At 66.1% G+C, this 181888-nt stretch carries 144 protein-coding genes, 1 tRNA gene, 1 pseudogene and 2 riboswitches; of the genes and pseudogenes, 79 read left to right on the top strand and 67 right to left on the bottom strand.

The annotated features are described in order from the left end of the window. Positions 1-208 precede the first annotated feature (208 nt). From RUU78_RS19115 to RUU78_RS19105, 3 genes are all read left to right on the top strand, one after another. Positions 209-538 (top strand): PilZ domain-containing protein, encoded by a 330-nt coding sequence (locus RUU78_RS19115; RefSeq protein WP_313919170.1) that lies wholly within the window; start codon positions 209-211, stop codon positions 536-538. A gap of 56 nt (positions 539-594) precedes the next feature. Continuing rightward, on the top strand, positions 595-1029 hold the full coding sequence (locus RUU78_RS19110) for a DUF192 domain-containing protein (protein WP_313919169.1): 435 nt from the start codon (positions 595-597) through the stop codon (positions 1027-1029). Positions 1030-1332: 303 nt separating this feature from the next. After that, complete coding sequence (locus tag RUU78_RS19105) at positions 1333-2163, top strand: tetratricopeptide repeat protein (protein WP_313919167.1); 831 nt, start codon at positions 1333-1335, stop codon at positions 2161-2163. 141 nt (positions 2164-2304) lie between these two features. On the opposite strand, the gene RUU78_RS19100 is transcribed toward RUU78_RS19105, so the two are convergent. Next, the gene (locus RUU78_RS19100; RefSeq protein WP_313919166.1) at positions 2305-2505 is read right to left on the bottom strand and encodes a rubredoxin; all 201 of its coding nucleotides are present in this window, start codon (positions 2503-2505) and stop codon (positions 2305-2307) included. Positions 2506-2607: 102 nt separating this feature from the next. On the opposite strand from RUU78_RS19100, the gene thiE reads away from it, so the two are divergent. Both thiE and hemL read left to right on the top strand, forming a co-directional pair. Further along, on the top strand, positions 2608-3249 hold the full coding sequence (gene thiE / locus RUU78_RS19095) for a thiamine phosphate synthase (protein ID WP_313919165.1): 642 nt from the start codon (positions 2608-2610) through the stop codon (positions 3247-3249). After that, positions 3246-4532, top strand: a complete 1287-nt coding sequence (gene hemL, locus RUU78_RS19090) for a glutamate-1-semialdehyde 2,1-aminomutase (protein WP_313919164.1) — start codon at positions 3246-3248, stop codon at positions 4530-4532. Before thiE ends, hemL begins: the two co-directional genes overlap by 4 nt. Here the strand turns inward: hemL and RUU78_RS19085 are convergent. Beyond that, positions 4529-5803: an acetylornithine/succinylornithine family transaminase gene (locus RUU78_RS19085; RefSeq protein WP_313919163.1), complete on the bottom strand. Its 1275-nt coding sequence runs from the start codon at positions 5801-5803 to the stop codon at positions 4529-4531. The genes hemL and RUU78_RS19085 overlap by 4 nt on opposite strands. Positions 5804-5936: 133 nt before the next feature. On the opposite strand from RUU78_RS19085, the gene RUU78_RS19080 reads away from it, so the two are divergent. Beyond that, positions 5937-7058 (top strand): aminotransferase class I/II-fold pyridoxal phosphate-dependent enzyme, encoded by a 1122-nt coding sequence (locus RUU78_RS19080; RefSeq protein ID WP_313919162.1) that lies wholly within the window; start codon positions 5937-5939, stop codon positions 7056-7058. Between the two features lie 11 nt (positions 7059-7069). Here RUU78_RS19080 and RUU78_RS19075 read toward each other — a convergent pair whose 3' ends face one another. From RUU78_RS19075 to RUU78_RS19050, 6 genes are all read right to left on the bottom strand, one after another. Beyond that, positions 7070-7489: a VOC family protein gene (locus tag RUU78_RS19075; protein WP_313919160.1), complete on the bottom strand. Its 420-nt coding sequence runs from the start codon at positions 7487-7489 to the stop codon at positions 7070-7072. A gap of 44 nt (positions 7490-7533) precedes the next feature. Then, positions 7534-8355 carry an NAD(P)-dependent oxidoreductase gene (locus RUU78_RS19070; RefSeq protein WP_313919159.1) on the bottom strand — a complete coding sequence of 274 codons (822 nt, stop codon included), beginning with the start codon at positions 8353-8355 and terminating at the stop codon, positions 7534-7536. 80 nt (positions 8356-8435) lie between these two features. After that, on the bottom strand, positions 8436-9026 hold the full coding sequence (locus tag RUU78_RS19065) for an LON peptidase substrate-binding domain-containing protein (protein WP_313919158.1): 591 nt from the start codon (positions 9024-9026) through the stop codon (positions 8436-8438). A 69-nt stretch (positions 9027-9095) separates the two neighbouring features. Then, entirely contained in the window at positions 9096-10460 is a 1365-nt protein-coding gene (gene mpl / locus RUU78_RS19060) for a UDP-N-acetylmuramate:L-alanyl-gamma-D-glutamyl-meso-diaminopimelate ligase (RefSeq protein ID WP_313919156.1), read from the bottom strand. A gap of 3 nt (positions 10461-10463) precedes the next feature. Beyond that, positions 10464-11009, bottom strand: a complete 546-nt coding sequence (locus RUU78_RS19055) for a hypothetical protein (protein ID WP_313919155.1) — start codon at positions 11007-11009, stop codon at positions 10464-10466. Between the two features lie 82 nt (positions 11010-11091). Beyond that, positions 11092-11664 carry an adenylate kinase gene (locus RUU78_RS19050; RefSeq protein WP_313919153.1) on the bottom strand — a complete coding sequence of 191 codons (573 nt, stop codon included), beginning with the start codon at positions 11662-11664 and terminating at the stop codon, positions 11092-11094. Between the two features lie 206 nt (positions 11665-11870). On the opposite strand from RUU78_RS19050, the gene RUU78_RS19045 reads away from it, so the two are divergent. Beyond that, the gene (locus RUU78_RS19045) at positions 11871-13133 is read left to right on the top strand and encodes a 6-phosphofructokinase (RefSeq protein WP_313919152.1); all 1263 of its coding nucleotides are present in this window, start codon (positions 11871-11873) and stop codon (positions 13131-13133) included. Positions 13134-13185: 52 nt separating this feature from the next. Here the strand turns inward: RUU78_RS19045 and RUU78_RS19040 are convergent, their stop codons facing one another. Next, positions 13186-13533, bottom strand: a complete 348-nt coding sequence (locus RUU78_RS19040) for a DUF805 domain-containing protein (protein WP_313919150.1) — start codon at positions 13531-13533, stop codon at positions 13186-13188. A 447-nt stretch (positions 13534-13980) separates the two neighbouring features. On the opposite strand from RUU78_RS19040, the gene RUU78_RS19035 reads away from it, so the two are divergent. Both RUU78_RS19035 and ppa read left to right on the top strand, forming a co-directional pair. Next, entirely contained in the window at positions 13981-16011 is a 2031-nt protein-coding gene (locus RUU78_RS19035) for a sodium-translocating pyrophosphatase (protein WP_313919149.1), read from the top strand. Positions 16012-16220: 209 nt separating this feature from the next. Next, positions 16221-16760 (top strand): inorganic diphosphatase, encoded by a 540-nt coding sequence (gene ppa, locus RUU78_RS19030; protein ID WP_313919148.1) that lies wholly within the window; start codon positions 16221-16223, stop codon positions 16758-16760. A gap of 76 nt (positions 16761-16836) precedes the next feature. Here ppa and RUU78_RS19025 read toward each other — a convergent pair whose 3' ends face one another. Next, on the bottom strand, positions 16837-17859 hold the full coding sequence (locus RUU78_RS19025; RefSeq protein WP_313919146.1) for a DUF2333 family protein: 1023 nt from the start codon (positions 17857-17859) through the stop codon (positions 16837-16839). 137 nt (positions 17860-17996) lie between these two features. Between RUU78_RS19025 and RUU78_RS19020 the strand changes: the two genes are divergently transcribed. Further along, entirely contained in the window at positions 17997-19583 is a 1587-nt protein-coding gene (locus tag RUU78_RS19020; RefSeq protein WP_313919145.1) for a choice-of-anchor Q domain-containing protein, read from the top strand. A gap of 233 nt (positions 19584-19816) precedes the next feature. Here the strand turns inward: RUU78_RS19020 and thiC are convergent, their stop codons facing one another. Further along, on the bottom strand, positions 19817-21691 hold the full coding sequence (gene thiC / locus RUU78_RS19015; protein WP_313919144.1) for a phosphomethylpyrimidine synthase ThiC: 1875 nt from the start codon (positions 21689-21691) through the stop codon (positions 19817-19819). A gap of 53 nt (positions 21692-21744) precedes the next feature. Then, a riboswitch (TPP riboswitch) is annotated at positions 21745-21839 on the bottom strand. A 47-nt stretch (positions 21840-21886) separates the two neighbouring features. After that, positions 21887-22519: a TetR/AcrR family transcriptional regulator gene (locus RUU78_RS19010; protein ID WP_313919143.1), complete on the bottom strand. Its 633-nt coding sequence runs from the start codon at positions 22517-22519 to the stop codon at positions 21887-21889. 102 nt (positions 22520-22621) lie between these two features. Here RUU78_RS19010 and RUU78_RS19005 point away from each other — a divergent pair, with 102 nt between their 5' ends. The 5 genes from RUU78_RS19005 (at position 22622) to RUU78_RS18985 (ending at position 29676) form a co-directional block, all read left to right on the top strand. Beyond that, positions 22622-23752: an efflux RND transporter periplasmic adaptor subunit gene (locus RUU78_RS19005; protein WP_313919140.1), complete on the top strand. Its 1131-nt coding sequence runs from the start codon at positions 22622-22624 to the stop codon at positions 23750-23752. Positions 23753-23914: 162 nt separating this feature from the next. Beyond that, the gene (locus RUU78_RS19000; protein ID WP_313919139.1) at positions 23915-27100 is read left to right on the top strand and encodes an efflux RND transporter permease subunit; all 3186 of its coding nucleotides are present in this window, start codon (positions 23915-23917) and stop codon (positions 27098-27100) included. Positions 27101-27110: 10 nt separating this feature from the next. Then, positions 27111-27428, top strand: a complete 318-nt coding sequence (locus RUU78_RS18995) for a hypothetical protein (RefSeq protein ID WP_313919138.1) — start codon at positions 27111-27113, stop codon at positions 27426-27428. A gap of 130 nt (positions 27429-27558) precedes the next feature. Next, the gene (locus tag RUU78_RS18990; RefSeq protein ID WP_313919136.1) at positions 27559-28215 is read left to right on the top strand and encodes a protein-L-isoaspartate O-methyltransferase; all 657 of its coding nucleotides are present in this window, start codon (positions 27559-27561) and stop codon (positions 28213-28215) included. Between the two features lie 72 nt (positions 28216-28287). Further along, entirely contained in the window at positions 28288-29676 is a 1389-nt protein-coding gene (locus tag RUU78_RS18985; protein WP_313919135.1) for a TolC family outer membrane protein, read from the top strand. Between the two features lie 81 nt (positions 29677-29757). On the opposite strand, the gene waaA is transcribed toward RUU78_RS18985, so the two are convergent. Next, positions 29758-31140, bottom strand: a complete 1383-nt coding sequence (gene waaA, locus RUU78_RS18980) for a lipid IV(A) 3-deoxy-D-manno-octulosonic acid transferase (protein ID WP_313919133.1) — start codon at positions 31138-31140, stop codon at positions 29758-29760. A gap of 58 nt (positions 31141-31198) precedes the next feature. Next, positions 31199-31627 carry a VOC family protein gene (locus tag RUU78_RS18975; protein ID WP_313919132.1) on the bottom strand — a complete coding sequence of 143 codons (429 nt, stop codon included), beginning with the start codon at positions 31625-31627 and terminating at the stop codon, positions 31199-31201. Positions 31628-31777: 150 nt separating this feature from the next. Between RUU78_RS18975 and lpxL the strand changes: the two genes are divergently transcribed. The 3 genes from lpxL (at position 31778) to RUU78_RS18960 (ending at position 37131) form a co-directional block, all read left to right on the top strand. Next, positions 31778-32704: an LpxL/LpxP family Kdo(2)-lipid IV(A) lauroyl/palmitoleoyl acyltransferase gene (gene lpxL / locus RUU78_RS18970; protein WP_313919130.1), complete on the top strand. Its 927-nt coding sequence runs from the start codon at positions 31778-31780 to the stop codon at positions 32702-32704. 99 nt (positions 32705-32803) lie between these two features. After that, positions 32804-35749, top strand: a complete 2946-nt coding sequence (locus tag RUU78_RS18965) for a DUF2339 domain-containing protein (protein ID WP_313919129.1) — start codon at positions 32804-32806, stop codon at positions 35747-35749. Then, complete coding sequence (locus RUU78_RS18960; RefSeq protein WP_313919127.1) at positions 35746-37131, top strand: DUF3999 domain-containing protein; 1386 nt, start codon at positions 35746-35748, stop codon at positions 37129-37131. Before RUU78_RS18965 ends, RUU78_RS18960 begins: the two co-directional genes overlap by 4 nt. Before the next feature lie 4 nt (positions 37132-37135). Here RUU78_RS18960 and RUU78_RS18955 read toward each other — a convergent pair whose 3' ends face one another. The 4 genes from RUU78_RS18955 to RUU78_RS18940 all read right to left on the bottom strand — a co-directional run bounded on the left by RUU78_RS18955 (position 37136) and on the right by RUU78_RS18940 (position 40562). Then, on the bottom strand, positions 37136-37897 hold the full coding sequence (locus RUU78_RS18955) for a glycosyltransferase family 2 protein (RefSeq protein ID WP_313919125.1): 762 nt from the start codon (positions 37895-37897) through the stop codon (positions 37136-37138). Beyond that, positions 37890-39155 carry an O-antigen ligase family protein gene (locus tag RUU78_RS18950; RefSeq protein ID WP_313919124.1) on the bottom strand — a complete coding sequence of 422 codons (1266 nt, stop codon included), beginning with the start codon at positions 39153-39155 and terminating at the stop codon, positions 37890-37892. The genes RUU78_RS18955 and RUU78_RS18950 overlap by 8 nt, the downstream gene beginning before the upstream one ends. Before the next feature lie 41 nt (positions 39156-39196). Continuing rightward, on the bottom strand, positions 39197-40285 hold the full coding sequence (locus RUU78_RS18945) for a glycosyltransferase (RefSeq protein WP_313919123.1): 1089 nt from the start codon (positions 40283-40285) through the stop codon (positions 39197-39199). 67 nt (positions 40286-40352) lie between these two features. Further along, positions 40353-40562: a zinc-finger domain-containing protein gene (locus RUU78_RS18940; protein ID WP_313919121.1), complete on the bottom strand. Its 210-nt coding sequence runs from the start codon at positions 40560-40562 to the stop codon at positions 40353-40355. A 199-nt stretch (positions 40563-40761) separates the two neighbouring features. Between RUU78_RS18940 and RUU78_RS18935 the strand changes: the two genes are divergently transcribed. Then, positions 40762-41349, top strand: coding sequence for a Yip1 family protein (locus RUU78_RS18935; RefSeq protein WP_313919119.1), 588 nt, complete (start codon positions 40762-40764; stop codon positions 41347-41349). An 86-nt stretch (positions 41350-41435) separates the two neighbouring features. Here RUU78_RS18935 and RUU78_RS18930 read toward each other — a convergent pair whose 3' ends face one another. Next, entirely contained in the window at positions 41436-41750 is a 315-nt protein-coding gene (locus RUU78_RS18930) for a hypothetical protein (RefSeq protein WP_313919117.1), read from the bottom strand. 469 nt (positions 41751-42219) lie between these two features. On the opposite strand from RUU78_RS18930, the gene RUU78_RS18925 reads away from it, so the two are divergent. Next, entirely contained in the window at positions 42220-42906 is a 687-nt protein-coding gene (locus RUU78_RS18925; RefSeq protein WP_313919114.1) for an Hpt domain-containing protein, read from the top strand. Positions 42907-42967: 61 nt separating this feature from the next. Continuing rightward, positions 42968-43858: an NAD(P)-dependent oxidoreductase gene (locus RUU78_RS18920; RefSeq protein ID WP_313919113.1), complete on the top strand. Its 891-nt coding sequence runs from the start codon at positions 42968-42970 to the stop codon at positions 43856-43858. Between the two features lie 32 nt (positions 43859-43890). Here the strand turns inward: RUU78_RS18920 and RUU78_RS18915 are convergent, their stop codons facing one another. Together RUU78_RS18915 and RUU78_RS18910 are read right to left on the bottom strand one after the other, a co-directional pair. Further along, positions 43891-44649: a helix-turn-helix domain-containing protein gene (locus RUU78_RS18915; protein ID WP_313919112.1), complete on the bottom strand. Its 759-nt coding sequence runs from the start codon at positions 44647-44649 to the stop codon at positions 43891-43893. A 799-nt stretch (positions 44650-45448) separates the two neighbouring features. Continuing rightward, complete coding sequence (locus RUU78_RS18910) at positions 45449-46870, bottom strand: diguanylate cyclase (protein ID WP_313919111.1); 1422 nt, start codon at positions 46868-46870, stop codon at positions 45449-45451. 148 nt (positions 46871-47018) lie between these two features. Here RUU78_RS18910 and RUU78_RS18905 point away from each other — a divergent pair, with 148 nt between their 5' ends. The 10 genes from RUU78_RS18905 (at position 47019) to RUU78_RS18860 (ending at position 56806) form a co-directional block, all read left to right on the top strand. Continuing rightward, on the top strand, positions 47019-48545 hold the full coding sequence (locus RUU78_RS18905) for a nucleoside transporter C-terminal domain-containing protein (RefSeq protein WP_313919109.1): 1527 nt from the start codon (positions 47019-47021) through the stop codon (positions 48543-48545). Positions 48546-48549: 4 nt separating this feature from the next. Beyond that, positions 48550-48882: a hypothetical protein gene (locus tag RUU78_RS18900; RefSeq protein WP_313919108.1), complete on the top strand. Its 333-nt coding sequence runs from the start codon at positions 48550-48552 to the stop codon at positions 48880-48882. Between the two features lie 152 nt (positions 48883-49034). Continuing rightward, positions 49035-49994, top strand: a complete 960-nt coding sequence (locus RUU78_RS18895) for a ribokinase (RefSeq protein ID WP_313919107.1) — start codon at positions 49035-49037, stop codon at positions 49992-49994. 82 nt (positions 49995-50076) lie between these two features. Then, on the top strand, positions 50077-51072 hold the full coding sequence (dusB, locus tag RUU78_RS18890; RefSeq protein ID WP_313919105.1) for a tRNA dihydrouridine synthase DusB: 996 nt from the start codon (positions 50077-50079) through the stop codon (positions 51070-51072). A gap of 72 nt (positions 51073-51144) precedes the next feature. Next, entirely contained in the window at positions 51145-51786 is a 642-nt protein-coding gene (locus RUU78_RS18885) for a CDP-alcohol phosphatidyltransferase family protein (RefSeq protein WP_313919104.1), read from the top strand. After that, on the top strand, positions 51783-52412 hold the full coding sequence (locus RUU78_RS18880; protein WP_313919103.1) for a lysophospholipid acyltransferase family protein: 630 nt from the start codon (positions 51783-51785) through the stop codon (positions 52410-52412). The genes RUU78_RS18885 and RUU78_RS18880 overlap by 4 nt, the downstream gene beginning before the upstream one ends. Continuing rightward, on the top strand, positions 52409-53344 hold the full coding sequence (locus tag RUU78_RS18875) for a phosphatidate cytidylyltransferase (protein ID WP_313919102.1): 936 nt from the start codon (positions 52409-52411) through the stop codon (positions 53342-53344). The genes RUU78_RS18880 and RUU78_RS18875 overlap by 4 nt, the downstream gene beginning before the upstream one ends. 36 nt (positions 53345-53380) lie before the next feature. Continuing rightward, positions 53381-53980, top strand: coding sequence for a DUF4893 domain-containing protein (locus tag RUU78_RS18870; RefSeq protein WP_313919101.1), 600 nt, complete (start codon positions 53381-53383; stop codon positions 53978-53980). A gap of 34 nt (positions 53981-54014) precedes the next feature. After that, complete coding sequence (locus tag RUU78_RS18865; protein ID WP_313919099.1) at positions 54015-55187, top strand: AraC family transcriptional regulator; 1173 nt, start codon at positions 54015-54017, stop codon at positions 55185-55187. 134 nt (positions 55188-55321) lie between these two features. Next, positions 55322-56806 carry a S41 family peptidase gene (locus tag RUU78_RS18860; protein WP_313919097.1) on the top strand — a complete coding sequence of 495 codons (1485 nt, stop codon included), beginning with the start codon at positions 55322-55324 and terminating at the stop codon, positions 56804-56806. A 63-nt stretch (positions 56807-56869) separates the two neighbouring features. On the opposite strand, the gene RUU78_RS18855 is transcribed toward RUU78_RS18860, so the two are convergent. Next, the gene (locus tag RUU78_RS18855; RefSeq protein ID WP_313919096.1) at positions 56870-58603 is read right to left on the bottom strand and encodes a M4 family metallopeptidase; all 1734 of its coding nucleotides are present in this window, start codon (positions 58601-58603) and stop codon (positions 56870-56872) included. Between the two features lie 396 nt (positions 58604-58999). Here RUU78_RS18855 and metK point away from each other — a divergent pair, with 396 nt between their 5' ends. The 3 genes from metK (at position 59000) to RUU78_RS18840 (ending at position 67242) form a co-directional block, all read left to right on the top strand. Further along, positions 59000-60199 (top strand): methionine adenosyltransferase, encoded by a 1200-nt coding sequence (gene metK / locus RUU78_RS18850; protein ID WP_313919095.1) that lies wholly within the window; start codon positions 59000-59002, stop codon positions 60197-60199. Positions 60200-60635: 436 nt separating this feature from the next. Further along, complete coding sequence (locus tag RUU78_RS18845; RefSeq protein ID WP_313919094.1) at positions 60636-63866, top strand: hypothetical protein; 3231 nt, start codon at positions 60636-60638, stop codon at positions 63864-63866. A gap of 187 nt (positions 63867-64053) precedes the next feature. After that, entirely contained in the window at positions 64054-67242 is a 3189-nt protein-coding gene (locus RUU78_RS18840; protein WP_313919093.1) for a hypothetical protein, read from the top strand. Positions 67243-67347: 105 nt separating this feature from the next. Here the strand turns inward: RUU78_RS18840 and RUU78_RS18835 are convergent, their stop codons facing one another. The 6 genes from RUU78_RS18835 to RUU78_RS18810 all read right to left on the bottom strand — a co-directional run bounded on the left by RUU78_RS18835 (position 67348) and on the right by RUU78_RS18810 (position 77108). Next, the gene (locus tag RUU78_RS18835) at positions 67348-72417 is read right to left on the bottom strand and encodes a DNA repair ATPase (RefSeq protein ID WP_313919091.1); all 5070 of its coding nucleotides are present in this window, start codon (positions 72415-72417) and stop codon (positions 67348-67350) included. Between the two features lie 402 nt (positions 72418-72819). Further along, entirely contained in the window at positions 72820-74874 is a 2055-nt protein-coding gene (locus RUU78_RS18830) for a hypothetical protein (RefSeq protein ID WP_313919089.1), read from the bottom strand. Between the two features lie 150 nt (positions 74875-75024). Beyond that, positions 75025-75648: a hypothetical protein gene (locus tag RUU78_RS18825; protein WP_313919087.1), complete on the bottom strand. Its 624-nt coding sequence runs from the start codon at positions 75646-75648 to the stop codon at positions 75025-75027. Next, positions 75645-76001 (bottom strand): hypothetical protein, encoded by a 357-nt coding sequence (locus RUU78_RS18820; RefSeq protein ID WP_313919086.1) that lies wholly within the window; start codon positions 75999-76001, stop codon positions 75645-75647. Before RUU78_RS18820 ends, RUU78_RS18825 begins: the two co-directional genes overlap by 4 nt. After that, positions 75991-76674: a hypothetical protein gene (locus tag RUU78_RS18815; RefSeq protein WP_313919084.1), complete on the bottom strand. Its 684-nt coding sequence runs from the start codon at positions 76672-76674 to the stop codon at positions 75991-75993. The genes RUU78_RS18820 and RUU78_RS18815 overlap by 11 nt, the downstream gene beginning before the upstream one ends. 8 nt (positions 76675-76682) lie before the next feature. Then, positions 76683-77108 carry a DUF2170 family protein gene (locus RUU78_RS18810; protein WP_313919082.1) on the bottom strand — a complete coding sequence of 142 codons (426 nt, stop codon included), beginning with the start codon at positions 77106-77108 and terminating at the stop codon, positions 76683-76685. Between the two features lie 144 nt (positions 77109-77252). Here RUU78_RS18810 and RUU78_RS18805 point away from each other — a divergent pair, with 144 nt between their 5' ends. Together RUU78_RS18805 and RUU78_RS18800 are read left to right on the top strand one after the other, a co-directional pair. Beyond that, a complete protein-coding gene (locus tag RUU78_RS18805) occupies positions 77253-78227 on the top strand; it encodes a hypothetical protein (RefSeq protein ID WP_313919080.1) in 975 nt (324 codons plus the stop codon). Positions 78228-78395: 168 nt separating this feature from the next. Continuing rightward, complete coding sequence (locus RUU78_RS18800; RefSeq protein WP_313919078.1) at positions 78396-81305, top strand: hypothetical protein; 2910 nt, start codon at positions 78396-78398, stop codon at positions 81303-81305. A 344-nt stretch (positions 81306-81649) separates the two neighbouring features. Here the strand turns inward: RUU78_RS18800 and RUU78_RS18795 are convergent, their stop codons facing one another. From RUU78_RS18795 to RUU78_RS18785, 3 genes are all read right to left on the bottom strand, one after another. Beyond that, a complete protein-coding gene (locus tag RUU78_RS18795; RefSeq protein ID WP_313919076.1) occupies positions 81650-83176 on the bottom strand; it encodes a hypothetical protein in 1527 nt (508 codons plus the stop codon). 217 nt (positions 83177-83393) lie between these two features. Beyond that, the gene (locus RUU78_RS18790) at positions 83394-83669 is read right to left on the bottom strand and encodes a hypothetical protein (protein ID WP_313919074.1); all 276 of its coding nucleotides are present in this window, start codon (positions 83667-83669) and stop codon (positions 83394-83396) included. Between the two features lie 197 nt (positions 83670-83866). Beyond that, positions 83867-85408, bottom strand: coding sequence for a hypothetical protein (locus tag RUU78_RS18785; RefSeq protein WP_313919072.1), 1542 nt, complete (start codon positions 85406-85408; stop codon positions 83867-83869). A gap of 247 nt (positions 85409-85655) precedes the next feature. Between RUU78_RS18785 and RUU78_RS18780 the strand changes: the two genes are divergently transcribed. From RUU78_RS18780 to RUU78_RS18765, 4 genes are all read left to right on the top strand, one after another. After that, positions 85656-86408 carry a TonB family protein gene (locus RUU78_RS18780; RefSeq protein WP_313919070.1) on the top strand — a complete coding sequence of 251 codons (753 nt, stop codon included), beginning with the start codon at positions 85656-85658 and terminating at the stop codon, positions 86406-86408. Positions 86409-86487: 79 nt separating this feature from the next. Then, positions 86488-87021, top strand: coding sequence for a sigma-70 family RNA polymerase sigma factor (locus RUU78_RS18775; RefSeq protein WP_313919068.1), 534 nt, complete (start codon positions 86488-86490; stop codon positions 87019-87021). An 82-nt stretch (positions 87022-87103) separates the two neighbouring features. Next, positions 87104-88048 (top strand): FecR domain-containing protein, encoded by a 945-nt coding sequence (locus RUU78_RS18770; protein WP_313919066.1) that lies wholly within the window; start codon positions 87104-87106, stop codon positions 88046-88048. Continuing rightward, positions 88045-90369, top strand: coding sequence for a TonB-dependent receptor plug domain-containing protein (locus RUU78_RS18765; RefSeq protein ID WP_313919065.1), 2325 nt, complete (start codon positions 88045-88047; stop codon positions 90367-90369). Before RUU78_RS18770 ends, RUU78_RS18765 begins: the two co-directional genes overlap by 4 nt. A 25-nt stretch (positions 90370-90394) precedes the next feature. Here RUU78_RS18765 and RUU78_RS18760 read toward each other — a convergent pair whose 3' ends face one another. Together RUU78_RS18760 and RUU78_RS18755 are read right to left on the bottom strand one after the other, a co-directional pair. Beyond that, a complete protein-coding gene (locus tag RUU78_RS18760) occupies positions 90395-91924 on the bottom strand; it encodes a S41 family peptidase (RefSeq protein WP_313919064.1) in 1530 nt (509 codons plus the stop codon). A 144-nt stretch (positions 91925-92068) separates the two neighbouring features. Beyond that, positions 92069-95611, bottom strand: a complete 3543-nt coding sequence (locus tag RUU78_RS18755; RefSeq protein ID WP_313919063.1) for a S8 family serine peptidase — start codon at positions 95609-95611, stop codon at positions 92069-92071. 298 nt (positions 95612-95909) lie between these two features. Here RUU78_RS18755 and RUU78_RS18750 point away from each other — a divergent pair, with 298 nt between their 5' ends. The 3 genes and pseudogenes from RUU78_RS18750 (at position 95910) to RUU78_RS18740 (ending at position 99625) form a co-directional block, all read left to right on the top strand. Then, positions 95910-98117, top strand: coding sequence for a patatin-like phospholipase family protein (locus tag RUU78_RS18750; protein WP_313919062.1), 2208 nt, complete (start codon positions 95910-95912; stop codon positions 98115-98117). A gap of 20 nt (positions 98118-98137) precedes the next feature. Further along, positions 98138-98905: pseudogene (locus RUU78_RS18745) on the top strand (CoA transferase subunit A); the annotation flags it as partial. A gap of 90 nt (positions 98906-98995) precedes the next feature. Continuing rightward, the gene (locus tag RUU78_RS18740) at positions 98996-99625 is read left to right on the top strand and encodes a 3-oxoacid CoA-transferase subunit B (RefSeq protein ID WP_313919175.1); all 630 of its coding nucleotides are present in this window, start codon (positions 98996-98998) and stop codon (positions 99623-99625) included. A 133-nt stretch (positions 99626-99758) separates the two neighbouring features. On the opposite strand, the gene RUU78_RS18735 is transcribed toward RUU78_RS18740, so the two are convergent. Continuing rightward, complete coding sequence (locus RUU78_RS18735; protein WP_313919060.1) at positions 99759-100286, bottom strand: DUF1993 domain-containing protein; 528 nt, start codon at positions 100284-100286, stop codon at positions 99759-99761. A gap of 358 nt (positions 100287-100644) precedes the next feature. Between RUU78_RS18735 and RUU78_RS18730 the strand changes: the two genes are divergently transcribed. The 3 genes from RUU78_RS18730 to RUU78_RS18720 all read left to right on the top strand — a co-directional run bounded on the left by RUU78_RS18730 (position 100645) and on the right by RUU78_RS18720 (position 104695). Beyond that, a complete protein-coding gene (locus RUU78_RS18730) occupies positions 100645-102159 on the top strand; it encodes a hypothetical protein (RefSeq protein WP_313919058.1) in 1515 nt (504 codons plus the stop codon). Positions 102160-102284: 125 nt separating this feature from the next. After that, positions 102285-103805 carry a hypothetical protein gene (locus tag RUU78_RS18725; RefSeq protein WP_313919056.1) on the top strand — a complete coding sequence of 507 codons (1521 nt, stop codon included), beginning with the start codon at positions 102285-102287 and terminating at the stop codon, positions 103803-103805. A 179-nt stretch (positions 103806-103984) separates the two neighbouring features. Next, positions 103985-104695 carry a glutathione binding-like protein gene (locus tag RUU78_RS18720; protein WP_313919054.1) on the top strand — a complete coding sequence of 237 codons (711 nt, stop codon included), beginning with the start codon at positions 103985-103987 and terminating at the stop codon, positions 104693-104695. A gap of 254 nt (positions 104696-104949) precedes the next feature. Here the strand turns inward: RUU78_RS18720 and RUU78_RS18715 are convergent, their stop codons facing one another. Next, positions 104950-105621 carry a DUF2306 domain-containing protein gene (locus RUU78_RS18715; protein ID WP_313919052.1) on the bottom strand — a complete coding sequence of 224 codons (672 nt, stop codon included), beginning with the start codon at positions 105619-105621 and terminating at the stop codon, positions 104950-104952. Between RUU78_RS18715 and RUU78_RS18710 the strand changes: the two genes are divergently transcribed. The 4 genes from RUU78_RS18710 (at position 105620) to RUU78_RS18695 (ending at position 111038) form a co-directional block, all read left to right on the top strand. Beyond that, on the top strand, positions 105620-107026 hold the full coding sequence (locus tag RUU78_RS18710) for a histidine kinase (protein WP_313919174.1): 1407 nt from the start codon (positions 105620-105622) through the stop codon (positions 107024-107026). The two genes, RUU78_RS18715 and RUU78_RS18710, sit on opposite strands and share 2 nt — an antisense overlap. Then, entirely contained in the window at positions 107023-107871 is an 849-nt protein-coding gene (locus RUU78_RS18705) for a LytTR family DNA-binding domain-containing protein (protein ID WP_313919051.1), read from the top strand. The genes RUU78_RS18710 and RUU78_RS18705 overlap by 4 nt, the downstream gene beginning before the upstream one ends. A gap of 174 nt (positions 107872-108045) precedes the next feature. Beyond that, positions 108046-108564 carry a hypothetical protein gene (locus RUU78_RS18700; RefSeq protein WP_313919049.1) on the top strand — a complete coding sequence of 173 codons (519 nt, stop codon included), beginning with the start codon at positions 108046-108048 and terminating at the stop codon, positions 108562-108564. A 989-nt stretch (positions 108565-109553) separates the two neighbouring features. Then, the gene (locus RUU78_RS18695; RefSeq protein ID WP_313919047.1) at positions 109554-111038 is read left to right on the top strand and encodes an amidohydrolase family protein; all 1485 of its coding nucleotides are present in this window, start codon (positions 109554-109556) and stop codon (positions 111036-111038) included. Here the strand turns inward: RUU78_RS18695 and RUU78_RS18690 are convergent. Further along, the gene (locus tag RUU78_RS18690; RefSeq protein ID WP_313919045.1) at positions 110997-111707 is read right to left on the bottom strand and encodes a hypothetical protein; all 711 of its coding nucleotides are present in this window, start codon (positions 111705-111707) and stop codon (positions 110997-110999) included. The two genes, RUU78_RS18695 and RUU78_RS18690, sit on opposite strands and share 42 nt — an antisense overlap. Here RUU78_RS18690 and RUU78_RS18685 point away from each other — a divergent pair. The 4 genes from RUU78_RS18685 (at position 111687) to RUU78_RS18670 (ending at position 117961) form a co-directional block, all read left to right on the top strand. Then, on the top strand, positions 111687-114437 hold the full coding sequence (locus RUU78_RS18685; protein WP_313919043.1) for an AAA family ATPase: 2751 nt from the start codon (positions 111687-111689) through the stop codon (positions 114435-114437). The two genes, RUU78_RS18690 and RUU78_RS18685, sit on opposite strands and share 21 nt — an antisense overlap. A 464-nt stretch (positions 114438-114901) precedes the next feature. Further along, positions 114902-115231, top strand: a complete 330-nt coding sequence (locus RUU78_RS18680) for a hypothetical protein (protein ID WP_313919041.1) — start codon at positions 114902-114904, stop codon at positions 115229-115231. Between the two features lie 178 nt (positions 115232-115409). After that, positions 115410-115742: a hypothetical protein gene (locus RUU78_RS18675; protein WP_313919038.1), complete on the top strand. Its 333-nt coding sequence runs from the start codon at positions 115410-115412 to the stop codon at positions 115740-115742. Positions 115743-116392: 650 nt separating this feature from the next. Next, entirely contained in the window at positions 116393-117961 is a 1569-nt protein-coding gene (locus RUU78_RS18670; protein ID WP_313919036.1) for a hypothetical protein, read from the top strand. A gap of 366 nt (positions 117962-118327) precedes the next feature. On the opposite strand, the gene RUU78_RS18665 is transcribed toward RUU78_RS18670, so the two are convergent. After that, positions 118328-119164 carry a PIN domain-containing protein gene (locus RUU78_RS18665; protein ID WP_313919035.1) on the bottom strand — a complete coding sequence of 279 codons (837 nt, stop codon included), beginning with the start codon at positions 119162-119164 and terminating at the stop codon, positions 118328-118330. Between the two features lie 105 nt (positions 119165-119269). On the opposite strand from RUU78_RS18665, the gene RUU78_RS18660 reads away from it, so the two are divergent. Next, positions 119270-119788, top strand: a complete 519-nt coding sequence (locus RUU78_RS18660) for a hypothetical protein (protein ID WP_313919033.1) — start codon at positions 119270-119272, stop codon at positions 119786-119788. Positions 119789-119921: 133 nt separating this feature from the next. Here RUU78_RS18660 and RUU78_RS18655 read toward each other — a convergent pair whose 3' ends face one another. Continuing rightward, positions 119922-120677, bottom strand: coding sequence for a hypothetical protein (locus RUU78_RS18655; protein WP_313919031.1), 756 nt, complete (start codon positions 120675-120677; stop codon positions 119922-119924). A 492-nt stretch (positions 120678-121169) separates the two neighbouring features. Here RUU78_RS18655 and RUU78_RS18650 point away from each other — a divergent pair, with 492 nt between their 5' ends. Both RUU78_RS18650 and RUU78_RS18645 read left to right on the top strand, forming a co-directional pair. After that, positions 121170-121373 carry a hypothetical protein gene (locus tag RUU78_RS18650; protein ID WP_313919029.1) on the top strand — a complete coding sequence of 68 codons (204 nt, stop codon included), beginning with the start codon at positions 121170-121172 and terminating at the stop codon, positions 121371-121373. 16 nt (positions 121374-121389) lie between these two features. Beyond that, positions 121390-121749: a hypothetical protein gene (locus RUU78_RS18645; RefSeq protein ID WP_313919027.1), complete on the top strand. Its 360-nt coding sequence runs from the start codon at positions 121390-121392 to the stop codon at positions 121747-121749. Positions 121750-121924: 175 nt separating this feature from the next. On the opposite strand, the gene RUU78_RS18640 is transcribed toward RUU78_RS18645, so the two are convergent. Both RUU78_RS18640 and RUU78_RS18635 read right to left on the bottom strand, forming a co-directional pair. After that, entirely contained in the window at positions 121925-122620 is a 696-nt protein-coding gene (locus tag RUU78_RS18640; protein WP_313919025.1) for a hypothetical protein, read from the bottom strand. A gap of 181 nt (positions 122621-122801) precedes the next feature. Continuing rightward, on the bottom strand, positions 122802-124781 hold the full coding sequence (locus tag RUU78_RS18635) for a tetratricopeptide repeat protein (RefSeq protein WP_313919023.1): 1980 nt from the start codon (positions 124779-124781) through the stop codon (positions 122802-122804). A gap of 215 nt (positions 124782-124996) precedes the next feature. Beyond that, positions 124997-125093, top strand: a riboswitch (S-adenosyl-L-homocysteine riboswitch). Positions 125094-125108: 15 nt separating this feature from the next. Between RUU78_RS18635 and ahcY the strand changes: the two genes are divergently transcribed. The 4 genes from ahcY (at position 125109) to RUU78_RS18615 (ending at position 130117) form a co-directional block, all read left to right on the top strand. Continuing rightward, a complete protein-coding gene (gene ahcY, locus RUU78_RS18630) occupies positions 125109-126551 on the top strand; it encodes an adenosylhomocysteinase (RefSeq protein ID WP_313919021.1) in 1443 nt (480 codons plus the stop codon). 234 nt (positions 126552-126785) lie between these two features. Then, complete coding sequence (locus tag RUU78_RS18625; RefSeq protein WP_313919019.1) at positions 126786-128204, top strand: circularly permuted type 2 ATP-grasp protein; 1419 nt, start codon at positions 126786-126788, stop codon at positions 128202-128204. Continuing rightward, the gene (locus tag RUU78_RS18620; RefSeq protein WP_313919017.1) at positions 128204-129196 is read left to right on the top strand and encodes an alpha-E domain-containing protein; all 993 of its coding nucleotides are present in this window, start codon (positions 128204-128206) and stop codon (positions 129194-129196) included. Before RUU78_RS18625 ends, RUU78_RS18620 begins: the two co-directional genes overlap by 1 nt. Positions 129197-129382: 186 nt before the next feature. Further along, positions 129383-130117 carry a peptidase gene (locus RUU78_RS18615; protein ID WP_313919015.1) on the top strand — a complete coding sequence of 245 codons (735 nt, stop codon included), beginning with the start codon at positions 129383-129385 and terminating at the stop codon, positions 130115-130117. 10 nt (positions 130118-130127) lie between these two features. On the opposite strand, the gene RUU78_RS18610 is transcribed toward RUU78_RS18615, so the two are convergent. Further along, positions 130128-131258 carry a diguanylate cyclase gene (locus RUU78_RS18610; protein ID WP_313919013.1) on the bottom strand — a complete coding sequence of 377 codons (1131 nt, stop codon included), beginning with the start codon at positions 131256-131258 and terminating at the stop codon, positions 130128-130130. Positions 131259-131365: 107 nt separating this feature from the next. Between RUU78_RS18610 and RUU78_RS18605 the strand changes: the two genes are divergently transcribed. The 4 genes from RUU78_RS18605 (at position 131366) to RUU78_RS18590 (ending at position 136007) form a co-directional block, all read left to right on the top strand. Beyond that, positions 131366-132031, top strand: a complete 666-nt coding sequence (locus RUU78_RS18605; protein WP_313919011.1) for a phosphoribosylanthranilate isomerase — start codon at positions 131366-131368, stop codon at positions 132029-132031. Between the two features lie 109 nt (positions 132032-132140). Next, positions 132141-132995, top strand: a complete 855-nt coding sequence (metF, locus tag RUU78_RS18600; protein WP_313919009.1) for a methylenetetrahydrofolate reductase [NAD(P)H] — start codon at positions 132141-132143, stop codon at positions 132993-132995. Positions 132996-133211: 216 nt separating this feature from the next. Continuing rightward, positions 133212-134462 (top strand): M12 family metallo-peptidase, encoded by a 1251-nt coding sequence (locus tag RUU78_RS18595; RefSeq protein ID WP_313919008.1) that lies wholly within the window; start codon positions 133212-133214, stop codon positions 134460-134462. 297 nt (positions 134463-134759) lie between these two features. After that, positions 134760-136007 carry a M12 family metallo-peptidase gene (locus RUU78_RS18590; protein ID WP_313919006.1) on the top strand — a complete coding sequence of 416 codons (1248 nt, stop codon included), beginning with the start codon at positions 134760-134762 and terminating at the stop codon, positions 136005-136007. A gap of 105 nt (positions 136008-136112) precedes the next feature. Here RUU78_RS18590 and RUU78_RS18585 read toward each other — a convergent pair whose 3' ends face one another. Continuing rightward, positions 136113-136685, bottom strand: coding sequence for a hypothetical protein (locus RUU78_RS18585; protein ID WP_313919005.1), 573 nt, complete (start codon positions 136683-136685; stop codon positions 136113-136115). Between the two features lie 165 nt (positions 136686-136850). On the opposite strand from RUU78_RS18585, the gene RUU78_RS18580 reads away from it, so the two are divergent. Continuing rightward, entirely contained in the window at positions 136851-137138 is a 288-nt protein-coding gene (locus tag RUU78_RS18580) for a hypothetical protein (protein WP_313919003.1), read from the top strand. Between the two features lie 304 nt (positions 137139-137442). Here the strand turns inward: RUU78_RS18580 and RUU78_RS18575 are convergent, their stop codons facing one another. The 6 genes from RUU78_RS18575 to RUU78_RS18550 form a co-directional block, all read right to left on the bottom strand. Beyond that, positions 137443-137967, bottom strand: a complete 525-nt coding sequence (locus tag RUU78_RS18575) for a GNAT family N-acetyltransferase (RefSeq protein ID WP_313919001.1) — start codon at positions 137965-137967, stop codon at positions 137443-137445. Then, positions 137967-138491: a hypothetical protein gene (locus tag RUU78_RS18570; protein ID WP_313918999.1), complete on the bottom strand. Its 525-nt coding sequence runs from the start codon at positions 138489-138491 to the stop codon at positions 137967-137969. Before RUU78_RS18570 ends, RUU78_RS18575 begins: the two co-directional genes overlap by 1 nt. Before the next feature lie 119 nt (positions 138492-138610). Then, complete coding sequence (locus RUU78_RS18565; protein WP_313918997.1) at positions 138611-139135, bottom strand: tail fiber protein; 525 nt, start codon at positions 139133-139135, stop codon at positions 138611-138613. Positions 139136-139147: 12 nt separating this feature from the next. Continuing rightward, a complete protein-coding gene (locus RUU78_RS18560; protein ID WP_313918995.1) occupies positions 139148-139651 on the bottom strand; it encodes a tail fiber protein in 504 nt (167 codons plus the stop codon). Positions 139652-139661: 10 nt separating this feature from the next. Continuing rightward, positions 139662-140168, bottom strand: coding sequence for a tail fiber protein (locus tag RUU78_RS18555; protein WP_313918994.1), 507 nt, complete (start codon positions 140166-140168; stop codon positions 139662-139664). A gap of 113 nt (positions 140169-140281) precedes the next feature. Then, positions 140282-149020: an Ig-like domain-containing protein gene (locus RUU78_RS18550; protein ID WP_313918993.1), complete on the bottom strand. Its 8739-nt coding sequence runs from the start codon at positions 149018-149020 to the stop codon at positions 140282-140284. 317 nt (positions 149021-149337) lie between these two features. Between RUU78_RS18550 and RUU78_RS18545 the strand changes: the two genes are divergently transcribed. Continuing rightward, positions 149338-150261 (top strand): branched-chain amino acid transaminase, encoded by a 924-nt coding sequence (locus RUU78_RS18545; RefSeq protein ID WP_313918991.1) that lies wholly within the window; start codon positions 149338-149340, stop codon positions 150259-150261. Positions 150262-150434: 173 nt separating this feature from the next. Here the strand turns inward: RUU78_RS18545 and RUU78_RS18540 are convergent, their stop codons facing one another. The 6 genes from RUU78_RS18540 to rimK all read right to left on the bottom strand — a co-directional run bounded on the left by RUU78_RS18540 (position 150435) and on the right by rimK (position 156675). Beyond that, the gene (locus RUU78_RS18540; RefSeq protein WP_313918990.1) at positions 150435-151730 is read right to left on the bottom strand and encodes a HAMP domain-containing sensor histidine kinase; all 1296 of its coding nucleotides are present in this window, start codon (positions 151728-151730) and stop codon (positions 150435-150437) included. Positions 151731-151760: 30 nt separating this feature from the next. After that, positions 151761-152447 (bottom strand): response regulator transcription factor, encoded by a 687-nt coding sequence (locus RUU78_RS18535; RefSeq protein WP_313918989.1) that lies wholly within the window; start codon positions 152445-152447, stop codon positions 151761-151763. 373 nt (positions 152448-152820) lie between these two features. After that, positions 152821-154596 (bottom strand): M56 family metallopeptidase, encoded by a 1776-nt coding sequence (locus RUU78_RS18530; RefSeq protein WP_313918987.1) that lies wholly within the window; start codon positions 154594-154596, stop codon positions 152821-152823. Continuing rightward, a complete protein-coding gene (locus RUU78_RS18525; protein ID WP_313918985.1) occupies positions 154596-154994 on the bottom strand; it encodes a BlaI/MecI/CopY family transcriptional regulator in 399 nt (132 codons plus the stop codon). The genes RUU78_RS18530 and RUU78_RS18525 overlap by 1 nt, the downstream gene beginning before the upstream one ends. Before the next feature lie 109 nt (positions 154995-155103). Beyond that, on the bottom strand, positions 155104-155580 hold the full coding sequence (locus RUU78_RS18520) for a hypothetical protein (RefSeq protein WP_313918983.1): 477 nt from the start codon (positions 155578-155580) through the stop codon (positions 155104-155106). Positions 155581-155778: 198 nt separating this feature from the next. After that, positions 155779-156675: a 30S ribosomal protein S6--L-glutamate ligase gene (gene rimK, locus RUU78_RS18515; RefSeq protein WP_313918981.1), complete on the bottom strand. Its 897-nt coding sequence runs from the start codon at positions 156673-156675 to the stop codon at positions 155779-155781. A 528-nt stretch (positions 156676-157203) separates the two neighbouring features. Between rimK and RUU78_RS18510 the strand changes: the two genes are divergently transcribed. Further along, positions 157204-157965 carry a TerC family protein gene (locus RUU78_RS18510; RefSeq protein ID WP_313918980.1) on the top strand — a complete coding sequence of 254 codons (762 nt, stop codon included), beginning with the start codon at positions 157204-157206 and terminating at the stop codon, positions 157963-157965. Between the two features lie 49 nt (positions 157966-158014). Here the strand turns inward: RUU78_RS18510 and RUU78_RS18505 are convergent, their stop codons facing one another. Then, positions 158015-159436: a toll/interleukin-1 receptor domain-containing protein gene (locus RUU78_RS18505; RefSeq protein ID WP_313918978.1), complete on the bottom strand. Its 1422-nt coding sequence runs from the start codon at positions 159434-159436 to the stop codon at positions 158015-158017. 278 nt (positions 159437-159714) lie between these two features. Here RUU78_RS18505 and RUU78_RS18500 point away from each other — a divergent pair, with 278 nt between their 5' ends. After that, positions 159715-160215: a response regulator gene (locus tag RUU78_RS18500; protein WP_313918977.1), complete on the top strand. Its 501-nt coding sequence runs from the start codon at positions 159715-159717 to the stop codon at positions 160213-160215. A 61-nt stretch (positions 160216-160276) separates the two neighbouring features. Here the strand turns inward: RUU78_RS18500 and RUU78_RS18495 are convergent, their stop codons facing one another. Then, positions 160277-161386 (bottom strand): sensor histidine kinase, encoded by a 1110-nt coding sequence (locus tag RUU78_RS18495; RefSeq protein WP_313918975.1) that lies wholly within the window; start codon positions 161384-161386, stop codon positions 160277-160279. Between the two features lie 538 nt (positions 161387-161924). Between RUU78_RS18495 and RUU78_RS18490 the strand changes: the two genes are divergently transcribed. The 3 genes from RUU78_RS18490 to RUU78_RS18480 are packed head-to-tail and all read left to right on the top strand — an operon-like array spanning position 161925 to position 165531. Then, entirely contained in the window at positions 161925-162350 is a 426-nt protein-coding gene (locus tag RUU78_RS18490) for a hypothetical protein (protein ID WP_313918974.1), read from the top strand. After that, positions 162347-163867 (top strand): ATPase domain-containing protein, encoded by a 1521-nt coding sequence (locus RUU78_RS18485; RefSeq protein ID WP_313918973.1) that lies wholly within the window; start codon positions 162347-162349, stop codon positions 163865-163867. Before RUU78_RS18490 ends, RUU78_RS18485 begins: the two co-directional genes overlap by 4 nt. Then, positions 163864-165531, top strand: a complete 1668-nt coding sequence (locus RUU78_RS18480; protein ID WP_313918972.1) for a diguanylate cyclase — start codon at positions 163864-163866, stop codon at positions 165529-165531. The genes RUU78_RS18485 and RUU78_RS18480 overlap by 4 nt, the downstream gene beginning before the upstream one ends. 515 nt (positions 165532-166046) lie before the next feature. On the opposite strand, the gene RUU78_RS18475 is transcribed toward RUU78_RS18480, so the two are convergent. Continuing rightward, positions 166047-166120: transfer RNA gene (locus RUU78_RS18475), tRNA-Gly, on the bottom strand. A gap of 224 nt (positions 166121-166344) precedes the next feature. On the opposite strand from RUU78_RS18475, the gene RUU78_RS18470 reads away from it, so the two are divergent. The 6 genes from RUU78_RS18470 to RUU78_RS18445 all read left to right on the top strand — a co-directional run bounded on the left by RUU78_RS18470 (position 166345) and on the right by RUU78_RS18445 (position 174273). Next, positions 166345-168678, top strand: coding sequence for a DUF6600 domain-containing protein (locus RUU78_RS18470; RefSeq protein ID WP_313918971.1), 2334 nt, complete (start codon positions 166345-166347; stop codon positions 168676-168678). 95 nt (positions 168679-168773) lie between these two features. Next, positions 168774-168974: a sulfur carrier protein ThiS gene (gene thiS, locus RUU78_RS18465; protein WP_313918969.1), complete on the top strand. Its 201-nt coding sequence runs from the start codon at positions 168774-168776 to the stop codon at positions 168972-168974. Between the two features lie 291 nt (positions 168975-169265). Next, on the top strand, positions 169266-170642 hold the full coding sequence (locus RUU78_RS18460; RefSeq protein WP_313918967.1) for a hypothetical protein: 1377 nt from the start codon (positions 169266-169268) through the stop codon (positions 170640-170642). 99 nt (positions 170643-170741) lie between these two features. After that, entirely contained in the window at positions 170742-171533 is a 792-nt protein-coding gene (locus RUU78_RS18455) for a thiazole synthase (RefSeq protein WP_313918966.1), read from the top strand. Next, complete coding sequence (trmB, locus tag RUU78_RS18450) at positions 171533-172243, top strand: tRNA (guanosine(46)-N7)-methyltransferase TrmB (protein WP_313918965.1); 711 nt, start codon at positions 171533-171535, stop codon at positions 172241-172243. Before RUU78_RS18455 ends, trmB begins: the two co-directional genes overlap by 1 nt. 182 nt (positions 172244-172425) lie before the next feature. Then, on the top strand, positions 172426-174273 hold the full coding sequence (locus RUU78_RS18445) for an SLC13 family permease (protein ID WP_313918964.1): 1848 nt from the start codon (positions 172426-172428) through the stop codon (positions 174271-174273). Between the two features lie 78 nt (positions 174274-174351). Here RUU78_RS18445 and RUU78_RS18440 read toward each other — a convergent pair whose 3' ends face one another. Beyond that, positions 174352-174693 (bottom strand): Rieske (2Fe-2S) protein, encoded by a 342-nt coding sequence (locus RUU78_RS18440; protein WP_313918962.1) that lies wholly within the window; start codon positions 174691-174693, stop codon positions 174352-174354. 64 nt (positions 174694-174757) lie between these two features. On the opposite strand from RUU78_RS18440, the gene RUU78_RS18435 reads away from it, so the two are divergent. Beyond that, positions 174758-175048, top strand: coding sequence for a hypothetical protein (locus RUU78_RS18435; protein WP_313918961.1), 291 nt, complete (start codon positions 174758-174760; stop codon positions 175046-175048). Between the two features lie 10 nt (positions 175049-175058). Here RUU78_RS18435 and rimI read toward each other — a convergent pair whose 3' ends face one another. The 9 genes from rimI to RUU78_RS18390 all read right to left on the bottom strand — a co-directional run. After that, a complete protein-coding gene (rimI, locus tag RUU78_RS18430; RefSeq protein ID WP_313919172.1) occupies positions 175059-175508 on the bottom strand; it encodes a ribosomal protein S18-alanine N-acetyltransferase in 450 nt (149 codons plus the stop codon). 17 nt (positions 175509-175525) lie between these two features. Continuing rightward, complete coding sequence (locus RUU78_RS18425; protein ID WP_313918960.1) at positions 175526-176014, bottom strand: hypothetical protein; 489 nt, start codon at positions 176012-176014, stop codon at positions 175526-175528. Next, positions 176011-176619, bottom strand: coding sequence for an ABC-type transport auxiliary lipoprotein family protein (locus tag RUU78_RS18420; RefSeq protein WP_313918959.1), 609 nt, complete (start codon positions 176617-176619; stop codon positions 176011-176013). Before RUU78_RS18420 ends, RUU78_RS18425 begins: the two co-directional genes overlap by 4 nt. Continuing rightward, positions 176616-177542, bottom strand: a complete 927-nt coding sequence (locus tag RUU78_RS18415; RefSeq protein WP_313918958.1) for an MlaD family protein — start codon at positions 177540-177542, stop codon at positions 176616-176618. Before RUU78_RS18415 ends, RUU78_RS18420 begins: the two co-directional genes overlap by 4 nt. A 67-nt stretch (positions 177543-177609) precedes the next feature. After that, complete coding sequence (locus RUU78_RS18410) at positions 177610-178413, bottom strand: ATP-binding cassette domain-containing protein (protein ID WP_313918956.1); 804 nt, start codon at positions 178411-178413, stop codon at positions 177610-177612. Beyond that, positions 178410-179210: an ABC transporter permease gene (locus tag RUU78_RS18405; RefSeq protein ID WP_313918955.1), complete on the bottom strand. Its 801-nt coding sequence runs from the start codon at positions 179208-179210 to the stop codon at positions 178410-178412. Before RUU78_RS18405 ends, RUU78_RS18410 begins: the two co-directional genes overlap by 4 nt. After that, a complete protein-coding gene (locus RUU78_RS18400) occupies positions 179207-179542 on the bottom strand; it encodes an STAS domain-containing protein (protein WP_313918954.1) in 336 nt (111 codons plus the stop codon). The genes RUU78_RS18405 and RUU78_RS18400 overlap by 4 nt, the downstream gene beginning before the upstream one ends. Continuing rightward, entirely contained in the window at positions 179539-181233 is a 1695-nt protein-coding gene (locus tag RUU78_RS18395; protein ID WP_313918952.1) for a SpoIIE family protein phosphatase, read from the bottom strand. Before RUU78_RS18395 ends, RUU78_RS18400 begins: the two co-directional genes overlap by 4 nt. Next, a partial coding sequence (locus RUU78_RS18390; RefSeq protein ID WP_313918951.1) for a CDP-alcohol phosphatidyltransferase family protein occupies positions 181230-181888 on the bottom strand: 659 nt, incomplete at its 5' end. The genes RUU78_RS18390 and RUU78_RS18395, both read right to left, overlap by 4 nt.

Raw genomic sequence — 181888 nt, 5'->3', positions numbered from 1 at the left:
CCCGCACAACTCGCCCCCTCTCCTCAACGTCCGTCTCAGCGAAGGGGCGCGAATCATACTCAGCGAAATCCCGCTTGGGAAGGGGTTCGCGCACGAAATTTGGCGGAGTTGCGTGGGACGGCATTTAACGATAGGTCGGACCACGGCCACGAGGGCGGACAGAACCCTATGCTAGGATCCATGGACGCTTTTCGGCATGGTGGTTTACATGGGTGAACTGTACGACGAACGCCGCCAGGAACCGCGCTACGCCACTTCCGGCATCTACTACATGCAGTCAGCTGGACGTAGCACTCCCGGTCGAATTCTCGACCTGTCGGTGAACGGCGCGATGCTTGAGCAGGTCGAGGGACAGCCTCTGGTCGAGGGTAGCCGGGTCAATGTCGTGCTGAGCTTTTCTGGCCAGCCCGAGTTCGTGGCCGACGTGCTGGTCCAGCACATTGTCAGCGGGCACGTCGGCGTGGAGTTCTATGACATGTCGCCCGAGCACTTTTCGACCCTGGCCACACTGATTGATCAACATCAGCGTTCGCGCTAACAGCAGTAGCGCTTCCGCCTACCTCGCTCTGCAGAAACTGCAGTAAGGAATTCCTCATGTTTCGTCGCGCTACGCGGACGCTGGCCGCACTGAGTTTCGTCGCGTGTTCGAGCGCCAACGCACAGGCGATTTCCTACGTCACACTCAAGGGTAAGACGTTCTATGTGGAGCTCGCCGAAACCGACGAGCAGCACGCCAGCGGGCTGATGTTCCGGGAGCGCATGGCCGCCGACCGCGGCATGTTTTTCATTTTCCGGAACGAATACATGCAGGCGTTCTGGATGAAGAACACGCTGATCCCGCTCGACATGCTTTACTTCGACAAGAAGTTCCGTGTTGTGTCGGTGCAGAGCAACGTGCCGCCATGCACAGCTGACCCCTGCCCCTCCTACCCCAGCAGCGGTCCTGCCATGTACGTGCTTGAGCTCAACGGCGGCACCGCCGACAAGCTTGGTGTCAAGCCGGGCGATTCGCTCGAGTTCCACCGCTGACCCTCAGCCTGCGCCGACAGCTCCGGTGTTGGGCCGCCCATCGCGTGATGGCAGGGCAGGCCGACCTGGTACGGGATCAGCCTGAGCTGCTGGGCGTCGATTTCGTACAGGTCAGCGTCGGACAACGGCACGAACAATTTCATCGCATTTGGCCTACAGACGCTACATCCGGCTTGGATGCAGACGCATTAAAGGCACCTGCTATGCCTACAGACTGTCCACGAAATGGCATGATTCTGACGGCCGGACTAGCGCGAGCGCTCGCATCGGTTACCATCGGGTGCAAGCTGCTGGAGGCGCCGAATGACCGATCCTTGGCTAGGCCTGCAACACGCCGCCGACCACGAAATTTCTCTGCTGTCAGCTGCGTTACTGATCGCCAAGGACGAGTACCCAAAGCTTTCCTGCGCGGACTACGAACAGCGCATCCACGAATACGCGCAACACTTGAGCACCAATCTGCCCGGTGATGCGTCCGAGGCGCAGCGATTGAGCCGAGTCAACGATTTCCTGTTCGATGAGCTCGGCTTCGCGGGTGACGAACACAACTATTTCGATCCGCGCAATAGCTACCTGAACGATGTGCTGGATCGGCGACTGGGCAACCCGATCTCGCTCGCCATCGTTCAGATTACCCTGGCGCAGCGTCTCAACCTGCCGCTGGAGGGTATTTCATTCCCCGGACATTTCCTGGTCCGTATGCCGTTGGAAGACGGCATCGTTGTACTCGACCCGTTTCATCGTGGCCGCACCCTCGACCTCTCCGAGTTGCGACGGCGAGCTCGCAGCGAACTTTCGGCAAGGGATATCGACGACCAGCGACTGGCTAACTTGCTGGAACCCGCAAGTCATCGTGCCATCGTGACACGCATGCTGCGCAATCTGCGATTGGGCTATGTCGAGGAACAGGCATGGGACAAAGCGCTGCGGTGCACCGACCGGATCGTGACGCTGGATCCGTTCGATATCGCCGAATGCCGCGAGCGTGGCAGTCTGTACATGAAACTGGGTCACCATAGGGCCGCCCGGGAAGACTTCAAACGCTATCTCGCCCTCGCCCCACAGGCTGACGACGCAGAAACAGTCATGGCGCAACTGATAGCCAGTTCATCGCAGAGCGGGCGCGTCCACTGATCCATAGGGCGATGGAAGTTTGCCCGAGCATTCCGTGAGTCCATCGCTGACACGATAGACGTCACTTTTCTTAAGTTGAGCCAGCCCCGACACGCTCGTGGGTTATTTCCTGACAGCCAGCCAAGCCACGCCGATGACTCGTCAACCCACTTCGACCATTTCGAAGTCGGACTTGGTGACGCCGCAGTCCGGGCAGGTCCACGTTTCCGGCACATCCTCCCAGCGTGTTCCCGGCTCGATGCCGTCCTGAGGCCAGCCTTCGGCCTCGTTGTAGAGATAACCGCATACGACGCACATGAAAGTGCGGAACGGGGCGTCGGTCGCTGGCGAAGCTGCTGGCATGAGACAGACCTGAGAGAACGGGCGCGCATTGTCGCAGCGCAACGCGCCCGGCTTCAAATCGGCCAGAATTGCGGGACTTCTTCCTCCCTGGCTGCTTCCGTCATGCGTCATCCTCTGCTGCCTGCCGGCGGGCTCTACGCGATTACGGACGGCCCGCGTTCAGACCTCCTGGACGCCGCCGCAGCAGCACTGCGCGGCGGTGCTGCGCTGCTGCAATATCGCGACAAGACAAAGAATGTGGCGCGTCGACTCGCCGAGGCTCGCGCACTGGCCGCACTGTGCGATGAGGCAGGCGCACTGTTCGTCGTCAACGACGATGTGGAACTGGCCCTGACCTGCGGTGCGCGCGCCGTGCACCTGGGCGAAAGCGACGCCGACCTTGCGACCGCGAGGCGTCGCCTCGGTAATGAAGTGGTCATCGGTGTGTCCTGTTACGACTCCCTCGATCGGGCGCGCCGCCTTGCCGCCGCCGGAGCCGACTATCTGGCATTCGGTGCGTTCTTTTCTTCTCCGACCAAGCCGCAGGCGCGCCGCGCCGATCTCGATCTGTTGCGCGCCGGCACCGGGCTGGGCGTGCCGCTCGTGGCAATTGGCGGCATCAGACCCGACAATGCCGCGCCTCTGATCGAAGCCGGAGCCAACTATCTGGCCGTGATCAGTGAAGTCTTCGGCCAACCCGATATCGGCGCAGCGGCACGCCGCTTCGCCTCCCTGTTTCCCGCATCCCGGAATCCTCCCGCATGACCAGCAATCACGACCTGTTCGAACGCGCCCTCCTACGGATGCCCGGTGGCGTCAATTCCCCAGTGCGCGCGTTCAAGTCCGTCGGCGGTGAGCCGTTCTTTACCGCCCGGGCGGATGGCCCTTATCTCTGGGACGTGGAAGGCAAGCGTTATATCGACTATGTCGGCTCCTGGGGACCGATGATCGTCGGCCACAACCATCCCGTGGTGCGCGAGGCGGTGGCGCGTGCCATCCAGGATGGACTGTCTTTCGGCACGCCATGCACGGCCGAGGTAACCATGGCGGAGACACTCACTCGCCTGTTGCCGTCCGTCGAAATGGTGCGCATGGTGAATTCCGGCACCGAAGCAACCATGGCGGCAATACGCCTGGCCCGCGGCTATACCGGCCGCAACAAGATCGTGAAGTTCGAAGGCTGCTACCACGGCCATGGCGACGCGTTCCTGGTCAAGGCGGGCTCGGGCGCGCTGACCTTTGGCGTGCCGACATCGCCCGGCGTCCCCGCCGGCCTGGCCGATCTCACGCTGACTTTGCCGTACAACGACCTGGCCGCCGCCGAAGCGCTGTTCGCGCAGCAGGGCGAGGAAATCGCCGGCCTCATCATCGAGCCCGTCGCCGGCAACATGAACTGCATCCTGCCGTGTCCCGGTTACCTGCAGGCGCTGCGAGACCTGTGCACGCGCCATGGCACGCTGCTGATCTTTGATGAGGTGATGACCGGCTTCCGCGTTGCGCTCGGCGGCGCCCAGGCGCTCTACGGCATCAAGCCGGACCTGAGCACGTTCGGCAAGATCATCGGTGGCGGAATGCCGGTTGGCGCCTACGGCGGGCGCCGCGAGATCATGCAGCAGATCGCGCCCAGCGGTCCGGTCTATCAGGCCGGCACGCTGTCGGGCAATCCGGTGGCCATGGCGGCTGGTCTGGCCATGCTGGAACTGATCCAGACTCCGGGTTTCTACGCCGAGATTGACCGCAAGACGCGCCTGCTCACCGACGGCCTGAGCGCGATGGCGCTCGAATGCCGCGTGCCGATGACGACCAACCGGGTCTGCGGCATGTTTGGCCTGTTTTTTACCGACCAGACAGTCGAGACGTTCGCCCAGGCCACGGCCTGCGACACAGCGCTTTTCAACCGCTTCTTCCACGGCATGCTTCACCGGGGCGTGTACCTCGCGCCGTCGGCATTCGAGGCAGGTTTCCTGTCCAGCGCACACAACGACGACGTCATTGGCGAAACCCTGATCGCCGCTCGTGCTGCGTTGCGCGAAGCGCGCGGCGGCTAGGTTCGCACGAACGTCTGCAGCGCTGCTGCCAGGCGCTGGAGGCCGGTTTCGATCTCAGTGTCCGTAATGTTGAGCGCAGGCACGAAACGCAACACGTCCGGCCCCGCCTGCAGCAGCAACAGTCCCTGTGCGGCGGCGAGATCCAGAATTACGCCGGCCTTGCCACGCCACGGCTGGGCGAGCACCGCACCGAGCATCAGGCCGCGACCGCGCACCTGCTCGAACAGGGACAGGCGCTCAGTGATCTCACCCAGCCCGTGGCGCAATGCGGCCGACTGACGCGCTACATTGCCCAGCAGCTCCGGCGCCGCCAACCGGCGCAGCGCGACGCGCGCGACGGCCGCCGCCAGCGGATTGCCACCGAAGGTCGTTCCGTGTGCCCCGAACTGCCACACCTGGGCTGCGCGGGGACCGACGAGCATTGCGCCGATCGGAAAGCCGGCGCCCAGCGCCTTGGCAATGCACAAGAGGTCCGGCGCCACGCCCTCGTTCTGCCAGGCCCAGAGTTTGCCGGTGCGCCCCATACCGCACTGGATTTCGTCGTAGACCAGCAGCGCGCCGTGCCGGTCACACAACGCACGCAGTCCTCCAAGAAAGCCGTCCGCCGCCGGTACCACACCGCCTTCGCCCTGGATCGGCTCCACCATCACGGCCGCCACGTCGCCCGCCGCCATGGCCTCTTCGGCCGCGGCGAGGTCGTTGTAGGCGCAGTAGCGGAAACCACCCGGCAAGGGCTCGTAGCCCTGCTGGTACTTCGGTTGCGCCGTCGCGGTGACCGCGGCCAATGTGCGGCCGTGGAAGGAACCCTCGAAGGTCAGGATCACGCGCCGTTCGGGCGGGCGCCCCTCGGCCGTCGCCCATTTGCGCACGAGCTTGATGGCAGCTTCGTTCGCTTCGGTGCCGGAATTGCACAGGAATACCCGCTCGGCAAAACCCGAGGCCTGCACCAGCTCTTCGGCCAGGCGCAGCGGCGGCTCGCTGACGAAGACATTGCTGGTATGCCAAAGCCGACCGGCCTGCTGCTGCAACGCGGCCAGCAATTCCGGATCGGCGTGCCCCAGCGAATTCACCGCGATACCGGCGCTGAAATCGATGTAATCTCGTCCTTCGCTATCCCACACACGGGAACCGCTGCCGCGTTCCAGCACGATGCGGCGCGGCTGGTAGACCGGAACGTAATAGCGGTCAGCGCGCGCGAGCAACGCGGCGGAATCGGAGGAAGCGGGCGAAGAGCTCACGATGGCACAGGCGCGGACGGAGGGAACGCCCATTATGCGCGTGCAGGCCCGGCCGCTGGGTAGCGCATAAGTCCGGCCGTCGCCGCATCAGCAGTATCGACCCTGGCCTTTGTCTTTTCGCGCGCTGCTGCCCACACTGCCGTGATTGCCCAGCGGGAGAGTGCCCATGCGTTTCGAAACCCTGGCCGTCCACGCGGGCGGCGAACCTGATGCGGAAACCGGCGCGATCGCGCCGCCGATCCATATGGCCACTACATTCCGCCACGGCCCAGCCGGTGAACGCCAAGCCGGCTTTGAGTACGTGCGCGAAGGCAACCCGACCCAGGAAAGACTGGAAACAGCCCTGGCCGCGCTGGAACAGGGCGAGGCGGCGCTGGCTTTCGGCTCGGGCATGGCGGCGATGACGGCGCTGCTCGAATCGCTGCCGGCCGGGACGACGGTGCTCATTCCGACCGACTGCTACACCGGCCTGCGAGTGCTTGCCGAAGAATTCCTACCTCGCTGCGGTGTAAATGCGATCGCCACCGACATGGCCGACCTCGCGGCGGTCGACACCCGGTTACGCGCCGGCGCACATGCGGTCTGGCTGGAGACACCATCGAATCCGCAGCTGCAGTTGGCCGATATCGCCGCCATCGCGGCGCTCGCAAAGAACGCCGGTGCGGCGCTTTTCTGCGACAACACCTTCGCCACGCCAGCTCTGCAACGTCCGCTGAGCCTGGGCGCCGACGTGGTCATGCACTCCACCACCAAGTATTTCGGCGGCCATAGCGATGTCATGGGCGGCGCTCTGGTATTCGCACGCGGCGACACACTGTACGCTCGGGTCGCTCATCGCCGACACGTCACCGGCGGCGTGCTCGCACCGTTCAACGCGTGGATGACCTTGCGCGGACTGCGTTCATTGCCGGCGCGCATGAGCTGGCATTGCGCGAACGCGCGGCGGATCGCCGAGTTTCTCGCAGGTCATGCACGCGTCGTGGCAGTCAACTACCCCGGGCTTGCCGACCATGCCGGCCATGCGATCGCCCGCCGGCAGATGTCCGATTTCGGCGCGATGCTGAGCTTCCGTGTCGCTGGCGGCCGCGATGCCGCCCTGGCCGCCGCCGGGCGTTTGCAACTCATCCACAATGCAACAAGCCTCGGCGGCTGCGAGACCCTGATCGAGCATCGCGCGTCAGTCGAAGGGACGAATCCGGTTTCGCCGCAGGATCTGCTGCGTCTTTCGGTCGGACTCGAACACGCGGACGACCTGATCGCCGATCTCGACCAGGCCCTCACCGGGTAAAGCACAGATTTCTACCAGCTGCCGATATTTGGCATCGATGCCCAGGGTTCTTGCGGCGCCAGCGCGGCGCCGTTCTGCAGCAGCTCGATCGAGATATGGTCGGGCGAGCGCACGAAAGCCATCCGGCCGTCGCGCGGCGGTCGGTTGATCGTCACCCCATGCTGTTGCAGGCGTTCGCAGGCTGCATAGATGTCATCTACGCCAAACGCCAGATGACCGAAGTTGCGTGCGCCGCCGTAGTCCTCGTCGTCATAGTTGTAGGTCAGCTCCACCTCGGACTGCGGATTTTCTGGGGCACCGAGGTAGACCAGAGTGAAACGGCCTTGCGGATAGTCGTTGCGGCGCGTTTCGACCAGACCCAGCGCGTCGCGGAAGAAACGCACGCTGGCGTCGAGGTCGCGCACGCGCACCATCGCATGCAGGTATCGCATTGGCTTGCTCCAGGAGTGACAGGCTGTCAGGCGATGGGGCCGGATCAGTCGAGGAACAAGTCCGGCAGCAGTGTCTTGCCCGGTGCCACCGCGTAGTGGCCGAGATCCTTGACGCCGGCGCGCTTGAGCACTTCTTCATCGAGCAGGAACTGGCCGCTGAGCTGGCGCGCCGGCTGGGTGAAGATCCAGTGCGCCGCATCGGCCATGATCTCGGGTTTGCGGCAATTCTCCGGACGCGCCATGCCGCCGAGCATGGCCAGAGCCGCCGTGTCGATGACGGTGCGCGGCCACAGCGCATTGACCGCGATGCCATCCTTGGCGAGTTCCGCTGCGAGCCCGAACGCGGCCATGCTCATGCCGTACTTGGACATGGTGTACGCGGTGTGATGCTGGAACCATTTGCTCGCCAGGTTCAGCGGTGGAGCCAGCATGAGCACGTGCGGATTCAGCGATTTCTTGAGTTGCTGCAGGCAGGCCTGCGTGCACAGGTAACTGCCGCGCACATTGACCTGGTGCATCAGGTCGTAGCGCTTCATCGGCGTGCCGGAGATACCGGCGAGCCAGATCGCGCTCGCGTTGTTGACGAGGATATCGATGCCGCCGAAGCGCTCCACCGCCTTCGCCACGGCAGCCTGCACTTCAGCTTCCTCGCGCACATCGACCTTTAGCGGCAGTGCCTTGCCACCGGCGGCTTCGATTTCCTCGGCCGCCGAATAGATGGTGCCGGGCAGTTTGGGATTGGCCACGCTGGACTTAGCCGCGATCACGATATTCGCGCCATCGCGCGCCGCGCGCTTGGCAATGGCCAGGCCGATTCCGCGCGATGCGCCGGTGATGAACAGCGTGCGGCCTTTGAGATGGCTCATGGATTTTCCAGTCGCGTATCAGGGCGGGTCAGCATCCGCGACTCGCACGAATCGGGCAAGAGCCCGCCGCAACAGATCGTCTAGGCCGACTGGAATCGTGGAATGCAGCGCATCAGGCAATCCAGTCGCTGCAACGGATCGGTGAGCTGCAACCAGTGCTGTCGTTCGGCCGCCTCGACCGGCAGCAGTTCCGCCAAGCGGAAGCCGACCCAGCTTGCGTCGTCGAAGCGCTGCCGATCGGCACGCGCATGCTGGCCGCCAACCTGCTCGAGCAGACGCTCGAGAATGACCGCGAGCAAACCATATTCCGGCGGCAAGGTGATTTCCGGTTCGTCGGGCCACCAGCGCACGAGGCCATGAATCAGACCATTGTCGCGCACGCGTGTCGATGCGGCACGGAAGCGGCGGCTGCCTCGCGCACGGATACCGAGCAGGCCGTCAGATAGCGAATAGAAATCTTCGATGTGCGCCAGCGTGCCGACTGCCGCCGGAGTGGCCGGCTCGCCGGCTTCGCGTCCGGCCAGAATCAGGCAGACCCCGAAACCGCTGTCGTTACGGCTGCACTCGCGCACCAGATCGAGGTAGCGCGGCTCGAAGATGCGCAGCGACAGGTGGCCGCCGGGAAACAGCACGGCGTTGAGCGGAAACAGCGGGATATCGTCCTGATTCACGCGCGGAGTGTAGGTGCGTGTGTACCGCAAGGCGATAGACGGCCGGTATGCGTCGACACACTGACTACCTCAGGCATCGTCGTGCGCGAGCAACGCCGCGAAGCGGCGCGGCGCGTTCTCGAAACCGCCATTGGACATGAAGACCACATGGTCGCCGGCGCGAACCTGCGTGCGCAGCGCAGCCAGCAGCGCGTCGACGGTCGCCGCAGTCGCGCCGCGACCATGCAACGCATCGGTGACGCGCGCCGCATCCCACGGCAATTCGGCGCGCTGAAGCAATACGACGGCATCGGCATCCCGCAGCGACGGCGCGAGTTCTTGCGCATGCGCGCCCTGGCGCATGGAATTGGAGCGCGGCTCCAGCCCGACGAGGATGCGTCCGGTGCCGACGCGAGCGCGCAGCCCGGCCAGTGTGGTAGCAATCGCGGAGGGATGATGGGCGAAGTCGTCGTAGACGCTGATGCCTGCAGTGTCGGCGACGCGCTCCATACGGCGGCGCGCGCTGCGGAACGTCGCCAGGGCTGCGATCGCTGCGGTGATATCGACACCGGCTGCATCGGCTGCCGCCAGTGCGGCGAGCGCATTCATCACGTTGTGCCGGCCCATCAGATCCCAGCGCACTTCGCCACGATCGGTGCCTCCGGCCAGCACACGGAACGCCGAGCCATCGGCCGCGCTCAGACGCGCCTGCCAGTCGCCGCTGTCGAGGCCGAAGCGCGTGACGGGTGTCCAGCAGCCTTGAGCCAACACCTCGGCCAGATGCGCGTCTTCCGCATTGACGATGAGCCGGCCGCTGCCGGGCACGGTGCGGACCAAGTGATGGAACTGGCGCTGGATCGCAGCCACGTCCGGGAAAATGTCCGCGTGATCGAATTCGAGATTGTTGAGAATCGCTATGTGCGGACGGTAGTGGACGAACTTGGAACGCTTGTCGAAGAAGGCCGTATCGTATTCGTCGGCCTCGATCACAAATGCCGCGCCGCGGCCGAGCCGCGCCGACACATCGAAATTCTGCGGCACGCCGCCGACGAGAAAACCGGGCTCGCGGCCGCAGGCCTCGAGAATCCAGGCGAGCATGGCGGTGGTCGTCGTCTTGCCATGCGTGCCGGCGACCGCGAACACCTGGCGGCCACGCAATACTTGTTCGCCGAGCCACTGCGGGCCAGACACGTAGGTCAGGCCAGCATCAAGAAAATGCTCGACCGCGGCGTTGCCGCGCGACAGCGCGTTGCCGACGACGATCTGGTCTGGCGCCGGCTGCAGATGCGCCGCGCTGTACCCGGACTTGAGCACGATGCCGAGTTGCTCAAGCTGCGTGCTCATCGGCGGGTAGACGTTCTGGTCCGACCCTTCGACCGTGTGGCCGAGTTCCCGCGCCAACGCAGCAACGCCACCCATGAAGGTGCCGCAGATGCCCAGGATATGCAGATGCATGAATCAGCTTCCTTCGGATACGCCGAACAATGCGCCAAGCACGACCTGCGCAGCGAAAAACAAGCCGGTATTGATCAGCAACGCCGCCAGCAGGCGGATTTCGAGTGCGGCGCGCAGGATGTGCGCATCGACGATGATGCGCCAGACACCCAAGGCAAGCAGCAGTAGCGACGCGATGGCAGCGACGCCATTGACGTTGTCCGGCGTCGGCGCATTGCGGCTGAACGGTTCGAAGATCGGCAGCAACGGCAAGACCACGGCGGTGAACAGCACGTCCACGAGGAGGCTCGCGAACGCAGTCTGGACGAAGCGCGCCTGGTGCTGCAGGACGTTCAACAGCAGGTAGAGGAACCCGAGGTGCAGCAGCAGCCCGGACAGTACGCGCAGCAGCGTATCGGTTTGCTTGGGCATCAGAATGCTGCCCGCCCATAGCGAGATCAGCACGCAGACGACCGCAACGATCGCGAGCAGCAACGGGGAATAGGGCAAATCCTGCGGGCCGCGCCGCAGGAACAGGATGTCGCGAAGGATCACCAACAGTGCAGGCATTGCCTCGTCCGAATTTCGGCCCAGCGCGACACGTCCGCTGCAACCCATCGGGTCGCGGCGACGGCGTCACATGAAAAGCAGCTCAGGCCGCGCGCCGCGGCAGCGACGAGAGAATCCGCTGGTAGACGTCGCGCAGCTCGCCGACGCCGTCGAGCACGGTGAGCCGGCCTTGTTGCTCGTAGAAACCCGCTACGGGAGCCGTCTGTTCGGCGTAGACGCGGAGGCGTTCACGCACGGTATCCGGCGTATCGTCCTTGCGATTTTCAGCAGCCGCGCGACCGGCAAGGCGGTCGACGATCATTTCGCTCGGAACCACGAGCTGCAACGCCACGTCTACCGGCTGCTGCAGACGCTCGAGCAGATGTTGCAGTGCTTCGCACTGGGCCAGATTGCGCGGATAGCCGTCGAGGATGAACCCGGCACGCGCGTCGGGTTGGGCCAGCCGTTCCTCGAGCATGCCGAGCACGATGTCGTCGGAGACCAACTGACCCGAATCCATGACCGACTTGGCCTTGACGCCCAAGGCCGTTCCGGCCTTGACGGCGGCACGCAGCAGATCGCCGGTGGAAATGTGCGGAATGTTCAAATCCGCCTTTAACAGACCCGCCTGGGTGCCCTTGCCCGAACCGGGCGCCCCGAGTAGCACGATACGCATGGATGGATGATTCCTGGAGAGGCCGCGGCAGTCCGGGCCTAGGTTAGACTCTGGCGTGAACGCTAGCGGGCGCCACCCGGTTAGTCAAACAACCGGCGCCGCGTTGCTGCGCTGCGACGAAGCCGCGCCACGGGCACCCGGCCACCAGCACACCGCTCCGAATATCCCGCAACCAGGCCACTGCGGTGGCCATCAAGGAGTGCTTCATGCCCCAAGGCAAGCTGCTGTATGCCCAGTCCGGCGGCGTCACCGCCGTCATCAACGCCACCGCGGCCGCGGTGATCGAAACCGCGCGTGCCAACGGCGTGCCGGTGCTCGCAGGACGCAACGGCATCATCGGCGTGCTGCGTGAGGAACTCATCGACACCCGCAAGGAAAGTGCCGCGGCGATTGCGGCATTGCGCCACACCCCAGGCGGCGCGTTTGGTTCCTGCCGCTTCAAACTGAAGTCACTCGACCACAGCCGCGCCCAGTACGAACGCCTGATCGACGTGCTGCGCGCGCACGAAGTCCGCTATTTTCTCTACAACGGCGGCAACGACTCAGCCGACACCTCGCACAAAATCTCGCAGATCGCCGAGGCACTGGGCTATCCGCTGATCTGCATCGGCGTACCCAAGACCGTCGACAACGATCTTGCCGTAACCGACTGCTGCCCAGGATTCGGCTCCGTGGCGAAATACACGGCGTTGTCGATCCTCGAGGCCGGCTTCGACGTCGAGTCCATGGCCGAATCCTCGACCAAGGTCTTCATCATGGAAGTCATGGGCCGCCATGCGGGCTGGATCGCGGCCGCCGCCGGCCTGGCCGGCAGCAACGCCGACGAGCCGCCGCACCTGATCCTGTTTCCTGAAGTCACCTTTGACGAGGAAACCTTCCTGGCCAAGGTCAAGGCAACCGTCGAGCGGGTCGGCTACTGCACCGTTGTCGCCTCCGAAGGGCTGAAGAACGCCGCTGGCGAATTTCTTGCCGAAGCCGGCACGCGCGACGCGTTTGGCCACAGCCAGCTCGGCGGCCTGGCGCCAGTGCTGGCGCAACTGGTCAAGAGCAGGCTCGGTTACAAATACCATTGGGCACTGCCGGACTACTTGCAGCGTTCGGCGCGGCACATCGCCTCGCAGACTGACGTCGATCACGCCAGCGCGGTGGGCAGGGCCGCGGTCGAGCTGGCCCTCGCCGGCAAGAACGCCATGATGCCCGTGATCAAGCGCACGTCGGATTCGCCGTACCGCTGGAAGATCGAAGCTGCACCGCTGTCCAAGGTGGCCAACCACGAGAAGAAGCTGCCGAAGAACTACATCCGCAAGGATGGCTACGGCATTACCGAGGCCGCGCGGCGCTACCTGGAGCCGCTGATCCGCGGCGAAGCATATCCGCCCTACGCGAAGAACGGCTTGCCCAGATATGCGCGGCTCAAGAAAGTGCTGGTCGCCCGGAAGCTGCCGGAATACCAGATCATCGACAAATAGGGTCGAGACACTACGCGCAGCCGCCGGCAGGCCGGCTGCGCGAGCGCGCAGGTCAGGCCGTGGGATTGCCAAAGCGGTTCGGACCCGGCGTGCCAGGTATGAATCCGTTGAAGATCAGCGCGATCAGGCCGCCGACTGCCGGCACCAAGCCTATCAATATCCACCATGCCGATTTGTCAACATCGTGCCATCGCTTGGCCTGAACCGCGAGCGCGGGCCAGATGACGGCGAGGCCGGCGACGCCGAACAGAATGCTGCTCATGCTGCCGGCGGCTTCCGGATTGCTCATATCCGTGGTCATGAAGACGACGCCGGCAAGGATGCAGAACAACACGATCACCGCCACGGTGAATCCCCAATACGTGGCGCGGCCAATGCGACCGTCGAACGAAAACAGCAACTGCCCCCAATTCATGGCTGATCTCCATTGAGTAATACGCGCCGGACAGTCGTCTCGGCGGGCGAACCCGCTGCCGTAGCATCAGGCAGGCGGATCAACGCAATGAACGTGCCTCGAGGGCCACAACGAACACGCGCCTACGCAGATGCCGAGTCGCGGCGCTGCCCACTGCAGCGCAGTCATTGCTGCGCCTATTGCAGCGCAAAAAACACCGGCGCGATCCGTGGCTATACTCGCCGGGTAGGTCTGCTGTACTTCCGCTTGAGTGTGCCGTCAGGTTCGCCAGCCCCGGGGGAAAGGGTCGTCGAACGGGGTGAGTGCGTGTCCGGAAGCTGACTGCCCCTGCCTGCAGGGAACAGTTGCGGTAACTGCGCGTCCGGATCACCGATTCCACCCGCTGCCGGCCCATTCGGGTTCTTCGGTACATGGGTGTGATGGGAGGATTCGATGCTGCAACAGTACGGTTTGTGGATTGCCCTGGCGTGTGCGCTACTGGCCCTCGCCTATGGCGGCTGGTCGATCAGCTGGATCATGGCCAAGCCGGCCGGCAACGAACGCATGCAGGAAATCGCGGCGGCGATCCAGCAAGGGGCACGCGCTTATCTGAACCGGCAATACGCGACCATTGCCGTGGTCGGTGTCGTGCTGTTCGTGGTCGTGGGTTTTGCGCTGCATTGGTCCACGGCGATCGGCTTTGCGATTGGCGCGATCCTGTCCGGGCTTGCTGGCTATGTCGGCATGAACATCTCGGTGCGCGCGAACGTGCGCACCGCCGAAGCCGCGCGCAGCGGCATCAGCGCCGCGCTCGACGTCGCGTTCCGCGGCGGCGCAATTACCGGCATGCTCGTGGTGGGCCTCGGTCTGCTCGGCGTTGCGGGCTACTACGCCGTGCTCCTGCAGCTCGGCTATAGCGTCAACGACGCGCTGCACGCGCTGGTCGGATTTGCGTTCGGTTCCTCGCTGATCTCGATCTTCGCGCGCCTCGGTGGCGGCATCTTCACCAAGGGCGCAGATGTCGGCGCCGATCTGGTCGGCAAGGTTGAAGCCGGCATTCCGGAGGATGACCCGCGCAACCCGGCCGTCATTGCCGACAATGTTGGCGACAATGTCGGCGACTGTGCCGGCATGGCGGCGGATCTGTTCGAAACCTATGCAGTCACGGTCATCGCGACCATGCTGCTCGGCGGTGTCATGGCGGCGAAGATCGGCATCGACGCGGCGACTGCGGCGCTTTATCCGCTGGTGCTTGGCGGCGTGTCCATCATTGCGTCGATCATCGGCACATTCTTCGTGAAGACCAAGCCAGGCGCGAAGATCATGAACGCGCTTTACGCGGGCGTGATCGTATCCGGCGTCCTCGCAGCCATCGCGTTCTACCCGATCACTACGGCGTTCATGGCCACGGCTATCGTCGGTCCGATGAAGATCTACGGCTGCGCCCTGATCGGCCTGGCCCTGACGGCGGCCATGGTCGTCATCACCGAGTACTACACCGCGACCGAATACGGCCCGGTCCGGCATGTGGCAAAGGCCTCCACCACCGGTCATGCCACCAACATCATTGCCGGCATCGGCATCTCGATGAAGTCATGCGCATGGCCGGTACTCGCCGTCTGCGCCTCGATCTGGGGTTCGTTCCACCTCGGCGGGCTATACGGCATCGCGATCGCCGCGACCTCGATGCTGTCGATGACCGGGATGATCGTGGCGCTCGACGCCTACGGTCCGATCACCGACAACGCCGGCGGCATCGCCGAGATGGCCGAGCTGCCGCCGGAAGTGCGCGCGGTGACCGACCCGCTTGACGCCGTGGGCAACACCACCAAGGCCGTGACCAAGGGTTACGCGATCGGTTCGGCCGGCCTGGCCGCGCTCGTGCTGTTCGCCGACTACACGCATAACCTGGAAGCCGCCGGCAAGATTGCGACCTTCGACCTGTCCAACCACCTGGTCATCATCGGCCTGTTTCTGGGCGGACTGATTCCGTACCTGTTCGGCGCGATGGCGATGGAGGCGGTGGGCCGCTCGGCCAGTGCCGTGGTCGAGGAAGTTCGCCGCCAGTTCCGCGAAATCCCCGGCATCATGGAAGGCACGGCCAAGCCCGATTATTCGCGCGCAGTCGATATGCTGACCAAGGCGGCGATCAAGGAAATGATGTGGCCGTCGCTGCTGCCTGTCGGCGCACCGATCGCCGTCGCGTTCCTGCTAGGGCCGCAGGCGCTGGGCGGTCTTCTGATCGGCACCATCGTCACCGGACTGTTCGTGGCCATCTCGATGACCACCGGCGGCGGTGCCTGGGACAACGCGAAGAAGTACATCGAGGACGGCCACTACGGCGGCAAGGGCTCGGACGCACACAAGGCGGCGGTGACCGGCGATACCGTCGGCGATCCGTACAAGGACACTGCAGGTCCGGCGGTCAACCCGCTGATCAAGATCATCAATATCGTGGCTCTGCTGCTGGTGCCCCTGCTGTAACCATCCATGCGCCTCACCGGGGACTGTCCGGTGCGAGTCATCCGGAACGCCTGCCTCGTGCAGGCGTTCTTGTTTTCCGGACGACACACAGCCGCTACGGCGCGTGAGCTAAGGACCCTTCCGGGGCCTGCAATGGTGCGTCGCAGCAGGGTTTTGCCTTATCCTTCGCGCCCTTCTGCCCCGCCCGGGGCCTAATCCTGGAAACTGCAATGGGTCTGGATCGCGTCCCCACCGGCAAAGATGTGCCACATGAAATCAACGTCATCATCGAAATCCCCAAGGATGCGGAACCGGTGAAGTACGAGGTCGACAAGGCCAGCGGTGCGATCTTCGTCGATCGCGTGCTGTCGACCCCGATGCGCTATCCCTGCAACTACGGCTATGTGCCCAATACCCTGGGCGGCGACGGCGATCCACTCGACGCGCTGGTGATTCTGCCGCTGCCGCTGGTTCCGGGCGCGGTGATCCGATGCCGCCCGGTCGGCGTGCTGCGCATGACCGACGAAGCCGGCAGCGACGAGAAGCTGGTCGTGGTGCCGATTTCCAAGGTGTTCGCCGGCTATGCGCACATCGAGGACATCAAGCAGGTTTCGACGCATTGGCTCGAGCGCATCGGCCATTTCTTCGAGCACTACAAGGACCTGGAAAAGGGCAAGTGGGTCAAGGTCGACGGCTGGGACGGCGCGGACGGCGCCAAGAAGGACGTGCTCGACGGCATCGCGCGCTACGAGGCGGATCAGACGGGCTGAGGCTTCAGTCCGCTGTCCCGATGAAAAAAGCGGCCGATGGCCGCTTTTTTTCGTTTCCGCCCCCACGCGAGTCCGCTCAGCCGCGTTCGAGCAGCGATATCAGGTCGATGATGGCCGCGTTCGCGCGCGACACGTAGTTCGCCATCACCAGAGAATGGTTGGCGAAGAAACCGAACGGCGTGCCGTTGAGCACGACCGGGCTGCCCAGCCCTTTTTGCGCCTCTTCCAGCTCACGCACGACCTGCTGCAGGCTCACCTGGGCATTCTTGTCGCGCAGCACCGGTCCGAAATCGCGCTGCAGAGCGTGCAACTGCTGCAACAGCGCCCAGGTATAGCCGCGCGACTCGTAGAACACATTGTCGATCTGCAGCCACGGCGTCTGCACTACCCGCAAGCCTCCGCCCGGCGTCGACTGCTGCGCGTTGCGATCGCCGGCCAGATCCGTATCCAGGCGTGCCTGCCCGACGCTCGCCGACAACCGCTGCGAGAGCGAACCCAGGCGGCTTGACACCACACGCAGGTAGTTCACGAGATTGTCGGCGCGGGCATAGAACTGCGCGTCGTTCTGATCACCGTCGGCCAGACGTACCAGATAACTGTTCAGATACGACGCAGCCTTGCGGTATTGGCTTTCCGAACTGGGGAGCAGCCAGCGATCATTCGGACTGGACAGCAGCGGCTCGGCCTCCACCAGGTCCTTGTCCTCGGCGCTCTGCGTCTGCGAGCGACTGAAATCGCTGCGCAAAAAGCGGCTGAGGTCTCGACTGGCGCTGATCACGCCGAATTCCCAGTTGGGTACATTGTCCATGAACACGCCCGGCGGCAGCAGGTCGTTGCTCAGATAGCCACCGCGCTTGTCGAGCAGGGTTTCGATGCTGGCGATCAGGGTTGCGGTCGTGACACTGCCGACGACGACGGGCTGGCTGACCGCCTGCGCGCGGCGATCTGCCTCGCGCTGCACATCGAGCGAAGCAGGTTCGTAGCTCCACCACCACATCAGTCCGACCAAAAGCAGCGCCAGAACGAGCAGCAGCGTGCTTGCGGCGCCGATCCAGGGCAGCCGCTTGCGCGTGGCGATCAGGGGATCGGTCGGACTCATGGCAGGTTCCTTAGGTGCAATGGATGGAATTCTTGGGTGTACATCGCCGACGATCAAGTGCGACGACGGTACTGGAATCGCGACGGTTGGTCGTTATGATCCGCCGCCGGGGGGCCGGCTGGCTCAGAGGGGAACACATGTACACCATATCAAGTGGACGCCGCGCGAGCGTCCTGATCGCGTTCGCGCGTATTTTGTTCATTGGTGGCCTGACGCCCGCCGCGGCGGAAGCGGCCACGTTCACCGTATCCAACACCGGCGATACGGGCACTGGCAGCCTGCGCGATGCGGTCGATCAGGCCAACCGCAGTGCCGGCGCGGACACGATCACTTTTGGTGGCGGAGTCAGCGGCACAATCACCTTTTCCAGCGGCGCGATAGAGATCTTCGACGCGCTGACGATTATCGGGCCGGGTGCGCCACGCCTGAGTCTGAGTGGCAACAACACCTCGCGCATATTCCACGTCGCACCGACGACCCCGGGGGACGTCTTTGCGGTAAGCATCAGCGGACTCAGCCTGATCAATGCCAGCACGCCGGACGACGGTGGCGCGGTCTTTGTCGGTGACAGTGACCTGACCGTTTCGAACTGCGTGTTCCGGAACAACACGGCGCAACGTGGCGGCGGCCTTTATGCGTTTCCGGCCGCGTCGACGACGCTGACCCTGCGCAACACCCGCTTTGAGAACAACAACGCAAGTGCTGACGGCGGCGGCTTCGGCGCGCAGGACATCGATTCTGTGGTGGTCGAAAACGTCGCGGCTACCGGCAACATCGCCGCGAAGAACGGTGGCGGCGCCTTCATCCGTGCGGTCAGTCTGAACATCTCGTTGAGCGACTTCAGCAACAACACCAGCAGCACCGTCGCACCGGGCGTTGGCGGCATCTCTGGCGGAGGCGGCCTGCGCATCGACGGCTCCAAGGCGACTGCGACCGCAACGATCAGCGCGACGCGGCTCAACAGCAACACCAGCCAGAAGGGCCAGGGAGGCGCGCTGTGGATCAGCGCGCTACCGCCGGACGCGCTGCCGATCGTCGCCCAATCGACGCTGGAGCGCGTGCAAGTGAGCGGCAACACGGCCGATCTCGCCGGCGGAGGCATATTCGGCGGTCAAGTTAACGTTACGCTGCGGGACAGCAGCATAACCAGCAACAACGCCCAGCAGGCCGGCGGCGGCATCGCCTTCCAAAACGCGGGTGCGTTGACCCTCGCCAACCTGACCCTGGCCGGAAACGCCAGCGCGCTGGCCAATGGCGGCGGCATGTACAGCGCGGGTGCGACGGCCCTTTCCGTTGCGTCCAGCACTATCGCAGGCAACTCCGCCGTGAGCGGCGGCGGCATCGCGCGGGACGGTACCGGCGCAACGCTGCGCAACAGCATCGTCGCCAATAACAATGCGCCGGCGTCGCCTGACCTGAGCGGCGTATTCGCGCCGAATTACACATTGGTCAAAAATCCCGCGGGCGCGACGCTCGCGACCGGGAGCGGCAACCTCACCACCGGCACGGACCCGCTGCTCGGTGCGCTTGGAGTCAACGGCGGCCCAACGCTGAGCCTGCTTCCGGCCGTCGGCAGTCCGGTGCTCAACGCCGGCGACCCCGCGGGCGCCGGACTGCCCACCACCGATCAGCGCGGCCTGCCGCGCGTAAGCGGCGGTCGCGTCGAACTCGGCGCAGTCGAGCGTCAGTCGCCGGAAGACGTGATCTTCCGCAACGGGTTCTAGCGACTCCACCAGACAAATCGATAGCAACTCGCTTGGCCTGGCCGTGCAGGACACTGCTGCACACTTGGCCAACAGCGAGGGCAATTGGCCGCGCTGCGCAGCAGTGTCCTGCACGACCATGCCTTCGCGACCCTTCTACCGATTTGCTCGTTACAAGCCACTAGCGCTGCCCGACTTTGCACCCGGAAACGGGAGCCGAAGCTCCCGTTTTCTGCGCAGCGAGTACGCGGGCTTCAGGCTTCGCGGTACAGCTGAGCGCCGCCATCGCGGAATTCCTGAGCCTTGCTTTGCATGCCTTCCTCGATCGCGGTTGCTTCGCTGACGCCTTTTTCCGCGGCGTAATCGCGCACATCCTGCGTGATCTTCATCGAGCAGAAGTGAGGTCCGCACATCGAGCAGAAATGGGCCACCTTGTGCGCGTCCTTGGGCAGGGTTTCGTCATGGAACTCCTGCGCCTTTTCCGGATCGAGACCCAGGTTGAACTGGTCCTGCCAGCGGAATTCGAAACGCGCCTTGGACAACGCGTTGTCACGGGCCTGGGCGCCGGGATGGCCCTTGGCAAGGTCGGCTGCGTGGGCGGCGATCTTGTAGGCGATGATGCCGTCGCGCACGTCCTGCTTGTTCGGCAGGCCCAGATGTTCTTTGGGCGTGACATAGCACAGCATCGCGGTGCCGAACCAGCCGATCATCGCAGCACCGATCGCGCTCGTGATGTGGTCGTAGCCCGGCGCGATATCCGTGGTCAGCGGTCCGAGCGTGTAGAACGGCGCCTCGCTGCAGACGCGCAGCTGACGCTCCATGTTTTCCTTGATGAGCTGCATGGGCACATGGCCCGGCCCCTCGATCATGGTCTGCACGTCGTGCTTCCACGCGATATGGGTTAGCTCTCCCAAAGTATCGAGTTCGGCGAACTGCGCCGCGTCGTTGGCATCGGCGATGGAACCTGGACGCAGGCCGTCGCCGAGCGAGAACGCGACATCGTAGGCCTTCATGATTTCGCAGATTTCCTCGAAATGCGTATAGAGGAAATTTTCGCGGTGGTGGGCAAGGCACCACTTCGCGAGTATTGAACCGCCGCGGCTGACAATGCCGGTGACGCGCTTGGCGGTCAGCGGGATGTGGGCCAGACGCACGCCCGCATGGATCGTGAAATAGTCGACGCCCTGCTCCGCCTGCTCGATCAGCGTGTCGCGGAATATTGCCCAGGTCAGCTCTTCGGCCTTGCCGTCGACCTTTTCCAGCGCCTGATAGATCGGCACGGTGCCGATCGGCACCGGCGAATTGCGCAAGATCCATTCGCGGGTTTCATGGATATGCTTGCCGGTGGACAAGTCCATCACGGTATCGCCACCCCAGCGGATCGACCAGACCATTTTTTCGACTTCTTCGGCAATGGACGACGTCACCGCCGAGTTGCCGATGTTGGCGTTGATCTTGGTCAGGAAGTTGCGGCCGATGATCATCGGCTCGGACTCGGGATGGTTGATGTTGTTGGGAATGATCGCGCGGCCGCGCGCGACTTCGTCGCGGACGAACTCGGGCGTGATCCGACCAGGCAACGCAGCGCCGAAGCTCTCGCCCGCATGCTGCACACGCAGGTGCGCTTCAAGAGCCTCGATGCGCTGGTTTTCGCGCAGAGCGACGAACTCCATTTCCGGCGTAACGATGCCCTTGCGCGCATAGTGCATCTGCGTGACGTTGGCGCCAGCCCTGGCGCGCAGCGGGAGATGCAGGTTCGGAAAGCGCACGGCGTCGAGCTTGTGGTCGGACGCACGCTTGCGGCCGAACTCCGAGGTGAGGCCCGGCAGTTCCTCGACGTCGCCGCGCTCGGCGATCCAGCGCGCGCGAAGCGCGGGGAGACCTGCGCTCAGGTCGATCCGGTAATCCGGGTCGGTGTACGGTCCGGACGTGTCGTAGACCGTCACTGGTGCGTTCTTTTCGGCACCAAACATCAGCGGCGTGTCCGAGAGAACGACTTCGCGCAACGGCACGCGCAGATCTTGCCGACTGCCGGCGACATGGATCTTGCGCGAGCCCGGAATGGGGCGCGTCACATGGTCGGACAGTTCCTGGGTCTGGCGCACCAGGTCGGAAGGCAGGGCATTCATCGGCATCGTCCTCAAAGGTCGGGGGACGAAGCGGCGGCGCGCAACGCCACCAACGGCGCTGCAACGAAGCTTCCTACGCCGGCATGATCCGGGTCAGGTACGAAGGGACTCTCTCAGCCCGAACCTCTGGGCACCCCCGCTTCAGAACCGCATTCAAGCACGAAGCGGGGGCCGGCGGCGAGAGCAGCGTGGCGCTCAGGCGCTGCCGCGGCAAGGCGAGTAGGCGCGCACGAACATGTCCACGGTCGCGTTGATATGGTCTTCAATGGCCGTTTCGCAGAACGGTTCGGAGCAACCACACATCATGCGCGCGTGCAGCTCACCCTTCAGGAGACAGAAGAACTGCGAGGTCGCTCGCCATACGTCGGGAATTTCAAGCTTTCCGCCTTCCACCTCGGCCTGCAGGAACGCTTCGAACGCCGCCTGCAACTTTTTCGGACCCGCCTCCCAGAACAATTGTGCGAGCTTGGTGGGCTGCGCCTGCGAGGTCATCATGCGGTGCAACGAAATCGACTCTTCGCTCGTGATCAACGAGAAGAACGCGCGCGCGATCGTCAGCAGTTGACCACGGATGGGGCCCGTCAGATCGGCCAGGAACAGCGCGGGAGGCAGCTGTTCCTCGCACTTGGCCTCGATGACTGACTTGAAGAGCGTCTCCTTGTCATTGAAATGACTGTAGACAGTCAGCTTGGACACGCCAGCTTCCGCGGCGATGGCATCCATGCTGGTGCCGTCGAAGCCGTGGCGGGGGAAAAGACGTTTACCGGCTTCGAGAATCGCCGCGCGCTTTTCTAGGTCTTTCGGCCGCCCGGGAGCGGCCTGTTTCATCACTGATGACATGGCCAATGAATACTAGACAGTGCAGTTTAGTAAAGATACTATACCGGGCAGTTCAGGTAAACCCGTTTGTCTCTGTCGAGGATTGTAACAATGCGCGCCTCTGCTGCCCCCAGTCCGCTGAATCCGCTGCGCCGCCTGGGACTTGGCCTCCTGCTGATTCTTCCCGTGCTGTGGCTTTCTGGCTGTCGTACCCACGCCGAACCGCAGGAACCGATCCGCCCCGCCATCGTCGCACGTCCGCAGTCCGCTGCGGCCGAAGCCGGCAACTTATATAGTGGCGACATCAAGGCTCGCTACGAGAGCACTCTGGGCTTCCGCGTCGGCGGCAAGATACGCCAGCGCCGCGTCGATGTTGGCGCTCATGTGAAAGCTGGCGACCTCATCGCCGAACTCGACCCTCAAGACTTGCAGCTCCAAGCCGGCAGCGCGCGTGCGGCGCTCGCTGCGGCGGACGCCGATCTGGCTACAGCCAAGTCCGAACGCGCCCGCTACGAGGCGCTGCGCGGCAAGAACTTCGTCAGCGAAACCCAGTTCGATGCGGTCGACAACCGCCTGAAGGCGGCGGCAGCACGAGCGACGGAAGCCCGCGCAACGCTGAACGTCGCCCAGAATCAGGCCGGCTACAGCGAGCTTCGCGCCGATCACGACGGTGTGATCACGTCAATCGTCGTCGAAGCCGGCCAGGTCGTGGCTCCAGGCCAGACGATCGCCTCGCTGGCGCGCGATGGCGAGCGCGAAGTCGAGATCAGCGTGCCCGAGAGCCGCATCTCCGACTACCGCAAGGACCAGGCCGCCACAATCGAACTCTGGGCCGAATCCGGTATACACCTCGCCGGCACGCTGCGCGAGATCGCGCCGGAAGCCGACTCGACGACACGGACCTTCCGCGTCCGCGTCGCCCTCGGCGACAGTTCGGACAGGGCCAAACTCGGCCAGACTGCACGCGTATTCTTCAGTGGCACCGAAAGTAATGCCGCCCATCTGATCCCGCTCTCCGCACTGTATGAGAAGGATGGCAAACCAGCAGTGTGGCTGGTCGACGCCAAGACACGTCAGGTGCATCTCGCGTCGGTCACCGTCCGCGCCTATCGTGAACAGGGGGTCGTGCTGACTGACGGGGTGAACACCCAGGACTGGATCATCGCTGCCGGAGTGCACAAGTTGCGCGAAGGCCAGGCCATCCGTCCGGTCGATCACAGTAACAAGCCGCTCACCTTGTAAGCGCTGCGGCCTTGGCTTCCCCGCCCGATCGCTGCACCTGCCACCCTCCCCTTCCCCAGTGGCCGTGCAGCGATCCGGGCACCTCTTACCGAACGCTCCGGGATTGCATCCTTTGCACTCCTGTGCGACCGCCGTTAACCGCCATTCGCCACAAGAACAACAATGAACCAATTCAACTTGTCCGAGTGGGCGCTGAAGAACCAGTCCGTCGTGCGCTACTTCATCGTCGTGCTCGCGCTGGTGGGAATACTGTCGTACCGGTCGCTGGGGCAGTCGGAAGACCCGCCATTCACCTTCAAGGCCATGGTCATTCAAACGACCTGGCCCGGCGCGACCGCCGCCGAGATCAATGAGCAAGTCACCGAACGCATAGAAAAGAAGCTGCAGGAACTGCCGGACCTCGAATTCCTGCGCAGCTATGCGCGCCCCGGCGAATCTCAAATCATCGTCGTCGCCAAGGACTCGCTGGAATCTCGCCATGTGCCGGACCTGTGGTACCAGGTGCGCAAGAAGGTCGGCGATATCCGCCACACATTGCCGCCAGGCGCGCAGGGTCCCTTCTTCAACGATGAATTCGGCGACACCTTCGGCAACATCTATGCACTGACCGGCGACGGGTTCTCCTATGCGCTGCTCAAGGACTACGCCGAACGCCTCAAGCTCGCGATGCTGCGGGTGCCGAATGTGGCGAAAGTCAGTCTCATCGGCCTGCAGGACGAAAAGATCTACATCGAAGTCTCCAATGCGAAGCTCGCTACACTGGGCGTGAGCTTCGCCCAGGTGCAGGCCACGCTCGAGGCGCAGAACGCGATCACACCTGCCGGCAGCTTCGAAACCGCATCGGACCGCATCTACCTGCGCACCTCCGGCGCCTTCGATTCGGAAAAAGCCATCGGAGACATCGCCATTCGCGCCAACGGCCGCCTGTTCCGCCTGAGCGACGTGGCCGAGGTCAAGCGTGCCTATTCCGATCCGCCGCAGCCGCGCATGCGCTTCATGGGCAAGGACGGCATAGGCATTGCCGTGTCGATGAAAAAAGGCGGCGACATCATCGTGCTGGGCCGCGATCTCGACGCCGCGACCAAGCAACTCGAACTCGCACTGCCCACCGGCCTGGAACTCGCCCGTGTCGCCGACCAGCCGCATGCGGTGCAGCGCTCGGTAAACGAGTTCGTACGCACGCTGGCCGAGGCAGTGATCATCGTACTGCTCGTGAGCTTCTTCTCGCTGGGCTTCCGCACCGGTCTGGTCGTGGCGCTGTCGATCCCGTTGGTGCTCGCGATGACCTTCGCGGCGATGAGTTATTTCGGCATCGACCTCCACAAGATCTCGCTCGGTGCGCTGGTACTCGCGCTGGGCTTGCTCGTCGACGATGCCATCATTGCGGTCGAGATGATGGCGGTGAAGATGGAGCAGGGCTACGACCGGGTGAGCGCCGCCGCCTTCGCCTATACCTCGACCGCGTTTCCGATGCTGACCGGCACGCTGGTCACGGCCGCAGGCTTCCTGCCTATCGCCACAGCGCAGTCAGGCACCGGCGAGTACACCCGTTCCATTTTCCAGGTAGTCACCATCGCCCTGATCATCTCGTGGGTCGCGGCGGTCATCTTCATTCCTTACCTGGGCTACAAGCTCCTGCCCGACCTCGGCAAACCGGCCGCTCCGCCGCAACCCGGTTCCTTCGCCGCGCGCGCCGATTCTCTGCGGCGTCGCGCGATCAGCCTGCTGCCGCGCCGCCTGCGTGGCGCACTGGCCGGCGGGCCGGCACACGGGCACGACCACGATCCGTATGCCTCGTCGTTCTACCGTCGCTTCCGCGACGTGGTCGAGTGGTGTGTCTCACATCGCCGGCTCGTCATCGCGTTCACCCTGCTGCTGTTCGTCGCCTCGATCATCGGCTTCCGCTTCGTGCAGCAGCAGTTTTTCCCGGATTCGACCCGGCCCGAGCTGATGGTCGACATGAAGCTGACCGAAGGATCGTCGCTCGAGGCAACCGCGGCCCAGGTCAAGAAACTCGAGCAATGGCTTAGCCAGCGCGCGGAGCTGGAAAACTACGTCAGCTACGTCGGCACCGGCTCTCCGCGCTTCTACCTGCCGCTCGATCAGCAGCTGCCGCAGGCCAGCTTCGCCCAGTTCGTGCTGCTGACGAAAGGGCCGCAGGAACGCGAGCGCCTGCGCGCCGACCTGCTAAAGCTGTTCGAAGTGGACTTTCCCGAAGTACGCGGCCGAGTGCTGCGTCTGGAGAACGGCCCGCCGGTCGGCTATCCGATCCAGTTCCGCGTGTCGGGCGAGGACATCGGCCTGGTGCGCAAGCTCGCACGCGAAGTCGCCGACGAGGTGCGCAAGAATCCGCATATGCGCAATGTGAACCTGGACTGGGACGAACCGAGCAAGGTCATACGTCTCGATATCGACCAGGACCGCGCACGCGTACTCGGCGTCAGCTCGCAGGATTTGTCCAACTTTCTGCAAAGTTCCCTGTCTGGCGTACCGATCTCGATCTACCGCGAAAAGGACGAACTGATCCAGGTGATGCTGCGCGGCCCGGACGAGGAGCGCGCGAAACTGTCGCTGCTGGACAATCTCGCCGTACCGACCGCCTCGGGCAGGACCATACCGCTGAGCCAGATAGCACGCCTGCAATACTCGATCGAGGAAGGCATCATCTGGCGCCGCAACCGACTGCCGACCATCACCGTGCGCGGCGATACGGACGGTCTGATGCAGCCGCCGTCGATCACCGCCGCAATCGATCCGACGCTCGAAGCCGTCCGCGCCAAGCTTCCCGCAGGCTATCTGCTCGAGGTGGGAGGCACGGTCGAGGACTCGGGCAAGGGCCAGCGTTCGGTCAACGCCGGCGTGCCGCTGTTCCTGTTCGTGGTGCTGACCCTGCTGATGCTGCAACTCAAGAGCTTCAGCCGCACCGTGATGGTGTTCCTGACCGCCCCGCTGGGCCTGATCGGCGTGACCCTGTTCCTGCTCGTATTCAACGTGCCGTTCGGTTTCGTGGCCATGCTCGGCACGATCGCACTGTCCGGCATGATCATGCGCAATTCGGTGATCCTTATCGACCAGATCGAGCAGGACATCGCCAAGGGCCACGCGCCCTGGGATGCGATCATCGATGCGACCGTGCGTCGCTTCCGCCCCATCGTGCTCACCGCGCTTGCGGCCATCCTCGCGATGATCCCGCTGTCGCGCAGCGCATTTTTCGGACCGATGGCCGTTGCCATCATGGGTGGCCTGTTCGTTGCAACGGCGCTGACCCTGCTTTTTCTGCCTGCGCTGTATGCCGCGTGGTTCCGGATCAAACGTCCGGACGCGGGGCACGCACCGACCGGCGCATAGGACCAGGACCATGTCACCCATACCCGAACTGCAGTTGAGCCAAACGTTCAAACTCGCCCAACGCGCGTTTTCCGAAGTGCTGGACATGCGTCATTTCGACGCCAGCCTCGCCATGGCGGCGCGCGTACGCATTGCCGCGCTCGACAAACTTGACCTCTCGCGCCTGATTCGCTGGCTGGGCTGGCAGACCCATGCGCGCAACCCGCAGGCGCTCACGCGCATCGAACGCGTCGATCAACGGCTCGCTGCCAGCGTCCTGCACGCCCGTTCACGCCTCCCCGTGAACGGACGTCCGGCCCTGTCCGGAAGTCCGCGCCGGACAGCGTAAGGTGAGTAATGTCAGTTACTTGCGATGACTTCCGGCACTACGGAAGTCGGCTGGGAACAGCGATGCTGAATTTGCCGTAACGGGCGCCAGAGCCTATGCTTTCGCCCCTTTTCCCGTCGGAGTCGCCGCCGTGTCCCTGAATCTCGAAAGGGCTCGTTTCAACATGATCGAGCAGCAGGTGCGTCCCTGGGACGTGCTCGATGCGCGCGTGCTCGCGGTTCTGGGCCAGGTACAACGCGAACACTATGTCAGCGAGGCGCATCGTCAGCTCGCCTTCGCCGACCTGGAGCTGCCGCTGGCGCACGGCGAATTCATGATGAAGCCTGTCGTCGAAGGCCGCGTGCTGCAGGCGCTCGATGTGCAGCCCGGCGACAGCGTTCTCGAAATCGGCACGGGCTCGGGTTTCCTGACCGCTTGCCTCGCCCGCCTAGGCCGCGACGTGGTCAGCGTGGAACAACATGCAGACCTGGCCGCGACGGCGCGCGAGCGCCTGCAGCGCGACGGGATCACCAACGCAAAAGTGGAAGTTGCCGAAGCCGTGCGTGAATTCCAGCCCGGCCGCGAGTTCGATGCCATCGTTCTGACCGGTGCGGTCTGCACGCTGCCGGAGCGCTTCGCGGCCTGGCTCAGGCCCGGCGGACGCCTGTTCGCCGTCATCGGCGAATCACCGGCGCAACAGGCCATTGTGTTTACGCGCGACGGCACCCATTTGCGCGAAATCTCTTTGTTCGAAACCGACCTCGCCTATCTGACGAACGCCGCGCCGCCGAAGCGGTTCAGTCTCTGACAGTCCAGGCCGAGCGAGTTCGCCCCACTTTTGAGCCTTAAATCCAGGACGGCTCCCTTCCAGGAAGCGACAATGACCAAGCGAAACCCGTTCAAGCTGTTGCCCCTGTCACTGGCGCTCGCGCTGGTGCCGGCACTCGCATCGGCCGAAGATTTGATCCAGGTCTACGACCTCGCACGCCAGAACGACCCGGTACTGTCGGGTGCCGAAGCGCAGCGCCTTTCCACGGCCGAGGGTGTCGATCAGGCCACCTCGCAGCTGCTGCCGCAGATCGCCGCAGTGTTCGATTTCAACGACAGCAGCCGCGACCAGTACAGCGCCGGCATATCCGCCGACGCCGAAGGCAACCTCGGCCCACGAGTTTCGACGAGCAATAGCGACGGCCGCAGCACGACACTGAGCGGCACGCTGACCCAGTCCATCCTGGATTTCAGCAAGTGGACCGCGCGCAAGGCGGCGCAGGAACTCGCCCGTCGCGGTGATTCGCTGTATGTGCAGGCCGAGCAGGACCTGTCTATCCGCGTCGCCACAGCGTATTTCGCCGTGCTGACCGCGGAAGACTCGCTGGCCTTTTCCCAGGCCGAAGAAAAGGCACTGAGCCGCCAGCTCGACCAGGCGCAGCAGCGCTTCGAAGTGGGCCTCTCGGCGATCACCGACGTCAACGAAGCCAAGGCCCAGCACGACTCGGCCCGCGCCGCGACGATCAGCGCGCAGAACGCGCTCGACGACGCCCGCGAAGCTTTGCGCGAGATCACCGCGAAGGAGCCGGCGGAACTCGCGCGGCTGCGCGCGGATCTGCCGATGCAGGAACCCGTGCCGAACGACATGCAGGCCTGGGTCGACAAGGCCGTCGCTGAGAACCCGGGTCTGAAGGCGCAGGAATACGCGCTTGCCGCCGCCCGGGCCAACATCAACACCGCACGTTCCGGGCACCTGCCGACGCTGTCGGGCACCGTCAGCTATTCGCGCAACCCGAGTTGGGGCGATGGCGGCTCAAGCGAATTCCCAGGCACGTTTCACAACAACGGCAAGACGACGCAGCACGGTATCGGCCTGCGTCTCACCGTGCCGATCTTTACCGGCGGTTACACCCAATCGCGCGTGCGCCAGGCCGTCTACGACCGCGATGTCACGCAGGATGCGCTGGAGCAGCAGAAGCGCGCGCTCGTGCGCAACACGCGCCTGAACTTCCGCGCCGTCGTCGCCGGCATCAGCGAAGTCGAGGCGCGCAAGCAGGCGGTGGTCTCGGCTAGTAGCGCGCTCGAAGCGACGCAGGCGGGTTTCGAAGTCGGTACGCGCACCATCGTCGACGTGCTCCTGTCGCAGCGCCAGCTCTACCAGGCGCAGCGTGATCACTCGCAGGCACGCCACAGCTTCGTGCTGAACCAGCTACGTCTGCGCCAGTCGGCCGGCAGCATCGGCCCGAACGATCTCAAGGAAGTCAACGCGCTGCTCGAGTGATCCGGATTCCACGCCCGCGGATACGAAAAAAGCGGGCATTGCCCGCTTTTTTCTTGCCCGCCCGAGCTGCGCCGACCTTTTCTACGGCGCCGCCAGCACCGCTTCGATCGCAGCCATGTTGCGTGCGACGGCGCCGCGCTCTCGCTCGAATACCAGGCGCGCCTGCGCGCCCATGCGGCGGCGGCCGTCCTCGTCGGCGAGAAAACGCGCGATGGCCGCGCCCAACGCATCCGCATCGCTGATCTGAGCCGCACCGCCCTGTTGTACCAAGCTGGCCGTGATCGCCTCGAAGTTGAAGGTGTTCGGCCCTACCACGACCGGCACCGATAGCGCCGCGGGCTCCAGTACGTTATGTCCACCGATCGGCACCAGGCTGCCGCCGACGAACGCGATGTCGGAGGCGGCGTAATAGTGCAGAAGTTCACCCAGCGTATCGACGACGAAGCACTGGCTTGCACTGCCGGCGTGCCCGTCCTCGCTGCGCGTGCGCGTGGTGAAGCCAAGGCTGCGGCACGACAGTGCGACCGGCCGGAAGCGTTCCGGATGACGCGGCGCGATCAGCAGCAGTGCGTCGGGAAACCGCCGCAGCACCGCCGCATGCGCCTTCAGTACCGGCAGTTCCTCGCCTTCGTGCGTGCTTGCCGCTATCCAGACCGGGCGGTGCGGTCCCCACTGCCCACGCAGATCGCGTCCGACACGGGCAAGCTCGTCCGGCACGGCCATATCGAACTTGATATTGCCGAGCACCGACAGCCGCTGCGGGTCGGCACCGAGTTCGAGCAACCGCTGCGCATCCGCATCGGACTGCGCAGCCACATGCCGCGCCGAGCGGATGGCCAGGCGCGCCAGCGGCCGCACCGGCCCGTAGCCGCGCAGGCTCTTCTGGGACAGCCGTGCATTCGCCACCACGACAGGAATCCTGCGCCGCTCGCACTCGTGGAACAGGTTCGGCCAGATCTCGGTTTCCATGACCACGCCCAGTCTCGGGCGCACCCGTTCGAGAAAGCGCGCGACCGAGGCTGGCAGATCGTAGGGCAGATACACGTGGAAGACCCGATCGCCGAACAGTTTCTGCACCCGCTCCGAACCCGTCGGTGTAATCGTGGTGATGACGAACGGAAGGTCCGCGTGCCGCAGCATCAGCGCCTCGATCAGCGGCACGGCGGCGTTCACCTCGCCAACCGATACGGCGTGGATCCAGATGCTTTCCTTGAATCGCGGCGACGGAAAGAAGCCGAAGCGCTCGCGCCAGCGCCCCAGATAGCCGCGATAGTGCAGTCCGCGCCGCGCCAGCCGGAACAGGATCACGGGCGTCAGCAGGTACATCACGAGGGTGTAGAGAGAGCGCGGAAACACGACCTGGCTGACGGTTGGCGGCGGCGCAGTATAGCGGCCCCGCGCGAACGCCCACCGGTCGGTGCGCTGCGCTCCGCCGGCCCTGCCGCACCCATCGCCGGAACCCATGGCCTGATCCCCGCTGGGCGGTCGCCCTGTGCCGCAGCGGCAGCCGTGACGCGACACGCTATGGCGTTTGCCAGGGATCGTAGCTGCCGAACCACCACAGCTGTCCCTCCGGATCGCGGCAACCGTAGGCGCGACCGCCGTGCTCCGGACTGTGCAGTTCGTCGACGATCTCCGCGCCAGCGGCCTTGGCCCGCGCGTAATGGCCATCGGTGTCGGCCACGATGCAGTAACAGCTCTGCGTGACGCGGTTGCCGACATCGGCGGGTGCGGCGAAACGCGCGCCCCAGGCGTCGTCCCGTATCGAGCCCAGCATCAGCATGCCGTCGCCGAAACGCAGCTGCGCGTGGGCAATGCCGCCTTCGCCGTCCTCGTAGACGGCGTGTCTTTCGAAACCGAGTACACGGCACAGCCATTCGATCATGGCGGGCGCGTCGCGATAGCGCAGGCTTGGGACGATAGCGCTCGGGCGGGAAGTGGCTTCAGACATGACGGCGACTCCGGGATCGGCATGGGAGGACGGTAGCAAAGCACTGTTTCCGGTTCGGTCAAAGACAGCGTCGTCCTCCAGTGCGCGCAGGCTAGGCGCTCGCCGTGTCACGCAGTCATCCACTGCGGGCTTGCGGCTAAACTCTGGACGATGTCCGCCCCTTCACCAGCTACCGACACGCCGCCTTCGCTGTCCTCGCCCCGTTACTGGCTCTCGCGCATTGGTCTGGCGCTGGTGCGCGGTGTCGCACGTCTGCCACTGCCGTGGCTGCAGCGTCTGGCAGGTGTGCTGGGCTGGTTCGCCGGCGGCCTGCTCGTGACACGCCGGCATATCGCGGCGCGCAACCTGGCCCTGTGTTTTCCGCAACTCGACGAGCGACAGCGTGCCGATCTGCTCGCGGCCAACCTACGCGACAGCGGTCGCATGCTGGTCGAATTCGCCCTGGCCTGGTTCGGCAGCGAGGCGAAGATCGCCGAGATACCCTGCCGCGTGGATGGCCTGGAGCATCTCGAACGGGCCCGCGCCGAGGGCCGCGGCGTGCTGCTCGTCGGCGGACACTTTTCGCATCTGGAGTTGTGCGCGCGGCTCGTGTCGCGGCGCATCCGCATCAGCGGCATGTACCGCGTGATGGACGACGCGGTGTTCGAGCAGGCAGTCCTCACCGCACGGCTGCGCTACGCGCAGGCCATGTTCACCAAGGACGAACTGCGCGCGACGGTCAAATACCTCAAGCGCGGCGGCACGGTCTGGTATGCGCCCGACCAGGACATGCGCGGCAAGGAATCGGTGTTCGTGCCGTTCTTCGGCGTGCCCGCCTCCACGATCACGGCAACCCATCATCTCGCGCGCCTGTCCGGCGCGCAGGTGCTGCCGTTCTTCCACCGGCGCGAGGCCGACGGCGGCTACACGCTACGCCTGGAGGCGCCCCTCGCCAATTTCCCAAGCGACGACGTCGTCGCCGACACCGCGCGCGTGAACCAGGCCATCGAAGCCATGGTGCGCGAAGCGCCGGCGCAGTACCTCTGGCTACACAAGCGCTTCAAGACGCGCCCGCCCGGCGCCGAAACCATCTACTGATCCGGACGGTATCGGATCGCGATACCGGTGCACGAGAGCGCGACGCGGACCGCGCCGGCCGCTAGAGTGTGAACGTCGCGTTCACTTAGGGAAGTCGTCATGCCCTGGCTGTTAGGGTTGATTGGTCTGTTCGTCGGCACGTTTCTCGGCGGTACGCTGTTCTCGCATGGCATGGGCATCGGCGCCGTCTTCGGCACCCTGGCCGGGGTGCTGTTCGGACGCTTGAACGTACTGCAGGGCCGTGTCACGCAGTTGGAGCAGGAAGTCCACACGCTCGAACTCGCGCGTACCGCGCAGCAGCACTACGACGACACCCCGGCCGCCCAGCCCGAACCCGAGCCCCCGCCGCTGCCGCCGTTCCGGCCGGCCGCAACGCCCCGACGCGCCGCGCCGCCACCGGTACCTGCTCAGACTCCCGAGCCCTCCGCATCGATGGCATCAACATGTGCGCGCGCCCACACGCCGCAGGTGCAGGAACCCATGCAGCCGGTCACGCATCCGGCGCCGACCGACCTGCCCCCGCTGGACTTCAACCTGGATCTCAGCGACATGGCTACTCCTCCTCCGCCATCGCGCCCGCAGCGCGCGGTGTTCGACATCGGCGCCGCACCCGAACCGGTCCGGCCGCAGACGCAGGCGCCGCCGCGTCCGCGTGCCCAGCGCCCGGTCAGCGGCGCTACCGTGATTCCCGAGCGCGCGCCGCGCAATGACGAACCCGATCCGCTGCAGCGCGCGTTCGCTGCGATCAGACGCTGGTTCACCGAAGGCAACATCCCGGTAAAGATCGGCGTATTGATCCTGTTCCTCGGCGTCGGCGCGCTGATGAAATACGCCGCCGACCAGGGCTGGCTGACCGTGCCGATCGAACTGCGCATGGCCGGCATCGCCGCGGCCGCACTGGCCGGGCTCGTGTTCGGCTGGCGCAAGCGCGAAAGCCACCGCGCCTTCGCGCTATCGCTGCAGGGCGGCGCGATCGGCGTCCTGCTGCTGGTCGTGTACGGCAGCTTCAAGCTGCATGGCCTGATTCCGCCGGGCCTCGCGTTCCTGCTGCTCGTCGTCATCGTCGGCGCAGCCGGCATCATGGCCGTGGCGCAGGATGCGCTCGCGCTTGCGCTGCTCGCGATCGTGGGCGGCTTCCTCGCGCCGATCCTGACCTCCAGCGACAGCGGCAATCATGTGGCACTTTTCACCTACTACGCAGTGCTCAACGCGGCCATCTTCGGTATCGCCTGGGTCAAGCCGTGGCGCGCGCTGAACCTGCTCGGTTTCGTCTTCACCTTCGGCATCGGCACGGCCTGGGGTTTCCTCAAGTACCGCCCGGAGCTGTTCGCCTCGACCGAACCGTTCCTGATCCTGTTCTACGCGTTCTATCTCGTGATTCCCGTGTTGTATGCGCTACGCCAGCCGGAGGAACGCCGCGGTTTCGTCGACGGCAGCCTGGTCTTCGGCACGCCGCTGCTCGCCTTCCCGCTGCAGGCCGCGCTGCTCGATGGCGACACGCAGATGCTCGCGCTGTCGGCGCTGGTGCTCGCATTCGCGCACATGGGCGTGGCCTGGTTCGCGTTCCGCCGTCTCTCGATGACGCTGCTCGGGCAGTCGCATGCGCTGCTCGCGCTCGGCTTTGCCACACTTGCAGTGCCGCTGGCCCTGTCGGCCCGCGCCACGGCCTGCGCCTGGGCGGTCGAAGGCGCGGCGCTGATCTGGCTCGGCCTGCGCCAGCAGCGCCGCCTGCCGCGCGTGATCGGCTATCTGCTGCAGCTCGCAGCCGGGCTTTCTGTTTTGTATACCTTGGCAAATAATTCCTTCTCCGACACTCCGCCCGCGAACGCGGTGCTGAACGGTGATTTCCTCGCCATCCTGTTGATCAGCGCGGCCGGCTTCATCAGCACCTGGCTGCTGCGCCGCGCCAGCTCGACGAGCGCGATGGCGCCGCTGCTGCTGATCTGGGCGCTGGGCTGGTGGCTGGTGCTCGGTATCAACGAGATCAACCGCTTCGCGCCGCCCGACATGGTCGCAAACTGGCTGCTCGTATTCGTCGCCGTGACCACGCTGCTCGCGAGCGAGATCGCGCGCCGCCTGGAGTGGTCGGAGCTGCGCTGGCCGGCGCTGATCGCCATCTTCATCGCACCGCTGTTCATCCTGAGCACGGCAGCCGCCAACCCGGGCGGTCCGCTGTCCGGGCTGGGCCTCGCCGCGTGGCTGGCCTGGTTTGCCGCCAGCCTGCGCGCGCAGCGCAATCTGGATGTCAGCCTCGCGCCGGCCTTGCCGGCAGCCTATGCGGTGCATGTGTTCACCTGGGCCGGACTGCTTGCGGCGCAACTCGTGCATCTGTCACGCGAGAGCTGGCAACTCGGCACGATCTGGCAGGTGCTGCTCGGCCTCGCGCCGTTTGCGCTCGCTTTCGCCGGTACGCTGGGCCGCTGGCGCGCGCTGCGCCTACCGCTGAGCGACGATGCCGAAACGGCACGCCCGGCCCTGCTCGGGGTGCTGTCGCTGCTGCTCGGCGCGTGCTGGGTGATCGGGCTCGTCGCCGAAGGCAATCCGGCGCCGCTGGCGTACGTGCCCATCGCCAATCCGCTGGAACTCGCCCAGATCGGCTTCGTGCTGGCGTTGCTGTTCTGGTTCCGCCAGGCCGGCGGCGAAGGCAATGCCGTGCTCGACGTGCAGTTCCGCGCACAGGTGTTGGCGGTGATCGGATTTGCACTGATGACCAGCATCACGCTGCGTGCCGTGCATTTCCTCGGCCACGTGCCCTGGGACAGCGAGTCGATGATGCGTTCGGCACTGGCCCAGGCCTGCCTGTCAGTGGTCTGGTGCCTGGCCGGACTCGCCGCGATGCTGACCGGTGCGCGGCGGCTGTCACGACCGATCTGGATCGGCGGCGCGTGTCTGGTCGGTCTCGTGATCGTCAAGCTGATCCTGATCGACCGCACGCACCTGAAGGACCTGCACGCGATCCTCGGCGTCCTCGCCGTCGGCGGTCTGCTCATGGTCGTGGGCTATTTCGCACCGAACCCGCCCAAGCCGGTGGAGGCAGAACTGTGAAACGGGCGGCCGTCCTGATGCTGTGCACGCTCGCGGCAAACGCATTCGCGGCGCAGCGCAGCGACTACGCACAGGAATGGCCGTTGCGGCTTGCGCGCGAGGACGGCGGTGCGTTTCGCGTCGTGCTCAGCGAAGCGATGTACCGCGCGGCGCACGACCCGGGTCTCGCCGACATCGAGGTGTTCAACGCCGCTGGCGAGTCGCTGCCGGCGACCTTGCTCGGTCCGGAAGGCGCGAGCGCGCAGGAATGGCCGCGCCAGGACATCGCGGTGCCCTGGTTCACGCTGCCGCCGGATAATCCGAACGACACCGACGCCGACTGGAACCTGCGCGCCGAGCGCGACGACCGAGGCCGCGTCATGCGCGTCGATGCGACCGTGCAGGACGGCGGCGGCGCGCCGGTTTCGCGCGATCTGCTGCTGGATCTGAGCCAGATCAAGACGCCGCTGGCCGCGCTGCGGCTGGATTGGCGGACCGATATCGAACCATTCCAGAACACCGTCGTACTGTCGGGCAGCGACGATCTGCAGCACTGGAACCGCATTGCCGAGGGCGTGGTAGCGGACCTGCGCAATGGCGAGGAACGCCTGCGCCGCAACCGCGTCGAACTCAGCCGCGAACGCAGCTTCCGCTACCTGCGCATCGCCGCAGTCGCGCCGGCGACACTACCGGCCTTCAGCGCCGTGCATGCCGAAGCAGCACCGCCACCGCCCGAACCGGAATGGCGCTGGATCAGCATCGACGGGCAGGCACAGCGAGACGGTGAGCACGTCTTCTACCGCTACCGCGTGGACGCGCGCATACCGGCGCGGCAGCTCGACGTGCGTGCGAACGCCGGCAACAGCGTCGCAAGCTGGACCGTGCTCAGTCGCGACGATGCACAGCGGCCCTGGGTAACCCGCGCCGGCCCGTGGACCGGCTACCGCGTTGCCTCGGGCGACAGTGTGGAGAGTTCCACACCGCAACCATTGACTGCCAGCGTGCGCGACCGCGACTGGCGCGTCGACGCGGTGCCGCCGCCGAATGCGCCACCGGTGCTCGTGCTCGGCTACCGGCCCGAAGTGCTCGTGTTCCTGGCCCAGGGCGAAGGGCCGTATACCATCGCCGCCGGCAGCGCCAACGCGCGTCGGCGCGACGCCCCGATCGCCACCTTGCTCGACGCGCTGCGCCGCCGCCATGGCGCCGACTGGAAACCGTATCCGGCCCTGCCCGAAGCCGGCCGCTTACTCAGCGGCGACGCGGCACTCGTCGCCGCGCCGAAACCCGCGCAGCCGCAGGACTGGCGCAGTCTGCTGCTGTGGATCGTACTGGTTGCGGGCACCCTGCTCGTCGTCGCCATGGCGTTGCGACTGCTGGGAGCGCAGAAGAACGGATCGTCGTAATGCCCTACGGTTTGCGCGTCTGCCTGCGCTGCGCCTCGTAGACCTTCGCGTATTTCAGGAACACGTAGTACGCGGCGCTGACCGCGTTGATGAAGCCGGCCCAGCCGTCGAGAAACCAGCGCTTGCCGACGTACTGGCGCAGGAAAAACAGCCATGGGTACAGCACCAGCCTGGCGAACACGAAGCGCTGGCGCTGGCGGCGCTTGTGCTCGACGAGGCCCGATGAGTAGGCATTGATCTTGCCGACCTTGGTCGCGATGTCCGGCTCGCCGTAGTGCACGAATACCGCGCCACGCAAGGTCGACACCGGCTCCTTGGTTTCCGGTGCCGCGTGCACCGGCACCGCGTTCATGCGGGCGCGCTCGCGGTCGAACAGGCGCAGGTGCGTGTTCAGGCGCACGCCGGCGTGATTGAAGGTCCAGAATACTTGCTCGCGCCGCGGCAGGCGGAAGCCCGCGACCACCGGTGCCTGCAGCGCCGCTTCGATCACGGCACGCGCGCCGTCGGTCAGCGCTTCGTCGGCATCGAGCAGCAACACCCAGCGGTGCGCGGCCTTGTCGATCGCGCTCTGCTTCTGCGCCGCATAGCCCTTGAACGCTTCGTGGAACAGACGTGCGCCGTGCGCCGCCGCGATCGCCTGCGTCGCATCAGTGGAACCGGAATCCAGCACGACGACGTCGTCGGCCCAGTCGGCGCTCGCGAGGCAGCGCTCCAGCGTCACGGCGTTGTTGAGGGTTGTCACCACGAGGCTCAGACGCTCACGCATGGGCCGCCACCTCGTCCGTCTGCGCACTCGCCAGGGCCGCGCAGAACTGCGCGATCAGCCACCAGAACAGTAGTCCCCACCAGGCCGAATAGAACGCCAGATGGGTATTCAGCGGAAATGCCATCGCAACCAGCGCGAGTCCCGGCGCCGCGGCGGCGGCGCGCTGCGCTGACGCTGCGCACCACCAGGCGCGCAGCGCCGCGCCGATGCCGATGAACCAAAGCAGCAAGCCAAGCACGCCAGTTTCGCTGAGCACTTCCAGCACCCACTGATGTGCATGCGCCGCACCGCTGCCGTCGGCCTGTACAAAGCTGTCGCCCGATCCGGCGTACTGCGCGTAGGCATAGCGGAACCCGCGCACGCCGACACCGTTGACCGGATGCGCCTGGATCATCTCGACCGAGGTCTGCCAGATCTGCGCGCGACCGGCGAGCGCGAAGTCGACTTCGTTCGGCGAACCGTCCAGCGCCTGCAACGTGCGCTGCACGCGCGCGCCGAAAGCGTCGGAACTGCGAGCGGCAATGAACCCGGCCGCCGCCAGGACCAGTGCCAGCGCGCTCACCGCCGCGGCGAAACGCAGCGGCCGCCGGGTTTCGCGCCACAGCAGCGCGAGCGCAACGAGACCCAGCGCAAACCAGCTCGCGCGCGAGCCGGCCAGCAACACCGGCACCAGCACGAACACGAAGGCAACGACCAGTCCACGCTGCCCCCAACGCTCCCGAGCAACAAACAACAGGAACGGCGACAGCGTCGCCAGCACCGGACCGAGCTTGAGGTTGTCGCTACCGAAGACGCCGCTGAGCCGTTCGGCTTCCGGCGCGCCGGCCAGGCTCCACCCGGTCAGTGCCTGCACCCAGGCATCGAGCAGCCACAGCGTGAGGATCAGCGCGACGCTGCGCTGAAGCGCTGCATGCCGCTCCATCGTATGAGCGACCAGCAGCGCGTAGAGGCCCAACGGCAGCAGGCGCAGTGCGGCGAGCACGGTACCCCAGCTCTTGGAAAGATTGACCGCGTCGACCGCCGACAGCAAAGCGGCACCGGCGTAGCAGGCCCACAGCAGCGCGAACAGCTGCCAGCGTGCACGAGACGGCCACGCCTGTGGATCGCGCCAGAGCACCGCGATGCTGCCGGCCAGGCACAGAACAACCCCGAATTCCGCGCTGCGCCCGAGCGGCAACAGCAGCAGCAGCGCCCATAGCGGCAGCAGTGCAACGGGGAACAGGTGCGCGAGGCGGTCGCTAAGCGAGGAATTACTCATGCGGAGCCGGATGATAGCCCAGCCGTGCCGACAGCCCGTCGTCAGCTCATCGCGTAGGTCGAGTGGAGGCTGGCCGCGTCATCGTTCACGAGCGCGTTATATAGCGCCAGCGTCGCGCGCTGCATGTCGGCCAGCTGGTAGCGCCGCAGTGGAGGAATCGCCGGCGCGCGACGCAGCAGTTCCGCCGCGCGCTCGACCAAGCGGCCGAAGTCGTCGAACGGCACGCGTCCGGACGGATACAGCTCGGTCAGAAGTTCGCCGACGCCGCCGTGGGCGTAGCCGAGTACGGGCCGGCACAGGGACAGCGCCTCGATGACCGTGCGGCCGAACGCTTCGGGCTTGTTCGACAGCTGCAGTACGAGGGCGCTGGCCGCATACACGTCGCGCACGTCCGAGCGCGGCCGGGCGAACACCATGTCGTCGGCGACGCCGCGCTCCTCGGCCAGCCGCTGCAGCTCCGCCACATAGTTGCTGCGCCCGGCTTCGACGACGCCGAGCAACAGCAGCCGCGTGGCGATGCCGCGCGTCTTCAGCGCCGCGATCAGCTCGATCGCGTCCGCGTGCCCCTTGATGCGCGTGCCGCGACCCGGCAGGGTCAGCAACGGCGCGCCGCGCAGCCGCGGGTACTCGTCGAAGAATGTGCGCAGCCATTCGTCGTCGGGACGATGGCCGTAGGGAAACTCGTCGAGGTCGATGCCGCGCGGAATGACGACGATGCGCTCCGGATCGATCTCGTAGTGACTGATCAGGAAATCGCGCACGGTATGCGAGACAGCGATGACGCGCTCGCCGCGGGTCATGATCGCGCTGTAGCGGCCCGGCGTATTGAGGCCATGCACCGTCGTGACGAAGTGCATCGAGGCCGGCGCGTTCTTCAGCGCGAAATGCGCAAGCCAGGCCGGCAGCCGCGAACGCGCGTGCACGATGTCGGGCTTGAGTTCGTTGAACAGCCCGCGCAGACCGGAAATATGGCGCAGGCTCAGCAGCGATTTCGCGCCGATGGAGCGTTGTATATGTTCGCTGCCCGCGGCCAGCAGCTGCGGCACCAGCCGCCCACCGGCAGAGACGACGATCGAGCGGTGCCCGGCCGCGACCAGTGCGGCACCGACTTCGAGAGTCGACCGCTCCACTCCGCCCGTTTCCAGGGCAGGCACCAGTTGGACCACAGTGAGCCGGCGCCCCTGCACGAAAACCCGATCAGGCTTTCAGCACGTAATGCGCGCCGCAATAGGCACACACCGACTCGCCACCCTCGTCCTCGATCGGCAGATAGACCTTGGGATGCGAATTCCACAGGGTCATGCCGGGCATCGGACAGGACAACGGCAGGTCCGCCTGCGTCACTTCGTAACGGTTCTTGGCATTGGCAGGAAGGGTATTCGCCGCCGCAGGGTTGGTTCTGGCCATGAGGGTTCCGGAAAAACGCGAGAGCGCGCGAGTCTAGCAGTTCACATCCTGTGATCCGATGCACACTTTGTGCCGGAAATGACTCACAGCAGGCTTGCGACCACACCGTCGCATTCCGGTTCCCATACGCGGCTAGAATCGACCTGTTTGCGCCGGTGGCCGCGCCCTTGAGCCACCCTAGACTGGGGTTGGGAGATCCATGGATATCAATAAGCTCATCGAGCGTGTCAAGAACGTATTGCTTTCGCCCAAGACGGAATGGCCGGTCATCGCGCAGGAGCAGACCGACATCGTCAGGCTGTACACCGGCTACATCATGATTCTCGCGGCGATCCCCGCCGTGTTCGGCTTCCTCGGCAATGTCGTATTCAGCCCCCTCGGCATCGGCTTGAGCTTCGTGGTGATGATCCTGACCTATGCCTTCGCCCTCGGCATGGTATTCGTGGTGGCACTGATCATCGACGCGCTGGCGCCGACCTTCGGTGCACAGAAGAGCCAGATCCAGGCACTGAAGACGGTTGCCTATGCCAATACGGCCAGTTGGGTCGCTGGTATCTTCCTGATCATTCCGCTCGTGGGCTGGATCATCGCCCTGGCCGGCAGCATCTATTCGCTGGTGCAGCTGTACTTCGCGCTGCCGCATACGATGAAGGCGCCGTCCGAGAAGACCGGCGGCTATTTCGCCGTCGTGCTCGTGATCGCCATCGTGCTGTCGTGGATCATCGGCGCCATCGTCGCCGCGATCACGATCGGAGCTGCCGTAGGCACGGCCGGACTGCGCGGCTGAACACGCACTGCCCGGACCCGTTTCCGCTACGGCGGAACCGGGTCCGGATCAACGCTTACTGCTGCACAATTCTAGTTCTATCGTCCCTACCACCGGCCGGCCCGCGCTGGTCGGCTCGCCGGCCGACGCATCGTTACGACCGGCTTTTCGCTCACCGACTTGCTGCCGCTCAGGCGGCGCAGCAGGTCGGTCATGTTGACGCTGCAGAACCTGCCTTCACCACTGCCTTGGCGGGCGTGCGCACCGTCACCGTGGTCGGGCTTCAGTGCATCGAAGGCCCGGATCGAGCCGACCTGATAATCGCCAGGCTTGGCCGGCGCCGACTTTTCCGTCAGCTCCCGGTAGACCGGGTACAGCACTTCGAACGGCGCTTGCACCTGCAACACGCTCAGAACGAGCAACAGACACTGCTCGCACAGCGTCGCGTCGAAGCCGTGCTGCAGCGATTCGACGGACTCGCTCCGGCCGTCTGCGGCGTCTTCCAGCTACGCGCGTAACGGCGCCGCGCCCAACGCCACGCCGCGATTCGGGTGTGCCGCGAGTCGCGGCGCACGCGAAACGATATGGCCGGCGACCGTCTCCAGCCCCGCTCCGAGCTATGGCACGAGTGAACCCAGGACGGTTGCCATTGTGTTGAGCGCCGTTCCGTCGCGATGCCGGGATTGGATCATGTCGGTTGCTCGTCTGCGATTCCCGTGCCGCGGCGGCCGGGTCCGCCACGCGGCCGGGATGCGGCTCGCCGGTGCATTTTTCCGGCGGCGGCCCGCAACCGCGATGGCGCCGCAAGAATCCATACGCGTGGACAAGCGGCCGTGTGCGCCGGTAAAAAGAACCTTCGGCGAATCACGTTCCGTCGGGGAGGCGGACTTCATGATCTATCTGCTGTTTGTCGCCGTCGCGTTAGTCCTGATCAGCCTCGGCGTCTGGCTGGGCCAGCGCCAGTCGCGCCCGTCAGCGACGACGCGCGTCGGCGGCAGCATGGACGAGGTCGACGACGAACTGCGCGGCGTGTTCATCACGGAAGTGAAATCCGAGATCGGCAACCTGCGCCGCAACCTGATGCTGTGGAAGGCTGCCCCCGCCAATCTTGGCCGGCTGATGCCACTGCGCCGCTCCTTCCATACGCTCAAGGGCAGCAGCCGCATGGTCGGCGCGACGACGCTCGGCGACTTCAATGCGCGCTTCGAGCGCCTGCTCGACCGCGTGATCGACAAGTCGATGATGCCGGATGCAGCGGTCGTTGCCGTGGTGGAGCAGGCCGTCGGCGCGCTTCCCGAACTGCTCGCCCAGTTTGAAGGCCAGCGCGCGCCGCGCGTGGATATCGCCGCCATCATGAAAACTGCGGACCGTCTGATCAAGAGCGATCGCGCCATCGCACGACCGCCACGCCCGCCCGACACCGACCCACCGGTGGACGGCGCCGCCGCCGGTGCGGCTGCGCAGGCCGTACGAGCCATGCGCACGGCCGTCGCTCGCAGCGACAGCGGCTACCCACCGCCGCGCCAGGACCCGACGAGTTCCGGCAAGCTTGATCCCGACGAATCAACGCCGCGATGAAGTTCGCTGGATCGCGTCGGTACGCAGGCTTTGACGTCGCCAGCGCCGAGGCACCGGCGGCGTGAAAGTGCTCGTGACTGGCGCCGCAGGCCGCATAGGCCGCGCCGTATACGTGCGGCTCGCGCGTGAGCACGAGGTCACAGGCCTCGACCGCACGCCGGCGTCAACGGTCGACCTCGCCGGCGATCTCGGCGACCCATTCCTGCTGCGACGCGCGGTGCGCGATGTGGATGCTGTCGTTCATACAGCCGCATTGCACGCGCCGCACGTGGGCCTCAATACGGACGCCGAGTTCGAACGCGTCAATGTGCATTCGACGACTTTGCTGGCGCAGATCGCGGCAAACGCCGGCGTGCGCCGCTTTGTGTTCACGAGCACGACTGCGCTGTACGGTGCGGCGAGCCGGCAGGCGACGCGGGCGGTCTGGGTGGACGAGTCGCTCGCGCCGCAACCCACCACGATCTATCACCGCAGCAAGATCGCCGCCGAACACGCGCTGGCCGGACTCGCTCGCGAAGGCTTGTGCGTCACTGCCCTGCGCATGTCGCGCTGCTTTCCGGAACCGGCGCCGCTGATGGCTGCCTACCGACTGCATCGAGGCGTGGACGCGCGCGATGTGGCCGACGCGCATGCTCTGGCGCTGCGACGCGACACGCCGGGCCTGCAGCGCTACATTGTTTCCGGCGCACCGCCGTTCGAGGAAGACGATGTCGAAGAACTACTGCGCGACGCGCCCGCGGTGCTGAGGCGGCGCGCACCGGCGCTGGTTGCCGACTTCGCCGCACGCGGCTGGCCGCTGCCGCGTTCGATCGACCGCGTCTACGCGCCGTTTGCGGCCATGCAGTCGCTGGGATGGCAACCGCGCTACGGCTATTCCGAGGTATTGCAGATGCTCGATGCGGATTCGTCGGAGGTGCTGCCGCCGAAGACGGCAGCACCGGCATTGCGTTGAGCGACGGTGCGGCGCGAGGGCCGCACGACGTGTTATTCGGCTGCGGCGGCGGCCGCGATCTCGGCTTTGCTACGGCGCGGCCGGCGCGAACGCACCGGCTTTTCCGCCGCGGCCTTGCGCGGCTTGCGTCCGCGTGCCGGCTGCTCTGCCTCGACCTCGGCCACAACGCCACCTTCAAGTTGCGCGCGCACCGCTTTCTTGCCGAGTGAACGCAGCTGCGCGAGTTGAGTGAGCTGCGCCGCACGTGGCGTGGATTTCTTCTGTTCCCAGTTGTAGACGGACTGACCCGTTACGCCGAGCAGGCTGGCCAGTTCCGCCGCCGACAGACCCAGCCGCGTACGCAATGACTTCAGTCCCTTGGCGACGAATCGCGTCTGCTTCTCCGGCGCGGCTTCGGCCGACTCTGTCTTGGCCTTCGTACCGCGCTTGGCCAGCGCACCGAACTGCCGTTCCGACTCCTGCAGTTTGCGCTTGAGCGCGGCGATTTCCTTGCGATAGGCGGCCGAGGCCTTCCGCAACGGCTCCAATTGCTTGCGCATTTCTTGGCGGCCGACGCGGGAAATCTCGTCCTTGAAGGCAGTCGCGATATTTGGCTGGGCTGTCTCGCTTGGCAGGGGCGGATGTAAACAAGGAATAGTAAACGCCCGGGTGCGTGAATGTCTTGCATGGCGTGCCCGCTCGGGATTCGGATGCACGCCGGAGGGTCCGATGCTGCGAAAGCAGCCCATTGACTTTTGACTGACTTTTGCCTGGCGCCCCCACATTCGATGCGAGCGCGCCGGGCAATCCAAGGATTTCAGTCACTCGAAACGGAGAATAATGCGGCCATCGACTTTGGTCGAAGTGCGATATGGTTCCGCATTTTTTGCCATTCGCACGCAATGACACATTTGGGACCATCATTGCACGGCATATACGAAGCAGAGCAGAGGGAATAGAGAAGAGGACGGGAGAAACACCGATCGCCCCGCCCCAGCCTTTTCTTGCCTTCATTTGTCGCTGGATTAAAAGCCCGTGGAAGACGCCGTCGTATACGCTGTTCGACCGCGCCGAGCACGAAGACCTCGACGCCTGACGCCCGCAGATCAAGGCGAACAAACCGAGTGACAAGGAATGTGTCTCCCCGTGCAACAGCGTGTTCTGGTGCAGTTTCGGCTGCGAACGCAACGTGACCGCGACACTGCGCTACCGATGGCGAGCGAACAGCGCCTGGGCGTAGTCGCGATGGCGCCGCTCCGTCCTTTCGACGCTTGCATGGGGCCGATTCAAGCGATGCGCCGGATCAGTGCCTCTACCCCACGTGCGCTTGGGACAGAAGGCTGCGTTCGCACGCTCTGATCGACTGCTGAACATTGCCCGGGCGACGCCGTCGCTTTCGACATTGCGCGCCCCCCCGATACCTGCGACGCGACAGCTACCGCGACGCAGCCGTCTGTGTAACGCGTCAGCCCACGAATGAGGTCGCGATGCTGCGCGCGCGTCTCGCCTCGGTCGGCTTGTGCGCAGCAATCGCGCGCCAGCGCAGACAGCGAAGCGTCTCCGAATCGCGCTCACGGGCGGATTCGCTACGCAAGCACCGCTTCGCGCTGCTCACGACATCGTCGCAAACGCATTGCCGCTCGCCGCAACGACCGCGTTGCGCCCGGCATCCTTGGCGCGGTACAGCGCCTGATCGCAGCGCTTGAGGCAATCCTCGAGCGCCTCGCCAGCCTGGATCTCGGCCACGCCAAGGCTGACGGTCACCCGCAGGCCACGTATCGGCGTTGGCATGCGTTCGATGCGCGCACGCAATTCCTCGGCGCGACGGCAGGCCTCCATGAGGCCAGTGCCGGGCAGCAGCAGGAAGAATTCCTCGCCGCCCCAGCGCGCCGCGTGCCGGTTGTCGCCCTGGAGCTGCTCCAGTTCGTTGGCCGCAGCGGCGAGCACCTGGTCACCGACGCCATGGCCATGTGCATCGTTGATGCGCTTGAAATGGTCGATATCGGCAAGAACGACACTGAAGCCGCCCTGGCCACGCGAAGCCATGAGCGCCTGCACCAGCATTTCCAGCATGGCGCGCCGATTCAGCAGCCCAGTCAGTCCGTCGGTCAGCGCTGCCTCGGCCAGCAACGCCTCGACCTGCAGACGGTTCTCGATCTCGCTCTTGAGCTGGTGGGTGGCTTCTTCGATCGCGCGCGTGCGCTCCTCCACGCGATTCTCGAGCTGCGCATTGGCCTGCGTCAGCGCGGCCAGCGCGGCCTCGCGCTGCGCCGAGGCTTCACGCAGGCGCTGCGCGGTAGCGTCGAAATCGGCGATGACGCGGTCGAATTCGTCGCCGATCAGCGGCTGGCCCGTAGGTTGAGGCTCGCCAGCGGCAAGCGCACGGCAGCGATCGCCGAGCGAGCGGATGCGGCGCAACAGTCGCTCGGCCAGCAGACGCGACAGCACCAGGGCCAGCAGCACACCGAACAGGATCGCACCCAGCGTCGAAAGACGCAGCAGATGCAGGCTGCGCTGCAGGCTCTCCGCATTCAGGCGCACGCCGACGACATAATGCTGCGGGGCCGTGCCGATCGGCGCGAGCGCCGACAGCTCGGCACGCTGGCTTGCGGCACTGCGAATGTCGCTGACCACCGCCCGCTCCATGCCACGGTGCAGCAGGCTCGTTTCTTCACTGCTGAGGAAATCGCCGCCGGCACGGCCGTCACCAAGACTGGTCGCCAGCACGCGCAGCGAATCGCCACGCGGCTCCACGACATAGGCGCTGGCCAGATCGACGTTGAGGCCGATTGCGCGGCGCAAACGCCCGATGACGCGCTCACCCGCCGCTGAATCGGCGCGATCGCCCAGTGCGCGGATATCGTCCGGGTCCAGGGATGACTCGATCAGGCGCACGTTGTCCAGCAGGCGCTGACCGACCGCATCCAGCATCTGGGCGGATACGGACCAGTACATGTAGGCGCCCAGCGCCCCGGCGCCCAGCAAGATGACCGCCAGATGGCTCAGCAACAGCTGCCGCTTGATCGTTAGCACGCCTTCCCCCCGTTTGGCCCGGCCCCCGCCGCCAACCGCCGCCGAGTATAGGGCCAGGCGCCTTGCCTCGCCGTTCGGGCTTGAACTACGCTCGGCCAACTTGTGCGGCGGGGCTCCCCTGACCGCCTACTCGGGGTTGGGGAAAAATATGCTGGCTGCCCTTGGGCACATCCTGTTCGGCTTTTTCGGCCTGTTCGTGCTGGTCCTGATCGCGTTCGCGTTCTCCAACAACCGCCGCTCGGTGGACTGGAAGCTCGTACTGACCGGCATTTCGCTGCAGATCCTGTTCGCCGCGTTCGTGCTCAAGGTTCCGTTCGGGGAGGCCATCTTCGACTGGCTGGGCCAGCGCTTCGTCGACCTGCTGGAATTCAACAAGGTCGGTTCGGAATTCATCTTCGGCAAGCTGCTCGACGTCAGCGCTTTCGGCTTCATCTTCGCATTCCAGGTACTGCCGACCATCATCTTCTTCGCCGCGCTGATGGGCGTGCTGTATCACCTCGGCGTGATGCAGCAGATCGTCAAGGGCATGTCGTGGACCATCACCAAAGTGATGAACGTCTCGGGCGCGGAGACCACGTCGGTCTGCGCCAGCGTGTTCATCGGTCAGACCGAGGCACCGCTGACGATCAAGCCCTACCTGGAAAAAATGACCGAATCGGAACTGATGACGGTCATGATCGGCGGTATGGCGCACATCGCCGGCGGCGTGCTGGCGGCCTATGTGGGACTGCTTGGCCAGGGCGATCCGGTGCAGATGGCGATTTATGCCAAGCACCTGCTCGCCGCCAGCATCATGGCCGCACCGGCCACGCTGGTTCTGGCGAAGATCCTGATCCCCGAAACACAGGAACCGCTGACCCGCGGCAGCGTGCGTATCGAGGTCGAGCGCCACAGCGCCAACGTCATCGACGCAGCCGCGAGCGGCGCCGGGGAAGGCCTCAAGCTGGCGCTGAACGTGGGCGCGATGCTGCTCGCCTTCATCGCCCTGATCGCCCTGCTCAACGCGCCACTCAAGTCGCTGGGCACGGTGCTGTGGACCGGCTGGCGCCTGCCCGCCCTGGGTATCGTCGGCGTGCTGCTGATCACCGGCGCGTTTCAATACCGGCAGCGTGCCCGCCGCACGACGACGAGCACGCTGGTCGCGGCCGACGGAACGCCGCTGGCCGTGTCGGCACCGGCGCACTTTCCGCTGTTCTGGCTGCTGCTGGTGCTCGGTGTCGGCACGCTGCTGCTCGCCGTCGCCGCGCTGGCCGCGAGCGGCGCGACCATCAACGACTGGCTTTCCGCCGGCAAGAGCGTGCCAGTGACGCTGAGCCTGCAGACCATCCTCGGCTACGTGCTCTCGCCGATCGCGTGGCTGATCGGCGTGCCCTGGCAGGACGCGGTGCTGGTCGGCGGCTTCATTGGCCAGAAGGTGGTGCTCAACGAATTCGTCGCCTATGTGGATTTATCCAAGAACATGCATCTGCTGCAGGAGCACAGCCGAGTGGTCGCGGCCTACGCGCTATGCGGCTTCGCCAACTTCTCGTCGATCGCGATCCAGATCGGCGGCATCGGCGGGCTCGCTCCGGGCCGGCGCGCGGACCTCGCACGGTTCGGCCTGCGCGCGGTGCTCGGCGGTTCGCTCGCAACCTTCATGACGGCGACCATTGCCGGCGTGCTGAACCTGCTTTGAGATCGTGACCGTGCATCGCCTCGAGGATCGCATCAACGCCCTGTCCGACCAGGACTGGGCGTGGTGGCCGCTGCTGTCGCTGCGGCCGCCGCGAGACGAGACCCTGAGCGAGGCACGCCTGTTCCTGATCGCTATCCTGTTCGGCGGTGTGTGCGCCACCGCGGCCGTGGCCCTGCTCTGGCTGCTGTTCGGGCCGCCGCTGCCGCTCGCCGCCGCCTCGATCGCTGCCGTGACGTTCGCGCTTTTCTACCTGGCCGCGCGACTCACGCTGTTCCGCAGCTGGAACCGGCGCGCGGCACGGCTGGGCGCGGCAGCGGCGCGGGACCGTGAAACCTAGCCCGGTCGTATGGCAGTAGAGCCACATCGACACCATCCCCATCCAACCCTCCCGCTCATTGGGCGTTCAAGTCGGCCAGAACCTGCGGTTCCTGGCGGCTGACTTTCCCCCCGTGAAGGGGATGGATTAACGCACCCAGGATCTATCGACCTATGGCCGTTCTCGTTGTCGGCTCCTACAACCAGGACCATGTCTGGCGCGTCGATCGCTTTCCCCAGCCCGGAGAAACACGGCGCGGCCTGGGATTTTCGACCGGCCCTGGCGGCAAGGGCTTCAACCAGGCCGTAGCGAGTGCGCGACAGCGGGCCGTCACGGCCTTTGTCGGCGCGCTCGGCGAGGACGCGCTGGCGCGCGTCGCGCGAGAACTGGCCCAGGCCGAGGGCATCGAGGCGCGCTGGCAGGTGTGCCGTGATACCTCGACCGGCTCCTGCGGCATCCTCGTCGCCGCGGACGGGCAGAACCAGATCGTGCTGGACCTCGCCGCGAACGAGCGGCTGGCAGCAGGGTTCGTGCGCGCCCAGGCTGACCTGTTTGCCACCGCACGGGTCGTGCTGGTGCAGATGGAAACCGGCATCGCCGCGATACGCGCCGCATTGCAGGCCGCGCCGCTGCGCTGCGTGCGGCTGCTCAACCCGGCTCCGGTGCATGCGGACATCGACGCGAACCTGCTGGCGCTGGCCGATCTCGTGACACCGAACGAAACCGAATTCGCCGACCTGCTGGCGCGTTTCGCGGATACCGCCGTCGATGTCGCAACGATCGCCGGGAGCAGCGACGTCGAACTGCATGCGTTATGCCGCCGCCTCGGCACCGCCAGCGTGATCGTGACCCTCGGCGCGCGCGGCTGCTTCGTATCGCACGCGGATGCGGCGCGCTGGCACGATACGGACAACCACTATCGCATCGCCGCCGAGCGCGTGCAGGTGCGCGACACCACCGGCGCCGGAGACGCGTTCAACGGCGCCCTCGCGGCGCAGCTCGCCAATCATCCGCAGCAAGCGCTGCGCGCCTGCGTGATCCACGCCGGCCGCACCGCGGGACTCAGCACGGAACAGGCCGGCGCCGCCGTGGCCATGCCCACGCTCGACCAGGTGCGGCAGCGTTTCGGCTGAAACCGCTGTCCAACGAAGCCGCGTCGACCGACAGTCCTTCGGCCGCGGACACCGCGCCGCGCGCTCCGTACAATCCGCGCCCATGCACATCGGCCCGTACACGATCTCCCCACCGCTGATCCTCGCGCCGATGGCCGGGGTTACCGACAAGCCATTCCGCCAGTTGTGCAAGCGCCTCGGCGCCGGCCTTGCGGTATCCGAGATGACGACCAGCGATCCGCGCCTGTGGCAGACACGCAAGTCGCTCGCGCGCATGGACCACATCGGCGAACCTGCACCGGTCAGCGTGCAGATCGCCGGCTACGACCCGACCATGCTGGCCGAGGCGGCACGCTACAACGTCGCCCACGGCGCGCAGATCATCGACATCAACATGGGCTGTCCGGCAAAGAAAGTCTGCAATGTCTACGCCGGGTCGGCGCTGCTGCAGGACGAACCACTGGTCGCGCGCATCCTCGAGGCCGTGGTCAGGGCCGTCGACGTGCCGGTCACGCTGAAGATCCGCACTGGCTGGAACCGCGACAACCGTAACGGCCTGCGCATCGCGCACATCGCCGAGGAGGCCGGCATCGCCGCCCTGGCCGTGCACGGCCGCACCCGCGCCGATCTTTACGAGGGCGAAGCCGAGTACGACACCATCGCGGCGATCAAGCGGGCCGTACGCATACCAGTGCTGGCCAATGGCGACATCGATTCGCCGCTCAAGGCGCGCGACGTGCTGCGCCTGACCGGTGCCGACGGCCTGCTGGTCGGGCGCGCCGCGCAGGGCCGGCCGTGGATCTTCCGCGAACTCGCGCATTTCCTCGAACACGGCCAAGTGCTGGCCGAACCCGCGATCGACGAGGTGCGCGAGATCCTGCTCGGCCACTTGCAGGCACTGCACGCGTTCTACGGCGAGCCGCAGGGCGTGCGCATCGCGCGCAAGCACCTGGGCTGGTATGCCAGGGACCGGCCTGAGAACGCCGCGTTCCGCGCCGTGGTCAACCGCGCCGAGAGCGCCGAGGCGCAGCTGCGCCTGACGCGCGATTATTTCGACGCGCTGGCTGCCGGCGCGATCGCCCTGGCCAACGCGGCCTGAGGTTTCAGGCTTGGCTTGACGCCATCGCTGCCAGTCGCTATTGAACCCGCGACACTGACGCTGCGAGCCGCCATGACCGACACGGAACCGTCCGCCACCGACAACCGGCGTCCCATCGCGGCGCGCGGCAATGCGCTGATCCGCCGCATTGCCGCGATGCTCGTGCGCAGCGGCATCTCGCCGAACGCGATCTCGGTGATCAGCATCGTCTTCGCCGCCGCCGGCGCGGCCGCCCTGCTCCATCTCGCCTCGCCGTGGGGCGCGCTGCTCTGCGCGGCGGCGATACAACTGCGCCTGCTGTGCAACCTGTTCGACGGCATGGTCGCAGTCGAAGGCGGCCGCCAGACTGTTACCGGCGCGCTCTACAACGAAGTGCCGGACCGCATCGCCGACAGCGTGTTCATCGTCGCGCTGGGCATCGCCGCGGGACTGCCGTGGCTGGGCTGGCTCGGCGCACTGCTCGCGGCGTTGACTGCCTACGTGCGCACGCTCGGCGGCGCGCTGGGACTGAAACAGGATTTCCGCGGCCCGATGGCCAAGCCGCATCGCATGGCGCTGATGACGGCAGCCTGCGTGATCGCGCCGCTGGAACTGCATTTCCTGGACAGCCGCTACAGCCTGGCCGCCGCCGCGGCGGTGATCGCCGCGGGCGCGGTGCTGACCTGCGCCACGCGCCTGACCGCGATTACGCGACAGCTGGAGCAGCGCGCATGATGGCGGGCGTCGCGGCGGCGAGTCTCGTCAGCCTCACGCGCCTGCTCGTCGGCGCGCGCGCGCAATGGCGCAGCCAACCGGGCGGCGGCCAGTGCCTGTACTTCGCGAACCACTGCAGCCACCTCGACACGCTCGCGATCTGGAGCGCGCTGACGCCAGCCCAGCGCGCGGTGACGCGCCCGGTCGCCGCGCGCGACTACTGGGACAAGCCGGGCCTGCGCACCTACCTGTCCGGGCGCGTGCTGCGCGCGATCCTGATCGAACGCCGCCGGGACGAGCGTGCCGGGGATCCGCTGGCACCGGTATTCGCCGCGCTCGAACAAGGGGATTCGCTGATCCTTTTTCCTGAAGGCACGCGCACGGCGGACCGCCTGCCGCAGCCATTCCGCGGCGGGCTGTTCCGCATCGCTGAGTCGTTTCCGTCGCTGGATCTCGTGCCGGCCTACCTCGACACCCTGCACCGCAGCCTGCCGAAGGGCTCGCATGTGCCGCTGCCGCTCTACTGCACGGTGCGCTTCGGCGCGGCGCTGGAGCGACCCGCCGCCGAGCCGCGCGCGGATTTCCTGCGGCGTGCGCATGCCTCCGTGTGCGCGCTGGCCGATCCGGCACGGAGAACCCCGGCATGACCGCCGCACAGAAACTGCTCTGGGTATTCGGCGGCATCGTCGCACTGCTGAGCGTGGCCTCGGCCCTGGGCTGGCTGCTGCAGCGGCGCAAGGGCGATACCGCCGTGATCCGCAACCTGAACGAACGCCTGCGCGCCTGGTGGCTCATGGTCGCGGTACTGGGCGCCTGCTTCTGGCTCGGGCCGTCGGCGACGTTGGTCGTGTTCGCCTTCATCTCGTTCTTCGCGCTGCGTGAATTCATCACACTGACGCCGACGCGCGCGAGCGACCACAAGCCGCTCGTGGTCGCGTTCTATGTGCTCGTGCCGCTGCAGTACTGGCTGATTCATCTCGAGTGGTACGGGCTGTTCTCGATCTTCATCCCGGTCTACGCCTTCCTCGGTCTGCCGGCGCTCGCGGTATTCGCCGGTGATACCGAGGAATTCCTCGAGCGCACGACCAAGATCCAGTGGGGCGTGATGATCGCGATCTACTGCATCAGCTACGCGCCTGCGCTGCTCGTGCTCGACCTCGCCGGCTTCGAAGGCCAAGGCGCGCTCCTGCTGCTGTATCTGATGCTGGTCGTGCAGATCAGCGACGTCATGCAATACGTCTTCGGCAAGCTGTTCGGCAAACACAAGCTGGCGCCGCTGGTCAGCCCGTCCAAGACCGTCGAAGGCCTGGTCGGCGGTGGCGCCGCCGCGGTCGCGATCGGTGCGTCGCTGTGGTGGATCACGCCGTTCACGCCGCTGCAGTCCGCAGCAATGTCGCTGCTGATCGTGATCTGCGGCGTGCTGGGCGGCCTGGCGCTGTCAGCGGTCAAGCGCAGCCTCGGCGCCAAGGATTGGGGCAGCATGATCGAAGGTCACGGCGGCATGATGGACCGTATGGATTCGGTGAGCTTCGCCGCACCGATATTTTTCCATATCGCGCGATTTTTCTTTTCTGGCTAAGCATGCTCGCCACGCGCCCCACCGATGGAGTTGCCGATGAACCTGCTGCTGCGCTGCCTGCTCGCCCTGCCCTTCAGCGCCGTCGCGGCGGCGGTGGCGGGAGCCGCCGACGCGCGCCTGGACCAGATCTGGCCCGAGCATCAGGCGCGACTGCACGATGCGCAGCGGCGTGTGGACAGGCTCAACGCCAATCCGGAAATTCCCGTCGGCGACGCCGACGCCAAGGCAGTGGTCGAGGAGTTGCTGGCCGAACCGCCTCGGCCGCTGAGCGCGGCGGAACTCATCGGCGACTGGAAAGTCCGCTCGCTGCAGGGCGCCCGCTACGGCATCTTTCCCTACCCGTGGTTCAAGGCACGCATAGAACAACGAGACGGCCGCGTGTTCTTCCAGAAACTCACCGGCTCGCAACGCCGCAGCGGCTGGCTGCTTCCGCCGGGCGACGGCAAGGGCGACTGGTATTTCGTCGGCGGCGCCACGGTCAACGAGGATCCGCAGCTTCCCTACAGCAAGGCCGCCGGCGTCAGCGCGCGGGACAGCGATACGGTCGGACTGGCCTGGGGCATCGCTGAGGGTCGCGTACTGATGCTGCTCGACGTCAGCGACGAAAGCTACGAGGTGTATCAGCTCAAGCCATGATCGCGTTGGCGCGGGACCGGTCAGGAGGCGCGACATGATCCGCTTCGGTGCCTGGAGCACCACGCTGGGGCTGGCTGCCGGCTTTGGCGCACTGATCGCCGTGCTGCTTCTCACGGCGTCGGTCAATCGCAGCGCGAATCGCCTGCTTGCAGCGCTGCTCGCCGTCGCCACCCTGCGCCTCATGCCGTACGTCATCGGCTACGCGGGTTTCTATGATGCGTACCCGTGGCTGAGCTTCGCGCCGTTCGACCTCGGGCTCGCCACGGGACCGCTGCTCTATCTGTACGTCCGCCGCCTGGCCACGCCGGCCTTGCCGCCGCGCTGGGGCTGGCATTTCCTGCCGGCTGCACTCGACTTCGCCTACAACGCCTGGGCCTTCGCGCTGCCGATCGCGGCCAAAGAGCGCTGGCACGACGATGTGCACCGTCCCTGGATCGAACCGGTCGAAGCCGCGGCAGCGCTGGTTTCCCTCGGCATCTATCTCGGCGCGGCCATTCGTTTCTCGCGCCGCTATCGCCGCTGGCTGGCCGAACATGTCAGCGACCACGATGTTCATCGCCAGCCCTGGATCGGCACGGTGCTGGCAGCGCTGTCGCTGTGGCTCGCGGTCGGCGTGGGTTTTGAGATAGTCGACCGCTTCGTGCGCGACCTGAACTACTTCGACCGCTTCCCGCAGTACCTCGCGTTCGCGGCCATCGTGCTGTGGCTTGGTCTTGAAGGATGGCGGCATGCGTCGCACCGGTTTCCGCCGCTGTCTGAGCGCGTGACACTGTCGGCCGCTACGCGCGCTGCGGCTGCGGCTGCGTCGCCGGAAACCGTGCCGACGCCCATGGAACCGGCGCGCGACTGGAGCGCACTCGCCACGCAATGGCTCGCCGAGATCGAGGCCGCCGGGTGGTGGCGCGAGCCCGGACTCACGCTGGAACAGGTGGCGCGCCGTCTCGGCACCAACGAGAGTTATGTCTCGCGCGCCTTCAACGCCGGCGCCGGACGCAACTTCAACTTCGCCGTCAACGCGCTGCGCGTGCACGCGGTCCAGCAGGCGCTGGCCAGCGGCGATGCGCGCGGCGTGCTCGCGATCGCGCTGGAGTGCGGCTTCTCGTCGAAGGCCAGCTTCAATCGCGTATTCCTGGCTCACGCCGGCGCCAGTCCGACGGCCTGGAAGGCGGCTCAAATCGCGGAAATCCGCGCCAGCAGCGAAATCTGAGGCGACGGACCGAGACAAGCCGGGCAGATTCGTGCCCGCCGCCGCCTGCCGTTGCCAGGGCTGGGTCGCGGCGTCGCCTGCCGTCAGCAGCCGACGTCACCCAACTCTTGCCAGGAAATCCTACGCGCCACCGATTGCTTGCCGTCTTCTACGCGATGCTGTGTGCGTGCGCGGCAGGCGCATCCGCTGCCGGCAGTGCGGAACCCGCGTTCGATGCCGCCGATATCCAGGCCAATATCGACGTGCTGCAGCACGCCTACGAGGCTTTGCATCCCGGGTTGTACCGCTACAACACGCCGCAGACGATGCGCGATCATTTCGCCACGCTGCGCGCGGCCCTGGACGGCCGCCGCACGCTGACCCAAACCTACCTCGCCCTGTCGGAATTCGCAGCCAAGGTGCGCTGCGGCCACACCTACGCCAATTTCTACAACCAGCCGGAATCGATCCAGGCCGCGCTGTTCGAAGGCCACAACCGTGTGCCGTTCGAATTCCGCTGGCTCGACGGACGCATGTTCGTCACGCGCGACCTGACTGGCCGGCGCCTGCTGCCGCGCGGCAGCGAGATCCTAGCGATCACCGGCGTCAAGCCGTCCGATATTCTCGCGCGGCTGCTGCCCGTCGCCCGCGCCGATGGAAGTAACGACGCCAAGCGCGTCGCCCAACTGCAAGTGCAGGGAGATGACCGCTACGAGACCTTCGATGTGTTTCTGCCGCTGTACTTCCCGCAGATCCAGACCGAACAGCGCCTGACGCTGCGCACGCCGCGCGGCACGGTGAGGACCCACGTCGTGCAGGCGCTCAGCGATGCCCAGCGCCAGGGCTTCCGGCGCCTGAAGGCCGATGACCGGACCGGCGGCTTCGCGCTGCATTTCGAGCGCCGCACCGCGGTGCTGACCATGCCAAGCTGGGTGTTCTACAACAGCACCTGGGACTGGCAGGCATTCATCCGGCGCAGCTTCGAGGAAATCGCGCGCATGCGCGCCACCTCGCTGGTGATCGACCTGCGCGGCAACGAAGGCGGCGTCGACGTCGGCGACGCCATCCTGCCGCACCTGATCGACTCGCCGCTGACGGTGTTCGATCCGCCGCGCCTCGTGCGCTATCGCCGCGTACCGGGCGACCTGACGCCACTGTTGGACACCTGGGACAGCTCGTTCAAGGACTGGGGCGACGACGCGCAACCGTATGACGCGCGCTTCTACCGTCTGCGCGACGAACAGAAAAGTATCGGCCCGCGCCGCATCGAACCCGCGGCGCCGCGCTTCCGTGGACGCGTGTTCGTGCTGGTCGGCGCCACCAACAGCTCGGCGACGTTCCAGTTCGCGCAGCAGGTGCAGGTGGCTGGCGTGGCCACGCTGGTTGGCCAGACCACCGGCGGCAATCGGCGCGGCATCAACGGCGGCGCATTCTTCTTCCTGCGCCTGCCGCATACGCAGATCGAAATGGACGTGCCGCTGATTGCGCGCTTCCCCGAGGACGATCCGCCCGACGCGGGCGTCGTGCCGGATATCCAGGTGACGCCGACGCCGCTGGACATCGCGGCCGGCACCGACGTCGAGATGGCGGCGGTTCGCGCCGCGATCCGCGCATCGCGGCGAGGTACCGACACGCCGTGATCGGCCTCGCCGTTCCCTTGCCCCCGGAAACCGTCGCGGACAAGGGAGCCGTGCGCAGGCCGCCTACTGCGTGCTGTCGAAGCTATTGCGGAAAATCAGATCCGGCAGCGCCGGCACCGTGACTGCGTAGTTGCAACTGGTGTTGTACGCCTGGGCGATCGCAGCGACGTTGGCGCCCTGCGTGGCAGCGGCGTTGATCACGGCCTGCGCCGCGGCTTTCTGGTTGCTGGATCCGTTGGTCATCGAAAGACCGGCCAGGAAGGCCTTGTCCATCGCCACTCCGCCAATGGCATCGCGCGCGACGATATTGCACGAAGCCCAGTACTGGCCCTGCAGATGGATGCTCGAACCGAGGTTGCCGGGGTAGCTGTGGCCGATATGCCAGTTGGTCACGCGGCCGGCCCACAGGGTGGGGGCATGGCCGTCGAAGTTGAAGACCCAGTTGTAGGCCGCGTCCGCAGGCGTCCACTGATTCGGGAAATCGCGGCTGTAGGCCTGGGCGAGATAGTCGCCGACGCCCTCGGACAGTCCCTGCTGCTGCGACAGGCCGCCGTTGGTGACCCAGTCGTGGATGCCGTGGCCGAGTTCGTGGATGACCACGTCGGCATCCTGCGCATCATCCACGTCGCCTTCGCCGAATACGAGCTCGCCGGTTCCGCTGTTGTAATGCGAGTTGTCGGCACCGTCTTCGCCGTGGGCGTCGTAGCGCACGCCGCCGGGGTAGTGCCGCGTCGGCATCGCCGCGACGCCGAGCGTGAGGTTGACGTACCGCAGGAAGGCATCGACGTGGTAGTAGACATTGACCGCGTCGAAGGTCAGCGCCGAGCGCGTAACCGAGAAGTTGCCCGACGCCTGCACCGGGCAGGCCGCGTCATTCGGCGCTTCCCATTGCCAGCAGCTGGCGTAGGGGCCCGTCAGCGAATGCTGGCCGCCGGCCAGGGTGATGTCGCGCAGGGCGACGCTGAACAGTTGCGCAGTGAACTGCGGTGAATCAGCGTTGTTGTTGTCGGCATAGCCCGGATCGGTCGCCGCGGCGCGGGCCGAAGAAAGCGGGTCGGGCCTGAACACGGTGCCGGTGCCGTCGACGTTATAGGTCGTGCTGGCTGCGCGCAGGACGCTGCCGTCATGCGCATCGACGAGGATGTCCCAACCGCCGGTGCCGACATCGCTGCTCGTGATGCGCGCACGCCAGACCAGATGGGTCCTGCCGTCGGCCACATGCACGTTGAGTTCGGTGGACTGCGCGCGCAGCGGCTGACCGCCGAGATAGGCCGCCGCGAGGTCGACCGCCGTGGCCGCCTGTAGCGTCGGCGTCGCATCGATGTCGGCGATCCCGCTGACGGCATCGTTGGCGACGAAGATCACTCGGCCGTCGGCAGCGGTGGAAACGACGATGTCGCTGCCATAAACCGGCAAGCCCTGGGCCTGCTGCTGTACGCGCACCACGCCTATGCCGCCATCGATGCGTTCCGAAGCGACGCGAAGCCCAGCCACGGCCGACGCATCCAGACCCAACTGCGCGCCGCGCGCCGCGAGATATTCCAGCGCCATCGCATGCGGCGACCCGACGCGCGCGGTGAAGTCCGGCGTGTACAGCGTGGCGGGAATGCCGTCGGGCCGGTACTGGCCGTCAACGGCCTCGAACAGCGCCGGCTGGGCCTGCGCCCGCGCGAAGCGGCTGCGCAGCGATTCCCGCTGGGTGACGGTTTCCGGCGCGAGCGCGCTGGCGCCGGTCGTCATTGCCGCCATCACGAGGGCCGCGACGGCAGTGGCGAGGTTGAGCCTGTTTTGCGACATGGGGTTCTCCGAGGGAAGCTCGCCGGATCGGGCGCGTGGGGAACCCACAAGCTAGCCACCTTCGTGGCGAAGACGGCTTGAACAATTGTGACAAAACACCACCCAGGACCCTGGGCGCTTTCGTATCGGCTTCACGACCCAGGAATCGCACGACTGGAGAATGATCCGCAGGCCTATTCAACTCGCGCGCGGCGGTTGCCCTGCCCGCGGGCAGGACCACTGCCGGGGAAATCGATCCTGTCGTCGCGCGCCGATGCGGTTCGCACGCCGGAAAACCGGGCCTCGGCCGCGGCCCATACCGGAACGCCGGGGACAGATGCAATATCCCCCGTCAGCCGCTATGATTCGCGGCCGATTTTTTTCCATCCCTTTATCCGAATTGAAGGATATACCGCGATGAGCAGCTACCTGTTCACCTCCGAATCCGTGTCCGAAGGCCATCCGGACAAGGTCGCCGACCAGATCTCCGACGCCGTCCTCGACGCGATCCTGCTGCAGGACAAGCGCGCCCGCGTGGCCTGCGAGACCATGGTCAAGACCGGTGTGGCCATCGTCGCCGGCGAAATCACGACCTCAGCCTGGATCGACCTCGAAGCGCTGACGCGCAAGGTCATCGTCGACATCGGCTACGACTCGTCCGAAGTCGGCTTCGACGGCGCGACCTGCGGCATCCTGAACCTGATCGGCAAGCAGTCGCCGGACATCAACCAGGGCGTGGACCGCAAGAAGCCGGAAGAACAGGGCGCCGGCGACCAGGGCCTGATGTTCGGCTACGCGACGAACGAAACCAAAGACATGATGCCGGCGGCGATCTACTACTCGCACCGCCTCGTCGAGCAGCAGGCCAAGGTGCGCAAGCAGAAGAAGTCGCCGCTGCCGTGGCTGCGTCCGGACGCGAAGAGCCAGGTCACCCTGCGCTATGAAGACGGCAAGGCGGCTGCGATCGACGCCGTGGTGCTGTCGACCCAGCACGATCCGGGCGTCAAGCAGAAGGATCTGGTCGAGGCCGTGATGGAAACCATCATCAGGCCCGTGCTGCCGACCAAGTGGATCCACAAGGGCACCAAGTTCCACATCAACCCGACCGGCAAGTTCGTGATCGGCGGTCCGGTCGGCGACTGCGGCCTGACCGGCCGCAAGATCATCGTCGACACCTACGGCGGCTGGGCCCGCCACGGCGGCGGCGCGTTCTCGGGCAAGGATCCGTCCAAGGTCGACCGCTCGGCCGCCTATGCGGCGCGCTATGTGGCCAAGAACATCGTTGCGTCCGGCATTGCCGACCGCTGCGAGATCCAGGTCTCCTACGCGATCGGCGTGGCCGAGCCGACGTCGATCTCTGTGACCACGTTCGGCACCGGCAAGATCAGCGACGACAAGATCGAGAAACTGATCCGCAAGCATTTCGACCTGCGCCCGTACGGCATCATCAAGATGCTTGATCTGGTCCACCCGATGTACCAGCAGACCGCGAGCTACGGCCACTTCGGCCGCACACCGTACGAGGTCAAGCGTGACAACGGCGAGACCTACACCGCGTTCTCGTGGGAAAAGACCGACAAGGCCGAAGCGCTGCGCGCCGACGCCAAGCTGAAGTAAGCAAACCGCTTGCGATGTGTTGTTACCAAGGGCCGCCTCGCGCGGCCCTTGGCTTGAAAGTGGCAGCCGCCTCGCGCGGCCCTTGGCTTGAGTGCGGCAGCCGCCTCGCTTTCCAGCTCACCCGATCCAGACCGACGCATGCGCTCCAGCGGATCTGATCACTACGCCCGCGCTTTTGCGTTGTCAGTCCATGCGCGGCCAGAACGGACTGTCGGACCACGGCGCTGTCCACCGGGATCCGGGACAAACGACACGCGGGAGAACCGCCCCCACCGCGACAGGACTCTGCGACGCCGCCTTGCACGTGTCGCGTCCTGGGCCGGGATGCGCCGCGCGAATGGGGGGGTAGCACTCGGGATTACGTCTTACTAACACTGCGTCCGTCATACACCGCACCGTCTCCACCGCATCTGCTGCCACTGTCAGGGAACTCCGCATGAATCGTCCTCCGCGCCTCGCTTCCCGCCTCTCCGGCCGGATCACCGCCCTGCTGCTGTGCTGTGCCGCCGCACCCGCGGCGCTGGCCTTCAACTGGGACCAGGCCCTGCCGAGCGGCGGTAGCGCTGCGGCGCAGATATTCGATGTAGCGGCAGTGGCGGGGGCACGCTGGCTGTTGCTGCAACACGACGGGACGGTCGTGCTGCAGCGCGAGTCCTCCGGCCAGGCCACCTTCGCAACGACGACGTCCGCGACCGCGCGCCTGATCGCGATGCCCGACGGCGGCGTGCTGCTGGTCGAGACCGATCCGGGCCAGATGCGCCGCTTCGACGCCCAGGGCCAGTTTGTCTGGGAGCGCCGCGTTGCCCCGCTGTTCGTTCGCACCGATGCCACCGGCGGCAGCTGGATCGAGACGCTGGACGACATCCAGCGCATCGCCGCCGACGGCAGTCTGCGCGCGACCCTGACCCCCAACAGTTTCCCGGTCGTCCGCCGCACGGTCGGCGACGAAACGCCGGCGTTGCGCTTCCAGCGTCCGCAGCGCGCGGTCGATGCGCCCAGTGGTGACCTGCTTGTCGCCGGCCGCAACAGCGTCGTGTCGGAGCAGGGCCGCGCCCAGCTCGCACGCTTCGACCGCCGCGGCAGCCAGCGCTGGAACTGGACCGACAACAGTGCCCAGCCCGGCATCGAGTTCAGCGCCGTCGCCGTCGGCCCGAACGGCAGTAGCTGCGCCGCGGCGCGCCAGCCCGGCGGCAGCGGCGTCGTACGCCTGTGCCTGGATGCCGCCGGCCAGCAGCGCTGGCTGGTCACGCAGGAGCTCGGCCCGAACTCGGCGACGGCGGTCATCGCCGTCGGCAACGACGGCAGCCTGTACGCGCTGGATACCGTCAACCGCACCGGCGCACAGCTCGCCCGCGTCTCCGCCGGTGGCACGCCGCTGTGGACCCAGCCACTGCCGGCCGGCATCGGCGATGCCTGCGCGACGCCGGGTCCGGGCTGCTCGCTGCAGATCGAAGCGAACGGCGACGCCACCGTGCTGACCTCGGCACTGAGCGGCGCGGCCCAGCGCCTGCGCCTGCTGGGCTACAGCGCCGGCGGAACGCTTCGCTACGACCGAGAACTGCCGGTGTCCACCGTGGTCACGCTCGCCCGCGAGAACAACGGCCACTTCCTTGCCGTCGGCACGCGCGAAGCCGGCGTGCGCCGCCTGATCGAGCTTGACCCCCAGGGCCAGCTCATCGACGAGGACATCGACCTGCAGACGCCGCTGCGCGAGGAGACGCGCGCGCTCGCCGCCAACAGCAATGGCGATACCTTCATCGTCAGCGCCGCCGACGGCGCCGCGAGCTATCGCGTCAGGCGTGTGGGCGCCGACGGCAACGTGGCCTGGAACCTCGAATTCCCGGGCGCGTTCGATCTCGCCATGGCGACCGCCTCGCCCGATCGCGTCTGCATCGCCGAGATACAGGCGCTGCAGGGCGAGCCGGACAACCGCATCCGCTGCGTGGCCGCCGCCGACGGCAGCACGCTGTGGGCGCGCACGATCGAAGAACCGCTGAACTTCCGCGCGCGCAACCCGCTGCCGCCAAGCATGTTCCGCCTGCGCGCGGACAACGTGATGGTGCTGTCCTACCTCTATCACGGCGTGCAGCTGGTCAGCCCCGAAGGCACCTCGCTGCGCCACTACCCCACCGACGAGCGCACGCCGTTGGGCGATTTCAACAACACCGGCGATTCGGTCGTCGTCGAGCGCCTCGCCACGACACCGTCGAACAGCGACGCCGGCGAGCTCATTCAGCGCAGCGCTACCGGCCGCGTCGTCTACACGCTGGATCTCGTGGCGATCGGCATACAGCCGCAGCGGCTGCGCATAGACGACAGCGACAACGTCTATATCGTCGGCAAGGAAACCCAGTCCTCGTCAGACATGTTCGTCTGGATGCTCGACGGCAACGGCGCGGTGAGCTGGAAGCGCCCGCTGGAGAGCTTCGCCAATACGACGCCGTTCCTGTTCCTGACCGACGACGCGCTCGTGATCGAGCGTCGCTTCGGCACGCCGCCGGCCAGCGCGCGCGTCGCGATCGAAGTGCTGCGCCGCGACAGCGGCACCCGACGCTGGCGCAAGAACGTCGAAGGCGACCAGATCGATGTCGACGCGTCGACGCAGCGCGTCGTGCTGCTCGGCGCCGGCCAGGGACGCTGGGATGTGCACAGTTACAGTCTGGAAAATGGCGCCGAGCTGTCGGCCACGACCGTCGCCTGCCCGGCGCAGGACTGCCGCTTCGGCGGTGCCGCCGCGCAGGGCGGCGTCGCGCGCTTCGCCGCGCTCGATCGCGCCGCTGCGCGCAGCTACGTGCCCGGGCCGGACATCCGTGTTGACCAGACCGGCATCAATGGCGCCTGGGGTTCGTACTACGGCGAAGGCGAAGGCCTGCTGCTGGACTGGCTGCCGCAGGCGCGCCTGATCTTCATGCCCTGGTTCACGTACTCGCGCGACGGCGGCAACGAAACCGCGCAGCAGCGCTGGTATGTCGCGCAGGCGGCGAACGTGCCGGACGGCGCGCGCGTCGCGGACATCGAGATCTATCTCGTCACGGGCGGCGCCTTCGATTCGGCCCAGCCGCGCCTGACCACGCGCGTGGGCAGCGGCACGCTGCGCTTCAGCGACTGCGCCAACGGCCGCTTCAGCTACGTTTTCGATCCGAGCTACAACAGCGGCGCCACCGGCACCATCACGCTGTCGCGGCTATCACCGGCGACGCAGCCGTGCCGGCTCGCCGACGGCAGCGTGGAGCCGGCCTCCGGCGCACGCCCGACCAGCAAGGGCTTCGATCAGCGCCAGAGCGGTTCGTGGTACGAGCCGGCCACCGGTGGCCAGGGCATGCAGCTCACCGTGCAGCCCGACGGCGTGTTCTTCGCCGCGTGGTTCACCTACGACGTCGCCGGTGCCGTCGACGATAGCGGCAGGCAGCACTGGTTCACGCTGCAGGGCAATCTCGCCCAGGCGGTCAACGGCAAGATCGACCTCGTCATCGTGCAGACGGTCGGCGGCGCATTCGACCGCCGCGCGACGCGCAACCGCTATGTCGCAGGCCAGGCCACGCTGCAGATGAACGGCTGCGACCGCGCGACGCTGACCTACCGCTTCAACGACGACGAGCGCGTCGGCGCTTTCGCCGGCCGCACGGGCGATCTGGCGATGATCAAGGAAGGCGGTTGCGGGCCATAAGGCCAGCACACTCAATTCGATGCCGCCGTCACGATCGACGGCGGTCGCCCCGAGGTTCTGGCGAGAAGATTCCACCATGACTGTGCGCAACGCTACAGCTTTTTTGCTATTGCTTGCCGTGGCCGCACCTGCCTGGCCGTGGGATGGAGCGACCCTTTTCCCCCAAAGCGCTCGCTCGGAACAGATCGTGCTCAACGACTTGAAGCTGTCTGCCGACGGCAACGGCTGGGGCAAAACAGATAGTGGACGTCTGGTGCGCTTGAACGACGGCGAAGTGCATCACTTCGATTCAACTTCCGCATTTGGTGGGCGCCGCTACGCATCGTTGTGGGCACTCATGCCTGACGGCGGCGTCGTTGCCCAGATCAGCAGCAACGACGAATGCGCGCTCCATCGGTACTCGAAAACCGGTGCGATGCGTTGGCGCGGCGGCCCGTGCGGGATCGTCACCGCCGCAAGCGATGGCACGCTGTGGATTAGTGGATTCGATCCTTACGAAACTGGGACGCTCACACACCTCGATATCGATGGCCGCGTGATCGCGCTGGCAGACCCTTCGGTGCCGCCAGACCTAGTTGGCGAGTTCGCCTGGTCCCGCCGCCTGTTCGCTGGACCCGACGGTGGACTGCTGCATGTCGGCACCGTTCCCGCGGACGGGCCCGGCCTGAGGCATGCTGTGATTGTCGCCCTCGATCGCGACGGTCGGCGGCGCTGGCGCTGGCAGTCTGCGGAGTCGTGGGCCAACAGCGGTGGCGAGGTCCTCATCTTGGATGACGGCGACATTGTGCTGGCCGGAACCGCGCGTCACCCGGATTCGGGCACCCCCGTGGCACCGGTTGAATTGCAAGTCGCGCGCGTGTCTGCCGACGGCCAGCAGCGCTGGATCAAGCATTCGGTGGGACTTGTCAGCGGCGGCGCAGGTACCTTGTTCGGCCAGCGCGACGGCAGCATCCGCCTCCTGACGGGCGGTCCGACCTTCGGCGCGATGCCCACCCTCTGGAATCTGCGTGCAGACGGCAGCACGGCGTGGGACATATCGGTGCCCATGACCAGCATCGCGCAATTCGCCGAAACACCCGACGGCGATACGCTGCTCCTCGGCGAGAATACACAGTTGTCGAATGATCCGCGGCGTTTCCTGCGCATCGCGCCAGATGGGCAAGTGCGTATCGATCGCGGCGTCGCCAATGGCTATGCCCTCGGCATCAACAACGCGCTGTATCAGATCGGTCCGACGCCGCTCGGACCGGTTGCGCGGCTTACTGAAAACGGCGAGCGCGTCGCAACCGACTATTCCGGCGCAACACTGCCGACGGAAATGGATGTCGAGGACACCGCAACGGGTAACGACGGCAGTGAGTTCGTGCTGAGCGTCGACCGCACCGTGGGCAGCCGCCGCGCACCACATTTCACGACGAGCCGCGTCGCTCCGGACGGCACCATCGTCTGGCAGCGTGATCGCGACGCACGGCTCGATCACGGCGTGATCACCGCGAACGCCAGGCGTGTCTGTACGTTCACTCGACGCGACTACGACAACGGTCGCTATGGCGGTCACGCCGAATGCCTCGATGCAGCAACCGGAGCATTGATCTGGGAACGCGAAATCGTCGATCACATTGGCGACACCGTCGGCGCGGCACTGTCGCCCGGCAGCGATACGCTGCTGGTTGGCCACTGCCTTGGCGGGAGCATAGGCCACACCATCGAACTGCTCTCTGCTGAGGGCCGCTCACTGCGCCAGACCTACGGAGGCGAATACCCGGTGCGCATGAGCGCCAGCCCTTCCGGCGATCTGGCGCTGGTTTTCTCAAATTCAGACCAGGGAACTGCGGCCGCCAGTGTGTACGGGCCGGATGCGCAACTTCGATATGGCGTCGATGGAAACGTCACCGGTCTGTTGCGCCCGGCCGCCGCCGTTGCCATCAGCGGCAACGGCTCCATAGCCCTGTTCGGCACGCCCGTTGATGCGCCATCGGGGACGAACGTCGTAACGCGTTCGGTGTATTTCACCGACCCGGTCCGTGCGCGCAGCTGGGTCAAGCGCTTGCCACCATTGCAGGAAAATGGCGAAAACGCGCAACTGTCGATCACCGACAGCACGGTCTATGTGGCGCAGCGCCACTCATCCGGCTTCGATCTGTCTGCACAAGGGGCACGCAGCCGCGCGACGCGGCTCTATCAACTCTCGCAGGTCGACGGCAGCCTGCGCTGGCAGGCCGAATCCGAGAATCTGGGCACGGCGAGCCACACCATGGCACCGAGCGCCGACGGCCTGCGCCTCGTCAGCGTCCATGGCGCGCGTACCCGACTCCATGTCGAGCACTACGACAGCCGCGACGGCGCCCGCCTCGCCGAAAGCTGGCAGCACTGCATCGTGCGCGAATGCGATCCGGTGAAACTCGTCAATGGCAGTGATGGCGTCTCGCGCCTCGTCATACGTGCGCAGATGCCCGACAGTGGCACCAACGCAGCAATATTCCGGCAACGCGGCTTCGATGCGCCGGGCGTTCCCACGCGCCTCGACCAACCCGGCATCGCCGGAGCCTGGTGGTCACCCTATGCCAACGGCGAAGGCATCACCTTCGACTGGCTGCCCGCGTCGCGCACGCTGTTCGGCGCCTGGTTCACTTATTCCACGAGCGGCGGCAACGAGCCATCCGAATTGCGCTGGTACACGCTGCAAGCCAACGCCATCGCCATCGGCACGCGCCGGCTCGAACTGCCGATCCTCGAAACCACCGGCGGCAACTTCGATGCCGACCCGACTGTCGCGCCGAGGCGTGTCGGCACGGCGCAGGTCGAGTTCTACGATTGCAGCCGCGGAAACCTCCACTATGCGTTCGATGCGGCGGTCAACGATGGCCGCAGCGGCACGATCACGCTGTCGCGCCTGTCGCCAGCAACGCAACCCTGCGTACTCGCCGACGGCGGCACGGTGCCCGGTGTCGGCGCGCAGCCGCCAGCGAACGGTTTCGACGCGAAGCTCTCCGGTACCTGGTTCGACGAAGCCACCGCCGGTCAGGGTTTGCAGCTCACGGTGCAGCCCAACGGCGTGTTCTTTGCGCCGTGGTTTACCTTCGACCCGGCTGACGCCGGCAACGATGCGGGGCGGCAACACTGGTTCACGCTGCAGGGCAATCTCGCCGAAGCGCGCGACGGCGTGGCCAATCTGATTCTCGTGCAGACCATCGGCGGGACTTTCGACCGCGTACCGACCTACAATGCGAGCGCGATCGGCACGGCGACGCTGCGCGTGCAGAATTGCGACCGCGCTGAACTCGACTATCATTTCGCCGACGAATCGGTTGCCGGCGCTTTCCGCGCTCGCAGCGGGATGCTGCGACTCACGCGCGCCGGCGGCTGCGCGCCATAGTCGCGATGCCGCTCCTCTGTCTCACAAGTCGGGCGTGCAGCAGCAGTCCGGATCGGACCTTCCTGCGTCGTCCGTTCCGACGCAGGCGATCCGCCGCCCTTTCCATCAGGTCTTGCCGCTACGCTTGATCAGCGAATCGATGCCCGTGCGCAAATGGCGCACCTGGTCCCACATGTCGTGGTCGAGCGTCATCTTGTGGTGCAGCGCCGACACGAGCGGCACGAGCGTTTCCTCGTACGCGCGCGCCATCTTCGCCAGCGCGTCGGCGAGTGCCGGCGGCGCTTCCAGTCGCGGCTCGCGCTGCAGCGCGGTGTGGATGTCGGCAAGGCTCTTCAGAGCGCCCAGCGTCTCGCCGAGGACTTCACTGCTGCGGCCCTGCTTTTCGAGCTGCAGCGCGATGTCAGACAAGGTCTGCGCCATGCGCGTGGCACCGTCGGCGTCCTTGCCGCCCTGGCGCGCGAGGCGGCGGAAATTCTCCACGAGTTCCTTCCAGCGCGCGGTCTCCTCCGCGTTCGGCGCCCCGAGGAGCTGGGCCAGGCGCAGCAGGTTTTCCTCCGCGCGCGCGCCGAGCGTCTGCGCTTCGCCGCGGTAGTGGTCGCGGATCAGTGCGTCGAGTTCGTGCGGCGTCAGCAGTGGGCTCAGCTGCGCGCTGAGCTTGCTCATGTTGCGGTAGCTGCCCTGCAGCTTGAACGCCGGCTCGGTGCGGTAGGCATCGTCCTGTGCGGCACTTTCCACATAGGCCGCGTTGACCCGCATCAGCACGTCGCGCACCGCGACCATGCGCTTGACCAGTTCCAGTGCCTGCGCGCCGCCGGGCAGTTCGCCCGGCAGCGAGCTGTCGTCGCGCGCGGCGCGCAGCGCGGCGAGGATCTCGCTGCGCGGCCGCTCGGCCAGCGGCGCGCTCAACGCGTTGGCGGTCAGCGCGTTCTCGACATAACTGTCGGCGAACAGCGCTTCGCGGCCGCTGAGCACGTCGCCAAGGTTGTAGACGTCGGCACGGTTGGCGAGCATGTCGGGAATGCGGAACACTTCGCCGGATTCGGTATACGGATTGCCGGCCATGACCAGCGCGAAGCGCTTGCCGCGCAGGTCCAGCGTGCGCGCCTCGCCGTCGATGACAGCGTCGATGCGCCGCGTGCCGTCGGCGAGAGAAATGAATTTCTGCAGGAACTCGGCCGACAGGTGCTGGATGTCGTCGAGATAGAGCATCACGTTGACGCCCATGGCCAAGCCGAGATTGAGCTTGACCAGTTCCTCCGCGGCGCCGCGCTGCGGCACCGCGGCCGGATCGAGCGCGACGATGTCGTGGCCCAGCGTCGGCCCGTTCACGCGCACGAAGATCATGCCGAGGCGGTCGGCGATGTATTCCATCAGCGTGGTCTTGCCATAGCCTGGCGGCGAGATCAGCAGCAGCAGGCCGGAGCGGTCGCTGCGCGCATCGCCTACGCTGCCGATCTGCTTGGCCAGATTGTTGCCGATCAGCGGCAGGTAGACCTCGTCGATCAGGCGGTTGCGCACGAAGCCGGCCATGGGCTTGGCCTGGAAGCGGTCGAGGCCGAGCCGCCGGCGCTCGCCCTCGACGATACCGTGGCGCAGCTTTCCGAACGCGTGCCAGTCGCGCTCGGTGGTTTCCGCATACGTCGTGAGGCGGGCGATGAATTCCGGCAGGTCGAGCGCGAGCACGCCGTCGCGCACACGCGGGTGCGCGCCGCGCAGTCCGGCGATATCGGCGCGCAGCGGCGCGCTGATGCGCTCGCGCGGCAGTCCGGCGAACGCGAGCAGCGCGCCGGCTTCGAGCGCCGTGTCGGCGTCGGCGGCTCCGAGACGCTGGCACCATTCGCGCGCGAGATGAAGCCGCTCGCTCGCGCTGAGATCGGACTGCAGCGCGGCCAGCGTCGTGCGCGGCAATTCGGCCGCAGCACGCTGGCTGAGATCCGACGCCGCCGCACTCGCGACGAAACGGGCGTGGTCGCCGCCGAGGCTTGCGACGAGGTGACGCGCGGCCGCATCGATCGCGCCGGCCCCCATTGCCAGGCCGAGCTGCTGCGCGCACGTCTGCAGGCTGCTGAGCCACGAGGCTGGCAGCGGCACGCTTTCCTGCCGCTGCACGAACCAGTGCAGGCCGGCCGCATGCGCACGCACCAGGGCCTGACCCTGCTCGCGTTGGGTCGCGTACCAGACCTGGGCGAGCACGCGTGCCGCCGCGGGCAGACGCAGCTCGCCCGCGCCGTCGGCCAGATGCACGAGTTCGCGCAGGATCGCGGCCGCGTCAGCGTCATGCACGCCGCGCTGGTAGTCCTCGCCCGGACGACGCTGGGCTTCCTGCGCGACCATGTCGAGCAATGGCTGGGGATCGGCCGCACGTAAGGCGTTGCGTAGATCTTCGTCGCCGCCTTCGATGCGCCGCCACAGCAGTGCGGCAAGGAATTCGGCGCGATATACCTGCGCATTCTCGTTCGGCAGCGCTTGGCCCCAGACCGCGCGGAACGCCTCGGCGCGCGGCTCGTCGAGACGGCGGCGATAGTCGGTGCCGGTCAGCTGCAGGGCGAGGCCGTCCGCGTCGTGCAGCAGCGCGAGATCCAGGCGGCCGCGCTCGATCGTGAACCGATGCCGTCCCAGCGCGAGCGTTTCGCCGCTCGCGCCCAGTTCGTTGCGGTCGCGCAGGTCGCGCAGGCCGGCTTCCTTGAGTCCACGCAAGCGGCCGGCGAGTTCATCCGCGGCGACGGCCTGGCCGATGCCGCGCAATTCCTCGATCTGGCGCTGCGCGCGTTCCACCAGGCTGTCGCCGGCAAAGAACGCGTGCAGTTCCTCGGCGGCGGCAATGCGTGCAACGCGACGCGGCACACCATCGAGCACGCGCGCGACGGCTTCCTTGATGCCTTGCGCGCGGCGCTCGCGCTGCCCGGCGATCTGCTCGCGCCGCGCGGCGAACGCCTCCAGCGCGGTTTCGCGGCGCGAGGTCAGCTCGACGACGAAGTCGGGCTGCTCGCCGAAACGCGCTTCGAGCTGCTCGATCTGGCTGAGCACCTGGGCTAGCGCCGCATCTACGCTTTCCGGCGTATCGCAACGGCCGAGCAGGTTCAGCACCGATTGTTCCAGCACGGTGAGCTGCGCGCCGAATTCGAGTCCCTGCTCCTGCACAAGCAGGCTGTCGCGGCGCGTGCGCAGTGCCGCGCGGATCCGGTTGACCTCGGCGTAGAGCTGCGAGGTCTGGCCAAGCAGCGCCGCACGCTGCTGCGCGTCGCTTTGCTCGAAGCCGGCAATCAGGCCGGACAGGCCATCGAGCGATTCGGCCAGCACATCGAGCTTCTCGGCGACCGGCGCCAGCGCAACTGTCGTGCGCGCCTGCTCCACCGCCGCGCCGCTGTCGGCGAGCCCCTGGCGCAGACTCGCGAACGCGGCCGGCTCGGCGAAGAACTTCAGCGCGCGCGTGCCGATACGATCCAGTTCCTCACGCAACTTCGCATCGAGCGCCGCGATCGCCGCGACGTCGACGTGCGGCTGCTCAGCCATCACGGTGAGTTCGCCGCGCTTGCGCTTGAGCAGACGGATCGCGTCGGTGAAATCGTCGGGCTTCTGCCACAGCAGGCTCGCGACACGCGACAGCAGTTCGTTGACACCGCGGCCCGCGTCAACGACGAGCTGCGCCGCCTCGCTCTGCGCGCGCTCGAGCTTTTCGTAGGCATTCAGCGCCTCGCGTCCGCTGCGCGCGAGCAGCGCGACTTCGCTGCCGACGTCGCCGATCTCCGCTTCGGCCAGCCACGGATACGCGTCGCTGCAGCGCGCGGCCACGCGCAGCAGGCGCTCGTAGGCGCCGCGGCTGCCAACGTCTTCGGCGAGACGGCGCAGCTCGCGCAGTTCGGCCAGCGCGCGCACCACGCTCGCGTTGCCCAGGCGTCCGAGCAGGCCCGCGACGCGCGGCTGCGCACTGGCGTATTCCTCGAACGCGAACGGCGTGCGCCACAGCTGCATGGTGTGCAGGCGTGACGCCTGCTCAGGCGCCTCGGGCGTGATCAGGACGATGCGCCCGTCGACGAAGCGCGCATAGCCGTTGCCAAGCAGCGGCTGGCTCATGCTGCGCTCGATGAGGTTGTAGGACAGCAGCGCGTAGGTGCCGGCGACCGGCTCGTGGAACACGTACAGCATGTCCTCGCCGCTGGGCGCACGCAGGTGTCGCTTGATGCGGTAGGCGGAAAAATCGTGGCCCAGGTCGGAAAAGCGCTTGTAGTCTCCGGACTCCAGATAACACCCGCCCGGAAACACCAGGCCGTGGTCTTCCGGCAGCTGCATGCAGGACGCGCCGATCTCGTCGATGCGCACGGCGATCTTGAGGCGCTTGTTGAACACCAGATAGCGCACCGTGTCTTCGCGGTACGGCTTGACGCGCAGCAGGATCACGCCGCGCAGGTCGGCGTAGGCGATCTCCGCATCCGCGAGCGACTGGTTCCTGTCCTCGACCGGCTCGCTGAAGACGCCGAGCCCGGTCTCGGTGTTGTTTTCGACCTTGATCGTCAGGTCGCCGCCGAGGGTCTCGACGAAGACCGTATCGAGCACGTTGACGTGCGGATGGCGGCCCAGCACGTAGTTCTCGCGCGTGACCGGGGTCCATTCGAAATCATGACTGGGCGGCAGCACATGATCGCGCTCGCCACGGTTGTCGATGTAGCTGATCGCGCCGTCGTGCCCGATCGTGAAGCGGAACACGCGCTTGTCGCCGGCCTGCGAGCCGGTGCGGAACACCAGCAGCAGGCGCTCATCGAGCACGCGCAGCTGGTCCAGCGTGGTCGCGCGGTAGTAGGTGAACAGCTCGCGGAAATCGGCGACGAAACGCGGATCGGCGAGGAAGCTGCCGTCCAGCGGCAGCGGCTTGAGTTCCGGCGTTTCACCGCTCTCGTCGAGCGCATAGAGGCAGAACACGTCGGCGACGACGGTTTCCTTCTTCAGCCCGATGAAGACGTTGTAGCCGAACAGCAGCCGATCGCCGACGCGCACGATGTCGCGCGCCACGCAATTGTGCTCGGTGCGCGCATTGAGCCGCGCCAGCAGCCTGGACTCGACGCGCCCGAAGGCCTCGACGCGACGCGCGTTGAGCGCCTCGGCCTTGCCGTGCAGCGTTTCTGCGGCGGCAACGAGGCGTTTGCGCAGGAGTTCGAATGTTGCGGAATCAGAGGACATGGTCACGCCTTCAGGGGTAACGACGGGCTGATGCTTCTGCGCGGTATGACAGAACCGCGCGACACACCATCCCCACCCAGCCCTCCCCGTGAAGGGGAGGGCCAAAATCGCCGTTCAGCGAAAACTTCGTTCATCGCGCAAACGCTGAAATATCTAGCTGCAGCCGTCGTTCACCAGTCCCGGTAGACCGAACGCCGCTTGTCCTGGATCGGGAGTGAGGAAACTCGGCCGGTCGGCATTTACGTAGCGACATCGTGGAAACCCTCCTCTTCAAGGGGGTGAAGGGCGATGGTTCAGAACCGAAGGCTCTCATCGTCCTGAACGCCCAACGGGCCGGAGGGTTGGGTGGGGATGGTGCCAAGCGAGCCGCGCGAGCAAGGCAATGCAGAACGTCGTGACGCTTCACACCCCATCACTGCTCAACCGCTTCAGCGTCTCCACGTCACTGAGCCGCCCCGATGCGGTGAGCTTCTGCATCAACCCGGCGATCGACAGGTCGCGCACCGCTTCCGCACCGCCGAGCGCGGCGATCAGTTCGCGTGCATCGGCGATGAGGTCGCGCTTGCCGGACTTGTGGTCGGCGAAGGCCTGACTCAGCAGCTCGCTCTTGTCGACCGTGCCGTCGATGCCCTTGCCGATGCTCAGGCTGCGCATGAAGCGCTCGAAGTATTCGCCGTCACCACCGACGATCTCGATCTTGGCCGCGCCGAGTGCCTTGGACAGCACTTCAGCCTGCTCTCGCGCGATGGACTGGTTGGCTTCGATGCTCTTGAGGCGCTGCGCATGCGTGTTGTCGAGCTGCATGCGCTGTTCTTCGTGCGCACGCGTTTCGGGGCTCATCGCCTGCATCGCCTCGAACTTTTCCTTGAGGCCGCCGGCTTCGGCCGCAAAGCGCGCCGCAATCGCATGCGCCTCGGCGTCGCCATGCTTGTGCTTGCCGATAGCTTCGGCTTCGAGCCGCAGACGCAGCGAATCAGCCGTCGCGGCCCCGGTCTTCGCGATCGCCTCGGCGTCCGCCAGCTTGACCTTGGCCGAGACCAGGCCTTCCTTCTCGCTGGCGTCGGCCCTGGCCATCGCCACGCGTGCTTCGGCCAGGCCCGACGCCGCCGCGATCGCCTCGATGCCCTCGGCCTCGCGCTTGCGGCCCTCCGCCGACTTGCTCGCGATGGCCAGGCGCGCATCGGCCATGGTGAGCTCCTCCGCCGCCTTGTGCTTGGCACGCTGCTCGTCGGCCAACGCGACCTTCACGTCAGTGATGTATTTCTCTTCGGCCTGGCCTTCGGCCAGCACGATGGTGCTCTTCTTGGTGCGTTCGGCTTCCGAAAGCGCGCGCAGGTTCTTGATCTCCTCTTCCTGCTCGGCCACGGTGCGCTCGACCACGATGCGTTCGCGGATCACGTCGGCGATGGCCTTCTTCTGTATTTCGACGGCCTTCTCCTTCTCGATGCGCTGCAGCGTCACTTCGCGCTCGCGATCGACGATTTCGAGGTCGCGCGCACGCGTGACCTTTTCTTCTTCGATCGCAACCGCGCGCTGCCGGTTCTTCTCGGCGACTTCGGTCTCGCGCTTCATGTTCTCGGTCTGCACCGCGATCTGCTGGTCGGCGAGCAGACGCGCGCCCTCGGACTTTGCGCGCTCCTCGGCGCTGACCTTGGCTGCCTCGGCTTCCTCACGTGACCGCGTGATCGCGATCTCGCGCAACTGGTTGGCTTCGGCATGCGCCTTCTGCCGTTCCAGCTCGAGCACCGCCTCGGCGGTTTCGACGTCCTTTTTCTTGATGCGCATTTCCTCGTTGCGGCGCAGCTCATTGGTGAAGATGTTCTGCTCGGCAGTCAGCTCGGTGATCTTGCGGATGCCCTGGGCGTCGAGGATGTTGTGCGGATCGAGCTTCTCCAGAGGTGTCTGTTCAAGGTAGTCGATCGCCGCGTCCTCGAGCACGTAGCCCGACAGTTCGTCGCCTATCTGGCGCACGATCTGGTCGCGGAAGCGGTCGCGTGCTTCGTAGAGGTCGACGAAATCCATCGCCTTACCGACGGTCTTGAGCGCCTCGGAGAACTTCGCGCTGAACAGGTCTTCCAGCGTGGCCTGGTTGCTGGCGCGTTCGCAGCCGATGCCCTGGGCCACACGCAGCACGTCCTCGCGCGTCTTGTTCACGCGCACGAAGAACTTGACCTTGATGTCGGCGCGCATGTTGTCCTTGCAGATCAGGCCTTCCTTGCCCATGCGCTCGATCTCGATGGTCTTGAGCGAGATGTCCATCACTTCGCGCCGGTGCAGGATCGGGATCACCAGCCGGCCGGTGAAGGTGACTTCGGGTTCGGCGCGCATCGTGTTGACGATCATCGCGCGGCCCTGATCCACCTTCTGGTAGAACTTGGCCACGAGGGCCATGAAGCCGAGCAGGAACACGACCAGAATGCCGACCGCGGCAAGCAGCGTGGTGAAAGCGATGTCCATGGTGAAGCTCCGGCTGAAAGTTGGAAACGTGTACTACGTTCCGGCCTGCAGGCACCCGTAGAGGCACAAGCCGCCAGTCCCCTCGACCCTGTCCTTCCCCCGGAACGGGCCCTCCGCATTGAAAACGTCCGCCGGGGCGGCCTCGAACAGCTACAACGGTTCGAACTCGGCAACGAGGTACCGTTTGCGTCGCGCGTCGAACTCGAGCACGACAGCTTGCGAATCACGGCTCAGACCATTGGGCTCGGCCGCATAGACCTGCAGGGTCAGACGCGTGCCGCCGCCCATCGCGACCTCGGCCTGGCCGAAGTTGTCTTCGACGCTCAGAGTCAGGATGCGGCAACGCCGGCCTATCGCCGATTCGCGCGCGACGTTCTCATTCACGGCAAACACCGGCTTGAGAGGCCGCAACGAAACCGATGCCAGCAGTACGGCGGCGACCAGCGCGGCGAGCAGCACGAGCGTGCCGCCAAGCCACAGCGGCAGTGGCAGCAGCGGCAGCAGCAGTGCCGTGGCGAGCATGGTGATCAGCCACCAGAAGAACGCGACGCCGCTGATGACGATCGAGAATGGCAGCCGGTCCAGCCCCAGCGCGAGCAGCATTTCCGGCAGGCCGCTGACGTCGGCGTCGTCGCCGCCACCGAGCCAGTCCGGGCCGATGCTGTCGAGATCGAGCAGGCCGGCGATGGTCAGCAGCCAGAACACCAGCAGCACACCGATCAGGATGCTCGGTAGCAGGCCGGGGAAGTGAGTGACGAGATCGAGGAAACTCACGGCTTGACACTCCTTTTGCCGGATCGGGACTTGCGCTGCTTTTCGGCGAAGGCGACCAGAGCGGCGCCGACACGTTCCTTGATCGCCAGATGGTTGTCGTGGTCGAGGCTATAGCGTGCGCCGAGCAACCGATAGTCCTCTTCGCTCAGGCTCACGGTCAGACGCGGCCGCTTGGTCTGGCGCAGCAGCGGCAGGCCGAGCACGACGCGCACCTGATCCGAATTGGACAGATTCGCTTCGTAGGCGGCCGTACGTATCGCCTGCAGCACCGCTTCGGAAACGTCGAAAGCCACCTGGACCGCTCGCAGCGCGGGCTGCGACGAACGCCAGCTGCTCGGCAGTTCAGTCTTCATGCGTGTCCTGCCTGCGCCGCTGCGGCAGCTGCTGCAGCGCATCGATCACGCGGCCGGCACGCGCGCGGCGGAATCCGGGCGTAACGTCCGCGCCCGATTTGTCCGCGGGCTCTGACGCCTTCTGTCCGGTTTTTTTTGCCGGCTTCCGCGCTTTGGTCTTCTGTGCGCTTTTCCGGTCTGTTTTCTTGCTGACCTGTGCCGCGGGTGCCGCCGGCGTGCGGCGGCGCGGCGCTTGCGGCAGCGCGGACACCGCCTGGGTCGCCTGGCCTATCGCACTCGCGGCACGCGCCATCGACAGGTCATGGTCGAGTTCACGCAACTGCCGGTTGACCTGGTCGTGCAGCAGATCGAGCTGAGCGAGATGCGACTGGAAGCTGCCGGCGAGATCACTGTCGCGGGCGATCGCGCGGGCGAGTTCGATCAGCCGCTCGCGATAGCGCGGATGTGGCTGCGGTGCGCGCGTCAGCGCCTCGAGCTTGAGTTGCGCCCGGCCGAGGCGGCGCCGCACCACATCGGCGCGTGCGCGCGCGTCGGCGAGTTCGCGCGCGGTCTGTTGCAGCAGCACCTGTGCCTGCCGCAACGGCTTGGGGGCGGCCAGCGCATCGTTGTCCGACCCGGGCCGGCTACCCAGCTCCTGTTTCAGCATGTCGCGGATGTCATCCCACCAGGCCATCGCGCACCTCAGACCAGGAAGTCGGCAAGCGCTGTCAGCGCATCGCGGCCGTTGTCGCCGAGCGTGGCCAGCTCCAGCGCCATGTCGGCGGCGGACGCGGCGGGGCTCAGCGCGCCGACCAGCACGAAGTGTTCGCCGATGCGGCCGAAGGAGGACAGCGGGACGCTGGGATTGAGATCGAGCAGGGTTTCGAGCAGTTTCCCGCGCAGGCGCGGCCTCACATCGGCATCGCGCCACAGGTAGCTGATGCAGAGCAGCTGACTGCCCGCGTCGGTGACGTAGATCGGCAGTCGCTCGCTACCGGCGAACGCGATTTCAATGACGGGTACTTCGCCGGCGACCGGAACGACGTCGATCGCGTCGACGAGGATCTGCCGTTTCAGCAAAGGCACTGCGGCCTTGATCAGATTGATCAGTCGGCGCCGGCTAGCCATGCTCCCCTCCGGGATGCGATCGGGCGAATACGATGGCCTGGACGCTAACCACCGCGACATAACATGTCAAGTCATAATATGTCGCCGTGGCCATGCTCGGGCGTGCTGGGTATGCTGCGACTACCCTTCCGGAAGCCTAGCCTCATGATCCTACGAAGACTGAGCGTTCTCGCCCTGCTGTCCCTCTTCGCCTGCGGCGCGTTTGCCGCCAAGGTCAAGCCGCCGGGCGCGGTACTCCGCGAAGCGACCACGAGCATCGCTTCAGTCGAATTCGCCGAGAACGGACCCAGCGGCCGGATGGTATTCCGACGCATCGAGAAGCTCGGCGGCGATGCGGAAATGCCCGAACTGATCGACTTGGCCGTACCCGAAGAACTGAGACACATCGTGCTGCCGGGCGAACGCTACCTGATCGCCTACACCATGTTCCGCCGCGAGGCCGAACAGATCCGCGCCGACCGCCGCGGCGCCCAGTTGCTGGTCACGCCGGGACTGGAACCGGCGCTGCTGCGCGACAGTCCCGAAAATCGCGCGATCCTTGCCTGGCAGGCCGGAGAAGACGCCGCCGCGGTCAAGGCGCGACTGCCGGAACTGCTCGCCCTGCTCGACGCCAGGGACCCGCAGCTGCAGAACTTCGCACTGTCGGAGATCGTCCTGCGGCCGCAACTGACCGAGGCGCTGGACGCGCGCGCGCGCAAGACGCTGCAGCGCTTCGCCGCCAGCCGCGAGGGGAATGCCAATGCGCGTGCGCGGCTGCTGCAGGCGGCCGTGGTGCTTCCGCAGCACTTCGGCACTGCCGGCTGGAAGGAGATCGCGCTCGACGTGATCGCCACCACGCCGGTACGCGTACAGCAGGTCGAGGGCAGCGCCAGCCTCGTTCGTTTCGCCTTCGACCTGATCGAGCGCGACCGGATCAAGATGCCTGCGGCGACGGTTTCGCGCTGGCTGGCCAGCGATAACGGCGCCCTCGCGGAAAAGGCTTTGCTGACCCTGCGCGCGCAGCATCCGGCCGAGGAAATTCCACGGCTGGAACAGGCGCTGTCGCTCTCGCTGCTGCCTGCCGGGACCCGCGAGTTCCTGCTCGACCACCGCCGGCGCGCCTCGCTTGCCCGCCAATGAGAACGGACGCCGCGATTCAGGAAAGCCACCGACTACGACTTTAGGCGGATCAGGCGCAATTGTTTTCCCCAAGAGAACGCGCGTTCGAGACTTGAAAGGCTGGTTCGTGCATCATCCGAAAGGCTGATATTCACTCAGCTTCAAGTCTCAATATCTGGGGGTACTGCAATGCTTCTCCGTCCCGGCTTTGCTCTGGCTGCCGCGACCGGATTCGCCACGTTGTTTGCGCCGGCCGTCATGGCGGCCGATGGCGTGGTAGTCGGTCATGCAATTCGTTCCGATGTTTCCCCGCCCATGCGCGACGTGCTCGGCGTTTATCCAGCACCGCAGGTCGGCGCCGACGGACAGGATGTCTACGTCGTACCCAACCAGTTCGTCAAACCCAGCTCGGCCGACATGAGCGCGTTCCTGCAAAGCTTGCGTTCGCGCAACGTGCAGGATTCGCCCAGCGGCACGCCGGCTCCGTCGACGATCCTCGCGGCCGATGGCCTGTCGCTCGCCGTCGGCGGCGGCGGCATCCCGCCGGACACCAACGGCGACGTCAGCCCCACGCATTTCATCCAGTGGATCAATACCAGCTGGGCCATCTTCGACAAGACCACCGGCGCGCGCCTGTCCGGCCCGACCGCCGGTAATTCGTTCTTCGCCGGCTTCGGCGGCAAGTGCCAGAACTCGAACTCGGGCGACCCGCTCGCGATCTGGGATGACCGCGCCCAGCGCTGGGTCATGAGCCAGTTCACGACCGGCGCGAATTCGAGCCAGTGCTTCGCGATCTCGACGTCGCCCGACCCTCTGGGCACCTACAACCGCTACGAGTTCGCCTGGCCGACCACGCCAGTGCAGGTCTTCGGCGACTACCCGCACATCGGCGTATGGACCGACGAATCGACCCGCCAGAACGCGTACACGATCGTCACGCACGAGTTCAACAACGCGAGCCAGGCCTTCCTCGGCGCGGCCTATATCGCCGTGGAACGCGACAAGATGCTCGCCGGCGCACCGGCGGCCCAGGTCGGCATCGTGCGCTTCCCGGGCATCGACGCGTATGGCGCAGAACCGGCGCACCTGGACGGCACGCTGCACGCCAAGGCCGGCAGCTGCGCACCGTTCGTCCACTTCGACGGGTCGACCGCCGAATACCTGTTCTGGGACATGTGCATCAACTGGACGACACCGGCCAGCACCACGCTGACCACGGTTCAGCGGATCCCGGCAAAGACGCCGTTCGTACCGAACTTCACGGCCGTTCCGCAGTTGGGTTCATCGGTGCCGCTCGACGCCTTCGGCACCCACATCATGTATCGCGCCGCGGCGCGCGTGTTCCCGCCGGGCTCGCCCACGCGGCTGTCGCTGGTCGTCAACCATGGCGTGCTCGGCAACAGTGAACAGGGTGGTATCCGCTGGACCCATTTCGATCTGTCGCAGATCAACCAGCGCTTCGACACGATCTTCACCGACGCCTTCCAGGCGGGCGGTGGCAGGGTGCTGGAAAAGGCCATCGTCGACGAAGGCACCTACGCACCCGATACGAACACGCGCTGGATGGGTGGCATCGCCATCGACAAGGGCGGCAATATCGGCGTCGGCTACAACGTCGGCGGCGCAACCATCAATCCGCGCCTCATGATCAACGGCCGCACGCTGAACGATCCGGACAGCACGCTGCGCGACGAGCAAGCCTGCACGCCCGCGACGACCGGCTCGCAGACCGGTTCGTTCAGCGGCCGCGGCCGCTGGGGCGACTACACCTCCATGAGCGTGGACCCGACCGATGACTGCACCTTCTGGTTCACCGGCGAGTTCTATCCGACGACCAGCAGCAACCAATGGTCGACGCGCATCTGCAGCTTCAAGTTCAGCGAATGCGGCCTGCCCGCCTTCAAGCTGGTCAGCCAGACCCCGCGCCGCCTCGAAGTCTGCGGCACCACGCCGGGTCCGGACCCGTCCTGGGATCTGCTGGCCGGCACGGTCGGCGGGTTCAATTCGTCCGTCACGCTGACCCCGAGCGGCCAGCCGGGCGGCACGACGCCGGCGTTCTCTGCCAATCCGATCAATCCGACGCCGGGCTCCAGCCTGTTCACGCTCGTGGGCGGCCGTGGCGCAGCCAGTGGCGAGTACGCAATCAACGTGTCCGGCACCGGTGGCGCGATCACCAGTGCGATCACGTTGGAGCTGGGCGTTTCGGCCACCGCCCCGGCCGTACCCACGCTGACCGCGCCGGCCAACGCCGCGACCGGCACCAAGGTACGTCCTGTGCTGACGTGGACGGCCGTTCCGGGGGCGCTGAGCTACGTGGTCGAAGTCTCGACCAACGCCGGCTTCACCGGCATCGTCGCCTCGGCTACCGTGACCACGAACAGCTGGACCGTCAATACGACGCTGGCCTCGACGACCCAGTACTTCTGGCGCGTGCGTCCGTCCAACTACTGCGGCGACGGCCCGACGTCGGCGGTGTTCTCGTTCACCACCGGAACGCCGGGCACCTGCCCGACCGGCACCACGCTGACCAATGTCGTGACCTACGGCTTCGAAGGCGGCGCCGAGCCGGCCTGGACCGCCGGTGCACCCGGCGATGCGGGCGGTACGGCCTGGTCGGCGGGCACGCCGATCGCTGGCACGACCGGCTTCACGGGCAACGTCTGGAAGGTGCCGAACAACACCGTCACCAGCGACCGCTCGGTGCTGTCGCCGAGCATCGCGATCCCGGCGGCGCAGGCAGTGATCCTGTCCTACGACAACTACCACAGCTTCGAAATCGACGGCGCCACCGGCTGCTGGGATGCCGGCTCGCTCGAAGCCAAGATTGGCGCAGGCAGCTTCACCCAGCTCCTCGCCGGCCGCTTCTTCTCGGACGGCTACAACGGCACGATCTCCGCTGGTGCACCGCTGGCCGGTCGCGAGGCCTGGTGCCGCCAGCCCAGCACGGGCACGGCCGCCAAGCGCTCCATCGTCGACCTCGACGACATGGCCGGCCAGACCGTGCAGCTGCGCTTCCGTGCGACCAGCGACAGCAATACCGCCGCTGCCGCGCCGAACGGCATGGAAATCGATAACGTCCGAATCGATATCTGCAACTGATGTAACCGGTTGCGCGGCTGCTTTATGCAGCCGCGTAACCGGGGGCGGCAAAGCGCTGTTGCAACCGCCGCCCAAACCTTCAACCACCGCCTTGCGCGGTGGTTTTTTTTTGCCTGGCGAAACCCGCGCAAGGAACGCGGATTGCCACTCGACGACTGCGAACAAAAAGCAGCCCGATCGCCGCGGCGATCAGAAGCGTTTGCCCGCGCGAGACACGGTAGCGCAACGACGCGGGCAGGAATCATCGAAAAGTGCAGCGTGCGCCGTACCGTGCGACGCACGCCGCCAACGTCGCGGGCCGTCCTGGCCCACGCCTGCCGCAAAAACCAGCGCGAACCCGACCGTCAGGGACAACTGCCCAAACGCGCGTTGGTGCAGGCACGTATGGCGCGATGCCGGAACGTCCCGCTGTAGTTCGACAGCACGCCAGGTGCCGTGTCGGCATTGATGTAGTTCACGACCTGGAACCCGGTCGCCGGCAAGCCGCTGTACACGTCTGCGTCGCTCGACGCGCGCAGCGCGTGCGGCTGCGACGGCAGATCGAGCGCAATACGCAGCCAGCCGGCCGCCGCGAACGGTCGCAGGTTGGTAATGAGGCGGGATCCCAGCACCCCTGATTCGGTCGGCGGCGTTGTGCTGCTCGCGTTCAACATGCTGATCACATTGACCGAGGTGCATAGCGCGGGAGGCAGTGCGACCGGGACCGGAAATCCGGGCGGCGCGCTGTTCGGCCGGCCTTCCTCGCGATCGAACGGCGTCAGCCCAACCCAGCTGCAGGACCGCGCGCCGCCATTGACAACGGACCCGTTGCTCTCGGCGCGCTGACCGAATGTGTAAGTGAACGGTGGCAGCGCACCGGCGCTGCCCAGCGGCAGACCGAGGATTTCCGTATCGACATAGAAACGCTTGGTCGGAAACATCACGACCCAGTCGGTATTCGACCCGACCGTCCGATCGACGTTGTATTCGTTGAGCAGCGTGGACGACATGAACACCGCGGATACCGCATCGATCGCCTGGCTGGGCTGGCCCGATGTCGGATAGACGGAGCGGAACAGCTCGCCGGCTGCATCGAACACATAGGCGGTTGCCACGCCAGGCGCCGTGTTGGCCTGCGCCAGCGATGGGGTCGGCGACCCGTTGGCCGAATAGAGCGGGATCTTACTGAAACCGCCGATCGCATCGGCGTTGTAGCCGTGGAACGTGCCCTGCGCCACGTTGACGATTCCGGCGGCGCCGAACAGCCCGCCAGTCGGCGGCAGTAGCAGGGAATTGGCCGGATCGATCGACTGGACGACATTGCAGTTGGCCGGAACGCCGGCCGCGTTATGCGTCACCGCCATGCGCAGCGATCCGCTGAGATCGGCCATCTGCAGCAGCTCGATATGGCCTTCGCGCGTTCGCGCGATATCGGTCGGTCCGGAGTCCTCGTGCGCACCGGTATACGCCAACGACCGGAAGGCCTGATACGGACGGCGGGCACCGAGCGAGCCGGTCCACTGGTCCTTGTTCGGCTGCGTGCAGCTGTTGTCCGTGGTAAATACGGCGGCACCGTCGCCGGGCAGACCCGCATCGCTCAGCGCAAACACGGTGCCCGACCAGACGTCGAACTCGGACAGGAACAGGTTGAAGTCCAGCACTTCGCGGGCGTTGTACCCCTCCAGGAAGCGGATCCGGACCGCTTTGGCGACGCTGCTCCCGTTGACCACGGAGATGATTGTCTGCTGACCCTTGTTGACCGTGTAATAGGGATAGATCAGCACCTGGCCGGTGCCGTCGGGGCTTAGCTCCAGCGCATGCGCGCTGTCGGCAAGGCTGGCGGCCGCGATGAGACTCGCCGCAACCGCAGCGTTCAGTGAAGTTCTTTTCATTGTAAGACTCCCGCAGACGAGGAATCAGCCTGCGTAGACGTGGCAGGAATGCCTTTGCCGGGCACATCCGTTCTCGGGCGGCGATGCGGCATCCACGCGCGGAACCGACGGCACCCGAAGGCTCGTGAAGAACGGTCGGAAAAAACCGCAGCGTGCGCCCCCACAGTGGGCACACGCTGCCAAAGCCGCAGGCCTTTCCCTGGCCTGCGTCCAACGCTCAGTGCGCGACCGAGACCATGGCCGCGAGACGCGTGGTTTCCACGTCCTGGCGTATCCAGGCGTTCGCCGCATCGATCGCGGCTTCGCGTGAAGCGACGATGCCGGAGGCGGACACGGTGCGCAGCCAGGGACGGAATACCTTCCAGCGCAGCGGCGTGGTCGGCGTGCCTTCGACGACGACGCGATAACCGAGTCGACGGTACGCGGCGACGCGTTGCAGGCGCGGACGACGTCCGGCGTTCATGACTCGATGCATATCGGGGATTCGATACATGGGCGCTATTTCCTTCAGCTGGAGCTATCGGATCGACACACAACCATCACAGCAGCGGCGAATTTCGGGCAAAGACAGGCCGTATCCGTGGCGCGCACGAATCCTTCCCAACCTTTTCGGGTTCTAGCGGCGACCTTCCCGGGCGCCTCGATGCAAAAAAAATACTTTTAAATAAAGTATCTTTCGCGTTATTCAGCTCATTTGCAGGACACCGTGTTGCGGCGACAGTCCTGCGTACGCCGCTGCGGATTGGCCATGCTGTAGTTCGCCAGCACGCCCGGCCCCGCTGCGGCATTGACGTAGTTCACGGCGGCGAAGCCGATCATCGGCAGCCCCAGCATCACCGTGCCATCTTCGGCCGGCCGCAGGCTGCGGTTCGCGGTACTCGCGCCATCCTGGTAGCGCAACAGGTCCAGCGTCATCCAGCCACCGTCGCGACGCGTGCTGCTGGAGACTGCCTGCAGTCGCACGCCGAGGGACGAACCCAGCGGCCGTCCGGCGAGCGGAACCATGTTGATGCTCGGCGAAACGGCAATCACCTGCGTGTTGAAACGCAGATCAATGCTCTCGTTCGTCGCCGGCGCCACGCTGACACGGCGTCCATCACGATCGCGCAGCGAATACGGCACCGCCATGGTGGCCGTGCTCTCACTGCCGCCAGCGCCCGGATAGATGCTGGTGAAGGGCTTGATCGCCGTGGTGCCGACGATGGCCTGATCGGTGTAGAACGGACGCGTCGGGAACGTCACGACCCAGTCGGTCGTCGCGCCGACGCTGGCGTCGCTGACGTAGTTGATGTTGACCGCGTCGGCCGTGAGCACGGCGCTGACCGCGTCGATGGCGCGCGCCTGCGCATACTGCAATTCCTGGCGCCGGTTCGGCAGGTCGATCGCCGCGGTCACGAGTCCGGTGGCCGGATCACTGATCGCATCGTCCAGACCGACCGACATTGCACTGGGCTCGAAATGATTGACGACCGTGCTGCGGCTGCCTTGCGGCACGTCGGACGGATCGGCGCGGAAATCGGCCAGCGCCGTGGCCTGATAGGCCATCACGGTGCCCGCAGAGACGTTGAGGATCATCGCCTCGCCACTGAGACCACCCGTCGGATTGGTCAGGTGGGTCTTGCGGTCCTGCGCCCAGTAGCCGCCGCCGGCATAGGCAGCGCCCAGCGAACTGCAGCCCGGCGGCAGTCCGTTGGAGACCGGCGTCATCGCCACGGCCGGCGGTGTTCCCGGAATGACCGTGCCGAGTTCGAAAATCTTGAGGGAGCCTTCGCGCATGCGGTCGTAGCTACCGGGACCGGAGTCGCGGCGCGAACCGCTGTAGTCGAACGGGAGCAGCCCCACGTACTGGCGTCCATCCGGCAAGGCGTACGTATCGAATTGCGGATAGGTACACGACGAATCGCCGGGGAGCAGGAAGGCCTCGTCGCTGTCACCGAGGCTGAAGGTCGTCGCCGTCCAGCTGTCGTAGGGCGCGAGAAACAGGTTGAACGCAAGCGTCGCGCGACCGTTGCGGCCCTCGTTCATGATGACCTGCAGCACCTTCTGGCGGTCGGTGTGGTTGGTCACCGTGTAGATCGTCTGATTGCCGCCGCGCACCGTGTAATAGGGGTAGATCAGCACCTGTCCCATGCCATCGGGATCAAGACGTACGGCACCGCACGTCGACGCAGACAATCCAATGGCGAGGAGTGTTGCGAGTCGGCTGCTCAGTGAAGTGATCAGGTTGGCCATGAATTCTCTTAGTCCCCGGCAAAGCCTGCGTTGACGATTCGCGGGCCTCGGTTTGCGTATTCACTGTGGGTAGACGCAGGTCGCGGCATTTCCCCCCAAGTGTCCTTTTCCCGAATAGTGCTGCATGCCTTTTCGCGCTACTGTGGCTACTATCCGCCGCCAGTCCTGTCGCAGTCCAACGTCAGCGATGCCGAGTTCGTCCTCCACCGCCGCTCAGGTTCTTCTGCTCGCTCCGTCCGATGCGGCCTTGCTCGCACCTCCGGACGCCGATGCCGTGGATGAATGCATCCTCGTTCCGATGGCGGCAGCTCCGCGGCGTCCCGCCTTCTTCGCCTTGCTGGTATCGCTGCTGCTGCACGCGCTGATCGGTGTGGCGTTGTGGCAATGGACGCGGGAACTGCAGCCGGCACCGGATTCGCCCATCCTGCAGATTCGCCTGCGCGCCGGCGGCGGCAAGCCCGCATCACCGGTGATTGCCGACCAGCCACCGGCGCCTGTCGCACCGCTCGCCGCCGCACCTGCACCGCCACGTCCGCCGACCCAGCAACCTGCGCCGCTACCACCCGAACCGGCAAAGACTGCCACATTGCCCGTTCCTGCGCCCGTGCTCGCATCACAGGAGCCGGAGCCAACCCTGCCGGCTCCGACCAGCCCGGCCGACATCGAACAGACCGGCACGGCCGTGCTCACTCCGCCGGTCGATCCGCTCGTCAACACCGCCACCGTGCGCGTCCTCGAATGGCTCGCGCAGCACCGTCGCTATCCGGGTCCGGCACGACGCGCAAAGCTGCAGGGCACGGTCGAGATCGTGGTCGTGCTGATGCCCGACGGCCGCCTGGTCGACCAGCGCATCGCGCAGAGTTCCGGACACGCCATTCTCGACAAGGCCGCGCTGGATCTGCTGCGCCGCGCATCGCCAGTCCCCGCATCGGCCTTCTTCACCGGCGAGGCGCGCCAGCTCGAGCTGCGCCTGCCGATCATCTACCGCCTGAGTATCTGATGCTGACGATGGCTTTCGCCCCGTCCGGCCCGCGCCGGCACGGCCCGACTCCCTGCGCTGCCGGCGGCGGCCGGCAGGCATGAATTCACTCCCGACCCGTTCCGCGCCGGATGCAGACGCCCAAGCCATCGCCGAGCTCTACGCCAGTTGCTACGGCGAGCTGGTGGCCTATCTGCGCCGGCTCTGCGCCGATCATGGCCAGGCCGAGGACCTCGCCCAGGAGGCCGGCATGCGCCTGATTGCCCAGGCCAGGCGCGAAGCCGTGGCCAAGCCGCGCGCGTTCCTGTTCCACGTCGCGACCAACCTCGCCCGCGACCAGCTGCGTCGGCGCATGGTCAGCGACGCGCACGCGATCGAGGGCGACTTCGACGACGGCCATGCGCCGGGCGCCGACCACATCGCGACCGTCCAGGAAGACGTAGCCCGGGTCAGCGCGGCGCTGAACACGCTGACGCCCCGCGCGCGCGACGTGCTCGTGCTCGCGCGCATCCACGGCCATACCCAGAAAGAGATCGCCGACCGGCTGAACCTGCAACCCAAGACGGTCGAGAACCACCTGACCCGCGCACTGGCCCAGCTCGGCGCGGCCCTGACCGGCAGGCGCCGGCAATGACTCCGGCCATGGCAGGCCGCCCAGTCCGCTCCCGCCGTTGGGGGCAAACCCGCACTCGCGCGTCTCAGCCGGGAACATGCCTATGAACTCGACCGAATCCCTGCTGCAACAAGCCGCCCGGTGGCACGCCATTGCCAGCGGAAGGGACTTGTCGGCCGAAGAAAGCCGCGCGCTGGACCACTGGCTGGCGCAGAACGCGCACCACCGACTGGCCTATGCAGACATCTGCGCAGCGGCCTTCGCGCTGGAACAGAGCCCTGCCGCCAACGATCCGGTCGCTGCCGCGCCGCGCGCGACGCGCACGAGCCGCCCCTGGTTGCGCTGGAGTCTTGGCGCGGGCGCGCCGCTGCTGCTCGTGTTCGCGCTGCTGGCCGGGCCGCGTATCGCGCCCAGCTGGCAGAACTGGAACAGTGATCTTTACACCGGCATCGGCAAGCCGCAGACGCAGGCGCTCGCCGATGGCTCGGTGCTGGAACTCGACACCGACAGCGCCGTGCGCGTGCGCATCGGCAGCGACCGGCGCGATATCGAACTGTTGCGCGGCCGCCTCGCGATTGCCGTAGCCAAGGATCCGAACCGGCCACTGCACGTGCTCAGCGGCGGTGTGGACGCCATGGCCGTCGGCACGCGCTTCGTCGTCGACCGCGGCGACCTCGGCACCGAGGTCGGCGTACACGAAGGCATCGTGCGGGTCAGCACCGCCAACGGCGAGCCGGTGGAGCTTCGCGCCGGGCAGCAGGCCTTCGTCGGAACCCGCGAGGTCGATGCACGTGTCGCTGCACTGGCGTCGAACGACGGCTGGACCCGCGGCGTCCTGAGCGTCGAACAGATGCCGTTGGCCAAGGTGCTGGCCGAACTCGACCGCTACCTGCCCGAGCGCATCGTGCTCGCCGACGACAGCCGCGCCGCGATGCCGATCACGGCCACGCTGCCGCTGGACGATCCGGCCGCCGCCCTGCGCGCCCTGGCGCAGACTTCGCAGCTGAGCCTGCGTCACATTCCCCGCGTCGCCTACGTCATGCAATGAGGCCGGCCCGCCTCGCCGGCCTGCTCGCCGCTGTCTTTCCGCTAGCTCTGCTCGCCGCCGGCGAGGTCGAACCGGTCTACGACATCCGGCTGGACAACGGCCCGTTGCTGGGCTGCCTGGAGCAGCTCGCCCTGCTCGCCAACGTCCCGATCGTCGACCGCTCCGATCGCGTCGCCAGCGCCGAATGCGCGCGCGGCCGGCTGCGCGCGACCTTGTCGCAGGCGCTCGACCACCTGCTCTCGCCTGCAGGTCTGGCCTGGCACCGGCGCAGCGACGGCGCCATCGAGATCGTTACGGCAGCGCCGGGCGAAAGCGTCAACCTGGCCGCGCTGACGATCGAAGATACGCCGCTGCCGTCGCTGGCACCGGTTACTGCGGCGACGCCGCCGATCAGCACCATGGTGCACGAGGCGATGAGCGTGACCCGGGTCGAACAGGAGCGCCTGGTCGCCTCGCCGCTGCTGAGCCTGAGCCAGATCGGCCGCTACGCCCCGAACGTCTACGCCAGCGGTGCGAGCCTCGCTATACGCGGGCAGGAACGCGATCTCGACCAGTTCAGCGGTCTGAGCGTGCGCCTGGATGGCATCGACCTGGGTACCAGCCTGATCGAAGGCGACATGGTGCCGGTCGAAGGCCTCAACGGCATGCAGTTGCAGCGCGGCCCGCGCAGCTTCGAGCGCGGCGGCAACGCGACCGCCGGTGCGCTGGACCTGTACACGGCCGCGCCGTCGGAATCGCCCAGCCTGCGCGTCAGCGCCGGCATCGGCAACGACGGCGCACTGCGCGGGTCGACAGCCTGGTCGACACGCTTCGACGGCAGCGAGAGCGGCCTGCGCGTCGCGCTGGAACGCCGCGTCATGCCCGACTACGTGCACGAGGTCTACGTGCCCGAAGCCAACCGCGACGAGCGCGTCGTCGATAATTTGTACACGAAACTCAACCTGGTGCCCGACTGGCTGCCGGGGTTCAGCATGGAATTCGCGCTGTTGGCCGTGTCCGGCGACGATCCGGCGCTGTACACCGCGGCCGGCGAGTTCCCCTTTCCGCTGTCGAAGGACCGCAACAGCTACGCGCGCGATACCGCGCGTACGCAGACGCAGGCGCTGGGCTCGGCGCTCAATCTGCAATACGGCAACGACACCTGGAACCTGCGCCTCACTGCGAACAGCACGCTCGCGCGCCAGGAAGGGCTGTGGCTGGGGTCGGGCTTCGGCCCCAGCGGCGATCTGAACAACGAACGCCGCCGTGCCGTCGGCCTCAGCGGCCGCTACACCGGCGACCACTGGGAGATGGCCAGCGGCATCGAATTCAGTGCCGTGTCGTTCGCCGACCTCGAGTCGGTCTGGGTCGCGGGCTTCCGCCGCATCGGCGACAACCGCCAGGACATGGATTTCCGCACGCGCAGCGGCTGGGTCTGGGTCGGTCGCCACTGGGGCGAAGACTTCAGCGTCGGCGCCGGTCTGCGCCAGGTCGAGGAAAAGGCGCAGCAGAACTACGTCAGCGTGGCCTGCAACGTCGAAGCAGAGCTGCTGCCACGCCCCGGCGTCTGCGCCGATCGCGAATCGCTGCTGCAGTTCCGGCAATACGGCCGCGTCGACACCAGCACACCGGTGCCTCTCGTCGTTGCCAACTGGTCCGTCACCGATACGCAGAGGCTCAGCCTGAGCCACGGCCGCGGCATCCGCAGCAGCGCCGGCGTGCGTCCGGAATTCATCCAGCCGGCCGAGCGCGACGACTCCACCCAGCTCGCCTGGCAGTCAGAGTGGCTGGCGCAGCGGCTCAAGGCGCGCGTCGCCCTGTTCCGCACGCTGATTCGTGAACGTTTCCACTACGTGACAAATAACATCGGCGCACGCGGGCGCGTATACGGCGCCGAGCTCGAACTCGACGCGCGCCTGAGCGAACGCTGGCAGGCGACACTGGGCCTGGGCGCGCTCAACGCACGCTACGACTACTACCGCTACTACAACGAAGATCCGACGCCGCGCCTGCCCGGCGCGCCGAAGTACACCGCGCTGCTCGGCCTGCGCTACGGCGCCGCGCAGGGCTGGTACGGTACGCTCGACGCGTACCACACCGCCGCGGCGGAAACGACGCTGGACATCAACCCCGGCAACCGCCGCCCCGCCTACAGCCTGGCCGACCTGCGCATCGGCTATCGTCTCGACGACGCGGATTTCTCGCTCGCGGTCACCAATGCGACCGACGCGCTGTATCTCGACCGCGTCGACTTCCGCTACAACGACCGCCGCCAGGAAACCCGCTACCGCCTCGGCGATCCGCGCCGCGTCGAACTGCGCTGGCAGTACGAGTGGCGCTGAGCTCGACGTTGCTGCGAATACGAGTTCACTCCCTGAGACGCGCTTCGGCCGCGGATATCCACGATGCGTCGTCGCCGGAGTGCGCTATCGCGGGAGCGATGTCCGGATACCTGCGCCGGCCAAGTGCGTCATTCACGTAGGCGGTGGTGAACGCGACCTTGTACGGATCGTTCAGATCGAATTCGTCGTTGGATGTGTTCAGACCGCCAGTGCGCTCGCCAATCAACGTTACGTATTTGCGGGACTCGAGGATCATCGCCAGGATTTCGCACGAGCTTACGCAGCCTTTGTCCACAAGCACGACGACCCGCGTATGCCTCGCCGGGTGTTTCAGTCCGCTCACGGCGACGCGGAGAGTGCCGCCTTCCTCGGCACCTTCAGACGTCAGCCTGACGGGAGTCTTCGTGCCGCCGGCGTGCTCCCAGTAAGCGACCGGCTTACGTCCAGGACCAATGAGCGGAGCAACCGCGGCGAGCATCGCGTAGACGTTGCCGCCGCCATTCCCTCTCAGATCGACGATCCAACGCGACACGTCCCGCGAAACAAGCGTCGAGATCGCGCTGCCTGCCGCCTGTGCATATCGATCGCTTTCGGCGCCCAGATCGACCGCAGCCGCGGCCAGCCTCGCGTACCCGATGCCGGACTCCAGCTGCCTGACGTCGTGCGAACGCGAGGAAATTCCGGAGCCGGATGGCACGGCAGCCTTTCGGTAGACCCGACTGTGGGCATTGTCCGGAAGATTCCGGACGAGACATTTGGCGAATGGAACGGTCGGATCGTATGTGTACGGAAATGCGTCAGGCTCACATGTCTTGCGGACATGCGCCCAGTCGACTGCGTCCGCCCGAAAGTAGCGGGACCTGAATTCGCCGAGGATTCTTTCGATTTCCGCCCTAGTGCCGGCGGCTGCCGGCCGCACCAGATCCTGCGCAACCGCCGAGACCTCGACGGACCGAACGTCGAGGCTTGACCCGAACGGTGCACTCAGGAAGACATCCAGCGTGCGCGCTTCTCGCGGGACAGGCACATAGGTACGACACTGCGCCCAAATTTCCCGTTGCTTGGGGCAAGGCGGATAGTCGAAGTCGGATTCCAGAACGACGCGGGAATCGTTTCCGAGCACGCGGTAGCCGAGCCCCGCGATACCTCTGGCGTCTTCTCCACGAACCTCGAAGGATATCTCCAGCCATCGCGCCTGCGTGTCGGCGATGTCAACGCTGGTGCGGATGCCGGAGCTTCCGTCGACCACCCGGTCGAGCCGATAGAAACCGACTCCGTCGGCGTCGGCCTCCACATGCCCAGGATGATCCGTCGTCCCTGACCTGAACACATTTCCGGAAGCGTCATCCCAACGTGCGCTCAGGATGGGCTCGGCGCCTGCGGCGGGTTGAATCATGGCAGCGGCGATGGACGCTGCCGCGACCACCGACAGAATCTTGCGGATCGGCATTCTCTTCATTTTGACCTCGGCGATCAGGAACGGCGAATTCGCGCCACGCCGGAAGATCGTCCCACGATATCGGCCGAAGTTGGACCGGTCATCGGAGGCAAGCACAAGCAGCTATTTCACGACAAAGCCAACCGGAGAATCCATCACGCGCCTGGCGTCCGCGCGGAAAACGACACGGCCGCTTTCGCGGCCGTGTCAGTGAGCAATCGCGATCGATGGCACCGCCTCACGGCGGCGCCATCGGCTTGCTTACGGCGTGCAGCCCCTTACGCTTACGTCATCGATGGCCCAGGCCGGATTCGGCTCGGCGACCGACGAATCGTTGCCGAGACGGAAGCGGAACTTGACACTCTGGCCCGCCAGCGACTGGATGTCGACGACGGACTTCAGATACGGCGCACCCTCCGCGCACCAGGCCTGCTTGTTGGCGAGTGGGTTGTTGTACTGCGCGGTGACAAGACCGTCGTACGGATCGGTCAGCAGACCCGTCGTGACCTGGGTCCAGGTCGTGCCGTTGTCGCTGGAGCTCTCGAGAATCGCGCCGTCGAAGCAACCCGCGCTCGCGGCCTCGATCGACTGCCGGTTCCAGAACGTCAGGGTCAGGTTGCTCAACCCGCCCGGCACGTTGATCGCCGGCGACACCAGGGCCTGATCATTGACCACCGCGAAGTTGTTCGCCTGCCACGCGCGTGTACCGCCGTGCGCATTGGCTGCGGCGCGCACCCACGAATCGGTACTGTTGATACCCGAATGGGTCCAGCCGTTGTCGCTGGTTTCCATGTCGTCGGTGAAGACCGTCGTCGACGTGCTGTCGACCGCACAGTCGCCCGGCAGCGGCTGGGTCGTGAAGTTGTTGCCGATGATGACCGAGGTCTGGAAGTCGTTCGCGAAAATGCGGTCGACCGGCGGCAGCGTGCCGCCCGTGCCACAGCTGTTCGAGGCGAACACGCGCCAGTAGAAGCGCTGGCCGCCCGGCAGTTCCGGCGACACCGTCCAACTGGTCTGGTCCGTGGTCGTGGTCGCGAACACGGTCGAGAAGTCCGGCGAGCGCGACACGATGACGGTATACGTCGCCGCTTGCGCCACGGCATTCCAGGTCAGCGTGGGACTGGCCGGCAGATTGCTGGCTCCGTTGGCCGGCGTGATCAGTGCCGGCGCGGCCGGCGTGACCGTGTCGACGGCGATGTCGAAGTCGAAGCTCTTCGTGATGGCGCCCGCCACGCCGGTGACCGTGGTCGTATAGCTGCCCGCGGGCACCGCGGCGGTATTGGTCAGGTTGAACGTCGCCGTACCCGGCGGCGTCACCGTCGTCGGCGCGATCGCGGCGGTGGCACTCGGCGGAGCGCCGCTGACGCTGAGGCTGACCGGCGTGGTGAAGCCGGTGATCTGACCGACGTTGACCGGCGAGCTGAACGTGCCGCCGGCGCAGACCCGCGCCTCCGGTGTCGTTGCGCTCAGGGTGAAGGAAGGCGCGCGCGAGCAGTTGTAGCAGGTGATCGCGAAATCCTGATCGGTTGCGTCGCCCGTGTTCGGTACGCCGTCGCCGCCGATGCCCGTGCCGGTCACGCGGATCGTCAGGTCGCCGGTGGTGCCGGCCGGCAGGAACACCGCTTCGTAGTTGTTCCTCGAATCAGCCACGCCGCCGCTCGTGCTCCACTGGCTCGTGAACACGTTGCCGAGGTAGGTGCTGGCGCCGTTGCCCACGCGCAGATCGAGATTGTTGACCTGCGGTGCCGACGAGTTCAGCGCGCCCGGCGCGTCGGTATACGCCATCGCCACGCGCACCGGCTTGGTCGGATCGGCCACGCCCACGGTGATCTCGTAGAAATCGGCCGTGTTGTCCAGCGTCGTGCTCTGGTCGACCAGCACCTTCGGCGTCGCGTCGAACATCAGCGACAGATTCGGCATGCCATAACCCTGGTCGTTGCTCGGCAGGTTGTCGTTGGCGTCCGCACCGGTCAGATAGATCGGATGACCGATCAGCCAGGTCTTCATGAGCGCCGGACTCGGCGCGCGCGAACCGCCGACTTCGTCGATGGTGCCGGCGGCCGCGCCGACGCCGCCGCGTTCGATCCACCAGTACGACAGCGACGCCGCACCGGCGACGGCCGGGGTCGAATGGCTGGTGCCCGATGACGCCGCGAACAGGGTCTGCGCCGGCGGATAGTATTGGTCACAGACGCCGTTGCCGTTGTAGCCCGAGAACAGGCTCGCGCGCGCCTGGATGTGCGTACCCGGCGCGATCACTTCAGGTTTGGCGCGCTGACCCGGTGCCGGACCGCGGCTGGAGAAGTCCGCCACGTCCATCGCGTTGTCGGCATCGGTCGGACCGGAATTGCAGCCGTCGGTCCAGCCCGGGCGCACATTTTCCGAGGCGCCGACCGTGATGACATTCTTACCCGCGCCCGGAGAGGACACGCTCGCCGGTCCAGGGCCGTCGTTGGCGGCGGCGAACAGCTGGATCATTTCCTGGTTGCCCGCGACGGTCAGGTCGGCATCGCGCGTACCGATGTCGTAAGCCTGGTCCGAATCGTCGTAGACGGTCGGCGGGATTGTCGCACCCCACGAGTTCGTGTTGATGCGCGTGCCCTTAGTGTAGATGCTCCTGATCACGCCGGCATCGGTACCGCCGCAGGCCGTGATGCTGTAGCCCGGCACGAAGATCGCCGTGCTCGCCACGCGCCCGAACGGGTTGATGCCGATGCCGAGCTGATAGCCGTCCGCATCGCGGTTCGGCGCGCTCGCAGTCACGTCGTAGCCCGCGACGATGCCGGCGTTGAGCGCGCCGTGCCCGTCGACCGCGCCGACCGAGGTCGTGGCCGAGCTGGAACAGTTGTTGAAATAGACGACGCGGCTGGCCGCCGCCGCGCTGCCGCCGACGTGCAGCATCTGGTCGGCCGTGTTGACCGCGGTCACACCCGTGCCGCCCTCATGGATCGGGCTGTCGGTCACATCGACGATCGGATACTCGGTGTGGTCCGTGCTGAACCCGCGCGCGGTGAGCCAGGCGATGTAGTTCGGTGCTGGCGCGGGGGCCGGTGGCGGGATCTGGCCGGTCATGATGACGCTCTGCTTCTCGTCGAAGCGGCGGAACACGTTCTGCGGCAGCACCGCGACGACGTCCGCGCGCTCGGCGATCGCGGCGATGTCCGACACGCGCACGCGCAGCTTGATGTTCTGGAACGCCAGCACCGGATACCAGTTCAGGTCCAGCTTGCCGTTGCCGACCGGCCCCAGCGAACCGGGTGCCAGACGCGCGCGCGCAGCGATGAACTTCTGGGTGTCGGAAGCGCCGTCATGCCGGTACATCTGCACCGTTACGTCGACTTCCTCGTTGCCGGCCCCGCCTTCGACGCGCGCGGCCAGGCGTGGCTCGACCTTGAGGTAGCCGTGGAACGGCGAGGAAAACTGCAGCCAGTCCGTGCTGTTGCGCAGGTTTTCCAGTTCGTTGCGGCCGGCGCTGTCGGCCCAGACGATGTAGCCGTTGCTCGCGATGTATTGCAGCGGACGGATGCCGCGTGCGCTGAGCTGGTCCAGCCAGCCTTGCCGCACGGGTCCATTGAACTGGATCAGCTGCAGCGACGCACCGGCCGGCGACTGCAGCGTGAACGGCGCGGCGGCGCGCATCGTGTCGCGCTGGGTATCGAAGGGCCGCGCCAGGAACAGCATGTCCGCTTCGGGATCGACGGCGGCGGACGCCGCAGCGGCGTGGACGACAGGGAAAGGCAGGCCGGCAACACCGGCCGCGCCCACGAGCGCGGCTAGAATTGCCGCGGTGATTGGCTTACGCATGGAACCCCCAGCAAGTGGAAAAGAGGAGAAACGCAACAAATGCGACTCCGCAGTCACGGTTCCCTGTTTGCCGTAGCGGCGCAGCCACCATCATGCGGCAGCGCGATTCCCGGAGGAGAGGCGCGTTGCCACCGCATCTGCAGCCACCGGTGCGGCCGTCATCGGGCTGGGCACCGGCAGGCACAATCTTCGTAAATTCGCACAATGTCCGGTCCATGGCATGCAGCCGGACGCCGAGCAACAATACGTCAACGATAAGCCGCAAGACCTATACAGATCCGCCCAAAGGCCCGGTTTCATGAGATTTTTACGACGACTTCCCATTCTCTTGCTGCTCGCCCTGCCGTTGCCGGCGCTAGCCAAGACCTGCCTCGTGCTCGGCGGTGGCGGTGCGCGCGGCGCGGCGCACATCGGCGTACTCAAGGTGCTCGAGCGCGAGCGCATCCCGATCGATTGCATCACCGGCACCTCGATGGGCGCGATCGCCGGCGGCCTCTATGCCGCCGGCTACGATGCCGCGGCGGTCGAGGTGGTGCTCGAGGGCATCGACTGGAAGGACATGTTCCGCGACGACCCCTCGCGCGAGGAACTGCCGATGCGGCGCAAGGAAGACGAACTGCGCTTCCTCGGCGGCATCGAACTGGGCCTGAAGGACGGCAGCATCGCGCTGCCGCGCGGCCTGGTACAGGGACAGAAGCTGCAGTTGCTGCTGCGCCGCCTGCTGCTGTCGACGGCACAACTGCCCGACTTCGACCAGCTGCCGATCCCGTTCCGCTCAGTCGCGACGGATATCGGCAACGGCGAGAAAGTGGTTTTCAGCGACGGTGATCTGGCCATGGCCATCCGCGCGTCGATGTCGGTGCCCGGCGCCTTCGCCCCGATCCGCTACCGCGGCCGACTCATGGTCGATGGCGGCATTGTGGACAATGTACCCATCGACATCGCGCGCGAGATCGGCGGCACGCGCCTGATCGTGGTCAACGTCGGGGAGCCGCTGCTCGACGAGGACAAGCTCAATTCACCGTTCAGCATCGCCAACCAGATGCTGTCGACACTGATGAAGCGTGAGACCGATCTTCAGCAGTCCACGCTCGATGCCGCGAACGACCTGCTACTCGTGCCCGACATGGGCGACATGACCAGCGCCGAGTTCCACCGCGCCGGGGAAGCCGTCGCCGCCGGCGAGCGCGCGGCCGAGGCCGAAATTGCCGCGCTGCGGCGCTACAGCGTCAGCGAGAGTGAATATGCCGCGTTCCAGACGCGTCACCAGCGGCGCGCGTTCGATCCGCCGCTGATTGCTTTCCTCGACGTGCTGCGCGGACGCAGCCGCACGGCGGCGTACGTCGAACAGCGCCTGTCCGGCACGGTCGGCAAACCGCTCGACACCGAGCAGCTGGAGAAACACATCGGCCTGGCCTACGGCGACGGCAGCTACGAGCGCATCACCTATGAGCTGGAGCAGCGCGACGGCCAGACCGGCCTCGCCGTGCAGCCGGTCGACAAGGGCTGGGGCCCGAACTTCCTGCGCTTCGGCCTGCGCCTGTCCGACGATTTCGCCGGACGCAACAGCTACCAGCTGATTGGCGAGGTCAACTTCACCGGTCTCAACGAGCGCGGCGGCGAATCGCGCAACCGCATCGAGCTGGGTCGCGTGACCGGCCTGCACAGCGAGTTCTACCAGCCGCTCGGCAATGCCGGGCAGTTCTACGTCGCGCCCTACCTCGACTACCGCGCCTACAACTTCCCGCTCGGCGTGGAAAGCGCCAGAGCCAACGACGCGCTGGCCGAATACCGTCGCAGCCGTTCCGCGGCCGCGCTCGAGGCGGGTTACACGCCGAACTCGACCTGGCGACTGTCCAGCACACTGTCGTATGCCTACGACGAGGCGCGCCGCCGCGTTGGCCCTCCGGATCTGCCGGGCAGTATCAGCGACACCTACGGCGGCATCATGCTGCGCGCGACGCGCGACAGTCTCGACGACTCGGGCTTTCCGAGCCGCGGCACGCGCCTGGACCTGTCGCACGAATTTCTCGTCGGCGGGGTCGACACCACGACGACGTCGGACGTCTCGCGCCTGAGCTGGGACACCGCCTTCTCCCACGGCCCCAACCGCTGGCTGCTCGGCGCACGCGTGCACTCGGCCGGCGGCGACGGCGCACTGCTGTCGACGTTCGGCACGCTGGGCGGGCTGGGCAACCTGTCGGGTTTTACCGAGAACCAGTTGCTGGCCAACCAGATCGCGCTCGGCCGCGTCGTCTACTACCGGCGCCTGACCGATGCGACACGGCTGATCTCGGTGCCGGTCTATCTCGGCGGCAGTATCGAAGCCGGCGGCATCTGGGATTCGCGCGAGGCGATCAACCACGACGATCTGATCGGCGCCGGCAGCGCATTCCTCGGCGTCGACACCTTCCTCGGCCCGCTGTTCCTCGGCTTCGGCCACGCCGAGGGCGGCAACAATTCCTTCTACCTGACCTTCGGCTCGCTCCTGCGTTCGGATCCGTAGGGAGCGTTCCCGGAAGTACAATGGAGCGATCACGCGCGGGCGTACTACGCTCGCGCCGGGTTTCACCAGCCGATCCCTACCCGCCACCGCGCCGCCACCTCGGCAGCGCGCGCACGCGGATCACCGCCCGATTCAGACGAAAAGGACGTACCGTGAAAAAGGTCTACAACTCCGCCGCCGAAGCCCTGGACGGACTGCTGTTCGACGACATGACCCTCGCCGCCGGCGGCTTCGGCCTCTGTGGCATTCCGGAAAACCTGATCCAGGCGCTCAAGGACGCCGGCACCAAGGGACTGACCATCGTCGGCAACAATGCCGGCGTCGATGACTTCGGCATGGGCCCGCTGCTCAAGACGCGCCAGATCAGGAAAGTCATCGCCTCCTACGTCGGCGAGAACAAGGAGTTCGAACGCCAGGTGCTGGCCGGCGAACTGGAACTCGAACTCACGCCGCAGGGCACACTCGCCGAACGCCTGCGCGCCGGCGGCGCCGGCATCCCGGGCTTCTATACGCGCACGGCCTTCGGCACCAAGCTCGCCGAGCAGCGCGAGACCAAAGCATTCGACGGCAAGGAATACGTGCTCGAACCGGCGATCACCGCCGACGTGTCCATCGTCAAGGCGTGGAAGGGCGATACCTTCGGCAACCTCGTCTATCGAAAGACCGCACGCAATTTCAACCCGATGATCGCGACCTGCGGCAAGGTCACCGTCGCCGAAGTCGAGGAACTCGTCGAGGTCGGCGAACTCGAGCCTGACCAGATCCACACGCCTGGCATCTACATCGACCGCATCGTGCAGGGCAGGAGCTACGAAAAGCGCATCGAGTTCCGCACCGTCACCGGCGGTGACAACCGCACGGAAAACCCCGTACGCGACATGATGGCCCGACGCGCCGCGAAGGAGCTGCGCGACGGCTACTGCGTGAATCTGGGAATCGGCATCCCCACGCTCGTCGCCAATCACATCCCGGCCGGCGTCAATGTCACGCTGCAATCCGAAAACGGCCTGCTCGGCATCGGTCCGTTCCCGACCGAAGACAATGTCGACGCCGACCTGATCAACGCCGGCAAGCAGACCATCACCGCGATCCCCGGTTCGAGCTTCTTCTCCAGCGCCGACTCCTTCGCGATGATCCGCGGTGGCCACATCGATCTGTCGATTCTCGGCGGCCTCGAAGTCTCCGAGAACGGCGACCTCGCCAACTGGATGGTACCGGGCAAGATGGTCAAGGGTCCCGGCGGTGCGATGGACCTCGTCTCCGGCGTCAAGCGCGTCGTCGTGCTCATGGAACACACCGCGAAAGACGGTTCGCCGAAGATCCTGCCCGACTGCGTCCTGCCGCTGACGGGCAAGAAAGTCGTCAATCTCATCATCACCGAGCTGTGCGTGTTCGAGGTCAAGGAAGGCGGCGGCCTGCGCCTGATCGAACTGCACGAAGGCGTGGGCCTCGAGGACGTCAAGGCCAAGACCGGCTGCGCATTCGAGATTGCGGAAGGGTTGAGCTGAATTTACCGGCGGCGCGCGCACGGCGCGCCGCCGCATCGCGTAGCGTCAGGTTGCACGCGCGCGAAGCTCAAGGTGCCGGTTGGAGCGCGCACAGCGGCGTTGCAACCGGCGCACCACGCAGCGCACGAGCGGCTCAATGGCCCGCCTTGATCCGCGGCATGCCCATGAAATCGCGCTTCCCGATCGGCAGGCCTTTCGAACGCAGGATGTCGTAGGCGGTCGTCGCGTGGAAATAGAAATTCGGCTGCGAGAACGACAGCAGGAAATTCTCGGCGCTGAAGTCCAGCTGCCGTTCGCCGGCGACGAATTTCATGTCGCGGCCAACGAACCCGTTCACTTCGTCCGGGCTGATCGCTTCGAGCGCCGCCACGGTCTCGTGCAGACGCTGCTTCAACGCATCGAAAGTCTCCGGCGGCGGGGTGTTGTCGGGGCTGAAGCTACCGTTGCGCACGCCTTCGATCGCTCCCAGCGAATGCACCGCCGTGGATTTGATCTGATAGGTGAACGGCCGCATGTCCTCGGCCAGCCGCGCCTGCAGGAACGATTCGGCGGCGATGCCGTTGTCGCGGCAGTACGCATCGGCCTTGTCGATCAGCGCCGACATCGAGCGCAGCATCTGCAGATACGAGGGAACGGTTGCCGCGTACAACGAAAACGTCATGCCAGTTCTCCGTGCCGGACCATCCGGCATCACGCAAGTATACGCAACGCACGACATCGGCAAGACGAGCCCGATTCGATGCCTGCGGTGGAACGTGACTGGTCCTTGCGACGCTTCGCCTTCTCGATGTGTCTGCCCGGCTCGTCGACCTCGCGCGTCAAAGTGTGCGGATCCGTTGCAGGCTGGATGTGCTGCAGAAGCGGCACACGCCGCAACAGCGCCAGATCGTATGGAGTGGCGGCGGTCAGTGGATGCAGTGGACCGAACACCGACGCACGGATTGGCCAAGTCATTGCCACTTGGACATATCCCGCCGTATCGCGCCATCATCGCTGCGACATGCTCGCAGGAAACCACCATGGCCGGCCGCCCGCACAGCTCATCACTGGGTCCGCAGCGTCCGCGCCGCCGCATGCTGCGTGTACTGGCCGGGGTCGTGCTCGTGCTCTGCCTGCCGCCGCTCGCCTGGTTGGTCTGGAATCGTATCGACGAAGCACCGAATGCCGACGCGCTGCGCTGGGGCAGTCCGCCGACGCGCGACGTGGCCGACGCACAAAACGCGTGGTTGTATCTTTTGGGCATAGGCGCTGCCGAGAACGACGATCCCATCGCCTACGGACGGCGACGCGTGGATGCCTATGTCGCGCGGGCTCGCCGTGATCCGCAGGCAAAGGCCGATCCGCTGGAGGACGATCGCAACGCCGCGATGCCCTACGTCGGCTCGGTAGAAGGCATCGACGGGATCGCGCAACTGTGTCCGCCGCACGGACCCGACTGCATCGGCTGGGCTGCGGCGCATCGCGCCGCGCTCGGAAGGCTGGCCGACGCCAACCGCCTGCGGCTGCAGCGGCTGGACACCGCGATCGCTTTGCCGCAGTGGCAGGAAGCGCCGCTGCTGTCGTCGGATTTCCCCACGCCGTCGGTGCAGCTCGTCGTGCTCAAGATCAACCTGCTCGCGCTCGACGCGAACGATAGCCGTCGAATTCCTGCGGTCGCGGAGGAAATCGCGCGACACGCCGCCCTGTGGCGGCGCGCGTCGGAAGATGCGGAATGGCTGCTGTCCAAGGCATTTGGCGGGACGTTCATGGAGCGCTACCAGCGCCTGCTCGTCGAGCTGTACGAACACGCCAAGCCCGCACAGCGCGAAGCCCTGCAACCGGCCATCGACAGCGTTTTCGCGGCACCGACCGCAGCCGCCACGAACCTCGACGTAGTCGGCTACGACAGCTTCCAGATGACCGCCGTGACGCTGCGCGGCGAAATACCAAGCCTGTGGCAAAGCCTGCGCAACTGCATGCACGGCACGCCGAAAAATGGCTCGTGCAGCAACGACCTCGTCTCCAGCACGACCTATCTGCCGCAGGCAACGGACAACATCGTGGCACGGATCGTGACCGCGTCCGCCGACTTTCTCGCGGCCTCTCCTGCCGATGAACCCGCGGCTGCAGAGCGCCTGGCAGAGCGGGTCGGCCGAGAAGATCCCTCGCGCGGTGATGCGCCGCTCACACTGACGATCTATAACGCGGCTGGCCGGAGACTGGCACTCCAGTCGGTCCTCGAACCCGTCTACCGCAAGCGGCTCAATGATCAGGAAACGGTGCGTCGCATGCTGCTGATCAAGCTCGCCGCGCTGCGTAGCCATGTGCCTGCCGCCAACATGCCGGAGTTCCTCGCGGCGCAGCCGGACGCGCTGCGTCATCCGTATCCCGGCAAGTCCATCGTGTGGCGCCCGGGGCAACGGGCATTCGCCGCACCGGCGGCCGTCGAAAATAGTTTCGAGAACGGTTTCATCGTCGTTCCGCACCACGCGCCGTCGTCGGCATCCGCTGCGCCTCCCCCGCCGCAGAATCCGTCGCAAGCCATTCGCTACTGAGCATCGGGCCGGTGCAGCGACAGCGGCGACAAGGCCAAACAATCTGCCCCCCCCGCGGACCGCTTGGACAAATACCACCGCACGACGCCATCATCGCACCGCACTGGCTGCCGGAAAATCCGCTCATGCCCGCCCGCCGCAAAAGCTATTCGCTCCGTCCGCAGCGTCCTCGCCGTCGCCTGCTGCGTGCACTGGTCTGGATCGTGCTCGTGCTCTGCCTGCCGCCGCTCGCCTGGCTGGTCTGGAACCGCATCGACGAGGCGCCGAATGCCGACGCGCTGCGCTGGGGCAATCCGCCGGCACGCGAAGTGGCCGATGCGGACAACGCCTGGTTGTATCTTTTTGGCGTCGGCGCGGCCGAGAACGACGATCCGGCCGCCTACGGCCGGCGTCGCGCGAACGCCTATCTGGCGCGTGCGGGCAATCACCCCAAGGCCAAGCCCGACCCGCTCGAAGACGCCGCGAACGATCCCACTCCCCATGTCGCGCCGGACGAGCGCATCGACGGCATCAGGCAACTGTGCAGCATGCGCGAGACCGACTGCATCGGCTGGGCGGCACAGCACCGCACGGCGCTGCAGCGTCTGGCCCAGGCCAACCGTGTCCGCCTGCAACGCTTCGAGGTGCTGCTCGGGCTGCCGCTGTGGCAGGAAGCGCCGTTGCTGTCGCTGGATTTCCCGCTGCCGGACACTGATCTCGCGGCCTTGAGCATCAACCTGCTCGCACTGGAAGCCAACGATGCTGCACGCATTCCGGACGTTGCCGCCGAACTCGTACGACATGTCGCGCTGTGGCGGCATGCGACCGAGCAGCCGGAATGGCTGCTGTCGAAGATCATCGGCTTCGTGTCGATCGAGCGCTGCCAGCGCCTGCTCGTCGAACTCCACGAGCGCGCGACGCCCGCGCAGCGCGAGCAGATGCAGGCCGCCGTCGACGCCGTGTTCGCGCCACCGGGCACAGCCGCAACGAACCTCGACGTGGTCGCCTACGAACATTTCCAGACCACCTCGATCGCGTTCCGCCGGGAAATACCTGGCCTGTGGCAAAGCCTGCGCAACTGCGTGCACGGTGAACCGACGAACGGTTCGTGCGGCAAGGATCTCGCCTTCAGCGCGACCTTCCTGCCGCAAGCCACGATCAACATCAGCGCACGCCTCGACACCGCGATGGCCGACTTCCTCGCCGCCGGTCCGCGCGAGGAAGCCGCGGCCGGACAGCGCTACGCGGAACTCGTCGAACGCGAGAACCCGCTGCACGACAGTGCCTCGGCGTTGTCGATGCTGGGCCACAACGGCACCGGGCGCGTGCTCGCTTTCGTCGCCATCCCGAAAGCCAACTGGCGCCGGCGCCTCAACGACTACGAAACCCTGCGCCGCATGCTGCTGGTCAAGCTCGCCGCGATACGCGGCAATGTCGCCGCCAACCAGATGCCGGAGTTCCTCGCCTCGCAGCCCACTTCGCTGCGCCATCCCTACCGGGACAAATTCATCGGCTGGGATGCGCAGAAGCGCGCCATCATCGCCACCGCGGCGACCGAGGACACTTTCAAACAGAACGACATTGTTGTTGCGTACGCACCGGCCGCGCCGCCTGCCGCGGTAGCGCCGGCCCCGACGCGGAAAGCGCCGAAGGCGGCGCGTCGCTAAGTCCTCTCGTCGATGATGCAGCCTGCCGCGGTGACGGCAGTGGCGCACGCGTCGTCGCCAGGGCAGCAGGCACGGCCAGCACGCGTGCGGACGTCAACGGCGGCAGCACCGGCATGGATGACTTGAAAGCCGTCTCAGACCGCCCCACACGCTAGCGATCTCCCCTGAGGTTCACCACCATGATCGAGCTCTACTACTGGCCCACGCCCAACGGCCACAAGATCACGCTGTTGCTCGAAGAAGCCGGACTCGGCTATGTGATCAAGCCGGTCGACATCAGCGCCGGTGAGCAGTTCAGGCCGGACTTCCTCGCGTTCTCGCCGAACAACCGCATGCCCGCGATCATCGACACTGCACCGGCCGACGGCGGCGAGCCGATCACGGTGTTCGAATCCGGCGCGATCCTGCTCTATCTCGCCGAGAAGACCGGCCAGTTCCTGCCGGACGATGTCCGCGGCAGGAAGACCGTCACCGAATGGCTGTTCTGGCAGATGGGCGGCCTCGGTCCGATGGCCGGACAGAACCATCACTTCGGCACTTATGCGCCGGACAAGATTCCCTACGCGATCACGCGCTACGTCAACGAGACCAACCGACTCTACGGCGTGCTCGACCGGCGTCTGGCCGGCCGCAACTTCATCGCCGGCGACAACTACACCATCGCCGACATGGCCTGCTATCCGTGGATCGTGCCGCACGAGCGCCAGCAGCAGAATCTCGCCGACTTCCCGAACCTCAGCCGCTGGTTCGAGGCCATCGCGCAACGACCCGCGACGATCCGCGCCTACGCCCACGCCGACGACTACAAGAGCCGTCCGACCATTACCGAGGAAAGCCGCAAGATCCTGTTCGGGCAGACCGCCGGTTCCGTCGCCCAGGGCGCCCAATAGACGTCGATACATACGTTGGGGATAGCCGCAGGCGCACCCCAGCGCCGCGGTCTCGCTCTGGCGAAACTCGCGAGGCAGGACACTCACGCAGCCGCGGACTGGTTCCGCCATGCGGGCATCGTTCGCCACACGGAGATCGTTTTCTTCGCGGAGATCGTTCCGGCACACGAAAACCGTTGCGCCACGCAAGCGGGTTGCGTGGGACGCCGCGATGTTGGGTGCGCCTGCGGCTTACCCCGAGCTAGTGCGCGGCCTCAGCGAGCGGCCGCAGCGGCGGCGCCGCGCCGCCGCGGCGCGGCACGCTTGCCGTACACGCGCACGAGCCAGTAGATCGTCATCAGCAACACCGTCAGCACCGGAATCGACAGCAGCGCGAAGTTGCGCAGGTGCGGCGGCAGCAATTTCGCCTGGCCGAGAAAGAACGAGGCATTCGCGATGAGCAGCGCGAATCCCATGCGCCACAGATGCCGCGCGAGGCGATGCGCACCCTGCAGCGTACCAACCCACAGCAGGCGCGCATCCAACAGCGCGGCGACAAATGCCACGCTGGCGAAGACGAAGAACATCGGTGCCCAGCCGGCCATTTTCGGGTTCGCGCGCACGTCGAAACCGATCGCATAGCCGGCAATGGCCACGACGAAAGCGAGCAGCATGAATACCGTCAGCGTGCCGCGCGACTGTTCCACGGGTTTGCGCACCGCGAGCACGCCGGTGCAGACGAGATAGAAGGTCAGCACGCCGGCCAGTATCGAGATGCGTTCTGTCCTGATCGCCGCCATGACCGCGCCGGTCGATGTCATCACGAGCATCGCGATCGCGAACACCAGGCCGCTGCGCCGATGCCAGGTCGCGCCCTTGCGTGCGAACAACGCGATCATGCCAGCGATCAGTGCCAGCGATCCCGCCACGATATGCACGTTGACCATGATCCGCTCCTCATCAATCGGTGCGACCACGCTCGCGCGTCGCGGCGCGGTGGCAAAGCGGATTGCGACGAGTGGCGCCCTGACGGGATCGGACGCCGGCCTCGGCCGACGAACGCCGCCGCACGCGCCGGTCAGCGAAGGCACGCAGCAGAACGAGTGCGTCGCCATCGGTCGGACGCTGCTCTCGCCCGGAGGCCGGCCGACCCTGCCACGGCCGCGCTTCGTCGCGACCAGCCGTGAACTGGCCACCGTATCCCGTCGCGCATCGCACGACCTCGCCGGGCCGCTACAGCCGCCGCACCTTCCCGAGTATCGTCGCCGCATGCACCCGCAGCCCCTGCCTCCAACCCGCGGCCTCAAGCAACTCTTCAACCGCCGCCGCGTGTTCGCGACACTCACGCTGTCGCTGGCCTGGGGTGCACTTCTCGCGCCGCTGTGGACCAGCCAACGCGCCGGCCTGCTGCTGCGCACGATGGAGATCAGCCTCGTCGCAATGATCGCGTTCGGCCTGATCGAGCAGTGGCCACGACGTCTGCCGCGCTGGTGCGCGCGCTGGGTGCTGCAGGTGATCGCCGTCGCCCTCGTCATCGCGCCGAGCGTGCTCGTCATCTACCTCGTGAGCACGCCACACGGCGGTCCGGCGTTCTGGAAAGACAGCGAACGCCTCAGTGGCGTCATCAGCCTCACCGTGACCGGGCTGCTGTTCGCGCCGTGGATCGCGGTAACGTCGCTGGTACGGCAGCGCGACAGCTTCATGCGCAATCAGGCGCTCGCGTTCCAGCTCGAACGCAGCGAACTCGAACGCAAGGCGGTCGACGCGCGCCTGCGGCTGCTGCAGGCACAGGTCGAGCCGCATTTCCTGTTCAACACGCTGGCCAACATCCGCGAACTCGTCGATTCGGGTTCGCCACAGGCCTCCGACGTACTCAACAGCCTGATCGCGTACCTGCGTGCCGCCGTGCCGCGCATCAACGATCCGGCCACGACGCTGGGCCAGGAGATCGACCTCGTACGCGCCTATCTCGAACTGATGCAGATGCGCCTGCCCGATCGATTGCAGTTCACGCTGGATGCCGACGCCGCCGCAGACCGCTTGCGCTGTCCGCCGATGACGCTGCTCGCCCTCGTCGAGAATGCGGTGCGCCACGGCGTCGATCCGAGCGAGGAAGGCGGACGCATCGACGTCAGCGTGCGCGCAGGCAACGGCCGCTGCCACGCCCAGGTACGCGATACCGGCATCGGCCTGCAGCATGGCCGCAACGCCGGCCTCGGCACCGGCCTGTCCAGCCTGCGCGAACGCCTGCGCCTGACCTTCGGCGAGGAAGCGCAGCTGACCCTGACCGCCATCGCGCCGCACGGCACCTGCGCCGACATCTATATCCCCGCCTGGCCGACCACCTCATGACCCGCCGCCCTACCGCGCTCATCGCCGACGACGAACCGCTGCTACGCAAGTCCCTAGCACGCCTGCTGGGCAGCGCCTGGCCCGAACTGGAGATCGTCGCATTCGCGCGCAACGGCCGCGAGGCGATCGAGAAATTCGACGCGCTGCAGCCCGACGTGTGCTTTCTCGACGTGCACATGCCCGGGCTTTCCGGCGTCGAGGCCGCGCAGCACATCGGCCGCCGCGCGCACCTCGTATTCGTGACGGCGTTCGACAACTATGCCGTGCAGGCTTTCCAGCACGGTGCGCTCGACTACCTGATGAAACCGGTCGAGATGGCGCGCCTGATCGATACCGTCGCGCGGCTGCAGGAGCGATTGCGTGCAGCGCAGCCGAGGCCGGATACCGAAGCGCTGCTCGAGGAACTCGCCGTGCACCTGCGGCGCAAGCTCGGGCTGTCGTCAAGCAGTCCCGCCATGCACGTATCGACGGCTGCCGAACCGACCGATGCGCCGCAGCCCGGAGCTCCGCTGCGCTGGATCCGGGCCTCGGTCGGTTCGACCCTGCGCCTGATCCCCGTCGACGCAATCGACTACCTGCGTTCCGACGAGAAATACACCCGCGTCGCGTGGCACGACGACAGCCACAAGCCTGCCGATGCCCTCGTGCGCACCCCGCTGAAGGAACTGCTCGCACAACTCGATCCACAGCAGTTCGCGCAGGTGCATCGCTCCGTCGTCGTGAATCTGCGCGCGATCAGCCACGTCACGCGCAGTGACAACGAAACCGCGGACGTGCATCTCAAGCACCGCACCGAGGCATTGCCGGTGAGCCGCAGCTATCTGCATCTTTTCCGGCAGATGTAGCCGTGCGTCGCAAGGCCGAATTCAACACCCAAGCGCGAGGAGGCGCGCGGAGCTATCACGCGTTGCACGCTGAATTGCATCGCCGCGGCAGCGCCCTCGCGCGAGGGTATGCGCCGCCGCGAACAGCGGCAAAAACAGTGATACTGGGCCCTCACCCCCAGCGAGAGGCAGCCCATGCGCGTCATCACGAGAACGATCGCCGTTACTGCTTTTGCCATCGCCGCCGGACTCACCGGCACCGCGCAGGCCAGGACCGTGAACTATCCGGCCAAAGGAAAACCCAGCTTCACCGTCGAAGTGCCCGACAGCTGGACAGTGACCCTCGCAAAGGAAGTCGGCGACTACACGGACCTCGGCAGCGAAGGCGGCACGGTGATGCAGCTGCGCACGATGGACGGGAACGCCGAGGACGTCGAAGCCTTCCTCAAGGACACGAACGACTACATCGAGAAGAACTACAGCGACGTGAACCTGACGGTGACTGACAAGGACTGCACGTTGAACGGGCTCGAGTGCAGCGTCGCCCACGGCACCGGCAAGGAGAAGGACGGCGGCGCGCCAGTGAAGCTCACGTCCGGCGTATTCGCGCTCAGCGACGGCAAGATCGGCGAGATCTGGTACGTCGCTCCGGCCGATGACACGGCCGGCATTGCCGATGCGGCCAAGATCTTCAATTCCTACAGGTCGCCGTAACGCACGGGAGCGCGCAGCGGATGCACCTTCCTCTGGCCCGAGCGAATTCCTCGTTGGACGACCGCGCGGACCTGCGGGGGGACTTGCCGAGGCCGAACACGACGCCTTGCGTGAGGGTCAATCAGGCACGCCGCCGTGGGCGGCGGCTGTGATCCTCGGCAAAAACTGGCAGCGGCGCCCACTACGGGCGCACTGTTGGCCGTTTCCGTCCGCAGAAGATCTGCCATGACCTCGTCATCGCGCAGAACAGGCGTGGCCTGCCGCGCCTGAGAAACCCGCTCGCCGGGCCGACCGACGGTGATCTGACGGTCGCCTTCTCCCGCGCGTGCTGCAGCGACGCTACACACCGCTCAACGGCGTCCCGGTCTGTCTCGACGGCACGCTCGTCGATGGCGTACTGCGGCTGCTCAAACGCCTCCGGCGTGCACCTGATGCGGCCGACGACATTGGGAAGGCGCCAGTTGCGGCCGGGAGAGATTGTTAACACACGTATACTTTGCCAGTTTCCGGGGCGCGAACGACTGATGGCGATGCGAGCCGCGAAGGAGTAGATCCCCCGGCAACGGCCCCTGCAGGACTCCCTCGGCGAGAGGACCTCGGGGCATGCCGCCAGCGTGGCCTGCCTCTCGATCCTCGCGTGAAGCCGCTAGTCCAGGGTCGAAGCACGACGGACGGTAAGCCCTGCGCCGTGGTGCGACCGCAGTCCGGCCGACTCGCAATCTCCGATGCGGCGACGACGGGCACCCATCCGATATATCCCGGTTACGCGTGAGAGGTTCTGCGCGCTGAAGGCAGTTACTCGCGCACACGCTACTTTTGGCAGAGCGCAACCGGACGCCCATTCTCGTCCGCGAGTGATAGCCCGACCGAGGAAGGCCAATGCGACATTCTGGAACGTTTGCCTGTAGCTCCAGTCACGTCGCGGGGCGAGGGCGTAGCAATGCGCCGGATCTCCCCTTACACGATCGCGCTTGCCGGGTACGGGTCCGATGAAGAAGCGATTGCTTGTTACAACACTGGCGGTGCTCGGCGGATGCGCGCACGTCGCACGCAATGAAGTACGGACAGTCCGCCAGCCCACCTTCGACGGCGGCGGCTATCCGGTGGAATGGTGCGACACCGCCTACGTAGGCCTCGCCGCGCGGTGCACCCTTGTCGGCAGCGGGCCGCAGTTGGTGCTTCGGGCGAACGTGATCAGCAACGACCGGCTGTACCTCGGCGGCAGCCTGATCATCGACCCCGACGGCCGCATAGGAGCGGTGGGATGCCAGGTGCCGCGCATGCCGGACGCACGGGTGGTCGATTGCCCCGGCGCCCTGATTTCCGCCGGGTTGATCAATCTTCACGAGCATATCGACTACAGCCACCAGCAGCCGCCGGAACCGCCGGCGCTCAGGTGGCGGCACCGCAACGAGTGGCGCCGGCTCAGCAGTGCCGAGCGCGGCTTCGACGATGACGCACCGGACGATGCCACCGTGCGAACGCAGGTCAGCGAACGCGCGCTGTTGCGTCACGCGCTCGCGGGGACGACGTCCATTTCCGGCGCAAAGGACTATCGCGCGTTCCTGCGCAATCTGGATCTGGCGAAGGCCCCTCTTGGCTCTCCCACCGGCATTCCCGTCGTCGCGAGCACCTTTCCGCTCAACGACGGCGCAAGCATGGCGATCCTCGCAGCCCCTTGCACGGCCGCCGAGATAGGCGCGATCCAGTTCGAACCGTCCCGTCCGTTCATCGCGCACGTCGGCGAAGGCAGCAACGCGAGCGCCGGCTATGAGATCGACTGTGTGCTGCGGGCCGTCGCCGGCAAATCGACGCCGAATGCTTTCGTTCACGGGATCGCGATCGGCGCTGGGCAGATTCCACACCTCAAGCGACAGGGCGTCGCTGTCGTGCTGTCGCCGCGGTCGAACTTCCAGCTCTATGGCGTGACGGCACCGGTGCTCGCGCTGAAAGACGCCGGAGTGGCGCTCGGGCTGGGCACCGATTGGTCGCGTTCCGGCTCGCTGACGTTGCTCGACGAGGCGCGCTGCCTGTCCCGCTACAGCCGCGATCGTCTGCAAGGCCGGATACGCGCGTCCGATCTGCATCGGATGATGACGGCCGGCGCGGCGAGCGCCGTGGGACTGCAAGGCCAGGTGGGTTCTCTGGCGCCGGGTGAATGGGCCGATCTGGTGGTATTTGACACCGAGGGCCGCCTCAGCCTGGCGGACGTGCTGGAACACAGTGCGTTGCCGCAAACCCTTGCGGTGCTGATCGGCGGCCGCATCGCCAGCGCCCCGCCCTACTGGGCCGGACATCTGCCACAACTGGACAATTGCAGCATCGACCCACGACAGTTGTGCGGGCGCGCGCGCGTTGTCTGCGGCGCCGACGCGCGGCGCCCGCTGTCGACCGTGCTGCAGCCGTCCCCGTACTCGATTGACGACACGCGCCTATGCCAGCCGCAGCCGACCGACGACTGCGTCGCGCGCTGACTGCCGAACACCAATCAACCTGTCCCGCGCAACGGGGGAGACCATATGCCGATCCGCGCCAACAGCATTCGCCTCTTCGTCAGTTCCACATTCAGCGATTTCCGACGCGAGCGCGAGATCCTCGACGCGCGGATCTTTCCAAAGCTGCAGCGCTACTGCGCCGAACGCGGCTACCAGTTCCAGCCCGTCGACCTGCGATGGGGCATCAGCGAGGAGGATGCCCGTTCGCAGCAGACGCTGAAGGTCTGTCTGAACGAAGTGACGCGCTGCGTCCAGACTTCGCTTCAGCCCTGCTTTCTCGCACTCATCGGTGATCGCTACGGTTGGCAGCCACTGCCGGAGCTGATCCCGGAAGACGAATTCCGGCGCATCGTCGAAGCCGTGCGCCGGGATGAGACCCTGGCGAAGGTTTCGACCGACCCGGTGGCGCTGCTGGAAACCTGGTACTGGCTCGACCGGAACCAGATTCCGCCGCACCGCGTTTTGCAGCCACGCAAGGGCGCACTCGCGCGCCACCCGCACCGCTGGCGAATCGTCGAGGAACAGATCCGGTGCATTCTTCGCACCGGGGCAACAGCCGCCGGCCTTTCCGCGAAAGCAGGCGACAAGTATTTCCTGTCTGCCACAGCGCAGGAAATCGCACGCGGCGTGTTCGACGCCCAGGCGCATTCAACCCGGCCCGACTTCAGGCAGCACGTGCTGTGCTTTGTGCGGCGTAGGCTCGGCGTGCCGCCCGAGACCTCCCTGCCGGCTGATCCTTCCTTCAACGACGTCGACGCAACGGGCACGCTCGATACGGACGCGCACGACAGGCTGAATGCCCTCGTCGGCCGCATCCAGAACGCGCTGGGCGACAACGTGCTGGTCTATCAGGAATTTGTCGAGCCGAACCGCGATTCCGGCGACTACGAGGCCGCGTTCACCGCCAATGCGGAACGTTTGCTTGGGCGACTCGTGCAGCGAGAAATCTCCCGCCTGGAACAGCTGCACGGCGAAGAGCAGGAATGGCTGCGGCACGAGGCGTTCGGACAGGACCGCGCCGGTCGTGCGCTGGGACGCGAGGACCTCGTCGATCGTGTGGACAAATTCCTCGACCGTTCCGGCGGGCGCGGAATGATCGTGCATGGCATCGGCGGCATCGGCAAGTCGACGCTGGTGGCCAAGGCCGCATCCATGGCGAGCGATGTGATGCGCGGTCTGTTTGTCGTGCAGCGCTATATCGGTGCGACCGCCGCCGCTTCCACCGGCCATTCGCTACTGGTCAGTCTGCTGCGGCAGCTCGCCGGCCCGGACAGCGACATCGGACTGGAGTCACCCGACCTCGCGCAGCTCGGCCGGGAACTTCGACGCCTGCTCGCCGACACCGCCGCGACGAAACCCCACGGTGTACTGCTGGCACTCGACGCCCTGGACCAACTACCCAAGGGTGACCCGGCGCGCAGCCTCGACTGGCTGCCGTTCCCGGCGCCGGACGGCGTGGCGCTGCTGGTATCGACGGTCGACGGCGACCTGCTCGACGCCCTGCGCCGAAGAATGCCGGGCGCTGAAATCGTTCAGGTTGGCGAACTGCCGACGACGGATGCACGCGACATCCTGCGCTCGCTGCTGCGCGAGAGTGATCGCCGTCTTCAGCGGCATCAGGAAGACCATGTCCTGCGGCTGTTCGGCAACGAAGGCTCTCCGCTGTATCTGCGGATCGCCGCATTCTTCGCGCAGCGCTGGACCGCGTACGACGGTCGACCCGCTCCGACGCCGCGCCTGCCGCCAGGCACCCTGGATCTCATCAGCCGCTTCTTCGCCGATCTCGCGGGCCCAGGTGGCCACGCGCCGCTGCTCGTGTCGAAGGTCTTCGGACTGCTCGCCGCCTCGAAGCAGGGCCTGACGGAAACGGAGCTGCTAGCTCTGCTGTGGGAAGACCACGCGTACCGGACGATGGTGGACGCGAACAATCGCGCGCACGGACTTCCCCCGCTGCGAAGCCTGCCCATGATCTTCTGGTCGAGACTGCGCGACGACCTCGCCTCCTTCATGGTGGAGCGCGGTGCCGACGGGACCTCGGTACTTGCGTTCTTTCACCGGATCTTCGACGAAGCCGTAGCGCACACATTCCTGCCGACGCCAGAGTCACGTGCCGCCTTCCGGCGTGCGCTCATCACACATTTCCGGGGCGAGCCGCTGTCCATCGGCGAGCGCGATGCGCAGCGGCCGAATCTGCGCAAACTCTCCGAACTGCCTCACCAGCTCATCGCGGCCAAGGACGCCGGCGGGCTGCTCAATCTGCTGTCCCAGGAAGACTACTTTTTTGCCAAGCTCGCGGCGCGGCGCGGCGAGGAGTACTACCGTGAGGTGTATGCCTGCGCCGTTCTGCTGGACCCGGCCGTCGCGCCCCGTGGACGTGCAAGGCTGATCAACGCGCTCGCCAGGCACGTCCTGGCTGCGATTGCCAACCGTGCACGCTCCCGGCTGTTTTCAGCGGAAGAACTTCACGTCAGCCTAGTCTATCTTGACGACAACGGCACCTTCTACGAAGCATTGCTGCGCGCCTGCATGCGCAAGCTCGCCACCCAGTCTGGCGCTCGCGCCTCTGAAGCCCGGAAGGTCAGCGCCATTCTCGGCATACGGCTGGCAAACCTGCGCCGCCGTACCGGTGAACTCGACCAGGCCGCAGCCGACCTCGCGAGGATCCTGCCGCTGCTGCGCAAGCGCCGGCTATGGGTCGAAGTGTCGCGCGCCGAATACGACCTGGCCTACATCGACGTGCTGCGCGGCGAGTTCGCCACCGCAGCTCGCACCTTCGAGGTGAGCGCCGGATCGGCGCGCCGCGGTGGCAGCGCCGTTTCCGAATCGATCAGCCTCTGTCTCGCCGCGCGGGCGCTGTGGACCGAGGCCATTTCGCGGCGCGCCGAACGCGACGAGGCGCCGCGCTTCCTTCAGGTACTTGACCGCGTCGAAGCAGTCTTCCAGCAGCACACCACCCTGGACAGCAATGCGCTGCGCTGGATCACCAACGTGCGCCTCCACAGGTTCGATATCGGATTCCGCACCGATGATCTCGGCATGGCCGAGCAAGCCGTTGACCAGTTGCAGGAAGACCCGTGGGTGAAAGCCTACGGACAGTTGAATGCCTATGTCCCGGCGTTGCTGGCGCGCCTGGACATGTTGAGGAGCAATTACGCCGACGCGGCCAGGGCGCTGCATGAGCTGATCGAGGCACGACCGCGGACATACGAGTCCCTGGTGAAGGACTACTTCGACGCGGGGATGGCCTATATCCACGCCGGCCAGAAGCGCGCTGCGCGGAATTTGTGGCGCCGCGCACTGGATATCGATCCGGAGAATCGCCATGGGAACGAGCCGTGGAAGCAGTTGGTCCGATCGGCGATGCCGCTGACCCGCTGAGAAGACAAGTCGGTGCGGGCACGTCCGACGGGTTGCTCTGCCGGATGTCGACATCGGCCTGCCCACGCGCCGCGAGCCCCGCTCGTCCGGGACGGCGTCCGGCTCCCATGCAAGCGCGGCCCCTGGCGCTCCCGGCTCGCGACTCCGCGCACCGGCACCGCGGACGGACTACCGGCGCCGGCCCGGCGATGGCGGAAAGAAAGCCTTGATCTTCAATTCCTGCAAGTCGCCGCAAAAGCCGGAAGCGGGGGGTAATCACGCCGCTTCACCCGATACGGAGTTCCCGTCGTAGGACCGCACCGACGTGCGCGGGACCGACTGAGGGCAAACGCCGCGTTCTTGCGCTAAGGCCAATCAGTACGCCGCAGGGGGGCACGGCGTTGGTGATCCGCGGCCGGAAGGCTGGCGGCATCGCCCGATGACGGGCGCCCCGTTTACCGTTTTCCATCCGCAGGAGATATGCCGTGACCTTCATCATTGCGCAGAACCAGACTGGCCCACTGCCGCTGAAAATCCCGTTCAACGCGCCGATGGACGGCGATGTGACGATCGCCTTCTCCGGGACGTGCTGGAGCAACGCCCCGGGGACCGGCGGCGTGCAGGTCTATCTCGATGGCACGCACATCGGCGACGCGCTGCTGTGCTTCAATACCCCCGGCGTACACCTGACGCTGCCGACCCAGTTCTTCGCCGTCACCCTGACGGATGGTCCGCACACGATCGCGCTGCAGCCGCAGTCGGCAAACACCGTGTCGGACAAGAACGATTTCTACTCCCTGTGGATCGTCGCCTGACGCGGCCTGCCGGCGCGCGCCGCGTCCACGCGGCACGCCTGGCGCCTTCCCGACGTCACGCGCGGCCGGTACGACCGCACAGGCGAGACGCCGGGCAAGGGATACCGCTTCCGCCAGAACTCGCCCGACGACGGGCGCGCCGCCCTGGTAATCCGATCCCATCCGCAGGAGCACTTTCGTGACCTACTACATCGCGCAGAACCAGGGCGGCACATTGCCGCGGACATTCCCGTTCGAGCTGCCCATCAGCGGGGATGTGACCATCGCCTTTTCCGGCAGCTGCTGGAGCAGCTTCGCCGCAGCCATCTGCGGCGTCGGCGTCTTCCTCGACGACAAGCACCTCGGCGACGTGCCGCTGTACTTCAACAACCCCAACGAGCACCTGACACTGCCCACGTTCTTCTTCCCCGTGAACCTCGACTTCGGCCCGCACACGATCACGCTGCGCCGGATCACCGACACCACCTTCAGCGACGAGAACGACTACTTCTCGCTCTGGATCGTCGACTGATACGCCAACGCGGCGCGCTGCACGCGCGCCGCGCTGGCAGGTGGCACGAAGCCCACCGGCGTACCACCCCAGGCCTGACTGATTCCTGGTCATCCATGACTGAATTCCACGCATCGTCCACTGATTTCGATGCACTCGCTGCATGGAATCAGCCATCGCCGGGTGATGCACCCATCATCGACGACGGAGTTTCACTCACCGTTCCCTGGTTTCCATGCGTCGCCGACTAGAAATCACTCAGCCGCCACGGGTTTCCATCCATCGCAGCATGGAAATCAATCATCGGTGAGTGACGCACCACTCATTGATGACTGAAGTTCAGTCGCCGCCGGCTGAGATCCGCGCACGCGCCCCCGATGGCCGGTCTCGAAACGCCGGGCAACTCGCTGCTGGACTGTGGATTTCACAAGGGGCTGGGTGAACGCCACTCAGCGGACGCTGGCGTTGCGTTGTCGCGGCGGTGCGCTCGGTCGCGGACGCGGAGCGATCGGTGCAGTGCCAACCGTGACGCACGGGTATTGAACGACCGTTGCCCGCCCGTCCGACGCACAGACTCTGCGGCGCGCCCATTCCGCGTGTCAGCTCTCCACGCCAACGGCGTATGACGACACGAACGCACGGCTGTCCCGCGCGGGATTCCCCTCACGCCCATGTCCCGTCTGGTCCGACTCGCTGCCGCTTTCGTGTTGTTTTCCCTGCTGCCCTCGCTGACATTCGCTCAGCTGGACAGCAGCCTCGATCCGACGTTCGGTGATGCGGGCCGGTCAGCGTTTGCGATCGTCTCGCGCGATCCGTCGGAGACGCCGGGCGTGCTGGACTGGGCGCAGGTCACGCCGTTCAAGGTACTGCCGCGCGGGGATGGCTCTGCCATCGTCTGGTCGAACGCGGCGACACCGTATGACTTGCCGATCAGCACATCCTCAGTGCCGGTGGCGGTGCGCATCCTGGCCAATGGCACCTGGGATGCGTCCTGGGGCGCCAGCGGCGGCGGCCGCACCGTGATCTACGTCGGCGAGGACTATGACTGGCGCGCGAACGATGCAGTGTCGATGTCCGACGGCGGCATGGCGGTGGTCGGCACCATCGACAACCCGGACGGCAGCAGCGACATGGCGGTGTGGAAGTTCACGGCGAATGGACAAGCCGACGCTGGCTTCGGCAGCGGCGGGCTGCGTCGCCTGCGCCGCGGCGGCCTCCCATCGGATGCCGGGAAGGCGCTGCACCTCGCCGACCTGGATCTGCTCGGTACCGGCAATCCGATACCGGAACTGCTGATCGTAGCCGGTAATGTGCGCGACGGCCTCGCCGGGCCGCATGGCCTGGGCATGGCCATCATGAGCCTGACCGGAGACCTTTGCCCGTCGTCCGTGCCCGGGTGCGGCACGGTGATCGGCGGCGACGCCGGCCTTTCCACCGAATGGGGCATGCTGCGCATCGGTACGGACCTGTGCCCGAACGGCGCGGACATCGATGTGGTCGACCTGACCAAGTTCGACGCCGGCGTTGCCGACGCCATTCCGGTACTGATCCGCGGTTGCGGGAGTACCGCGGTCGTCAAGCACACCATCATCGGCAACAACGCCGGCAACTGGCGCTGGACCACCAATCTGGCGTATGCCAACAACGGCCGGTCGCTGGTCACGTTCGGTCCCGGGTTCATGGTCGACGGCAATGCGCTCGCACATGCGCCGGTCACCGGCCTGCCGCTCGGTGGCGAATCGCTCGTCATTGCCGGCTTCCGCGCACAGCCGGACCGCAGCCAGCCGTTGATGATGGCGGCGCGCCTGGACCGGACCTCGTTTACCGCGGTGACCTACGACGCCGACCCGCCAGGCGACCCGTGGCTGAGTCCCGGCGCCTACGCGGATACCCTGGTCGTTCAGCCGGACGGCAAGCTGGTCCTCGGCGGCGGCATGGCGCTGTCGTCCTGGACGTTCGGTGACTCTTTGCTGATGCGGCTCAATGCCGACCTGACGCCCGACGCCTCGTTCGGCAATCTGTCGGCGAGCCTGCCGGGCCGGCAGATCTACGGCTATCCGATCGCCGGCACGGATCGCGACAATCGCATCAACGCCATGGCGCTCACGCCGGACGGCAAACTGCTGGTCACCGGCTATGCCTATGCGAGCAACGACGGCAATGCCCGCTACGGGTCGGTGATGCGCATGCGGCTGGAGGGCGACCGCATTTTTGCCACGGGTTTCGACGGCACGCCATAAACGTTCCAAAGACGGGCGACGCACGCGGTGACAACGGGTTCGTCCCCCGCGTCGAGCGACGAGTCAAAGGCGTCGGCTCGACGTTCAAGGTATGCGCGCAAGTCCCGACGCGGACGTCGTCGACGGCCGGTTTGCCCGCATTTCTCACACCCGTTCGTAGCGAGGCCGCCGAGACGCTCGCCCTGATGCGCGCCGCGGACTTCAGAGTGACGGCGAAGGCGCAGTCGACACTACGTCGAGCCGACACGAGGGAGCGGCGCGCATCAGGGCGAGCGTATCGGCGGCCGCAGTAGAAGGGGCGGTTACTGAACAGGGCCAGGAACGGCGTGCCGTTGCGTTGACTGGCTGCGCGCCTCGCACGCGCGGTCAGCCGAGGTTGTAGACGACCTTCTTCCCGTCCGTCGTGATATGGCCGCCGTCGACCAGCGCCTTGCGCACCGCGGCGCAGTGGTGTTCGTCGAGCTTGTGCCAGGACGAGATGCTGGACGTCAGCGTTTTCAGCGTGCGCGGACGCGCGCTTTTCATGCCGTGCAGGCGATCCAGGATGGCCTTGATCATCGCGTCGGATGGCGCGGCGACCGCTTTGGCGGTCGCCTTCGCGGCAGGCTTGGGTGCGGGTTTCGTCGCGGATGGCGCTGCTGTTTCTACCGCGGCTTTCGGTGCCGTGGTCTTTTGAGTAGCGGGCTTGGCAGCCGGCGGCGCGTGTGCGGACGGCGACCGCTCCGCACGTGGCGCTGCAACGGCCGCAGGTTCGTGTGCCGCCGTGGTCTTTTCCGCTGCGCGAGTCGCCGCGGGATGCGCCGCTGCGGTGATCGCTTTCTCGGTCGGCGCCGCTTTCGGTGCCGCACCAGCGGCCGTGGCGATCGACGCCACGCGGCGGCACGCGGTTCCCAGCCGGTTGAGATGCTTGACGAGGGGATCGAAGCCGGTGTCTTTCGAGACGATGATGAAGCTGGCCTGCGGATGCTGCAGCGACAGCCGTCCAAGGTAGAACGCGAGGTGAAAGTCGAGCGCGTTGGAGCCGCTGCCCGCGATCTGGACGTAGTCCGCGTCGCTGCCGAAGCTCTGCAGGGCCTTGGCGGTACCCAGCGAGATCTTCGACTGGCTTTCGCCGACGAAGACGCGGATGTGGTGCAGGCCTTTCTTCAGGCCGTCGAGATTGGCGGGTTGGACGTTTTCGAAATCGATGAGGACGAATTGCATCGTGGCGTTCCCTGGCTTGTTTCTTGCGTGGCCATCTTGCTACGCGTCGGCATCGGTGCGAAGCGCAACGACAGCTCGACGGTGCCGGCGGATCACGATTTTGCCGTGTCCGGTCCCAAAACCATCGATAACGGCTTCCAGGGATTCGTCATGGCCCATTTCGTCACCGGTCTCATCGCGCGCCGCGGCGCCTTGCAGGCGTTTGCGGCATCGCATCAATTGCCCGCGCCCATCGCGCTGACCGAGGTGCTGGGACTGCTGCCGCTGGACGAGGATGTGCTAGATACCCTGCTGCCGGAGCCACCCGAGGATTTCGTTGCGGGCTTCAACACGCTGTCGCCGCCGCTGATGGCGGCGCTGAAGGCGGGGTCGCAGCGCGCGACGCTGCTGTATTTCGAAACCGAATACTTCGGCGGCATGGGCACACAGGGCGCGGCGGTGTTCCGCGACGGCGACGTTGTGTTCGGACCGCAGGCGGCGGAACTGGGACCGATCAACAACGCGCTCGCGGTGCTCGGCGTGCGCACCGTGCCGCCGGCGGTCGACGAGTTCGAAACGGTGGGGCTGCACCGGCATCGCAGCACGGACGAGTGGTTCGCGGCGGCCGCGGATGGCGGCGCGTAGAACGCAACGGGACGGCGCGGACGGCGCGCGTGCGCAACGACGGCGGGCCGCGGCACAGCGCGCGATCGTCGATACCGACAGCGATGGCGACACGCCGCAGTCCTTGCCTCACCGCTCCCCGCGGAGCAACGCGCTACCGCAGCGGCGCGCGAACGATGGTCTTCGTGACGTTCTGCCCCTCGATCGTATAGCTCAGTGTCGCCTTGTCTTCCTGCCCGGGCGCCATGCGGAAATCCAGACTCGCACTGCCGACGACGAGGTAGTGCGTGGCATCCGGCACGTAGACCGCGGAAGACCATGGCGAGCCTTCGCTGCGGACCAGCGAGCCGGTCCAACGCGTCGCGGTGATCCAGCGGCCCGCCTGCAACGTGTACCACTGCGGCTGATTGACGCGATCGAAAACGAGCAGCGCGCCGAATAGCGTCGAGTACGCGCCCTGGTGCAGGCTCAATCCCCAGCCCGGTTCCGCGGACGCCGCCCAGAGCCCGGAATAGTCGGCGACCGGGAAAGGAGTTCCTGGGAACTGCAGCGTACGGGCGATCGCGCTCACCCGGAACGCGATGCGCTCGCTCGCAGCGCCCGAGGCGTCGTCGACCAGTTCCGCCGCGTAGTCCCCGGCCGGCAATGCGCCGAGCAGGATGTCGACGACTTCGGGCGCGCCCGGGACGATGCACTGCCGGGACCGGTGATGCACGCGCAAGGTCCGCTCGCGCAGCTCGACGCCGACGGTGTCCTTGTCGAATACGCAGTCGTCGACCGTAAGGCGCAGATGCAGGCGCTCGAGCGCAACGGGCTCCGCTGGCACGATCTGCGGCACAGCGAACGCGGAGAAGGACAGACCGGCAAACGCGGCGGCGGCAGCGCGAGCGATGAGGGAAAGGCTGGGCATGGAATCACTCCTGGGGAAACCGGACGCCGGACGCGACCGGGTGGAACTTCGTCGCCGACCGGAACACCCGGAGTGAAAGTTGCGCAGTTTCGGCAACGTGAGGCCGAAGTGACTCGCTTGCGCACCCGCCTGCAGAGCGGACTGACGGGGCGCAAATAACGGTTCCGTAACGTTTCGGCGCGCATAGTGATCGGAAGCTTCGTCGAAGCTCACCGTTGCGCCGTGTTTCCCGGCGATCCGCTGTCCCGTCTCGCTCACACCGGTCCAGGACCGACTCCGATCGACGCTTCGCGACGTTGCCGCCTCCGGCATTGAGCGTCGGTGCCGCCGCTACTGGCCCGCGCGCTCGTCCGTCGAGAGCCCTGGGCAAGCCTCCGCGACGGATGGCGCTGTTCCCTGTCCGCACCGGCCCGCGCCAGGCCCAGGATAAACATGGCAAACGTTGTACATTTTCAATTTCGATTGGCGCCCGGCGCGAGTGTAGGTCCGGCATTGCTGCGACAGATATGGTCACTGGCCAGTGCCAGTCCGCAAGTCGAGGTCAGCCGCGCGCAGCGCTACAACGCCGACGGATACATCTATTCGTTGTCGGCACCGCCCAACCTGCAGAACATCGCCGAGGTCGAAGTACGCCTACGCGGGCTGCTCACGCGGCATCTCGTCGGCGCGGTCAATTCACTGGTCCGGCTACCGTGACCGCAAGGAGAGTCTCTTGAGCTATGACATCGCAGTGGGTCGATGCACCGGGGTGAGCGAGCAGCACGCGCTGGTGAAAGTCGAAGGCGCGATGCTGCGCAGGCTGCGTCCCGGCCAGGCCTTCGGCGTGCAGACCAAGGCCTGCCTGCGCGTGCCGTTGTCGGTCTGCAGCAAGCAGCGCACGCCGCGCGCGGGCGAGGAGCTGTATCTCGATTACGACAGCATCAGCGCAGGGGCGGAAGCGTTCCTCGACGTCGAAGGCGACGGCCAGTTCGTACCCGCCGATATCCGCCTGCTCGTCGACAAGCTCGATCCGATACCGCGTCCGCAGCCGTCGCAGAAACACCGCGCGGCGAACTGGCCGATCCGACACTGACGTCATCGGCGAGGCGGCGAGGCGGCGATCACGCCATCTCGCGCGGCAGCGCTGAACCCGGTGCCGATCCTTGCGTGCGCAGGATGCGTCGTGTGTGCGCAATGCGTCGGTGCAGCCCGGCAGAAGATGCGCAGAGCACTTTCCCGAACCGATGGCGCCTTGCGCCGCTACGTCGTCAGCATCCGGTAATCGACTGCTGCGCGACATGCGCGACATGCTGGCCTTTCTTCGCCGCACCCGAGAGAAACAGCGTCGGCCGGCTCAGGTTGTAGTGGTCAGTGGTGTCGATCAGCAGGTCGACGCGGCCATCGCGATCGAGATCACCGGCAAACAGCACGGACGGCACCGCCTCGCCGAGTTCGATCACCCCGCTCTCGCTGCGGGTGGCGAAGGTATCGAACAGCACCTGCTCCATGACGCCGTCGCCGAGGACGACCGTGCACGCGAGCGCGTCGCCCGTGCCGCTGCAGCGCACGCCGAGATTCAGAGTCTTGCCGCTGAAGGTGATCGGTAACGGCGTCCCCGCGTTCAGGGGTTGTGGGTCAGCCATGGCAACGGCTATGTCGCCGGCGCGCAGACTCGCAATACCCCGCAGCAGCACGCGCGGCTCGATGCCCGGCGCAACCACGCTGCGGCCGGTCTTCTCATCCGGTCCGTCGCCCACGGGATCGTTGACCGCCTCGATCTTCAGCGTCGTGGGTTGCAGCGTCGCCTTGCCGCCGTCGACGACGAGCGCGAGCCAGGTTTCGCCGGTGCGGCCCGGCACTTCGTCGCCGTGGAAGGTTTCGCCGGTGAGCATGAGCTGCGGAACAGGCGCTGCGGCGAAGGCGCTGGCACAGGTGAGCAGGAGCAGTGAGGCGATGGTCTTCATGGGTCTCATTGTTACCAGCGGGACAGGCGAATGGCGGGCGCGATCCGGGCAATGCGCAGGCAGATGGCGACGCCGGATCACCGATGATGACCGGACGCTGCGCAAGAACCGTCGCCGGAGAGACCGGAGCGCCGCCCCTCGCGGCACGCGCGATATTCACGGCACGCGCCGATGCACGTGTTCATTTCACCACCGTCTGCAGCAACGCACGGGTCCGCTGCGTGTCGGCGTGCTCCTTACCCTGCAGCCGTTCGCGCAGCTCCAGCGCCTCGCGCAGGTACGGCGCGGCGTTTTCCTCGCCGTCGAGCGCAACGATTCCGCGTTGCTCGACGAGTTGTGCGTAGGCGAGATCCGGCGCTTTCGCGCGGTCATGCTGCAACAGCGCGGCGTCGTACATCGCGGCCAGGTGATAGCCAAGTTCGGATTCCAGCGCCAGGCGTATACGGGCGTCGTGCTCGCCTGATGCCGCGGCCACAGGCGTGATCGCGTCGGCGTGCTGGCGCGACGCAGCGGCCTCTGCGTCGCGACCATTCAGGCGCTGCAACAGGGCAAGCTGGCGCAGGCCGCGCACGACCTGTTCGTGGTTCGGCCCGAAATAGCGCACACGCAGATCGACCACCTGCTGCCAGCGCCGCGCCGCCTCGTCCAGGCGCCGCTGCTGCACGAGATACGGCGTGAGGTAGACGAGCGCGATCGCGTAGTCGCTGGACGCCGGATCGGAACGCTGTTCGGAAACCGCGATCTGCCGCTCCTGGTAAGTTGCCGCGAGCGCGCGATCCTTGCGATGCAGGGCGTTGAACATCAGCGTACTGCGGTAGACGTCGATCTCGGGCGCATCGGCGCCGAAAATCCGCTGATGCAGCGCGAAGTTTCGCTCCATGTGCACATGCGCGGCGTCGAACTCGCCGACGTCGGCGTAGTGATTGCCGATGTCGCCGGCGAGGCGCGCGACTCGCCACAGCGCGTCGATACCCGCAGCGCTGACCGTCGCGATCAGCGCACAGGCGCGCTCGCTGTCGGCGACAGCGGCGTCCAGGTCACCGGCAGCGAGTTCGTCCGAACCGAGTATCGCCAGTGCCATCGCCCGCACAGCGGCCTCGCTGTCGGCCAGCGCCTTAACGGCGGCGCGAGCGCGCTGGCTGAAATCCGCAGCCCCGGCCTTGTCGCCCTGCCTCTGGCGCAGGCCAGCCAGATACGCGAGCGTGACAGAAACATAGCTGCGCGGCAGGTCCGGCCTTGATTCGACTTGCTGCAATAGCTGCTTTCGGAATTTTTCCGCCTCTGCCCATTTCTTGTCTTCCTCGGCGAGCGCGGCCAGTTCGTCGAGATCGTCGAGCAGAAACGGTTCCCAGCCCTCGGCCTTCGGATCGCTGCCCAGCGCGACGATCTTCAGCAGCGACGCGCGCAGTGCCGCCGGGGCGTCGCCGCCGCGCAGCGCCTGGATGCGCTCGCGCTCGGCGGCGATGGCAGTGGCGTTGCGTGACGTGCCGAACTCGAACCCGTTGTCGCCCGTGCTCCGCACTTCCAGCCCGGCGCCGCTCGCGATGATCTGGAGCACGGAACGCAGGGGCACGGCCTGAAGATAGAACGAGCTCGGCGGCGTCTCGGCTATGCGTTCGGGGTGCACGATCCCGATCTGCTTGAGCTTGCCCAGATCGATCGCGAGCCGGCGCGGGTTTGCGTCGGTCAGATCGAGTCCTACGTAGGGCTCGCTCAGTTGCTTGAGTTGCACGCGGACCGGCGCGCCTGCGCCGGCGCCGTTGCGGGACAGTTCGGCCGGGGAATTCGGTGTGCCCGGTGCCGCCAGCGTGAGCCCCCGGGCAGACCGTTGCTCCGGTCCGACGCTCAGGACGAGGTCATAGGCGTCGCCCTTGCGCGTCAGCCGTGCCAGGGCGGACATCTGGCCCCGCGGCGCATCCGCGCGATCGAACGTGAAATCCCGCGCTACGACCGCGTCGCCCTTCCCGATGCAGACCTGCACGTCCAGCGGCACTGCCGGCGTATCACCGAGACCCGTGAACGTCAGTTCGAGCGCGACAGGACAGGCGTCCAGGCCGGTGTCCGGCGCCGGCGGCCGTGCGACCGCGGCCAGTGGGACGATCAGCAGCACGAGCCAGCGCCAGCGGGAACGGCAGTCGGGCAGCAAAAGGGCTCGGGACATGGGCACTACCTTCGGCGTGAGAGAGAACAACCAGTGTGGGTTCCGGTCGACGAGAGCGACACAGCCGCATCCACACTAAATGCGCCACGGCGCCAGAACAGAACAGCACGCATCGCCATTCCATGCCACGCCTGCCTTCTGACCACCCTGCAGACGAGTCCGCCAGCCGATATATCGCTTCATCCGGAATCGGCGATATAATCCGCGCCCTCCTCGCCGCCGAGGGGCGCTGCAAGTCCGGTCGCCGGTCATCGCGACAAGGAATCAGGCTCGGCGGAATCGGGTTTCATTCCGACACCGCGCCCGCCCAAGCACTGGAGTTCACCCATGAATGCCGTCGTAAAGCCGCAGCACGACTTCAAAGTCGCCGATATGTCCCTGGCCGAATGGGGCCGCAAGGAAATCGAGATCGCCGAGCACGAGATGCCGGGCCTGATGTCGATCCGCAAGAAGTACGCCGCCGCCAAGCCGCTCAAGGGCGTGCGCGTGACCGGCTCGCTGCACATGACCATCCAGACCGCGGTCCTGATCGAAACCCTGGCCGACCTCGGCGCCTCGGTGCGCTGGGCCTCGTGCAACATCTTCTCGACCCAGGACCACGCCGCCGCCGCGATCGCCGCGACCGGCGTGCCGGTATTCGCGTGGAAGGGCGAGACGCTGGAAGAGTATTGGGACTGCACGCTCGACTGCGTGATCCACCCCAACGGCAAGGGCCCGGAACTCGTCGTCGACGACGGCGGCGACGTGACCCTGCTGATCCACAAGGGCTATGAGCTGGAACAGGGTTCGGACTGGGTCAACACCGCCTCGGGCTCGCACGAGGAACAGGTGATCAAGAACCTGCTCAAGCGCGTAGCCAAGGAACGCCCGGCAGGCTTCTGGACCGCGATCGTCAAGGACTGGCGCGGCGTGTCCGAAGAAACCACCACCGGCGTGCACCGCCTGTATCAGATGATGGAGGCCGGCAAGCTGCTGGTTCCGGCCATCAACGTGAATGACTCGGTCACCAAGTCGAAGTTCGACAACCTGTACGGCTGCCGCGAATCGCTGGCCGACGGCCTCAAGCGCGCGATGGACGTGATGCTGGCCGGCAAGGTCGCCGTCGTCGCCGGCTACGGTGACGTGGGCAAGGGCTCGGCCCATTCGCTGCGCGCCTACGGCTGCCGCGTCATCGTCACCGAGATCGACCCTATCAACGCGCTGCAGGCTGCGATGGAAGGCTTCCAGGTCGACACGCTGGAATCCTCGCTCGGCACCGCCGACATCTATGTGACCACGACCGGCAACAAGGACGTGATCACGGTCGAGCACATGCAGTCCATGAAGGACCAGGCCATCGTCTGCAACATCGGCCACTTCGACAACGAGATCCAGGTCGATGCGCTGAACACGCTGCCCGGCGTCAAGAAGATCAACATCAAGCCGCAGGTCGACAAGTACGTTCTTCCCGCCGTTGACGGCAAACCTGGCCGCGAGATGTTCCTGCTGGCCGAAGGCCGCCTCGTCAACCTCGGCTGCGCCACCGGCCATCCGAGCTTCGTGATGTCGAACTCGTTCTCGAACCAGACCCTGGCCCAGCTCGACCTGTGGGCGAACAAGGACACGTACGAGAAGACCGTGTATCGCCTGCCCAAGAAGCTCGACGAGGAAGTCGCGCGCCTGCACCTGGAAAAGATCGGCGTGAAGCTGACCCGTCTGACCGCCGACCAGGCGGCGTACCTCGGCGTCGATGCCGACGGTCCGTATAAGCCGGAGCACTACCGCTACTGAGGTATCGCGCGCCTGTCGGCGCGCCTGCCGCAACAGCAAACGCCGCAGCCTTCGGGCTGCGGCGTTTTTGTCTGGTTGACGCCGGAGGTGGGCTGGTCGACCGCTGCGGGCTGCGAGTCCCCTACCAATGGCCAACCGCCTGCTGCATCGCAACACCTAGGCAAGCCCGTCGCTCGCGTGCTATCACAAAGCCGGAGGGCCGACCTCCGCGGCGAAGGACTGGGGAGTCTGCGCATGGCGAACGGTTTCAACGAGATGTACGAACCACTCGGCGCGGTAAGGCCGCACTACCAGGCATTCGACCGCTGGCTCAACAGCACGCCGGAGGCGCAGATCGAACGCCGGCGGCGCGAGGCGGAGATCTCATTCCACCGCGTCGGTATCACCTTCTCGGTCTATGGCGAGGAATCGGGCAACGAGCGCCTGATTCCGTTCGACCTCGTGCCGCGCATCGTGCCGGCGGGCGAGTGGCGCATGCTGGAGGCCGGCCTGCGCCAGCGCGTACATGCGCTGAACCTGTTCCTCGACGACGTCTATGGCGAGCAACGCATCCTGCGCGAAGGACTGGTGCCGCGCGCGCTGGTGCTGGAGAACAGCGCCTACCGCGCGGAGATGCGCGGCATCCGCGTGCCGGGCGGCACGTGGTCGCATATCTCGGGCATCGATCTCGTGCGCGCCGGCGACGGCGAATACTACGTGCTCGAAGACAACCTGCGCGTACCGTCGGGCGTGTCCTACATGCTCGAAAACCGGCGCATGATGGCGCGCCTGCTCCCGGAACTGTTCAACCGCCAGCAGATCGCACCGGTCGAGCGCTACCCGGATGCGCTGCTGGAGATCCTGCGCGAGGCCGCGCCCGCCGGCATCGACAATCCCGTGGTCGCGGTGCTCACGCCGGGCTCGGCGAATTCGGCCTATTTCGAACATGCCTTCCTCGCCCAGCAGATGGGCGTGGAACTCGTCGAGGGTGCCGACCTGTTCGTGCGCGATTCGTCGGTGTACGCGCGCACCACGCGCGGGCCGCAGCGCGTGCATGTGATCTACCGGCGCATCAACGATGAATACCTCGACCCGACCGTGTTCCAGCCCGATTCGCTGCTCGGCGTGCCCGGCCTGTTCGATGCCTACCGCGCCGGCCGCGTGACGCTCGCCAATGCGCCCGGCACGGGCGTGGCCGATGACAAATCGGTGTATCCGTACGTGCCCGAGATGATCCGCTTCTATCTGAGCGAAGATCCCATTCTGCACAATGTTCCAACGTACCAGCTGCGCCGCGAGGACGACCTGCGCTACACGCTGGAGCACCTGGCCGAACTCGTCGTCAAGGAAGTCCACGGCGCCGGCGGCTACGGCATGCTCGTGGGGCCGGCGTCGACGAAGGCCGAGATCGAGGAATTCCGCCTGCGCATTCTGGCCAGGCCAGAGAACTACATCGCGCAGCCGACGCTGTCGCTGTCGACCTGCCCCACCTTCGTCGAGAGCGGGCTCGCACCGCGGCATATCGACCTGCGCCCGTACATACTCTGCGGCAAGCGCATCCATGTGATTCCGGGCGGCCTCACGCGCGTCGCGCTGCGCGAGGGGTCGCTGGTCGTCAATTCATCCCAGGGCGGCGGCACCAAGGACACCTGGGTGCTGGAAGGAGGCGCCTGATGCTGTGCCGTACCGCCAATGACCTGTACTGGGCTTCACGCCACATGGAACGCGCCGAGAACACGGCGCGACTGATCGACGTCACGCGGCGCATGGCGCTGCTGCCCGAGCGCTACGACCGCGGCAAGGCCGAGGCGGCGCCGTGGCGGCGCGCGCTCGACGCGCTCGGCATCGCCGAACCCGTGCTCGAACGCTACGGCATCATCGATGCCGACACGGTGCTCAAGCACCTGCTGCTCGCCGCCGACAATCCGTCCTCGGTGTTCAGTTGCCTGCGCGCCGCGCGCGAGGCGGCGCGCGCGCAGCGCGTCGCGATCACCGCAGAGATGTACGAGGACCTGAACACCTCGTGGCTGGACATGCGCGGCACGAGTTGGGCACGCATCCACGGCGACGGCATCAGCAACCTGCTCGAGTGGATCAAGAGCCGTTCGGCGTCGTTTCGCGGCGTGACGATCGGGACGCTGGGCCGCGGCGAGGGCTATCACTTCCTGCAGCTCGGCGCGTTCATCGAGCGTGCCGACTGGGCCATCCGCCTGCTCGACATCGCCGGCAGCCCGGAAAGCCACGACGGACACGAGAGCCAGGATGCGGCCGAGTATTTCCGCTGGAGCGCGCTGCTGCAGTCGCTGTCGGCGTTCGAGACCTATCGCCGCCTTTACCGCGAATCGGTCAGCGCCGAACGCGTGGCCGAGCTCATGCTGCTGCAGGAAACCAATCCGCGCTCGCTGCTGACCTGCACGCATACCTTGCACCAGGTGCTGCAGACGCTGGCCGGCGGCCAGGCCATGGAAGTCGTACGCCGCGCCGGCGCGCTGTCGGCGCAGTCGCGCTATGCGCGTATCGACGAAGTGCTGGCCAACGGCCTGGAAGCCTGGCTGCAGGATGCGCTCGCGCGGCTCAGCGGCCTCGGCGACGAGATCCACCGCCAGTTCATGGTATCGACGGATATTGCACAGCTCGCGCAGACGCAGAGCCAGAGTGCGGCCTGATACCCTTCCCGCCATGTGTCGGCGGCACAAGCCGCCGCCGACGTTGCGACAAGTCCCGGGAGTTTCGCTTTTGTATCCAGCACCCGATCTGCCCGAACCCGCCGGACGCCCGCATGGCGCCCGTCCGGACACCCCCGTGACAACCCGGGACACCACCGCCAGCCGCGTTCAGAGGTCGCCCAGTCCATGACGTATTGCATCGGGTTGAATCTCGAACAGGGATTGCTGTTCGCTTCGGATTCGCGCACCAATGCGGGCGTCGACGACGTGCGCCGCACGAGCAAGATGCGCGTGTTCTCCGTGCCGGGACAGCGCGTCATCGTCACGCTGTCGGCGGGCAACCTCTCGCTGACGCAGAACGCGATCAACCTGCTGGAACACCGCGCCAACCATGCGCCGGAGCAGACCAGCGTCTACAACGCGACGTCGATGTTCGAGGTCGCCACACTGGTCGGCGACGCCTTGCGCGAGATCCGCAAGCGCGACGACCCTTACCTGCGTTCCAGCGGCATCGATCCCAGCGGATCGTTCATCGTCGGCGGGCAGATCCAGGGCGAGGCGCCGCGCCTGTTCCTGGTCTATTCCGAAGGCAATTTCATCGAGAGCAATCCGGATACGCCGTGGTTCCAGACTGGCGAGATCAAGTTCGGCAAGCCCATCCTCGACCGCATCGTCACCTGGCGCACATCGCTGACCGAGGCGATCAAGTGCTCGCTGGTCTCGCTGGATTCGACCATGCGCTCCAACCTCTCGGTCGGCCCGCCGATCGACCTGCTGCTGTATCGGCGCGACGCGTTCGAGATCGGCCGGCAGCAGCGCCTCGGCGATGACGATCCGTACCTGAATCTCGTGCGCCGCCAATGGAACGACAGCCTGCGCGACGCGCTGCAGGCACTGCCGGAAGCCGACTGGATGCGCTGATGGAGGTGCGTCAGGTCGTGCGGCAGACCTGATCGCGGCCCTGCGCCTTGGCGCGATACAGCGCGCGATCCACGTCGGCGAGGAATTCGTCGCCGCTGCGATGGCGCGAACGGCGCCGCTCACCGACACCGATGCTGACCGTCACGGTGCCGCGTTGCGCATTCGGCGCCAGCGGCGCGCGCGCCAGGCGCTGGCACAGTGCACGCGCGGTTGCGTCGGCGCCGTCCTCGTCGACGCCGGGCAGCAGCACGCCGAATTCCTCGCCGCCCAGACGCGCGAGATGCGCGCCAGGCTGGTCGAAATGCTCGCGCAGCTGGTCGGCGAACGCGATCAGCACGGCATCGCCGGCGGCATGGCCGTAGCGGTCGTTGATGAGCTTGAAGTGATCGATGTCGATCATGAGCAGGGACAGCCGTGCACTGGCATCCAGCGCACGCTCCAGGTTGAAGGTGAATTCGCGCCGGTTCGCCAGTGCGGTCAGCGCATCGGTGCGACTCTGCTTTTCGTAGAGGTCGCGCTGGTGCAGCAGCGCCAGTTCCAGCAGCAGCTGGCGTTCGTACTGCTGCCGGCTCAGGCGCAGCGCCGACAGCAGATAGACCAGGAACACGCTGAGTGCGAACGCCACACCGCCGAAGTCCGGCAAGGTCCAGGACAGGATCACGCTGGGCAGGAACAGCAGCGCGACACCGGTCAGCGCGTAGTGCCAGCGCATCGCGAAGGTGTGCACGAACGCGGTCGCATAGCCCACAGTGCATACCAGTGCGGCCATGCGCGCGGCCTCCAGCCGCGGGTCCGTGAGCACCCAGACCGTGAGGCCCCCCCACAGGGCGGCGGTCGCGAGGAACAGCGTCCACCACGCGGCCCGCAGGCGGACGATGGCGGACCACTCGCTGGCTGTGCGCCGGGCCAGCACGACGCGGGCGCCCGCCAGCAGCACGAACAGCGCAAGCAGCGCCGAAGCGAGCATCGGATGCGTCCGGTGCAGGCCGCCGCAATAGGCGACGACGAGCCAGCCGAGGATGTAGAACACGCCACCGAGCCCGCCGCGCGCCGAGGTTTCCGCCAGTTCGCGCCGGCGACGGAACTGCGCGTCGGAGGAGCCGGCCTCGGTGGACGCCGCTGCGGACGTACTGTCGTGCATGACCGCATTGTGCCGCAGCGCGCGCACCATGAACTGTCAAAGATTGGCGCTTGGAACGGCCCGTGCGTGCGCCGCATGATCCGCCTCCCTGCCCTGCCGGAGCCATCATGCGCGCCTTGCCCCGCATCAAGATCTGCTGCATCCGCGACAAGGCCGAGGCGGCGCTCGCGATCGCCCACGGCGTACACGCGCTGGGCCTCGTCTCGGCCATGCCCAGCGGCCCTGGCGTCATCGATGACGCGCAGATCGCGGCGATTGCTGCGACCGTGCCGCCGCCCGTCGCGACCTTCCTGCTGACCGCGCTGACCGACGCAGACGCGATCATCCGCCAGCAGCGCCGCTGCGGCTGCAACACGATCCAGCTCGTCGACGCAGTGCCGGCCGGCACGCATGCGCGGCTGCGCGACGCGCTGCCCGGAATCGCGCTGGTGCAGGTCATCCATGTCGTCGATCGCGGCTCGGTCGACGAGGCGGTCGCGCTGGCACCGCAGGTCGATGCCCTGCTGCTCGACTCGGGCAACCCCTTGCTGGCGGTGAAGGAGCTTGGCGGCACCGGGCGCGTGCACGACTGGGGGCTGAGCCACGCGATCGTCGAGCGCAGCGGCAGGCCGGTCTTCCTCGCCGGCGGCCTGCGCCCGGACAACGTCGCCGAGGCCATGCGCACGGTGCAGCCGTTCGGGCTGGACCTGTGCAGCGGCGTGCGCGTGGACGGACATCTCGACGCGGCGCGCCTGGCGGCGTTCGTCGCCGCGGCGCAGGCTGCCTGTTCCTGATCGATCCAGCCGGCCGGGCGGCCATCTATCTCTTTATCCGGAAGTCGAGATATATTGCGTGGTCGCGCGTCCCGCGCCGCTCCCGTCCGACCGCCAAGGATTCCCCGCAATGCCTGCCACCGCCCCGTCGCGTCTTTCGATTCCGGTTTCGCTGGAATTCTTTCCGCCCAAGACCGACGAGCAGCGTGAGACGCTGGAAAAAGCCTTGCCCGCGCTCAAGGCACTCGATCCCGAATATGTGTCGGTGACGTTCGGCGCCGGCGGCTCCACGCTGAGCTATACCCCCGACACGGTCTGCCACCTGCGCGAAGACCATGGCCTCGACGCCGCGCCGCACGTGTCGTGCATGGGCGGCACCCGCCAGGAGATCCGCAGCCTGCTCGATCTCTACCGCAGCAAGGGCTGCCGCCGCATCGTCGCGCTGCGCGGCGATCTGCCTTCGGGCATGGCGAGCTATGGCGACTTCCGCTATGCCAGCGACCTCGTCGGCTTCATCCGCGACGAGACCGGCGACTATTTCCATATCGAGGTTGCCGGCTATCCGGAAACGCATCCGCAGGCCGACGACGCGCAGGCCGACCTGGCCCATTTCAAGCGCAAGGTCGACGCGGGCGCGAACGGCGTGATCACGCAGTATTTTTACAATCCCGACGCGTATTTCCGCTTCGCCGACGACGCACGCCGCCTTGGCATCACCGTACCGATCGTGCCGGGCATCATGCCGATAACGAACTATTCGCAGCTGCGCCGGTTTTCCGAACTCTGCGGAGCGGAAATCCCGCGCTGGGTGGCGCGCCGCCTGCAATCTTTCGGCGACGACCACGACGCGATCCGCGAATTCGGCGCCGATGTGGTGACCGGCCTGTGCCAGCGCCTGATCGACGGCGGCGCACCGGCGCTGCACTTCTACACACTCAACCGGGCCCGCGCGACCACGACCGTCGTCGACCGCCTGCGCGGCTGAGGGTTTTCACCTGAGCCGTTACGCGCATCTTTCCCGAGTAGCCCTGTGATCGAATTCAGTGGCGTGTGGGGATACGCCACGACCTTTTCGCCGCAGGGGTTAATCCCGCGGCGTCCGAGGGGGAAGGGGGGGAATCCGGCATCTTCGTGACCCGGTTGGCGCGCGACTCCTTATGCGCCGGATTCGCTATCGCGCGCTCATCGTGGGGAGATCGGAATGAAACGGTTTTTTCTCTGGAGTGTGGCAGGAGCAGGTTTGCTGGCGTCCGGTATGGCGGCAGCGCAGGGACCGCAGCAGTTGTTTTCAGCAGTACCCGCGATCTATCGCGCGGTGCAGGGCGATAGCGCATTCGAGGCGCTGGCCAGCGAGCCCAGCTCGGCGAAGATCGATGTCGTGATGGTGAACGCGGCGGCGCTGCAGGCCGATACGGACAGTCTCACGCTGGATCTGGACATTGGTGGGCCGGTCAAGCTGACCGCGTTGCGTGGCAATGCGTACTACACCGAGGACGGCAGCCTGGTCTGGCAGGGCTCGATCGCCGAGACGGCGATCCAGCGCGTCATGACGAAGGACGAAATCGCCGAGGACGCACTGAACTCGGTCATGCTCGTGCGCAACGGCGACAAGATCACCGGCAACGTGCGCGTGCTGGGACAGCTCTACAAGATCCGTCCGCTGCACGACGCGCGTCACGTCGTGGTCGAGGTCGATGACAGCGCGATGCCGCTGGATCATCCGCCCGCCGACTACCGCAAGCTGTTCCAGGACGCCGCGCCACTGCCGGCAGACGCCAAGGCCATTACCGCGAACACGGTGATCCGCGTGCTCGTGAACTACACCGCGGCCGCGGCAAGCGCTTCGGGCGACATCAACGGGCTGATCAACCTCGCAGTGGCCGAGTCCAACCAGGGCTATACCAACAGCGGCGTCCAGATCACCCTGCAGCTCGCGGCGAAATCGCAGGTCACCTACACCCAGAGCGGCAGCTTCAACACCGACCTGACGCGCTATCGCGGCACGTCCGACGGGTACATGGACACGATCCATAGCCAGCGCAACACCAACACGGCCGACGTCGCGGTGCTGCTGATCAACAATTCGTCGTCCTGCGGGCTGGCCTCGGCGATCGGCGCTACCGCCGCCAGCGCGTTCGCGGCGGCGCACTGGGACTGTGCGACCGGTTACTACTCGTTTGCGCATGAGATCGGTCACCTGCAGTCGGCGCGTCACGATCCGACCAACGATCCGACCAACACGCCGTACGCCTACGGCCACGGCTTCCAGTCCACCGCCGGCGGCTGGCGCACGATCATGGCGTACGCCTGTTCCAGCGTGAACTGCACGCGTATCAACTACTGGTCGAACCCGAGCAAGACCTACGGTGGTCGCGCGATGGGTACGACTACCCGCAGCGACAACGCCCGCGTGCTGAACAACACGCGCGCCACGGTCGCCGGCTTCCGCTGAGACCGGCTTGACGTCATGGGCGGCGCAACGCCGCCCATGACGTATTGCACAAATCCATTCATATGCGGATTCATCCAGCCGCCAATCTGCGGGCGGACGTCACAAAACCGCCAATTGCGTCGGCCCAGCGCTTGACCGCTGCTACGTCTGCAACCAGAGTCGATCTCCGGCGCATACCGGTCCTCGCAACCGCGCCGACGCAAGCCACTTCCTGGCAGGTACGCCGACGCATCGCGCGGCGACCAGGGCCCTGCCGCTATATAAATTGCACTTGTGCACTAGCGGAGAACCATACCCATGAACACGCACCTGATGTCGCGCGCCTGCGCACTGGCCATTGCTGCGCTCGCGGCCCCCGCCTTTGCCGCGGACAGCCACCTGTTCCAGGCCGCCCCGATGACGCCGCTGGTCAACGACGCGGCGTTCGTCGAAATCGCGAAAGAACCGTCGACCGCTTCGGCGACCATTGTGGTTGCCAACGCCGCAGCGATTGGCATCGACACCGACAAGATCGTGCTCGACCTCGACATCGGCGGCGCGTTCCGCCTGACCGCCCAGCGCATCCAGTCCTATCGCAGCGACGACGGCAGCATCGTGTGGCAAGGCTCGCTGCCCGAGACGCGCGACCTCACCGGCGGGCGCCCGGCGGCCAACGAGGTCGACGGCGACCCATTGAACTCGGTCACGCTCGTGCGCGACGGCAACTACGTCACCGGCAATATCCGCGTGCACGGGCAGCTCTATGCCGTGCGCCCGCTGTTCGATGGACGCCATGCGATCGTCGAGGTCGACGAAGCGAAGATGCCGGCCGATCACGACGAGGTCGCGTATCGCCGCCTGTTCGACGAGGCCGGCCGCGCCGCGCTGGCGCCATCGAAAGCCATCGAGGCCAACAGCGTCGTACGCGTGCTGGTCAACTACACCTCGGCCGCGAACAACGCGACGCCGAGCATGTCCGGCCTCATCAACCTCGCCATCTCGGAATCCAACCAGGGCTATGCGAACAGCAGCGTCGCGGTCACGCTGCAACTGGCCGGCTCGGGTCTCGTCAGCTACACGGAAACCGGCAACTTCAGCACCGAGCTGTCGCGCTACCGCAGCACCAGTGACGGCTACATGGATACGATCCATACGCAGCGCAACAATGTCGCTGCCGACGTGGCCGTGCTCATCGTCAATGGCAGCGCCTACTGCGGCATCGGCTACATGAACGTCAATGCCGCGTCGGCCTTCACCGTGGTCGCACGCACCTGCGCGACGGGCTATTACTCATTCGCGCACGAGATCGGCCACAACTTCGGGGCGAACCATGATCCGGCCAACGCCAGCGGTTCGCCATACGCCTACGGACACGGCTACCAGTACCCGGCCGGACGCTGGCGCACCATCATGGCCTATGCCTGCGCGGGCGTGAGCTGCACGCGCATCAACTACTGGTCGAATCCGAACAAGACCTACAACGGCGTCGCCATGGGCACCGCCGCGACGCACAACAACGCGCGCGTGCTTAACCAGCGCGCGGCGACGGTCGCCGCGTTCCGCTGAGACAGCGCCTTACAGCAAGGGCCGACGCCACTGCCTGGACCGCTCCCTCGCATGCGCGAGGGAGCGGTTGTCCGTGACGTCTTGCGGCGCTTGCCGCGCTGACGATCAGCCGCTGGTTCCAATGCGATAGGGTGGCGGCAGACGATCGAGCAGGTCGCCGGCCGACCGCACGGGGTACGCGCGGATGACATGCTGGAAAGGCCTGCAGCCTGCCGTGGTGAGCTGGCTCGAAACCGTCTGGAGCGACGCGACGTCGCTGGTCGTCAGATACAGTTCCGCGCGATGACCGACGATGGCGGCGCGGTGGCCGCGCGCCGGGTGCGTCGCCGCTTTGGAGACAAAGGCCTGGCCTTCGCAGGCCGGCGCGGCGAAGTACACGTACGGCGCGTACGGGTGCTCGATACCGTCGCGGCCAAGGAAGACCTCGACGAAGCCCTGCGGTGCCGGACCGGCTTCGTAGCGACTTGCGAAGATAAGCTCGCCGTACGGCAGCGATTCGCTGCCGCCGAGATCGAGCAGCGCGAACAGTTCGTCGCCGTGCGGAGTCTGCAGCAAAGGCCCTACAGCCGACCCGTTGGACGCCTCGACGAGTTCTGACGCGGCCGAAGCGGCGCCCAGCGACAACAAGAATGCGGCAAGCCAGTAGCGGCCGGCTCGCGGCCGGTGCTGAGTATTCATAGATTCCCCCTGTGGGACGACGCCACCGTGCGAGTCACTCCGACTGCGCGGCATACGTTTCCGAGTTTGCGACATCCGTGCCGGCCTTTCATGGCGCAATGACGCAGACACACAAGTTCACCGACGCATTACCATAGCGCCGCCCTTCCTTACCCGCGGACCGTCATGTTCGACCTCATCGACCTCAAGCCGGAACACTTCGACAAGCTGATCGGCCAGACCTTGCCCGTCGTCGACAGCACCTACGGTTTCGAGATCAGCGCCGTCGAGCGGCTGAAGTCGCCGTCGCCGCGCGGCACGCCGTTCTCCGTGCTACTTCTGGCACCGGAGCAGACGCGCGGCGGCCAGGGGGTCTACCACCTCGAACACCCCGAACTCGGCACCCTACCGCTATTCCTCGTGCCGATCGACGTCGTGCAGGGGCGCGCCCGTTTCGAGGCCGTCCTCAACTGAAACCGGCGCGGGTCCTACCCAGGCGACCTTTTCGCCACGAGCCCGGCGCGCGACCATCACGCGGCACGTCATCTTGCTTCGCTTAAAGGGGACCGCGTTTTTCAACCGCGATCTCGCGCGCGGCTGGCCCGCATTTCTCAGACCCCTTAATCGCTAGGCCGTCGAGACGCCGTCCTGATACGCGCCGCGGACTTCTGTGACGGCGAAGGCGTAGTCGACGCTACATCGAGCCGACACTGGAGAGCGGCGAACGCCGCGGCAAGCGTACCGGCGGCCGCAGTAGAAGGGGTGTGAGAAAGGCGGGCTAGGCAGACCAGCCCAGGAAATCGTAGATACCCCGATTCTCGATGAGCCGGAAGCCGAGCCGCTGGTACAGCCGCTGCGCCGGATTGGCTGGCTCGACATGCAATGTGAGCTGCTGGCCCTGTTGCTGCACTTGCGCCTGCAAGGCGCGCACGAGGACGCCGCCGATGCCGTGCCCGCATTCGGCCCCGAGCAAGGCGATGTCCATCAATCGCACTTCGCTTGCACCCGCGCGGAGGTAGAGGCGCCCGATGGGTACCTCGTCGCGCAGGATCAGCAGCAATTCGGCGCCGGGATAATGTTCGCGGTAATGCGCAGACTGCAGCCGGCTCTGCTGGGCGAGAAAGTCGCGCTTCGCCGTTTCGGGCCATTCCACCGGACGCAATTCTTCCCAGCGCGTATCGGCGTACAGGGCAATGACGAAGTCCGCGTCCTGCGCGGTTTCCTCTCGCAGACGCAGGCGCGCGTCGTGAACGACGAGCGCCTGCGCCAACCTGTCTGCAAAACGCTCCGCCGCTGCCGCCATCAGGCCGCGGCGCGCACGGAGAACACGACATAACCGAACGGCGGCACGCTGCCGTCACGCAGCGTCACGGCATCGCTGGCCGCATCGGGCGGGCTGACGTCGGCCAGACGCGCGGATTGCGCGTCGGACGCGAGCGTGAGCAGGTAGCGCCCTGGGGCCAGCTGAGCGTGGACACCGCCGAGGAAACCGGCGCTGGCCACGTCGCGCGACAGCACGTCGCCGGCAAGACGGCGCTCGACGCGCAATCCGGCCACGCCATCACGCGCAGCCTCGAAGCCGAACGGCTTGCTCATCGGCGAAACCGCACCGCGGTCGAACGTGGCGATGCGGAAGGGTCTGAGCCCCGCGTCGGTCACGAACATCGCTTCCACGGCGACCGAGTCGAATGCCTCGGGGAACGCGAGCGCATCGATGTCGATACGCACGCGCGCCTGTTCGCCGCATGCCGCCGCACAGGTATGCAAAGCCTGCCAGCGCCGATGCGCGCCCTCGCCTTCCAGGCGCGCGAGTGAGAGGCCGGGCATCGTCGCCGATGCCGCGGCCAATAGAGGGACGGGTAGAGACGCCGCTACCACTGCGCCTGCCCCCCGCAGACTGTTTTGAAGAAATTCGCGACGTCGCATATGCACTCCCAGTGCTTAGGTCAGGTTCGCGGCGGAAACACCCCTTGCAGGGCGATGCAAAAATAGAACGTAAGGTAAGGCTGCATGTTGTTGTGCGGCTGATCGCCTCCGGCCGGTGCAACCGACTCGGGGGCCATCTGAACCAGCGATGCACCTGCTGGCGTTGCATACGGCTGAGCGCCGGTGATGCGTGCCGGCGAGTTTGCCGTCGGTTGCTGCGCGTCGGCCGGTGCACCGCTGACGTTGAACTGGTGCGAGTGCGACGGTATCTCCGACTCGAGCAGCGTAACCGTTTCCGAACCGCCGGTCTCGCCCAGATCGTGGAGCGACAGCCCCGGTCCCTGGCCCGGATGCATGGGCGCCCGGCCCTGCAGGTCCGGCAATGCGAAGTTCGACTTGCCGTTGCCGCCGTACGTGGTTCCGAGCAACGAGAACAGCGCGGTGTTCTGCGACAGCGGCAAAAGCTGGCCGTCGCACCAGGCCCAGCCGCGCGGGGCGAAATTGAACGGGAAGATGCGAATTTCGGCGACGAAAGGATCTGCCATGGTTGATTCTCCTCAGGTCGGCGACGGGAAGATGCCGAACAACGAAATGATGAAGTCGACGCAAAGATACGGCTGGAAGTTGTTGTGCGGCTGACTGCCGCCGACCGCCGACAGACCTTGCGGCGACATGCCTACCGCACCGGGGATCGACTGGTAGCCGTCGAACGTTGACGACTGCCCGAGCACGGCACCGTTGGGACCCGTATTGGTCGCGATCGACGTAGTGCCGAGGACCGGATGACTGTGCGCCGGAATCTGCGCGACCGTCAGGGTAATCTCCTCGGCCCCCCCGGTTTCGGCGAGGATGAAACTGTTGCCCTGATGGAGCGGCAGGCGACCGCGCAGGTCCGGCAGTGCGAACGTGCTCTCGCCGTCGCCGCCGTAGGTCGTGCCGATGAGCTGGAACAGCGTTTCGTTTTCAGAAATGGGCAGGAGCTGGCCTTCGCAGAACATCCATCCGGCCGGCGCGAAGTTGCCCGCAAACATGCGGATCTCTCCGACATAGGGTTGAGCCATGGGTTGATCCTCAGGTGGGCGACGGGAAGATGCCCTGCAGGGCGATGCAGAAGCTCAATGTGAGGAACGGCTGCATGTTCAGGTGGGCCTGCGAGCCGCCGACGTTGCTCAGCGTGCTGGACGCAAGTGGGGTCAGGTTGGCGGGCGGGCCGTAGAACGGCAGTGCCGGCGTCCCGAACAGGTTGCCGACCGGCGTCGCCGGCGTCGCATCACCGGCCTTGGTCGTGCCACTCAGCACGTGTGTATGCGTTGGAAGCTCCGCAATCGACAGGGTGTGCGCCTGCTCGCCGCCGCGCTCGCCCAGCGTATGCGAGGAGCCGACATGGATCGGCACCCGCCCGCGCAAGTCCGGAAGGGCGAAATTGACACGGCCGTCGCCACCAAACGTAGTGCCGAGCAACGAGAACAAGGCCTGGTTCTGGTTGATCGGCAAGAGTTGACCGTTGCAAAGGGCCCACCCTTTTGGTGGGAACACAAAACTCATCATGCGTATTTCGGAAAGGAACGGCTCTGCCATCGCGCTTCTCCTTGGGGCTGAGTGGGGAGCCCCGGATTCCCCCTGAACGCTATGCAGCTGCCGCCCTGGTCCTCAGGGCGGCAGGATGTGATGCCGGTCGGTCACCGCCCTGGTCAGGGCGGCAGAATCGGTGCCGTGGTCGTCAATGTACAGGTCGCCGACGCGGAGGTGCTTGTGCTCGCCGGATTGTTGGCGACGAGTTCCGCATTGGCCGACGCGGCACCGGTCGGGGCACGGTCGAGTAGCTCGCAGACCGATGCACCGCCGCGGACGAGTTCCAGGCAGGTGCCGAGCAGGTCGTTGACGCATCCGCCCGGCGGCACTACGACGGAGTTGGCCGCGACGTCCGCACGCAGACTGTTGCAGGTTGTCGCGCAATTCGACTGCACGACGATGCCGGCGAGCGGGAGGTCCGCGAGCTGAGCGTCGGTATTGACGTTGTTGTTGGTGACCGTTGCATCCATGCGTCCGGTCCCGTTGCGGTTGACGACTTCGATACCGCGGCCCAGGCGGGTCTCGCGAACCGTGGTGTTGGTCACGATGTACTGCTTGCTGCCGTTGTCGTTGCCGATCACGCGGATGCCGTTGCCGATCATCGAGCCCGAACCCATGGAGCCGGCGGTGCCGATCTGCACGTTGTCGATCCGGCCGCGTACCAGGCCCGTGCTCGGGATGCCCTGGTTGGAGTTGATTGCGTGGCTGCCACCGGTGACGGTGGAGTTGATCGTGTTGTTGTTGATGTTGAAGGTCAGGTTCGACCCCTGCACCAGCGACGCATCGACGGCAAGTATGTTGTTCGTGAACGTGTTGCCGGTGACGGTCACGCTCGGCATCGACGTGGTGTTGTTGCCGGCGATCTGCACGCCCATCGAGCGCGCGTTGGCGACCGTGTTGTTGGTCACCGCGACGGTCGTGAACACCGGCGTGCCGGTCACGCCTTCGATCAGCACGTGATGGTTGCCCGTCGACGCGTTGTTGCTCGTGAAGTTGTTGGAGTCGATGGTCAGCGAGGCCAGCGTGCCGCTCGTGTTCTGCACATAGATGCTGTTGTGCGCCGAGTTGGTGAACGTCGAATTCCCGACGGTCGCCGCACCCGAGAGCTGGGTGAACTCCATGCCTTCGTGCAACGTCGTCGAGCCGTTGTTGGTCAGCGTGCAGAAGCTGCAGGTGAATCCGTTGACCGAGGCACCGTTGATGCCGTCGTCCGCACCGCCGGTGATGAGCATGCGGGTCAGGCTGACGCCGCGCGTCGTGTTCAACGACACACCGACGCCACTCGACGACTGGATCGTGCCGCCGCTGTTGGCAGCGGCCGCGCCGGTAACGGTGAGGCCGCCCGCGTTGCCGGTGTTGCTGAGGCGGATGCCGTTCGGCGCGCCGTTGGAGCTGACGCGTTCGAACGTGACGCCGGTCGCGGTGATCACATGCGTGTCGATGTTGACGGCGCGGCCGGTGGTGCTGACCGCCGTGTTACCGGCGCCGGCGACACTGACGTTGCCCGCGCCGACCGCGTTGAACGCCGTGCCGCTCGTGGTGGTCAGGTTGGTCGCACCCGAGAAGTTCGTCGTCGCTGCGCCGTTGTTGTTGAGCTGGATCGCGTTGGCCGTCGTCGTGGAAAGGGTCTTGGCGCCGGTGAAGGCGATCGTTCCGCCCGTGTTGGCGTCGACGCGGATGCCGCTGACGGCATTGTTGGTCTTCGTGATGGTGCCGGCGAACGTGAAGGTCGGCGCACTGCCGTTGACCACGACCGCTTCGTTGGTCGGGTTGTTGATGCTCGAGCCTGCGTTGCTGAAGCCGATCGCGCCGCTCGATCCGTTGGTCACGTCGATGGCCGCGTCGCCACCGTTGAGCGTGACGACGCCGGTGGCGCTGAAACCGCCGTCGACGTTGTTCAGCTGCACGCCGGTGCCGTTGGTCGCACTGAGTGCCCCGCTCAGCGTGATGTTACCGCTGGGCTTGGCGCTGACGTCGATCAGGGCGCCGGCGCTGGCCTTGCTGATGGTGCCGGCGTAGGTGATCGCGACCGTGCTGCCGTTCTGCACGGAGAACGCCGAACCCGTTGCCCCGCTGAGCGCGCCGGTGCCGAGGTCGACGCTGCCGCCGACGCCGTCGAGCAGCAGGTTGTTCGTGCCGCTGGTCGAGGTGAAGGTCGAGAACACCGAACCGGCCGAGATCACGCCGTTGACCAGATTGAGTGCCTGGCCGGCTCCGGTCTTGCGCACGTCGTCGTAGATCGTGAGCGTGCCGAAGTTGGTGCCGACGATACCGGAGGTGCTGGCCGCGCCGATCTCCACACCGCGCACGGTGTTGTTCGACGTCAGCGTGATCGCTGCACCGGCGCCGTTGGTCAGTACCGGCGGTGTCTGGTCGACCAGCGGACGCGTGATGCTGTGCGCCGGCGGCGTGATACCCAATTCGGTATCGAAGTTGTTGACGTTGGCCGCATCGAGGCCATGGCCGGCCAGCTCGACACCTGCCGGCAGCGTGACGCCGGCCGTGTAGGTGCCCGAGAACGCGAAGATGCGTTCGCCGGCCGCTGCGAGTGCCGCCGCTGCCGGCAGCGTCGCCACCGGCTGCTGCAACGTGCCGTCGGGCGTACCGACGACGACGGCGTTGTCGTCGACGAACCAGATGCGCGGGCCGGAAACCACGAACGTCACGGTGACCGGACCACTGCAGGCCTGCGGCGTGCCGTCATCGCAGACGATGTACTGGAACGTGTCGTTGCCGGTGAAGTCAGGCGGCGGGTTATAGGTGAATGCCCCCGTCGTCGCGTTGATCGACAGCTCGCCGCCGTTGGCCGAGACGATCGGCGGCGTACCGCCGATGGTGAAGTTGCTGCTGTCCGGATCGGTGATCGCGCCCGGGATCAGCAGATCGCCGGTGGCGCCGTCATTGACGCCGATCGCGATATGCGTGTGCACCGGAACGTTCGGCACGGCCGGCGGAACCGGCGGGTCGTTGATGCAGGTCACGGTGACGGTGACCGTGGTCGAGCTGCCGCCCGGCGCCAGCGTGTAGGTGAACGTGCTCAGCGTCGTGCCCGGCGGGTTGTTGCAGTAGTTCGCGCTCGGTGCGTAGGTCAGGCCCGTGCCGCCACCGGTGATGACGACGGTGCCATTGGCCGGCTGCGTGACTGACTGGACCGAGATCGGACCGCCGTCGATGTCGGTGTCGTTGGCCAGCACGTTGATCGCGGAGGCACCCGAGTCCTCGTTGACTGTGGCCGCGTCGGCGACCGCGACCGGATTGTCGTCGACGCAGGTCACGGACACCGTCACCGTGCCGACGCTGCCGCCCGGCGTGATCGTGTAGGTGAACGTGTCCAGCGTCGTGCCCGGAGGCGTGTTGCAGTAGTTCGGGTTCGGCTGGTAGGTCAGGCCGGTGCCGCCGCCGGTGATCACCACGACGCCGTTGGCCGGCTGCGTGACGGAACCGACGGTGATCGGCGAACCATCTGGGTTGGAGTCGTTGCCGAGCACGTTGACCGCGTTGGCGCCGGAATCCTCGATGACCGTCGCCGCGTCGTTGACCGCGACCGGATTGTCGACGACGCAGGTCACCGTGACGCTGACCGTGGTCGAGCTGCCGCCCGGCGTCAGCGTGTAGGTGAACGTATCAGGCGGACCCGACACGCTGTTGCAGTAGTTCGGGTTCGGCAGGTAGGTCAGGCCCGAACCGCCGCCGGTGATGACGACGACGCCGTTGGCCGGCTGCGTGACCGACGTGATGGAAATCGGACCGCCGTCGACGTCGGTGTCGTTCGTGAGCACCGGAATCGCCGTGGCCGGATCATCTTCGGTGATCGTCACCGCGTCGCTGACCGCGACCGGATTGTCATCGACGCAGGTCACGGTCGCACTGACCGTACCCACGCTGCCACCCGGCGCCAGCGTGTAGGTAAACGTGTCCGGCGTCGTGCCCGGAGGCGCGTTGCAGTAGTTCGGGTTCGGCTGATACGTCAGACCCGTGCCGCCGCCGGTGATCACGACGGTGCCGTTGAGCGGCTGCGTGACGGACGTGACCGAAATCGGGCCGCCGTCGATGTCAGTGTCGTTGGCGAGCACGTTGACCGCGGTCGCGGCCGCGTCTTCGAGCACGGTCGCCGCATCGTTGACCGCGACCGGCACATCGTCGACCGCATTGATCGTGATCGTCAGGAGAACCGGTGCGCTCGTGTCGACGCCGCCGTTCGCGGTGCCGCCGTTGTCCTGCAGAGTGACGTTGAATGTCGCAGTGCCGCTCGCGTTCGCGGCCGGCGTGAAGAGCAGCTGGCCGGCTACCGAGACGGTCGGCAGCGAGGAGAACAGCGCGCCGCCGCTGACGACCGCGACGTTGAAGCCGAACGACTGGCCCGATTCGTCGGGCGGGCCGGCCGAAAGCGCGGTGGCCCATGCGATGCTCGCCGGACCGGAATCTTCGCCAACGCTCGGGTCAGCGCCTGGCGTGAAGCTCGGCACATCGTTGACCGCGGTGACGTTGATGACGAAGGTCTGCGCGGCCGAGGTGTCGTTGCCGCCGTTGGCCGTACCGCCATTGTCCTGACCGACGACGCTGATCGTCGCCGTGCCGTTGGCATTCGCCGCCGGCGTATAGGTCAGGGTGCCATTCGGCGCAATGGCCGGGGCGACGCTGAACAGCGCAGCGTTGGTGTTGTTGGTGATGTTGAACGTGATGGTCTGCGTACCGTCGTCGCCGTCGGCGATGCCGGTCAGGAAGGCCGCGGCGGTCTGCGCGCCGGCGTCCTCGAGCACGGTCTGCGGACCGCCGACCGTGAACACCGGCGGATCGTTGACGTTGTTGATCGTGATCGTGAAGGTCTGCGCGGCCGATGTGTCGACGCCGCCGTTGGCGGTGCCGCCGTTGTCGGACAGCGTCGAGCTGACCGTGGCCGTGCCGAAGGTGCCGTTCGTTGCCGTGAACGTCAGCGTGCCGGTCGGCGAGACGGCCGGGGGCGTGCTGAAGGTCAGACTGCCCGTGGTCGTCCCGACCGTCGTCCCGAAGCTCAGGGTCTGGCCAGCTTCATCGGCCGGGCCAGCGGAGATCGCGGTGTGGAAGTTCGCGAACGTCTGTGGACCGGCGCTCTCGAGCGCGCTGGCCGAGGTGCCGCCAGCGTACGACGGCACGTCGTTGACCGCAGTGACGTTGATGACGAAGGTCTGCACGGCCGAGGTGTCATTGCCACCGTTGGCCGTGCCGCCATTGTCCTGCCCACGCACGCTGATCGTTGCCGTGCCGTTTGCGTTGGCCGCCGGCGTGTAGGTCAGCGTGCCGTTCGGCGCAATGGCCGGGGCGACGCTGAACAGCGCGGCATTGGTGTTGTTGGTGATGCTGAACGTGATCGTCTGCGAACCATCGTCGCCGTCGGCGATACCGGTCAGGAAGGCCGCGACGGTCTGCGCGCCGGCGTCTTCGAGCACAGTCTGCGGGCCGCCGACCGTGAACACCGGCGGATCGTTGATGTTGTTGATCGTGATTGTGAAGGTTTGCGCGGCCGACGTGTCGACGCCGCCGTTAGCGGTGCCGCCGTTGTCGGACAACGTCGAGCTGACCGTGGCCGTACCGAAGGTGCCGCTCGTTGCCGTAAAGGTCAGCGTGCCGGTCGGCGAGATCGCCGGCGGCGTGCTGAAGGTCAGGCTGCCCGTGGTCGTCCCGACCGTCGTCGCGAAGCTCAGGGTCTGGCCGGACTCGTCGGCCGGGCCGGCCGAGATCGCGGTGTGGAAGTTCGGAACGCTCTGCGCGCCGGCGCTTTCGAACGCACTGGCTGCCGTGCCGCCGGTGAAGCTCGGCACGTCGTTGACCGCGGTCACGCTGATGACAAAGGTCTGCGCGGCCGAGGTGTCGTTGCCACCATTGGCCGTACCGCCATTGTCCTGAGCGACGACGCTGATCGTCGCCGTACCGTTGGCATTCGCCGCCGGCGTGTAGGTCAGCGTGCCGTTGGGCGCGATCGTGGGCGCGGTGCTGAAAAGCGCGGCGTTGGTGTTATTGGTGATGTTGAATGTGATGGTCTGCGTGCCGTCGTCACCGTCGGCGATGCCGGTCAGGAAGCCTGCGGCCGTCTGCGCGCCGGCGTCTTCGAGCGCGGTCTGCGGGCCGCCGACCGTGAACACCGGCGGGTCGTTGACGTTGTTGATCGTGATCGTGAAGGTCTGTGCGGCCGAGGTGTCGATGCCGCCGTTCGCCGTGCCGCCGTTGTCCGACAGCGTCGAGCTGATCGTCGCGGTGCCGAAGGTGCCCGCGGTCGGCGTGAAGGTCAGCGTGCCGGTCGGCGAGACGGCCGGCGGCGTGCTGAAGGTCAGGCTGCCGGTCGTGGCACCCACCGTCGTCGTGAAGCTCAGGGTCTGGCCGGATTCGTCGGCCGGACCAGCGGAAATCGCGGTGTGGAAGTTGGCGAACGTCTGCGGACCGGCGCTTTCGAGTGCGCTGGCCGAGGTTCCACCGGAGAACGACGGCACGTCGTTGACCGCGGTGACGGTGATCGTGAAGGTCTGCGTCGCGGAGGCGTCGACACCGCCGTTGGCGGTGCCGCCGTCATCGTGCAGCCGCAGCGTGATCGTGGCCGTGCCGTTCGCGTTCGGCGCGGCCGTATAGGTCAGCGTGCCGGTCGGCGAAACCGCCGGGGCCACGGCGAACAGGGCCGCGTTGGTATTGCCGGTGATCTGGAAATCCAGCACCTGCGTGTTGCCGTCGCCATCGCTGATCGCCGTAGCCCACGGGGTTACGGTCTGCGCGCCGGCGTCCTCGAGCGAGGTCTGGTTCGCGCCGGCCGTGAAGCTCGGGGCATGGTTGATCCCCGCGACCGTGATCGTGAAGGTCTGCGTCGGCGAGGTGTTGACGCCGCCATTGGCGGTGCCGCCGCTGTCGACCGCGGCCACATTGATCGTCGCGGTGCCGATCGTGCCGGCCTGCGGGGTGTAGCTCAGCACGCCGGCCGGCGAGACCGTCGGCGCGGCGGAGAACGCCAGCGTGCCGGTGCTGCTGGCGACCGTGGCGGTGAAGCTCAGTGTCTGCGCAGATTCGTCGCCCGGTCCGGCGCTCAGCGCCGTGGCCCAGGGATTGACGGTCTGCGGCCCGGCGTTCTCGAACACGCTCTGGTTCGGGCCGGCGGTGAAGGAGGGGGCGTCGTTGACCGCGGTGACCGCGATCGTGAAGGTCTGTGGCGGCGACGTGTCGCTGCCGCTGAACGCGGTACCGCCGTTGTCGTGCAGGACGACGGTGATCGTGGCCGTGCCGTTGGCGTTTGCCGCCGCGGTATAGGTCAGCGTACCGGTCGGCGAAATCGCAGGTGCGGTCGCGAACAGCGCGGCGTTGGTGTTGCCGGTGACCTGGAAGTCAACGATCTGCGTGTTGCCGTCGCCGTCGTTGATGGCCGTTGCCCAGCCGGCCACGGTCTGCGTGCCGGCGTCTTCGAGCGAGGTCTGGTTCGGACCGGCCGTGAAGCTCGGCGCGTGATTGATCGCGTTGACGTTGATGACGAAGGTCTGGGCGGCCGACGTGTCGATGCCGCCGTTGGCGGTGCCGCCGTTGTCCACGGCGAGGACGCTGATCGTGGCGATGCCGGAGGTCGCGTTCTGCGGCGTGAAGGTCAGCGTCCCGTTCGGCGCGACGGCCGGCGCGGCCGTGAACGCCAGGTTGCCGGTGCTGCTGACTATGCTCGCCGTGAAGCTGACGGTCTGGGCGGATTCGTTCGCCGGGCCGGCGCTGATCGCCGTGGCCCAGCCGGTAACGGTCTGCGCGCCGGCATTCTCCGGCACGGCCTGGTCGGCGCCGACGGTGAATCCCGGTGCGTCGTTGACGGGCGTGACCGTGATCGACACGGTCGCCGGCACGGAAGATCCCTGTCCGTCGCTGCCAGTGACTGTGAAACTGTCGCTACCGTTGGTGTTGGCGTTGGGCGTGTAGTCGATCGTCGCCGAAGTCGGGCCGGTGGACGTGAGGTTGCTGGTGGTACCCGCTGCCGGCGGCGTCGCCACGCTGTAGGTGATGGAGGCGCCTTCGGGGTCGGTACCGGTCAGGGTGACCGTTACGGGCTGGTCTTCGAGCGTGGTGACGCTGGCCGGATTGACGGTCGGCGGATTGTTCTGCAGATCGCGCACGTCGATGCGCAGGTATACGCGGCCATTTTCGTAGGCGCCGAACAACGTGGTGATGTCGATCGCGCTCTCGCCGCTGGTCGCGTCACCGGGCGGATCGGTCGCGAGCGGCGCCACGCCGTTCCAGTCGCTGACCTGACCGTCCACGATGAAGTTGGCGGCGATGACCATGCCGCTGGCGACGAAGAATAGTGAAAGGGTGCGCCAGATCGCCGTGCGTCGCGCGCGTCGCGCGCCGAGAAAGGCGACGAGGCCGACCAGGATCAGCAATACCGGGAAAGTCAGGAACGGGATAGGCAGCGCGGGCAGGCCGAGGATGATGGGACCGGCGCCCGGCGCCGTAGTCGTCAGCTCATCGGTGCCGGCGGCGCTTTGCGCCAGGACGGCGAGCCGCAGACCGCCGCTGTTGTTGAGCTGCAGGGAACTGATCGCATCGCTCAACTCGATGACATCGGCAGCGCCGACACCGTTGTTGAGACCGACCGCGTAGCCGCCGCCAATGGCCGTGCCGGCCGGGAAGCTGGCGCCACTGCAGCTCGACCGGGTGACCGAGACGACCTGGGGCGAACTGCCGCCGCTGACGCTGACTTCGAGCCGCGTATCAGCGCCGCTCATCTGCGGCACGGTACAGCCGCTGCCGGAGTTCAGGTCGCCATCGACGTAGACCGAATAGGTGTAGGTTTGAGCGCTGGCCACTGTTGCGCACAGAGCCATGACAAAAGCGACAGCCGCGAAGGCCGCATTCCGGATACGCATGAACCCATCCCCTTATCGCCAATACCGCCGTCACCGCAGTGCCGGACCTTGCTTCCGCTGCCGATTCGTTGGGTAGGTAGCTACTCCGGCGGCAGGCTTCCCCTTGCTCACCGGCTTCCCTGAATCGACCCGCAACGTCGTCCCGCTGCGCCGTATGCTAAACCAACGTCGTTAACATTTGTCTCGTTTGTGAGCCGTTTAGCAGAAGTTCTACCGCCAACCCGCTCGAATCCAGCAGCCACCACCGCTTGTGCGCTAGGCAAAAACGGCGACCGCCGCTAGGCTTCGCAGCCTTCGTCCGCCCGGAATCCTCCGCCATGGCCATGCAGTATCCCGAATTCATCTGGCAGAACGGCCGCATCAAGCCCTGGGCCGAAGCAACCACGCACGTCATGTCGCATGCCCTGCACTACGGATCCTCGGTGTTCGAAGGCATACGCTGCTACGACACACCGGCCGGACCACAGATCTTCCGCCTTACCGACCACAACAAGCGATTGTTCCAGTCGGCCAAGATCTACGACATGGCCATGCCCTATACGGTGGCCGAGATAAATTCCGCGTGTCGTGAAGTTATCCAGGCCAACAACTTGCGCAAAGCGTATTTGCGTCCGCTCGCCTATCGCGGCCTCGGCGGATTCGGTCTTTCGGCGGACACGCCAACCGACATGACCGTCGCGACCTGGGAAATGGGGCCGTATCTCGGCCCGGACGTGCTGGAAGCCGGCATCGACGCCTGCGTATCGAGCTGGCAGCGTTTTGCGCCGAACACGATTCCGGCGGGTGCAAAGGCTGGCGGCAACTACCTGTCAGGCCAGCTGATTGCGCGCGAAGCGCGCCGCCTGGGCTTCGGCGAAGGCATCGCGTTGGCTTCGACCGGCCTGCTCAGCGAGGGTGCCGGCGAAAACCTGTTCCTGGTGTTCGACGGCGTGCTTCACACGACGCCCGTGGCCAGCGCCATCCTGAACGGCATCACGCGCCACTCGGTGATCACCCTCGCGCAGGACCACGGCATCGGCGTGATCGAGCGCGACCTGCCGCGCGAATACCTTTATCTATGTGACGAGCTGTTCATGGTCGGCACGGCGGCGGAAATCACCCCGATCCGCTCGGTCGACGGCAAGCCGGTCGGCAGCGGCAAGCCGGGGCCGGTGACCGGCCGAATTCAGGAGCTGTTCTTCGGCCTGTTCCAGGGCAAGACGGAAGACAAGTACGGGTGGCTCGAGCCGCTGGACGCGTAACGCGCCGGACACCGCCCGGTGCGGGCGTACCGGTGAGCGGGCGCCCGCAAAACGGAGAGTCGAGCCGACCGGGAATTCTCGGCGAAGGTCGTTGCGGCGCGCGGACGATGTCACGATCTGGTGACTGACCCTTTCGCCGCGCCGGCTGTCCGGATCGGGTCCCGCGACCTCGCCTAGCGGCGCAGACGGAAATCCAGCGTCGCGGCGGTACCGCCCTGCGGACGCGGACGCAGTGATACTTTCCATTCGTACAGTTCGCAAAGACGCCGCACGATGGCCAGGCCCAGGCCAGCCCCCTTGCCGGTTGCCCCTTCGCCGCGATAGCCGCGCTGGAAAAGGCGCTCGGCGTCTTCGAGCTTGATGCCGGGACCGGAGTCCTCGACCACGACCTTGCCGTCACCGATACGCACGCGCACCTCGCCGGCCGGCGTGTATTTGAACGCATTGCCGACCAGATTGGTCAGCGCGACTGCGACGACGGACGAGGGCGCGACGACTTCCAGCGGACCGTCGACGTCGAGAATGACCTCGACCGGCTTGTTCGCCAGATGGGTGCGGTTGACCTCGATCACCTGCTCGGCGACGCGCGCGACATCGGTGGTTTCGCCATCGCTGGGCGCTTCGCGCTGGCGCCGCGACAGCAGCAGCAGTGCTTCGGTGAGTTCGTTGGACTGGCGCGACGCGCGCTCGATGCGCTTGAGACGGTCGCGGGTCTTGTCGGTCTGGTTCGGTGCGGCCATCAGCAGCTCGACCGTGGTTGCGATCACCGCGAGCGGCGTGCGCAGCTCGTGGCTCACATCGGCGTTGAACTCGCGATCGCGCTCGACCATCTCGGTCAGGCGCTGCCGATAGTCGTCCAGCGCAGCGGCGAGCTCGCCGACTTCATCGTTGGCGTAGTGGGAGGCCAGATCATCGGTCGGCGCACCATTCTTGAACGCGCGCAGGCGCTCAGCCAGGTCGGCCACCGGCCGCATCACGCGGCGCGCCGACCAGAAGCCGAGCAGGAAGGCCAGTAGCGAGAACACCAGCACCGCGGCGATCAGCGCGGTGACGAGCTGGCGCTCACCGAGCTCTTCCTTGGCCACGTCGTAGCGGTAGAACGCCCAGAGATCGGTCTCCTTGCGCACCGCCAGCTTGTAGGGACGCTCACGGCCGTGCTCGTCGGCTTCACGGATGTCGTAGACGCCCGTACCGTATTTCTGCCACGCGAACGGCACGTTGGCGAACTTGCGCTCGCTGACGATCAGGGCCGTGACCGGGGAAAACGGGAACTGCGCCCCCTCTTCGGGGTGTTCGCGCTTGAAATCGAGAAATTTGTTGACGCCGTCCTGCAGCGAGGCGTTGATGAGCTGATCTTCGAGCGTGCCGCGCAATCCAACGACAGCCAGGGCGAACAGCGCCGTCAGCGCCATGCCGAAAAGGCCGAACGAAATGACGATACGGCTGCGTAACCGGCGGCGATAGCGCATGCGCGGAGGAAGGACCGGCGCGGCGGGGGCTTAGCTGTTCGCCGCGTCCGGATCGGCCATGCGATAGCCGATGCCGTGACGGGTCTGGATCAGCGGCTTGTCGAACGGCTTGTCGAGCGCCGCCCGCAGTCCGTGGATATGAACGCGCAGCGAATCACTGTCAGGCAGCTCCTCGCCCCAGACGCGATGCTCGAGGTCCTGGCGCGTAACCACGGAAGGGCTCGCTTCCATGAGGAATTGCAGCAGCTTCAGGCCGATCGGATTCAACGGGATCTGCTTGCCGGCCCGGCTGACGGTCAGCGTATCGAGGTTGAAACTGAGGTCGGCGACCTGCAGAACGCGGCTCTGCGGACCCTTGCCGCGGCGCGCAAGCACGAGCAGCCGCGCCTCGAGTTCCTGCAGCGCGAACGGCTTGGTCATGTAATCGTCGGCGCCGGAATCGAAGCCCGACAGTTTGTGGTCGAGCGCATCGCGCGCCGTCAGCATGAGCACCGGCGTCTGCTTGCGCGCTTCCTGGCGCAGCTTGCGACAGACCTCCAACCCGTCCATGCCAGGCAGCGTCAGGTCGAGCACGATGGCATCGAATTCGTTCACGACGGCCAGATGCAGGCCAGTTACGCCGTCGCCGGCGAAATCCACGACGTGGCCCTTGTCTTCGAGAAAGTCGCCGACGTTGGCCGCGATGTCCCGGTTATCTTCGATCACGAGTACGCGCATAGGCCTAGCTTAACGAACTCCGTTTCACAATAGGGATGCGCCGGGAAGTCGGCAGATGAAGATCGGAGCCCAGAGAGCGGCGCGAACGGCCAAAAGATTGGCCCAAGGAGGTGTCATTGGGGGAACACACCTCACTTGGGCCAAATAGCTACTGCCCCGATTACCGTAAGGCTGCTAGTCACGACCTGACCAGGAGTGTTCGCAGGAATACAGTGGGGCCATGGTAGGAAGCCATGGCTTAAATCGACGTTAAGTAGCCTTGAGAGACCCGTTAAACGCCCTGCGATAACGCAGCGTTGTCGGACAACTGAGGGACGTGCATCCGGTTGGACCACACCGGCCGGCTTACGACGCAGGCCGGCAGGCCAGGAAATCAGTTCAGGCCGGTCGAGAGTTCCGTTATCGGGGAAGCCGCCATGTCTCCCGGTCGGCGGCAGATCCGCGAACCCGTGATGGTGCGGCAATCCCCCGACTCCACGGTTTCCTCGATGTCGCTGGCCGGGATGTCCGCACCACCTTCGAGCGCGAACACGAACTGGCGCGAGTAGCGGCGCGAGCCGGGCTCGAAGCTGCCCGGCACGAAGCGCCACTTGCGCAAAGCGGCCATGGCAGCCGAATCGAACACCGACGGCGGACTGGATTGCTCCACGCGCACGTCGCGCACGCGACCGTCCGCGTCGACGTAGTAGGACAGGCGCACGCTGCCTTCGATGCCGCGCAACAGGGCGCGCTCGGGGTAGGACGGTTGCACCGCGTGCGCTGCCATAGGCTCGCGCACGGCGACCACGGTATCGAGCTTTAACGGGGCCGGTGCTTCCGTCGCCGGAGCCCCGGCAATCGCCGGAACCGACAGCGTCGGCACCGCCACAGGTGCGGCTTCGATCAGGCTCGGCGGAAGAACCTTCGGCAACTCGACCGACACGGTGTTCACGGGATCGGCGGCGACCGGCACAGCCACGCGTGCATCGGACACGGCGGTGGTCGGTGCTGCCTGTTCGGCGAATGTCGGCAACCGCGGCAGGCGCAGGTCACGCCGGTCCGCAATCATGTCGCTGACCACGACGGGCGCGACCCGCAGCAGCGTCTGGTCGCGCAGCAACAGTTCCCGCAGTGGCTGCGGGGCCAACAGCGCAAGCATGTTCGAGCTTTCCCAGGACGCGCGCTGTGCATAGCCCAGCACGATCACCGCAGCACCGACGACGAACAGCGGCAGCAGGCGGACCGGCGCGCGCACGTCCAGACGCGTCGTCGGCAGTTTGGCGATGTGCTGCACACGCTCCAGCAGCACGCCGCCGGTTGCCTGCAGCGCGAGCGCGGCAGAGCCGTCCAGACGCAGTTGTTCGAGGTCAGCCAGGGTCGCGACGTAGTCGCGCGGGTTGGCCTTGCTCAGGCGAAGCACGAGCTCATCGCAGCAGATCTCGCGCTGGTCACGCAGGTCGCGCGAGATCCAGTGCACGACCGGGTGATAGAAAAGGACGGTTTCGGCAATGACCTGGACCAGATTGACGATATGGTCCCAGCGCCGCAGGTGACCCAGTTCGTGGGCGAGAATCAGCTCGATCTGCGCCGCCGGAAAACCCAGCGCAACCGCCGCCGGCAGAAGAATGACCGGACGGATCCAGCCAACGAGGGTCGGCGTCTCTATCCTGGTCGAGTACAGCAGGCCGACCTTGCCCAGGCCGAACTGCGCGCAGAGCTGATGCAGTCGCTGATTCCAGCCCGGCAGCGTCATACCCTGGCGGATCAACCGGTTGAGGCCGCGCCAGTGCAGCACGGCGCGCAGACTCAGGACCGCAACCCCACAGACCCACAGCGCTACGAGCCAAGGCAGATAGTCGGTCCACTGCTGCAGCAGGGCTTCCGGCGCAGCGTCGCTGGCGACGAGCGTGGTGGACAGACCGGACGTCGCGACCGAGGCAGCGCCCGTCGCGCCGCTGTCGGCGAGCAGCACTGCTGCCGTGATGACCGGCGCAGCCATCAGGGCCGCGAAGCTGATCAGCCCTAGCGTATAGCGCGGCGTGCCGCCGGCCAGGCGCTGGCGCAGCAAGCCAAAGACCGCTCCGACCAGGGCGCCTTGCCAGAGAAAATGCAGCAACACCAGACCGAGCACGTGCACGGCCGGCGCCCATCCCCCGACGGCGGCGCCCATTACTTGGACTCCCTGTCCAGACGATTGAGCAGCTGGCGGATTTCCTTGAGTTCTTCGCGCGAGGCGCTCTGGCTGCCGAGTGCATGAAGCACGAGCTGCGACGCGGAACCGTCGAACACGCGATCGACGATGTCGGATAGAAAACGTTTCTGGGTGCGTTCCTTGCTGACGACGGCGCGGAACACATGCGCGCGCTGGGAGTCGTCTCGTTCGACCAGGCCCTTGCCATGCATGACCTGCATGAGCTTCAGCGCCGTGGTGTAGCCCCCGCCGTCATGGGCGTACAAGGCCTCGTGAACGTCGCGGACGGTGCCGCTGCCGCGATCCCAGAGCACTCCAAGAATGGCCAGTTCGGCCTCGGTGGGCTTGGGTAAATCAGATACGCGACGAGTAGTCACGGCGGCCCCTCAACGAATGACTTCGTACAGCATGCCCCAGCGAACAGACCGGAGCAAGTCTGAAAAAACAGGGCGGCGGCAGAAGCACAGGGCCGCCGCCCTTCTCCCGTCAATTGGTGCGGATTCCGTCGTCGCTGGTCTGGCGCAGGAAGTCGCGCGAGTCGCGACGCTGACGTTCGCGCTCGGCGAAGGTCGAGCACTGCTTTTGCTTGCGGTTCGAACCAGTCGGAGCGACCTGCTGGCAGATCAGCCGGCGGCCGTCTTTCTTGGTCAGGACGGCGTTGACGTCTTCCTGGGCCTGGAGCAGCTTGCCCTTCTGATCACGGCTCAACTCGTCGACGGAGCTGGCCGTCGCCAGCAGCGCGGCGATTTCGTCGAGACGCGAGTTCACCGAGGCCCGCTCATCCGTATCGACGAACTCCCAGCGCCCGCCGGCTTTCATCTGCTGGCGGATCGCCGCAGCCTGATCGTCGAACTTTTCCTTGGTCACGGCCTGCAGCGCCGGATCCAGCTTTTCTGCTGCCATCGCACCGATGGACAGCGCCAAACCCACAGCGAACACAACAACCTTGGCAATACGCATCACGTCTCACTCCGTCTCAACCGTCGAATACCCGTGCCCCCTGCACACCGTCTGCAGACAAGCATCGAGACAGCGGCCGGACGATGCTAGGCAGCCACATTGCGGTTGTCAACGGCAACCTTCGTACGATGACATTCATTGACGAATGACCCGATGTTTCCGGGACGAATGGCACATGCACCGCATCGCGGCTCTCTCGTGTCAGACGCCGCGGCGCTTGCGCTTCAGCGCGCTCGCGCAGACGTAGTCGATGATGGCGCCGGCGACGTCGACCGAGGTCGCCGCTTCGATTCCCTCCAGCCCTGGGGAGGAGTTCACTTCCAGCACCAGAGGCCCGCGCTTGGCACGCAGCAGGTCCACGCCGGCGACGTTGAGCTGCATGGTCCTGGCGGCCAGCAGGGCAACATCCTGTTCGCGCGCGGACAACTCGACCTGGCTGGCGCTGCCGCCGCGGTGCAGGTTGGAGCGGAACTCACCGGCCCGCGCCTGCCGCCGCATCGCAGCGACCACCTTGCCGCCAACCACGAAACAGCGGATGTCGGACCCCTTGGATTCCCGGATGAATTCCTGGACGAGAAAGTTCGCATACAGGCCGCGAAATGCCTCGATCACGCTCTGCGACGACGAATGCTTTTCCGCCAGCAGCACGCCCTGCCCCTGGGAACCTTCGTTGAGCTTGATCACATGCGGCGGATCGCCGAGCAGGGCGAGGAGATCGGCTGTGTCGTCCGGACTGTCGCCGAACACCGTATCGGGCATGCCGACCTCCTGCCGCGCGAGCAACTGAAGGCAACGCAGCTTGTCGCGCGCGCGTAATATCGCGTCGGAACCGTTCGGCGTGTATACGCCCATGAGTTCGAGCTGGCGCAGCACCGCCGTACCGTAGAACGTGATCGACGCGCCGATGCGCGGAATCACCGCGGCGTAGTCGGCCAGGCGCTTGCCCTTGTAGTGCACGCTGAACTCGCCGGGCGCGATGCGCATGTAGCAGCGCAACGGGTCGAGCACCCGAACGCGATGGCCGCGCTCACGCCCCGCCTCGACCAGCCGACGCGTCGAGTACAACTTTGAATTTCTAGATAATATAGCAATATTCACTTGATGCGGTCCGAGCGCCGACGCGACACCAGGCGCATCGGAACCATGCAGGGGAACGACGACTGCAGTTCGGGCCGTGCTGCGCAGTAAGGGCTCCGCTGGCGCAACCGCGGCTGCGCCAGCGCTTCCATTCTGCGACAGGAATGTTGCAAGCGACTCAGCGGGACCGGACGGCGAGGGAGGAGAAAACGCTGGCGACGATACAAGAATGCGCGCGTGCGGGCTATGGCGCGTCGCTGGCCGGGAGCGATACCGCGTTTCGACCCTGGCGCCGTCCGCCGGCAGTGCCAGGGCTCAGGCTTCTGCCCCTTTCCGTCACGCTCGCGTCTGCTTAACGCGCGCCGATGCTAGGCTGCCGCCCGAGGAAGGATCGGCCGCAACAAGGGGAAAGGTCTGCCGCAATGCGCGGCATCGGCCTGTTGCCGGCTACGCGCGCCGAGCGCTTTCTCGCTCAGTCAGACCCCTGACCATTGCGCCGCGGTGAACCGCGACCGGCGCACTGGTCCATCAACCCGGCCCGAGAGACACATGGAATCCTTGACCAACCCGGAAATCTGGATCGCGCTGGCGACGCTGACGGCACTGGAACTCGTGCTCGGCATCGACAACATCATTTTCATCTCCATCCTCGCCGGCAAGTTGCCGCCGGAGCAGCGCGACAAGGCTCGGCGTCTCGGCATCGCGCTGGCCGCGATCACCCGGCTCGGCCTTCTGTTCGCGATCGCCTGGATCGTCGGACTTACCGCGCCGATATTCTCGATCTTTGGCCACGCCATCTCCTGGCGCGACCTGATCCTGATCGGCGGTGGCCTGTTCCTGATCGGAAAGGCGACCCATGAGATTCACCAGAAGCTCGAAGGCGATTCGGAGAGCGTCGGACCCGGTCGTGTCGCCGTGAGCTTCGGCAGCGTCATCGCCCAGATCATGGTGCTCGACATCGTGTTCTCGCTCGACTCGATCATCACCGCGGTCGGCATGGTCGAGGAGCGCTGGGTGATGTTTGCGGCCATCCTGATCTCGATCGCGTTCATGCTGCTGTTTGCGCGGCCAATCGGCGATTTCGTCGAGCGCCATCCGACAGTCAAGGTACTCGCCCTGAGCTTCCTGATCATGATTGGACTGGTGCTCATGGCCGACGGCTTCGGCCAGAAGATTCCGAAGGGCTACATCTACGCGGCCATGGCGTTCTCGGTCTTCGTGGAGATGATCAACCTGTGGATCCGCAACCGCTCGAAAAAGAAGTCGGCGCCAGTGAAATTGCACGAGCGTTACGAGGCCGGCACGGAATAGGTGCTTTCGCTACCTCCGACCGCGCAGACGCGCGGTCGGAGGTAGTACTTCAGTATCGGCGGCAGCCCCGATGAACGAGATCCGCAACGTTGGCGGCTTGCAGATTTCGCCTCAGCGCAGCGAGCGCTTGCTGCACTTCGTTTCGCTCCAGCGGAGCCCAATCGTCTGCATCACCGAGCATGGCCACCCGGCGGAGAATGCTGCCGCGAAACGTGTCGGGCGACGTTCCTCTTTGTAATGGACTGCCACCGCTCGCGAGCACCGCATCAGTCATGCTGGGCGTAAGTGCGTTGGGCCTGAGCGCGACAAAGCCTTGGGCCAACGTGACGTAGCTGATCTGCGCGATATCGGGCGTCTTGAAACCCGCGGCCGCGAGCAGCGACTGCCACTGATGCGCGAGAAGGCTATCGGGATCGACGCAGCGCTGCAGATACTCCACGAGTGGTTCGCCGACCGATTCGGGCGCAGGCAGCACCAGCACTTCGGCCGCGACATGACCGCCTCCGCCAGGGTCGAGCAATCGGCAAGGCACGCCGAAACGACAGCGGCCTCGCCCAAGCACGCTGACTGAGGCGACCCTCTGGTTCTTCAGCTCGACCGAAAACATCGGGCTCCACGACGTCATCGCCGGATAGGTATCCGCGAAATGGATTGCGCTGCCATGCGCGATCACGCGCGCGTGGCGCATACCGAGCACGGTCGGCTGGCAGACCTCCGACGCCTGCTGCTGCACGTTGTCCCGGCGGAAGCACAGGAACAGGTTCGGTAGCCGCCATTGACCGGACGCGCCCGGATTCCAGGCCACACCACCCGGCGCAGTCGCAGCAGCTTCGGCGATCACCAGCACTCCCGCTGGCACATCGATCGCATCGGCACCAGGCGGTGGCGACGCCGACGTTTCTGCTGGTGATGGCGGCGCCCCCGACATTGCGTAGTGCAGCGCGAGCCACGCCGCAGCAACGATCAACGCAGGCACGCCGGCCCCGATCGCCAACGTGAACCGGCGGCGGCGCGCAGAGACGTCCGCATGGGCGAACCGTTCCGCCAGGGTACGCACCCCCTGCACGACCTCGAGGAAGGACTGTTCGCGGTCGTCGGCCGAGTCGATCGGCGCGCCATCGGTCGGCAGCGCATTGAACTTCGCATAGGGCGCTGCGCGCCAGTCGCAGCGGCGCAGGATGACGGGCACCACGGCGGTCCTGCCCTTCTCGCGCTTCTCCAGCGCGCGCCACATCTCGCGCGCGCATTCGACGGAAGCGAGGTAGGACTCGCTGACCAGAAGCAGCACGATGCGCGCCCGATCCTGCGCGATCTCGATACTCGGAAAAATGGCGTCGCCGGCGATCATGCGCCGGTCGTGCCAGACGTCGATCAGCGCCACGTCGACGAGCGGCTGCAGGTATGCCAGCAATTCCCGCAGAAATGCTTCGTCCCTGTGCGCATATGAAATGAACAGCGTCGTCGCTGCCATCTGCTGCCTCCGACCGCCTCTGCACGGACTCGGATTGCAACTGCTGCAAGTGCGACGATCATCCCATGCGAGCGGCGGTGCCAGGCATGCGACCCGGTCCGTACCCGTGGGCGCTGCCGTATACGGCAATGGCGGACGCCCGACAGGCGAACGCATCCTAACCGGCTGACGCCAGTCGACCACCCTTCGCTGCCTACAGATCGCACCGGCACTTGCCGCTCACGGCCTCCACACAGGCCACCGCGTAGGAAACGTAGGAAACGACGAAGCAAAGGACCATGAAGAAGGACCATTCCCGAGTTCCGGAGAGCTCTGCCGACCCCAAGGGGTCGGGAGCGGGCGGCCCTGTCCGGTTCGCGCTGCGCGGCGATACGAGCCCGGTACCGCCGAGAGCGGACTCAACTTCACACCATCGGGTCCTGCTGGTGGAGGATCAGGCCGACGTAGCGCGTGCCACGGCGATGGGACTGGAGCACCTGGGTGCGGAGGTATGTATCTGTGCAACCGGCGCCGCAGCGCTGGAGCAGGCATTGAGCTTCCGCCCGACCCTCGTGCTGCTCGACATCGACCTTCCGGACATCAACGGGCACGAAGTCGGGCGACGCCTCCGGCAGATGCCGGAACTGGATGCCGTTGCGCTGGTGGCGTTGACCAGCTGGAACACCGCCGAAATGCGCCAACGGTCCGCGGACGCCGGCATGGCGGAACACGTGGCGAAACCCCTGGACCTCGATGCTCTGGCTGCCCTGCTCGCGCGCATCCCGGTCCAATCCAGGTAGGGTCAATCACGCGCCGTCGCAGCGTCTGCATCGATGCAACTATGGGTGGCCGTCGCCTCAGTCATGCCTCGCCGGCCTGAGGATCTTTCGGCAGCACGACCGTGAACACGGTGCCGGCTTCCGCGCTGGACGCCACGTCGACCCGCCCCCCGTGCCCCCGCGCAATCTCGTTCACGATGAACAGGCCCAAACCCAGGTGGTGGCCACTTCGGGCATTCGCACCGCGCGCCGCCGGAGCAAACAGATATTGGCGCTCGTGCTCCGGGATCATCGGCCCGGTGTTGTGGACCGCCAGAGCGATCTGATCCCCATGGCCTCGCAGAACCACCCTAATCGTGCCGGAAGGGTCGCCATGAGCAGCGGCGTTGCGGGCAAGGTTCGAGATCAGCTGACCCAGCCGCGCCCTGTCCCAGAAGCCTTCGATCGGCTCGGCCGCGTCCAGCACAAACTCATGCCTCGGAAACTCGGCGGCGGCTTCCGCGAGAATCTCTTGGGCAAGAGCCTTCAGATCCATGGGCTGCGGACGGACGGGCAGCTGTGCCCGCATGCCGGCCGCAGCGACACCCAACAGGTCATCCACCATGGGCACCATGCGCGCCAGAGACCGACGCACCTGGCCCAGAGCCTCGTCTTCCCGGGCACTCGGATGACGGTGCGCCAGGAGGTGGAGAGACATGGACGCGGTATGGAGCGGTCCGCGCAGATCGTGCGCGACGATGCCCATGAGCAGCGCACGATCGCGTTCCACCGCCTGGGAGAACGACAGGACTGCGGCGGCAGTCAACTGGTCCAGCACTTCGTTGAAGCGCACCAGATCGTCGAAGGCCTGCGGCGTACGCACGAAGCCGGCACCGGCCCACAGACGCAGCACGACGGCGCGAAGCGCTCGAAATTCAGACGCCACGGAAACCAGGGAGAGTCCGGCTGCGTAACGCGCCAGACCATGCTCGGACCCGCCAGAATCAACCGGGGTATCGGCAGACGCCCCACCAACCCGGACGGCTGAAGGCGATCGCATGTCGGCCACGATCGCATCGAGCATCCGCGCGGCGTGAGACTGCAGGTCTGCGGAAGAAACTCCGCCATCGACCGGTGGCATCGTTTCGGCGAAGCGCTCCCACGCCTCCACGATTCGCGCGCGGTGCTGCTCGATGAAATCGGCCAGGCGCATATCACTCCGTGGGCTCTGACGCCCTGCGTGCTTCCCATTCCCCGCCGAGCATGAAAGCGAAACTCCGCGGCAGCGTCAACCGGATCGCGTCCCGGGCGAGACAATGGCGAGGAAGCGGGCTCGGATGCCAGGACATCGGCGCGTGATCAGCTCGTTTCCGGCTGCCGAATTCGACGGGAACTTGCTCGCGGAGCTTCCCGCCCGCCAGGAAAGCCGTCACCGACGACGCAGGCACTTCGCCCACACTGCCCCTCCCATTGAGATGAACCCGCGGGCTCGCAGCCGATGCCTTTCCGTTGTTTTGAAATCAAGCCTTCGCATTATTCGGCTTGCCGTACTGCCAACGAGAGGAGCAATCAGCATCGTCGCCAGCAAAAATAGTCACGTTTTTACATAAATACTCTTATATTCCACAAATAATTTCACCACGCCGATACAAATCATATGGTTAGCATTGGATTCCGCTCGTCACGTGGAACGCCGAGGGAAGAGCGTAGACTCCACCCGTTCCTCGCGAACAGCCAAGGGGACCTTCTTCGTGGAACAAACGTTCAGCCCGCGGATTTCCGCCACCCTGATCCATCGAATGGGTAAGGGTGCGACGGCGTCGCACATCGCGGATGCGGTAGTCGTCGTCTTTCAGGACATCGAGGCGTCGCTCACACCCGTTGTCGGGCCAGGTGGGATGGCCGCGCTCTATCAGCGCAGCCTGTACCTCGCCAAGACGACCTTTGACTGGATCGACATCTCTGCGGAGTTGCCGACCTCTCACGTGGAATTTTCCACACTCCGGGCGTTGCTGGCGCAGCAGAGTGAAGAAGCAGCCCTCGCCAGTGGCATCGAGGTGCTGGAGACTTTCTCGAGGCTGCTCGTCAGTCTGATTGGCTTTTCGCTTGCGCAACAATTGCTCGGGGCGGTATGGATTCAACCGACCGCAGCTTCACCTGTCCAGGATGCCCCATGAACCACACAGCTACCATCCAACGCCTCGCCACAGGCGTCCCCGGTTTGGACGAGGTTCTCGGCGGTGGATTGCCGGAGTTTTCGTTCAATCTCATTGCTGGCGCACCAGGCTGCGGCAAGACAACGCTGGCGCACCAGATGATGTTCTCCATGGCGACGCCCGAACGTCCGGCGATCTATTTCACGGTGTTGGGCGAACCACCGCTCAAGATGCTCAGGTACCAGCAGCAGTTTTCCTATTTTGACGCCACAGCCATCAATAGTTCGATCCGTTTCGTCAACCTCTCGGACGACACGCTCAGAGGTGATCTGGATGCGGTTCTGCAGCGCATCGTCGCAGAAGTCCGTACCCACGATTCGGCGTTCGTCTTCGTGGATTCGTTTCGATCCGTCGTGCTGGCCAGCACGATCGAAGGCAAGCCCAACCAAGCTCTTCAGCAGTTCGTGCAGCAGTTGGGTGTGCTCATGACCAGTTGGCAGGCCACGACGTTTCTGATTGGCGAATACTTTGCCGAATCGGATGCCAATCCGGTCTTCACGGTGGCCGACGGCCTTATCTGGTTGCGTCAGAGCGTGGAACGCAACTCGATGGTACGCAAAATGGAAATCATGAAGATGCGCGGCCAGCCATCGTTGCCGGGACTGCATACGTTCCGCATCACCTCCGCCGGCATTCAGGTCTTCGCACCCGCGCGTGCTTCCACCGCCAGTCGAGGCTATCCCGACACAGCCGCCTTGGACTCGCGTGTCGGGCTGGGCGTGCCAGGCCTGGACGAGATGCTGGGCGGCGGGCTGCCACGGGGCTATTCGCTGCTGGTGGCCGGCCCCTCCGGTTCGGGCAAGAGCCTTCTGGCAGCGGCGTTTCTCGCGGAAGGCGCGCGCTGTGGAGAAAAGGGCGTTATCGCGGCTTTCGAACGTCGGCCCAATCCGTTTTACAACCGATCGCTTGCCGAACTGATCCAGAGTGATGATGTAGGTCTGGTCGATCCCCAGACTCCCGATCTGTCCATCGATGAGATCGTGCGCTTGTTGCTCGACGAGATTCACCGCCTGAAGGCCACACGCGTGGTGATCGACTCCCTGTCGGGCTTTGAACTGGCCATCGCACCGACGTTCCGGGCCGATTTTCGCGAATCGCTGGCCCGCCTGGTCATCGCACTGGCTCATGCGGGCGTTTCGGTGCTGATGACATCGGAGCTGGAGGATCGATATACCGATCTTCGCTTCAGCCCCTACGGCACCGCGTTTTTGACCGACGCGATCATCGTGCAGCGATATATCGAGGTGCACAGCGAATTGAGACGCGTCATGGCGGTGGTCAAGGTACGTGGAAGCGCCCATTCGCACGAACTGCGCGAGTTCACCATTTCAACCGAAGGCATTCGCATCGGCGGCAAGCTGCCGGACTATGTGGGCCTTCTGGGTGGCCGCCCCACAATGCGCCATGCCGGGGACCAGTCCGCTCAGGAGAGGGTCGCGATCTCACCGGCCGATGCGGACGCGGTCCTGCCGCCGTGAACGATCTGCCCGACCGGGCCGCGCTCGATGCCATGGAAGCCGCGCTGGAGCTGGCCGCGGTTCGGCGTCAGACTCACGTTGCGCGTGAGATGTTGGCTCGATTGCGGCAAACCATCATGGACGCGATGAACGCGGCAGACAGTCATGCGGCATCGCCCCTGCGTGCGGTCAACCAGCAGCTGGTTTGCTCGGCACTTCAAGCCCAGGCCGATGCCGACGATTGCAACAGAAGCCTCGGCGCGGTTTCGCGCGCAGCCGAGCATGATGCGTTGACCGAGCTGCCCAACCGCGTGCTCTTCCGTGATCGCCTCGAACAAGCCATTGCACAGGCGCATCGCCACGGCACACGCCTGGCCGTGCTGTTTGTGGATCTCAATCAGTTCAAGCAGATCAACGATACGCTCGGCCACGCGATCGGCGATCAGGTCCTCCAACGCACGGCCCACAGTCTGGCCGCCTGCATTCGCGACAGCGACACCGTAAGTCACCACGGCGGAGATGAGTTTCTGGTATTGCTCACCGACGTGAAGCTGGCGGTTGATGCGGTCACCATTGCCGACAATATTGCAGCCTCGCTCGGCGCGCCGAGCCGCATCGGACACAACGTGATTCGCCTGTCCGCCAGCATTGGCATCAGTCTGTATCCCGACGATGGGGATCAGGCCGATGTGCTTATTGATCGTGCAGACGCCGCCATGTACCTGGCCAAGCGCCACGGCGTAGGACGTTTTGTTTCACACGGGGCATTGTTGGCCGGGAAGCAGCCTGCGCCAGCGTTGGCAACGCTTCGCCAGCCACCGAACCTGATGGATCGCATCACGGATGAGCCCGGATACGATTTCAATCAATTGCGTGAGGCCAACGAACAACTCATCAAAGCAGCGATCAGCGCCCAGATCTCGCAAGGCGATGCAGAGCTGGCGCAACGGCAGCAAATTCAGTTCCTCGCCCTGCTGGCCCACGAGCTGCGTTCCCCACTGGGTCCCATCCGCATGGCTGCCAACCTGATGGGACGGCTCCCGGCGCCCGAGTTGCCCAGGATGCAGGCGATCATCGAGCGCGAGATCGGACACATGACACGGCTGGTCGGCGATCTGCTCGATGTTGGGCGTATCAACAGCGGCAAGATGAATCTGGAGCGCCAGACTGTGAGCCTGAAGCACATCGTCGAGGACGCCGTGAATGCGTGCCGGCCAGCGATGGAAGCCCGGATGCAGCATCTGGATGTTCGTCTTCCGTCGTCACCCGTGAACATGCAAGCCGATCCCGTTCGCCTGGCTCAGGTCGTTCGCAATCTGCTCGACAATGCATCCAAATACACGCGCGATCGCGGACACATCACCCTTTCGCTCGTCGAGCCGGAAGGCAGTGCCGTTCTTACCGTGGCGGACGACGGCATTGGGATTGCCGCGGAAGCACTGCTCACCATCTTCGATCCGTATGTTCAGGAGAAGACGGCGGTCAGCTTCAACCGTGCAGGACTGGGTATCGGACTCGCCGTCGTGCGGGAACTGGTGGAAGCGCACGGAGGCACGGTCGTCGCTACCAGTGCCGGCTGCGGAAAGGGCAGTCAGTTCGTTGTCACGCTACCCCGTCACGAGGAAGCAGCGCCAGCCGATGAGTTGCAGTCGGGCTCCAACGGCGGCAGCCCAAGAGTGCATTGACGCCCCACTGTCGTGCCGAGCCACCCACCTTGCGCTCACGATAGAGTCGCGAAACGCTTCCTCGGCAGTCCCATCGCTGGCGAACTGATCGGTCAAAAATTTGCCGAGGTTCATCAACGGGTACTTTCAACACACATCGATCATCTGGCCGAGGTCGCTCGGACTTAGCTGATCGATTTCACGCCGCCGGGCTCCGGTCTCTCGACGACGGGGAGCTAAGCGTGAGTACGTCGGGTCTCCGCGCCCACCGTTCTGCGCCGAACACCACTCGAAGTTCCCCCGGCAGCAAACCACGACGCTTTTCGGGCTGTTCGTGTCCGCCGAAGTTTGGCGCCGAAGGCCAGCCAACGTGTATGCGCCGGGTGCCGCTGCGCTGCCAGCCAGAGCGGTGAAGCCACAACGCGTTGGGCACGTTCAAATACCCAGGTCGACACCGCGGGAGCGAGCGGCTGGCCGTATCGGAATCGCCGGAATCTGCTTCGCAAACGCGCACTTATGGCCGGCACGCGAAGGAGTGGAGCGGGCGATGGGAATCGAACCCACGTCAGTAGCTTGGGAAGCTACAGCTCTACCATTGAGCTACGCCCGCAGCCGGGGTATTTAGCCATAGCGTCGGCGTCTGCGGCAATGCGGCCCTGGCGCTCGCCGTTTGACGTGGGCCAGCGGAGGGCTAAAGCGTCGTTGAATGGCGTAAAACCACGTTGGGTTGTTCGCCACGGCGGCAGGTATGCGTTCAGCATCCGTACGCTCAGATAGGCGCGCCACAGCCGCTCCCGCCGGGAGGGGCAGCGGCCCATTCCGGAGGAGAGGTTCATGTCGATGTTTACGCGGTTCGCGGCGATTCTGGGCGGCGCGCTGCTGGTGCTGGCTGGGACCAGTGCCCAGGCCGAATATGTTGATCCGCCCAGCCGGGTCGCTCGCCTGAGTTTCATCAGGGGTGAAGTCAGTTTTTCACCGGCCGGGGAGGACGACTGGGTCAATGCCACGCGCAATCGCCCGCTGATCCGCGGCGACCGACTCTGGGCCGATCGCGGCGCGCGCGCCGAGCTTCAGGCCGGCAATGCGACCTTCCGCATCGATGAAGGCACCAGTTTACAGATCCTCAATCTCGACGACCGCACGGCCCAGATCGAAATCACCCAGGGCACCTTGAACCTGCGCGTACGTCGCATCTATGAAGACCAGATCTTCGAGATCGACACACCGACGCTGGCCTTCGTCGTGTCGCGTCCTGGCGAATACCGCATCGACGTCGATCCGCGCGGCAAGCACACCACGGTCGCGGTCTGGGACGGTGGCGGCGAGGCGCATGGCGAAAAGGCCAACTTCCGCATCCGCGAAGGCGAAGCGATCCGTTTTCACGATACCAGGCTGCAGGACTACGAGGCCTTCGACATCCCGCGGCCGGACGAATTCGACCGCTTCTGCCTCGAACGCAACGAACGTTTCGAGCGTTCGGCATCGCGCCGTTATGTTTCCGAAGACCTCATCGGCTATTCCGACCTCGACGAGTACGGCTCGTGGGATGAAGTCACCGAGTACGGCAATGTCTGGTTTCCGACGCGCGTCGCAAACGACTGGGCGCCGTACCGCGACGGACATTGGATCTGGCAGGACCCCTGGGGCTGGACCTGGGTCGACGACTCCGACTGGGGCTTCGCTCCATTCCACTACGGCCGCTGGGTGAACGTGCGCAGCCGCTGGGGCTGGATACCAGGCCCGATCAGCGTGCGTCCGGTCTACGCACCGGCGCTGGTGGCCTTCGTCGGCGGCAACAATTTCAGCATCGGCATCAGCACGGGACGTCCGATTGGCTGGTTCCCGCTGGGTCCGCGCGAAATCTATGTGCCGCCGTACCGCGCAAGCCGCAACTACTTCACCAACGTCAACATCACCAATACGGTGATCAACAACACCTATATCACCAACGTCTACAACGACTACTCCAGCGGTCGCAACATGCGCGCGGTGAACTATCACAACCGCGGCGTGGCCGGCGCCATCACGGCTGTATCCAGCGACACGTTCGTTAACTCCCGTCCGGTGCGGCAGCAGATGGTGGCGATCAATCGTGATGCGGCGGCGCGTGCCGAGGTGAGCCAGATCGCCGCGCTCGCACCGAATGCGCGCAGCGTAGTCGGCTCGGGTCGGGCGGCGACATCGAAACCGCAGCGCGAGGTGTTCGATCGCGCAGTGGTCGCGCGCACCGCACCGCCGGCAGCGGCAGTGCCGTTTGCGGACCGTCAGGCGACGCTTAACCGCACCCCGGGCCGTGGCATGAGCAACGACGCGATGGAGTCACTGCGAGCCCCACGCAGCGGCCCCGCCGCACAGGTTCCGGACCGGGTGCGCGTCGTCGGCAATGGCGGTGCGGCGAACACACGCCCCGCCGACTCGGAGCGTCTCGAGCGCGGCGCACCGCAGCGCGAGGACCGTGCAGTCGGCGCCTCAGCGGGGCGCGTCGCCACACCGGACGGCCGTGGCGATACGCCGTCTGCCCGCACGCCCACGATACGCAGCGACGGCACGATGACACCGCCGCAGCGTGAGTTCACGCGGCCGGCCCGCCGCGCCGACGACGCGCAGCGTACGCGCCCCACAGCGGTGGATCGGGTCGAACCGGCGCGTGTCCAGCGCCAGGAAGCACCGGCAGCCGTGCAGCGTGACGACGCGCCGGCACGCACTCCGCGCAACGAGCAGCCGCGCTTCCAGCGCCAGGAGACTCCGGCACCCGTGCAGCGTGAAGAAGCGCCGGCCCGCGTCCAGCGCAATGAGCAGCCGCGTTTCCAGCGCCAGGAATCCCCGGCGCCCGTACAGCGCGAGGACGCACCGGCACGCATCCCGCGGAATGAGCAGCCGCGCTTCCAGCGCCAGGAAACCCCGGCGCCGGTACAGCGTGAAGAAGCCCCGGCGCGTATGCGCCGCGAGGAAGCACCGGCTCGCATCGAGCAGCGTGCGCCGGAAGTGCGGGAACAGCCGCGCGTGGAGCGTCGCGAACAGCCGGCTCCGCGTGTGCAGGAAGCGCCGCGCGAACAGCCGGCACAGCGCGCGCCGCCGCCGGAACAACGTCGTCGCGGCAATGAAGGCGATGGCGGCAACAAGGACGGCGACGACAGCGGTGACAATGGACGCCGCCGGCGCGAATGAAACGCCGATAGCAGGTACCCGGGGCGGACTTCGGTCCGCCCTTTTTCATGATGGCCGAAGGGACATTGCGGGCCGCAATCGGTGAGAATCCCCGCATGCAGATCCTACTCAACGGCAATCCTCATGATTGCGCCGACGATACGACCCTGGCCCAACTGCTTGCCAACCACGGCCATGCCAATCGCCGTGTCGCCGTGGAAATCAATCGCCAGATCATTCCACGCAGCGAGCACGCCACTACACGCCTGCGCCCCGCCGATAACGTAGAAATCGTCCACGCCATGGGAGGCGGGTGAAGTCGCGCGCTTAGGAGAATCCGTGAGTGGGCATCTCCTGCGACTGAACGCCGGGTCACGGATGGCCCGCCCGGTGCCCTGCCCCCCACGGCTGCCGACTCCGGTTCCAAGCGGAATCCGACTCCTGAGTGACATCTCCTGCGCTCCGGAGCACCGGCGCTGGCATCGGCCGTCCGGCGCACCGCACGAGTCAGTGCCCGCCTGTCTGAATGCGCCTGGAAAAGCGAGCAGCCGCGTCCCCGCCCCCGAGGTTCTTGCGTGTGTCCGGGTATGGAGCCCAGGACCACTCGCATGCGCATAGAACACGTTCTTGCAGCGCTGGCGTTCGTACTCGTCGCGCCGCCGGCTTTCAGTGCCGACGGCGATCCCGACATCAGTTTTTCCGGCGACGGCAAAGCTATCTTCGACTGGCCTGCGCCGGGCACGCTGCAGGCCGAGACGCGCGCAGTGGCGACGGGCGCCGACGGCAGCGTCACGTCGGCTGGCTGGATCAGCTACAGCAACGTCCAGCAGTATTTCGCCGCTACGTTGACACGATTTCGCAGCAACGGAGAACTCGATACCGCCTTTGCCACCCAGGGCGTGGCCCGAATCACGTTCAACGCAGCGCCACGCGTGCGGCAACAGCTCCGCGCGGTAACGGTGCTGGCCGACGGAAAGGTGCTCGGTTTCGGCAGCGTGCGTACTGGCGAAGGTTCGGCGCCGGAGTTACCGGTGATGGTGCGCCTGACCTCGGCCGGCCTGCCCGACCCGGCTTTCGGGGTTGATGGCAAGCGCGTCATCGACACCGGCGGTTGGCCGCTGGCGGCGAGCCTCGAGATCACCGCAGGCGCCTGGCAGTCGGATGGCAAGCTCGTCGGCGTGGGTACCTGCCGCGGTTGCGGCAGCGATCCGAACGATCTCGACATCGTCGCGTTGCGCGTCGGTCCCGATGGCGTCCTCGATCCGGCCTTCGGCAGCAGTGGCTGGAGCCGTATCGAGGCGAGCGCGCTGCAGGCGGCGAGCGAGGTCGCGATCGACGATCTCGGCCGTATCGTCATCGCCGGCGTCTACAGCAGCGGCACGCCGCAACTGCTGGTAGCGCGCCTGACCGCGACCGGCTCGCCCGACACGAACTTCGGCAGCGATGCGATCGTGACCCCGGCCTGCCCCAACGCCGGCACCACCACCTGCAGCATCGGCGCGCTCGCGGTCGGACGCACCGCCGGCGACTTCTTCGTTCGTCGCATCTTCATCGCGAGCAACCGCAGCGGCAATGGCGGCGTACTGGGCTTGACCGACGGCGGCACGCCGAGTCCCTCATTCGGAAACAACGGGTTCCTGGATCTGTCGCTCGAGGAAGGCACGTCGATCACCGCCCTGGCGGTCGACACGCAGCGCCGGCTTCTCGCCGTCGGCACGATCGATCCCGACGGCGGCAGCGGCACAGACTTCCTGGCCGCGCGCACGAACTTCTCCGGCGACCTCGACGACAGCTTCGACGGCAACGGTGTCGCACGCTACGCGTTCGAGGCGGGCGGCATCAGTTTCGACACGCCGCGCGCGATCGCGTTTTCGGCCCAGCGCCCGGTGCTGGCCGGCACGCTCCACAACATCGGCGCCGGTACCTATCACGTCGGCGTGCTGAGACTGCAGGAAGACCGCCTGTTTGCCGATGACTTCGACTGAGCACGTCCTGCCCGCCTGAATGGTCGTAGCGGTCATTTCCCTTCGCCGGGGCCGTGCTTGCTACCATCCCGCACTTCCCCGCTGCGCACTTTCGAGCCCATGACTGCGACGCCTTCCGATTCGTTCGTTATCGCCGGCAAGCCCTACCGTTCGCGCCTGCTCACCGGCACGGGCAAATTCAAGGATCTGGAAGAAACCCGCCTTGCCACCGAGGCCGCCGGCGCCGAAATCGTCACCGTCGCGATCCGCCGCAGCAACATCGGTCAGGATCCGGGCCAGCCGAACCTGCTCGATGTGCTGCCACCGTCGCGCTACACCATCCTGCCGAACACGGCCGGCTGCTATACCGCCGACGATGCCGTGCGCACCTGCCGCCTCGCGCGCGAGCTGCTCGACGGGAATACGCTGGTCAAGCTCGAAGTCCTCGGCGATCCGCGCACCCTGTTTCCCGATGTGGTGCAGACCCTGCAGGCGGCTGAAATCCTCGTGCGCGAGGGCTTCGACGTCATGGTCTATACCTCCGACGATCCGATCCTGGCCAAGCGCCTCGAGGAAATCGGTTGCGTCGCGGTGATGCCGCTGGCCGCGCCGATCGGTTCGGGACTGGGCATCCAGAACCGCTGGAATCTTCTGGAAATTGTGGAAAACGCAAAGGTTCCCATCCTCGTCGATGCCGGCGTCGGTACCGCTTCCGACGCCGCAGTCGCGATGGAACTGGGCTGCGACGGCGTGCTCATGAACACCGCCATCGCCGGTGCGAAGAACCCCGTGCTCATGGCCAGCGCGATGCGCAAGGCGATCGAAGCGGGGCGCGAGGCCTTCCTCGCCGGCCGCATTCCGCGCAAGCGCTTTGCCTCCGCGTCCAGCCCGATCGACGGAATCATCGGCTGATGCACGAGGGCGAAGATCGCGATGGCGAGAACTCGCGGCCGCCGCGCCGCATCAGGAGCTTCGTGCTGCGCCAGGGGCGCATCACCGACGCGCAGCAGCGCGCCTTCGCCGAGCATTGGACGCGCTTCGGACTCGACGTCCAAGGACAGCCACGCGATCTGGGCCGGGTCTTCGGCAACGATGCGCCGGTCGCGCTGGAAATCGGCTTCGGCAACGGCGAACAACTGGTCTGGGGTGCGCAGCACGAACCCGGCAGGAATTTCATCGGCATCGAGGTACACCGGCCTGGCGTCGGCCGCACGCTGAACGCGCTCGCCGCCGCGGCAGCCGACAATGTACGCGTCTACCACCACGATGCGGTGGAGGTGTTGCTGCAGGAACTCGCGCCCGCAAGCCTGGATCAGGTGCGCATCTACTTTCCGGATCCGTGGCACAAGAAGAAGCACAACAAGCGTCGGCTCGTGCAGGTGCCGCTGGTCGAACTGCTCGCCACGCGCGTGCGTCCCGGCGGCATCTTGCATATGGCGACCGACTGGGCGGACTATGCCGAGCAGATGCTCGCCGTGGTCGATGCCGACGCGTCATGGCGAAACCGTGCCGGCCCGGGGAGTTTCTCGGAACGGCCCGCGTGGCGTACGCGTACCCACTTCGAGCAACGTGGCCTGAAGCTCGGCCATGGCGTCTGGGACCTGCTATACCAACGCGTCTGATCAGCATTTCGGAGCCTCTGACCAGGTCGATGGCTATTGATGTTGGAGCCCCCTTGAGTCGAGAAGGCGGCCGAATGCCTGTGCAGCAGGCGTCCGGCGGGGTTGTGGAGATCTGGTGCCGGGCACAAGAGCATCGGCCCAAGGATTTGTTCAGAACTTCCTAAGGACGCCGAACCGGGGACATGGACTACGGACTCACCCTGACCACCGACATGATGCTTGTGTTCGGACTGGTCGCCTTCACCGTGCTGATGCTGGTGCTGGAATGGATCCGGGCCGACGTGGTCGCCTTGCTCGTCATTGTGTGCATCGGCGTGACCGGCCTGCTGCCGGTGGAGCAGCTGTTCGACGGCTTCGCCGGCAACGCCGTGATCTCGCTGATCGCCGTTATGATCATGGGCGCCGGGCTCGATCGCACCGGCGTGCTGACCAAGGCTGCGAGCCTGATCCTGCGCGTGTCCAACGGTGTCGAGTCGCGCCTGTCGCTTGCCATCAACGTGATGGCCGGCGCGCTGACCTCGATCATGCAGAGCCAGGCGTTGGCCGCACTGCTGCTGCCGGTGGCCTCACGCGTGTCGGCGCGTACCGGTGTACCGCTCAAGCGCCTGCTGCTGCCGATGGGCTGCATGATCCTGGCCGGCACCAACATGACCATGATCTCGAACTCGCCGCTGATCCTGCTCAACGATCTCATCGTCAGCGCCAATCGCAACCTGCCGCCAGGCGCCGACACGATCGCGCCGTTCAGCCTGTTCGCCATCGCGCCGATCGGCCTGCCGCTGTTGCTGGTCGGCCTGGCCTACTTTTTCTTTTTCACGCGCAAGCTGCTGCCGGACGAGGAGTCGAAGCAGAAGGTAACGCCAGGCCGCACGGAAACCTACTTCGCCGAAACCTACGGCATCGACGGCGAAGTGATGGAGCTGACCGTGACAGCGGAAAGCCCGCTGGTCGGCATGAGTGTTGGCGAGGTCGAGCAGATGCGCGGCGCGCCGCTGATCCTCGCGATGAAGAACGGCAACGAATCGCGCCTCGCGCCGCCGGCCGACCAGATGATCTGGGTCGGCACCGTGCTCGGCGTGCTGGGCCAGCGCGACCAGGTCAACGATTTCGCGCAGAACCAGCTGCTGCGCGTGCAGGCGCGCCTGCGCCAGTTCGGCGACATGTTCAATCCGGGCCGCGCCGGCATTTCCGAGGCGGTGATCCCGCCAACCTCGCGCTATGTGAAACAGGTGCTCGCCGACCTGCGCATGCGCAAGCATCACGGCATCAGTGTGCTCGCCGTGTATCGCGGCGAGCAGGTGTTTCGCGAGGACGTGCGCAAGGTCGCGCTGCGCGCCGGCGACACGCTGGTCATGCACAGTTCGTGGCGCGACCTCGCCCATGCCGCCGAAGACCGCGACTTCGTCGTCGTCACCGACATTCCCAAAGAAGAAGCGCGCCCAGCCAAGCTCTGGCATGCACTGACCTTCTTCGGCCTGGCCATGCTGCTCGGCCTTTTCACGAGCATGAAGCTCTCGGTCGCCATGCTGACCGGCGCAGTCGGCATGCTGCTGGCCGGGGTGCTGACCATGGACGAGGCCTATTCGGCGATCAACTGGAAGACCATCTTCACGCTGGCCTGCCTGATTCCGCTGGGCTGGGCCATGGACACGACCGGCGCGGCCGCCTGGTTCGCGCAAGAGGTGCTGATCTATCTCGGCGCCTGGCCGCAGTGGGCTCTGCAGGCCGTCATCGCCGTGCTCGCGCTGTTCTTCGCCCAGGTCATCTCCAACGTCGGCGCCACCGTGATGATGGTGCCGATGGCGATCAATATCGCGCTGGCCTCGAACGGCAATCCGGCGGTGTATGCACTGGTCGTCGCGATCTCGACGTCGAATACCTTCGTGATCGCGAACGCCAACCCGGTGCTGACCATCGTCGGCGGTCCGGGCGGTTACCGGCGTCGCGACTTCTGGCGCGTCGGTCTGCCGCTGACGCTGCTGCTGCTGATCACGCTGTTGGTATCGGTGAACTGGCTGTTCGGGCTTTAGTGGAAATCGGGAATCGGGAATCGTTGGAGCGAAGCGCGATGTCGCTGCTTTTACGATTCCCGATTCCCCATTCCCGGCTCAAGGCAACCTGACGAGCCCGTCGCGCACCTGCAACGGCACTGGCGCCAGACCATTGCGGCAGGGTCCAGCCAGGACAGCGCCACTCGCGACGTCGAATGTCGCGCCGTGCGCGGCGCAGATCACCGCACCGTCCTTCACGAGGAACTTGCCCGGCGCCCAGTCGAGCCGCCGGCCCGCATGCGGACACTCGTTGTGGTACGCGAAAACGCGGTCGCCCTGACGCAGCAGGATCAGGCTGAAGCCGCCAGTACTGCTATCGATGTCGGCGGCAATCGCGCCACCGTCGGGGATTTCCTCGAGCCGGCAGATCGCGCTGCTGCCCGGACTGACTTCAAGCACTTGAGTTGCTACCGGAAAACCCCACACTGGGCCTCTGAATGATGCCACACGGAGTCGATGTCCCATGACTGCAGTCCTGTTCCGCCTGCCGCGTACGCGCCACCCGCTGCTGCGTGCACTGGCGGCCGTCGTGGGCGTGCTGATCCTCGGCGCGACGCTGGTGTTCGGAATCTTCATCTTCCTGGGTCTGGCCGCGATCGGCGCGACAGTGTGGGCAGCGCGCCAGCTGAGCAAGCCGAGTCCCAGCGCGACGGCAGCAGCGCGGCCGGCCGCACAGACGAGCCGGCCGACCCCAGCCGGTGTGATCGAAGGCGAATTCGTCGTCGTTCGCGAGCCGGTTTCGCCGCCGCGCTGAGCCAGCGGCGTCACTCCATGCCGGGCGGCAGAAGTTCCAGCGCCATCACAATGGCGTCCTCGCGGCCACGCGCCGCCGGGTAGTAGTTGGGCCGGCGGCCGATCTCGTTGAAACCCAGCGAATGGTAGAGCTGGATAGCGCGCGGGTTCGACGGCCGGACTTCGAGAAAGATGCGCTCGCTGTTGTGCCAGCGCGCCAGATCCATGAGCCGGCGCATCAGGCGGCGGCCGTGACCGTCGCCCTGTGCGTCCGGCGAGATGCAGACGTTGAGCACATGCGCCTCACCGGCCGCGACCGACAGCACCCCGTAGCCGATGATCGTGTTGTCGCGCACCAGCACCCAGCAGTTGTAGCCGGCGCGCAGGCAGTCGCGGAAGATGCCTTCGCTCCATGGAAACTCGTACGCGCGCGCCTCGAGCGCCGCGACGGCGACCACGTCTTCCAGGCGCAGCGGCCGCATTTCCGGCAGGCCGGTTTTCAGGATCGCGACCACGTCTGCTCCCGCAGATGACGGCGCAGGGGCCGCAGGGCCTGCCACAACAGCCGCTTGGCCAGCGCATTGCCACGCCATTCCGACGGCGCGGCAGTAACGACGATGGTGGCGGCCTGCTGTGCCGTCGTCGGCAGCTCAGCACCGAGCACGCGCGCCAGGTGAGTGCCGAGCACAAGGAAGGCCGCCGCATTCTGGTCCAGCTCCGGCAGCCGTCCGTCCGTGGGTACTTGCCAATGCAGGGCCGCTTCGGCCAAGCCTAGCGCCGCGGCGATGGTCGCTGCGGTCGCGCCGGCCGCCTGCTCGCAGATCACCGCGACGCGCGTGCCTCCCCCGGCCGCTGGCATAGCGCCGGTGGTAGCCGCGGTTGCGACATCCGGCGCATTCACCCGCTCGCGGGAACGCAGGCGGTACGGAACCACGCCGATCGCATCGAGCTGGCGCAGGCGCCGCGCCGTCAGGGCCAGCGCGCTCACGATCGCACCTGCGCGCTCAGGCCGGCCAGACGCGCAACGAACGCGGCGTAGATCTGATCCATCGCCCGGCCATAGGCCGCAATGCTTGCGGGAATGTCGGCGTCAGCCGCCGGCACGCGCGAGGAATAAGTCTCCTCGGCCAGCAGCACACCGGCATGCTCCACCCGCATCTGCAGCGACACGTCGACCTGCCAGGTTCCGGCCGCCTCCACGCGCTCGAACCGCTGGATCACCCCGCTGACACGCAGCACGTTTGCGCTGGCGGGCAGGCGGTCGCTGACCTGCGGCGCCGCGTCGATCTGACGCAGCACGCGGATCAGCCGCCGTTGCAGCATGCGCGAGGGTGGATCGCTCCACTGGCGATAGTGATAGGTGCGCAACGCGTGGCCGTCCCTGTCCAGCGCGTAGATCAGCGCCTGGTCGGCATAGATGCCGTCGGCGCTGAAGATGGCGACATCGACCGGCACCTCGAAGCGGACCGCTCGCGCCGGCGGCAACACCGGATCGGGCAGGCGGTACCAGGTCACTTCCGGCACGGGCACGGATTCGCATCCGCTCAGGCACAGGAGCAACGCCAGCAACACGGCTTTGACGGCCATCCTCATCGTTCGGATTCCTCGGGCGCGTCGGCCTTGGGCTGCAGCAGCAGGCGGTTTGGATTCTTGCGGATCTCGCGCGTGAATTCATCCGCGTTGCGACTCGCGCTGTCCAGGTGATGGACGATGGTGTCGATGCGGCTTGACAGCGTCGCGAGCACAGCGCGCAGGTCGGTCACCGCAGCATTCACGCCGGGCCTGTTCTCGCGCGTCAGTGCGGCCAGGTCGTTCAGCGCGCTGTCGAGATTGGCCTTGGTCGATTCCAGATCACGGCTCAGCGCATGCACGTCGCTGAGAATTCCGCTGACGGCTTCGCGGTTGGACGGCTTGAGCAGATCGTTGACCGACACCGACGCTTCGGTCAGGCGAAGCAGCAACTCGCGCGCCTGGTTGAGCACTTCCGGCGTGCCCTTGTCGAGCGAGCCGGTGATCGAATCGACACGGTCGGAAAGATTGCGGATCAGCGGAGTGATCTGGCTGCGCGTCAAGGTCGTGACCTCGGCGGCCAGCTCATTCATCGCGCCGAAGATGTCGGTGCCCTCCTCGCCCTTGAGCTCTGCACCCACGGCCAGCGGCGTCTTGTCGATGCCTTCGCGGATCGCCACGGTCACGTCGGCCAGCAGGCCGCTGGACTGCAGGCGCGCGACGGAATCCTGCGGAATCGGCCAGTCGGCGCGCAGGCTCAGCCCGATGCGATAGCGGGTGCCCTCGGCACCGCGCTCGGGCACCACATCGTCGACCTGGCCGATGCGGTAGCCCTGGTAGAACACGGGTGCGCCGGCGCGCAGGCCGGTCACGTTGCGGTAGTAGGTGTGGTATTCCGCCTCGCCACCGCTGCGACCGGTGATCAGGAACAGCGCGATCAGCAGCAGCACGAGCGCCGCGAGCACGACCGCCCCTACCAGCGTGTAGTTGACGTGGTCGCGCTTCACCGTTTTCTCCACAATTCCCGGCGCGGGAATTCCCTGCCGGAGCCCAGCCTGCTGTGACCCGGTATTTTCATGCCTCTTCCTCGGTCAGGCGGCGCAGATACGCGTCCGCGTCGACGACGACATCGCGCGGCCGGCGGTTCAGCAGATCCTGGATGCGCTCGTTGTCGGAGCGGCGCACCGCGTCGACGGTATCGGTCATCAGCACGCTGCCCTGGTCCAGCACGGTGATCGTATCGGCGATCTTGAACGCGCTGTCCAGCTCGTGCGTGACCACGACGATCGTCATGCGCAGCGCATCGCGCAAGCGCAGGATGAGTTCGTCCAGCTCGGCGGACACGACCGGGTCGAGACCGGCCGACGGTTCGTCGAAGAACAGCAGCCGCGGGTCCATCACGATCGCGCGCGCGAGCGCGGCGCGTTTGACCATGCCCCCGGACAGCTGGCTCGGCATCAGGTCGTGGAAGCCGCCGAGATTGACGACCTCGAGCTTCATGCGGCTCATGATGCGGATCTGGTTTTCGTCGAGATTGGTATGTTCGCGCAGCGGCAGCGCGACGTTGTCGCCGACGCTCAGCGAAGTCAGCAGCGCCCCGCCCTGAAACGAGACGCCGAGCCGGCGCCGCACCTGCTGCAATTCGCGCTGGCCGGCATTGACGATGTCGGTGCCGAACAGTCGGATGCTGCCGCGCGTGGGCCGGTGCAAGCCCAGGATCTGGCGCAGCAGCGTGCTCTTGCCGGACCCCGAGCCGCCCATGATCACGCGGATCTCGCCCGTGTCGACGCGAAAATCCACGTCGTGCAGGATACGGCGCTTGCCGTACCAGGCCTCCAGACCTTCGACCTCGATCAATGGCGCGGCGGCGTCCGTCATCGGTTGAGGAAGAACGAAAAGATCATGTCGGCGACGATGATGTAGCAGATCGACAGCACGACGGCGCGCGTGGTCGCGCGGCCCACGCCTTCGGCGCCGCCGGTCACGCTGAAACCAGTGCTGCAGCCGATCAGCGTGATCAGCACGGCAAAGACCGCGCTCTTGCCGATGCCCTGCCACAGGTCGCCCGGATCGAGCAGCGACAGCGTCTGCACGATGTAGGACTGCGCGGTCACGTTGAGCGCCGGCGCGCTGTACAGCGCGGCGCCGATGATCGCGACCGCGTCGGCGAAGACGGTCAGCAGCGGCAGCATGATCAGCATCGCGATCAGCGCCGGCGCGACGAGATAGCGCACTGGCTCGATGCCGATGACGGCGAGCGCGTCGACTTCCTGCGATACCGTCATCGAACCGATGCGCGCGGCCAGTGCCGACCCGGAGCGGCCGGCCACAAGGATGGCCGTGATCAGCGCGCCGAATTCGCGCGTGACTGACTTGGCCACCGCGACGACGACCTGCGACTGGGCGCCGAACTCCTTCAGCGCGGCGATGAACTGGATGCCCAGCATGATGCCGATCGTGAACGCGAGCAGGCAGACGATGGGCAGCGCGTCGACGCCGATGCGGCGCATTTCCGCCGCGATCGCAGAGAGGCGCACCGGCTGGCCGCGACGCCAGCCCCAGAGCATGAACCAGACGCTCTCCAGCAGCAGCATGCCGCCGTAGCCGAGTCCCGCGACCGAATGCACGGTCACGCGGCCCAGCGCAGCGAGCGACTCGGCGAACGGCAGGCTCAACCCGCCTCCGCCGGTTGTGCGCTGGCCAGGTCGGGCAGCAGCGTGAAAACACGATCCAGCCGCGCCAGTTCGAGCACCGCCAGCACCGGCGCACTCGTCCCGATCAGCACAAAACGGCGGTCGCCGTTGCGCGCAGTCTGCAGACCCTCGACGAGCGCGGCGATGCCGGACGAATCGATGTAGCTGACCGCCGACAGGTCGACACCGACCGAATGCGTTTCGAGCGCTTCGAGGATGGCGTCGCGCACGCGTCCCGACCACGACATGTCGACCTCGCCGTCGAGCTTGAGCAGCATCAGGTCGTCGTGCTGTTCGGTGATCACATCGTTCATGCCATTTCCTCCGCGGGCGCAGCGCAGCGTTTCCACATCCGCAATACATTGCCGACACCGCCGACGCGCGGCTGCAGTCGCCAGCCGTCCATCAGCGCGTCGATGAAATTGACCCCCAGTCCACCGGCGCGGCACTCGGCCAGGTCACGTGGCGTGACGCGGCCCGGATCCACGCCCGGCGCATCGTCACGCAATTCGAACTCCAGCACATCGCCGTCGCGGTGCAATGACAACACGATATCGCCGCTGCTTCCTGCATAGGCGTGCCGGATGATATTGCAGCAGGCTTCGTCGACGGCGAGTACAAGCCGGTCGCGCAGGTCCGCAGGAACTCCGGCGCGGTCCAGCGCCTGGCGCAGCTCGGCACGCATGCCGCGCAGGCGCTCGGCATCGGCCGGGAAGGCCTGGCGCAGCAGCAGGATTGCGGTGCTGGGCTGGGTTTCCTGCAACAGCAGCAGCGTGGTGTCGTCGACCAGGCGCATCTGGCGCAGTTCGGAGACGATGGAACGCAGGCGCACCTCCGGCGGGGCGTCCGCATGCCGTTCGATCAGCGCGCGCGCGCCGTCCTGGCCCAGCCGGGCGTCGCCCTTGCGCACGTCAGTGACGCCGTCGGAAAAGAAATACAGGGCGCCGCCACCGAGCCGCAGGCGGGTCTCGGGGAATTCCTGGCCGACGACGATGCCCAGCGGCGGTCCGTCGGAACGGTATTCGGTGCACAGCCCGCCCTGGTAGAGTAGCGCCGGCGGAAACCCGGCGCCGGCCATGTGCACCTCACCGGTGGCGCGGCGGTAGTAGCCGACCGCGGCGCATACGAAGCGGCCGCCATGGGTGCTCAGGCACATCTCCTCGTTGGCGCGGCGCAGCCATTCCCCCGGCGGCAGGCCTTCCTTGCCGGCCCAGCGCAACAGGCTGGCGGCGCGCGTCATGAGCAGCGCCGCATCCAGTCCCTTGCCGGCGACATCCCCGATGACAAAGCCGATGCGGCCGTCGGCCAGATCGAAGTAATCGTAGAAATCGCCCGAGATCTCATGCGCGGGCACGTTGATCGCGAGCAGCGGGAAGCCGGCGCGGCGGCGCTTGGGCAGCAGCAGCTTCTGCAGCCGGCGAGCAAGATCGAACTCGCGCTTGAGGCGCTGCTGCTCGACCAGCTCGTTGGCCAGCCGCGCATTGTTGATCGCCAGCGCAGTCGGCGCCGCGAGCAGCCGCAGGATACCCGCGTCGGTCGCATCGAAGGCTTCGCCGTTGTGCTTGTTGATGAGCTCAAGCACGCCGATCGTGCCTTTGGCGGTGGTCAGCGGCACGCAGATCAGGCTGCGCGTGACGAAGCCGGATTCCTCGTCGACGCGCTTGTAGACGCGCGGGTCGCTGGCGGCATCGGCAACGATGATCACGGCCTTGTCGGTCAGCGAACGGCCGACCACGCCCTGGTCGCTGGCCAGACGCAGACCGCGCAGGTCGACCGGACCGATGCATACCTTGCATTCGAGTTCGTCGGTCAGCTCGTCGAGCAGGAACAGCGAGGCCGCCTCGACGTGCATGTAGTCGGCAATGCGCTGCAGCGCCAACGGCAGGGTGCGGCGGAGATCGAGCGATACCGCCAGCGCCTCGGACAGTTCGGCCAACAACGCGAATGCGCGCGCATCGTCGCCGACCATGGCACGGGCGAGCAGGCTGGCGGCGGCGGCACTCACGCCGGTGGCGGTTCCTGGCGCTGCGGCTGTTCGCGCTGGCCTCGGCGCCGGCGCAGACCCCAGAGCGTGAACAACGGACCCGATATCACGTACAGCACGCCGATCGTGAACAACACCAGCGGCGGATCGATGTACAGCGCGACAAAGACCAGCACGACCAGCGGGATGACCACGAATGGGACGCGGTCGGACAGGGGCCAGGCCTTGAAGCTGTAGTAGCGGATACGGCTGACCATGAGCAGGCCGGCGACCACAGCGATGCACGGTGCGACGGTCTGCACCAGCTCGTGGTCGCCGGCAAACCCGTTCGCGCTCATGGTCCAGACGAAGGACATGACGAGCCCCGCCGCTGCCGGGCTCGCCAGTCCCTGGAAATAGCGCTTGTCGACGACCCCGACCTGGGTATTGAAGCGCGCCAGGCGCAGGGCCGCGCACGCTGCATAGATGAACGCCGCGGCAAAGCCGACCTTGCCCCAGAGCGGACCCAGCTTCTGCAGCGTGGAGAGGCTCCACGCGTACAGTACGAGGGCGGGCGCGACGCCGAAGCTGACCATGTCCGACAGCGAGTCGTACTGCACGCCGAATTCGCTCTGGGTATTGGTCAGTCGCGCGACCCGGCCGTCCAGACCGTCGAGCAGCCCGGCGATGAAGACCG

This window comes from Tahibacter sp. (assembly GCF_032229445.1).
Classification (GTDB): Bacteria; Pseudomonadota; Gammaproteobacteria; order Xanthomonadales; family Rhodanobacteraceae; genus Tahibacter.
Note: the sequence above shows the minus strand (reverse complement) of the source record. Positions and strands in the feature narration are given on the sequence as shown.

Coding starts and splice junctions, on each gene's coding strand:
- RUU78_RS19115 (WP_313919170.1), top strand. CDS start 209: ATGGGTGAACTGTACGACGAACGCCGCCAGGAACCGCGCTACGCCACT.
- RUU78_RS19110 (WP_313919169.1), top strand. CDS start 595: ATGTTTCGTCGCGCTACGCGGACGCTGGCCGCACTGAGTTTCGTCGCG.
- RUU78_RS19105 (WP_313919167.1), top strand. CDS start 1,333: ATGACCGATCCTTGGCTAGGCCTGCAACACGCCGCCGACCACGAAATT.
- RUU78_RS19100 (WP_313919166.1), bottom strand. CDS start 2,505: ATGCCAGCAGCTTCGCCAGCGACCGACGCCCCGTTCCGCACTTTCATG.
- thiE (WP_313919165.1), top strand. CDS start 2,608: ATGCGTCATCCTCTGCTGCCTGCCGGCGGGCTCTACGCGATTACGGAC.
- hemL (WP_313919164.1), top strand. CDS start 3,246: ATGACCAGCAATCACGACCTGTTCGAACGCGCCCTCCTACGGATGCCC.
- RUU78_RS19085 (WP_313919163.1), bottom strand. CDS start 5,803: ATGGGCGTTCCCTCCGTCCGCGCCTGTGCCATCGTGAGCTCTTCGCCC.
- RUU78_RS19080 (WP_313919162.1), top strand. CDS start 5,937: ATGCGTTTCGAAACCCTGGCCGTCCACGCGGGCGGCGAACCTGATGCG.
- RUU78_RS19075 (WP_313919160.1), bottom strand. CDS start 7,489: ATGCGATACCTGCATGCGATGGTGCGCGTGCGCGACCTCGACGCCAGC.
- RUU78_RS19070 (WP_313919159.1), bottom strand. CDS start 8,355: ATGAGCCATCTCAAAGGCCGCACGCTGTTCATCACCGGCGCATCGCGC.
- mpl (WP_313919156.1), bottom strand. CDS start 10,460: ATGCATCTGCATATCCTGGGCATCTGCGGCACCTTCATGGGTGGCGTT.
- RUU78_RS19055 (WP_313919155.1), bottom strand. CDS start 11,009: ATGCCTGCACTGTTGGTGATCCTTCGCGACATCCTGTTCCTGCGGCGC.
- RUU78_RS19050 (WP_313919153.1), bottom strand. CDS start 11,664: ATGCGTATCGTGCTACTCGGGGCGCCCGGTTCGGGCAAGGGCACCCAG.
- RUU78_RS19045 (WP_313919152.1), top strand. CDS start 11,871: ATGCCCCAAGGCAAGCTGCTGTATGCCCAGTCCGGCGGCGTCACCGCC.
- RUU78_RS19035 (WP_313919149.1), top strand. CDS start 13,981: ATGCTGCAACAGTACGGTTTGTGGATTGCCCTGGCGTGTGCGCTACTG.
- ppa (WP_313919148.1), top strand. CDS start 16,221: ATGGGTCTGGATCGCGTCCCCACCGGCAAAGATGTGCCACATGAAATC.
- RUU78_RS19025 (WP_313919146.1), bottom strand. CDS start 17,859: ATGAGTCCGACCGATCCCCTGATCGCCACGCGCAAGCGGCTGCCCTGG.
- RUU78_RS19020 (WP_313919145.1), top strand. CDS start 17,997: ATGTACACCATATCAAGTGGACGCCGCGCGAGCGTCCTGATCGCGTTC.
- thiC (WP_313919144.1), bottom strand. CDS start 21,691: ATGAATGCCCTGCCTTCCGACCTGGTGCGCCAGACCCAGGAACTGTCC.
- RUU78_RS19010 (WP_313919143.1), bottom strand. CDS start 22,519: ATGAAACAGGCCGCTCCCGGGCGGCCGAAAGACCTAGAAAAGCGCGCG.
- RUU78_RS19005 (WP_313919140.1), top strand. CDS start 22,622: ATGCGCGCCTCTGCTGCCCCCAGTCCGCTGAATCCGCTGCGCCGCCTG.
- RUU78_RS19000 (WP_313919139.1), top strand. CDS start 23,915: ATGAACCAATTCAACTTGTCCGAGTGGGCGCTGAAGAACCAGTCCGTC.
- RUU78_RS18995 (WP_313919138.1), top strand. CDS start 27,111: ATGTCACCCATACCCGAACTGCAGTTGAGCCAAACGTTCAAACTCGCC.
- RUU78_RS18985 (WP_313919135.1), top strand. CDS start 28,288: ATGACCAAGCGAAACCCGTTCAAGCTGTTGCCCCTGTCACTGGCGCTC.
- waaA (WP_313919133.1), bottom strand. CDS start 31,140: ATGGGTTCCGGCGATGGGTGCGGCAGGGCCGGCGGAGCGCAGCGCACC.
- RUU78_RS18975 (WP_313919132.1), bottom strand. CDS start 31,627: ATGTCTGAAGCCACTTCCCGCCCGAGCGCTATCGTCCCAAGCCTGCGC.
- lpxL (WP_313919130.1), top strand. CDS start 31,778: ATGTCCGCCCCTTCACCAGCTACCGACACGCCGCCTTCGCTGTCCTCG.
- RUU78_RS18965 (WP_313919129.1), top strand. CDS start 32,804: ATGCCCTGGCTGTTAGGGTTGATTGGTCTGTTCGTCGGCACGTTTCTC.
- RUU78_RS18955 (WP_313919125.1), bottom strand. CDS start 37,897: ATGCGTGAGCGTCTGAGCCTCGTGGTGACAACCCTCAACAACGCCGTG.
- RUU78_RS18950 (WP_313919124.1), bottom strand. CDS start 39,155: ATGAGTAATTCCTCGCTTAGCGACCGCCTCGCGCACCTGTTCCCCGTT.
- RUU78_RS18940 (WP_313919121.1), bottom strand. CDS start 40,562: ATGGCCAGAACCAACCCTGCGGCGGCGAATACCCTTCCTGCCAATGCC.
- RUU78_RS18935 (WP_313919119.1), top strand. CDS start 40,762: ATGGATATCAATAAGCTCATCGAGCGTGTCAAGAACGTATTGCTTTCG.
- RUU78_RS18925 (WP_313919114.1), top strand. CDS start 42,220: ATGATCTATCTGCTGTTTGTCGCCGTCGCGTTAGTCCTGATCAGCCTC.
- RUU78_RS18905 (WP_313919109.1), top strand. CDS start 47,019: ATGCTGGCTGCCCTTGGGCACATCCTGTTCGGCTTTTTCGGCCTGTTC.
- RUU78_RS18895 (WP_313919107.1), top strand. CDS start 49,035: ATGGCCGTTCTCGTTGTCGGCTCCTACAACCAGGACCATGTCTGGCGC.
- dusB (WP_313919105.1), top strand. CDS start 50,077: ATGCACATCGGCCCGTACACGATCTCCCCACCGCTGATCCTCGCGCCG.
- RUU78_RS18885 (WP_313919104.1), top strand. CDS start 51,145: ATGACCGACACGGAACCGTCCGCCACCGACAACCGGCGTCCCATCGCG.
- RUU78_RS18880 (WP_313919103.1), top strand. CDS start 51,783: ATGATGGCGGGCGTCGCGGCGGCGAGTCTCGTCAGCCTCACGCGCCTG.
- RUU78_RS18875 (WP_313919102.1), top strand. CDS start 52,409: ATGACCGCCGCACAGAAACTGCTCTGGGTATTCGGCGGCATCGTCGCA.
- RUU78_RS18870 (WP_313919101.1), top strand. CDS start 53,381: ATGAACCTGCTGCTGCGCTGCCTGCTCGCCCTGCCCTTCAGCGCCGTC.
- RUU78_RS18865 (WP_313919099.1), top strand. CDS start 54,015: ATGATCCGCTTCGGTGCCTGGAGCACCACGCTGGGGCTGGCTGCCGGC.
- RUU78_RS18855 (WP_313919096.1), bottom strand. CDS start 58,603: ATGTCGCAAAACAGGCTCAACCTCGCCACTGCCGTCGCGGCCCTCGTG.
- metK (WP_313919095.1), top strand. CDS start 59,000: ATGAGCAGCTACCTGTTCACCTCCGAATCCGTGTCCGAAGGCCATCCG.
- RUU78_RS18845 (WP_313919094.1), top strand. CDS start 60,636: ATGAATCGTCCTCCGCGCCTCGCTTCCCGCCTCTCCGGCCGGATCACC.
- RUU78_RS18835 (WP_313919091.1), bottom strand. CDS start 72,417: ATGTCCTCTGATTCCGCAACATTCGAACTCCTGCGCAAACGCCTCGTT.
- RUU78_RS18830 (WP_313919089.1), bottom strand. CDS start 74,874: ATGGACATCGCTTTCACCACGCTGCTTGCCGCGGTCGGCATTCTGGTC.
- RUU78_RS18820 (WP_313919086.1), bottom strand. CDS start 76,001: ATGAAGACTGAACTGCCGAGCAGCTGGCGTTCGTCGCAGCCCGCGCTG.
- RUU78_RS18815 (WP_313919084.1), bottom strand. CDS start 76,674: ATGGCCTGGTGGGATGACATCCGCGACATGCTGAAACAGGAGCTGGGT.
- RUU78_RS18810 (WP_313919082.1), bottom strand. CDS start 77,108: ATGGCTAGCCGGCGCCGACTGATCAATCTGATCAAGGCCGCAGTGCCT.
- RUU78_RS18805 (WP_313919080.1), top strand. CDS start 77,253: ATGATCCTACGAAGACTGAGCGTTCTCGCCCTGCTGTCCCTCTTCGCC.
- RUU78_RS18800 (WP_313919078.1), top strand. CDS start 78,396: ATGCTTCTCCGTCCCGGCTTTGCTCTGGCTGCCGCGACCGGATTCGCC.
- RUU78_RS18795 (WP_313919076.1), bottom strand. CDS start 83,176: ATGAAAAGAACTTCACTGAACGCTGCGGTTGCGGCGAGTCTCATCGCG.
- RUU78_RS18790 (WP_313919074.1), bottom strand. CDS start 83,669: ATGTATCGAATCCCCGATATGCATCGAGTCATGAACGCCGGACGTCGT.
- RUU78_RS18785 (WP_313919072.1), bottom strand. CDS start 85,408: ATGGCCAACCTGATCACTTCACTGAGCAGCCGACTCGCAACACTCCTC.
- RUU78_RS18775 (WP_313919068.1), top strand. CDS start 86,488: ATGAATTCACTCCCGACCCGTTCCGCGCCGGATGCAGACGCCCAAGCC.
- RUU78_RS18770 (WP_313919066.1), top strand. CDS start 87,104: ATGAACTCGACCGAATCCCTGCTGCAACAAGCCGCCCGGTGGCACGCC.
- RUU78_RS18765 (WP_313919065.1), top strand. CDS start 88,045: ATGAGGCCGGCCCGCCTCGCCGGCCTGCTCGCCGCTGTCTTTCCGCTA.
- RUU78_RS18755 (WP_313919063.1), bottom strand. CDS start 95,611: ATGCGTAAGCCAATCACCGCGGCAATTCTAGCCGCGCTCGTGGGCGCG.
- RUU78_RS18750 (WP_313919062.1), top strand. CDS start 95,910: ATGAGATTTTTACGACGACTTCCCATTCTCTTGCTGCTCGCCCTGCCG.
- RUU78_RS18740 (WP_313919175.1), top strand. CDS start 98,996: ATGATGGCCCGACGCGCCGCGAAGGAGCTGCGCGACGGCTACTGCGTG.
- RUU78_RS18735 (WP_313919060.1), bottom strand. CDS start 100,286: ATGACGTTTTCGTTGTACGCGGCAACCGTTCCCTCGTATCTGCAGATG.
- RUU78_RS18730 (WP_313919058.1), top strand. CDS start 100,645: ATGGCCGGCCGCCCGCACAGCTCATCACTGGGTCCGCAGCGTCCGCGC.
- RUU78_RS18725 (WP_313919056.1), top strand. CDS start 102,285: ATGCCCGCCCGCCGCAAAAGCTATTCGCTCCGTCCGCAGCGTCCTCGC.
- RUU78_RS18720 (WP_313919054.1), top strand. CDS start 103,985: ATGATCGAGCTCTACTACTGGCCCACGCCCAACGGCCACAAGATCACG.
- RUU78_RS18710 (WP_313919174.1), top strand. CDS start 105,620: ATGATCCGCTCCTCATCAATCGGTGCGACCACGCTCGCGCGTCGCGGC.
- RUU78_RS18715 (WP_313919052.1), bottom strand. CDS start 105,621: ATGGTCAACGTGCATATCGTGGCGGGATCGCTGGCACTGATCGCTGGC.
- RUU78_RS18705 (WP_313919051.1), top strand. CDS start 107,023: ATGACCCGCCGCCCTACCGCGCTCATCGCCGACGACGAACCGCTGCTA.
- RUU78_RS18700 (WP_313919049.1), top strand. CDS start 108,046: ATGCGCGTCATCACGAGAACGATCGCCGTTACTGCTTTTGCCATCGCC.
- RUU78_RS18695 (WP_313919047.1), top strand. CDS start 109,554: ATGAAGAAGCGATTGCTTGTTACAACACTGGCGGTGCTCGGCGGATGC.
- RUU78_RS18690 (WP_313919045.1), bottom strand. CDS start 111,707: ATGCGCCTGGGCGTCGAACACGCCGCGTGCGATTTCCTGCGCTGTGGC.
- RUU78_RS18670 (WP_313919036.1), top strand. CDS start 116,393: ATGTCCCGTCTGGTCCGACTCGCTGCCGCTTTCGTGTTGTTTTCCCTG.
- RUU78_RS18665 (WP_313919035.1), bottom strand. CDS start 119,164: ATGCAATTCGTCCTCATCGATTTCGAAAACGTCCAACCCGCCAATCTC.
- RUU78_RS18655 (WP_313919031.1), bottom strand. CDS start 120,677: ATGCCCAGCCTTTCCCTCATCGCTCGCGCTGCCGCCGCCGCGTTTGCC.
- RUU78_RS18640 (WP_313919025.1), bottom strand. CDS start 122,620: ATGAAGACCATCGCCTCACTGCTCCTGCTCACCTGTGCCAGCGCCTTC.
- RUU78_RS18635 (WP_313919023.1), bottom strand. CDS start 124,781: ATGTCCCGAGCCCTTTTGCTGCCCGACTGCCGTTCCCGCTGGCGCTGG.
- ahcY (WP_313919021.1), top strand. CDS start 125,109: ATGAATGCCGTCGTAAAGCCGCAGCACGACTTCAAAGTCGCCGATATG.
- RUU78_RS18625 (WP_313919019.1), top strand. CDS start 126,786: ATGGCGAACGGTTTCAACGAGATGTACGAACCACTCGGCGCGGTAAGG.
- RUU78_RS18620 (WP_313919017.1), top strand. CDS start 128,204: ATGCTGTGCCGTACCGCCAATGACCTGTACTGGGCTTCACGCCACATG.
- RUU78_RS18615 (WP_313919015.1), top strand. CDS start 129,383: ATGACGTATTGCATCGGGTTGAATCTCGAACAGGGATTGCTGTTCGCT.
- RUU78_RS18610 (WP_313919013.1), bottom strand. CDS start 131,258: ATGCACGACAGTACGTCCGCAGCGGCGTCCACCGAGGCCGGCTCCTCC.
- RUU78_RS18605 (WP_313919011.1), top strand. CDS start 131,366: ATGCGCGCCTTGCCCCGCATCAAGATCTGCTGCATCCGCGACAAGGCC.
- metF (WP_313919009.1), top strand. CDS start 132,141: ATGCCTGCCACCGCCCCGTCGCGTCTTTCGATTCCGGTTTCGCTGGAA.
- RUU78_RS18595 (WP_313919008.1), top strand. CDS start 133,212: ATGAAACGGTTTTTTCTCTGGAGTGTGGCAGGAGCAGGTTTGCTGGCG.
- RUU78_RS18590 (WP_313919006.1), top strand. CDS start 134,760: ATGAACACGCACCTGATGTCGCGCGCCTGCGCACTGGCCATTGCTGCG.
- RUU78_RS18585 (WP_313919005.1), bottom strand. CDS start 136,685: ATGAATACTCAGCACCGGCCGCGAGCCGGCCGCTACTGGCTTGCCGCA.
- RUU78_RS18580 (WP_313919003.1), top strand. CDS start 136,851: ATGTTCGACCTCATCGACCTCAAGCCGGAACACTTCGACAAGCTGATC.
- RUU78_RS18575 (WP_313919001.1), bottom strand. CDS start 137,967: ATGGCGGCAGCGGCGGAGCGTTTTGCAGACAGGTTGGCGCAGGCGCTC.
- RUU78_RS18570 (WP_313918999.1), bottom strand. CDS start 138,491: ATGCCCGGCCTCTCACTCGCGCGCCTGGAAGGCGAGGGCGCGCATCGG.
- RUU78_RS18565 (WP_313918997.1), bottom strand. CDS start 139,135: ATGGCAGATCCTTTCGTCGCCGAAATTCGCATCTTCCCGTTCAATTTC.
- RUU78_RS18560 (WP_313918995.1), bottom strand. CDS start 139,651: ATGGCTCAACCCTATGTCGGAGAGATCCGCATGTTTGCGGGCAACTTC.
- RUU78_RS18555 (WP_313918994.1), bottom strand. CDS start 140,168: ATGGCAGAGCCGTTCCTTTCCGAAATACGCATGATGAGTTTTGTGTTC.
- RUU78_RS18550 (WP_313918993.1), bottom strand. CDS start 149,020: ATGCGTATCCGGAATGCGGCCTTCGCGGCTGTCGCTTTTGTCATGGCT.
- RUU78_RS18545 (WP_313918991.1), top strand. CDS start 149,338: ATGGCCATGCAGTATCCCGAATTCATCTGGCAGAACGGCCGCATCAAG.
- RUU78_RS18540 (WP_313918990.1), bottom strand. CDS start 151,730: ATGCGCTATCGCCGCCGGTTACGCAGCCGTATCGTCATTTCGTTCGGC.
- RUU78_RS18535 (WP_313918989.1), bottom strand. CDS start 152,447: ATGCGCGTACTCGTGATCGAAGATAACCGGGACATCGCGGCCAACGTC.
- RUU78_RS18530 (WP_313918987.1), bottom strand. CDS start 154,596: ATGGGCGCCGCCGTCGGGGGATGGGCGCCGGCCGTGCACGTGCTCGGT.
- RUU78_RS18510 (WP_313918980.1), top strand. CDS start 157,204: ATGGAATCCTTGACCAACCCGGAAATCTGGATCGCGCTGGCGACGCTG.
- RUU78_RS18505 (WP_313918978.1), bottom strand. CDS start 159,436: ATGGCAGCGACGACGCTGTTCATTTCATATGCGCACAGGGACGAAGCA.
- RUU78_RS18500 (WP_313918977.1), top strand. CDS start 159,715: ATGAAGAAGGACCATTCCCGAGTTCCGGAGAGCTCTGCCGACCCCAAG.
- RUU78_RS18495 (WP_313918975.1), bottom strand. CDS start 161,386: ATGCGCCTGGCCGATTTCATCGAGCAGCACCGCGCGCGAATCGTGGAG.
- RUU78_RS18485 (WP_313918973.1), top strand. CDS start 162,347: ATGAACCACACAGCTACCATCCAACGCCTCGCCACAGGCGTCCCCGGT.
- RUU78_RS18470 (WP_313918971.1), top strand. CDS start 166,345: ATGTCGATGTTTACGCGGTTCGCGGCGATTCTGGGCGGCGCGCTGCTG.
- thiS (WP_313918969.1), top strand. CDS start 168,774: ATGCAGATCCTACTCAACGGCAATCCTCATGATTGCGCCGACGATACG.
- RUU78_RS18460 (WP_313918967.1), top strand. CDS start 169,266: ATGCGCATAGAACACGTTCTTGCAGCGCTGGCGTTCGTACTCGTCGCG.
- RUU78_RS18455 (WP_313918966.1), top strand. CDS start 170,742: ATGACTGCGACGCCTTCCGATTCGTTCGTTATCGCCGGCAAGCCCTAC.
- trmB (WP_313918965.1), top strand. CDS start 171,533: ATGCACGAGGGCGAAGATCGCGATGGCGAGAACTCGCGGCCGCCGCGC.
- RUU78_RS18445 (WP_313918964.1), top strand. CDS start 172,426: ATGGACTACGGACTCACCCTGACCACCGACATGATGCTTGTGTTCGGA.
- RUU78_RS18435 (WP_313918961.1), top strand. CDS start 174,758: ATGACTGCAGTCCTGTTCCGCCTGCCGCGTACGCGCCACCCGCTGCTG.
- rimI (WP_313919172.1), bottom strand. CDS start 175,508: ATGCGGCCGCTGCGCCTGGAAGACGTGGTCGCCGTCGCGGCGCTCGAG.
- RUU78_RS18420 (WP_313918959.1), bottom strand. CDS start 176,619: ATGAGGATGGCCGTCAAAGCCGTGTTGCTGGCGTTGCTCCTGTGCCTG.
- RUU78_RS18410 (WP_313918956.1), bottom strand. CDS start 178,413: ATGACGGACGCCGCCGCGCCATTGATCGAGGTCGAAGGTCTGGAGGCC.
- RUU78_RS18400 (WP_313918954.1), bottom strand. CDS start 179,542: ATGAACGATGTGATCACCGAACAGCACGACGACCTGATGCTGCTCAAG.